Annotated in this window: 226 protein-coding genes, 6 pseudogenes, 4 riboswitches and 3 other annotated features (2 of these 239 only partly in view); of the genes and pseudogenes, 77 read left to right on the forward strand and 155 right to left on the reverse strand. The window is 45.1% G+C overall.

The features are described from left to right. A protein-coding gene (locus MHH79_RS19080; RefSeq protein ID WP_041520071.1) for a VOC family protein crosses the window boundary here: on the forward strand, positions 1-346 show its 3' portion. 41 nt of this gene lie to the left of the window's left edge; only the last 346 of its 387 coding nucleotides appear in the window; the start codon falls outside the window, past its left edge; the stop codon is at positions 344-346. A gap of 121 nt (positions 347-467) precedes the next feature. Beyond that, on the forward strand, positions 468-1,022 hold the full coding sequence (gene racA / locus MHH79_RS19085) for a chromosome-anchoring protein RacA (RefSeq protein ID WP_047183334.1): 555 nt from the start codon (positions 468-470) through the stop codon (positions 1,020-1,022). 33 nt (positions 1,023-1,055) lie between these two features. Here racA and MHH79_RS19090 read toward each other — a convergent pair whose 3' ends face one another. The 11 genes and pseudogenes from MHH79_RS19090 to spo0F all read right to left on the reverse strand — a co-directional run bounded on the left by MHH79_RS19090 (position 1,056) and on the right by spo0F (position 11,608). Further along, positions 1,056-2,015, reverse strand: a complete 960-nt coding sequence (locus tag MHH79_RS19090; RefSeq protein WP_003242497.1) for an AEC family transporter — start codon at positions 2,013-2,015, stop codon at positions 1,056-1,058. A gap of 80 nt (positions 2,016-2,095) precedes the next feature. Continuing rightward, entirely contained in the window at positions 2,096-3,802 is a 1,707-nt protein-coding gene (malS, locus tag MHH79_RS19095) for an oxaloacetate-decarboxylating malate dehydrogenase (RefSeq protein WP_340034815.1), read from the reverse strand. Positions 3,803-4,090: 288 nt separating this feature from the next. After that, positions 4,091-4,678, reverse strand: coding sequence for a thymidine kinase (locus MHH79_RS19100; protein WP_014478269.1), 588 nt, complete (start codon positions 4,676-4,678; stop codon positions 4,091-4,093). An 88-nt stretch (positions 4,679-4,766) separates the two neighbouring features. Next, a complete protein-coding gene (gene rpmE, locus MHH79_RS19105; RefSeq protein WP_003151132.1) occupies positions 4,767-4,967 on the reverse strand; it encodes a 50S ribosomal protein L31 in 201 nt (66 codons plus the stop codon). A 118-nt stretch (positions 4,968-5,085) separates the two neighbouring features. Beyond that, a complete protein-coding gene (gene rho, locus MHH79_RS19110) occupies positions 5,086-6,369 on the reverse strand; it encodes a transcription termination factor Rho (protein WP_003221939.1) in 1,284 nt (427 codons plus the stop codon). A 30-nt stretch (positions 6,370-6,399) separates the two neighbouring features. Further along, a complete protein-coding gene (locus MHH79_RS19115; RefSeq protein WP_003227632.1) occupies positions 6,400-6,561 on the reverse strand; it encodes a hypothetical protein in 162 nt (53 codons plus the stop codon). 214 nt (positions 6,562-6,775) lie between these two features. Then, positions 6,776-7,739, reverse strand: a pseudogene (gene glpX, locus MHH79_RS19120) (class II fructose-bisphosphatase). 30 nt (positions 7,740-7,769) lie between these two features. Next, complete coding sequence (locus MHH79_RS19125; RefSeq protein ID WP_003227628.1) at positions 7,770-9,059, reverse strand: UDP-N-acetylglucosamine 1-carboxyvinyltransferase; 1,290 nt, start codon at positions 9,057-9,059, stop codon at positions 7,770-7,772. 378 nt (positions 9,060-9,437) lie between these two features. Next, entirely contained in the window at positions 9,438-10,076 is a 639-nt protein-coding gene (fsa, locus tag MHH79_RS19130; protein ID WP_063334812.1) for a fructose-6-phosphate aldolase, read from the reverse strand. Between the two features lie 119 nt (positions 10,077-10,195). Next, positions 10,196-11,053 (reverse strand): class II fructose-bisphosphate aldolase, encoded by an 858-nt coding sequence (locus tag MHH79_RS19135; protein WP_003243339.1) that lies wholly within the window; start codon positions 11,051-11,053, stop codon positions 10,196-10,198. 180 nt (positions 11,054-11,233) lie between these two features. Beyond that, positions 11,234-11,608, reverse strand: coding sequence for a sporulation initiation phosphotransferase Spo0F (gene spo0F, locus MHH79_RS19140; protein ID WP_003227621.1), 375 nt, complete (start codon positions 11,606-11,608; stop codon positions 11,234-11,236). A 165-nt stretch (positions 11,609-11,773) separates the two neighbouring features. Here spo0F and MHH79_RS19145 point away from each other — a divergent pair, with 165 nt between their 5' ends. Next, on the forward strand, positions 11,774-12,295 hold the full coding sequence (locus MHH79_RS19145) for a DUF2529 domain-containing protein (protein WP_015384907.1): 522 nt from the start codon (positions 11,774-11,776) through the stop codon (positions 12,293-12,295). 81 nt (positions 12,296-12,376) lie between these two features. Here MHH79_RS19145 and pyrG read toward each other — a convergent pair whose 3' ends face one another. The 4 genes from pyrG to MHH79_RS19165 form a co-directional block, all read right to left on the reverse strand. After that, positions 12,377-13,984 carry a CTP synthase (glutamine hydrolyzing) gene (pyrG, locus tag MHH79_RS19150; protein ID WP_003227612.1) on the reverse strand — a complete coding sequence of 536 codons (1,608 nt, stop codon included), beginning with the start codon at positions 13,982-13,984 and terminating at the stop codon, positions 12,377-12,379. Positions 13,985-14,225: 241 nt separating this feature from the next. Further along, on the reverse strand, positions 14,226-14,744 hold the full coding sequence (gene rpoE, locus MHH79_RS19155; RefSeq protein ID WP_327844899.1) for a DNA-directed RNA polymerase subunit delta: 519 nt from the start codon (positions 14,742-14,744) through the stop codon (positions 14,226-14,228). Positions 14,745-14,926: 182 nt separating this feature from the next. After that, positions 14,927-16,066 (reverse strand): acyl-CoA dehydrogenase AcdA, encoded by a 1,140-nt coding sequence (gene acdA, locus MHH79_RS19160; RefSeq protein WP_063334813.1) that lies wholly within the window; start codon positions 16,064-16,066, stop codon positions 14,927-14,929. Then, complete coding sequence (locus tag MHH79_RS19165) at positions 16,063-18,180, reverse strand: heterodisulfide reductase-related iron-sulfur binding cluster (protein ID WP_340034817.1); 2,118 nt, start codon at positions 18,178-18,180, stop codon at positions 16,063-16,065. Before MHH79_RS19165 ends, acdA begins: the two co-directional genes overlap by 4 nt. 154 nt (positions 18,181-18,334) lie before the next feature. On the opposite strand from MHH79_RS19165, the gene cls (MHH79_RS19170) reads away from it, so the two are divergent. The 3 genes from cls (MHH79_RS19170) to MHH79_RS19180 all read left to right on the forward strand — a co-directional run bounded on the left by cls (MHH79_RS19170) (position 18,335) and on the right by MHH79_RS19180 (position 20,859). Then, positions 18,335-19,531: a cardiolipin synthase gene (cls, locus tag MHH79_RS19170; RefSeq protein WP_047183339.1), complete on the forward strand. Its 1,197-nt coding sequence runs from the start codon at positions 18,335-18,337 to the stop codon at positions 19,529-19,531. A gap of 12 nt (positions 19,532-19,543) precedes the next feature. Then, positions 19,544-20,506: a UV DNA damage repair endonuclease UvsE gene (gene uvsE, locus MHH79_RS19175; protein ID WP_015384912.1), complete on the forward strand. Its 963-nt coding sequence runs from the start codon at positions 19,544-19,546 to the stop codon at positions 20,504-20,506. A gap of 80 nt (positions 20,507-20,586) precedes the next feature. Continuing rightward, complete coding sequence (locus MHH79_RS19180) at positions 20,587-20,859, forward strand: hypothetical protein (RefSeq protein ID WP_003227597.1); 273 nt, start codon at positions 20,587-20,589, stop codon at positions 20,857-20,859. 40 nt (positions 20,860-20,899) lie between these two features. Here MHH79_RS19180 and MHH79_RS19185 read toward each other — a convergent pair whose 3' ends face one another. The 9 genes and pseudogenes from MHH79_RS19185 to arfM all read right to left on the reverse strand — a co-directional run bounded on the left by MHH79_RS19185 (position 20,900) and on the right by arfM (position 32,361). Next, positions 20,900-21,424: a dihydrofolate reductase family protein gene (locus tag MHH79_RS19185; protein ID WP_015384913.1), complete on the reverse strand. Its 525-nt coding sequence runs from the start codon at positions 21,422-21,424 to the stop codon at positions 20,900-20,902. A gap of 9 nt (positions 21,425-21,433) precedes the next feature. After that, positions 21,434-23,161 carry an ABC transporter ATP-binding protein gene (locus MHH79_RS19190; protein WP_251217774.1) on the reverse strand — a complete coding sequence of 576 codons (1,728 nt, stop codon included), beginning with the start codon at positions 23,159-23,161 and terminating at the stop codon, positions 21,434-21,436. An 88-nt stretch (positions 23,162-23,249) separates the two neighbouring features. Continuing rightward, on the reverse strand, positions 23,250-24,752 hold the full coding sequence (gene cls, locus MHH79_RS19195; protein ID WP_063334816.1) for a cardiolipin synthase: 1,503 nt from the start codon (positions 24,750-24,752) through the stop codon (positions 23,250-23,252). Between the two features lie 130 nt (positions 24,753-24,882). Continuing rightward, positions 24,883-25,140: pseudogene (locus MHH79_RS19200) on the reverse strand (YitT family protein); the annotation flags it as partial. Positions 25,141-25,279: 139 nt separating this feature from the next. Next, a complete protein-coding gene (gene narI / locus MHH79_RS19205; protein ID WP_024571808.1) occupies positions 25,280-25,951 on the reverse strand; it encodes a respiratory nitrate reductase subunit gamma in 672 nt (223 codons plus the stop codon). Beyond that, on the reverse strand, positions 25,948-26,502 hold the full coding sequence (gene narJ, locus MHH79_RS19210; protein WP_015384918.1) for a nitrate reductase molybdenum cofactor assembly chaperone: 555 nt from the start codon (positions 26,500-26,502) through the stop codon (positions 25,948-25,950). Before narJ ends, narI begins: the two co-directional genes overlap by 4 nt. A gap of 25 nt (positions 26,503-26,527) precedes the next feature. Beyond that, the gene (gene narH, locus MHH79_RS19215) at positions 26,528-27,991 is read right to left on the reverse strand and encodes a nitrate reductase subunit beta (RefSeq protein WP_038427984.1); all 1,464 of its coding nucleotides are present in this window, start codon (positions 27,989-27,991) and stop codon (positions 26,528-26,530) included. Continuing rightward, positions 27,981-31,667, reverse strand: a complete 3,687-nt coding sequence (locus MHH79_RS19220; RefSeq protein WP_015384920.1) for a nitrate reductase subunit alpha — start codon at positions 31,665-31,667, stop codon at positions 27,981-27,983. Before MHH79_RS19220 ends, narH begins: the two co-directional genes overlap by 11 nt. 217 nt (positions 31,668-31,884) lie before the next feature. Further along, positions 31,885-32,361 (reverse strand): Crp/Fnr family transcriptional regulator ArfM, encoded by a 477-nt coding sequence (gene arfM / locus MHH79_RS19225; protein ID WP_014478284.1) that lies wholly within the window; start codon positions 32,359-32,361, stop codon positions 31,885-31,887. A gap of 143 nt (positions 32,362-32,504) precedes the next feature. Here arfM and MHH79_RS19230 point away from each other — a divergent pair, with 143 nt between their 5' ends. Further along, on the forward strand, positions 32,505-33,224 hold the full coding sequence (locus tag MHH79_RS19230; RefSeq protein WP_309530025.1) for a YwiC-like family protein: 720 nt from the start codon (positions 32,505-32,507) through the stop codon (positions 33,222-33,224). Between the two features lie 33 nt (positions 33,225-33,257). On the opposite strand, the gene fnr is transcribed toward MHH79_RS19230, so the two are convergent. The 4 genes from fnr to MHH79_RS19250 all read right to left on the reverse strand — a co-directional run bounded on the left by fnr (position 33,258) and on the right by MHH79_RS19250 (position 37,490). Beyond that, complete coding sequence (gene fnr, locus MHH79_RS19235; protein ID WP_003227573.1) at positions 33,258-33,974, reverse strand: fumarate/nitrate reduction transcriptional regulator Fnr; 717 nt, start codon at positions 33,972-33,974, stop codon at positions 33,258-33,260. Between the two features lie 98 nt (positions 33,975-34,072). Next, on the reverse strand, positions 34,073-35,260 hold the full coding sequence (gene narK, locus MHH79_RS19240; RefSeq protein ID WP_063334922.1) for a nitrate transporter NarK: 1,188 nt from the start codon (positions 35,258-35,260) through the stop codon (positions 34,073-34,075). Between the two features lie 134 nt (positions 35,261-35,394). Beyond that, positions 35,395-37,065 (reverse strand): arginine--tRNA ligase, encoded by a 1,671-nt coding sequence (gene argS, locus MHH79_RS19245; protein ID WP_015384925.1) that lies wholly within the window; start codon positions 37,063-37,065, stop codon positions 35,395-35,397. Continuing rightward, positions 37,062-37,490: a DUF1934 domain-containing protein gene (locus MHH79_RS19250; protein ID WP_003243604.1), complete on the reverse strand. Its 429-nt coding sequence runs from the start codon at positions 37,488-37,490 to the stop codon at positions 37,062-37,064. Before MHH79_RS19250 ends, argS begins: the two co-directional genes overlap by 4 nt. Positions 37,491-37,802: 312 nt before the next feature. Here MHH79_RS19250 and sboA point away from each other — a divergent pair, with 312 nt between their 5' ends. Genes sboA through albG form a run of 9 tightly spaced genes read left to right on the forward strand, consistent with a single transcriptional unit; the run spans position 37,803 to position 44,740 of the window. Continuing rightward, positions 37,803-37,934, forward strand: coding sequence for a subtilosin A (gene sboA / locus MHH79_RS19255; protein ID WP_003222002.1), 132 nt, complete (start codon positions 37,803-37,805; stop codon positions 37,932-37,934). After that, complete coding sequence (gene sboX / locus MHH79_RS19260; protein ID WP_010886632.1) at positions 37,891-38,043, forward strand: bacteriocin-like protein SboX; 153 nt, start codon at positions 37,891-37,893, stop codon at positions 38,041-38,043. The genes sboA and sboX overlap by 44 nt, the downstream gene beginning before the upstream one ends. 24 nt (positions 38,044-38,067) lie before the next feature. Next, entirely contained in the window at positions 38,068-39,414 is a 1,347-nt protein-coding gene (gene albA / locus MHH79_RS19265) for a subtilosin maturase AlbA (protein ID WP_063334821.1), read from the forward strand. A gap of 12 nt (positions 39,415-39,426) precedes the next feature. Continuing rightward, positions 39,427-39,588: an antilisterial bacteriocin subtilosin biosynthesis protein AlbB gene (gene albB, locus MHH79_RS19270; RefSeq protein WP_003222006.1), complete on the forward strand. Its 162-nt coding sequence runs from the start codon at positions 39,427-39,429 to the stop codon at positions 39,586-39,588. Beyond that, complete coding sequence (locus tag MHH79_RS19275) at positions 39,585-40,304, forward strand: ABC transporter ATP-binding protein (protein WP_015384927.1); 720 nt, start codon at positions 39,585-39,587, stop codon at positions 40,302-40,304. The genes albB and MHH79_RS19275 overlap by 4 nt, the downstream gene beginning before the upstream one ends. Then, the gene (albD, locus tag MHH79_RS19280) at positions 40,297-41,607 is read left to right on the forward strand and encodes an antilisterial bacteriocin subtilosin biosynthesis protein AlbD (RefSeq protein ID WP_309530024.1); all 1,311 of its coding nucleotides are present in this window, start codon (positions 40,297-40,299) and stop codon (positions 41,605-41,607) included. Before MHH79_RS19275 ends, albD begins: the two co-directional genes overlap by 8 nt. Beyond that, a complete protein-coding gene (gene albE, locus MHH79_RS19285; RefSeq protein ID WP_309530302.1) occupies positions 41,597-42,757 on the forward strand; it encodes an antilisterial bacteriocin subtilosin biosynthesis protein AlbE in 1,161 nt (386 codons plus the stop codon). The genes albD and albE overlap by 11 nt, the downstream gene beginning before the upstream one ends. Before the next feature lie 4 nt (positions 42,758-42,761). Beyond that, positions 42,762-44,042: a pitrilysin family protein gene (locus tag MHH79_RS19290; protein WP_340034821.1), complete on the forward strand. Its 1,281-nt coding sequence runs from the start codon at positions 42,762-42,764 to the stop codon at positions 44,040-44,042. Next, the gene (gene albG / locus MHH79_RS19295) at positions 44,039-44,740 is read left to right on the forward strand and encodes an antilisterial bacteriocin subtilosin biosynthesis protein AlbG (RefSeq protein WP_100505938.1); all 702 of its coding nucleotides are present in this window, start codon (positions 44,039-44,041) and stop codon (positions 44,738-44,740) included. The genes MHH79_RS19290 and albG overlap by 4 nt, the downstream gene beginning before the upstream one ends. A 5-nt stretch (positions 44,741-44,745) precedes the next feature. Here the strand turns inward: albG and MHH79_RS19300 are convergent, their stop codons facing one another. Genes MHH79_RS19300 through MHH79_RS19310 form a run of 3 tightly spaced genes read right to left on the reverse strand, consistent with a single transcriptional unit; the run spans position 44,746 to position 47,744 of the window. Beyond that, the gene (locus MHH79_RS19300) at positions 44,746-46,122 is read right to left on the reverse strand and encodes a YncE family protein (protein WP_340034822.1); all 1,377 of its coding nucleotides are present in this window, start codon (positions 46,120-46,122) and stop codon (positions 44,746-44,748) included. Between the two features lie 39 nt (positions 46,123-46,161). Further along, positions 46,162-47,517, reverse strand: coding sequence for a YncE family protein (locus tag MHH79_RS19305; protein WP_015384933.1), 1,356 nt, complete (start codon positions 47,515-47,517; stop codon positions 46,162-46,164). Then, entirely contained in the window at positions 47,514-47,744 is a 231-nt protein-coding gene (locus MHH79_RS19310; protein ID WP_015483838.1) for a hypothetical protein, read from the reverse strand. The genes MHH79_RS19305 and MHH79_RS19310 overlap by 4 nt, the downstream gene beginning before the upstream one ends. A 2-nt stretch (positions 47,745-47,746) precedes the next feature. Here MHH79_RS19310 and rapF point away from each other — a divergent pair, with 2 nt between their 5' ends. From rapF to MHH79_RS19340, 6 genes are all read left to right on the forward strand, one after another. Beyond that, the gene (rapF, locus tag MHH79_RS19315) at positions 47,747-48,892 is read left to right on the forward strand and encodes a response regulator aspartate phosphatase RapF (RefSeq protein WP_015384935.1); all 1,146 of its coding nucleotides are present in this window, start codon (positions 47,747-47,749) and stop codon (positions 48,890-48,892) included. Continuing rightward, a complete protein-coding gene (phrF, locus tag MHH79_RS19320; RefSeq protein ID WP_009968329.1) occupies positions 48,876-48,995 on the forward strand; it encodes a phosphatase RapF inhibitor PhrF in 120 nt (39 codons plus the stop codon). The genes rapF and phrF overlap by 17 nt, the downstream gene beginning before the upstream one ends. A 227-nt stretch (positions 48,996-49,222) precedes the next feature. After that, positions 49,223-49,699, forward strand: a complete 477-nt coding sequence (locus tag MHH79_RS19325) for a hypothetical protein (RefSeq protein WP_015384936.1) — start codon at positions 49,223-49,225, stop codon at positions 49,697-49,699. A gap of 259 nt (positions 49,700-49,958) precedes the next feature. Next, positions 49,959-50,645, forward strand: coding sequence for a hypothetical protein (locus tag MHH79_RS19330; protein ID WP_340034825.1), 687 nt, complete (start codon positions 49,959-49,961; stop codon positions 50,643-50,645). Positions 50,646-52,120: 1,475 nt separating this feature from the next. Continuing rightward, complete coding sequence (locus MHH79_RS19335; protein ID WP_015384940.1) at positions 52,121-52,768, forward strand: ABC transporter ATP-binding protein; 648 nt, start codon at positions 52,121-52,123, stop codon at positions 52,766-52,768. Further along, positions 52,761-53,324 carry a hypothetical protein gene (locus MHH79_RS19340; RefSeq protein WP_015483840.1) on the forward strand — a complete coding sequence of 188 codons (564 nt, stop codon included), beginning with the start codon at positions 52,761-52,763 and terminating at the stop codon, positions 53,322-53,324. The genes MHH79_RS19335 and MHH79_RS19340 overlap by 8 nt, the downstream gene beginning before the upstream one ends. 291 nt (positions 53,325-53,615) lie before the next feature. Here the strand turns inward: MHH79_RS19340 and speB are convergent, their stop codons facing one another. Continuing rightward, positions 53,616-54,488 (reverse strand): agmatinase, encoded by an 873-nt coding sequence (gene speB, locus MHH79_RS19345; protein ID WP_003227545.1) that lies wholly within the window; start codon positions 54,486-54,488, stop codon positions 53,616-53,618. 60 nt (positions 54,489-54,548) lie between these two features. Next, positions 54,549-55,379, reverse strand: coding sequence for a spermidine synthase (gene speE, locus MHH79_RS19350; protein WP_003227543.1), 831 nt, complete (start codon positions 55,377-55,379; stop codon positions 54,549-54,551). Between the two features lie 202 nt (positions 55,380-55,581). On the opposite strand from speE, the gene MHH79_RS19355 reads away from it, so the two are divergent. Further along, positions 55,582-57,657, forward strand: coding sequence for a transglycosylase domain-containing protein (locus tag MHH79_RS19355; protein WP_340034826.1), 2,076 nt, complete (start codon positions 55,582-55,584; stop codon positions 57,655-57,657). A gap of 292 nt (positions 57,658-57,949) precedes the next feature. Here MHH79_RS19355 and MHH79_RS19360 read toward each other — a convergent pair whose 3' ends face one another. Further along, positions 57,950-58,468 carry a YwhD family protein gene (locus tag MHH79_RS19360; protein WP_015250981.1) on the reverse strand — a complete coding sequence of 173 codons (519 nt, stop codon included), beginning with the start codon at positions 58,466-58,468 and terminating at the stop codon, positions 57,950-57,952. Positions 58,469-58,481: 13 nt separating this feature from the next. Continuing rightward, the gene (locus MHH79_RS19365) at positions 58,482-59,141 is read right to left on the reverse strand and encodes a site-2 protease family protein (RefSeq protein WP_003243167.1); all 660 of its coding nucleotides are present in this window, start codon (positions 59,139-59,141) and stop codon (positions 58,482-58,484) included. 108 nt (positions 59,142-59,249) lie between these two features. On the opposite strand from MHH79_RS19365, the gene MHH79_RS19370 reads away from it, so the two are divergent. Further along, positions 59,250-59,438 carry a 2-hydroxymuconate tautomerase gene (locus tag MHH79_RS19370; protein ID WP_003222038.1) on the forward strand — a complete coding sequence of 63 codons (189 nt, stop codon included), beginning with the start codon at positions 59,250-59,252 and terminating at the stop codon, positions 59,436-59,438. Positions 59,439-59,480: 42 nt separating this feature from the next. Here the strand turns inward: MHH79_RS19370 and MHH79_RS19375 are convergent, their stop codons facing one another. The 8 genes from MHH79_RS19375 to MHH79_RS19410 all read right to left on the reverse strand — a co-directional run bounded on the left by MHH79_RS19375 (position 59,481) and on the right by MHH79_RS19410 (position 66,989). Continuing rightward, positions 59,481-59,900, reverse strand: coding sequence for a MarR family transcriptional regulator (locus MHH79_RS19375; RefSeq protein ID WP_003242889.1), 420 nt, complete (start codon positions 59,898-59,900; stop codon positions 59,481-59,483). Positions 59,901-60,019: 119 nt separating this feature from the next. Continuing rightward, on the reverse strand, positions 60,020-61,936 hold the full coding sequence (gene thrS / locus MHH79_RS19380) for a threonine--tRNA ligase (RefSeq protein ID WP_063334830.1): 1,917 nt from the start codon (positions 61,934-61,936) through the stop codon (positions 60,020-60,022). A gap of 53 nt (positions 61,937-61,989) precedes the next feature. Further along, positions 61,990-62,211: a binding site (T-box leader), on the reverse strand. Between the two features lie 31 nt (positions 62,212-62,242). Further along, positions 62,243-62,467: a binding site (T-box leader), on the reverse strand. Between the two features lie 81 nt (positions 62,468-62,548). Beyond that, a complete protein-coding gene (locus tag MHH79_RS19385; RefSeq protein ID WP_003227531.1) occupies positions 62,549-62,704 on the reverse strand; it encodes a hypothetical protein in 156 nt (51 codons plus the stop codon). A gap of 71 nt (positions 62,705-62,775) precedes the next feature. Then, positions 62,776-64,185, reverse strand: coding sequence for an MFS transporter (locus tag MHH79_RS19390; protein ID WP_340034827.1), 1,410 nt, complete (start codon positions 64,183-64,185; stop codon positions 62,776-62,778). Further along, entirely contained in the window at positions 64,185-64,655 is a 471-nt protein-coding gene (locus tag MHH79_RS19395; protein ID WP_014478304.1) for an Rrf2 family transcriptional regulator, read from the reverse strand. The genes MHH79_RS19390 and MHH79_RS19395 overlap by 1 nt, the downstream gene beginning before the upstream one ends. Positions 64,656-64,766: 111 nt before the next feature. After that, positions 64,767-65,267, reverse strand: a complete 501-nt coding sequence (locus tag MHH79_RS19400; protein WP_003227524.1) for a YwgA family protein — start codon at positions 65,265-65,267, stop codon at positions 64,767-64,769. 35 nt (positions 65,268-65,302) lie between these two features. Further along, complete coding sequence (locus tag MHH79_RS19405; protein WP_015483845.1) at positions 65,303-66,604, reverse strand: HD domain-containing protein; 1,302 nt, start codon at positions 66,602-66,604, stop codon at positions 65,303-65,305. Between the two features lie 160 nt (positions 66,605-66,764). Further along, positions 66,765-66,989, reverse strand: a complete 225-nt coding sequence (locus MHH79_RS19410) for a DUF1450 domain-containing protein (RefSeq protein ID WP_003222050.1) — start codon at positions 66,987-66,989, stop codon at positions 66,765-66,767. Between the two features lie 214 nt (positions 66,990-67,203). Between MHH79_RS19410 and rsfA the strand changes: the two genes are divergently transcribed. Further along, positions 67,204-67,980, forward strand: coding sequence for a prespore-specific transcription regulator RsfA (rsfA, locus tag MHH79_RS19415; protein ID WP_015384948.1), 777 nt, complete (start codon positions 67,204-67,206; stop codon positions 67,978-67,980). A gap of 143 nt (positions 67,981-68,123) precedes the next feature. On the opposite strand, the gene MHH79_RS19420 is transcribed toward rsfA, so the two are convergent. The 4 genes from MHH79_RS19420 to pta all read right to left on the reverse strand — a co-directional run bounded on the left by MHH79_RS19420 (position 68,124) and on the right by pta (position 72,091). Further along, positions 68,124-69,014, reverse strand: a complete 891-nt coding sequence (locus MHH79_RS19420) for a carboxylate/amino acid/amine transporter (RefSeq protein WP_063334833.1) — start codon at positions 69,012-69,014, stop codon at positions 68,124-68,126. A gap of 166 nt (positions 69,015-69,180) precedes the next feature. After that, positions 69,181-70,026 carry an octanoyl-[GcvH]:protein N-octanoyltransferase gene (gene ywfL, locus MHH79_RS19425; protein ID WP_003227511.1) on the reverse strand — a complete coding sequence of 282 codons (846 nt, stop codon included), beginning with the start codon at positions 70,024-70,026 and terminating at the stop codon, positions 69,181-69,183. Positions 70,027-70,074: 48 nt separating this feature from the next. Beyond that, positions 70,075-70,974: a cysJI operon transcriptional regulator CysL gene (gene cysL / locus MHH79_RS19430; RefSeq protein WP_014481233.1), complete on the reverse strand. Its 900-nt coding sequence runs from the start codon at positions 70,972-70,974 to the stop codon at positions 70,075-70,077. Positions 70,975-71,119: 145 nt separating this feature from the next. Then, a complete protein-coding gene (gene pta / locus MHH79_RS19435; RefSeq protein ID WP_003235941.1) occupies positions 71,120-72,091 on the reverse strand; it encodes a phosphate acetyltransferase in 972 nt (323 codons plus the stop codon). A gap of 269 nt (positions 72,092-72,360) precedes the next feature. On the opposite strand from pta, the gene hemQ reads away from it, so the two are divergent. Next, a complete protein-coding gene (gene hemQ, locus MHH79_RS19440) occupies positions 72,361-73,125 on the forward strand; it encodes a hydrogen peroxide-dependent heme synthase (protein ID WP_003227507.1) in 765 nt (254 codons plus the stop codon). Positions 73,126-73,257: 132 nt separating this feature from the next. After that, entirely contained in the window at positions 73,258-74,037 is a 780-nt protein-coding gene (bacG, locus tag MHH79_RS19445) for an NADPH-dependent reductase BacG (RefSeq protein WP_340034829.1), read from the forward strand. Positions 74,038-74,052: 15 nt separating this feature from the next. On the opposite strand, the gene bacF is transcribed toward bacG, so the two are convergent. The 23 genes from bacF to spsA all read right to left on the reverse strand — a co-directional run bounded on the left by bacF (position 74,053) and on the right by spsA (position 98,886). Next, positions 74,053-75,252, reverse strand: coding sequence for a transaminase BacF (gene bacF, locus MHH79_RS19450; RefSeq protein WP_340034830.1), 1,200 nt, complete (start codon positions 75,250-75,252; stop codon positions 74,053-74,055). Then, on the reverse strand, positions 75,253-76,437 hold the full coding sequence (gene bacE / locus MHH79_RS19455; RefSeq protein ID WP_100505943.1) for a bacilysin exporter BacE: 1,185 nt from the start codon (positions 76,435-76,437) through the stop codon (positions 75,253-75,255). After that, positions 76,434-77,852 carry an alanine--anticapsin ligase gene (gene bacD / locus MHH79_RS19460; protein WP_340034831.1) on the reverse strand — a complete coding sequence of 473 codons (1,419 nt, stop codon included), beginning with the start codon at positions 77,850-77,852 and terminating at the stop codon, positions 76,434-76,436. The genes bacE and bacD overlap by 4 nt, the downstream gene beginning before the upstream one ends. An 18-nt stretch (positions 77,853-77,870) precedes the next feature. Next, entirely contained in the window at positions 77,871-78,632 is a 762-nt protein-coding gene (bacC, locus tag MHH79_RS19465; RefSeq protein ID WP_063334923.1) for a dihydroanticapsin 7-dehydrogenase, read from the reverse strand. Positions 78,633-78,634: 2 nt separating this feature from the next. After that, positions 78,635-79,342, reverse strand: a complete 708-nt coding sequence (gene bacB, locus MHH79_RS19470; RefSeq protein ID WP_100505945.1) for a 3-((4R)-4-hydroxycyclohexa-1,5-dien-1-yl)-2-oxopropanoate isomerase — start codon at positions 79,340-79,342, stop codon at positions 78,635-78,637. Continuing rightward, positions 79,332-79,946 (reverse strand): prephenate decarboxylase, encoded by a 615-nt coding sequence (gene bacA / locus MHH79_RS19475; protein ID WP_009968341.1) that lies wholly within the window; start codon positions 79,944-79,946, stop codon positions 79,332-79,334. Before bacA ends, bacB begins: the two co-directional genes overlap by 11 nt. 151 nt (positions 79,947-80,097) lie before the next feature. Beyond that, the gene (locus MHH79_RS19480) at positions 80,098-81,336 is read right to left on the reverse strand and encodes an MFS transporter (RefSeq protein WP_340034832.1); all 1,239 of its coding nucleotides are present in this window, start codon (positions 81,334-81,336) and stop codon (positions 80,098-80,100) included. Positions 81,337-81,545: 209 nt separating this feature from the next. Further along, entirely contained in the window at positions 81,546-82,958 is a 1,413-nt protein-coding gene (locus MHH79_RS19485; RefSeq protein ID WP_015250969.1) for an amino acid permease, read from the reverse strand. After that, on the reverse strand, positions 82,958-84,658 hold the full coding sequence (locus MHH79_RS19490; RefSeq protein ID WP_063334838.1) for a M20/M25/M40 family metallo-hydrolase: 1,701 nt from the start codon (positions 84,656-84,658) through the stop codon (positions 82,958-82,960). Before MHH79_RS19490 ends, MHH79_RS19485 begins: the two co-directional genes overlap by 1 nt. 73 nt (positions 84,659-84,731) lie before the next feature. Next, the gene (pruA, locus tag MHH79_RS19495; RefSeq protein WP_063334839.1) at positions 84,732-86,279 is read right to left on the reverse strand and encodes an L-glutamate gamma-semialdehyde dehydrogenase; all 1,548 of its coding nucleotides are present in this window, start codon (positions 86,277-86,279) and stop codon (positions 84,732-84,734) included. 225 nt (positions 86,280-86,504) lie between these two features. Next, a complete protein-coding gene (rocG, locus tag MHH79_RS19500) occupies positions 86,505-87,779 on the reverse strand; it encodes a glutamate dehydrogenase (protein ID WP_063334924.1) in 1,275 nt (424 codons plus the stop codon). A gap of 176 nt (positions 87,780-87,955) precedes the next feature. Beyond that, entirely contained in the window at positions 87,956-88,420 is a 465-nt protein-coding gene (bslB, locus tag MHH79_RS19505; RefSeq protein WP_003227472.1) for a biofilm surface layer hydrophobin BslB, read from the reverse strand. Positions 88,421-88,743: 323 nt separating this feature from the next. Then, on the reverse strand, positions 88,744-89,199 hold the full coding sequence (locus tag MHH79_RS19510) for a dTDP-4-dehydrorhamnose 3,5-epimerase family protein (RefSeq protein ID WP_003222100.1): 456 nt from the start codon (positions 89,197-89,199) through the stop codon (positions 88,744-88,746). Beyond that, positions 89,192-90,043, reverse strand: coding sequence for a dTDP-4-dehydrorhamnose reductase (gene rfbD, locus MHH79_RS19515; RefSeq protein ID WP_063334840.1), 852 nt, complete (start codon positions 90,041-90,043; stop codon positions 89,192-89,194). The genes MHH79_RS19510 and rfbD overlap by 8 nt, the downstream gene beginning before the upstream one ends. A gap of 13 nt (positions 90,044-90,056) precedes the next feature. Beyond that, complete coding sequence (rfbB, locus tag MHH79_RS19520) at positions 90,057-91,004, reverse strand: dTDP-glucose 4,6-dehydratase (RefSeq protein ID WP_063334841.1); 948 nt, start codon at positions 91,002-91,004, stop codon at positions 90,057-90,059. Then, the gene (locus MHH79_RS19525) at positions 91,004-91,744 is read right to left on the reverse strand and encodes a sugar phosphate nucleotidyltransferase (RefSeq protein WP_014478328.1); all 741 of its coding nucleotides are present in this window, start codon (positions 91,742-91,744) and stop codon (positions 91,004-91,006) included. The genes rfbB and MHH79_RS19525 overlap by 1 nt, the downstream gene beginning before the upstream one ends. A 24-nt stretch (positions 91,745-91,768) precedes the next feature. Further along, on the reverse strand, positions 91,769-92,788 hold the full coding sequence (locus MHH79_RS19530; protein WP_340034833.1) for a PseG/SpsG family protein: 1,020 nt from the start codon (positions 92,786-92,788) through the stop codon (positions 91,769-91,771). A gap of 2 nt (positions 92,789-92,790) precedes the next feature. Continuing rightward, a complete protein-coding gene (locus MHH79_RS19535; protein ID WP_047183367.1) occupies positions 92,791-93,513 on the reverse strand; it encodes a spore coat protein in 723 nt (240 codons plus the stop codon). Next, the gene (locus MHH79_RS19540; protein WP_100505947.1) at positions 93,506-94,627 is read right to left on the reverse strand and encodes an N-acetylneuraminate synthase family protein; all 1,122 of its coding nucleotides are present in this window, start codon (positions 94,625-94,627) and stop codon (positions 93,506-93,508) included. Before MHH79_RS19540 ends, MHH79_RS19535 begins: the two co-directional genes overlap by 8 nt. Beyond that, a complete protein-coding gene (locus MHH79_RS19545; protein ID WP_047183369.1) occupies positions 94,627-95,496 on the reverse strand; it encodes a GNAT family N-acetyltransferase in 870 nt (289 codons plus the stop codon). The genes MHH79_RS19540 and MHH79_RS19545 overlap by 1 nt, the downstream gene beginning before the upstream one ends. Next, a complete protein-coding gene (locus tag MHH79_RS19550) occupies positions 95,497-96,666 on the reverse strand; it encodes a DegT/DnrJ/EryC1/StrS family aminotransferase (protein WP_047183370.1) in 1,170 nt (389 codons plus the stop codon). Between the two features lie 20 nt (positions 96,667-96,686). Continuing rightward, a complete protein-coding gene (locus MHH79_RS19555; protein ID WP_046340279.1) occupies positions 96,687-98,111 on the reverse strand; it encodes a CDP-glycerol glycerophosphotransferase family protein in 1,425 nt (474 codons plus the stop codon). Positions 98,112-98,115: 4 nt separating this feature from the next. After that, a complete protein-coding gene (gene spsA / locus MHH79_RS19560) occupies positions 98,116-98,886 on the reverse strand; it encodes a spore coat dTDP-glycosyltransferase SpsA (RefSeq protein ID WP_340034836.1) in 771 nt (256 codons plus the stop codon). 319 nt (positions 98,887-99,205) lie between these two features. Between spsA and gerQ the strand changes: the two genes are divergently transcribed. Next, on the forward strand, positions 99,206-99,751 hold the full coding sequence (gene gerQ, locus MHH79_RS19565) for a spore coat protein GerQ (RefSeq protein WP_014478336.1): 546 nt from the start codon (positions 99,206-99,208) through the stop codon (positions 99,749-99,751). 43 nt (positions 99,752-99,794) lie between these two features. Here the strand turns inward: gerQ and MHH79_RS19570 are convergent, their stop codons facing one another. From MHH79_RS19570 to MHH79_RS19580, 3 genes are all read right to left on the reverse strand, one after another. Continuing rightward, positions 99,795-100,166 (reverse strand): DUF423 domain-containing protein, encoded by a 372-nt coding sequence (locus MHH79_RS19570; RefSeq protein ID WP_003227446.1) that lies wholly within the window; start codon positions 100,164-100,166, stop codon positions 99,795-99,797. 61 nt (positions 100,167-100,227) lie between these two features. After that, on the reverse strand, positions 100,228-101,550 hold the full coding sequence (locus MHH79_RS19575) for a purine/pyrimidine permease (RefSeq protein WP_015384975.1): 1,323 nt from the start codon (positions 101,548-101,550) through the stop codon (positions 100,228-100,230). A 19-nt stretch (positions 101,551-101,569) separates the two neighbouring features. Then, positions 101,570-101,887 (reverse strand): YwdI family protein, encoded by a 318-nt coding sequence (locus MHH79_RS19580; protein WP_063334925.1) that lies wholly within the window; start codon positions 101,885-101,887, stop codon positions 101,570-101,572. Positions 101,888-102,052: 165 nt separating this feature from the next. Between MHH79_RS19580 and MHH79_RS19585 the strand changes: the two genes are divergently transcribed. After that, positions 102,053-103,423 (forward strand): aldehyde dehydrogenase, encoded by a 1,371-nt coding sequence (locus MHH79_RS19585; RefSeq protein ID WP_047183373.1) that lies wholly within the window; start codon positions 102,053-102,055, stop codon positions 103,421-103,423. 24 nt (positions 103,424-103,447) lie between these two features. On the opposite strand, the gene MHH79_RS19590 is transcribed toward MHH79_RS19585, so the two are convergent. Further along, positions 103,448-104,125, reverse strand: a complete 678-nt coding sequence (locus MHH79_RS19590) for a uracil-DNA glycosylase (protein ID WP_015384978.1) — start codon at positions 104,123-104,125, stop codon at positions 103,448-103,450. Between the two features lie 13 nt (positions 104,126-104,138). Next, on the reverse strand, positions 104,139-104,945 hold the full coding sequence (locus MHH79_RS19595; RefSeq protein WP_047183375.1) for a glycosyltransferase family 2 protein: 807 nt from the start codon (positions 104,943-104,945) through the stop codon (positions 104,139-104,141). A gap of 191 nt (positions 104,946-105,136) precedes the next feature. Between MHH79_RS19595 and MHH79_RS19600 the strand changes: the two genes are divergently transcribed. Continuing rightward, positions 105,137-105,952: a bifunctional hydroxymethylpyrimidine kinase/phosphomethylpyrimidine kinase gene (locus tag MHH79_RS19600; protein WP_014665830.1), complete on the forward strand. Its 816-nt coding sequence runs from the start codon at positions 105,137-105,139 to the stop codon at positions 105,950-105,952. A gap of 90 nt (positions 105,953-106,042) precedes the next feature. Here the strand turns inward: MHH79_RS19600 and MHH79_RS19605 are convergent, their stop codons facing one another. The 3 genes from MHH79_RS19605 to scrA all read right to left on the reverse strand — a co-directional run bounded on the left by MHH79_RS19605 (position 106,043) and on the right by scrA (position 109,206). Next, on the reverse strand, positions 106,043-106,291 hold the full coding sequence (locus tag MHH79_RS19605; RefSeq protein WP_251217791.1) for a hypothetical protein: 249 nt from the start codon (positions 106,289-106,291) through the stop codon (positions 106,043-106,045). Between the two features lie 93 nt (positions 106,292-106,384). After that, entirely contained in the window at positions 106,385-107,824 is a 1,440-nt protein-coding gene (gene sacA / locus MHH79_RS19610) for a sucrose-6-phosphate hydrolase (protein ID WP_340034839.1), read from the reverse strand. Further along, positions 107,821-109,206, reverse strand: coding sequence for a PTS system sucrose transporter subunit IIBC (gene scrA, locus MHH79_RS19615; protein WP_015384981.1), 1,386 nt, complete (start codon positions 109,204-109,206; stop codon positions 107,821-107,823). The genes sacA and scrA overlap by 4 nt, the downstream gene beginning before the upstream one ends. A gap of 300 nt (positions 109,207-109,506) precedes the next feature. Between scrA and MHH79_RS19620 the strand changes: the two genes are divergently transcribed. Next, positions 109,507-110,277, forward strand: a complete 771-nt coding sequence (locus MHH79_RS19620) for a formate/nitrite transporter family protein (protein WP_047183377.1) — start codon at positions 109,507-109,509, stop codon at positions 110,275-110,277. Between the two features lie 38 nt (positions 110,278-110,315). Here the strand turns inward: MHH79_RS19620 and sacT are convergent, their stop codons facing one another. Both sacT and MHH79_RS19630 read right to left on the reverse strand, forming a co-directional pair. Then, on the reverse strand, positions 110,316-111,146 hold the full coding sequence (gene sacT, locus MHH79_RS19625) for a sac operon transcriptional antiterminator SacT (protein WP_003227423.1): 831 nt from the start codon (positions 111,144-111,146) through the stop codon (positions 110,316-110,318). Between the two features lie 39 nt (positions 111,147-111,185). Continuing rightward, positions 111,186-111,488: a hypothetical protein gene (locus MHH79_RS19630; RefSeq protein WP_080030757.1), complete on the reverse strand. Its 303-nt coding sequence runs from the start codon at positions 111,486-111,488 to the stop codon at positions 111,186-111,188. Positions 111,489-112,017: 529 nt separating this feature from the next. On the opposite strand from MHH79_RS19630, the gene vpr reads away from it, so the two are divergent. Then, on the forward strand, positions 112,018-114,438 hold the full coding sequence (vpr, locus tag MHH79_RS19635) for a serine protease Vpr (protein ID WP_251217793.1): 2,421 nt from the start codon (positions 112,018-112,020) through the stop codon (positions 114,436-114,438). A 37-nt stretch (positions 114,439-114,475) separates the two neighbouring features. On the opposite strand, the gene MHH79_RS19640 is transcribed toward vpr, so the two are convergent. From MHH79_RS19640 to rodA, 3 genes are all read right to left on the reverse strand, one after another. Next, positions 114,476-115,477 (reverse strand): LLM class flavin-dependent oxidoreductase, encoded by a 1,002-nt coding sequence (locus MHH79_RS19640; RefSeq protein WP_251217794.1) that lies wholly within the window; start codon positions 115,475-115,477, stop codon positions 114,476-114,478. 173 nt (positions 115,478-115,650) lie between these two features. Further along, positions 115,651-116,400 carry an oxygen-insensitive NADPH nitroreductase gene (nfsA, locus tag MHH79_RS19645; RefSeq protein ID WP_043858905.1) on the reverse strand — a complete coding sequence of 250 codons (750 nt, stop codon included), beginning with the start codon at positions 116,398-116,400 and terminating at the stop codon, positions 115,651-115,653. Positions 116,401-116,505: 105 nt separating this feature from the next. Further along, entirely contained in the window at positions 116,506-117,687 is a 1,182-nt protein-coding gene (gene rodA, locus MHH79_RS19650) for a cell shape-determining peptidoglycan glycosyltransferase RodA (protein ID WP_340034840.1), read from the reverse strand. 496 nt (positions 117,688-118,183) lie between these two features. Here rodA and ywcE point away from each other — a divergent pair, with 496 nt between their 5' ends. Continuing rightward, positions 118,184-118,447, forward strand: coding sequence for a spore morphogenesis/germination protein YwcE (ywcE, locus tag MHH79_RS19655; protein ID WP_003227411.1), 264 nt, complete (start codon positions 118,184-118,186; stop codon positions 118,445-118,447). 42 nt (positions 118,448-118,489) lie between these two features. On the opposite strand, the gene qoxD is transcribed toward ywcE, so the two are convergent. The 4 genes from qoxD to qoxA are packed head-to-tail and all read right to left on the reverse strand — an operon-like array spanning position 118,490 to position 122,436. Further along, positions 118,490-118,864 carry a cytochrome aa3 quinol oxidase subunit IV gene (gene qoxD / locus MHH79_RS19660; protein WP_015384989.1) on the reverse strand — a complete coding sequence of 125 codons (375 nt, stop codon included), beginning with the start codon at positions 118,862-118,864 and terminating at the stop codon, positions 118,490-118,492. Position 118,865: 1 nt separating this feature from the next. Next, the gene (gene qoxC / locus MHH79_RS19665; protein WP_015384990.1) at positions 118,866-119,480 is read right to left on the reverse strand and encodes a cytochrome aa3 quinol oxidase subunit III; all 615 of its coding nucleotides are present in this window, start codon (positions 119,478-119,480) and stop codon (positions 118,866-118,868) included. 13 nt (positions 119,481-119,493) lie between these two features. Further along, entirely contained in the window at positions 119,494-121,443 is a 1,950-nt protein-coding gene (gene qoxB, locus MHH79_RS19670) for a cytochrome aa3 quinol oxidase subunit I (protein WP_003227407.1), read from the reverse strand. 27 nt (positions 121,444-121,470) lie between these two features. Continuing rightward, positions 121,471-122,436, reverse strand: coding sequence for a cytochrome aa3 quinol oxidase subunit II (gene qoxA, locus MHH79_RS19675; protein ID WP_010886637.1), 966 nt, complete (start codon positions 122,434-122,436; stop codon positions 121,471-121,473). Between the two features lie 514 nt (positions 122,437-122,950). On the opposite strand from qoxA, the gene MHH79_RS19680 reads away from it, so the two are divergent. Then, the gene (locus MHH79_RS19680) at positions 122,951-123,196 is read left to right on the forward strand and encodes a GlsB/YeaQ/YmgE family stress response membrane protein (RefSeq protein ID WP_009968363.1); all 246 of its coding nucleotides are present in this window, start codon (positions 122,951-122,953) and stop codon (positions 123,194-123,196) included. A 67-nt stretch (positions 123,197-123,263) separates the two neighbouring features. Here the strand turns inward: MHH79_RS19680 and galT are convergent, their stop codons facing one another. From galT to slrC, 4 genes are all read right to left on the reverse strand, one after another. Continuing rightward, entirely contained in the window at positions 123,264-124,805 is a 1,542-nt protein-coding gene (gene galT / locus MHH79_RS19685) for a UDP-glucose--hexose-1-phosphate uridylyltransferase (protein ID WP_340034842.1), read from the reverse strand. A 3-nt stretch (positions 124,806-124,808) separates the two neighbouring features. Continuing rightward, positions 124,809-125,981 (reverse strand): galactokinase, encoded by a 1,173-nt coding sequence (locus MHH79_RS19690; RefSeq protein ID WP_015384993.1) that lies wholly within the window; start codon positions 125,979-125,981, stop codon positions 124,809-124,811. Between the two features lie 80 nt (positions 125,982-126,061). Then, a complete protein-coding gene (locus MHH79_RS19695; RefSeq protein ID WP_003227398.1) occupies positions 126,062-126,445 on the reverse strand; it encodes a GtrA family protein in 384 nt (127 codons plus the stop codon). 17 nt (positions 126,446-126,462) lie between these two features. After that, positions 126,463-127,134, reverse strand: coding sequence for a transcriptional regulator SlrC (gene slrC, locus MHH79_RS19700; RefSeq protein ID WP_003227396.1), 672 nt, complete (start codon positions 127,132-127,134; stop codon positions 126,463-126,465). Positions 127,135-127,488: 354 nt separating this feature from the next. On the opposite strand from slrC, the gene slrA reads away from it, so the two are divergent. The 3 genes from slrA (at position 127,489) to MHH79_RS19715 (ending at position 129,936) form a co-directional block, all read left to right on the forward strand. Beyond that, positions 127,489-127,647, forward strand: coding sequence for a transcriptional regulator SlrA (gene slrA / locus MHH79_RS19705; RefSeq protein WP_003243648.1), 159 nt, complete (start codon positions 127,489-127,491; stop codon positions 127,645-127,647). A 442-nt stretch (positions 127,648-128,089) separates the two neighbouring features. Next, a complete protein-coding gene (locus MHH79_RS19710) occupies positions 128,090-128,398 on the forward strand; it encodes a DUF485 domain-containing protein (protein WP_003222190.1) in 309 nt (102 codons plus the stop codon). After that, positions 128,395-129,936: a cation acetate symporter gene (locus tag MHH79_RS19715; protein WP_063334855.1), complete on the forward strand. Its 1,542-nt coding sequence runs from the start codon at positions 128,395-128,397 to the stop codon at positions 129,934-129,936. The genes MHH79_RS19710 and MHH79_RS19715 overlap by 4 nt, the downstream gene beginning before the upstream one ends. A gap of 12 nt (positions 129,937-129,948) precedes the next feature. On the opposite strand, the gene MHH79_RS19720 is transcribed toward MHH79_RS19715, so the two are convergent. From MHH79_RS19720 to MHH79_RS19750, 7 genes are all read right to left on the reverse strand, one after another. Next, positions 129,949-130,569: a DsbA family protein gene (locus MHH79_RS19720; RefSeq protein ID WP_014478353.1), complete on the reverse strand. Its 621-nt coding sequence runs from the start codon at positions 130,567-130,569 to the stop codon at positions 129,949-129,951. Between the two features lie 89 nt (positions 130,570-130,658). Next, complete coding sequence (efeB, locus tag MHH79_RS19725) at positions 130,659-131,909, reverse strand: iron uptake transporter deferrochelatase/peroxidase subunit (RefSeq protein ID WP_063334857.1); 1,251 nt, start codon at positions 131,907-131,909, stop codon at positions 130,659-130,661. Positions 131,910-131,927: 18 nt separating this feature from the next. Beyond that, on the reverse strand, positions 131,928-133,085 hold the full coding sequence (gene efeM / locus MHH79_RS19730) for an iron uptake system lipoprotein EfeM (RefSeq protein ID WP_015384997.1): 1,158 nt from the start codon (positions 133,083-133,085) through the stop codon (positions 131,928-131,930). After that, positions 133,082-134,527: a ferrous ion permease EfeU gene (gene efeU / locus MHH79_RS19735; protein WP_063334858.1), complete on the reverse strand. Its 1,446-nt coding sequence runs from the start codon at positions 134,525-134,527 to the stop codon at positions 133,082-133,084. Before efeU ends, efeM begins: the two co-directional genes overlap by 4 nt. Before the next feature lie 156 nt (positions 134,528-134,683). Continuing rightward, complete coding sequence (gene thiE, locus MHH79_RS19740; RefSeq protein ID WP_063334859.1) at positions 134,684-135,352, reverse strand: thiamine phosphate synthase; 669 nt, start codon at positions 135,350-135,352, stop codon at positions 134,684-134,686. Beyond that, positions 135,349-136,167, reverse strand: coding sequence for a hydroxyethylthiazole kinase (gene thiM / locus MHH79_RS19745; RefSeq protein WP_041338002.1), 819 nt, complete (start codon positions 136,165-136,167; stop codon positions 135,349-135,351). The genes thiE and thiM overlap by 4 nt, the downstream gene beginning before the upstream one ends. A gap of 7 nt (positions 136,168-136,174) precedes the next feature. Then, on the reverse strand, positions 136,175-137,080 hold the full coding sequence (locus MHH79_RS19750; protein ID WP_340034843.1) for a LysR family transcriptional regulator: 906 nt from the start codon (positions 137,078-137,080) through the stop codon (positions 136,175-136,177). A gap of 105 nt (positions 137,081-137,185) precedes the next feature. Here MHH79_RS19750 and MHH79_RS19755 point away from each other — a divergent pair, with 105 nt between their 5' ends. The 4 genes from MHH79_RS19755 (at position 137,186) to MHH79_RS19770 (ending at position 139,767) form a co-directional block, all read left to right on the forward strand. Beyond that, a complete protein-coding gene (locus MHH79_RS19755) occupies positions 137,186-137,572 on the forward strand; it encodes a CidA/LrgA family holin-like protein (protein WP_003227375.1) in 387 nt (128 codons plus the stop codon). After that, the gene (locus MHH79_RS19760; protein ID WP_014478359.1) at positions 137,554-138,231 is read left to right on the forward strand and encodes a CidB/LrgB family autolysis modulator; all 678 of its coding nucleotides are present in this window, start codon (positions 137,554-137,556) and stop codon (positions 138,229-138,231) included. Before MHH79_RS19755 ends, MHH79_RS19760 begins: the two co-directional genes overlap by 19 nt. Before the next feature lie 102 nt (positions 138,232-138,333). Continuing rightward, positions 138,334-139,536 (forward strand): major facilitator superfamily domain-containing protein 6, encoded by a 1,203-nt coding sequence (locus MHH79_RS19765; protein ID WP_063334861.1) that lies wholly within the window; start codon positions 138,334-138,336, stop codon positions 139,534-139,536. Positions 139,537-139,569: 33 nt separating this feature from the next. Then, a complete protein-coding gene (locus tag MHH79_RS19770) occupies positions 139,570-139,767 on the forward strand; it encodes a YwbE family protein (RefSeq protein ID WP_015385004.1) in 198 nt (65 codons plus the stop codon). 33 nt (positions 139,768-139,800) lie between these two features. On the opposite strand, the gene MHH79_RS19775 is transcribed toward MHH79_RS19770, so the two are convergent. Next, complete coding sequence (locus MHH79_RS19775) at positions 139,801-140,988, reverse strand: class I SAM-dependent rRNA methyltransferase (RefSeq protein ID WP_015385005.1); 1,188 nt, start codon at positions 140,986-140,988, stop codon at positions 139,801-139,803. A gap of 120 nt (positions 140,989-141,108) precedes the next feature. Here MHH79_RS19775 and glxA point away from each other — a divergent pair, with 120 nt between their 5' ends. After that, a complete protein-coding gene (gene glxA, locus MHH79_RS19780) occupies positions 141,109-141,489 on the forward strand; it encodes a glyoxalase GlxA (protein WP_014665869.1) in 381 nt (126 codons plus the stop codon). 249 nt (positions 141,490-141,738) lie between these two features. On the opposite strand, the gene MHH79_RS19785 is transcribed toward glxA, so the two are convergent. From MHH79_RS19785 to celB, 3 genes are all read right to left on the reverse strand, one after another. Then, positions 141,739-143,040 carry a DUF1668 domain-containing protein gene (locus MHH79_RS19785; RefSeq protein WP_250541130.1) on the reverse strand — a complete coding sequence of 434 codons (1,302 nt, stop codon included), beginning with the start codon at positions 143,038-143,040 and terminating at the stop codon, positions 141,739-141,741. A gap of 372 nt (positions 143,041-143,412) precedes the next feature. Continuing rightward, positions 143,413-144,090 carry a DUF2711 domain-containing protein gene (locus tag MHH79_RS19790; protein ID WP_340034845.1) on the reverse strand — a complete coding sequence of 226 codons (678 nt, stop codon included), beginning with the start codon at positions 144,088-144,090 and terminating at the stop codon, positions 143,413-143,415. A 78-nt stretch (positions 144,091-144,168) separates the two neighbouring features. Further along, positions 144,169-145,503: a PTS cellobiose transporter subunit IIC gene (celB, locus tag MHH79_RS19795; RefSeq protein ID WP_063334863.1), complete on the reverse strand. Its 1,335-nt coding sequence runs from the start codon at positions 145,501-145,503 to the stop codon at positions 144,169-144,171. A gap of 227 nt (positions 145,504-145,730) precedes the next feature. Here celB and MHH79_RS19800 point away from each other — a divergent pair, with 227 nt between their 5' ends. The 3 genes from MHH79_RS19800 to sacY all read left to right on the forward strand — a co-directional run bounded on the left by MHH79_RS19800 (position 145,731) and on the right by sacY (position 150,220). Continuing rightward, positions 145,731-147,515, forward strand: a complete 1,785-nt coding sequence (locus MHH79_RS19800) for a S8 family serine peptidase (RefSeq protein ID WP_340034846.1) — start codon at positions 145,731-145,733, stop codon at positions 147,513-147,515. A gap of 429 nt (positions 147,516-147,944) precedes the next feature. After that, positions 147,945-149,324, forward strand: coding sequence for a SacY negative regulator SacX (gene sacX / locus MHH79_RS19805; protein WP_100505965.1), 1,380 nt, complete (start codon positions 147,945-147,947; stop codon positions 149,322-149,324). A gap of 53 nt (positions 149,325-149,377) precedes the next feature. Continuing rightward, on the forward strand, positions 149,378-150,220 hold the full coding sequence (gene sacY, locus MHH79_RS19810) for a transcription antiterminator SacY (protein ID WP_003244589.1): 843 nt from the start codon (positions 149,378-149,380) through the stop codon (positions 150,218-150,220). Positions 150,221-150,272: 52 nt separating this feature from the next. On the opposite strand, the gene MHH79_RS19815 is transcribed toward sacY, so the two are convergent. Further along, complete coding sequence (locus MHH79_RS19815) at positions 150,273-151,133, reverse strand: glycosyltransferase family 8 protein (protein WP_063334865.1); 861 nt, start codon at positions 151,131-151,133, stop codon at positions 150,273-150,275. A gap of 109 nt (positions 151,134-151,242) precedes the next feature. After that, on the reverse strand, positions 151,243-151,956 hold the full coding sequence (locus tag MHH79_RS19820) for a TIGR02206 family membrane protein (protein WP_100505967.1): 714 nt from the start codon (positions 151,954-151,956) through the stop codon (positions 151,243-151,245). A gap of 149 nt (positions 151,957-152,105) precedes the next feature. Here MHH79_RS19820 and ywaE point away from each other — a divergent pair, with 149 nt between their 5' ends. The 3 genes from ywaE to ywaD all read left to right on the forward strand — a co-directional run bounded on the left by ywaE (position 152,106) and on the right by ywaD (position 155,635). Continuing rightward, the gene (ywaE, locus tag MHH79_RS19825; protein ID WP_003227345.1) at positions 152,106-152,621 is read left to right on the forward strand and encodes a tyrZ transcriptional regulator YwaE; all 516 of its coding nucleotides are present in this window, start codon (positions 152,106-152,108) and stop codon (positions 152,619-152,621) included. Continuing rightward, positions 152,616-152,830, forward strand: a binding site (T-box leader). Its footprint overlaps the gene before it by 6 nt. Positions 152,831-152,870: 40 nt before the next feature. Beyond that, the gene (tyrS, locus tag MHH79_RS19830) at positions 152,871-154,112 is read left to right on the forward strand and encodes a tyrosine--tRNA ligase (protein WP_100505968.1); all 1,242 of its coding nucleotides are present in this window, start codon (positions 152,871-152,873) and stop codon (positions 154,110-154,112) included. 155 nt (positions 154,113-154,267) lie between these two features. Further along, on the forward strand, positions 154,268-155,635 hold the full coding sequence (ywaD, locus tag MHH79_RS19835; RefSeq protein ID WP_340034847.1) for an aminopeptidase YwaD: 1,368 nt from the start codon (positions 154,268-154,270) through the stop codon (positions 155,633-155,635). Positions 155,636-155,665: 30 nt separating this feature from the next. Here the strand turns inward: ywaD and ywaC are convergent, their stop codons facing one another. From ywaC to MHH79_RS19850, 3 genes are all read right to left on the reverse strand, one after another. Next, positions 155,666-156,298, reverse strand: a complete 633-nt coding sequence (gene ywaC, locus MHH79_RS19840) for a GTP pyrophosphokinase YwaC (RefSeq protein WP_003244564.1) — start codon at positions 156,296-156,298, stop codon at positions 155,666-155,668. 141 nt (positions 156,299-156,439) lie between these two features. Then, the gene (locus MHH79_RS19845) at positions 156,440-157,375 is read right to left on the reverse strand and encodes a 1,4-dihydroxy-2-naphthoate polyprenyltransferase (RefSeq protein ID WP_015250916.1); all 936 of its coding nucleotides are present in this window, start codon (positions 157,373-157,375) and stop codon (positions 156,440-156,442) included. Positions 157,376-157,537: 162 nt separating this feature from the next. Beyond that, positions 157,538-157,672 (reverse strand): hypothetical protein, encoded by a 135-nt coding sequence (locus tag MHH79_RS19850; protein ID WP_047183393.1) that lies wholly within the window; start codon positions 157,670-157,672, stop codon positions 157,538-157,540. A gap of 149 nt (positions 157,673-157,821) precedes the next feature. On the opposite strand from MHH79_RS19850, the gene MHH79_RS19855 reads away from it, so the two are divergent. From MHH79_RS19855 to MHH79_RS19885, 7 genes are all read left to right on the forward strand, one after another. After that, a complete protein-coding gene (locus tag MHH79_RS19855) occupies positions 157,822-157,971 on the forward strand; it encodes a teichoic acid D-Ala incorporation-associated protein DltX (RefSeq protein ID WP_003227330.1) in 150 nt (49 codons plus the stop codon). Positions 157,972-157,988: 17 nt separating this feature from the next. Further along, positions 157,989-159,500: a D-alanine--poly(phosphoribitol) ligase subunit DltA gene (gene dltA, locus MHH79_RS19860; RefSeq protein ID WP_100505970.1), complete on the forward strand. Its 1,512-nt coding sequence runs from the start codon at positions 157,989-157,991 to the stop codon at positions 159,498-159,500. Continuing rightward, complete coding sequence (dltB, locus tag MHH79_RS19865) at positions 159,497-160,684, forward strand: D-alanyl-lipoteichoic acid biosynthesis protein DltB (RefSeq protein ID WP_003227327.1); 1,188 nt, start codon at positions 159,497-159,499, stop codon at positions 160,682-160,684. The genes dltA and dltB overlap by 4 nt, the downstream gene beginning before the upstream one ends. Before the next feature lie 16 nt (positions 160,685-160,700). Next, positions 160,701-160,937 (forward strand): D-alanine--poly(phosphoribitol) ligase subunit DltC, encoded by a 237-nt coding sequence (dltC, locus tag MHH79_RS19870; protein ID WP_003227325.1) that lies wholly within the window; start codon positions 160,701-160,703, stop codon positions 160,935-160,937. Then, on the forward strand, positions 160,937-162,115 hold the full coding sequence (gene dltD / locus MHH79_RS19875) for a D-alanyl-lipoteichoic acid biosynthesis protein DltD (RefSeq protein WP_003227323.1): 1,179 nt from the start codon (positions 160,937-160,939) through the stop codon (positions 162,113-162,115). The genes dltC and dltD overlap by 1 nt, the downstream gene beginning before the upstream one ends. A 90-nt stretch (positions 162,116-162,205) precedes the next feature. Beyond that, positions 162,206-162,964, forward strand: coding sequence for an SDR family oxidoreductase (locus MHH79_RS19880; protein ID WP_100505971.1), 759 nt, complete (start codon positions 162,206-162,208; stop codon positions 162,962-162,964). A gap of 140 nt (positions 162,965-163,104) precedes the next feature. Then, positions 163,105-164,196: a branched-chain amino acid aminotransferase gene (locus tag MHH79_RS19885; RefSeq protein WP_015385020.1), complete on the forward strand. Its 1,092-nt coding sequence runs from the start codon at positions 163,105-163,107 to the stop codon at positions 164,194-164,196. Positions 164,197-164,229: 33 nt separating this feature from the next. On the opposite strand, the gene licH is transcribed toward MHH79_RS19885, so the two are convergent. The 7 genes from licH to MHH79_RS19920 form a co-directional block, all read right to left on the reverse strand. Continuing rightward, positions 164,230-165,558: a 6-phospho-beta-glucosidase LicH gene (licH, locus tag MHH79_RS19890; protein WP_003244285.1), complete on the reverse strand. Its 1,329-nt coding sequence runs from the start codon at positions 165,556-165,558 to the stop codon at positions 164,230-164,232. Next, positions 165,555-165,887: a PTS lichenan transporter subunit IIA gene (gene licA / locus MHH79_RS19895; RefSeq protein WP_340034850.1), complete on the reverse strand. Its 333-nt coding sequence runs from the start codon at positions 165,885-165,887 to the stop codon at positions 165,555-165,557. Before licA ends, licH begins: the two co-directional genes overlap by 4 nt. A gap of 18 nt (positions 165,888-165,905) precedes the next feature. After that, positions 165,906-167,264, reverse strand: coding sequence for a PTS lichenan transporter subunit IIC (licC, locus tag MHH79_RS19900; RefSeq protein WP_251217805.1), 1,359 nt, complete (start codon positions 167,262-167,264; stop codon positions 165,906-165,908). 15 nt (positions 167,265-167,279) lie between these two features. Further along, positions 167,280-167,588, reverse strand: coding sequence for a PTS lichenan transporter subunit IIB (gene licB / locus MHH79_RS19905; RefSeq protein WP_003218755.1), 309 nt, complete (start codon positions 167,586-167,588; stop codon positions 167,280-167,282). A gap of 128 nt (positions 167,589-167,716) precedes the next feature. Then, entirely contained in the window at positions 167,717-169,636 is a 1,920-nt protein-coding gene (gene licR / locus MHH79_RS19910) for a transcriptional regulator LicR (protein ID WP_063334872.1), read from the reverse strand. Between the two features lie 162 nt (positions 169,637-169,798). Continuing rightward, positions 169,799-169,957 carry a hypothetical protein gene (locus MHH79_RS19915; RefSeq protein ID WP_009968374.1) on the reverse strand — a complete coding sequence of 53 codons (159 nt, stop codon included), beginning with the start codon at positions 169,955-169,957 and terminating at the stop codon, positions 169,799-169,801. Between the two features lie 28 nt (positions 169,958-169,985). Beyond that, a complete protein-coding gene (locus tag MHH79_RS19920; protein ID WP_063334874.1) occupies positions 169,986-170,576 on the reverse strand; it encodes a DNA-3-methyladenine glycosylase in 591 nt (196 codons plus the stop codon). A gap of 128 nt (positions 170,577-170,704) precedes the next feature. Between MHH79_RS19920 and katX the strand changes: the two genes are divergently transcribed. Together katX and MHH79_RS19930 are read left to right on the forward strand one after the other, a co-directional pair. Then, positions 170,705-172,348, forward strand: a complete 1,644-nt coding sequence (gene katX, locus MHH79_RS19925) for a catalase KatX (protein WP_063334875.1) — start codon at positions 170,705-170,707, stop codon at positions 172,346-172,348. 103 nt (positions 172,349-172,451) lie between these two features. Beyond that, entirely contained in the window at positions 172,452-173,654 is a 1,203-nt protein-coding gene (locus tag MHH79_RS19930) for an MFS transporter (protein ID WP_047183399.1), read from the forward strand. Here MHH79_RS19930 and MHH79_RS19935 read toward each other — a convergent pair. Genes MHH79_RS19935 through sigY form a run of 6 tightly spaced genes read right to left on the reverse strand, consistent with a single transcriptional unit; the run spans position 173,651 to position 176,555 of the window. Beyond that, positions 173,651-174,427 carry an ABC transporter permease subunit gene (locus MHH79_RS19935; RefSeq protein WP_047183400.1) on the reverse strand — a complete coding sequence of 259 codons (777 nt, stop codon included), beginning with the start codon at positions 174,425-174,427 and terminating at the stop codon, positions 173,651-173,653. The genes MHH79_RS19930 and MHH79_RS19935 overlap by 4 nt on opposite strands. Continuing rightward, complete coding sequence (locus tag MHH79_RS19940; protein ID WP_047183401.1) at positions 174,424-175,311, reverse strand: ABC transporter ATP-binding protein; 888 nt, start codon at positions 175,309-175,311, stop codon at positions 174,424-174,426. The genes MHH79_RS19935 and MHH79_RS19940 overlap by 4 nt, the downstream gene beginning before the upstream one ends. Before the next feature lie 6 nt (positions 175,312-175,317). Next, the gene (gene yxlE / locus MHH79_RS19945; RefSeq protein WP_003227293.1) at positions 175,318-175,506 is read right to left on the reverse strand and encodes a sigma Y negative regulator YxlE; all 189 of its coding nucleotides are present in this window, start codon (positions 175,504-175,506) and stop codon (positions 175,318-175,320) included. After that, positions 175,503-175,709, reverse strand: a complete 207-nt coding sequence (gene yxlD / locus MHH79_RS19950; protein WP_015385026.1) for a sigma Y negative regulator YxlD — start codon at positions 175,707-175,709, stop codon at positions 175,503-175,505. Before yxlD ends, yxlE begins: the two co-directional genes overlap by 4 nt. Further along, positions 175,706-176,026, reverse strand: a complete 321-nt coding sequence (locus MHH79_RS19955; protein WP_047183402.1) for a YxlC family protein — start codon at positions 176,024-176,026, stop codon at positions 175,706-175,708. The genes yxlD and MHH79_RS19955 overlap by 4 nt, the downstream gene beginning before the upstream one ends. Next, entirely contained in the window at positions 176,019-176,555 is a 537-nt protein-coding gene (sigY, locus tag MHH79_RS19960; protein ID WP_015385028.1) for an RNA polymerase sigma factor SigY, read from the reverse strand. The genes MHH79_RS19955 and sigY overlap by 8 nt, the downstream gene beginning before the upstream one ends. Positions 176,556-176,766: 211 nt before the next feature. Here sigY and MHH79_RS19965 point away from each other — a divergent pair, with 211 nt between their 5' ends. Further along, entirely contained in the window at positions 176,767-178,140 is a 1,374-nt protein-coding gene (locus tag MHH79_RS19965; protein ID WP_003244111.1) for a cytosine permease, read from the forward strand. Positions 178,141-178,154: 14 nt separating this feature from the next. Here MHH79_RS19965 and MHH79_RS19970 read toward each other — a convergent pair whose 3' ends face one another. The 5 genes from MHH79_RS19970 to cydA all read right to left on the reverse strand — a co-directional run bounded on the left by MHH79_RS19970 (position 178,155) and on the right by cydA (position 185,105). Next, complete coding sequence (locus tag MHH79_RS19970; RefSeq protein WP_251217808.1) at positions 178,155-178,985, reverse strand: NAD(P)H-hydrate dehydratase; 831 nt, start codon at positions 178,983-178,985, stop codon at positions 178,155-178,157. Positions 178,986-179,271: 286 nt separating this feature from the next. Then, on the reverse strand, positions 179,272-180,999 hold the full coding sequence (gene cydC, locus MHH79_RS19975; RefSeq protein WP_063334880.1) for a thiol reductant ABC exporter subunit CydC: 1,728 nt from the start codon (positions 180,997-180,999) through the stop codon (positions 179,272-179,274). Then, a complete protein-coding gene (gene cydD / locus MHH79_RS19980) occupies positions 180,996-182,699 on the reverse strand; it encodes a thiol reductant ABC exporter subunit CydD (RefSeq protein WP_063334881.1) in 1,704 nt (567 codons plus the stop codon). Before cydD ends, cydC begins: the two co-directional genes overlap by 4 nt. Beyond that, positions 182,699-183,715: a cytochrome d ubiquinol oxidase subunit II gene (gene cydB / locus MHH79_RS19985; protein ID WP_063334882.1), complete on the reverse strand. Its 1,017-nt coding sequence runs from the start codon at positions 183,713-183,715 to the stop codon at positions 182,699-182,701. Before cydB ends, cydD begins: the two co-directional genes overlap by 1 nt. Continuing rightward, on the reverse strand, positions 183,699-185,105 hold the full coding sequence (gene cydA / locus MHH79_RS19990) for a cytochrome ubiquinol oxidase subunit I (RefSeq protein ID WP_003243795.1): 1,407 nt from the start codon (positions 185,103-185,105) through the stop codon (positions 183,699-183,701). Before cydA ends, cydB begins: the two co-directional genes overlap by 17 nt. Before the next feature lie 554 nt (positions 185,106-185,659). Here cydA and cimH point away from each other — a divergent pair. The 3 genes from cimH (at position 185,660) to MHH79_RS20005 (ending at position 189,080) form a co-directional block, all read left to right on the forward strand. After that, positions 185,660-187,012, forward strand: a complete 1,353-nt coding sequence (cimH, locus tag MHH79_RS19995) for a citrate/malate transporter CimH (RefSeq protein WP_063334883.1) — start codon at positions 185,660-185,662, stop codon at positions 187,010-187,012. Positions 187,013-187,133: 121 nt separating this feature from the next. Further along, entirely contained in the window at positions 187,134-188,822 is a 1,689-nt protein-coding gene (locus MHH79_RS20000) for a M56 family metallopeptidase (RefSeq protein WP_340034852.1), read from the forward strand. A gap of 57 nt (positions 188,823-188,879) precedes the next feature. Next, the gene (locus tag MHH79_RS20005; protein ID WP_014481322.1) at positions 188,880-189,080 is read left to right on the forward strand and encodes a hypothetical protein; all 201 of its coding nucleotides are present in this window, start codon (positions 188,880-188,882) and stop codon (positions 189,078-189,080) included. Positions 189,081-189,093: 13 nt separating this feature from the next. On the opposite strand, the gene MHH79_RS20010 is transcribed toward MHH79_RS20005, so the two are convergent. The 3 genes from MHH79_RS20010 to MHH79_RS20020 all read right to left on the reverse strand — a co-directional run bounded on the left by MHH79_RS20010 (position 189,094) and on the right by MHH79_RS20020 (position 192,151). Continuing rightward, positions 189,094-189,933 carry a polysaccharide deacetylase family protein gene (locus MHH79_RS20010; protein ID WP_063334886.1) on the reverse strand — a complete coding sequence of 280 codons (840 nt, stop codon included), beginning with the start codon at positions 189,931-189,933 and terminating at the stop codon, positions 189,094-189,096. A gap of 106 nt (positions 189,934-190,039) precedes the next feature. Further along, the gene (gene msmX, locus MHH79_RS20015; protein ID WP_003242648.1) at positions 190,040-191,137 is read right to left on the reverse strand and encodes a maltodextrin ABC transporter ATP-binding protein MsmX; all 1,098 of its coding nucleotides are present in this window, start codon (positions 191,135-191,137) and stop codon (positions 190,040-190,042) included. A gap of 120 nt (positions 191,138-191,257) precedes the next feature. Next, complete coding sequence (locus MHH79_RS20020; RefSeq protein ID WP_063334887.1) at positions 191,258-192,151, reverse strand: PucR family transcriptional regulator; 894 nt, start codon at positions 192,149-192,151, stop codon at positions 191,258-191,260. A 183-nt stretch (positions 192,152-192,334) separates the two neighbouring features. On the opposite strand from MHH79_RS20020, the gene MHH79_RS20025 reads away from it, so the two are divergent. Then, complete coding sequence (locus MHH79_RS20025; RefSeq protein WP_063334888.1) at positions 192,335-193,792, forward strand: aldehyde dehydrogenase family protein; 1,458 nt, start codon at positions 192,335-192,337, stop codon at positions 193,790-193,792. Positions 193,793-193,833: 41 nt separating this feature from the next. Here the strand turns inward: MHH79_RS20025 and MHH79_RS20030 are convergent, their stop codons facing one another. Beyond that, positions 193,834-194,670, reverse strand: a complete 837-nt coding sequence (locus MHH79_RS20030) for a YitT family protein (RefSeq protein WP_003242615.1) — start codon at positions 194,668-194,670, stop codon at positions 193,834-193,836. Between the two features lie 76 nt (positions 194,671-194,746). Next, a riboswitch (guanidine-I (ykkC/yxkD leader) is annotated at positions 194,747-194,849 on the reverse strand. Positions 194,850-195,120: 271 nt separating this feature from the next. Between MHH79_RS20030 and MHH79_RS20035 the strand changes: the two are divergent. Further along, a pseudogene (locus tag MHH79_RS20035) lies at positions 195,121-195,327 on the forward strand (DUF4352 domain-containing protein); the annotation flags it as partial. Positions 195,328-196,084: 757 nt separating this feature from the next. Here MHH79_RS20035 and galE read toward each other — a convergent pair. Next, on the reverse strand, positions 196,085-197,107 hold the full coding sequence (gene galE, locus MHH79_RS20040) for a UDP-glucose 4-epimerase GalE (protein WP_063334890.1): 1,023 nt from the start codon (positions 197,105-197,107) through the stop codon (positions 196,085-196,087). A gap of 239 nt (positions 197,108-197,346) precedes the next feature. Between galE and MHH79_RS20045 the strand changes: the two genes are divergently transcribed. The 9 genes and pseudogenes from MHH79_RS20045 to MHH79_RS20085 all read left to right on the forward strand — a co-directional run bounded on the left by MHH79_RS20045 (position 197,347) and on the right by MHH79_RS20085 (position 205,160). Then, entirely contained in the window at positions 197,347-197,820 is a 474-nt protein-coding gene (locus tag MHH79_RS20045; RefSeq protein WP_063334891.1) for a DUF1453 family protein, read from the forward strand. Between the two features lie 17 nt (positions 197,821-197,837). Then, positions 197,838-199,055 (forward strand): two-component system sensor histidine kinase YxjM, encoded by a 1,218-nt coding sequence (gene yxjM, locus MHH79_RS20050; protein WP_063334892.1) that lies wholly within the window; start codon positions 197,838-197,840, stop codon positions 199,053-199,055. Then, a complete protein-coding gene (gene yxjL, locus MHH79_RS20055; RefSeq protein ID WP_251217814.1) occupies positions 199,042-199,698 on the forward strand; it encodes a two-component system response regulator YxJL in 657 nt (218 codons plus the stop codon). Before yxjM ends, yxjL begins: the two co-directional genes overlap by 14 nt. Before the next feature lie 49 nt (positions 199,699-199,747). After that, the gene (pepT, locus tag MHH79_RS20060) at positions 199,748-200,980 is read left to right on the forward strand and encodes a peptidase T (RefSeq protein ID WP_063334894.1); all 1,233 of its coding nucleotides are present in this window, start codon (positions 199,748-199,750) and stop codon (positions 200,978-200,980) included. 104 nt (positions 200,981-201,084) lie between these two features. Further along, the gene (locus MHH79_RS20065) at positions 201,085-201,213 is read left to right on the forward strand and encodes a hypothetical protein (protein WP_003227241.1); all 129 of its coding nucleotides are present in this window, start codon (positions 201,085-201,087) and stop codon (positions 201,211-201,213) included. Positions 201,214-201,502: 289 nt separating this feature from the next. Continuing rightward, positions 201,503-201,767 (forward strand): annotated as a pseudogene (locus tag MHH79_RS20070) (hypothetical protein). A gap of 128 nt (positions 201,768-201,895) precedes the next feature. After that, entirely contained in the window at positions 201,896-202,384 is a 489-nt protein-coding gene (locus MHH79_RS20075) for an LURP-one-related/scramblase family protein (RefSeq protein WP_015385049.1), read from the forward strand. A 65-nt stretch (positions 202,385-202,449) separates the two neighbouring features. After that, a riboswitch (SAM riboswitch) is annotated at positions 202,450-202,556 on the forward strand. Positions 202,557-202,637: 81 nt separating this feature from the next. Next, entirely contained in the window at positions 202,638-203,771 is a 1,134-nt protein-coding gene (locus tag MHH79_RS20080; RefSeq protein WP_063334926.1) for a 5-methyltetrahydropteroyltriglutamate--homocysteine S-methyltransferase, read from the forward strand. Positions 203,772-203,839: 68 nt separating this feature from the next. Beyond that, a riboswitch (SAM riboswitch) is annotated at positions 203,840-203,946 on the forward strand. 77 nt (positions 203,947-204,023) lie between these two features. After that, the gene (locus MHH79_RS20085) at positions 204,024-205,160 is read left to right on the forward strand and encodes a 5-methyltetrahydropteroyltriglutamate--homocysteine S-methyltransferase (RefSeq protein WP_014478413.1); all 1,137 of its coding nucleotides are present in this window, start codon (positions 204,024-204,026) and stop codon (positions 205,158-205,160) included. Between the two features lie 52 nt (positions 205,161-205,212). Here MHH79_RS20085 and MHH79_RS20090 read toward each other — a convergent pair whose 3' ends face one another. The 5 genes from MHH79_RS20090 to MHH79_RS20110 form a co-directional block, all read right to left on the reverse strand. After that, the gene (locus tag MHH79_RS20090) at positions 205,213-205,986 is read right to left on the reverse strand and encodes a 3-hydroxybutyrate dehydrogenase (protein WP_063334896.1); all 774 of its coding nucleotides are present in this window, start codon (positions 205,984-205,986) and stop codon (positions 205,213-205,215) included. A gap of 16 nt (positions 205,987-206,002) precedes the next feature. Then, positions 206,003-206,653, reverse strand: a complete 651-nt coding sequence (locus MHH79_RS20095) for a succinyl-CoA--3-ketoacid CoA transferase subunit B (protein ID WP_003243049.1) — start codon at positions 206,651-206,653, stop codon at positions 206,003-206,005. Then, positions 206,650-207,366: a succinyl-CoA--3-ketoacid CoA transferase subunit A gene (locus MHH79_RS20100; protein WP_014481335.1), complete on the reverse strand. Its 717-nt coding sequence runs from the start codon at positions 207,364-207,366 to the stop codon at positions 206,650-206,652. Before MHH79_RS20100 ends, MHH79_RS20095 begins: the two co-directional genes overlap by 4 nt. A 23-nt stretch (positions 207,367-207,389) precedes the next feature. Continuing rightward, on the reverse strand, positions 207,390-208,805 hold the full coding sequence (locus MHH79_RS20105) for a GntP family permease (protein WP_015385055.1): 1,416 nt from the start codon (positions 208,803-208,805) through the stop codon (positions 207,390-207,392). Positions 208,806-208,959: 154 nt separating this feature from the next. Continuing rightward, positions 208,960-209,808 carry a methyltransferase domain-containing protein gene (locus MHH79_RS20110; protein ID WP_100505986.1) on the reverse strand — a complete coding sequence of 283 codons (849 nt, stop codon included), beginning with the start codon at positions 209,806-209,808 and terminating at the stop codon, positions 208,960-208,962. 385 nt (positions 209,809-210,193) lie between these two features. Next, positions 210,194-210,295: riboswitch (purine riboswitch) on the forward strand. Positions 210,296-210,422: 127 nt separating this feature from the next. Between MHH79_RS20110 and MHH79_RS20115 the strand changes: the two genes are divergently transcribed. Continuing rightward, positions 210,423-211,616, forward strand: a complete 1,194-nt coding sequence (locus MHH79_RS20115; RefSeq protein WP_014478419.1) for a NupC/NupG family nucleoside CNT transporter — start codon at positions 210,423-210,425, stop codon at positions 211,614-211,616. Positions 211,617-211,657: 41 nt separating this feature from the next. On the opposite strand, the gene MHH79_RS20120 is transcribed toward MHH79_RS20115, so the two are convergent. The 3 genes from MHH79_RS20120 to MHH79_RS20130 all read right to left on the reverse strand — a co-directional run bounded on the left by MHH79_RS20120 (position 211,658) and on the right by MHH79_RS20130 (position 214,874). Then, positions 211,658-212,329, reverse strand: a complete 672-nt coding sequence (locus MHH79_RS20120; RefSeq protein ID WP_100505987.1) for a DUF3298 and DUF4163 domain-containing protein — start codon at positions 212,327-212,329, stop codon at positions 211,658-211,660. 144 nt (positions 212,330-212,473) lie between these two features. Next, positions 212,474-212,764 carry a hypothetical protein gene (locus tag MHH79_RS20125; RefSeq protein ID WP_015385058.1) on the reverse strand — a complete coding sequence of 97 codons (291 nt, stop codon included), beginning with the start codon at positions 212,762-212,764 and terminating at the stop codon, positions 212,474-212,476. A gap of 49 nt (positions 212,765-212,813) precedes the next feature. Further along, on the reverse strand, positions 212,814-214,874 hold the full coding sequence (locus tag MHH79_RS20130; protein ID WP_251247768.1) for a catalase: 2,061 nt from the start codon (positions 214,872-214,874) through the stop codon (positions 212,814-212,816). 200 nt (positions 214,875-215,074) lie between these two features. On the opposite strand from MHH79_RS20130, the gene citH reads away from it, so the two are divergent. Next, positions 215,075-216,355, forward strand: coding sequence for a citrate transporter CitH (gene citH / locus MHH79_RS20135; protein ID WP_015385060.1), 1,281 nt, complete (start codon positions 215,075-215,077; stop codon positions 216,353-216,355). Between the two features lie 157 nt (positions 216,356-216,512). On the opposite strand, the gene bglS is transcribed toward citH, so the two are convergent. The 3 genes from bglS to MHH79_RS20150 all read right to left on the reverse strand — a co-directional run bounded on the left by bglS (position 216,513) and on the right by MHH79_RS20150 (position 219,146). Then, entirely contained in the window at positions 216,513-217,241 is a 729-nt protein-coding gene (bglS, locus tag MHH79_RS20140; RefSeq protein WP_015483903.1) for a beta-glucanase, read from the reverse strand. A gap of 296 nt (positions 217,242-217,537) precedes the next feature. Beyond that, on the reverse strand, positions 217,538-218,371 hold the full coding sequence (gene licT, locus MHH79_RS20145; RefSeq protein WP_047183424.1) for a transcriptional antiterminator LicT: 834 nt from the start codon (positions 218,369-218,371) through the stop codon (positions 217,538-217,540). Between the two features lie 94 nt (positions 218,372-218,465). Next, entirely contained in the window at positions 218,466-219,146 is a 681-nt protein-coding gene (locus MHH79_RS20150) for a hypothetical protein (RefSeq protein ID WP_100505990.1), read from the reverse strand. Between the two features lie 206 nt (positions 219,147-219,352). On the opposite strand from MHH79_RS20150, the gene MHH79_RS20155 reads away from it, so the two are divergent. Beyond that, positions 219,353-220,639 carry an MFS transporter gene (locus MHH79_RS20155; RefSeq protein ID WP_080529972.1) on the forward strand — a complete coding sequence of 429 codons (1,287 nt, stop codon included), beginning with the start codon at positions 219,353-219,355 and terminating at the stop codon, positions 220,637-220,639. 18 nt (positions 220,640-220,657) lie between these two features. On the opposite strand, the gene dbpA is transcribed toward MHH79_RS20155, so the two are convergent. Beyond that, positions 220,658-222,097: an ATP-dependent RNA helicase DbpA gene (dbpA, locus tag MHH79_RS20160; RefSeq protein WP_100505991.1), complete on the reverse strand. Its 1,440-nt coding sequence runs from the start codon at positions 222,095-222,097 to the stop codon at positions 220,658-220,660. 80 nt (positions 222,098-222,177) lie between these two features. Next, positions 222,178-223,326: a GDSL-type esterase/lipase family protein gene (locus tag MHH79_RS20165; protein ID WP_063336293.1), complete on the reverse strand. Its 1,149-nt coding sequence runs from the start codon at positions 223,324-223,326 to the stop codon at positions 222,178-222,180. 164 nt (positions 223,327-223,490) lie between these two features. On the opposite strand from MHH79_RS20165, the gene MHH79_RS20170 reads away from it, so the two are divergent. Continuing rightward, positions 223,491-223,826, forward strand: coding sequence for a PadR family transcriptional regulator (locus MHH79_RS20170; RefSeq protein ID WP_063336294.1), 336 nt, complete (start codon positions 223,491-223,493; stop codon positions 223,824-223,826). Between the two features lie 2 nt (positions 223,827-223,828). Further along, positions 223,829-224,350: a DUF2812 domain-containing protein gene (locus MHH79_RS20175; protein WP_063336295.1), complete on the forward strand. Its 522-nt coding sequence runs from the start codon at positions 223,829-223,831 to the stop codon at positions 224,348-224,350. Between the two features lie 210 nt (positions 224,351-224,560). Here MHH79_RS20175 and MHH79_RS20180 read toward each other — a convergent pair whose 3' ends face one another. From MHH79_RS20180 to MHH79_RS20235, 12 genes and pseudogenes are all read right to left on the reverse strand, one after another. Then, positions 224,561-224,692, reverse strand: a complete 132-nt coding sequence (locus tag MHH79_RS20180) for a hypothetical protein (RefSeq protein ID WP_100505992.1) — start codon at positions 224,690-224,692, stop codon at positions 224,561-224,563. A gap of 17 nt (positions 224,693-224,709) precedes the next feature. Continuing rightward, positions 224,710-225,162, reverse strand: a complete 453-nt coding sequence (locus tag MHH79_RS20185) for a hypothetical protein (protein ID WP_047183429.1) — start codon at positions 225,160-225,162, stop codon at positions 224,710-224,712. A gap of 15 nt (positions 225,163-225,177) precedes the next feature. Next, on the reverse strand, positions 225,178-225,474 hold the full coding sequence (locus tag MHH79_RS20190; protein ID WP_100505993.1) for a YxiJ family protein: 297 nt from the start codon (positions 225,472-225,474) through the stop codon (positions 225,178-225,180). 18 nt (positions 225,475-225,492) lie between these two features. Beyond that, positions 225,493-225,804: a hypothetical protein gene (locus tag MHH79_RS20195; RefSeq protein WP_251217818.1), complete on the reverse strand. Its 312-nt coding sequence runs from the start codon at positions 225,802-225,804 to the stop codon at positions 225,493-225,495. Positions 225,805-225,830: 26 nt separating this feature from the next. Beyond that, complete coding sequence (locus MHH79_RS20200) at positions 225,831-226,313, reverse strand: hypothetical protein (protein ID WP_063336299.1); 483 nt, start codon at positions 226,311-226,313, stop codon at positions 225,831-225,833. A 35-nt stretch (positions 226,314-226,348) separates the two neighbouring features. Then, entirely contained in the window at positions 226,349-227,107 is a 759-nt protein-coding gene (locus tag MHH79_RS20205; protein WP_063336300.1) for an Imm26 family immunity protein, read from the reverse strand. 25 nt (positions 227,108-227,132) lie between these two features. Continuing rightward, a pseudogene (locus tag MHH79_RS20210) lies at positions 227,133-227,621 on the reverse strand (DUF2716 domain-containing protein). 17 nt (positions 227,622-227,638) lie between these two features. Then, positions 227,639-228,091, reverse strand: coding sequence for a hypothetical protein (locus MHH79_RS20215; RefSeq protein ID WP_100506073.1), 453 nt, complete (start codon positions 228,089-228,091; stop codon positions 227,639-227,641). A gap of 72 nt (positions 228,092-228,163) precedes the next feature. Beyond that, positions 228,164-228,490, reverse strand: a pseudogene (locus tag MHH79_RS20220) (DNA-binding protein); the annotation flags it as partial. Between the two features lie 119 nt (positions 228,491-228,609). Next, positions 228,610-229,026 (reverse strand): hypothetical protein, encoded by a 417-nt coding sequence (locus MHH79_RS20225; protein WP_063336302.1) that lies wholly within the window; start codon positions 229,024-229,026, stop codon positions 228,610-228,612. Between the two features lie 50 nt (positions 229,027-229,076). Beyond that, a complete protein-coding gene (locus tag MHH79_RS20230) occupies positions 229,077-229,370 on the reverse strand; it encodes a DNA-binding protein (protein WP_251217878.1) in 294 nt (97 codons plus the stop codon). Positions 229,371-230,066: 696 nt separating this feature from the next. Then, a protein-coding gene (locus MHH79_RS20235) for a DMT family transporter (RefSeq protein WP_251217879.1) crosses the window boundary here: on the reverse strand, positions 230,067-230,686 show its 3' portion. Its footprint extends 316 nt past the window's final position; only the last 620 of its 936 coding nucleotides appear in the window; its start codon lies beyond the right edge, outside the window — the gene reads right to left on this strand; the stop codon is at positions 230,067-230,069.

Below are 230,686 nucleotides of genomic sequence, written 5' to 3' on the forward strand. Positions count from 1 at the left end.
AGATTACGAAAAGTCGAAAGCTTTCTACGTACATAAGCTTGGTTTTCAGGTGATTCAAGAAACGTACCGCGAAGAGCGCGGCTCCTATAAGCTTGATTTGTCGCTTAACGGCTCGTATGTCATTGAGCTGTTCTCGTTTCCCGATCCACCCGAACGACAAACCCGGCCTGAAGCCGCAGGCCTGCGCCACCTCGCCTTTACAGTCGGCAGCTTGGATAAAGCGGTTCAGGAGCTTCATGAAAAAGGAATCGAAACAGAGCCAATCAGAACAGATCCGCTGACCGGCAAGCGTTTCACCTTCTTTTTTGATCCTGACCGACTTCCATTAGAACTGTATGAACAATAACAGTTTTTGAAGAAAAAAAGGAGATACCCACTTTCTTTGCCGAATCTTTTCTTGTTTTGTCTAACGGGAAGGGAACCTCATTCTATGGTCGAATACCTAGCTTAAAAGGAGGTATGGGATCATGAATACAAATATGGTAGCAAGTGAACTCGGCGTCTCCGCAAAAACGGTGCAGCGGTGGGTGAAGCAGCTGAATCTTCCGGCCGAACGCAATGAGCTCGGACACTATTCGTTCACGGCAGAAGACGTGAAGGTTCTAAAATCCGTTCAAAAACAAATCTCTGAAGGCACGGCGATTCAGGATATTCATCTGCCGAAAAGCGCTAAAAAGCGCACAGGCTTCCTTGTCCAAAAAACAAATAGCGACACAGAACGAAGAATCGAGCAGCTTGAACAAAAGCTGGACAGCCTTTTACAGCAAAGGCAGGACGAAAGCGAATTGATGGCAAGGTTGTCGGAACTGGAACGCCAGCTGAAACAAAAAGCCGATGAAGGTGTATCTTACCAGCTGCTTCAGCACCGCAGAGAAATCGATGATATTCTTGCAGATTTGCAATCACTGACCTCACAAATGAAAGAATTCACCGCTCAGCCGACCCCCGAGACCGCTGCTGCTTCTGAAACAACCAAAACAAGAAAAAAACCGCTGCTGTCACTGTTCAAATTTCAAACCTAAAGCAAAAAGCTCCCTTTACGGGAGCTTTTTTTGTTACGCAGTAAGCGCGATAATGATTGGAAGTGAAATCAATGACAGAATCGCACTGACCACAAACGCAGTTGCAGTTTCTTCTTCTTGTTTCTCGAAACGAGTCGCAATCATGGCTGCAACTGCAGAACCAGGGAATGCAACAAGAAGGATTGCTTTTGTTGTTTGGTCAGCCGGAAGTCCGATAGCAAGAGCAATCAGGAACATTAATGCAGGCTGAACCGCAACTTTTAGTAACGCAATACCGATAGCCGGCATACTGAGTTTAATTTTACGAATACCAACGGTAACACCGACAGCAAAGAGAGCAACACCAGATGTTGTGCTTCCAAGCTGATCAAGCATTTTAACACCCAGCTCAGGAAGAGTGAAATTGAAAACCAGCACCAAGATCATACTGATTAACGGAGCAGCTGCAAGCGGCTCACAAAGACCATGCAGGATTGATTTTCCTGTCATCTTCCAGAAGCTGTCGCCACTCTCTTCGTTTTTCTTAGAAGACTCACCAACAGTAGCGATAATGATCGCGAGCGGATCAAGAATCGCGTTAACCACGATACCTGTGACCGCGATCGGAATCGCAACTTCATTCGCTCCGAATAAGCTTCCCAATACCGGGATACCCATAAATGCGAATGTCGGCTGTGCAGAGTTCAAAGAAAATACAGATGAGTTCGTTAAATCATACTTGAATATAAATCTGCAAACCAAAAGAATGATGATATAGAAACCAACAATCCCAATAATTAAAGAAATCATTAAAGGTACTTGTGATAAAAATTCACTTCTGGAAGTTGTCAAAATACCAGCGATAAAGTGAGCTGGAAGTGCGTATTTCGTTACTAACGTACTTACCCCTTTTGCCGACTTGGCATCATAACTTCCAAAATGTCCTGCAAACCAACCCAGCACGATAACAAAGAAGATCGGCGCCAGGAGGATTAAGATATCTAAGATGCTCAAAATATTCTCCTCCAAATCCTATGTCCGTATACTTTAGCTTTACAAAAAGCTTTCCCTCGGACGAAAAATTTACTCGCTAATTATTTCGCGATGACTTTTTTGTATTCAGGTGTCCACATTGCTTCAAGTACCGCTTGTTTCACATCTTCAGGCTGACGATTTGCCACGCCGTCTTTAATTGCTGCTTCAGCAACGGCAATCGCAACTTGGATAGAAACCTCTTGAAGCTTATCAATGCTTGGAAGCAATCCTGCTCCAGGTGTTTCAAGATCAACCATTTCAGCAATCGCATCAGCAGTTGCAGCAAACATAGCAGGTGTAATGATACGCGCTTCAGCTACAATTGAACCAAGTCCAAGACCAGGGAATGCGAATGCGTTGTTAGATTGTCCGATTTCATAAGAAACACCGTTGTATTCTACATTGTCAAATGGGCTTCCTGTTGCAATAAGCACTTTTCCGTCAGTCCATTTGAACAGATCTTCAGGAACAGCTTCAGCAAGGTGAGTCGGGTTAGACATCGGCATGATAACCGGACGGTCAACGTGAGATGCCATTTCTTTTACAATTTCCTCTGTGAATGCACCTGAAACCCCTGAAGTACCAATTAAGATCGTTGGTTTCGCTTGACGAACCACTTCATCGAATGGAATTTGACCTTTTTCGTCGCGCTTCCAGTCTTTCACTTCATCCGCATTGCGAAGGTAAGGTTTTTGGAAATCAAGGATGCCTTCGATGCCTTCGATGTCTTCAGTCAGCAAGCCTCTGTAATCAAGTGTGTAGAAACGTTTGTTAGCTTCTTCTTCAGATAATCCGGCTAGCACCATTGTGTCACGGATTTGGTCAGCAATACCGATACCAGCAGAACCAGCACCGAAGATAACAACACGCTGATCTTTAATAGAAGCGCCGGTTTTCTTCATAGCGGCAAGCACACCTGCAAGTGTAATCGCGCCAGTACCTTGAATATCATCATTAAATGTCAGGATTTCATGATTGTATTTTTTCATGATGTTGCGTGCATTTTTGTTGCCAAGGTCTTCCCAGTGAAGAAGCGCTTTAGGGAAGAATTTCAATGCAGCTTTTACATAAGCGTCAATGAAAGCTTCGTAGCGTTCACCTTGAACACGTTCATGCTTGTTACCAATATATAAAGGATCGTTTAGAAGTTTTTCGTTGTTCGTACCGACATCAAGCACAACCGGGATAACACGGCTAGGGTCAATACCAGCTGCAGCAGTGTAAACAGCCAATTTACCGATTGCGATATTAATACCGCCTACACCCCAGTCACCGATACCGAGAATGCTTTCGGAGTCAGTAGCAACGATAAGATCAATATCGCCTGCTGTCGCATGAAGGTTTTCAAACGCTTTTTCAATACCGTCAATATTATCGATTGACAAGTAGATTCCTTGAGGTCTTCTATATTCATGGCTGTATTCCTGAATCGCTTCACCAACTGTTGGCGTGTACACAACAGGAAGCATTTCGCGAAGATGGTTTTTCAGCAATTTATAGAAAAGAACTTCGTTACGGTTTGCAAGATCACTTAAGTAAACATTTTGACGAAGGCGGTCAGGCTGCGCTTGGAATTGCTCGTACGCGCGTTGTGCTTGTTGATCAAGAGAAAGTACAGTTGGCGGCAGAAGCCCTTCTAAGCCGAGTTCTTGTCTTTCTTCTAGTGAAAAAGCAACGCCTTTATTTAAAGTAGGAATAGATAAAACTTCTTTTCCTCTAAGAGTTGTTTCTAAGTGGCCTTCTTTCGTTTTTTTTATGTTATTCAAGCAAATCTCCTTCTTTCTTGAAATAGTTAACCAAGTTAAGTAATAACCCATCTAAAATATGACCGATCATGATCTTTATGCGACTTTGTGACAATTATTCGAACAATGTCTCAAAACTATTTACATTACGTAAGCTATTGTATGCCTGTCAAAATCAAAATTCAAGGGAAGAAAATTACTTAATTTTTTAATATACTTAATTAAATTTTTTAATTGGATATTATCAGAATATAAAAAAAACACCGGTGTTTTAGCCGGTGCATTCTATCTTTATACCCATGTTTTGGACTATTTTTTAGATTTACCTGGGACTTCGTGATGATGTCTGCATCTTGCTTCATATGATTCAGATGCACCAACCAAAATGACCGGATCATCGTAAGAAGCAGGTTTGCCGTCAATGAGGCGCTGTGTTCTGCTCGCCGGTGATCCGCAAACAGAACAGACGGCTTGCAGCTTTGTCACACTTTCCGCAATCGCCATGATATTCGGGACGACACCGAACGGCTCTCCCCTAAAATCCATATCAAGGCCTGCTGCTATCACACGGTAGCCTTTATCGGCAAGAGATGATAAAACCTCAACAATTTCCTGATCAAAAAACTGCACTTCATCAACCGCAATCACATCTGTACTTTCACTGATGTGATCCCAAATGTCCGCAGCAGACGAAATGGCATAGCTCGTCATCGATGTTCCATTATGGGAGACAACAGCAGCTTCGCTGTATCGGTTATCAATTACAGGCTTAAATACCCTGACTTCCTGCTTGGCATAAGTTGCTCTCTTCACTCTTCTGATCAGCTCTTCAGATTTCCCCGAGAACATGCTGCCGCAAATCAGCTCAAGCCACCCGCTTTGTTTCATTATGTACATAGGCTTCGCTCCCCTCTCTCTGCCAGCTGTGTTTTAGACAATATAAAAAACAGGCAAGACTGCTGCTTGCCTGTTGAGAAATCTATTATTACTTAAGACCGTATTTTTTGTTAAAGCGATCAACACGACCATCAGCAGAAGCGAATTTTTGACGGCCAGTGTAGAATGGGTGGCATTCAGAGCAAATCTCAACGCGTACCTCTTCTTTTACTGAGCCTGTTTCAAATTCATTTCCGCAAGCGCATTTAACTGTTGCTTTTTTGAAATTAGGATGAATTCCTGCTTTCATTGTATCCATCTCCTTCCGCCCTGAATCCCGTGTGGAAACAGAGTTATTATTTCGGAGCATTGTCCGAAACGCATATGAGAAAATTATATCAGTGATTTACTTCTTTTGCAAATACAATTTACCTTCTTGCAGATGATAGATTTGCCTGTTTCCATTCTTGATTGAGAATATCGAAAAATTCCTGGTTTGTTTTGGTTTTTTTCATTTTTCTCATGAACTTTTCTGCGAAATCAGGTGAATCAGACATCGTTTTGCGGATAGACCATAAACGATCAAGATGCTCTTTAGGCACAAGCAGCTCTTCTTTGCGCGTTCCTGAACGGCGGATATCGATGGCAGGGAAGATGCGGCGCTCGGCAAGAGAGCGGTCAAGGTGAAGCTCCATGTTGCCTGTTCCCTTGAATTCTTCATAAATGACATCATCCATACGTGAACCTGTATCGACCAGAGCCGTAGCAAGGATGGTTAAGCTGCCGCCCTCTTCGATATTTCTCGCAGCGCCGAAGAAACGTTTCGGACGGTGGAACGCCGCTGGGTCAATCCCCCCGGAAAGCGTTCTTCCGCTCGGCGGAATCACTAAGTTGTAGGCGCGGGCAAGCCGTGTGATGCTGTCCATCAGGATAATGACGTCTTTTTTGTGTTCCACGAGACGCATTGCACGTTCAAGCACAAGCTCGGCCACTTTGATATGGTTTTCCGGCACTTCATCAAACGTTGAGCTGACGACATCCCCAGCTACAGAACGCTCGATATCGGTTACTTCCTCAGGTCTTTCGTCAATTAAAAGCACGATCAGCTCTGCTTCAGGCTGGTTCGCTGTAATGCTGTTGGCAATTTCCTTCAGCAGCATCGTTTTTCCGGCTTTCGGCGGCGCAACAATCAATCCGCGCTGTCCAAATCCGACCGGCGCCATCATGTCCATAATTCTTGTAGACAAGAAGTTCGGCTTTGTTTCAAGCACCATTTGGCGATCTGGATAAAGTGGCGTAAGAGCCGGGAAATGCACACGCTCTTTTGCAGATTCGGGATCATCCCCATTTACTGCTTCAACGTGCAAAAGTCCATAGTAACGCTCATTTTCTTTTGGCGGGCGAACCTTGCCAGATACTTTGTCTCCGTTCCGCAAATCGAAACGGCGGATTTGTGAAGCTGAGATGTAAATGTCTTCTGAGCTTGGAGAGTAGTTGATCGGTCTCAGGAAGCCGAAACCTTCAGACTGGATGATCTCAAGAACGCCTTCCATAAACAGCAGATCTTCCTGTTCTGCATTCGCTTTCAGAATGGCGAAAATGAGTTCTTTTTTTGTCAGTTTGCTGTAATAGGAGATTTTATAATGTCTTGCAAGTTCATAAAGCTCTTTCAATTTCATATTTTCCAAAGAGGAAATAGATACGTCTTTCATAAAAACACCACGCTTTTCATAGTCAATATCTTACTCTGAACATGTCATCTGCTGCTTTTGCACAACATCCGCCAAAGCACATTCTTTTTTTAACATAAAGGAACTTCTATCGGTAACACTTCCACCCATGATCGGCGCTTTTGTTAAAAGGATTGTCTTAATGAGTTTTGAAGGAAGCGAGGACAAAAACATGAGAAGATCAATACTTATATCGTCTGTATGCGGTAGAAATTGAAACTTTCCTAGTGCTTAAAAGAAGGTATTACGCAGTAAAATTCGCAGCACTCTTTATTTTTACCTTATTTCAAAAAATTATTCAACTGAAATAAGGTTTTGACACGGAATTGATAGAGTTGACGCTTTTCTGCAAAAGTTAAAGCGGGCTCACACCCGCTTTTTCTGTTTGTTATGGACGGATTACAAGATTTGGTTTCTTTTTCAAGCTGTGTCTGCCGTCAACGAAACGGACAGTGCCTGATTTTGCACGGATAACTAAGCTTTCAGTTGTACCGACAGAGCCTTTGAATTGAACTCCTTTTAACAGCTCGCCGTCAGTAACCCCTGTAGCTGCAAAAATCGCGTCATCACCCTTCACAAGGTCTTCCATGCGAAGGACTTTGCTTAAATCAAGGCCCATTTTGTGACAGCGTGTGATTTCTTCTTCGCTTTGCGGAAGAAGTTTACCAATGATTTCTCCGCCGAGTGCTTTTAACGCAACAGCGGAAAGCACACCCTCAGGAGCGCCGCCTGATCCGAACAGGATATCAACGCCCGTGTGGTCGAAAGCCGTGTTGATGGCGCCTGCGACATCGCCGTCATTGATCAATTTGATTCTGGCGCCGGCCTCACGAAGCTCGGAAATGATTTTTTCGTGTCTTTCACGGTTTAAAATTGTGGCAACGACGTCCTCAACGTCCTTATTTTTCGCTTTTGCCACCGCTTTAAGGTTGTCAATGACAGGTGCTTCGATGTCAATGCAGCCCACCGCTTCCGGACCGACTGCGATTTTTTGCATATACATGTCAGGAGCATTCAGAAGCGTGCCATGGTCTGCGACCGCGATAACCGTCAGCGCGTTCCAGCCGCCGCTTGCTAAGATGTTTGTGCCTTCAAGAGGGTCAACTGCGACATCAACGCGAGGGCCGTACCCGTTTCCGAGTTTTTCCCCGATATACAGCATCGGTGCTTCGTCCATTTCCCCTTCACCGATTACAACGGTCCCTTTCATCGGCTGTATCAAAAACGTCTCTCATTGCACTTGTTGCCGCTTCATCAGCCTCATCTTTTTTTCCCCGGCCCATCCATCTTGCTGATGCCAATGCCGCAGCTTCGGTCACACGTACCAATTCCATTGATAAACTTCTTTCCATTTCAACACGATCTCCTCTCACAAGAAACCATTATGAATTTTGAAGCTGTTCTATTTCTTCGTCAGTCATTCTTTCACGCCAAATTGTCGCTCCAAGCCCCTCAAGCTTCTTCTCAAGGCTGCTGTATCCGCGGTCAATATGCTCCAGTCCCGTAATTTCCGTGACGCCATCAGCCATCAGTCCGGCTACCACCAAGCAGGCTCCGGCACGCAGATCACTCGCCTTCACTTTTGCGCCTTGAAGCTCGACAGGACCTGTGATGATGGCAGATCTGCCTTCTACTTTCATATTGGCACCCATTCGTCTCAGCTCATCAATGTGCTTGAATCTTGCCGAGTAGATGGTGTCTGTGACGACACTCGTCCCTTTCGCCCTTGTCAGGAGTGCCGTCATCGGCTGCTGTAAATCAGTCGGAAACCCCGGGTATACGAGGGTTTTGACGTCAACCGGCTTTAAGTTCTTCTGCCCGCCGACAATGAGAAGCTGGTCGTCGCTTGTTTCGATATGATAGCCCATTTCTCTCAGCTTTGCCGTTAACGACTCTAGATGAGTGGGAATGACGTTATCGATAATGACTTCCTTGCCCATTGCAGCCCCTGCAATCATAAATGTCCCGGCCTCAATTCTGTCCGGAATGATCGTATGCTTGCAGCCGTGCAGTTCCTTCACGCCGTCGATTCGAATCACATTGGTGCCCGCACCTTTGATTTTGGCGCCCATGCTGGTAAGCAATGTCGCGACGTCAATGATCTCAGGCTCCTTGGCAGCGTTTTCGATGATCGTTTTCCCTTCTGCCAAAACAGCGGCGAGCATAATGTTAATCGTTGCCCCAACGCTTACGACATCTAAATAAATCCGTGCGCCTCTGAGCCTTTCAGCTCGCAAATAAATGGCGCCTTGTTCATTGGTTACTTCAGCTCCGAGTGCTTCAAAACCTTTGATATGCTGATCAATCGGACGGGGCCCTAAGTGACAGCCGCCAGGCAATCCAATGACCGCCTGCTTGAAGCGGCCGAGCATCGCCCCCATTAAATAATATGACGCGCGAAGCTTTTTTACTTTCCCGTTAGGAAGCGGCATGCTGATCATCGACGTAGGATCAACAACCATTTCCCCATTCTCAAAATGCACGTTTCCGCCGATTTCCTTTAACAGGTCACGCAGCGTTTCAATATCTGAAATCTCTGGAAGCCCTTCAATTGTCACCTCAGAATTTGCCAAAATGGTTGCAGGTATTAACGCAACAGCGCTGTTTTTAGCGCCGCTGATATGTACTGTACCGTTTAACGAGTCACCGCCGGCAATATTCAACTTTTCCATGATAGTCTCCTTCCATAAGAAGATAGCTGCGGAGCTAAATAAAATGTCATTTTATTCTGTCTCTGCAAATAAAGCTCATGTCCAAAATCTAGCCAATTCGAAGAGAAAGAATACAACACATTGTAAAATATCAGGAAGAAAATAGCGAAGCTTTGGGGGGTACAGGTTTCAAAAGATGCACAGAGACCCGCCGGCTCGAGAGACATCGTCGTCATCCGGCAAAAGCAGTACGCATACCCTTCATTCCGATATCAGCTTCTGCAGCCCAATGATTCCTTCTCTGTAAAGCGGCGTCAGCATCTGAAGATCCGCTGTATCAGGTCGGTGAAATACAAAGGCCGCGGCAAACAGGCATAAAGCTGTTTGCCGCCCCTTTCATTATTTGTTCCAGTCTGCCAGGAATTGTTCGATTCCTTTGTCTGTTAACGGGTGTTTAGTGAGCGCATGAATGACTTTCAGCGGCATTGTGCCGATATGAGCCCCTCTAAGAGCAGCTTCTGTCACGTGCTGCGGATGGCGGATTGACGCTGCAATGATTTGCGTGTCAAGGCCGTGAATGTCAAAAATCTGTTTAACTTCTGAAATCAGGTCAAGCCCGTTGTGGCCGATGTCATCTAAACGTCCCAGGAATGGAGATACATATGTTGCCCCCGCTCTGGCAGCAAGAAGCGCCTGGTTGGCATTGAAGATCAATGTAACGTTTGTTTTGATGCCTAAGTCAGTAAGTGCTCTTACCGCTTTTAAACCGTCAGACGTCATTGGGACTTTCACCGTAATGTTCGGAGCGATCTTCGCCAGTTCTTTTCCTTCCTCGATCATTTCCTCAGCTTTCAAAGAAATAACCTCTGCGCTTACAGACCCTTTCACGACGTCTGTGATCTCGCGAAGACGGTCGTGGAATGATACGTTAGCTTCCTTTGCTACTAAACTAGGATTCGTCGTTACACCGGCGAGAATTCCTAATTCATTCGCTTCTCTAATTTCATCGATATTGGCTGTATCAACAAAGAATAACATTTTCAAAAAGCCTCCCTGATTAAGAAATTTTCTGAACTGCGAATATGATTGCGCTTTCTAAAGATAGACGGAAAACCGCCTGTCAAGCTGTCAGGCGGCTATAAAAAGTTCCAATTGAATTAAGCTTGGTTTGAAGAACCAAATTCACGCATTTTACCGATAACTGTTTCTTTGATCGCTTCACGAGCTGGTCCAAGGTATTTACGTGGATCGTACTCGTCAGGCTTAGCTGCCAATGTTTCGCGAACAGCTTTTGCAGAAGAAATTTGGTTTTCAGTATTCACGTTGATTTTAGCTGTACCAAGTGAAATTGATTTTTTGATGTCAGCAGTCGGAATTCCAGTACCGCCGTGAAGAACTAGCGGAAGACCAGTTGATTTTCCGATCTCTTCCATTTCTTTGAAGCCAAGGTTTGGCTCACCTTTGTAAGGGCCGTGAACAGAACCTAATGCAGGTGCAAGGCAGTCGATGCCAGTGCGCTCAACAAGCTCTTGGCACTCTTTAGGGTCAGCGTAGATTACGCCTTCAGCGATAACGTCATCTTCTTGTCCGCCTACTGTTCCAAGCTCAGCTTCTACAGATACTCCGTGGAAATGAGCAAGCTCAACAACTTTAGCAGTTGTTGCTACGTTTTCTTCGAATGGATGGTGAGAAGCGTCGATCATTACAGATGTGAAACCTGCATGAATCGCTTTCGCACAAGATTCAAAGCTTGAACCGTGGTCTAAGTGAATCGCAACAGGAACTGTCACTTTGTACTCTTCCATAAGTGCTTTTACCATAGCAACGACTGTTTTGAAGCCGCCCATGTAGCGTCCCGCACCTTCGGAAACACCAAGGATCACTGGAGATTTTTCTTCTTCAGCTGCTTGTAAAATCGCTTGAGTAAACTCAAGGTTGTTTAAGTTAAATTGTCCTACAGCATACCCTTTTTCTTTAGCTGTATTCAACATTTCCGTCATAGAAACTAAAGGCATGTCGAATGTCCTCCTTATGTAGCCTGATTGTCTTCTAGCGAAAAAAGCTTTCCACCCTAGCATGACCCATATATTGCTGTCATATGTAAATACTCAGATCGCTTTTTCTCCATAACTAGGATACCAACTTTTCGACAAATCGGCAACATAATGACATGATTCATTTGTTTCTTCTTTTTGTCAGTTAGACTTCAGGGGCAGATATTTTTTGACGGCGTCTCTGATTTCGTCGATGTCAAACGGCTTGGCAAAGTGCGTCAGAGCGCCCAATTCCTTCGATTCTTGGATCATGTCGAGCTCTCCGTATGCCGTCATGATAATGACCCGGATGTTTTCGTCAATGACCTTCATCCGTTTTAAGATTTCGATTCCGTCCATGCCGGGAATTTTCATGTCCAAAAGCACAAGGTCGGGCCGTTCTTTTGTCACAATGTCAAGCGCCTGCAGGCCGTTCGCAGCCTGAAACGTCTGGTAGCCTTCTTTATTGAACACTTCATTTAGCAAAATACGAATGCCGTATTGATCATCAACGATTAAAATTTTTTCATTCATCATTTTACACCCCAATATTATGATTTTCGTCAAAAGTAAGCAGTATTGTATGTATTCTGTTTGATTTTCCTATTTCCTTTAATTATAATAGTCTACTTTACGACATTTTCTGAGCATTTTCTCTTTTGTTGTATACTGATATTGTACGTTATAAAGGAGGATTCACTTATGTTGAAAATATTCACGACGCAGTTAACAGGTATTTTTTCCCGCATTCAGGATAAGGAATCTGACGCGATTGAAGATGGGGCGCGGTTGCTTGCTCAAGCGGTGATCAGCGGGCATTCCATTTATTTATACGGAGCGAATGAGCTTCAGGGCGTCTTTTATGAGGCCACCGAAAGCAAAGAACCCTTCCCATCTGTCAAAGCCTTTCCAGAAAGCGCTGAGGAAGTGACAGAAAGCGACAGGGTGCTGATGTTTTGCTCAGGGACGGGCACAGCCGAAGAACAGGCGCTCGCAAAAGAGCTTTATGAAAAAGGTGCGGGAGTCGTATGCGTATCGCCCGCAGCCAAAGACAGTACGGGATTAGAACAGTATTGTGATGTGCATATTGATTCTAAATTAAAAATGCCGCTTGTTCCCGATGAAGACGGCACCCGTTACGGGTTTCCCTCTTTAATGACAGCACTGTATGTCTATCACGCTTTATCGTTTACACTAAAAGAAATTCTGCAAGAGTATGCATAATATCTTATTGTACATGCTGGAACTTACCGGAAACAAATAAAAAAGACTTGCCCGCTTTTGACAAACGGCAAGTCTTTTTTATTACTTCTGATTTGCAGCTTCGACAGACGCTCCGATAAAGCCTTTGAATAGAGGCTGAGGTCTTGTCGGTCTTGACTTGAACTCTGGGTGGAACTGAGAAGCCACGAACCAAGGGTGGTCTTTCAGCTCGATGATTTCAACAAGGCGTCCATCAGGGCTTGTGCCTGAGAATACGAAGCCTTGCTCTTCCATTTGCTGTCTGAATTCATTGTTAAACTCATAGCGGTGGCGGTGGCGCTCGTACACCACTTCATCCTGATACACTTCAAAGGCTTTCGTACCTTCTTCTAGCTTACAAGGGTAAAGGCCGAGACGAAGCGTTCCTCCGAGATCCTCAACATCCTTTTGTTCAGGAAGAAGATCAATGATCGGGTATTGAGTTGACGGATCAATTTCCGCTGAGTGAGCGCCTTTTAAGCCCAATACGTTTCGTGCGTATTCAATAGACGCCACCTGCATGCCCAAGCAAATGCCCAAGAACGGAATGTTGTTTTCGCGCGCGTATTTTGTCGCGACGATTTTGCCTTCAACACCGCGGTCTCCGAATCCGCCCGGCACAATGATGCCGTCTGTTCCGCTTGTGAGTTCTGCGATATTGTTTTCTGTCACTTCTTCTGCGTTGATCCACTTCACTTTTACATCTGTATCAAACGCATAGCCCGCATGGCGGAGAGACTCGACAACAGAAATGTATGCGTCAGGAAGCTCAACGTATTTGCCGACAAGGCCGATTGTAATCGTTTGAGACAGATTGCTGACTTTGTTAACAAGCTCTTTCCACTCGGACATTTCCGCTTCTTTGCAAGCCAATTTCATGTGCTCGCAAACAAGCTTATCAAGCCCTTGTTTTTGAAGCTCCAGCGGAATGGAGTAAAGGTTGTCCGCATCTTCACATTCAATAACCGCTTTTGTATCGATGTCGCAGAAAAGCGCGATTTTATCTTTCATATCTTGAGAAATCGGCATTTCTGTACGAACGACGATGATGTTTGGCTGAATGCCCAAGCTGCGCAATTCTTTTACGCTGTGCTGTGTCGGTTTTGTTTTTAATTCGCCAGCAGCTTTAATGTAAGGTACAAGCGTACAGTGGATGTACATTACGTTTTCACGGCCGATGTCGCTCTTCATTTGGCGGATTGCTTCAAGGAATGGCAGTGATTCGATGTCTCCGACAGTACCGCCGATTTCTGTAATAACAACATCTGCGTTTGTCTCTTTCCCTGCGCGGTAAACACGGTCTTTCAATTCGTTTGTGATGTGCGGGATGACCTGTACGGTTCCGCCAAGGTAATCTCCGCGGCGTTCTTTTTTAAGAACTGTTGAATAGATTTTACCTGTTGTCACGTTGCTGAATTTATTCAGGTTAATGTCGATAAAACGCTCATAGTGACCAAGGTCCAAGTCTGTTTCAGCGCCGTCATCCGTTACGAATACTTCACCGTGCTGGTACGGGCTCATTGTTCCCGGGTCAACGTTGATGTATGGATCGAATTTTTGAATCGTCACGTTCAGTCCGCGGTTTTTCAGCAAACGTCCTAATGAAGCTGCTACAATACCCTTTCCAAGTGAGGATACAACTCCCCCGGTTACAAAAATATATTTCGTCATTTCGTTTGCTCCTCTCTTCGCTCTTAGCTACATTTTTAAAATGTACTATTTTATAAAAAATCATTTAGCCTTTTAAATGATTTATAAGAAAAATGAGGGGTGAAAATAAGAAAGCTCCCTTTCAATTTCTTGAAAGGGAGCATAACGTACTATGTTCTCTCTTCGTTTTTGAAGAGCCCAAAATACATACTACATAGTTCGACTATGAAAGTCAAGATCGTTTTGAAGATGAAATCTGATACTATTTAATTTCCTCTTCTTCATCATAGTCTTCATCATCTTCATCAATAATATCTTCTTCGATCTCAAGATCATCGTCGTCTTCATCAAGATCTTCTTCGTCAAAATCGTCAGCTTCAAGATCGAGTTCTTCCTCAACTTCATCCAAATCAAGGTCGTCTTCGTCGATCTCTTCAAACTCGTCAAGATCAAGATCTTCTTCGACTGCTTTCTTCGCTTTTTTCTTTTTCGCCTTGACTGTCGGCTGAGTTTCTTCATCAAGCTGATCATACGGATACCAGCTGCGAAGCCCCCACGTCTGGTCAGAAAGCGCCAGGAAGCGGCCGTCAATGTTTAAATCTGTATAAAATTGAGCGATGCGGTCTCCAAGCTCTTCTTTTTTCACGCCGAGCAAAGATGCGATTTCATTTAAAAGCTCCTGAAAAGGAACTGGTTTTTTATGTTCTTCAAATAATTCGTGAGCGATTTCAACTAAAGCCATTTCCTTTAGCTCTTCCTGTGAATATTGTTTGATACCCAAGGTCGGACACTCCCTTTCTATTACTTATATGTATCTGTTTTATCAATAATGTAAGCGATTTTGTATCGTTCTTATACAAACCATACCTCTCATTATAAACAAAATAAAACAGAATATGCTACCCTTAACAGCGTTAATTTAAATAATTTTACAAGAGTGATCCGACTGAGAGATGTTTTCCGTTAATCCGCGAGCATTCTGGAGATGACCAGTCTTTGAATTTCTTGAGTGCCTTCATAGATTTGCGTGATTTTTGCATCACGCATATAGCGTTCTACCGGATAATCTTTTGTATAGCCGTAGCCGCCGAAAATCTGCACGGCTTCGGTCGTCACCTTCATCGCCGTATCCCCAGCCATCAGTTTGGACATCGCGGAAGCTTTTCCATATGGAAGGCCCGATGATTCTAACCACGCAGCCTGATAGGTCAATAGCCTTGAAGCTTCTATCATTGTCGCCATATCCGCGAGTTTAAAAGCAATGCCCTGCTGCTCGCCGATCGATTTTCCGAATTGCTTTCGCTCTTTTGCATATTGAAGCGCCGCATCAAGCGCTCCTTGGGCGATGCCCACGGCTTGTGCGGCTATGCCGTTTCTTCCTCCGTCAAGCGTCTTCATCGCGATTTTGAAGCCTTCTCCTTCTTCTCCGAGACGCTTTGATGCGGGCACTACACAATCTTCGAACATGATTTCCGTTGTCGGTGAAGAACGGATGCCCAGCTTCTTTTCTTTCTTGCCTGTAAAAAATCCTTCAAAATCCTTTTCTACTATAAAAGCGGTAATGCCTTTTTTCTTTTTCTCGGGATCGGTGACGGCAAAAACAATGTAAATATCAGCAACGCCGCCGTTTGTGATAAACACTTTGGAACCATTTAACACATAGTCATCGCCGATTCGTTCAGCAGTTGTTTTCATGCTGCCGGCGTCAGAGCCAGACCCTGCTTCGGTCAAAGCGAATGCGCCGATTTTCTCTCCGAGGGCCAGCTGTGTTAAGTACTCTGTCTTCTGCTCCTCCGTCCCAAAGGCAAACAGCGGCCAGCTGCAAAGAGAGATATGGGCGGAAAGCGTCACACCGGTGGAGGCGCACACTTTTGACAGCTCCTCCACCGCGATGACGTAGGCTAAATAGTCACTTCCAATTCCGCCGTAATCTTCAGGCCACGGAATTCCCGTCAGCCCCAGATTTGCCATTTCCCGAAACAGCTCGCGATCGAAGCGTTCTTGTTCGTCTCGTTCTGCCGCTGTCGGGGCCACCTCATGCTTCGCAAAATCGCGCACCAATTTTCGTATCATCTCATGTTCTTCTGATAATGAAAAATTCATTGCTTCTCCCCCATTTTCAGATCAGCGCCTAAAACGGATTGAGCCAGAAGCTCGACGACGTCGTACGTTTTGACTTGGTCTTCGGCTTCCTTCGCCTTTGTGCCGTCCCCAAGCATTGTGAGACAGTACGGACAGCCGGAACTGATCACCGATGGGTTGACTGCGAGCGCTTGCTCTGTCCTGGCGACGTTAATCCTGTTGCCTGTTTCTTCCTCTATCCACATTAATCCCCCGCCAGCTCCGCAGCACATGCCGGTTTCCCGGTTTCTCTCCATTTCAACAAGCTGCACGCCCGGAATGGCTTTCAAAATCTCTCTCGGCGGATCATAGACTTCATTGTACCGGCCCAAATAGCACGAATCATGAAAGGTAATCGTCTCATGAAGCGGGTGCTGCGGATTTAATTTTCCGTTTTTCACAAGCTCGGCCAGCACTTCTGTATGATGATAAACCTCGCCTTCAAATCCGAAATCCGGATATTCATTTTTAAATAAATTGTATGCATGGGGATCGATCGTAACGATTTTTTTGACATCATTTTTTTCAAATTCAGAAATATTCTTCTCAGCCAGCTCTTGGAACAAAAATTCATTTCCGAGGCGGCGCGGCGTGTCTCCTGAATTTTTTTCTTTATTGCCTAGGATCGCGAAGGACACGCCCGCGTGATTGAGCAGCTTGGCAAAGGAAATTGCGATTTTCTGGCTTCTGTTGTCGTAAGACCCCATGGAGCCTACCCAGAAAAGGTACTCAAATTCTTTTCCTTCTTTTTTCATTTCTTTTACAGTCGGAATCTCAGCATCCGGCGCCTCGTCACGCCAATTTTCACGTTCCTTGCGGTTGAGTCCCCACGGATTCCCCTGCCGCTCAATACTTGTCATTGCGCGCTGGGCGTCACTGTCCATTTTTCCTTCTGTCAGTACGAGGTAGCGGCGGAGATCGATGATTTTATCCACGTGCTCATTCATGACCGGGCATTGATCCTCACAGTTCCGGCAAGTGGTGCATGCCCAAATTTCTTCCTCTGTGATGACGTCGCCGATCAAGCTTGGATTGTAATCAAGCGCCGCTGCGGCTTCCTGCGATCCGCTGCCCGCTGACGCCGCAGCCAGCTGATTGCCTCTCGTATGCCGAAATGCTGCTGCGGGCACCCATGGGGAGCGCGAGGTGACGGCAGCGCCTTTTTCCGTGAGATGGTCTCTGAGACGCAAAATCAAATCCATCGGAGAAAGCATTTTTCCGGTGCCTGTTGCAGGACACATATTTGTACAGCGGCCGCACTCGACACACGCGTACAGATCAAGCAGCTGAGACTGCCTGAAATCCTCAATTTTTCCCGCTCCGTAGCTTTCTTTCGTTTCGTCGGTAAAATCAATTTTTTCAAGTTTTCCGGCAGATTCCATTCTATTGAAAAAGACGTTTGCCGGGCCGGCGATTAAATGGGCATGCTTCGACTGAGGCACGTACACTAAAAAGCTAAGCAAGAATAGGAGATGGATCCACCATGCGATATAGAAAATCACCGCCGCGCCTGTTTTCCCGACACCGCTAAGCATAAATGCAATACCTGAGGCAATTGGCTCGCTCCAAGAAAGCCCATGCTCATGCCAAATCAGATTCATCCCGTTCCCAAGCAGAACGGTCAGCATTAATCCTCCGATAAAAATGAGAACGAGTCCGGCTTTGAAACCGCGTTTCAGCCTCACGAGCTTTTCGATATAACGTCTGTAGAATGCCCACCCAACAGCAATTAAAATGAGAAACGTAACAATTTCCTGAAAAAAGGTGAAGGCGGGATAGACCGGGCCAAGCGGCAGATTCCGGCCGGGAGCCAGTCCTTTGATGATAAAGTCAATTGCTCCGAACTGAACCAATATAAATCCGTAGAAAAACATGACGTGAATGATTCCGCTTTTCTTGTCCTTGAGCAGTTTTTTCTGTCCGAATACATTCACCCATATGGCGTGAAGCCGTTCCTTGAACCGTTGATCAAATTGTTCTTTCTGGCCGAGCTTGATGTAGGCCAGTCTCGTTTTGACCAAGTACACAAACAAATAGACAGCGTAAGCGGTTACAATCAGAAATAATAATGCATTTGCGATGAGAAAGCCGCTCATTCCAATTCCCCCTTTTTACTGATAAAGACCGCGATCCCCTACCCCCGAATCTGTATAAGATTATCTTTATGATAAATAATGAATGAGTGTTCAGTCAATAATTAAATTCCTGCTGTTCGGGCACACTACCTTTACTACGGAAAGGAGTGCCGGTATGAAGGTATTTATCGTGATTATGATCATTGTCGTTATTTTCTTTGCCTTGATTCTGCTTGATATCTTCATGGGCCGTGCCGGATACAGAAAAAAGGCGTACGAGCCTGTTTTTTCAAAAAAGAAGAGTGACATCGAATTGATCCACTGCGGCGCTGATCTCGTTGAGCGGATGATGAATGATATTCGTCAGGCCGCCTCTTCTGTTCACATGATGTTTTTTATTATGAAAAATGATGAGGTCAGCCACAATATGTATACCTTGCTGAAAACAAAAGCCCAAGCTGGCGTCTCCGTTTATTTGCTTCTGGATTGGGCGGGCTGCCGGGCAATTAAAAAAACGGCGCTGCAGACGATGAAAAATGCCGGCGTCCATGTCCATGTGATGAATCGTCCCCGTTTTCCTTTTTTCTTTTTTCACATGCAAAAACGAAATCACCGGAAGATTACGGTGATAGACGGAAAAATCGGTTATATCGGCGGGTTTAATATCGCCGAAGAATATCTTGGAAAGAAGGCGAAGTTCGGCAATTGGGAGGATTATCATCTGCGCATGATGGGAGAAGGCGTACATGATCTTCAAACGCTTTTTGCTTCTGATCTAAAACGAAATACCGGAATCGAACTGGGTTCGGATGTTTGGCCAAAGCTTCAGCAAGGAACTATTTCTCACAAGATATATGCGACGGACGGTTATTCCCTTGAAAACAAATACTTGGCCAATATTGCCCAAGCGAAGAATCGCCTTACGGTTTGCACGCCTTATTACATTCCATCAAAGCCGCTTCAAGAGGCCCTCATTAACGCAAGAAAAAACGGCGTATCCGTGAGAATCATTGTACCGATGAAATCAGACCATCCGCTGGTACGAGAAGCGGCTTTTACGTATTATTCGGAGCTCTTGGATGCCGGCTGTCTTATTTATCGTTATTATCAAGGGTTTTATCATGTAAAAGCCCTCATCATAGACGACCATCTTAGCATTATCGGAACAGCCAACTTCGATAAACGAAGCCTGTTTTTAAATGAAGAGGTGAATGTCGAAATTGATGACGAAGCGTTTACAAGTGAAGTCTATGCCACGATTGAGGAGGATATGAAAAAGTCGGAGCGGCTGACCATGGAGGATTTCAGCAAGCGCACATTCAGGCAGCGCCCGGCGGAATGGCTCGGCAGGGCATTATCTTATTTCTTATAAAGGAGAGTTCCTATGATTTTCAGATTCGGGTTCGTTTCAAATGCGATGAGCCTTTGGGATGCGTCTCCCGCTAAAACATTGACATTCGCGCGTTATTCAAAGCTTTCAAAGACTGAAAGAAAAGAAGCGCTTCTGACTGTGACAAAAGCCAATTTGCGCAATACGATGAGAACCCTTCACTATATCATCGGCCACGGCATTCCTTTGTACCGTTTTTCCAGTTCGATTGTGCCGCTGGCTACGCATCCCGACGTGATGTGGGATTTTGTAACACCGTTTCAAAAAGAGTTTCGGGAGATTGGAGAGCTTGTTAAAACACATCAACTGCGAACAAGCTTTCATCCAAATCAATTCACTCTGTTTACGAGCCCGAAGGAATCCGTCACAAAAAATGCGGTAACCGATATGGCGTATCACTACCGCATGCTTGAGGCCATGGGCATTGCTGATCGCTCCGTTATCAACATTCATATTGGCGGCGCTTACGGAAATAAAGACACCGCTACTGCACAATTTCATCAAAATATAAAACAGCTGCCGCAGGAGATCAAAGAGCGGATGACACTTGAAAATGATGATAAAACATATACAACGGAAGAAACGCTTCAGGTCTGTGAGCAGGAGGATGTTCCGTTTGTCTTTGACTTTCATCATTTTTATGCCAATCCAGACGATCACGCCGACCTGAATGAAGCACTGCCCCGCATGATCAAAACGTGGGAGCGGATCGGCCTTCAGCCAAAGGTTCACTTGTCTTCCCCAAAATCGGAGCAAGCGATACGCAGCCATGCCGATTATGTTGATGCTAACTTTTTGCTGCCGCTGTTGGAACGATTTAGGCAATGGGGAACTAATATTGATTTCATGATTGAAGCAAAGCAGAAAGACAAGGCGCTTCTCCGCTTGATGGATGAATTAAGCTCTATCCGAGGTGTCAAACGCCTCGGGGGCGGTGCGCTGCAATGGAAATCATAAATGTGCAAAAATAGGTTTACTACTTGTCCGCTTTGGGAACTTAGGCTATATAAGACAACAATCGATGGAGGAGAAAGATCATGAAAAATATCAAGTCTCTGAAAGTAGCCGCACAGGCCTTTACTTTAAGAAATTTGATTCATCTTTATAAAATGTGCCATTCCGGAAGCCACGAGGTTTATATTTATTCAAAGAAAACGATGTGCAAAATCAAAAGCTTAATTGAGCTTGAAACATTCCGCATGGCTCATAATGAAAAGGAATATCTGATCGTAGTTGAAGGAACAAAAGCATCACAGCTCATTGAAAAATTCCAAAATCTCATCGAGCCTGCTGAGAGAGAAGCGCTCTAACTTACATACAAAAAGGATAGACATCTGTCTATCCTTTTTCTTATGCTCTTACATAATGGAGCTGAACCGCTTGTCCAAATTGTTTTGTCCCTTTTAACCGCAGTTTTGTTTCATTTGTTAGTTCGTGAAACAGCGGGATGCCGCTTCCTAAAACGACGGGAATAACAGTGATGATGAATTCATCAATGGCATCTTCTTTCATAAAGGCATTCATCAGCTCTGCCCCGCCAGCTATCCAGATGTTTGAGCCTTTTTCCTGTTTCAAACGGGCAGTGAAGGCTCTGGCTCCCTCATTGATAAACGTCACATGTTCATCTTGATAACTGTCGGGCGATCCTGTAAAAACATAGCAGGTTTTATCCTGATACGGGAAAACCGGTGTTAGCACTTTAACGTGCTCATATGTGCTCCGCCCTAAAATGACTGTATCAACAGTCTGATAAAAATCACTGTAGCCGTTGTCACCTTCACCTTCAAATTCATCCAGCCAATCGATGCTTCCATCTTCTTTTGCGATCATCCCGTCCAATGAAACAGCAATGTACAGCACAGTTTTTCTTTCCATGTTCTCCTCCTATCGATGCACCATTTGCCCGAATTGCGCTTGATGCAGCCTGCTGTATAGGCCTCCGGCTTCGATCAGGTCTTGATGACGGCCTTGTTCTTCAATACCGTTGTTTGTGACGACTACAATTCTGTCCGCGTCTTTGATCGTCGCCAGCCTGTGGGCGATGACAAGCGTCGTGCGCCCCTCAGACAACTCTTGAAGCGCCTTTTGGATCGCCGCTTCCGTTTCTGTATCAAGGGCTGAGGTGGCTTCGTCGAGAATCAAGATCGACGGATTTTTCAAGAACATCCTTGCAATTGACAGACGCTGTTTTTGCCCGCCGGAAAGCTTCACGCCGCGTTCGCCAATCATAGTATCCAACCCATCGGGCATGTTATGGACGAGCTCTTCCAGATGCGCCTGCTTCACAGCTTGCCAAATGTCTTCTTCTGATGCGCCTAATCGGCCGTAGGCGATATTTTCTCTAAGCGTGCCCGAGAATAAGAAAACGTCCTGCTGCACGACGCCAATCTGCCCGCGCAACGAAGAAAGCGTCATGTCTTTTATACTGGTGCCGTCAATCGTAATGTCGCCCTCCGATGCTTCATAAAAACGCGGCAGCAGACTGCAAAGCGTTGATTTCCCCGCACCTGACGGACCAACGAACGCCACCGTTTCCCCCGCTTGAATGGATAGGTTGATGTCCTTGAGGACATTGTGATGTCCATCATAGCCAAACGAAACATGTTTATAGCGGATATTGCCCTTCAGGCCGGAAACATCTCTCGCATCAGGTGAATCCTGAATGTCCGGCTCTGTCTCCATGAGCTCCATATAGCTTTTGAAACCCGCGATCCCCCTCGGATACATTTCGATAATGGCATTAATTTTGTCAATAGGCCTGAACAGCACATTCGTCAGGAGCACAAACGCCACAAATTCCCCGTACGATAAGGAGCCGCGAATGACAAACCACGTCCCGCACAAAAGGACAAACAGCGTGACAAACCGGGTCAGCATATAGCTGATTGACCCGTTTTTCGCCATGATTTTGTAGGAAGAAAGCTTTGTGACACGAAAACGCTGGTTGTTGACGGCGAAGCGTTCTTTTTCAAATGCTTCATTTCCGAACGCCTGCACAAGCCGGATGCCGCCGATGTTATTTTCTACACGCGCGCTGAAGTCTCCGATATCCTTGTTCAGCGTGGTAAATGCTTTGGTCATTTTTTTGTTGAAATAAAGCGCTAGCCAAATGACGATCGGCATAATGATAAACGTTAATAAAGCAAGCTGCCAGTTAATAAACAGCATCACTCCGAACGCCCCGAGAATGGTCATGACTGCAATAAATAAGTCTTCCGGACCATGATGGGCGACTTCACCGATATACATTAAATCGTTCGTGAGCTTCGACATCAGCGTTCCCGTCTTGTTGTTGTCGTAAAATTTGAACGAGAGCTTTTGCAAATGGTCAAAAAGCGACTTTCTCATATCAGTCTCAATATTGATACCAAGCATGTGTCCCCAGTAGGTCACGATATACTGAAGAGCCGAGCTAAGCGCATACACCGCAAATAAGCCGATTGAGGTCGCGATGATCAGCCCCCAGTCCCTGCCCGGCAGCAAGGTATCAATAAAATAATTGACGATCAAAGGAAAACTCAGCTCCATTAAACCTCCCGCGATCGCTGAGAAAAAGTCGAGAAAAAACAACGTTTTATATGGTTTATAATATGAAAAAAATTGCCGCAGCACCCTATCTTCCCCCAATGTATAAATAACTGATAATATTTCTCAATTATACTATACACGGGCTGTTTTGAAAGATCAGATTTCTTTTTTCTTACAGAACACCTGAAAACAGGCGGGCAAACGACTCTTTTGTCCGGTCAGCCACGCCTCTTTTATAAAAGCCGACAGGGCTGAGCTTTTCACTTTCCTGCATATCCTCTTCAAAATGGGCCTCAAGGGTTCGGATCGCTTCGGCATCCGTGAAGAACACATTCACTTCAAAGTTGAGCTGAAAGCTGCGCATGTCCATATTCGCGGTACCGACGGAGGCGAGATCGCCATCAATGATCATGACTTTTTGATGCATGAAGCCTTTTTGGTAGGAGTACACTTCAATGCCCTCAAGGAGCAGCTCCGGGAAATAGGATCTCGAAGCGTATTGGGTCAAAAAGCTGTCGTTCTTCTCCGGCACCATAACCCTTACCTCTACCCCCTTTGTCGCCGCTGCTTTTAGCGCCGTGCGAATGGATTCATTGGGGACAAAATAGGGCGTGGCGATCCATATTGATTTCTGCGCTGAAGAAATCATTTCATAATAAAGGTCGCTCATGCTTTCCTTCATGTCAGGGCCTGTCGCGACAATTTGATAAATGCCTCCTCCTTCCACGGGAACCGGGGTATTGTACTCCTCTTGATCAATTAACACTTCATTGGAGACGTATTCCCAATCCAGCATAAAGATAGCGTGGAGCGTTTGCACAATTTCCCCCTCAAGCCTCAGGTGTGTATCTCTCCAAAATCCGATGTACGGATCTCTGCTGATATATTCCTTCCCGACATTTAATCCACCCACAAAACCGGTTTTCCCATCGATGATCACGATTTTCCGGTGATTTCTGAAATTCAGCTTCTGGTTGAAAAACCCGTATTTCAGCGGAGAAAACGGTACGATGTCCACCCCCGCTTGTTTCATTCTCATAATATCTCTTCTTGCCAGCTTAATGCTTCCTGCCGCATCGTATAAAAACCTCACCTCGACACCCTGGCGCGCTTTCTCCATCATAATGTCCATCATGCCGCGTCCGAGCATGTCTGATTTAAACATGTAGTATTCAATATGTATGTAAGATTCCGCTTTTCTCATTGCTTTGAAAATGTCCGGGAAGGTTTCTTCGCCGTTTTTCAGCACTTTGATGTTGCTTTTCGTATTGATATTCATATGGGCAGCCCTGATGGAATATGTAAAGAACCTCTCTTGGTTGTCCTTAAGCCCTGTCACTTCGGGCGTTTCCTCCTTGTCAAACAGCTTCCTGAGCTTTTCCCTGTTGTACATTCGTTTTGTCTTAAATAGCTTTCCCTTTACATAAAGCTGTCCCGAAAACAGATAAAACACGTAGCCGACGATTGGAAAAAAGACAAGAATATGGATCCATAGCAGCGTGTGCTGCGAGGTGCGGTTTTCAAGAATTAATGAATAGATGCTGAACAAAATAATGCTTATATAGCAAAGCAATCCTCCGTAAAACTCAAGCCTGGAAACCGGAAAAAACCAAATGACATATGCCCCGATGAGCATCATATATAAAAAGAAAAATTCCAGTCTCCTTTTCAGCATCCTGATTCTCTCCAATCTGATTCAATTACCTCTGTATTACCTCTTTTTTCTAATCGATAAACCTTGTAAGTAAAAAACCTCTCCGCCAAAGGAGGAGAAGTTTAGAGAAAACTAACTGTCACGGAATTCATCCGCATCGTTTCTGCAGAAATAAAGCAAGACTATTGGCAACGCCGAGTGACAACATGAGCGGCAGGCCGAACCCGCTCAGCACTCCGGCAAGCGCCGAAAAAGAGGCGGCGCTGTGACTGCAAATACGGTGGATAGAGTGAATTTGATACCCATTCTGATGAGAGAAAATATATAAAACGGGATATTGATCAGAAAGAAAGGAATGAAACAAGTTAGTCAGGCTGAGTCATAATCTGGCTGTTCCCCGGTTTAAAATGAGTAAAATCCGTTTCATTCTTGATGTTATTTCCAAATACAAACACAACAGGATTCCCGGCCGCCCAGCCATTACCTTGGCAGAAGATATCTTATGTTTTCATCAAGATAAAAAAATCCCCCTCTTGCAAGGGGGATTTTCACGAGCGTTTTCGATATACAACGTAGCTGCGGGTCAGATACTTGAGCGGCAGACTGAACACATGAACCAATCTCGTAAACGGCCACAGGATAAAAACGACGTATCCTATCACAATATGAAACTTAAACCATAGCGGGACACTCTCCATCAACGAGGGGTCAGGCCGGAACAAAGCGATTTCCCTGAACCAGGGCCCGACTGTGGTCCGGTAATCAAATCCTTTCGAATCAATGTTGAGAAACGTGGCCGCAACGCCTGACAGCATCATGAACAGCAGCAGGAGGAGCGTAAGGATATCGGATGGCGAGCTCGTTTTGCGGATCCTTTTGTCAAACAGCCTTCTGTACGTCAGGATGACAAGTCCGGTACATGCCGCAATGCCCGCCGGCAAGCCAGCGCCAATCGCCATTTTGTGATACATATGCTCTGAAATGCCAAGGGAAGCATACACGCCTTCCGGGATCAGAATCCCCATGACATGCCCGCCGACAACGCACAGCAGTCCCCAGTGAAAAAGTGTGCTGCCCGCCGCAAGTTTTTTCTTTTCTAACAGCTCGCTTGATTTCGCCGTCCAGCCAAATTGGTCATGCTGGTAGCGGTAAATATGGCCGCCGATAAAGATTGTCAATACAATGTATGGCATAATACCCCAGAGGATCTGCCCGCTCATGCCTGAACAGCCCCTTCAACGCTTTCACGTACGCCGATGTTTTCAAGCGCGGCCAGCAGCACGTGCAGCAGTTCAGCGTATATACTGTCATTTTTTTCGAGACGGGATGCCAGCTCCCTCACATTGGACAGATATTTCTCAAACACGCTTCTCGCTGCTTCAATTTCTGCAGCCGCAGCAAATTCCAGCATCAGCGGCAGATAATCAGGCAGCTCTTTCTCTGTCGGCAGGAAACCGGATTGCTCGTATGTGTTTTTTAAATGCAGCAATTCAACGCCGCGTTCCCTTTGCTCGCCCGAGTTAAAGTAGGTGACATACATATTTGTTTTTTTCCCAAAGTCGAATGTATAGACATAGTGTTCAATCAGCGCTTCCGGTGAAAAGCTGGCTGACGCCTCGAAAAAGTGCAGCAGCTTCTCCCGGATTTGCCGGTTGCTGATTTCATGGATAAGAGCCTTCCAATCGGGAATCTCAGCTCTCCACTCTTCATCCGGATAAGAGAGAAGAGAGGAAAGAGCGGAGAACGTCATTTGCCGGTCTGTGGTGTTCATCTTGTTACACCTCATTTATCAAAAGTTAGAAACAGGAGCCGGGGCCGCCTGAAAATGATAAGCCGCAGCTCCCTTGTTCAGCATATAAATCTGAAACTTCTTCTCGATGACTGCTCGGTATCACAAAGCGGTCATCATATTTGGCAATCGCAAGCAGCCGATACATATCTTCAATTTGCTGTTCTGTTAAGCCGACACTGGAGATCAGTTCCGGGTCGATTGATTTATTCGTCTGGATCGCTCTCATATACTGGCGCATGACAGACATTTTCTTTAACGTTGACCGAATATGATCCGTATCACCGGCTGTTAACAGCTGCGCCAAATAATCTATCGGGATTCTCATTTGGTCGATAGCCGGAAAAATATCTTCCGCGGATTGCCGGCTGCCTTTTCCTTCAAAGAGATTCATAATCGGACTGAGCGGCGGAATGTACCACACCATTGGCAGCGTGCGGTACTCTGGATGAAGCGGCAGCGCAATCTTCCAGTCAATGATCATTTTATAGATCGGCGATTGCTGCGCAGCCTCTATCCATTCAGCCGGAATGCCTTGTTCTTTTGCCAGTTTGGCAACCTCAGGATCATTTGGATCAAGAAAAATGTCCAATTGGGAATGGTATAGATCCTTTTCGTTTTCAACCGATGCCGCTTCCTCCACTTTGTCCGCGTCATACAGCATGACGCCGAGGTAGCGGATTCTGCCAACACACGTCTCAGAGCAGATGGTCGGCAGTCCCGCCTCCAAACGCGGAAAGCAGAGTGTGCATTTTTCCGCTTTGTTCGTTTGCCAGTTAAAATAGACTTTTTTATAAGGACAGGATGAGACGCAATATCTCCATGAACGGCATGCGTTTTGATCCACAAGCACAATGCCGTCCTCCTCGCGTTTGTACATGGCGCCGGATGGACAGGATGAGACGCACGCCGGGTTGATGCAGTGCTCGCAAATACGGGGCAAATACATCATAAATACCTCATCGAATTCTGTTTTGATCGATTCCTCCATCTTTTGTACGTTGGGATCTTCAAGTCCCGTTATGTGGCCGCCCGCGAGATCATCCTCCCAGTTCGGTCCCCATTCGATATTCATGAAATCCCCCGTCAAGGACGATTTCGGGCGTGCTACTGGCTGGTGTTTTTTCTGCGGGCTGTTCGTTAATGTTTCATAATCATAGTTCCAGGGCTCATAGTAATCATCAATCGACGGCTGATTCGGATTATAGAAAAGGCCTGCAAGCCGATTGGTTTTCGAGCCCGATTTCAGCTCGAGCTTTCCTTTTTTCAATGTCCAGCCGCCTTTATATTTGTCCTGGTCCTCCCATTGCTTCGGGTAGCCGATGCCCGGCTTTGTTTCTACATTATTGAAGTACATATATTCCGCACCGGAACGGTTTGTCCACGTGTTTTTGCAGGTGACGCTGCACGTGTGGCAGCCGATGCATTTATCCAAGTTCATGACCATACCGATTTGCGCTTTAATCTTCAAGCCAATCGACCTCCTTCAGCTTGCGGATGACGACGTTCAGGTCGCGCTGATTCCCCGTTGGACCGTAATAATTAAAGCCGTAGCTGAGCTGGGCGTAGCCCCCGATCATCTGTGTCGGCTTGACGTGTATCCTTGTCGGGCTGTTATGGGTGCCTCCGCGGTTATTCGTCAGCTTTGTGCCGGGCACGTTGATGTGGCGGTCTTGGGCATGGTGCATAAACGCCATTCCTTTAGGAATCCGATGAGACAAAACGGCTCTCGCGACGACAACACCGTTTCGGTTAAAGCATTCAATCCAATCGTTGTCTTTGATATCCGTGTCCTCTGCATCATCTTTATTCATCCACACGGTCGGCCCGCCGCGGAACAGCGTCAGCATCGGCAGAGAATCAAAATACATGCTGTGGACAGACCATTTATTATGCGGCGTCAAATAATTGAGGACGATTTCTTTTCCCTCTTGATCAGGCCGCTTGCTCAGAAACGGGCGATGCTGGAGGATCGGTTTGAATGTCGCCATCGTTTCACCGAATTCCATCATCAGTTCATGATCGACATAATAGGATTGTCTGCCTGTCAGCGTCCGCCACGGAATTAATTTTTCAACATTCGTTGTAAACGGCGAATACCTGCGCCCTCCTTTTTCAGATCCGGAAAACGCTGGAGACGTGATGACCGTTTTCGGCTGGGCTGTAATTTGTTCGAACGTAAAGCATTCTTCCTCGCGTTCTTCCGCCAGGTCTTTCAGCTTCAGGTTCGTGATGTTTTCAAGTGATTCCCATGCTTTTACTGCGACCTTTCCATTCGAAGTGGATGATAGGGTTAAAATCGCTTCTGCTGCCTGCTTTGCTTCACTTATATTTGGACAACCCTTTGCGACACTGTCCGAGGTGATTTCTCCCAATCTCTGTTTGAGTGATTCATATTCATCGGCTATTGACCAGCTCATCCCTTTTGTTCCGCTCGGCTTTAAAGCAACGTTCGGACCAAGTGCAGTCATTTTATGAAAAATGTGTTTGTAATCCCGTTCAACGACTTGGATGTTCGGCATCGTTTTTCCCGGAATGGCTTCACATTCGCCTTTGCTCCAGTCATTGATTTTGCCGAATGGCTGGGCCAATTCCTGCATGGTGTCATGGAGGAGCGGCGTCGCAACCACTTCTTTCACCGGCTCCATATCGACTTCTTCTGCCAGATCGGAAACGGCTTTTGACAGCGCCTTGAAAATATCCCAGTCTGACTTCGATTCCCACGGAGCCGAGATCGCAGGAGCAAATGGATGAATGAACGGATGCATATCTGTGCTGCTGAGATCGTGTTTTTCATACCATGTCGCCGCCGGCAGCACGATATCGGAATACAGCGCCGTACCGGCCATTCGGAAGTCAAGATTGATTAACAAGTCGAGCTTTCCTTCCGGCGCCTGCTCCCGCCATTTGATTTCTTCAGGGCGGATGCTGTCGCTATCGTCATTCATTAAACCGTTCGTCGTCCCCAGCAAATGCTTGAGAAAATATTCATGCCCTTTTCCTGAGCTTGAGATCAGATTTGCCCGCCATACGAAGAGATTTCTTGGGAAATTCACTTCATTATCAGGATCTTCAATCGCGAATTTCAGTTTTTTCTCTTGGAGCTGTGAGGCCACGTACGCACCTACGTCTTCGGGTGTTGCTGCCCCTGCTTTTTCAGCTTCTTTATACAGATCGATGCCATTTTGATTGAAAGTCGGGTAAGACGGAAGCCATCCCAGCCGCGCGGCCAGCACATTGTAATCAGCGTGGTGCTTGTAGCGGGATGACGCAGCAATCGGTGATGCCAAATCACTGATCGGCTGGTCCTCATAACGCCACTGATCTGTCGCAAAGTAGAAAAATGAGGTGCCGTTTTGCAGCTTGGGCACGCCCTCCCAGTCCTTTGCAGTTGCAATCGTCTGCCACCCTTCAGCAGGTCGGAGCTTTTCCTGCCCCACGTAATGGGCCCAGCCTCCGCCGTTTACGCCTTGGGCGCCTACAAGTAAAACAAGATTTAACACCGCTCGGTAGATCGTGTCGGAGTTGAACCAGTGGTTAATGCCGGCCCCTACGATAATCATGGACCGGCCGTCTGTATCGATCGCATTTTGGGCAAACTCTCTGGCAATCTTAACGACAGCTTCTTTTTTGATTCCTGTCATTTGTTCCTGCCAGGCAGGCGTAAACGGCTCAGGATCATCATAGGAGACAGCCGATCGTTTACCGATGCCCCGGTTCACGCCGTAGTTAGCCAGTATCAAGTCAAACACGGTCGTGATGTACGTTTCTTCACCGTTCAGGTTCATTTTTTTAATAGGAAGATCCCGCTCGAGCACTTTGTTTCCGTCATTTGAAAAATACGGGATGCGCACCGTGCCGATTTCGTCCTCTATTCCCAGCACAGAGAGACGGGGTTCAATCGGTTCCCCGGTTTCTTCATCAATCATGTGCAGGTTCCATTTCTGTTGCCCGTCCCAGCGCGAACCCATTGTCCCTTGGGGTATGGCAAATGAACTTGTCTGTTCATCCCAAACCGCAGGCTTCCACTGATCATGCTTTGTCTGCCGCCCGATGTCCTTCGCATGCAGAAACCGTCCCGCTGTGTATACGCCATTTTCTTTTGACAGGGTGACGAGAAATGGAAAATCAGTGTATTGCTTCGCGTACTCAATAAAACGTTCAGTTTCTTGGTTCACGTAAAATTCCTGCAAAATGACGTGACCCATCGCCATCGCAAGCGCCCCGTCAGTCCCTTGGCGAATACTCAGCCAGTCATCCGCGAACTTTGAGGATTCCGCAAAATCCGGACTGATCGAAATGACCTTAGCGCCTTTATAGCGGGCCTCCGCCAAAAAATGCGCGTCAGGCGTTCTCGTTAACGGAACGTTGGAGCCCCATGTGATGATATAGCCGGAATTGTACCAATCACTGCTTTCCGGAACGTCCGTCTGGTCACCCCAAATTTGCGGGGATGCCGGAGGAAGATCCGCATACCAGTCATAAAAACTGAGCATAGGGCCTCCGATTAACGACATAAACCGAGAGCCTGATGCATGGCTGATCATGGACATGGCCGGAATCGGAGAAAAACCGACGTTTCGGTCAGGCCCGTATTTCATCACTGTATACAGCAGAGAGGCTGAAATCAGCTTCAGCACCTCCGGCCATTCAGCGCGCACAAAACCGCCTTTCCCTCTCGCCTGTTTATAGGACTTCGCTTTTTCAGGGTTTTCGACGATCGATTTCCAGGCTTCCAATGGATTTTGATGTTCTTGCAGTGCTTCCCGCCACAAATTGATCAGCACACCGCGCACGTATGGATATTTCACACGGAGCGGGCTGTAGATATACCATGAAAAACTGGCCCCCCGCGGACAGCCTCTCGGTTCGAAATCAGGCATATCCGGGCCTGTTGATGGATAATTCAAATTTTGTCCTTCCCACGTGACAATTCCGTTTTTCACATAAATATTCCAGCTGCAAGACCCCGTGCAGTTAACGCCGTGGGTGGAGCGAACGACTTTGTCGTACTGCCATCTGTTTCTGTATACATTCTCCCAATCGCGATCTTCGCGGGTGGTTTGGCTATGTTTATTTGAATGGTGTTCGATAGGAGAGAAATAATTCAATCTCCTAAACAACGGACTCATTTTCTTTTTCTTCATGAGAGTTCACTCCTTCCGAGTCAGGTGATGCTAAGTTCACTATAAACAGAGACAGCGTGTTTCCTTGTGAACTATGTCACACACTCTGCTTTTTTCACAAAACGTTCACACAAAGGAGAAGGAAGGATTTTCACAGGATGTGAGGAAGGCTGCGTTCAGGCAGGACACTTGGGTCATTAGCTGCCTTTCATTCAAAGATCAAAAAAACCGGCTCTATTTAAGAACCGGGCTCAGCGTTTTCATCCTGTGATGTATGCAGATACCGCAAAAATAATTGATAGGAACAAAAAACATTTTGCTGAAGCATAGCCAAAAAGTTCATTTGCAGCTGCGGATGATAAGACATCATTTTCTTAAATATGTAATATGGGATGTTGAGAATCAGAATGTCTGAAGTGGCATTGACTGAGATAAAGGGCGATAAATAAAGCCCGCCTTTTTCATCAATCGGAAACACATCGCCTTTTTCCCACAGCGCAACGGTTTTCGACCCTTCAGGGAGCCTGCTGTCCATGAAACGGACACTGCCTTTTAATACAATATAAACAGATTGAGAATGAAGAAAAGATGGAGACTGATCACATGAGCCGCGGATAAACGTGCCGTTTTTCAGCAAGGTTTCGACAATGGATAGAGGCACTTCATTAAACATAGGAAGTTGTTTCAGAAATAATAAATAGTCACACTGATTCATAGGAAAACCTCCTGTGCTAAGGATAGCTTTAGTGTAGCTCGATCGAGCCTGTACAGCAGTGATGTATTTCACAGCCTGTATGATGAATGTCACTTATCAGGAGGGTGACTGCATTTATAATGAAAGAAAAAAGGAGGATTTCGATGAAGGCGCTGATTCCGAAGCAGCACGGCGCGTGGGCGATGCTGCTGATCCCATTTTTACTCGGCATGGTCAAGGGAGGCCCCGTTATTTGGCATATTCCGCTCTTCCTTGGTTGGCTTTTCCTATACTTAGCGGTTTATCCCGTTACGCTTGCCTTAAAAAAGAAACAAAGCAAACCATATCAAAAGTGGATGTGTTATTACGGTTTTCCCGCCTGCTGCTTTTTGATGATCTCGGTCTTTCATAAGCCGCCTCTCATCTGGGTGGGCGTTTCTTTACTGCCGCTGTTTTTCATGCATATGTATTTTGCCCGCCGAAAAAACGAACGGGCCCTATTGAATGATGTTGCAGGTGTCTTGTTCTTTTGTTCGGGCGGGTTTGCGAGCTGCTGGCTGGGGATGGGAACCCTCGACGGCTGGGCTTGGTTTATTTTCTTGCAGTCTGCTTTATTTTTTATCGGGAGTTCCTTTTATGTGAAATCGGTGATTCGTGAAAGAAAAAACAGGGCATTTGCATACTGGTCATGGGGATATCACCTGCTGCTCCCCTTTTTATCCGCTCTTTTCGGAGCAGGATGGGCGTTTCTCGCTTTTATCCCGAGCAGCTTGCGGGCATGGTTTTTTCATGGAAGGGATTGGCCCGTAAAAACGATTGGCATTCTGGAAATCGTGAATGCCTGCTTCTTTCTTGCCGTCATGTGCCTGTTTATCACAAGGTGAAAAAAAACAAGGACACCGCTGTCCTTGTTTTTTTCAGTCAATATTGCAAATTTCCAGCGGGCAATTTTCACACTCAATCTCACATCGTAAATAGTCCCGCTTGTGCAAAATAATTTTTCCGGATTCGTCTATCGAAATAACCCCTTTTTTACGGAGATCTCCGAGCATACGATTGACGCTTTCCCGTGCAGCCGCGCAAAACTTTGCCAAATCCTGATTTGTCAGGACAATGTTAATCAGAATGCCGTCGCTTCGCTCCACTCCGTAGCTGTTTGATAAACGGATAAGGGTGGAATAGAGCGCCCCCTTTTTACCATGAAGAAGCAGATCCCTGATTTTGGACTGAATCTTCCGGAGGTGCGTGCTCATCCATTTCATGAACTCAAATGTCAAAGCGCCGTTTTGGATTAATTCTTTTTCCAGCTTATTTTTATTAATGACGAGCACCTCGCCATCCTCTAGCACTTTTGCACTGAGCATATACCTCGGTTCTTCAGTGAAAAGTGTTAATTCTCCGACGATATCATGCTTTTGGCAGATTCTAAGCGTCAGGTCTTTTCCGTCAGATGTCAGCTTGCCGATTTCAATAAGTCCTGATTGAATCAGATAAAGCTCTTCTGCATCCATTCCTTCTCGAAACAAATACGTGTGTTTTTCCATTTTTCTTTTCGTGCTGATCGATTCCAGCAATTCATGCAGATCGCTGGATATAAGATCACTATCAGATGGTCGAACAGAGAGAAAATTCATGAGCTCACCTCGAAGAAAGTCACGTTGTGTGTTTATTGTAACGTGAATTGATTTGTACCCATCGAGAAAAAACTAACAATCTTGTGAATGCCCCAGTGTTAGTTGATGCTCTGGCTGTTTCTCTCCGTGTGTGTTTTCATTCTTTCCTGCCAATACATCCATATGACAAGGACAAAGCTGGCTAACGCCACCTCTGAAAGCGCCATAAACCCGATCGCGTACTGGCCTGTTGCCTGAAATACACTCGCCAATATGAGCGGAGGAAAAAAGCCGCCTAATCCGCCCATGGCAGACACAATCCCATTGGCAATCCCCGCTTGCTTCGAAAAATAGAAAGGCACCAGTTTAAAAACAGTCCCGTTTCCTATGCCTGAGCAGACGGCCACGGTTAATGATCCAAACGTATAAAGCCCGATTGTCGGCGAGAACGATAGGATAATGCCTGATAATGTAAGCCCGGCAAAAACAAACATCAAGATGCGAAGCGGGCTCATTTTATCAGCCAGGAATCCGCCCGCAGGCCTGAGCAGCGTAGAAACCGCAATAAAGCCAGCCGTCCGCAAGCCGGCATCTGCAGGATTCAGCCCAAAATGCTCCACCAGAAAGTTCGGCAGATAGATAGTGAAGGCGACAAAAGCGCCAAACGTAATAAAATAAAACAGGCTCAGAAACCACAGCACATGATTTCGGTAAACGGCTTTGATTTGAGTCTTAACAGAAACTTTGACTTTCTTCTCATGCCTGTCGCCAAACAAAACGTGCAGTAAGGCAAAGACAGCCAGCAAAACCAGATACAGCTGCACGGTTGATTTCCACCCGACGGCTTGAGCGATAACCGGCGCTGCAAATGTCGTAACGGCTGTCCCGATATTTCCTGCACCATAAATCCCATTGACGACACCGTGCTTTTCTTTCGGATAATATTTCGGGAGGGAGGTCACTCCAATGGAAAACACCGCTCCCCCGATCCCTAAGAAAAAGCCGCCTGCGATTAAATCAAACAGAGAATCCGCGATACTGATCCAAAATACAGGAAATAAAAGCAGGATGAAGCTGACCATAAACATGAGCCTCGCGCCAAACCTGTTCGTTAAATACCCTAAAGGAATGCGGAGAAGCGATCCGAGGATCACAGGAATCGCCGTCACCAAAGAAATCTCACCCTTACTTAAATGAATATCTAATGTGATTTGGGAAATGAGTGATGAAATCAGCACCCAAACCATAAACCCTGCCACCAAGCTTAATGACTGTAACGATAATTGAATGTGTTGACGGTTGATCATTTGGCTTGCCCCTTTCAATGATTCAATAATCAGTCTTATCATACAAAAACCCGGCAACCAGGATTGTGAATTACATCACACGTTTTTCTCATAAAAAAGGACAAAGCCCGAAGACTTTGTCCTTTTGATCGTGATTACATTTTTTCCGGAGCCGATACGCCGATCAGCTGAAGCGCATTGTTCAGCGTAATTTGCGTTGCCTTCATTAAAGCCAGGCGCGCGCGGCTTTTCTCTTCATTTTCAGGGTCGATGACTTTCTCTGCGTTGTAGAAGCTGTGCAGAGCAGAAGCCAGATCATAAATATAGTTTGTGACACGGTGCGGAATTCGTTTTTCCGCTGCTTCCGCCACTGCCTCTGGGAAGCCGCCGATCGTTTTCAGCAGATCGTATTCTTTTTCTGATTGAATATGGCTGAAATCAAGATCTGCCGCCGGTTTAAGTCCCTGCTCTTCCCCTTGGCGAAGCATGCTGCAAATACGGGCATGCGCGTATTGTGCATAATACACAGGGTTTTCGTTAGATGTTGATACAGCAAGATCTAAGTCAAAATCCATATGGGTGTCCGCACTTCGCATCGCAAAGAAGTAACGAACGGCATCCAAGCCGACTTCTTCAATCAGGTCACGCATCGTTACGGCTTTACCGGTCCGTTTGCTCATTTTCATTTTCTCGCCGTTTTTGTAAAGGTGAACGAGCTGAATGATTTCTACTTCAAGCGTTCCTTTTTCATAGCCCAGCGCTTCAATTGCCGCTTTCATACGCGGGATGTAGCCGTGGTGATCGGCGCCCCAAACGTTGATCAGCTTATCAAAGCCGCGGTCAAGCTTGTCCTTATGATACGCGATATCAGGAAGCAGGTACGTGTACGTGCCGTCCTTCTTGATCAATACGCGGTCTTTATCATCGCCGAACGTCGTGGAACGGAACCAAGTCGCGCCGTCTTCTTCATAGACATGGCCTTTTTCGCGGAGCGCTTCAAGCGCCTTGTCGATTTTTCCATTTTGGTACAGTGAAGTTTCTGAATACCACACATCAAACGGCACACGGAAGTTTTCCAAGTCCTTGCGAAGCTTTTCCAGCTCGTATTTCAGGCCGTATTCACGGAAAAACGCGAGGCGTTCACTTTCCTCTTCGTTAACGAAACGATCACCGTATTCCTCAGCGAGACGCTTTCCGATCGCAATGATATCCTCGCCGCGGTAGCCATCCTCCGGCATCGGTTTTTCCAATCCGAGTGCTTCAAAGTAACGGACTTCAACAGAAAGCGCCAGATTGTTGATTTGGTTTCCCGCATCGTTAATGTAGTATTCGCGGCTTACATCGTAACCCGCTTTTGAAAGCACGTTGCACAAGGAATCGCCGACAGCCGCCCCGCGCGCATGCCCGAGGTGAAGGTCTCCCGTCGGATTCGCTGATACGAATTCTACCTGAACTCGTTCACCGTTTCCGATGTTTGTTTCCCCGTATGCTTCCCCCGCTTCCAGTACAGACGGAATCAGCTTTGTTAAATATTGATTGTTCATATAGAAATTGATAAAACCCGGGCCGGCGATATCGAGCTTTTCGATTGAAGCCTTTCCTTTATCAAAATGGGCGACAATCTCTTCAGCGATTTGACGCGGCGCTTTTTTTGCCACTCTTGCCAGCTGCATCGCCATATTTGTTGAGTAGTCGCCGTGTGTTTTATCTTTCGGTGTTTCTAAAACAACATTAGGAATCTGGCTTTCTTCAGCCAGTCCCGCTTTCAGAACGGACGCTTTGATTTCTTCTTTCAGCACGTCCTTCATTTGTTCCGCAATGTTCATGCGTGAGTTCCTCCCTCATACGTGATCGTCATATTATGTAAATGCTCCTGCTCGTCTCCGACATGCATGTCATATGCGATGCTGATACGGCCTTTTTCTTCATCGAGATCAGATTGAATCGATTTTGTGCTTGTTTTCAGCTCAAGCTCACCAAATGACATTTTATATTTAGCAATTGTGGAAGCTCCCGTTACGAAACGCTGATTCATTTTGACAGCGCCTGACCTCATGACCAGGACTTCGCCTTCGCTTACTTTCACAATCGTTTTGACTTTGCCTAAGTCGTGTTCTTCATAATAAGATAGATACACTTTATTTTGTTTTACATAGTAAAATCCGGTGGTGCGGAATTCGATGACTTCTTGGTTTCCGTCATCCTCGATCACAGACTTCACATGGAGTGTTATCGGTGTCTCTTGCTTCATTCTGACACGTCCTTTTCATCATTCCACTTTGACTTGAATAGTATAATCATTCGGTTTGTAAACTTCAACTGCTTCTATCTTACCATCATTGCTCATCAGATTTGAAGATAAACCTCATAAAAAGCATTCCCTTATATAGAAGAGAAAATCATATCACTAATTACCTTTAGTAAATGTTACATTTTTCCGAAATCTATCATTTCCTTTTCACATTTTTTTCAAAATATATGTATTGAATTAGTAATTTGATAGTTTTAAGATAAAAGTACAACATAGATCTGCTAGAAAAACAAAAAAAGGGAGGATTCAATTATGAAAAAAGCTGTCATTGTAGAAAACAAAGGTTGTGCAACATGCTCGATCGGAGCCGCTTGTCTAGTGGACGGTCCTATCCCTGATTTTGAAATTGCCGGTGCAACAGGTCTATTCGGTCTATGGGGGTAAGGATCTCCCAAAAGGGCATAGTCATTCTACTATGCCCTTTTTAAGTAAATTACAATTTTTAACTAAAATCTACCTCTTGGATATACATACACAACCGTTTTTCATTTGAATCATATGTATAGGGGATGGTATTTTGTTTATAGAGCAGATGTTTCCATTTATTAATGAAAGTGTAAGAGTTCACCAGCTTCCTGAGGGCGGCGTGTTAGAAATCGACTACTTGCGCGATAATGTCTCCATTTCTGACTTTGAGTATTTGGATCTCAACAAAACGGCTTACGAGCTTTGCATGCGCATGGATGGCCAAAAAACAGCTGAGCAGATTTTAGCTGAGCAATGTGCAGTGTATGATGAATCACCGGAAGACCATAAAGATTGGTATTACGACATGCTCAACATGCTCCAGAACAAGCAGGTTATCCAGCTTGGAAACCAGGCCAGCCGCCATACAATCACCACGAGCGGAAGCAATGAGTTTCCGATGCCGCTCCACGCCACCTTTGAGCTGACGCACCGCTGTAATTTGAAATGCGCCCACTGTTATTTGGAAAGCTCGCCTGAAGCGCTCGGCACCGTGTCGATTGAGCAATTCAAAAAAACGGCTGATATGCTGTTTGATAACGGTGTATTGACATGCGAAATCACGGGCGGGGAAATTTTTGTCCATCCAAATGCCAATGAGATTCTTGACTATGTGTGTAAAAAGTTCAAAAAAGTCGCTGTCTTAACAAACGGAACACTCATGCGAAAAGAGAGCCTGGAGCTTTTGAAGACTTACAAGCAAAAAATCATCGTCGGCATTTCTCTTGATAGTGTCAATTCCGAGGTCCATGACTCCTTTAGAGGGAGAAAAGGCTCTTTTGCCCAAACTTGTAAAACGATAAAATTGTTGAGTGACCACGGTATATTTGTCAGAGTCGCCATGTCTGTCTTCGAAAAAAACATGTGGGAAATCCACGATATGGCCCAAAAGGTTCGGGATCTCGGGGCGAAGGCGTTTTCTTACAATTGGGTTGACGATTTCGGAAGAGGCAGGGATATTGTCCATCCAACGAAAGACGCCGAGCAGCACCGCAAGTTTATGGAATACGAGCAAAATGTGATTGATGAGTTTAAAGATCTGATTCCGATTATTCCCTATGAGAGAAAACGCGCGGCAAATTGCGGCGCTGGCTGGAAGTCCATTGTGATCAGCCCGTTCGGCGAAGTACGTCCTTGCGCCCTCTTTCCAAAGGAATTTTCATTGGGAAATATTTTTCAAGATTCCTATGAAAGCATCTTTAACTCCCCTCTCGTCCATAAACTGTGGCAAGCGCAAGCGCCGCGGTTCAGCGAACATTGCATGAAAGACAAATGCCCGTTCAGCGGCTATTGCGGAGGCTGTTACTTAAAAGGGCTGAACTCTAACAAATATCACCGAAAAAACATTTGCTCTTGGGCGAAAAATGAACAATTAGAAGACGTGGTCCAGCTTATTTAGGAGGGAAACGATTTGTCACCAGCACAAAGAAGAATTTTACTGTATATCCTTTCATTTATCTTTGTCATCGGCGCAGTCGTCTATTTTGTCAAAAGCGATTATCTGTTTACGCTGATTTTCATTGCCATTGCCATTCTGTTCGGGATGCGCGCGCGGAAGGCTGACTCGCGATGAGCATTTTGGATATACACGATGTATCCGTTTGGTATGAACGGGACAACGTCATCTTAGAACAAGTGGATTTACATTTAGAAAAAGGCGCCGTTTACGGGCTGCTTGGGGTAAACGGCGCCGGAAAAACGACACTGATTAATACGCTGACAGGCGTGAACCGCAATTTCAGCGGGCGCTTTACACTGTGCGGAATTGAAGCGGAGGCCGGCATGCCGCAGAAAACATCAGATCAGCTGAAGACTCACCGTTACTTCGCCGCCGATTACCCGCTGCTATTTACAGAAATTACGGCGAAGGACTATGTGTCTTTCGTCCATTCGCTTTATCAAAAGGATTTTTCAGAGCAGCAGTTTGCCAGTTTGGCCGAGGCCTTTCATTTTTCGAAATACATCAACAGGAGAATTTCAGAGCTGTCCTTGGGGAACAGGCAAAAGGTTGTATTGATGACAGGCTTATTGCTGCGCGCTCCCCTGTTTATTTTGGATGAGCCGCTCGTCGGTTTGGATGTGGAATCGATAGAGGTCTTTTATCAAAAAATGCGTGAGTACTGTGAAGAAGGCGGGACCATTTTGTTTTCTTCTCATCTGCTCGATGTCGTGCAAAGATTTTGTGATTATGCGGCCATTCTTCACAACAAACAGATCCAAAAGGTCATTCCGATTGGAGAGGAGACCGATCTGCGGCGGGAATTTTTCGAGGTGATCGGCCATGAATAACATAATCCCCATCATGTCTTTGCTGTTCAAACAGCTTTACAGCCGGCAAGGGAAAAAGGACGCCATCCGCATTGCCGCAGGCCTTGTCATTCTCGCCGTGTTTGAAATCGGGCTGATCCGCCAGGCCGGCATTGATGAATCGGTGTTGCGCAAAACGTATATCATACTCGCGCTTCTCTTAATGAACGCATATATGGTGTTTCTTTCTGTGACATCTCAATGGAAGGAATCTTATATGAAACTGAGCTGCCTGCTGCCGATTTCTTCACGGAGCTTTTGGCTCGCCCAGAGTGTCGTTTTGTTTGTCGATACCTGTTTGAGAAGAACTTTATTCTTTTTTATTTTACCGCTGTTCTTATTTGGAAACGGAACGCTGTCAGGGGCGCAAACATTGTTTTGGCTCGGCAGGTTTTCGTTTTTTACCGTTTACTCCATTATTTTCGGAGTTGTGCTAAGCAACCATTTCGTCAAAAAGAAAAACTTGATGTTTCTGCTGCATGCGGCGATATTCGCCTGTGTATGTCTCAGCGTCGCTTTGATGCCGGCCGCCACGCTTCCGCTTTGCGCGGTGCATATGCTGTGGGCGGTGATCATTGACTTTCCTGTCTTTCTGCAGGCGCCTCCGCAGCAGAGCAAGATGCATTCATTTATGCGGCGATCTGAATTTTCGTTTTACAAAAGAGAATGGAACCGATTTATCTCTTCTAAAGCGATGCTGTTAAATTACGCGGTAATGGCGGCGTTCAGCGGCTTCTTTTCGTTCCAGATGATGAATACCGGCATCTTCAATCAGCAAGTGATTTATATCGTGATTTCCGCGCTTTTGCTCATCTGCTCGCCGATCGCCCTTTTGTACTCGATTGAAAAAAATGACCGGATGCTGCTCATCACGCTTCCGATCAAGCGGAAAACGATGTTTTGGGCGAAATATCGCTTTTATTCAGGCCTATTGGCAGGCGGATTTCTCCTTGTCGTGATGATTGTGGGTTTCATCAGCGGCCGTCCGATTTCAGTTCTCACTTTTTTGCAGTGCATTGAGTTGCTGCTGGCGGGAGCGTATATCAGGTTAACTGCGGATGAAAAAAGGCCCTCCTTCAGCTGGCATACGGAGCAGCAGCTATGGAGCGGTTTCTCAAAATATCGGTCTTATCTGTTTTGTCTTCCCCTATTCTTAGCCACATTAGCCGGCACCGCTGTATCCTTGGCGGTCATTCCGATAGCCGGTCTGGTCATAGTCTATTACCTGCAAAAACAGGATGGTGGTTTCTTTGATACAAGCAAAAGAGAACGGCTTGGAAGTTAACCTGCTGAAGACTCATCAATTTTCAACTATTTCAATCGCCGCGAGCTTTCTGAAACCAATCGAAAGCGCGGCGGAACCTGAGGAAGAAACGATTTATTTTTACGGCGCCGCTGCATACCTGAAGGAGCAGATGATTGACGCTTTTGGTTATGCTGCCGGCAGCCGTTTCATGTACTCAGCGAATCTCTTTTTTGATCAGCAGCTGAAAACCTGCGGGACCCGTTTGATTCACCCATTATATAACGGGAATCTTCATGTTGACGCCCTGATGAAAACTTTTGCAGACTTGTCTTTCCCTTCTTCTCTTTCATTCGAAGCAGTTGAAAAGGCCAGGAATGAGCTGCTGCTGAGAATCGAAAAGAAATTCACTGATCCCTTCTCCTACTCGGCGGCGCGCTTGGCTGAGGAGGTCTTCGGAAACCCGATGTACGGCACAGGCATGTTTGGCCGGAGAGACAGGATAAAGGCGATTCATCCTAAACGGTTTCTCGACGCAACGGACTTTATCGTTGATTTAGTGTCCCAGCAAAAACAGCTGAACATATTGGGACAAGTACAAGCATGTGATGTTCGGGGACATGCCCCGCAAACGTCCGCTGTAACGTCCGGAAGAATACCCGTAAACCGGCATGTTTTTGAAACAGAGACACGCAGCGCTGCAGGCCCTTCCGTCTTGACACTCGGATTTGACTGCGGAGAGATGAAAGATGCCAGCGATTATATCAAAATACAGCTAATAGACGGATTACTGGGAAAGTACGGCCATTCCGCTTTATTCAAGCACTTCAGAGAGAAGGATCTGGCAGTCTATCACGTTATCACCCGTTACGATGTCATGAACAATTTGCTGCTTGTTTCAATATGTACAGATCAGCTTCATGAGATAGACATTCCCCCGCGCGTTTTGGAAGCTGTCTCAGCTTTTCATACAGATGAGCGGGAACTAGAACAGGCAAAGCAGTTTTTACGCAATGAATTGCTGCTGCAATTCGATTCTCCCGAAGGTCTATTGGCCTATATGGGGATCCTGCGCCGCTTCTCCTGCACGAAAGAAGCCTTGCTGGATGGCATCTCAGCGGTTACATGCCGTGATGTATTGCAATTCATAGCGACCATCAATTATATCGGAGCTCATGTAGTAAGGGGATGAAGAGATGGAAAAGAAAGCCTTTTTTCAACAGCTGGATGAACGAACCGATATCAGATACACAGACAGCGGACTAAAAATATTCAGATTGAAATTCCCCCGCGCCCACCTGCGGCTGTGCAATGTAAAAATCAATTTTGGAAGCCGGGATGTATGTATACGGGCAGAATCCGGTGATACACCGCTTCCGTATGGCACAGCGCATTTTTTAGAGCATCTTCTCTTCTGGCATAACGGCCGCAATCTGTACAGTGATTTTTTTGCGCATGGCGCGCTTTTAAACGCATTCACTACCTACACCGATACCAATTTCATGTTTACCTCATTACCGGATCGGCTCAGACAAACGATCCCCATCCTGCTTGATGCTTTATGGAACCACTCATTTGACAAGAAGATTATCGCTCAGGAAAAAGCTGTGATTACAAGCGAAATTCAAACAGCACACCTTAACCATCAGCTCTCATATCATTATCAGCTGATCAGCATGCTTACTCCCTCATCACCAGCTGCCGTTTTCCCCGCAGGCAGAATCGAAGATATTGAGGCGCTGGACATCAGTGATTTACAAAAAGCCTATAAGGCTGCCTACCAAGCCCATCGGATGACGCTGTTTTTGATTGGGGGCTCAGAAAATACAGAAACGCTTTTGCCTCCTCACCTCCAGCTGGAAAAGCGTCCGGATTATCATGCTGAAAGAAAAATCATCCCGGCATGCCCTCCAGCCCTCTCACAAAAAATGGTGCTGGGTGATGAGGAGCGGATGAATGATACATGGACCGGATTACAGATCGGCGCACTTCCCGGGCAAAACGATCTGTTGTCGATAAAGCTTTATTGGGATATCGCGGCTCGTATTCTATTTCAATTAGATTCACCGTTTTTTCAAGAGATTCAGCAAACGTACCGTCTGGAAATCGATCGCTTGTCAGCCGAGACTTATATATATGAGGATGGCGGTTTCTTGATCCTTCACAGTCAAGGGACCCATTCTTCAGCTTATATCGATGTGGCTTCATACTATGTCACACAGAAGAAAGAACAGGTTGCCGCCTGGCTTCAATACGGCAAGGACTCTTTGACATACGCGATCATTTATGACAGCGATTATGTGCGTAAATGCTTCGAGTGGGCAGCCGAGTGTGACAGGTGCGATTGCTCGTTTCTTGACATGTACCACATCATTCAAGATATGGATACGCAGGTTTTCTTGTCTCTCATTGATGCAATGGCATCTTCTAACAAAGCGATCATTCACGTTTCTCAGAAAGAGGCGATCAGACAATGAAGAAAAACACTGTCTTTACCCTTTCATTGCTGCTTATAGGTATGGCGGCTTATTCCTTCGGCTGGGTTCAGGCCGTTGCCGAAGCCGCCGCCCAATATGTACAAATGATCAACAATGATGCTGTGCGGCTCGGACTGCTGGCTTGTACCGCTGCCCTCCTGATGCTGCCTGCTTTTCTCTATCTTCACTATGTCACCCAATCCGTGAAAAACATGACAGCAGCTTTTCAGAAACTCACACAGTCTCATCAAAGCTGCTGTGACTTTCAGCAACACAACTTGTGCAGCCGATATGCAGAAGACGTCAAATCGCTGCGTGACAGCTATAAAAACGTCCGCCAAACATACGTGATGGCTGCCGTGTTGTGCCAAGTCATCATATTCGGCTGCATGTTCGAAATCGTTAAAGCCGTCCCTTTCCGCCTTCACACGCCCCCTGCCCTTTCAATGGGACTTGCGATGCTACTGATCCTGTATTTATTGTTTTGCATGCGAACGTATTTGCGGCAGCTTTTCCGGCACGGCAGCCTGTTCAGAAAAGTGTTTGCGGGAGTGCTGGCAGCAGCCGGGATTTGGTGGATGCTCAGTTTCTCTATAAGTGAACTGCTGTTTCTGATTATCCTGGCTGCCATCCAGCAAATCGGATCATTTATTTATAAACGATTCTCTTATCGCAGCACCGCTTCTCTTGATCTATAAAATAGCTACATCGCAATCGCAGACGGACCCGCGCCAACCGGAATCACCGTCACGGCTGTATAATCACTTGTGCGGTACACGGTCACAGCATTGTCGTTGGGCTGTGCCGCATAAATATACTGTTTGTCCGGCGTTACGGCGAGGTCAAAAGCGCCGGGGAGAGACACGTTTGCAATGATCCTCTGTCTGGCCGTATTAACTACGTATAAGTTATTAATGAGAAACGGTTCACTATATGGCTCTAGAAAATAAGCTCTAGTACTATCGAGAGAAAATACAATCGTCCTCAGCGTTTCAAATAAACGGCTGAAGTCCCCTCCCCTGCTTAATGGTGACAAACTAATCTCCGTTACACCTTTCGGCCACAGCTCACCATTCAACACGTACGCAAAATTTCCAGCGTAAGGAGTTGCAATTAAACTGGGAAATTCAAATGTATCTATGATACTTTCTACCAACTGCCCAGTATTTACATCATATTTATCAACCGACCAACTGCTTCCATTAGCGGTATAGACATACTGTCCATTCGGATCAAGAGCAAAGTCTAAAGCGCCGGGTATCGCGATGACATCAATTACTGATTGATTGGCCGTGTTAATCATATATATATATCCGGCTGCCATCACGTACGCGAACTCATCTGTTGGATCAAATTCAATCTTTCTCGGCCCTCCTCCAACAGTGATAGTATTTATGATGGTTAATGTTTTATTATCAATCACTGAGACAAGGTTGGTATTCCCATGGAGAACATACGTGAATGCTTTATCGAAAGTAACGCCTAGATTAGTTGGCACAGCAGAAAACGGGATTGTTTTTACAATAGTGTTTAAATCTGCATCAATGACCGAAACCATGCTGTCTCCAGTATTGGCAGTAAACACATACGATTGAGGGTCTGGCGATGGCGGTAAAACAAGTGTCCCGGCCACCGTGAGCGGACTGCCGTAGAAAGGCGGCACGATGAGAAGATCTTCCACTGTCATTTGATTAAAATCAGGACAGCGGTCAGACTGTGCTGCATAATAAACAACTTGATCAATCTCTTCAGTATGAATCACAGAAACAGCCCCGTCCCCTTGTCCATATTGATTTCGCACAGGCGACACACTAACAAGAAGCGTAATGGTCCCTTGTACTCTCACAGCATATCGAACACCGATATCTTCTGGTTCCGACCCAGTCTGGATTAAGCAAGGCTCACTGATACAGGACAAATTGTCTGTACTCCATGTAACAGCCGCTGACGCTTCGGCCGAATCAACCTTGAAGCCCTCAGGGATATCTATCGGCACTTGAAACGGCGCTTCCCGGCTAATTTCCTCATCACAAAAACAGAAACAATTTTCCTGTAAAGCAGAAAGATCATTCTTTTTCATGATTTCACGTCCTTTTAGAAATGCACCACACATAGTTGATTAAATCGCAATAGCTCCCGGTGAAACCCCAAGAGATATGACAGTCTCCACGGAGTAATCCTCCGTGTTGTAAACAGTGATGCTCTGTTCTAGAACATGAGTTGCATACAGAAATTCGCCATTCGGGGTAAACGCAAAGTCTCTTGCCGACTGCGGAACATTTCCTATAACGCCTGCTCCATTTGGACTGACAGAATATAAATTGCCAGTGAAGCCGTCATATAAATACACCTCTGCTCCACTCGTAAACATTCGATATTCCCCTTCATACTCCAGCTCTTGGGTGCTGCTGATGGTAAACGTATTTAAATCAATAACCGTCAAATAATTAAAAAAGAATTCTTGTTCTAATACATAGGCATACCGCTCCGGCCAATTTGTTTCTATGGTTGATACGATAAGCTCTCGTTCAATTGTTCCTGTGACTTCACCGGTAGTTAGGTCCACTTTTTGCACGATGCCAAAATTTAGAACATAAGCAAATAACCCATTGGGATCGATTGCAACATCATACCCTTCCACAGGAATCGACCTATCCACAGTTAACGTATCAATTCCAATCACAGAAACCGCAGTACCGGTGAAAACATAAGCAAACTCATGATTAGGGATAAATCTAATCAATCGAGGCGGCTGATCCAGCAATATAGATGCTGTCACTGTTAATGTGTCATAATCGATGACAGAAATCACATTATTGTTGGGATGTAAGACAAACACAGCGCTTTTATCTGGGGTAATTTCAATACCTGCCGGATTGTACGGAAGAGCAATCGTTGTCACAACAGAATGAGTGTTTGTATCAATCACAGAAACTGATTGATCATTTGAATTCGCTGTAAACGCATAGACGGGTTCCGGCTCCGGCACAAGCACAATCGTCCCCGTCACCGATAAAGGACTGCCGTAAAACGGCGGAACAACAACAAGGTTCTCAATCGTGATGTCACTGATATCCGGGCAATCATCCGGTTCATCGGAATAATAGACGACTTGATCGATCTCTGCATTGTGAATGACGGAAACAGCCCCGTCCCCTTGTCCATATTGATTTCGCACAGGTGAGACACTGACGAGTAGCGTAACGGTTCCCTGCAGGCTCACTGCAAATTGAACACCGACCTCATCAGGCTCAGGCCCCGTTTGAATTAAGCAACGGTCACTGACACAAGAAAGGCTGTCTGCATTCCACGTCACGTTTGCAACAGCTTCAGCCGGATCAACGACAAACCCTTCAGGTAATTCAATCGGTGCTTGAAACATGGCTTCTCGGCTTGCTTCTCCCTCACAAAAACATAAGCACTCTTCTTGTTCTGTTCCTGCTTTTTCTTTAAAGGAAAGCTTGTTTTTTCTCATTCCTTCACTTCCTTTTCAGACATACACTGCTCACGCAGATATAACAGAATATGGAAGGATAACGTGTTTGCTTGTACAAATTGCTGAGGGTAAACGCTTCTTTTTGAAAATATATTTCCAAACATGCGGTGTAACGAAAGAAAAAATTGCGGTTTTTTTGCGCTTCTCACAAGAATGTTGATGATAAAATATGACATATATAGAATTATGAAGGGAGGGATTTGCAAACGTGACAGGTGTCATATCTTCTTCTTCCATCGGAGAAAAGATTAACGAATGGTATATGTACATACGCCGATTTAGCATACCCGATGCAGAATATTTGCGACGAGAAATCAAGCAAGAGCTGGATCACATGGAAGAAGATCAAGACCTTCATTTGTACTATTCACTAATGGAGTTTCGGCACAACCTGATGCTTGAGTACCTTGAACCGTTAGAAAAAATGAGGATTGAGGAACAGCCGAGACTGTCTGATCTGCTGCTTGAGATTGATAAAAAACAGGCTCGTTTAACTGGTCTGCTTGAGTACTATTTTAATTTCTTCAGAGGCATGTATGAGCTGGACCAGCGGGAATATCTGTCGGCTATTAAATTTTTCAAGAAGGCCGAAAGCAAGCTGATATTCGTTAAGGATCGGATAGAGAAAGCTGAGTTTTTCTTTAAGATGTCTGAATCTTATTACTATATGAAACAAACGTATTTTTCAATGGACTATGCACGGCAAGCATATGAAATATACAAAGAAAATGAAGCTTATAATATAAGATTGCTGCAGTGTCATTCTTTATTTGCCACCAATTTTTTAGATTTAAAACAGTATGAGGATGCCATCTCACATTTTCAAAAAGCTTATTCTATGGCAGAAGCTGAAAAGCAGCCCCAATTAATGGGAAGAACTTTGTACAATATCGGGCTTTGTAAAAACAGCCAAAGCCAATATGAGGATGCCATAACTTATTTCAAAAGAGCAATAGCTGTTTTTGAAGAATCAAATATTCTTCCTTCCTTACCTCAAGCGTATTTTTTAATTACACAGATCCATTATAAATTAGGAAAAATGGATAAAGCTCATGAATATCATAGTAAGGGAATGGCTTATTCACAAAAGGCCGGAGATGTAATATATTTATCAGAGTTTGAATTTTTGAAATCTTTATACTTATCAGGCCCGGATGAAGAAGCAATTCAAGGATTTTTTGATTTTCTCGAAAGTAAAATGTTGTATGCTGATCTTGAAGATTTCGCTATTGATGTGGCAAAATATTATCATGAACGTAAAAATTTTCAAAAAGCTTCTGCTTATTTTTTGAAGGTGGAACAAGTAAGGCAACTTATTCAAGGAGGAGTGAGTTTGTATGAAATTGAAGTCTAAACTATTACTCTCTTGTCTGGCTCTAAGCACTGTGTTCGTGGCAACAACTATTGCAAATGCACCTACACACCAAATTGAAGTTGCACAACGAGGAATGATTTAAACACTTAAAATATAAAAAGGGAAATGTTATTTCGTTAACATTTCCCTTTTTATATTTATTCACTTAGAAATTTATCAGTCTTTTCACTTCCTTTAAATTAAATATTAATAAACAAATGAATTTTTTCCTTGAATTTCATTTACTTTTCCTATATTATACATTATTATATATAGGACTTAAGTTATCTTTAATCTTCAATTGAAGAATACTCGGAGGAATAATAACAAATGAAATTTACAGTTAAAAAACATATAAGTAAAATGTTTATAATATTTGGGCTTGCTGTTTCATCTTTTGGAGTCACAAGTGCTGTGCATGCCGCTGCCAATACTTCTGATTCAACTGTCCATTTTACTTTTAGAGTATGGTCTCCTTATGATTATACAACTGCACGCAGAAAACAGAACAAAAGCTCTATGTATATGAAAGTGATAAGCTCTGACAAGAACAGCAGTTTTAATGTTTGGACTGAAGCAGATGCTAACGTTCACTCTAAAGGACGAGACTGGAAAAACGTATCTGGAAAAAAACATGAAGGAGAGGTAAAGCCAGGAAACACTTATTTATTTGTGAACACAGCAGTTGAAAGTTATGGTAAAAATGTTCCCGTTCGATTTGGTGGTTACAGCTGGGAAAATAATGCGTACAAAACAAATTGGAGTCCTGACAGTGTTAAACCTAAAGGCAAATACATAGAATATTAATGGAATTTTGCTTCTAAATAGGGTTTGAGCGGTTTTACGATATGTAAAACCGCTTTTTAAAGTTTATTTTTCCCTTAAATTAATCATGATGATTTATAAATGTGGTAATATATGAAAATGATTACCTTAATTCATTTTAATAACAGGAGGTATAAATATGACCTATTTTTTCATTTACAGGCTTCTAAAAAGCAAGACACTATATTTTTCACTTATATTTAGTACTCTCATAGTACTATACCAGTACTTGGATATTGTAGTGTTTAATAATCATTCAAATCTGCCTTACGAAGTTCACAAATCACCTTTTTTATCGAACTTATTACAGGGTAATTCTGTTATTCCTTCAACAGTATGGTTGATGATACTTCCTATTTTGGCTACCTTGCCAATTACAAGTATATATAGATTTGATGTGAATTCTGGATATTTTATGAACACTATAATAAAAACAACTAAAAGCAAATACTTTAATACACTTATCGTGTTTAATTTCTTGTGCTCTTTTTTGATTATTATAATTCCTTTAAGTATTAATTTATATTTATTTTTGATGACTTATCCATCCATTAAACCTGATGGAATCATAAATTACATGCAAAATGTGGTTTCTAATGGTAGTGACCTTGCTAACATTTATTATGAACATCCACTGCTCTATACGTTAATCCTAATACTTATAAATGGACTATACGGTGCTATCTTATCAACAGTCGGGCTATCTTTTTCTTTTTTCATTAAAAAAACTTATTTTGTATATATTATACCGTTTGTTGTGAATTTACTTGGCATTACTATCTTGAATCCAGATTATAATCCTCAAAGATATATTATTAATAAAAATGGTTTTTTTAATTTACAAATTTTTTCTTTATTAAACTTAGTATTAATTATATTAGGTCTTTTAATATTTTTATGGGGTAAAAAGCGCCGTGTTTTATTATAATCTTTTAAAACAAAAATTCATAAGCAAATATTTTGGTTTTTCTATACTCTTTTCTATCAATGCTATAATTATATTTATATTTTTTAAGAGATCAATACAGACGCAAAATGACCATATTATCGATCAAATCTTTACATATCAGCACCTTGTATTATTGATAGCTCCATTAATTGTAGTATTTACTCTATTAGTGTCTTCCGATTATTTCATGGATCATGCCGTGATTCGGCTGAATAGTTCATTTAAGATAGTAGGGTACTATTTCCTTAAAAGCATTTCTTTTTCAGCTATACTAGGCATTATCGTTATGGGAGAAATCTATATATTGTGCTTTACATATAATATTGATAATAATCTGTTAACTGTTAGTAATTTTTCAACTCATGTATTCGCCTATATATTCATTGCTTACTTGACATCGTTTTTAATCCTTTTAACAAATCAAATATTAGTTGTAATAATAGAAATAATTTTATTTTTGTTTGATTATCTAGAATGTAACGGCATACTCTTCTTAAACGGATTTTTATTAAATTTTGATGTTTTAAAGGATCTATTGGTATTCAGAGTAGGGCTGATGTTTATTTTGTTCGGAGTGTGTATTCAAATAGTTAAAAAACAAGACTATTTGAGGCCTAACGACCAGAAAGGAACGTACTAATGCATTCTATTTTTCATTTGTTAAAAAGGGATATTATGATGAGGCTGCATGATTGTAAAGCAACTTTTCTTTTTATAAGTTTAGCAGCTTTGCTAGTCTATTTTGTTTCTTTTTGGAATAGTTATAAATCTGGCCAACTAGACCAGCACAATCTTTTAAATAATTATATGAATGTCTTTCATTCACTAAACTTTTTTGAATTACATGAGCTTTATTCACAACATAAATTTTCAATCCCCTTTACGTGGATTTGCCTTCAGCTATTCCCTTTACTTATTATTGGGCATTTTTCATATAATGACTTTCAAAAATCAGGAACTTTATTAATACCTAAATTAAACAATAAATTAGCTTTTTGGTTAAGCAAAGTGTTTTCCTTATGGTTTTTTTGCTTGATAATCTGGATTGTCTGGTTTTCATTCTATTTCATTTTCTTTCTAATATTCAAAGGTACAATAACAATTGGAGAGATCAAACCTGTTCTTTCTTTAATGTTAATTCAATATTCAGTGACAGCTGTTTATACTCTAGTTTTTGAAACATTAACGTATTTCTTTTCGTTTATTATTTCATTAGTTATTTCAATTGTGTATCTCATCATATCCATATTTGTTCATTCAAAATTCTTTTTTACCTCGTTAGCCATACCAGGCAGATGGTATTTCGCCGATCATTCATCAATAAATATGAGTTATTCTAATGGCTCTGCTATTCATTTGCCAATATTTATTGGTGTAATTGCTTTATTTTGCATCTCATGCTGCTTTGTAGGAATGATTCGCATAAAAAAAATAGACATTTTAGGAGATTAATTATGACTGCATTTATAGAATGTACAAATGTATATAAGAAGTTAAAAGGAAATCTTGTACTTAATGATATTAATTTAACTATCAAAAAAAATGAGTTTGTAGTATTAAAAGGACATAATGGCTCTGGAAAAACAATGATTTTAAGAGCAATCGCAGGGCTTTTAAAATTAACCAAAGGGCAAATTATTGTCAATAATCTCATTATAGGAAAAGATACAGATTTTTCTATAAATACTGGGATATTAATTGAATATCCCAGTTTTATACCTGTCTATACCGGTTATCAAAATTTGAAATTCTTAGCTTCAATTAATAAGAAAGTTTCAGACCAAGAGATCCGAAAAATGATAGAGCAAGTAGGATTAGATCCTGAAGACAACCGTAAGGTAAAACGTTATTCCTTAGGAATGAAGCAACGTTTAGGCCTAGCACAAGCACTAATGGAGTCTCCATCACTGCTGCTTTTAGATGAACCGACTAACGCACTCGACAAAAAAGGAATTCAGCTAATCACTGATTTATTGAAAAAAGAAAAAGAAAAGGGAACTACAATAGTCGTTGCAAGTCATGATGAAACCCTGACTGAAAATAATATTGTAGACAGAGTTATACATATTAGCAATGGTAGACTGGGTGAGGATAATGAATAAACGAGCAATATTGTTAATAACCATTTTTTTAATTATTGTTGCTGGTAGTAGTTTTCGTTATTATAAACTGAATAATCATAATGATAATTACTCTCCTCATATCACAAACCTTCCGAAAAATCGTATGATCGATACGGGTGCCGGGATTACTTATCATGTTCTCAAACCATTAAAACCAATTGAATTTATGGATGAGGATCTTAATATGAAAAGATTGTTATACATTTTGCCGCTGGATATAACAAATACATCCAAGCACGAAATAACGCTGGAACAGCTCTCACCTGATGGAATGAAATATCTTTTTTTTGGTGGCTTTGATCACTATTACAATTTAATGGCGTATAATTTAGATCTTCCAGAAAAGTATCAATTCAATACTTCAATTCCTGCTGGGAAAACTATACGAGGCTATGTCGGTTTGAAAATGACAAAAGGCAAAGACGTAAACTTTAACTATAAAAATTTTGATCCCACAACCTCTAAATTATTTGTTTATTATTCCTTGATAAACAAATCAAATAAAAGGATAACATATAAATTCCCACTTAATTAATCTTGTATTACAATTCAGGAAATCAATTCATATTTCCTGAATTGTATTTTTATATTCTCTTCCTTCTCTCCTGAAAAGTTAAATTATAGAATTCAATATCTTTCAATTTAATTTTCATCTATATTGATATTATGATTGCCAACACCGCTTCAATAATTTTCATTGAAAATCATAATAATTCAAAACCTCTTATCTCCTTAATTCATTCCACTTTAAGCACCTATTAAGATTGAAAAAAATAAAACAAGCCCGTACTGAATGGCTTATACCAGTCAACACGGGCCTACCTTCTTATTTCACAAACCCAAGCAGCATTTCACGGATGATTTTGCTGGCTGTGTTTGCCGTTTGCTCTGAGTGGTCATACACCGGTGCGACTTCCACTAAATCAGCGCCCTTTACGTTTACCTCTGAACGCGCAATTTCATGGACGGATGCAAGCAATTCTTTAGACGTGATGCCGCCGGCGTCAACCGTTCCTGTACCCGGTGCGTGTGCAGGGTCTAATACGTCAATGTCAATTGTGACATAAACCGGACGGCCCGCCAGCTTCGGAAGCACCTCTTTCAGCGGTTCAAGCACTTCAAATTTTGAGATGTGCATGCCGTTTTCCTTCGCCCATTCAAACTCTTCTTTCATGCCGGAACGGATTCCAAATGAATACACATTGTGCGGTCCGATCAATTCTGCCGCCTTACGGATCGGCGTGGAGTGAGAAAGCGGTTCTCCCTCATAATCAACACGAAGATCTGTATGTGCGTCAAAATGGATAATCGCAAGGTCTGGGTATTTCTTGTACATTGCTTTAATGACAGGCCATGACACGAGGTGCTCCCCGCCCATACCCATTGGGAACTTCCCTTTTTCTAAAATGCTGTCCACGTACTCTTCAATCATATCCAGGCTTCGCTGCGGATTTCCGAACGGCAGCGGAATGTCGCCGGCGTCAAAGAAGTTCAAGTCAGCCAGATCGCGGTCTAAATATGGGCTGTATTCCTCAAGGCCGATTGACACCTCACGGATTCTGCTTGGACCAAAGCGTGAGCCCGGGCGATAGCTGACTGTCCAGTCCATCGGCATGCCGTAAAGAATGGCGTCCGCCTCTTCCCACTCGGGACGGCTCGCGATAAATACTTTTCCTGAATAAGCTTCATCAAATCTCATCTATAATACCCTCGCTTTCCTGTAAAAAAGCGCAAGATTCGCTCCTGCGCCATACCCTCATTATTTAATCAGGTCACTCACAAATTTCGGCAGAACAAATGCCGCTTTATGAATATCTTTTGTGTAATATTTCGTCTCAATATCGAAGAAACGGCTGTCTTCCACTGCAAGCGGATCATATTTTTTCGAGCCAATTGTAAATGTCCACAAACCGCTTGGATATGTCGGAATGTTCGCCGTATACAGCTTCGTAATCGGGAAGATTTCCTTCACATCGCGCTGTACATTTGTGATTAATTCCGGTGTAAACCATGGGTTGTCCGTCTGCGCAACGAAAATACCGTCTTCTTTCAGCGCTTTTGCGATTCCTGCGTAGAATCCTTTTGTAAACAGGTTTACAGCCGGTCCGACTGGTTCAGTTGAATCTACCATAATGACGTCGTATTGATTTTCAGATTTTGCAATGTGCATAAATCCGTCATCTACCTGCACGTCAACGCGCGGATCATCCAGTTTGCCTGCGATAGAAGGAAGGAACTTTTTAGAGTATTCGATCACCTTGCCGTCAATATCTACAAGTGTCGCTTTTTTCACGCTTGGATGCTTCAGGATTTCTCTGATAACGCCGCCATCACCGCCGCCGACTACAAGAACGTGCTCCGGATTTGGGTGCGTAAATAATGGCACATGCGCCACCATTTCGTGATAAACGAATTCGTCTTTTTCAGATGTCATCACCATGCCGTCCAAAAACAGCATGTTGCCGAACTCTTCTGTTTCCACCATTTCTAAATGCTGAAACTCCGTTTGTTCTGTATGTAACGTCTTGTTAACCTTCATCGTAATGCCAAAGTTTTTCGTCTGCTTCTCTGTGTACCAAAGTTCGCTCAATTGTCATCTCCCTTTCGAGGCTGTATTCATTTATTGTAAGCGTCTTATCAGCTTTTATTCTCGGTTGAAATCTCATTTTCACCTAAGGAAAAAGTATAGAGGATGGCGGGGAAAAAGTAAAGATGCGTCCTGTTCTGCGATGTTTAAAAACGATCTTTTTTTCTCATAATAGTAGAAACATAAAAAAAGGGGGGAACCCGTTGTGGATGCAATGACAAATAAACGGCTGAGACTGACGCTGAAAACCGTTCGCGCCTTTATCTTTTTCGGGGCTTTTGCGGCCTTGGCGGCAGCTGCCGTGTTTATGACTGTCATTTTGATAGCCAAATACCAGGGCGCTCCCTCGGTGCAAGTGCCGCAATCCACGATTTTGTATGCGAGTGACGGCTCAAAGCTCGGGGAAACGAACTACGGCGAAAAGCGCTATTGGGTCCCCTTAAAGGACATGAATCCGACGATCGTAAAAGCGACAGTGGCGATTGAAGACCAGAATTTCTACGATCATCACGGCTTTGATTATAAACGCATGGCCGGCGCGGCGCTTGCTGACCTGAAAGCATTTGCCAAGGTTCAGGGTGCAAGCACCATCACCCAGCAATATGCGAGAAACTTATACCTTGAACACGACAAAACGTGGAAACGGAAATGGAATGAGGCGTTCTATACGATCCGTCTGGAACAAAACTATTCTAAGGACGAGATATTAGAAGGTTATTTAAATACGATTTACTACGGACACGGCGCCTACGGCATTGAAGCAGCTTCCCGCCTGTATTTCGGCAAGCATGCCAAAAACCTGACGGATGCGGAGGCGGCGCTTTTGGCAGGAATCCCGAAAGGCCCTTCCGGCTATTCACCGTATGTCAATGAGACGAAGGCCAAGGAGCGCCAGAAAACGATTGTGCGGATGATGGAAAAGCAGCAGATGATCAGCCAAAAGAAAGCGGATGAACTGATCAAGGAACCTCTTTCCTATCAGCCTTTGAATAAACAAGTTACCAAGAGAAAGGCTCCTTATTTCTATGACAATGCGATGAGAGAGCTGGAGAAAAAGCTCGGCATGACACGGGAGCAAATTGAAACGAGCGGGTTAAACGTCTATACAACGGTAGATAAACGGATGCAGCGCATCGCCGAGGAGACCATTACCGAAACGGTTAACGCGGGCTCTGACATTCAAGTCGGGTTTTCAGCCATTGATCCCCGCACCGGAAACGTTCTCGCTCTTGTCGGCGGCAGGGATTATCAAAAAAGCCCGTTTGACCGGACGACACAGGCGAAGCGCCAGCCTGCTTCGACGATCAAGCCGCTGCTGTACTATAAAGCGATTCAGAGCGGATTTACGCCAGTCACTTTGATGAAAAGCGAAGAAACCGAGTTTCAAATTGATGCAAAGGGAGAAACCTATTCTCCAAGCAACTATAACGGATACTATGCCAACAAGCCGATTACGCTTCTGCAGGCGCTGGCGCTTTCCGACAATATCTACGCTGTGAAAACGCATCTTTTTCTCGGCACGAACAAACTTGTAAAGACGGCAAAGGAATTTGGCATTACCGCCCATCTTCAAGCACTGCCGTCTCTGGCACTCGGCACCGAACCCGTACGGCCGATTGAGATGGTCAACGCCTATGCCATGCTCGCAAATGGCGGAAAGAAAATCGAACCGACTTTTATTTCAAGGGTAACGGACGCAGCCGGCCACGTGCTGTACGAAAACCCGAATCAGCATAAACAGGTGCTTGATGAAAAAGCCGCTTTTGTCACAGCGAGTATGATGACAGGCATGTTTGATACCGATTTAAATGGATATACGTCGGTTACGGGGCGAACGATAGCCAACCGCCTGACAAGAACGTATGCCGGAAAATCAGGAACCACCAGCGCAGACAGCTGGATGATCGGCTTCAATCCGAAGCTGGCCGCAGGTGTTTGGACCGGCTATGACAAAAACAGCACCATCGACTCGGTCGAAGAAAAAAGCTATGCTAAAACCATTTGGGCGGACTTCATGGAGGACGCGCTCAAAGGCGAACCAGAAACCGCGTTCAAGCCGCCAAAAGGCGTAACCGGTGTGTACATTGATCCGGAAACAGGCTACTCATCAGGTCCCGGCTGTGCCGCTAAGCATTACACATATTTTGTGAAAGGCACAGAACCAGCAAACGTGTGCTACGGGGCAGAACCCGCAAAACAAACAAAAGACCGGCTTCCATCCAAAGAAAAGCCCGCTTCCGAGAAAAAGTGGTGGGACAAATGGCTGGGGCGACATCATTGAAAATAACCCGGCTCCTCGGAGGCCGGGTTATTCGTATGGTTCCTTCATAATCGATGGAAGAATGTTAGACAATCGAGCTGAACAATCAGTTTTGGGATAAAGTGGTGAATTTCTCATTTCTTCGACGCCGGCTTTCATCTCCCAGTCGCCGACTCATATCCCCCTAAAAATGAAAAACCCCGAGTCTTGTTTCGGCTCGGGATTTTCCATGTCCTATTTCTGTATCACCAGTTTACTCAATGTTTACGAAAAATATCTCAAATACTTTAAAAGTTCACAGAAAATTCACAAATTAATTATCTTCCGGAAGCAGGCTTGTTTTTAATTCATCTGAGGAACGGTCCCATAGGCCCTGATCATGCTTTTTCAGAAATTCGCCTAGTACACGCTTCGAGCTGTCGTCCATTTTATCAACGATGATTTTCCGTTTCATGGATTTATCCATCAAATTCACATGCTCAGGCAGCGACTTGTAGCCTCTTCTGATGCTTCTGTCGACCGTCATTTCACAAGCTGTCACACCAGCGTAATAAGGCCCCTCTTCTTTTCTGTCAATCGTTACCCACACAAGCCAGTATGGTTTTCCGTTCGGAACTTCTTCTTTATTCGGGAGAAATTTAATTCCTTTTTCGACGGTGCTGCGGGCATGCATGGCGCCGATGTCTACGAACGCTTCTTTTTCCTCTACATCAACGAATACGGGAGAAATGTTATCAAGGCTGAGTGCCCCTACGCCAAAACCGCCGTGTCCGTCTGTCGGATCACTTTTGATAATATTAAACCCGATTGATTTTTTCTTTTTTTCTTCCATGAAGTCCTACCTCCTACAAAAGCGGTTGAAATATCGCTGAAAACAGCTTTAAAATCGAATCTCTTCCTGCATTGAGCATCGGCCACAGCACGTAAGATCCGAGCGGTGTCACAAACAGCACCAAAAATACGATAAAGCCGTAGCTCTCCGCCTGCGTCATTTTGGCACGCACGCCCGGCGGAACGAGATCTTCTATAATTCGATAGCCATCGAGCGGAGGAAGCGGCAGCAGATTAAATAAAAACAAGACAAGATTCAGCTGTATCCAAATAGAAAAAAACTGATCCAGCCCCGTGCTGAACGCCGCAAGCATTTCCATTCCGTACGCATGCATCAACACTAACAAAAAGAAACCAATAAACGCAAGAATCAGGTTACTGACGGGCCCGGCTATAGATACGAGCACACCGGCAAGCCGGGGTTTCTTAAAGAAGCGGCGATTCACGGGAATGGGGCGCGCCCACCCGAATCCGGCCACCAGAATCAAAATGGTTCCGAACGGATCAAGGTGTTTAATGGGATTCAGCGTCAGTCTTCCTTGTTTTTTCGCCGTATCGTCACCGAATTTGTATGCGACATAAGCGTGGGCAAGCTCGTGCATCGTAAACGACACAATTAGCGTGATGACGAGGTATGGCATTAAAGATAACGGATAATATAAGAAACGGTCCAAGTGAGATATCCCTCTTTCTCAAAATGCAAGAATTTACTTTATTCAGTATACTATAAGAAGCCTCTTTTTCTAAAGAGAGGAAACGAGATAAAGGAGGATTCAGCACCCATGCCATACGTAACTGTCAAAATGCTCGAAGGCCGTACAGACGAGCAAAAACGCAATCTTGTCGAGAAAGTAACAGAAGCCGTAAAGGAAACAACCGGTGCTTCTGAAGAAAAAATTGTTGTCTTTATAGAAGAAATGAGAAAAGACCATTATGCCGTCGCAGGCAAACGCCTGAGCGATATGGAATAATCTCTATAAAGCCGGCGCTTCGCGCACCGGCTTTTATTATCCCTATTGAGCCAGCTTCGCAATAATCGCCAAGAACGTCTTTTTCTCTTCGGCTGTTAAACGTTCAAACATGCCGTCAATCAGCTGCTGGCGGTTTTCGATCATTTGTTCAGCCGCTCCCCGGCCCGATTCAGAAAGCGTAATCCATACAGTGCGGCGGTCATTGTTATTTCTGGATCTCTCAATAAACCCTTCCTGCTCTAAATGATTCAGAGCTGTGGTCGTGGCAGAGGGAGACAGTGTGACCTCCTTCAAAATATCCTTTATGGTGCAGCTCCCATGTCTGTATATGATCCGCAGAATAAACCCTCTTACATTATTCACGTGTTTCGGAACGGTGGCTTCATCTAATTGCTTCGTGCTTTTCAAATATTTTGTAAGTGCGTGATCCAGCAAATTTGCTTCCAGTTTGTCATGGTCCATGTCAATTTCCCCATTTCGAGATGCATTCATAACATACGAACGATATGATTTACTTATTATTTTACTGATTCCGAATAGGGAAAGTCAAAAAAGCAAAATGTGAATTCACAGCTTTTATCCTACATGCCTCGATTTTCCACCTGTTTCACAAGCTTATCTTTAAATGTCTGAAAAGGAACGTGTTCATTCTGCTGATATCCGAATTGGCGGACGTTTACCGCATCCTCCTGCTCCTCATGATCTCCAAGCACCAGCACGTACGGGATTTTCTGCACCTGCGATTCTCTGATTTTATAGCCCAGCTTCTCATTGCGCTCATCAATGCCGGCTCTTATCCCCACCTGCTTCAGCTCCGCCTGCACTTTTCTGCAATAGTCTAAGTGAACGTGCGAAACCGGTATGATTTGAACCTGGAGCGGTGCGAGCCAGACTGGAAAAGCCCCGCCGTAATGCTCGATCAAAATGCCGAAGAAACGGTCGATTGAGCCGAAAACCGCTCTGTGGATGACAACGGGACGAACCTTCTCATTGAGTTCGTTGATATATGTTAAATCAAATTTTTCCGGCATTTGAAAATCAAGCTGAATTGTCGCGCATTGGTGGCTCCGTTTCAGGGCATCTTTTATGTGGAAATCAATTTTCGGCCCGTAAAACGCCCCATCACCTTCATTGATCTCATAAGAGAGGCCAAGCTCCTCAAGGACGCGTGCTAAGGCACATTCCGACGCTTCCCAAAGGCTGTCATCGCCTAATGAATCCTCCGGGCGAGTCGAAAGCTCAACTGAATACTCGAAACCAAATGTCCGATATACCTCATCAATCAGCCGAATCGCTTCTTTGATCTCACTCTCAATCTGATCCTCCCGAACGAAAATATGGGCGTCATCCTGACAGAACGTCCGAACGCGAAGCATTCCGTTTAAAGCGCCGCTGTATTCATGGCGGTGCACCTGTCCGAATTCCGCCATGCGAATCGGCAGATCCCGATAAGAATACAGGCTGTTTTTAAAAATGAGCATATGGCCGGGACAATTCATCGGCTTCATTGCGAACCTTGTATCATCCACTTCTGAAAAGTACATATTGTCGCGATAATGGTCCCAATGGCCTGACTGCTCCCATAACCGCTGATTCATCATAAACGGCGTACGCACCTCATCGTAGCCGGCATTTGTTTGCAGCTCACGCGAGAAGCGCTCCAGCTCATTGCGGACAATCTGCCCTTTCGGCAAATAAAACGGCATCCCCGGCGCTTCTTCAGAAAACATAAACAGCCCTAACTGTTTGCCGAGCTTGCGATGGTCTCGTTTTGCCGCTTCTTCCAGCATATGCAGGTGCGCATCCAAATCTTTTTTCTTTTGAAACGCAACCCCGTACACCCGCTGCAGGACTTCATTTTTGCTGTCTCCGCGCCAATAAGCGCCTGATACTCTTGTCAGTTTGAACGCCTTGATCATTCCTGTAGAAGGGAGGTGCGGCCCGCGGCACAGGTCAACGAATTCCCCTTGCTGGTACAGTGTGATATCCTCCCCACGCGGAATATCCTTTAAAATCTCAAGCTTGAGCCGCTCGTCTTTTTGTGCAAACAGCTCTTCAGCCTCTTCGTAAGAAACCTCCATACGTTTGATTTCAAGGTTTTCATTTATTATGTTTTTCATTTCTTTTTCGATGGCCTCTAAGTCTCCTGATGCCAAGCTTTTCCCCAGCTTCATGTCATAGTAGAAGCCGTCTAGAATCACAGGCCCTACCCCCAATGACACTTCGCCGTACAGCCGTTTTACTGCTTGGGCCAGCACGTGCGCTGTTGTGTGGCGAAGCACCTGCAAGCCTTCTTGTGAATCGAGTGTGACAATCGAAAGCTCAGCATCCTCCTCCAGCTTGAAACTGAGATCAACAAGCTTGCCGTTGACCTGACCTGCGGCTGCCTTCTTTTGCAGACTGGAACTGATAGAACCAGCTGCTTCTTTGATTGTGATGCCTTTCGGATATTCCTGGATCTGTCCGTCCGGAAGCTGAATGTGTACATGTTTACTCATTTTAGAACACTCCTTATTCATTGTTGTATATAAAAAAACACACCCGTCCCGCAGATAGGGACGAGTGTGTGATTAACCCGTGGTTCCACCCAAGTTCCCGACAAATACTATGTTGTCGGCTCGGTGCTGTAACGCAGCATAGACGGCATTGGTTACTTCAATTCCCCAATGCTGCTCCAAGGCGGTAAATGATATTCCTAAGCTGGGAAGCTCTCACCTTTCCTTCCCTCTCTGAAAACCGTAACTATCATTCGTGTCCTTTTCATCGCATGTATTCAATTCATAAAAAAACACACCCGTCCCGCAGATAGGGACGAGTGTGTGATTAACCCGTGGTTCCACCCAAGTTCCCGATCAATTACACATGGTGATCGGCTCGGTGCTGTAACGCAGCATAGACGGCATTGGTTACTTCAGTTCCCCAATGCTGCTCCAAGGCGGTAAATGATATTCCTAAGCTGGGAAGCTCTCACCTTTCCTTCCCTCTCTGAAAACCGTAACTATCATTCGTGTCCTTTTCATCGCATTTATGTAGTTCATATAAAAAAACACACCCATCCCTCTAAAAGGGACGAATGTGTTGATCATCCGTGGTTCCACCCAAATTCCCGATCAATTACACATGGTGATCGGCTTGAAGATGCTGTAACGCAGCATGACGGTATCAGATACTTGTTTTCCCCGATACGGCTCAAAGGCGGTAAGCTGCTTTCCCTGCGTTAGGAAGATCTCAGCTGTCCTTCCCTCTCTGGAAACCGTAAAAAGCATCTCGTGTCCTTATCAGTGCCTGTTGTTTCAATAATTTTTTATATCTTACTATATATTCCCACAAAGCGCAATCAGTGATTTACATTTTTTTCTGACACAGCAGTTCCGTTATGGGCAGCCAGAAACAGCCATACAAGCAATGCTGCGAGGCTGTATGCCGCTCCCATCATCAAAAACGTAAACCCGGCACCGGCATACCAAGTGGCGGACAGATGAATAATCACCCCGGTTATCGCTACGCCGACCAAGGCTCCGATTTGCCGATTTGCATTTAACGCCGCACCGGCGATATTCGCATGTCTTTGCCCGGCAGCCTGCATGATCACAGTTGTCATAGCAGGAACTGTAATACCGGTACAGAGGTTCATAACAGACATCAATACCGCCAGCTGCCAATAAGGAAAATCCGGAGAAATCAGCACAAACAACAGCAATGCAATGATACAGCTGACCGTCATTGATACAAACATAAGCTGCCCGGCTTCAAACCGATTCGCCAGACGGGCAAACAGCAGATTGCCGATCACGAAGACCGCCATCATCGGCAGCAGCTCCACTCCAGCCATAAAGGAACTTGCACCTCCTGCTTCCTGCAAAAAAAGGCTGAGCATAAACATGCCGCCAAAAAGGGCGAAATTCAGCAAAAACCCGATAAATTGGGCAGCTGAGAAGCGGCCGTTTTTGTATAAGGACGCCGGCAGGATGGGTGCTTTTGCAGAAATTTCCCGCAGCAAAAACAGCACAAATGCCAAAATCGCTGCAGTAAATGCTACAAGAATCACTGGCGAGCGCCAGCCCGCTGAAGGCCCCTGTATCAAAGCATAGGAAAGAAACCCGAGAGCCATCATGCCAAGCAGATGCCCAACGATGTTCACGCGGCTGCTTTTTCCCGGAACGCGGCTGAGGATTCGGTAAGCTGAAATGAGCGCAGCAGCCCCTAATGGCACATTGATCAGAAAAATACTCTGCCAGCCCGCCAACTGTACCAGCACTCCCCCGATAAAGGGCCCAAGGCCTGAAGCGGCGGAAACAAGCGCGGCCCACAGCCCAAACATTCTCGCCCGCACCCGCTCATCAGGATAAGAGGCAGCCAAAAGGCTGAGTGAGCTTGGCATAAACAAAGCTGCTCCAATTCCCTGTATGAGACGTCCGGCAATCAGCATCTGCCCATTTATAGATGCAGCGCATACACAGGAGGCCAGAACAAAAACGGCTAGACCTAAGATATAGATCGTCTTCGAGCCGAAACGGTCAGCCAAGGCTCCGCCCGCCAGCAGAAGCGACGCAAAAGTAAGAATGTACCCGTCCACAACCCACGTTACACCTGAAAGTGACATTGAAAGAGTGTTTTTCATATCCGCCATCGCCACATTCACAACGGTCACATCAAGAGTTGCCATGAGGAAACCAAGTGCGAGCACGATCAGCACGGATATGCCTGTTGATGATGTTGATTCTTGTATAGACCCGCTATTTTTCATTACAATTGCCCTTTCACTTGCTTGATTACCCAATCATCTATTTTTTCAAGATCATACAATTCCCCGACTCTGTCCATGACATGCTGCAAGGATTCTTCTCTCATGAGATTGGCCCATTTATCCTCGATTTCCCCCATGACTGTCTCCAGCACACAGTGACTTTCTCCCTCAAATACAGATTGCAGCAGGCCTTTCCCCTGATACATCGAACCTCTGCCTTCAACCGCTTGATAAACATCATAAAGCGTAATGTCCGCCAAAGGCTTCGTCAGGGTAAAACCGCCCTTCGTCCCTGGTAAGGATTCTGCCAAACCGGCTTGAACTAATGTTCTCATCAGCTTCTTCAAGTAAGACGGAGACACACGCAATCGCTGGCTTATAGCCTCTGACGTCAAAGAAGCCTGTACCGGCAGCCGTGACAGTAACAGCAGCACAGAAACCGCCTGCTCCATTCCTGATTTCATTTTCATCCTATTCACTCCTGATTCATTATGGATAACTATTATCCATAATGAATCTCTTAGCAGCTTTTGTCAATAAAAAAAGCAAAAGAAACGGATCATTTCTTTTGCTTGGTATGGTTAACAAATCTGCTTCAGTTCCTCTATGTATTGAAGCGCTTCGTCATATTCTTCATTTGTATATTTTTGCTTGCTTTTGATGGTAAAGACTTTTTCTTTCTTTTCCTCATCCTCAAGCCCGTCAAAGTAAAGGATCGTGGAAACAAGCTCTAAAAACCGTGATGAACGGCTGTTTACACTGTCAATATAGCCTTTCATATCCGGCATGTCCAGATCAGCATGGTCTAAAAATGCGGAGCCTGTCTCAGTCAGCGAATACCGGTATTGAAAGTAGCCGCCCTTTTTTTCCTTCACCTCATGCAGAAATCCAAGGTTGCACAGCTCTTCAATCTGGAGCGTCAGTTCCTCTGAATATGGTCCGTAAAAGTGAAAATCATATTTCTCATAGAAAGGAAACTGCATTTTCTTGGCGATATAAATCATTTTCTGCAGCTTCTTTCGCCCGATGATTTCTCCAGAATCCGAGAACACCTTCATCAGTTTTGCATGTTCTTTCAACAAATTCCCGACATCTCCTTTTTCCTTCTTTCCAATTTCTATGTCAGTCCCAGCAGCTGCCGGATTTTCATTTTCGCTTCCGGATGTTTAGAGCCGTCACAAATCAAGTCCTTCGGATAGTACAGCTTGTGGTCCGTCCGCCGTTTACCTGAGATGGATTCCACAATAGCCGACTGCCTGGACAGCTCTTTAATTTGGCCGTTTTGCGTCAAGAGATGGATCGGCAGACGCTCCTCTTCCTCTCCCGGCCGGTAAAAATCGTATGGCAGATCTGATGAAGAATCAACGACCAAATAATAGCTCGGATCGATCCCCGCCTCTTTGAACAATGAAGTCAGCTCAAAATAAGCCGACATTTCTTCATTCGGATTGAATTCAACGTATTGGAACAGCTGGCGGTTAATGAATCTGCGGCACAAGTCGGATAAAATCGCGTCTTCTTCCTCCTCCCAGGCCTGGAAGTAATACAAAATAATAGATTCATCCAGCTTTACATAATCCTCCAGTGTCAATTTCCCTTCAAAAATAGAATAGAAATGAACCGGAGCGTGAGTGAAGACATAGCCTTCATCGTGCAGCTGCTTCGCCCTGTGAAGAATCTTCGTTAAAATGACCTCTGCACTTCTAGTCACAGGATGGAAGTAGACCTGCCAGTACATTTGGTAACGGCTCATGATATAGTCTTCGACAGCGTGCATTCCGCTTTCTTTAATGACGATCTGATCCTCGCGCGGCCGCATCACCCGAAGAATCCGCTCCATATCAAAATGGCCGTAGCTGACGCCCGTATAATATGCGTCGCGCTGGAGGTAATCCATGCGGTCTGCGTCAATCTGACTCGAAATCAGGCTGACCACTTGCTTGTTTTTATATGTTTTGGCAATGACTTCAGCAACATCCTGAGGGAAACCCGGGCTCACCTTTCTGAGCACCTGATTAACCTCCGTGTCTCCCAAAATGATATCTCTTGTAAAATCCTCGTGGTCAAGGTGAAAGACCTTTTCAAATGAATGCGAGAACGGCCCGTGCCCGAGGTCATGAAGCAGCGCCGCGGCCAAACAGAGTTCGCGCTCACTGTCATCCCATTCAGGGCGACCTTTAAAGACGTCATCAACCATTCTTCTGACAATTTCATAGACACCGAGAGAATGGTTGAACCGGCTGTGCTCAGCCCCATGGAACGTCAAATAGGTCGTGCCGAGCTGCTTAATTCTGCGGAGACGCTGAAATTCACGGGTTCCGATTAAATCCCATATCAGCTTGTCCCGAACATGAACATAGCGGTGCACCGGATCTTTAAACACTTTTTCTTCTGATAATTTTCCATTTGGATACGCCATCGTCATTCCCTCTTTTTTTTAGCCGTGTTTCTATTATATCGACTCTATTCTTTGAAAACATCCTTGAATTTGCCCGGCGATTTGTTCCATCTTCATGAAAAACACATCTTGTGAAGCAAAAAAGCCTGACCTGAGGGCCGAGGCTAAGAAAAAATATGTTTTACTTTTTTATTTTCTTTTTTACTTTGTCAATCAGCTCATCCTCTGTCGGAGCTGACAGCGGGCGATTGTTCACAAAAGCAAATGATTTTTTCCGTCCGGGCCCGCAATAAGATTGGCATCCTACCTCAACCTTTGCGTCCGGGTCCACTTCTTTCAAACGCGGCAGCAATGTTTTGATATTAGTGGCTTGGCAATCATCACACACTCGAAATTCATTAGCCATGACGTACGCTTCCCTTCATTTCTATGTTCATCTATGTGAATAACCTAAAATCACGTTTCAAAAAAAATCACATCACTCTTCATTTTACAAGGATTCGACTGTTCCTGCAAGCCGCTCCATCCTTCGTATCTCCTATTCTTTCAGCCAATTTGTATAAATATTTTCCAACCTGGACATTCTAATACCATGAAAAGAAAAATGGGAGTTGAGATAAATGACAAAACAGCGACAAGACGCTTGGTCAGAGGAAAACGATCTGCTTTTAGCGGAAACAGTGCTTCGGCATGTGAGGGAGGGCAGCACTCAGCTGAACGCCTTTGAAGAAGTCGGCGATAAATTAAACCGGACATCCGCAGCCTGCGGATTCAGATGGAACGCAGTGGTCCGCCATCAATATGAAAAAGCGCTTCAGCTTGCGAAGAAACAACGAAAGCAGCGGATGAGAGCGCTCGGAAACGGGCAGCCTGCGAAAAAAAGATTATTATATCAGCCTCCTGCCGTTGATCCTGAAATCACTCAAGAAACCGCTGCAGAAGAGCCGGTTAAAACGGAAACACCATCTGTCGAAAATGAGCAACCTTTAATGTCTGGCGAACATATGCCTTTTGTTGATGAGAGCTTTAAGGAAGAGTTAGCTAGTCTATCACACTTATTGTCTCCTCAAACGCCTGCAGCTGCGCCTGAGATGACGATGAATGATGTGATCCGCTTCCTGCAGAATTACGAAGGCAATAACGAGCAATCATCAGCATTAAAAATGGAAAACGAGCGTTTAAAGAAAGAAAATCAGGAATTGCAAAACAAAACAGAGCAGCTTGAGGCAGAAGTTCAAAAGCTTGAAAAAGACCAAAAAACGATCCAAGAAGATTATGAAACCTTGGTGAAAATTATGAACAGAGCCAGAAAGCTAGTTTTATTTGAAGAAGATGAACATGCCTCTCCGTCCTTCAAAATGGACCGGAACGGCAATTTAGAAAAATTAGCGGAATGACATAGAAAAATCCCAAAACGGGCAGCTGTTTTGGGATTTTCGCCATGTGCAAAATTCCCTTTTCTATTGAGAAAAGAGAATTCCCTCATTTTGCAGCCGGATCACTTATTCTTGTAAAATGAGGCCAAGCTTATGTGAATCTATTAAGACATGTGAGCTGCCTCGGCCGTTTTTTGTTTCCGAGGCGCAGTAGAAATGACCAAAAGACCCAGCATCATAAGCGCAATGCCCAGCCACGAGGAAGGCGAAAGCATTTCCCCTATGAAAAACACGCCAAGCAATGAAGCCGTCAGCGGTTCAGCTAAAGACAGCGTGACCGCCGCCGAAGCCGGAACCCCGGTAAGCCCTTTCGCAAACAAAAAGTATGCGGAGCATGTTGCAATTAACCCGATGTAAAGGCTTGTTCCCAGTCCTCTAGGGGTCAATATCCACGAGATATCTGACTGCCATAGTAGCGGCGTCAGCAAGATGGCGCTGATCATAAAGACAACAGCGGAGGTCGCTCGCGGAGGCTGGGTTATCATCATCGCTTTACTGATGAGCGTATAGCCCGCAAAAGAAGCACCAGCTCCAAGCGCCATAAGAACACCAGCCACATCAATCCGAACATTGGAACTGTCGGAAAACAGAAGCCAGCAACCCGCTAAAGCCAGCACAGTCGCAATCCACCAGGAGTTTCGCGGGCGTTTCTTCAATACGGCCCACTCGAGGGTCCCGGCAATGATAGGCGCACTGCCGATGGCAATCACAGTTCCCACCGCAATTCCCGTTTCTTTAACAGCTGTGAAAAACAGCGGCTGGTAACACGCCATACAAACAGCGGCTAAAAATACGAGCGGCCATGACCAATTTTTCACGTGAAGCTCCCGGCTGATCCAAACCGCAAGCAGCATGGCGCTTCCTCCTATTAATAACCTGAACGCTCCAAATGCCAGCGGTGTGGCGCTTTCTGGAGCCAACGCCTGAACGGTTCCCGTGGTCCCCCAGAAAAAAGCCGCAATCAATACAAAAAGGCTGTAAATATTCCCCTTCATCTGCCTCTCCCCTTTAATATGGATGCTGATGTCATTTTATCGTTTTTCTTTTTGTCGTGGTTATCTTTATGTAAGAAGGATTTATCTGAAAATAAGATTATTGGGGTAAATGCCGCTTGAAATAAAAAATGCATGCCGGCATATACAGCCGGCATGCGAAGAACGTTCACCCAAATACCTTTGCATTCCGCTCAGCCATCCGCACGAGGTTTTTCTCAAATTCCATTTCCTCATCAATGGACAGTCCAGCTGAATAAAGATGGGTGCTTAACGCTTTTAATTCCGTCAATAAAGCGAACATTAAGTCTTGTACGGAGATGTCTTTTTGCAGAAGCTCACTTAAGGACGCCATCGTTTCCGGACGTATTTCAGGATAGACGCCTTTTTTATCGTTTTGTTTGTCTTTCAGCGCCGCTTGATAGAATCGTCTGATCAAGTCGGCCCTTTCACTGCCGCTTTTATCCGCACAGAGATAAATTTGAACAGCGACTCCGCCGCGAACGCGTCTCTGAGAGATGCCGGCGAACTTTTTGCCATTTATACTGAGGTCATAGCTGCCGGGACAATAAGACCCTTCAATTTCATAGGCTTCGATCTTTGCGTTGTACGGTCTCAGCATTCGCCTCATCAGCTCAACCATCGCTTCATATCCTTTGTCTATATCGATGCCTTTCTTTTCGTCCTCGAATATGAGAGAGATATTTAAAACACCGTCATCCAATACGACGGCAAGACCGCCGGAATTGCGTACGATCACACGGTATCCTTCACTCTCCAGCAAGGAGATGCCATCCTGCAAAAACGGGAGGCGTGTATCCTGTATTCCAAGGACAATTGTATCGTGGTGCACCCATGAGCGCGCTGTCGCCGGCGACACGCCTTTTCCGACGGACATGCACAGCGTATCATCCATTGCGAAGGATTGCTTCGCATCAAATAAAGGGCCGAGGCTGGATTGGTCAATGACTCTCCATTTCGGCTGCATCAGTAAATCAATCGGTTGGTTTGCCATCTATGTAAAACCCTTTCATGTTAGGCTTATTGAACGAAAACTATTATATCATTTCAGCAGCTGTGATTGATAATTGCTTTTCAGCATCGTAATAAAAATTTCTTTATTTTTTGTATTCTCCATGAGAGGAGAATGAATGTAAGACAGCTTGCGCTTTAACGAGAAATCTTTAATATGCAGAATTGAAATTTCGCGGTGGATCAAATCCTTATGCAGCACGCTTCTGGATAGAACCGAAAGTCCCATGCCGTTGATCACCGCTTCCTTTACACCTTGATTGCTGCTGATGGTGAACATTGATTTCGGCCGAAGTCCATTTGAACTGAGTACATGATCGAGATATTCTCTCGTCCCTGAGCCTTTCTCTCTTGTCACCCACGCTTCGTTCTGCAAATCGCTGATCGAAATCTCTTTCCGCCCGGCGAGCGGATGCTGATTTGGAGCGGCAATGCACATTTCATCCTCCATGAACGGTTCAATTTCCAGCTCATTCTCGTTTGTATGTCCTTCAATCAGCCCGATATCAGCCTGAAGCATACGCACACGCTCACTGACCTCCTCTGTATTGCCAATCATGACATCGAGGTTCAGCTCTGGATACAGCTTTTGCAGCTGGGCCAATAGCGGCGGAAGAATATACTCACCGATTGTAAAGCTTGCAGCTATTTTCAATTCGCCCTTCACATAGTGATGATGCGCATAGATTTCAGCCTTGGCTTGTTCGTAGAGAAACACCATTTGCTTTGCTCTTTGATATAAAATGTCTCCTGTCGGCGTTGTCGTAAAGTGTTTTGGCGACCTGTTCAGAAGAGCCGTTTGAAATTCTTTCTCAAGATTTTTGATATGCAGACTGACGCTGGGCTGGGAGATCATCAGCTTTTCTGCCGCTTTTGTGAAGTTTTTTTCTTCTACCACCGCTATAAACGTTTTCAGCACGTCGTAATACAAAAACCCCACCCCTGTCATTAATGAAATATATGGTTATGATTAGTTTTCTTTATTGTACTCATATCATCCGTCTTGGTAAAGAAGGCTATACGGAAGCGCAAAAAAGGCAGCCCTCGGTCGAGAGCTGCCATCGTCTTCATTTTTATTACAGTGCTTGCGCCGCTGTAATTAATGCGAGATTGTAAACATCTTCAGCGTTACATCCTCTTGAAAGGTCGTTTACAGGCATATTTAAACCTTGCAGGATTGGTCCTACCGCTTCAAAGTTGCCCAAACGCTGAGCGATTTTATAGCCGATGTTTCCTGCTTCAAGGCTTGGGAATACGAATACGTTAGCGTCCCCTTTGATCTCGGAATCCGGCGCTTTTTTCTCAGCTACAGATGGAACAAATGCAGCATCAAATTGGAATTCGCCGTCAAGTGTCAGTTCAGGCGCTTTTTCTTTCGCGATTTTCACTGCATCCGCTACTTTTTCTGTTTCATCAGATTTTGCTGAGCCTTTTGTAGAGAAGCTGAGCATTGCCACGCGAGGCTCAATGTCGAACATTTTTGCCGTATTGGCACTTTCGATCGCAATCTCGGCAAGATCTTGGCTGTCAGGTGCAATGTTGATCGCGCAATCTGCGAATACGTATTGCTCTTCTCCGCGAGCCATGATGAACACGCCTGAAGTCTTTTTCACGCCTTCTTTTGTTTTGATGATTTGAAGAGCCGGGCGGACAGTGTCAGCTGTCGAGTGAGCAGCTCCGCTTACGAGTCCGTCTGCAAGGCCTTTATACACCAGCATTGTACCGAAGTAGTTCTCGTCTAATAACGCTTTGCGAGCCTGTTCTTCTGTCGCTTTGCCTTTACGGCGTTCTACGAATGCTTGTACAAGGTCTTCCATGCCTTCATATGTATGAGGATCATAAATCTTAACGCCATCCAGCGTAAGGTTCAATTCTTTTGCTTTTGCTTGGATCTCATTTTCATTGCCGATCACAATCGGATTCAGCACTTTGTTTCCTGCAAGCTTGCTGACCGCTTCTAAAATACGCTCGTCTAAGCCTTCAGGAAATACAATTTTAACGTCTTTTCCAGCTACTTTTTCTTGCACTGTTGAAAATAAATCTGCCACAATAAAACCTCCTCAAAAAGTTACAAAAACGCTTTCTTTTACTAGCATACTCTTCTTCCAATCAAATTCAAACAGCCAACTTTCATTATAGCGCTTTCATAAAAAAATCTTATTTTTCTAACTAATTTAAGTGACTCAATCTACCCTTATAGGTTCTTCTATTTTGATGGAGTTATACGGAAGGGATGTTCAAGGTTTCTCCACAGTAGAATCGGATAAACTATGGTATAGTGAAGGCAATCATGAAAAGATAATGGGAGTGAAGATAAATGAGTGAACAGCAAATGACAAATGAAGCGGCAAAAACGCTTGACGGCTGGTATGCGCTTCATGATTTCCGCACAATGGATTGGACTTCCTGGAAGCTGCTGTCCAGTGATGAGCGCCAATCTATCATACATGAATTCACCGGGTTGCTTGAAAAATGGGGCGTAGCCCAAAAAGAAGGAAAAGGATCGCAAACTCTTTACAGCATCGTCGGCCAAAAAGCTGATTTTATGCTGATGATCCTTCGTCCTACAATGGAAGAATTAAATCAAATTGAGCTTGAATTCAACAAATCAAGACTTGCTGAGTTCACCATTCCGGCATACTCCTACGTTTCAGTGGTAGAGCTGAGCAACTACTTGGCAAGCGGTGACGGCGATCCTTATGAAAATCCGCATGTGCGCGCTCGCCTTTACCCTGAACTGCCCGAATCAAAATATGTATGCTTCTATCCAATGGATAAAAGAAGATCCGGCAATGACAACTGGTACATGCTTTCAATGGAAGAACGCAGAAACTTGATGAGAAGCCACGGTTTAATCGGCCGCAGCTATGCGGGCAAAGTCAAACAGATCATCACCGGCTCTGTCGGCTTTGACGATTACGAGTGGGGCGTTACATTATTCAGCGATGATGTCCTTCAATTCAAGAAGTTAGTGTATGAAATGCGTTTTGACGAAGTCAGCGCTCGCTATGGCGAATTTGGTTCATTCTTTGTCGGCAATCACCTTTCGCTTGATACACTTCCTCAATTCCTATATGTATAATATCCCCTCCCGCCCTATCCGGCGGGAGTTTTTCAAATCCCATTTATCAGAATTTAAATAAAATTTGCTATTTTCTTCGTTTTTTCTTACGATGTAGATAATAATCCAATTTTTTCAAAGGGGTGCAGTTATTTGTCAAAACGAACCGCATTTGTTATGGGAGCCAGTCAAGGGATCGGGAAAGCAATCGCTCTGAAATTAGCAGACCAGCATTTTTCCCTCGTCATTAATTCGCGAAATTTGGATAATATTGAATCTGTCAAAGAAGACATTTTGGCCAAGCATCCTGAGGCGAGCGTCATTGTCCTTGCGGGAGATATGTCTGACCGGCATACGAGAGCGGGCATTTTTCAGGAAATCGAATCTCAATGCGGACAGCTTGATGTTCTGATTAATAATATCCCGGGCGGCGCGCCTGATACATTTGATAACTGCAATATAGACGATATGACGGCCACGTTCACTCAAAAGACCGTTGCCTATATTGACGCAATCAAGCGTGCTTCCTCACTGATGAAACAAAACGAGTTTGGCAGAATCATCAACATTGTCGGAAATCTGTGGAAGGAACCCGGCGCCAACATGTTCACAAACAGTATGATGAATGCCGCTTTAATTAACGCCAGTAAAAATATTTCCATCCAGCTTGCTCCTCACAACATTACTGTCAACTGTCTGAATCCTGGTTTTATCGCTACAGACCGTTATCATCAATTTGTGGAAAATGTGATGAAAAAGAACAGCATATCCAAACAGGAAGCAGAGGAACAGATTGCTTCCGGGATTCCGATGAAACGGGTCGGATCAGCCGAAGAAACCGCAGCGCTCGCTGCGTTTCTTGCCTCTGAGGAAGCCTCCTACATCACGGGACAGCAAATTTCCGCTGATGGCGGCAGCATGAAAAGCATATAAAAAACATCCCGCTTTTTAGCGGGATGTTTCTTGTAATGACCCGAACGGCAGGTTCAGCTTTTGAATCCGCATGACAAATTCCCTCAGATCCTCCTGCTTCGACACCATTGATATTCTGACATGTCTTTTTCCGTTGCTTCCAAAAATTTCGCCCGGTGTGACTACGACATGGGCATGCTCCAGCAAGTAATCGGAAAATTGGTGAGATGTCTCAAACGTATTCGGAATTTCAGCCCATACGTAAAAGGTTCCTTTTGGCTTTTCCATCTTCCAGCCCAGTTCCTTTTCGCAAAGCTCCGTAAAAAAGTCAATTCGTTCCTTATAAATTCGTTTCAACGATTCCGTATGCTCCGGATCTCCAGAAAGCGCCGCACTCGCTGCCTGCTGCAGCCCGCCGAACATGCCGACAAATACATGATCCTGAAATTCATTGACGGCCTGAATGATCTTTTCGTTCCCAACCGCAAACGCCATTCTCCAGCCGGCCATGTTAAATGTTTTTGAAAATGAATAAAGCTCTGCTCCGACAATTTTGGCATCCTCTGCCTCAAGAAAGCTGGCCGGTTTTTGATCGAATTCTAACGCTCCGTATGCAAAATCATGAATCAAATGGATGTTATGCTCTTTCGCAAAAGCAGCAGCTCTTGCATAAAAAGCCGCATCAGCCACAGCTCCAGTGGGGTTGTTCGGATAGTTTAAAAACATAAGCTTCGCTTTTTCCAGTACGGCTGGATCAATCTTTTCAAAATCCGGCAGATAGCCATTTTCTTCATACAGCGGCATTTCGTAAAGCTCAGCTCGCGCCATCGTAATCCCTGATAAATATTCAGGGTAGCCTGGATTCGGGACTAAAGCGATGTCTCCCGGATTGAGCAGGCATTGTGTCAGCACATACAAGCCTGCTTTCCCGCCTCCGAAAAGCGCGACCTCCGTTTCAGGATTGATTGTCACTCCGTATTCCCTTTTATAGAAAGCAGCGATCGCTTCCTTTAAAAAAGGATAGCCCCTGAAAGGGCCGTATCCATGAAACGAAGGATTCAGAGAAGCCTCCCGCAAAGCCTCCACAATATGCGGCGGAGTGGGAAGGTCAGGGTTCCCCTGTCCGAGATTAATGATGTGGGCCCCCGTTTTTTCCAATTCCTTTACCTTTTCAAAAACGAGAGAAAACTCCTGCCTTGGAAGTGTCTTGATGACATCGGACGGTGTTATTTCCATCTAAAAGACTCCTTTTTGCTCCGTTTTGTTATCCCGTTCCAAAAACGATTTGTTGACGAGCTTCGTATGCAGAAACAAACCGCATACGATCACGACAATCAGCCCCATAATGACCGGAGCGCTTAGGATGTTAATGAACATTGAACCAATAGAAATGCATAATCCGATAGACGCTTCGGCCACTGAAAAAATGCGCCCTTGAATCTGGTTTGCCGCATTTTCCTGAACCTTCACTTTTGCAAGCACTTCCCCGTATTCCATCGCGATGAAAAAGAGGATCGCCGCGATGACAGAAACAGCGAAAATCGGCGTGAATAAAAACAGCGCCAGTGAGACAATGGATAAAACGGTAAAGTACGTAAGGCCTCTATTGTTGTTAAAGCCCCATTTGCTGACAAGCACCGCTCCGATGAACCCGCCGAAGCCGATGCAGAATGTGAGGATAAAGTTGCCGATTTCCCCGTCACCCAGAAAGCGGCTGACAATCGGAAAATAGCTGTACACGACTCCCCACAGCAAAGCCATTGTAATCATCGTAAACATGGCGTTTAATACGAATGCATTGGTTTTGATTTCCTTGAGCCCTTCCTTAAAAGACTGAAAGGCCTCTTTTATGTTTTCAGGTTGAATCGGCACAAATTGCAGCTTGATACGGCTGATAAAAAATGCCGAAACCAGGTATGTCACACCGTTAAAGGCAACAGCCAGCTCTACAGATCCGCCTAACAGAAAGAGCCCTCCGGCAGCCGCCCCGACGATAATAGAGATGGTTGTCGCTTTTGCAAATAACGTGTTGATGCTTTTAATATCTGATTCCAAGGACGACATGACAGCGAGACGGGCGGGATTAAAAAACACGCCGCTTCCATAAGAAATAAACAGCAGGGCCAGAAAAATCAGCGGATACTCGCCTTTTGGAAGAAATGTGAGCCCCAAAAAGATGATACCTCTGATGATATCCGTCCACAGCATGATCTTAATTCTGTCTAACCGGTCGACCAGAACCCCCAAAAACGGCTGAAACACCATCGGAATGCTTCTGACCACGATGACCCCGGACGTCACCCAATAATCGTGATAATATGTAGATAAAATGAGCAGGGCAGGGAGAACACAATAGTCTCCCATGAACGATAGCGCCTGCCCGTAAAGCAAGTATTTAGAGTTGGGTTTCAGCTGTTTCATACTGGCAGCACATACTTTGCCGTCAGCTTCGCATGCTGCTGAATTTGTCTGATTGATTCAGCCACATCCTGTGAATTACTGCCTTTCAGTTCAAATGCAGCAATGGAATTGAAAGCTTCAAACAATGTCAAATCAACTGAAGTGCCTGGTGCTGCGGCCGAAAAAGAAACGATTTCAGTATCCCCTTTTAAAAGCCCGTCAGGCAGATCGATCGCTTCAATGACCAAATCCTCAGCAGTTTCTGGAATCTGGCCATTTTGTTTGAAATGCTGCGGGTACAAATGGCAGTCGGCAACATAATAAGGCTCTTGATCCAATAATCCGTCCGGCAGATCGGCGTCTTTTCCGAAACAGAGGACATCTAATAATAATTGCGCCATATCAAGGCCGAAAACCTTTTTAATGTTAGGAATCATATTCCAGCCGGCAAATCTGGCTGCTGATTCTATTAAACCCGGTTCTCTGTTTTTCATTAGCTTGATCTCTGTATGTGTTGCGCAATTTTGCAGGCCAAGCCCTTCATTTGCCTTTTTGGCAGCTTCGACAATTTTCTTTTTTGCCTCTTCATCCAGAATGGACGGCGTAATGTGGGATGTCTCTGTAAACCCGATTTGCGGCGTTTTATCATGAATGGCGATCGGGAAATACTCACCGTCAGCCATGATGCCTTCTATACTGATATAGTCGGAGTACCCTTCTGTTTGATACCAGTCTCCGTACTCACCCTGTAAAAATTCTTCAGCGATAAACGGCGCTTCAAACGTAACCGCCTTTGGCACGTTAATTGATTTCAGATAGTCATTGACTCTGTTAAATTCATCTTCTGCCGTCTCAGTGTCCGTAATCAGCGTTACACCGATTGAACTCGCTAAGTATGTAGGCTTTAAGATAAGAGGTGTGCCGATCTCTTCAAGAGCAGCACGGAAATCTTCAAGAGTTGTGACTCGTTTGTTTTTGATCGATTTGACTCCGGCCTTATTAAAAGCGTCCCTCATTTTATTTTTATCTCTGGCATTTTCGGCTGCCTGCACGCCGGCACCTCTCAAGCCCAGACGTTCACAGGCTTTCGCCATCGGAGCAATGAATAATTCATTGTTTGTTGTGATGGCATCCGCCCCAAACATTTCGGCAACCTTGACGATTTGCTCGACGACCTCTTCCTCAGGCTTGTCATGATCCTCATGCGCCCAATAAATGGAGTCAGGATGCTCAAAATCAGCTAAACTCTTAAAATAGTCTGTATCTTTTATGACCGCGACCGAGTATTTTTCAATCAATGCTGCATGGGAGGCTGTAATTGCAAAAGGTCTTGGAATAAAGCTGACCAGGTTATATTTTTCAGCAGCGCTTTTATAAAACATGTGCGGCGGGCAGCCTCCAAGATCAGCGATGACCAATACTGTTTTTCTCTCCATATGTAAAACACTCCTTCTCTATTGTGCGGTGTATCCTCCGTCTGCGGTGATGGCGCTTCCGGTCATATAGCTTGATAAATCCGAGGCTAAAAACAGCATCACGTTTGCGATTTCTTCAGGTTTCCCAAGCCTCAGCAGCGGATTTACCTTCGCCTTTTCTTTTTTGATCTCTTCAAGTGTGCCTTCATTATTTTCAAGGAATGATTTTTCATTCAGCGGTGTGTCGATGATCCCCGGGCATACGCAGTTCACGCGAATGTGATGTTTCGCATAATCAACGGCCATTGATTTAGTCAGCTGCAAAACCCCGCCTTTGCTGGCGTTATAGGCAGGAATATCAGGCCATGCCACGAGTCCGCCGACAGAGCACGTATTAATGATGTTGCCCTTGCCGGCGACGAGCATATGCTTGAGTGCATGTTTGCTCATTAAAAACATGCCGGTCAAATTGACTTGCAGCACCTTGTTCCAATCGTTGAGCTCCATCTCATGAATAGGTGCCACGATTTCGATGCCTGCATTATTAATCAAGACATCCAGCCCGCCAAATGTATGAACCGCCGATTCAACAGCATACTGACAGGCAGCTTCGTCTGTGATGTCCGTTTGCACAAAGTGCAGCCTGTCATTATTTTCTTTTCGTACCATTGCTTCTCCCTGCTTCTCGTCAATATCCGCCACAACCACATTGGCCTGCTGGCCCAAAAAAGCCTGAACCGCAGCATAACCAATGCCTGATGCGCCTCCTGTTATGAGGACGGTTTTATCGGTGAGGTTCATGATCATTCATCCGCCTTCATTTTTTTTGCTTTTGCTCTGTTGTAGCGCGGCGGGAAGAAGATATTAATCGATTTTGATTCTTTTTCCGAACGGTTGATGGCACCGTGATCTTCACGAGGCTCACAGAAATAGGCTGTGCCGAATTTCATCTCGACTGTGCAGCCTTCGACCGTCATGTCATAGCCGCCGCCGATGCAGATGCCGATTTGTTCATTCCGATGTTTATGGAAAGGCATTTCTCCGCCATTCCCAGGGATTTTGGCAAGCATAATTTCTACCCAATCCTCAACAAAAAACGTGACTTCCATGCCCGGCAGCAGGTCTCTTGTTTTGAAAATATCCAAAAAGTAGTCCTCAGGACTTGTATATGTTTCATCAGCTTTCAGCCGCTTGATATCAATAGCAATCACTTCTTGATCTGTTTCGTTTCTTGCCCCGTGAGGCACATGCGGCGGCGCGATATAGGCAGATTCCAAGGCTGTCATTTTTCTTGTCACATCTCCGACAGTCATCATCAGCTCGCCTGAAACGACCATGCCGATTTGGACCTCCTTATGCTGATGGGGTTCAACATTGGTATGCGGCGGGACGTAAGACATTAATACTTCAGTATCCCCTCGTACGGTTGAATACTGCCTCACTCCGTTTTCCCATTCAATTAATTTCGGTGTCGGGAAATAAAGCTCCTGCATATCTTCTTTAGTTTTCATCATCAACGTCTCCTTTTCCAAATAATGACCAGCTCATTGGAATGCTTTTGAATGTTTTTACAAAGGTTAGCCCGTACTTTTGCCGTGCAAGCTCATTGGTTAAGGCAATGTCATACAAACCTTCTTTTACTTTTCTTGCGGCTTGACTGGTTGAATTGACTAGTTTGAAACGAACATCTTTGCGGGTAAAATATTTTATTAAATTAATAGGTGAAGGATGTGAAACAATAACAGATGTATCAAGCATATCGTCTCTGAATTCAAAATCAGGACGAACAGCCAGGCCGTACATCGGTGTATCGCACCTGAAGATCTGCAATAGCTGCAAATCCGGCCTCATGTAGAAATGCTTAATGCCATCGTAAGCATGTGGGACGATGGTATATTCCAGCGGGCTTTGGAGCGTCCTTTCGATGCATGATTCAAAAGTATCATGCAAGGACAATTTACTGTTCAGCCCTTGTAGAAGAGTAAAATTGGAAATGAAATGCTTTGCTGCGTACTCACTGCTTGTCCCCTCAGGGCCGAGCGTGTTGACTGTAATGAGTTTGGATAGTGAATCAGTTCTTTTTTTTGTCTGAATGCTATTATCCAATATAATCATGAGCACCAACCAATCTTTTAAAATTTTAAGTAAATTTTATCCAGCGGCAATTGAACTGTCAATGTTTTTTGAAAATATTGATAATTATTCCCATACAAACAAAAAAACCCTTTATAAAGGGTTTTTAATTATAGGAATTTAGAAACTTTGTTTATTGAGATAAGGACTGATCGGCCTTCTGCTCAAGTTTGCCGTACTTTTTATATGCGAATATACTGAGCACAAATCCGAGGACTGTGATGGCTGCGCAAATCAATCCGACAGCTGCATAGCCGTATGCCACATAGACGGGTCCCATTAAAGCAGAACCTAATGTCACGGCCAGATTCGAGGCGAGGCTGTAAAACACCATGACTTTTCCGCGATGACGCTCTGAGCAGTCACTCAAAATGGTGCTGAGCAGCGTCACCGTCAAACTTTGCATTAATCCCCAAATAAATAGGCTGACGATTAACAGAAACATTGACGCCGGCGCATATGGTAAACACGCCAGCAGAACGCTGATGACCCCCAGCGCAATCAAAAGGGAGCGCATTTTTCCGATGCGGTCGGCTATCTTTCCTGTAATCACACTCATGGAAAACCCGATTCCATAAATCATGATAAATAAGCCCGCAGCCGTGTTTCCTCCGGTAAAAACGTCCTGAAGATAGGTGCCTAAAAAGGAATACATACCGTAAAAACCAATCATATTACAAAAGGTTATCGTGATATAAACAGGTACACGAGGGACTTTCAGCGCATCCCGGAATGTTCCTGCCGGCTCTTCTATTTCTTCCTTGCCGCTGTTTTTATGTTGGGCATGGCGGCACATTTCAAGGAGAATCAGCAGGACAACTAAAACGCCCATCAAGGCGAAAATCCAAAACGTCCACCTCCAATGCAGGACGCCGCCGATAAATGATCCGAGCGGCACTCCGAAAATCAGCGCCAGCGACCAGCTTGAAACGATCAGTCCCATCACCTTGCCCCGGTATGTATAAGGAACACGATCACCGACAACTGCATAAGCGGTCGGAACAAACGCTCCCGCAGCCAATCCCGAAAGCGCCCGGCCTAAAAAGAAGAAAAAAATATTTTGAGCCAAAGCGCATATCACCGTTCCTATGATAAAGATCATAAGCCCGGCCAATAAGCTCAGTTCTCTGGAGTATTTATCGCCTAATGGAACCAAAAGCGGCGCACCGATAAAAATCATAATGCCGTAAATACTGATAGATAATGCAAGGACACTGACATCTGAGCTGAAGGCTTTTGCTAAATCCGGCAGCAGCGGTGAGATCACAAGCTCTTCAGATCCGGCTGCAAATACCCCCATCGTTAAAGCCAATGCCAACAATAACGGAAAATGATGTTTTGTTTTGATGTCATTGTTTTGATTGCTGTTCATTCTTTCTCAAACACCTCTTCCATAATCTTCTTATCATAAAAGTTGTATTATAGTTTAGCATTGTTTTTTCACTATTTACAATTCGAACGAAATATTTATAAGTTTTATTATTTTCATTTAAATCCCATTATATATTTCTATATTTCATTCTAAAAATACACGAGGATGTAACGCGTAAAAAAGCTCTCCGGCCTCCCGGAGAGCTTTTTCTATTGCGCCTCTGTCTGCTTTTTTTCAATCGGTTCATGATTTATACGCTTTTTGATGCTTAGATGATAGTATGCATAGCAGAAAATAATGATCGGCACACCGCAGTATAAGCCGATTCTTTGATCCGGAATGAAAATAAGGCTGATCAACACGCAGCCATATAAACAAAATCCGAGAATCGGGACTAGCGGATAAAGCGGCGTTCTGAACTCCAGATCATTCACATTTCCGCCTTCAGCAAGGAAACGTCTGCGAAAGAAAAATTGCGACGCACAAATGGACATCCACGCGACAACTGTCACCATGCCCGAGATTGAGATACACCATAAATACACTGTTTCTGCGGCCATGACACTTGTCAGCAGCGAACAGCCTGAAATGCCTAGCGTAATCAGCAGGGCATTCATCGGCACGCCTTTTTTTGTCAGTCTGGTGAGAAAGGATGGACCCATTTGATTTGATGAAAGTGACCACATCATGCGCGACGCCGCATACAATCCCGAATTAGCAACAGATAAAATGGCCGTTAAGATGACAAAGTTCATGATATCTGCCGAAAATGGGATGCCGATTTGATCGAGTACCGCCACAAACGGGCTTTCAATCACCCCCGCCGTTTTGTACGGAAGGATGGCAACCAAGACGAACATAGCGAGCACAAAGAAAAACAGCGTGCGCCAAATGACATTTCGAATGGACTTTGGCAGTGTTTTTTCCGGGCTTTCACTTTCCCCTGCTGCAATGCCGACAAGCTCCGTTCCCTGGAACGAGAAGTTCACCATAACCAGCGTAAACATAACGGCCAGCACCCCATTAGGGAAAAGCCCTCTATCAGTCATAAAGTTAGACAAAAAGGGTGTTTCCTGTCCGCCTTTAAAGTCAATCAAGCCAAACACAGCGGCTCCGCCAATCACAATAAATAATATGATCGCCGCCACTTTGATGCTTGAAAACCAAAATTCCATTTCTGCAAAGCTTCTGACAGAGAGCGCATTAATCAAAAAGATGACGATGCCGAACACGAGGCACCATATCCAGATCGGAACGGAGGGCAGCCACCTTTGCATCAAAATGCCTGCTGACGTCAACTCTAATCCCACTGTATTCGCCCAGCTGAACCAATACAGCCAGCCAATCATAAAGCCTGTCGACGGTCCCAGAAATTTAGTGGCGTAAGCCTGAAACGATCCGGCCACCGGCATGGCAACAGCCAATTCTCCTAAACAAAGCATGACGAGATACATTAAAAATCCGCCGATGATATAAGCGGCAATGGCGCCGAGCGGTCCCGCCTGGCTAATGGTAAAGCCAGAGCCTAGAAACAGCCCAGTGCCAATCACCCCTCCCAAAGCAATCATAAACAAATGCCTGCTTTTCATGCTGCGCTGCAATTCATTTTTATGATTCTGCATCATCCTTCCCCCTTTGGTTCTTTTGCCGTGATGGTCATCCGGTAGCTCTGCAAAAGGTGAACGGTGGTTTGCTGTATGAGGAGAGGCAACACATGAAATGTGTACGGTTTATAGACTCGTTCTGTCCATTTATGGCCGTCTTTTCCGTACACACCCATATTAATGGATGGAATATTCAGCTTGCGTATGTCTTTGAACGGAATGGTCCCAATCCTATTCCACCCAGGGAAGTTCCTGATAAAAGAATCAATTTCGCCATCGGTTTCGTGCAGTGATAAAAAACTGCCGTCTGCCAAGTAGGGGAAAAACTTTTTGAAGACAAATGTTTCGCCTGTCGATTCAGCGGTTTTGTCAGCCGCTTCTTTAATCACATGCTGCAAAAGCTGATCTCTTGCGCTATCTTCTTTCAAATAGTTATGCGGCAGGTAAGGAGGTGCGTAAAATAGAATGACTTTTGCGCCTTGATCGGGGTCAAGCTTTTGAAGCTCTTCGATTGCCTGAAAGCATCTCATGCGAAGTTCAAGGTGCTCGTTGGCTTTGAATGTCTGCTCGATACACTGCTCAGGATCTATCCCCCGGTTTCTCAGCTTTTCTAAGTATTGTTCCAGGCTATACACTTGAATGCCCCATGATAAATGTTTCTTTGGCAGGTTGGCTCTTTTTACATATTCTTCGTAATAATCTGATAATTTTTGTTCTGTCTCTCGGCATGCTTCCTCAGTGACTGCAATAAGCAAATCCATCATTTCTTTTGCTGTTCTTTCATAAATAAAACAATTGAAATACAAGCTGGTGCTGACAGCCGTTTGCACATTATAGGATTCCTTGTTATCACGCTGATACAAACAGGATGGTGGCAGAACCAACTCCCCTTCAACCTTTTCTGCCAGATGGATGTTATTGTGGAGACGGCTTGTGATTTCAGATGAAATGAAATTTGGGTCAATCCCTGCCAGTGTATCGCCAACATGGACTTCACGCCCGTAAATGTAAAAGCAAGGCAGCAGTTTTCCCGCGGCTCCGGTATAGATATATCTTGTCTGATCACCATCGTAAAGCGGGGTAATAAAATCCGTATTAATAGCAGCCAAATAGTGAAGCTGTTTTTCTTTTTTTAGCCGGTTCAGCTCTGAAATGCTGGCGAGAATGCCCGAATGCTGGCTCTCCTCATCGGGATTGGCCATAAACAATACATTTCCCGGCAACGTCTCAAGGTTCTCCGAAAAATGCAGGAGATTGGCTAAATGCACGGCGATGCCGCTTTGCATATCGACAGATCCTCTTCCGAACATCCAATCGCCTGATTCGGCATCCCGCTGAACATCCTGATCGAACTCATAGCGGCTGAAATACTCGGCCAATTTCTCACAATCAAAAGCGATATCCTTTAAAGGGCCGAAATCTTCAATTCCAACTGTATCCAGATGGGCATGGTAAATGACTGTATTACGGCTTTCTCCATGTCCTTTAATAAACGCAAAAATATTTTTGCGATTGTATGGGTCATTGGGAATGGCCTGTTCCCACACATGACTGGGGTTTTCCTGAAAATAAGGATAGCTCGTGATCACTTCTTTGATGAAATCTGCTTTTGTCCCTTCTCCAACAGTACCGTTCACGCTGCTGAGGCTGACCAGAGATGCTGTCAGCGCCTCCACTCTTTCAGCCGGATTCATGTGACTGATTTTTGTATACTGCATAAATTGTCCTCCTGATCAAAAAGTTGAAATCGTGCGATCCGCTAAAGAATCGCACGATTTTATTTCTCTCAAATCAAAAAGCTTCGGACGTTGTTTTGGCTTGCATATGAAGAATTAAGTAATCGGGACCGCCTGCTTTTGAGTCTGTTCCTGACATATTAAAACCGCCGAACGGCTGATAGCCGACAATTGCTCCGGTACATCCTCTGTTAAAATATAGGTTTCCGACATGGAAATCCTCGCGCGCCCGTTCAATGTGCGCCCGGTTTTTCGTCAGAAGTGCACCTGTTAATCCGTATTCCGTGTTATTGGCAATCTCCAGCATATGATCGAAATCACGCCCTTTGCAAATCGCAACAACCGGGCCGAAAATTTCTTCCTGCATCAAGCGGGCGTTTTCATCAACATCTGCAAAGATCGTCGGCTGAATAAAGTAGCCTTTTGAATCATCGCCTTCTCCGCCGGCCAATAGCTTGCCTTCAGATTTGCCGATTTCAATGTATTTCATCACTTTGTTGTAGGATGCTTCATGAATCACGGGACCCATATACGTATCTGGATCTTCTGGATTGCCGACAGTCAGCGTTTTGGTCAGCGCCACAGCTTTTTCCACCACTTCATCATAAACATCCTGATGGATAACCGCGCGGGAGCCCGCAGAACACTTCTGTCCTGAATATCCAAATGCTGAGTACACGATAGAGGATGCAGCAAGGTCAAGATCAGCGTCCTTGTCAACAAGCACTGTGTCTTTTCCGCCCATCTCAGCAATTACCCGTTTGAGCCATTTTTGGCCCGGCTGCACTTTGGCGGCTCGCTCATAAATCCGGCAGCCGACTGCACGGGAACCTGTAAATGATACAAACCGTGTTTTCGGATGCTCAACTAAGAAATCACCGATCTCCGCTCCATCTCCCGGAATGTAATTCAGAACGCCGTTTGGCAGACCCGCTTCCTCCATGACCTCGACAAATTTTGCTGCCACTACCGGGGCTGCGTCAGCCGGTTTTAAGAGAATCGTATTTCCTGTCACAATCGCTACCGCCGCTGTTCCCGCCATAATCGCGAGCGGGAAGTTAAATGGAGAAATGACGATGCCGACGCCAAGCGCTTCGTAATGATATTGATTGAACTCGCCAGCACGGCTCTTCACCGGAGCCCCTTCCTTGAGCTTTAACATTTGGCGCGCATAGAACTCTAAAAAGTCTATCGCTTCAGCCGTGTCCGCATCTGCTTCCTTCCACGGTTTTCCCGCTTCCTTCACAAGATAGCTTGAAAATTCATGCTTTCTTCTGCGCAAAATAGCCGCTGCCTTAAAGAGAATATTCGCGCGGTGCTCCGGTCTTTGTTTTTTCCAGGAATCAAATGCCTGCAATGCGGCTTGCATCGCTTTTTCAGCAAGCTCTTGATCCGCTGTAGACGCGTACCCAATGATCTCTTCTTTATTTGCCGGGTTAATAGAAATGATTTTGCGGTCCGTTTCAATTTTTTCTCCATTTATGACCAGCGGATAATGCTTGCCGAGCTGAGTGTTTACAAAGGCCAATGACTCCCCAAATGCAGTTTTATTCTTTGCTTCCGTAAAATCGGTAAATGGTTCGTGCGCGTATGTGACTGTCATATGTAGTCCCCCTCGTGTTATGAAATATATCTTCGCATATGAATAAAAATGCAAGAATCATGCCATTTTCTTGTCTTTTACTGAAAAAACTTGTTGAATCGAACAGAAATTTGTCTAACAGGTGATCACCTGTCTCTTTTTCCGATCTTGAACGCAAATTTTTTTGCGATTTTTGCTCTTTAGGCAAAAAACAAACGCAAAATTATTTTGCGGAGGCTTCTCAAATTAGACCCATCCGCGGAATCGCGATGCTTCTGCCGATTTTCTGATGCCCGTCATGTAAGCCGCCAAACGCATATCCACTTTATGTGTTGCCGCTGTCTGATAAATTGTTTCGAACGAGCTGACCATGACGCTTCTCAATTTTTCTGCAACCTCTTCTTCCGACCAATAATATCCTTGGTTGTTTTGCACCCATTCAAAATAAGAAACCGTGACGCCGCCGGCACTCGCCAGGATATCCGGCACAAGCAGCACGCCTCTTTCATTCAGGATCTTAGTGGCATCAATGGTTGTCGGGCCGTTCGCCGCTTCAACGACAATTGACGCCTGAATGTTATGTGCGTTTTTGGCTGTGATTTGATTGGAGATCGCGGCAGGCACTAAAATATCGCAATCCTTTTCAAGCAGCTCCTCATTTGTGATGACGTCAGTAAATAAATTGGTGACCATACCGAAGCTGTCCCGTTTATCGAGCAAATAAGGGATATCAAGGCCGTCCGGGTTGTAGAGCCCGCCATTGGCATCAGAAATCCCGATCACCTTCGCTCCCGCATCGTGCATGAATTTGGCCAGGAAGCTACCCGCGTTTCCAAAGCCCTGTATGATGATGCGCGCGCTTTGGAGCTTAATCCCTTTTTTCTTCACCGCCTCTTCAATACAAATCGTGACGCCCTGTGCCGTCGCCGTTTCCCGTCCTTGCGATCCTCCCAAAACAAGCGGTTTACCTGTAATAAAGCCCGGAGAATCGAATTCCCGCAGCCGGCTGTACTCATCCATCATCCACGCCATAATCTGCGAATTTGTGTATACATCTGGAGCTGGAATATCCTTTGTCGGACCGACGATCTGGCTGATGGCACGGACATACCCCCTGCTCAGCCTTTCCAGTTCTCCAAATGACATTGTCCGCGGATCACAAATAATACCGCCCTTCCCGCCGCCGTAAGGAAGATTGGCAATCCCGCATTTGAGTGTCATCCAAATGGATAATGCCTTTACTTCCTCTTCATTAACTTCTGGATGGAAGCGAACGCCCCCCTTTGTCGGACCGACAGCATCATTGTGCTGTGACCGGTAGCCTGTGAACACTTTGACGCTCCCATTGTCCATTTTGACCGGAATGCGGACAGTGAGCATTCTCTGCGGCTCTTTCATGAGTTCATACATATCTCCCGGATAACCCAGCTTCCGAAGGGCTTCCTTAATGATTGTTTGGGTAGACAGAAATAAGTTAAGAGCTTCTTTTTCTTCATCTTTCGAGACTTGCTTTGCTGACATCTTTTTCACCTCATTGTTTTTTTGACCGGCTGTAATGTAAGCGCTTTTAAAAATCAGCCCGCCAATTCCTTTCTGCATTGGGTTCACCCTTATCATCATGCAAGATCCGTACCAGCTTTTGAATCCACAAAAAAAGAGACTGAAAACATCTCAGTCTCTGACTACAAATCTATCGATTAACGGGGATCAATCACCAGCTGCGTTTCAGCATAAAAACTGCCGATTCCCAAACCGTTTACTACATCGCCTTTAATCGTGTAAGTGCCTGCGCGAGGAAGCGTTTTGCGCACCATGACGAGGTCAAATTCGGATGCGCCTAACAAATCAAGCGTAAGCGGGAGTCTGACTGTTTTTCCATCGTTTAAAATCTGTGTTTCTTTCAGTGTTCTTCCATTCACTGAATCTCTTGTCGTAGCATGAAACCCGTCAGGAAATTGAAATTCTACCGCTCCGAGAGAAAGCACCGCATTTGGTTTATATGTCACTTCAATATCAGAAGTGGTCCACTCTTTCGTGCTGTTAATTGTTTTTGCCTCGATTGATGCAGACTGTGCATGAGCTTGGCCCGAAGGAAGTAAGATTGATAGTAAAACAGCTGAACTGATGAATAATGAAGATACGAATGAAGTTCTTTTTAGCATGACATTTCCCCCTAATTGATTGTTGAAATTTGGCCAGAGCGTCCTCTGCAGAAAAAGCGCTTTTTCATAATTCGCGAATTACCAGTTCTTTTTCTTAAAAATTAATCTATCATCATTTTCCATGGAAGTAAATGTTTTTTAAGGAATATTAACACTTGGAATTCAATGAGAATTCCTTCCTGTTTATACAAGGTTCAAATGGACGATTTCTCTCTCTTTTTCTAGTAACATCCGCCTGGCATTTTCTATCTTTTATCCTATTTTAAAAAAGGGCAAAAAAAGTCGAAGATGCCTCTGCTCTTCGATTGATCACGTTCCTATTTTTATCTGAATTCAGTGTTCCAGTTAAAACCGATCGTCTCATCATTCCACGGAATTCTTTTTTCATCAGGCTGATCCGGGTTATACGACATGGTGGTAAAATAGATAATTGTCAGCGGCGTCTCTCCCAGCACTCTGTATCCGTGAGCCACCCCTTTTGGGATTAATAACAGCATCGGGTTGTCTTCGCCCATATAATAGACGTCCGTTTCTCCTTTTGTCTTTGAATCCTCTCGAAGATCGTATAGGACAACCTGAGCGTGGCCGGTTGGGAAGAACCAGAGATCATCCTGCTTCTCATGATAATGAAATGCCTTAATCACACCCGGATAGCTTTTCGACCAAGAAGCCTGCCCAAAATGCTCAAGGAGATTCTCATCGTCCCGGACCAGCTCAGCAAAAAAGCCTCTGTCATCGCTATGCTTCGTCAATTTTTTCACCTTGACTCCATCAATCACATGCACTGCTCCTTTCCTGCAAATACTCTCGTAACGCTTCCCGCCAGTGGCGGGGGCGGATGCCGGCTTCTTCAATGGCCCGATGGCTCAGCACAGAGTATGCCGGGCGGGGTGTTTTGTTCCCGTATTCCTCTGTCGTTACAGGCAAAATGGCTGTTTCCAGCCCGCTTTCTTCCATAATTGCCGTCGCAAACTCATACCAGCTGCATATGCCTGAATTGCTGACATGATAGATGCCCGGCGGATGACTGAACAGCTTGATGACCGCTTCTGCTAAATCCTTCGTATAAGTCGGCGAACCAATTTGATCGCTGACAACCCGAAGCTCTTGTTTCGTTTCAGCAAGCTTAAGCATGGTTTCAACGAAATTACTGCCGCCATGTCCGTACACCCACGATGTTCTGATGATCGTGCTGTCTTTTGTCGTTAATCGTATCAGTTCTTCTCCGAGCCTTTTGCTTTTGCCATAAATGGTTTTCGGATCGAGGGGATCGTCTTCCCTATATGGCTGGGTTCCTTTCCCATTGAATACATAGTCCGTGCTGATATGAACATATTGAGCTCCGATGCGGGTTGACTCAAGCGCTGTATAATAAGCGCCGATTCCGTTAATCAAGTACGCTTTATCAAGCTCTTTCTCGCATTGATCAACCGACGTAAACGCGGCGCTATTGACCACGATATCCGGCTGATAATGGCCAAACGAATGCCGTACTGAGCGCTGGTCAGTAATGTTCATCATCTTCTTTGTTAACGCAATGACCTCATATCCGGCTTGCTTCAGCTGGCGGCATAGTTCCAAGCCAAGCTGTCCTCCCGCCCCAGTCACCAATACCTTTGTCAATCAGATCACCTTCTCATCGGTCATTGTCTGTATACCACTGAATCGTACGCGCAATGCCTTCTTCAAACGTCACTTCCTGCCGCCAGCCCAGTTCATTTTTCAGCTTAGATGCATTGATCGCATAGCGCCGGTCATGCCCTTTTCGGTCTTCCACGTGGGCGAACAATTCCTCACAGCCCAGATGCTTCAAAATGGCACTCGCCAGCTCTTTATTCGTGCGTTCATTTCCGCCGCCGATGTTATACACCTCTCCGTCGGTCCCTTTTTCTAAAATCAGCTTGATCGCGCGGCAATGATCCTCCGCAAACAGCCAGTCTCGGATCTGGAGTCCATCGCCATACAGCGGAACAGGCAGGCCCTGCTTCGCATGACGGATAATCGTCGGAATCATTTTTTCGCTGTGCTGATAAGGTCCGTAATTGTTGCTGCATCGTGTAATGATGGCCGGAAGCTTGTGGGTTTTCACATAAGACAACACGAGCAAATCTGAGCTTGCTTTGCTGGCTGAGTATGGGTTATTAGGAGAAAGCGGCGTCGTTTCTGTAAACGCGGGATCATCCGCTTTTAAATCCCCGTATACCTCATCTGTTGAAATATGAATCAGCTTATTGGCTTTTCCTTTCAAGACCGCTTCCGCCAATCGGTATGTCCCCATGACATTTGTGGTGATAAACGGCTCCGCTTGGGAAATGCTTCTGTCCACATGCGATTCTGCTGCGAAGTGAATGACGCCATCGTAGGTCTCGTCAAACGCCCGGTCGATATCCTCCTGAACGCTGATGTCCCCTTTTACAAAGCGAAATCGGCTGTTTTGCTGTAATTTTTCCATTTCCTCCGGGTGGCTGGCGTACGTCAGTTTATCTAAAACGGTAATGCGCGCATCGGTTTCCCTTAACATGAGCTTTGTAAACGTGAGCCCGATGAAGCCGGCCCCGCCTGTAATTAAATATGATTTTGCCATCACTTTTCGTCCTGTCCTTTCCGTAAAGCCTGGTGTACAAGCTGGGAAGCGAGATAAAGCGATTCGTGAGTTCCGGCATCTACCCACCAGCCTGATAACACATCATACGTAAGCTGGCTGTTTTCGATGTATAGATTATTCACATCGGTGATTTCCAGCTCGCCGCGCTTTGATGGTGATATTTGTTCAATATACGAAAACACCTCTGCATCATACATATAAATGCCGGTAACACAAAGGTTAGTCGGTGGCTGTTCGGGCTTTTCGATGATGGAACGAATCCGCTTGTTTTTCTCATCAATCTCAGCAATCCCGAAGCGTTCCGGGTCATCAACTTCTTTCAGAAGCACTTTTGCTCCTTTCCCCTGCTGTTCAAAGCGTTCTGTATAAGGCTTTAATGAATCTTCAAATATATTATCACCTAATAATAAAATGAAAGACTCTTTTTTCGTAAAGCGCTTTGCATAAGACAGCCCATCCGAAATGCCCGAGGCGGCAGGCTGTACTTGATAAGTGATTGTAACGCCAAGCTCTTCTCCGTTCCCAAGCAGTTTATAAAATTGCGGCATATGCTCTTTTTGGCTGATGAGTAAAATGTCTTTTATTCCGGCTTCCTCCAGCTTCATAATCGACCAGTATATCATCGGATACGGGCCTACAGGAAGCAAATGCTTGTTGACGGCTTTCGTTAAGGGCATAAGGCGTGAGCCGTTTCCTCCGGCTAAAATAACACCTTTCACATTAACACTTCCTTACATGCATTTTTATATCTCTTGTTCATATAAATCTTGAAGAATAGCTGTTACCCGCTTGATGCCTTTGCCATCCACGAGCGGCCTTCCTCCCTTGTGCAAAGAAAGGCGAAGAGGATAGCTGCTCATAATGCGCGACATCTGATAGATGAGTGTTTCATCCGGTACAAGCTCACCCAAGCCAAGATCAAGAGCGGCGCCTTGGTCAGCAAATGTTTTGGCTGTAGCCGTTTGATGCTCAACCTGAGAAAGAACAAGGCACGGCACGCCGATGCAAATGGCTTCATATAGAGAGATGCCGCCGGCGACAATGGCTGCGTCCGCTTGTTTCATCAAACCTGCCATATCATTTGTCTGTTCGATCATCTTGTACTGCGGCTTCTTTTCGATCCGCCTTCGGACTGCCTCTTGATGCAGTGAAGCGCTCCCCATCACAAACATCATGTTTTTGTCTTTTATGTCGGGGACTTGATCAGCGGCAGCCAGCACTTTAAAAATAAGCTGCTTCGGATCACTTCCTCCTAATGCAACAAGGATATTGCGGCAGTCTTTCTTAAGTGTGTAATCCTCTCTTGCGGCCTGAAAGGCGGGGTGAAGAATAAGATAGTCCGGGCCTTCATAGATGCGTGTGTTTCCCTGAACGTACACCCTGCTTCTGATGTCACCGTAAATTCCGTTAATGACTGCGTCACTATATTGAATCGATTTACCGTTTTTCTCTTCAAAAAGAACAATTTTCGCATCTGTCTCCGTCTTTATTTTCTTTAACAGCTCTGCAGGCACGCCTAGAATATCAAACAAAAGCAAATCAAGCTTCTTGCTTTTTATTTCCCGGAGAATAAATTCGTGCTGCTGCAGCTCCGGCTTTACGATGACACGCCAATGCTCTTCATGAAGAAACGCTTCAGACTCCTGATTCGTGTAAAACGTAATCAAGCAGCTCTGTTTGAGTTCTTCCGCAAGTCTCTTCATCCGGACAACATGGCCCATTCCCTTTTCATAGCCGCCGTCTGCGAAGATCCCAACATGCATGGCTAGTCAGCCTCTCGTTCGGTTGCCGCATCGGGGTTCCGGTTCAGAAGGGTGATAAGCTCTGAGGCGGATACATCGGGGCGCTCGCCTGCTTTTTGATAGAGGGCCTTTATCGATTCATAGTCTTCCTTTGTATCAATGGTCAGCCGATATTGAGGGGCGCGAAATCGTTCCGGCGCCTCTAAAAACTGAACACGATAAAGAGCTGGATGATTCCTTATATATAACGTGACATGCTCCTGATATTGATCCTCCAAAGCCTGAATACGGCTGATGTCAATTAACAGGTTGGCGTTGACCACTTCGCCGCAAATCCCTAATGGCGCATTCAGGATATACGTATAATCCGATCCTTGATCAAAATGCGCCTTAATCATTACATCGAGCAGCTCCGGATCGACAAACGGATTATCACCCGTTAACCGGATGATGACTGACGGTTTAACAGCTTCTATGACCTTCACAAACCTATCGAGGACACGTTCTTCGCTCCCGCGGAAAACACGAAAGCCTTGTTTGATACAGTGCGCCTCTAATATGTCGTCAGTTTCTTTGTCAGACGTGGCGATGACAAGATTATCCCGATTCTTTTGGTAAAACGCGCTTTGCCGGACACGGTGAACGAGAATGTCAAGTAAACGATTCGATCCGAGCGGCCGAAGCACTTTTCCCGGAAGCCTTGTTGAACCCATTCTCGCTTGGATGATAAAGAGAATATCATTCATGAAACGGGCTGTCCTTCATTAAAATGTCATCCCAGACAATGCCTGTGTCGGCTGGAATGTCTCTTACAGCCCGAACCCCGCTGGTCAGCAGTTCAAAAAATCTCGGGTGCAGCCCCTGCGGCTTTTGTCCGGGCCGAAGCACTGCGATATTGTCTTCACTAAAGGCTTCACCTTTTTGAATCGGAACTGTTGTAAAAATGCCTCTGTATGCAAAATTTCTGATTTCTCCTTCGATGGAGGTTGTTGTTTTGTATGAACTGCCAAGCAGTTTTTCAGAGACCGGCTTTGTGATCCCCTGTTTCAGCTCAGCTTCCGTTTTCCTGATGCCATCGACCATTTCTTTCAATTCATCCGGATTTAATGCAAACGAGTGGTCGGCACCCGGCAGATTTTTATCGATCGTAAAATGCTTTTCTATCAGTTTTGCTCCGAGCCGAACCGCGGCACACGGCGCTTCTGTCGGATGCTCGCTATGATCGGAGAAGCCGATTACCGCCTCAGGAAAAGCGGCGGCAAGCATCGGAATGACGCTGAGGTTGCTGTACTCCGGCGGTGCTGGGTATTTCGCCACACAATGCATTATGGCAATTTGATTGTTTCCCTCTGCCCTGATGGTGCGCCAAGCTTCGTGAACATCAGAGATTTCAGCTCCGGCTGTCGAGAAAATCATCGGCCTGTTCAGCCGGGCGACATATTTGAGCAGCGGGAGATGGTTAATTTCATAGGATGCGATTTTAAAAGCGCTCGGCGAGGTAGACTGAAGCAGATCAGCTGACCCCTCGTCACATACCGTACTTAAAAAGATCACCTGCTTTTCGCGGCAGTAATCCAATAGCGGTAAAATCCACTCAGCAGGCATTTCCATAGATTGAACCAAAGAAAAAATAGAGACGTCCTTGCCCGCTGCCGTCTTGTACAAACCAGGATCTTTCTGGTACATTCTATCAGCCTGAAACATTTGAAATTTCACGGCATCCGCTCCCGCTTCCGTCGCGGCGTCAATCAGCGCAAAAGCCTGATCAAGCTTCCCGTCATGATTAATCCCCGCCTCAGCAATAATAAAAACAGGAGCGTCTTTGCCTACAGTTTTATTCGCGATCTGAAACGCTGCCATTATTTCGCCTCCTTGCCCGGCCAAATATGATAATAGTAATACGATTGTTCAGCGGTGAAGCCCATTCGTTCATAAAGGCGGATCGCCCTTACATTGTGAAGCTGCGTCCCCGCTGTTACCGTTCTATGCTTCTGGGTCTCCGGTTGTTCTATGAGATTCGCCAATAAATGAAACGCAATACGTTTCCCTTCAAATCCCGGCTTTACAGCCATCAAATCGAGAATGCATTCATCATCTCTTGATAAGCCCTGAAGATAGCCGATGACCTCGCCATTGTGTTTAGCGACAATATTGACCGCCGCCCTTCCATTCAGATTGTTTCGTGTCCACTCCTGAAATATTTTGTTTGCTGCATCGCGGCTGAGATGAGGATCCTGAAAATATCTGCTTTTTGTAAACGAGTCTCGGGCCAGCTCACATATCGCTTCTGTGTCTCCGGGCTCAGGCGGGCCCAGTTCAAAAAATGGCGGTGTTTTGTCATAAAAAGACGGAGGCATCGCCAGCTTCAGCAAACTCCCGACAAAGTAAGAGGATGGCTGCTGTTGTATCACATGCGCGGCTCCGATATCTTCAGCCGGAACACGGACAAAGATAAAATCCGTTTCATCCATTTGGCGTACAGTATAAAAAGCTTCAAACAGCCTCTTTAGCTGCCCGGTACTATTTGCCGCCAGAAGTTTGACGTTCATGACTTTCTTCTGAAGCACCTTACTTTCCCACAAAGAATCTTCGTAAAGCAATACGCCTTGGAGCCTGCTGTTTTCAAAAAGGCCGAGGGAAAATTGATACGGAACATCCAGTGTAAGCTTTCTGCTTTGGAGAAATTCCTCAATCAACTCTTTGGAGACATTTTCTTTTACCGTATACACTTAATCAGCCCCTTTTACGATATCCCGCACAGCTTCAATGACATCATGTACATCGTCGTCAGACATTGATGGATAGAGCGGGAGAGAAAGGGTTCGTTTATAGTAATTCATGGCATTCGGAAAGTCCGCTTCCTTATATCCAAATTGCTTTTGATAATACGGATGAATGTGTACTGGAATAAAATGAACGCTAGTGCCGATATTGTACTCATCCTTTAAAGCCGTAATCATTTCATTGCGCGTAACCCCGGCCTTTTTTTCATCAACTTGCAGAACATATAGATGCCAGGCGTGCCTGCCGTCATCATGGACAAACGGCGTGATCAGCCCAGGAATCTGCTGAAAAGCGGTTTGATAACGGCTGGCAATCTTTTCTCTCCGTTTCTGCATATCATCCAGCCGTTTCAGCTGATGAAGTCCGAGGGCCGCCTGCAAATCAAACATATTCATCTTATAGCCGGGCGATTCGACTTCATAGTACCAGCTGCCATTTGAAGAATAACGGTTCCATGCGGCTTTACTCATGCCGTGAAGGCTTAGCACCCGGATCTTATCGGCAAGCTCCTCATCATCAGTCGTCAGCATGCCGCCTTCCCCTGTCGCGAGGTTTTTGGTGGCGTAAAAGCTGAATGCCGTTGCATCCCCGATAGAACCGATCATTCTTTGCTTATAAGTCGTATATACCGCATGTGCCGCATCCTCCAGCACGAATAAACCATGATTTTGGGCAATAGCCAATATTGCATCCATATCGCAGGACTGCCCGCCAAAGTGGACGGGCACAACTGCTTTCGTTCGCGGTGTGACGGCCGCCTCAAGCTTTACCGGGTCAATATTGAGCGTGTTTTCGTCAATATCCGCAAACACAGGCGTCGCTCCCGTATGAATAATCGTATTGGCGGTCGAGCTGAACGTAAGCGGAGAGGTAATGACCTCGTCCCCGGGCCCGATCCCTTTTGCTTTCAAGGCCAAAAATAAAGCTGCGGTACATGAATTCACCGCCACGGCGTGCTTCGCCCCGACAAACGCGGCAAACTCTTTTTCAAACTGCTGAACCTTCGGGCCTTTAGAGAGCCATCCCGATTCAAGCGTTTCTGTAACCTCCTGAATTTCTTCCTTACCGATTAACGGCAATGAGTAAGGGAGAAAATGATTTCTCTTTTGCACCATTTCTTTGCGCTCCTATCATTTTATTCAGTATCTTCCCGCCTGTAATCAACTCCTGTTTTGGCTTTCAGTTCCGCAAATAAAGCATTTGTTGATTCTGCCACCGGATAATTAGCCGCTATGAATGCCAGGCGCGCCTCTTCTGCTTTTTGATGCACGCCGGGACTTCGAAGAACCTCAACCAAGGTCTGCGCAAGTTCATCCGGCTGGTCAAACATAAAATCGCCAAGAGACTCATAATACGGATACGAGCGATTTCCGGACGATTTTCCGATCAGCACAGGCTTTTGAAACAGCATGGCTTCAAGGCCGACTGTCGAGGTCTGCGTCACTGCGGCATCAGCATACGGCAGCAAATCATAAAGCTCCAGCTCCTTTTTGATGACTCTGCATGCTTTATGTTTTTTCGCCGCCTCGTGATACAGATCAAGCTTGTTTTTTCCGATTTCCCACGGGTGGGGTTTGATAATAATCTGCAGCTGCTTCTGATCAGAAAGCCCCTGCAGCACACCGGAATAAAAATCTTCTGAAAAGGGCTGAGTGGCAATGAGCACAATTTTTTTAGTCGGCTGAAAAGCAAGTTTTCGATAGAATATGGACATATCCATAGGCGTTCTGTTAAAAATCTGATCGAAGCGGGGATGTCCCGTTACGAGAATCTGCTCGGGTTTACAGCCTTTTCGCATGAACCACTCTGCTTCATACGCACCAAATACAGCTTGATAGGTTGTAAAAACAGGAATGAAGGCTTCATCTCCCATCAATGCGCCATGCTGAAGACAAATGCTGACGGCCCCTTTTCTTTGACACATGAGAGCGAGCACCCTGCTGTAAATGTCTTCTGCCGTTCCGACAATAACAGCTGAAATCTTTTCCTGTTCAAACAGCGCATCAACTGTATCAATGGCCTCTATAAATAAAGGAATATCTTTGAAAAGCCGGTCGCGAAACGCTTGATCACCAAATGCCGGGTGATCATCATAAGGGGCAAGAAGCGAACAGGCTGTTTCGAGATACTGCTTCGAATCGCCTTTTTGGCATGAATCCGCAATCTCCCGCTTGCTAATTACAGGCAGATCACAATAATCCGGCAAACTCCATCTGGCCAAAACAGCCGTTTTTTCAGGATCAAATTGATAGTAATTTTCGTTTGAAAAACGCAGGTAATCAAAGTGCAAAATGACTTTCCCTTTAACAGGTTCGTCATTTGTTTTTACGATTTTTTGGATTCTTTCTTCAAAAAACGGCTGAATCTGTCCCTCATCGATATGCTGATCCACCGATCCGAATAATTCCGGTTCTTCTTCCATCATCACCCTCAGCTCAGGACTGATGTATTGATAAAAATTACTGATAAGCCCAAGCGGAATCCCTTTGTAGCGAAGTTTGTCAAAAAGCTCCACGTACTTCCGGTACAGCACCCAATAATTGCTTAAATAGGCCGACAAGCTCTCACCCCATTCCAAGCTTTTTTAATGATTCACGCAGCTCTCGGCAATTTCGCTGCGGCGGAAGGTTCCTGACAAATTCATTTTTTTCTGATTCAAACAGCTGAAAGTGAATCGATTGGTCGGTAATATAATTCAGGTCCAGCTCCTCATCCAGCGGGTAAAACGGATAAAAATGATTGACTCTCCAAAAGAACCGGGCATCTCCTATACGGTAAAACGCCGGGCTTTCATCCCAATAGGAGCCAAACTTCTCCTTTACCTTCTCAAGCACCGAATACCTGTGTATAACCGAGCAATGATCAATTGCGCACGGCGCGTTCCATGTCACTTGAGCGGCAGGCCTGACAGTTTCTTTTACAATGTCGCGATTCTCGTTTAAATGATAGGTTTTGGAGGCTGAGTAAATCACAGCCTTTTCAGGATGGGTATCGAGCTCCCGCACCATTTTCAGGAGGCGGTCCGGCATATAGATGTTGTCATCCGTCGCATAGGTGATATATTCACCCTCCGCCATCTCAATCGCCTGATTGATCAGTGCAGCGTATCTCGTTTTTTCTGTTCTTTCCTTCACTCCAGATACATCGCTTTGATAAAAACGCACTCGGTTATCATTCAAAAAAGGACGGATTACATTCAGCGTCTCTTCATTGGAGTTGTCATCCATAATAAACAATTCAAAATCTGAAAACGTTTGTGAGAGTATGCTAGAAATGGACTTTGCCACATAATCGCTTTTGTTATAGCTCGTCATAATGACTGATACTTTAGGCAAATCCTACACCTCCTTCTTGGAACTTCACACCTGAAACTATCGTTATCTTATGTTGCTTATGCTCGAGTTGCGCTAGGGATACAAACCAATATGCGAAAAGTTTGTGTATGTCTCTGAAAAACAGCGGCTGCCCAGAGCGAAATCTGATCGGTCCGCTGTTCTTTTTCAGCATAATCCAAGCATCAGCCTCATAAGGTGAAAGAGATAAAAATCGCACCAGCGACTAAGATCGTTTTCCATCGGAGGTGAGTCATCGCGGAGCGTTCACCTATACATCCAGAACATGTTTTGAATGGTTTTCATAAAAAGGAGGAACGATATGAAACCGAAAAAAAATCAATATCAGCAAATGCAGGGATTTGATAATATGCAGGGGTATCAGCCTCAGTTTGGCGCCAACCCGTACCCGCAGCAAGGCCAAGGCTCACAAATGCAGACAATGGGGATGCAGCCAATGATGCCAATGCAGCAGGGACAGCAAGGACAACAAGGACAGCAGGGATTTGGATTCCCGGGCCAGCAGCAGGGCGGCGGTTTTCAAATTCCATCGGGGCCTACACCGTCAGGACCGGGCCAAAGCGTTCCCGGCATGCTGCCTGTTGAGGAATCTTACATCGAGAATATTTTGCGCCTGAATCGGGGAAAAACGGCCACCATTTATATGACATTTGAAAACAGCAAGGAATGGGGCTCGAAGATTTTTCGCGGCGTCATCGAAGCTGCGGGCCGGGATCACATTATTATCAGCGACCCGAAATCAGGAACACGCTACCTGCTCCTGACAATCTACCTCGATTACATTACATTTGATGAAGAAATTGCTTATACGTATCCATATTCCATGGCGTCCTATTCGCCAAGATAAGAAAAAAGCCAATCACTCATATGATGAGGATTGGCTTTTTTGTTTATAGATATTTGACGGCTGCGACAACGATCATAATCCAAGAAATAATAAACGCCACACCGCCGAGCGGGGTGATCGCTCCAAGAATGGAGATTTGCGTCACACTTAGAATATATAAGCTTCCGGAAAACAGCACAATTCCCGCAAACATCAGCCAGCCGGCTGTCGTGACACTGCCTATGCCGGATAATTTATCAGCCAGAAACGCGACAACGAATAGCCCAAGGGCGTGATACATATGATACTGCACGCCTGTGTGCCAAACCTGAAGATATTTATCAGGTATTTTCCCTTCTAATCCGTGAGCGCCGAATGCTCCGAGTCCCACGGCAAGCAGGGCGTTAATGGCCCCTAATATGATAAAAACTTTCATCTATCTCTCCCGCCTTTTCGTTAAACTCATATCATTTATCTTATCGCACCTGCACCAAAATTCAATGTTTGTTCTCTGTTGACACGAGATTGTCGGATTTTCTCCTGCGCCAAAGCTGGAACTGGTCAGCTGCTATTGCAGCAAGCGTCCCTAATACGAGCCCGTTGCTTAATAGAGAAATAAATACCGGATGCAATCCCTTTAACGCAGTTTCAGGAACAAACATGATACCGACCCCTGTCAGCAGCGAGATGCCGATGATAGACCTCACCCTTTTTGATTCTTCTTTCTCATATGAATCAAATTCGGCAAAGGCCAGACCGCCCATTGCGGAGAACACAACAAAATTCACCGCAAATCCAACGGGTGACGGCAGGCTCGCAAACGTATTCATAAAAAACGGGATCACGCTGATCACGATAACCAGAATACTGCCGAGCATAAACGGTTTTTTAGAAGGCATTTTGGTCGTTTCAATAAAACCCGCGGCTCCCGAAATCGGAACAGGCGCAATAGCTCCCGTCAAACCGCTAAGCAGATGGCTGAATGAAGCGGCAAAACCGGCATGGCGTTCATGATGCTTTCCATCAGGCTGTTTGCTGAATTTTTTCACGGCGATGTCCACGACCTTCATGCTCGCCAGCATATTCACGATCAGCAAGATGGTAATAAAAATAGAAGTGATGATCAGGCCACTGTTAAATAACGGTGTCCCAAAAGGAAACAGGGAAGGCAGCTGAAACAGCCGGTCCGGCATTTCAATCGGCTTTGCCGCTCCGGCAGCCGCAAACAGCACCCATCCGCCGAACAAGGCTAATAAAATAGAATATTGCTTAAAAAACATGATGTTCGAATTTGTCATTATAAAGGCGGCAGCGATCACAACAAGCGCCAGGCCAAATACAAGACCGTCCACCCCGTCCTGTCGATAACCGATTCCGAGAATTCCTTTTATAATGGGCTGACTCAGCTGCATGACAAGAAGCAATAAATAGACGCCCGTTACAACCGGAGTAAACAATTTTGCAAGTCTGTCAATGACCTTGAAAACACTTAACAAAAAGAAACATACAGCGCTTACAAGAAGGGCTCCCTGCAACCCCCGCAGTGTGTCTCCATATGTCGCAAACACAGTTCCCGTCAGCCCTGCGTAAATCGTATACACTCCCCACCACAAGCCGGCTGGGCTTTCATTAATCGGCAGTCTGTGGCCTTTCAAACACTGAATGACGGCGGCAATTCCCAGTACAAAAAAAGTGCTTTGAATCAATCTTGCAGAATCTGAGTGATCCAGATGAAACGACTGGGCAACCGCCACCGGAACAACTATCGCCGCAGCAATGATAAACGCTGTCCATTGCAGCGCGCCAAGAACCAATTTCACGTAAGCTCAACCTCTCTCTTTAAAAATCAAATAAAGACTCTCCGTTTCCATCCTCTTCCTGCCTCTCTTTTTCTTGCTTTCGATATTTGTTTAATCCCGCGCTCCCCATCATTTTTTCCATCATCAACTGGTCTGTCGATGGCGGCGCGGCAGGACTTGTCGTAACGCTCGGCTGTATGCGGGGCCCGCTCGCGTTCTCCGGCTGATCAAGCACGACATCACACAGAGAACGGACAACCGCTACATAACGCTTCAGCTCCTCATCCCGTTCAGCTGTTTTTGCTTTTTTCAGCTCCTCTTCCATCTTTTGAATTAATGCAGATATATGAATGTTCATGAAGCACCCTCCAAAAAAATAAATGTTGTCTTCCTGCATTTTATCAAATTCCTGCTGTAAACGCAGATATGAGTTTGTTATTTTTTCTGACAAACCTTGCGATTGACAAGCAGAAGAGATTTTTCACATAATAAATCACCATACCTTACAAAAAGGAGAGACGGAATGAACAGCATCCCCTCTATCATCAGCAAGCATAAAGCCTATTTTGCGGCGGGACATACGAGACCGCTTGAATCGAGACTGAACATTTTGCGGAAGCTGAAACAAGCCGTCAGAACTCATGAAGCCGATCTCATAGCCGCTCTCTACCAGGATCTCCACAAATCCGAGCAAGAAGCATACTCAACAGAAATCGGAATTGTCTTGGAGGAAATCAGCTTTGTCATGAAACGGCTGAGAAAATGGTCCATGCCGAAACGAGTCAAAACGCCGCTGACTCATCTAGGCTCTAAAAGCATCATCATTCCTGAGCCGTATGGAACCGTTTTGGTGATTGCGCCTTGGAACTATCCCTTGCAGCTGGCGCTTTCTCCGTTGATTGGAGCCATTGCGGCGGGGAACACGGTCGTTCTCAAGCCATCAGAATATACGCCGGCTGTTTCTGCTATTCTTTCCAAACTCATCAGCAGCGTTTTTCCGACCGATTATGTCGCTATGGCAGAAGGCGGGCCCGACGTCAGCACAGCATTATTACAGCAGCCCTTTGACTACATTTTCTTTACCGGCAGCGTAGCCGTGGGAAAAATCGTCATGGAGGCCGCCGCTAAACAATTAATTCCCGTAACCTTGGAGCTCGGCGGCAAAAGCCCCTGCATCGTCCATAAAGATGCTGACATTCAGCTTGCCGCCAAACGCATCGTCTTCGGGAAATTTACAAATGCGGGACAAACCTGCATCGCACCGGATTATTTATTTGTACACGAGGACATCAAAACGAAGCTCACAGAAGAAATGAAGCGTGCGATCATAGAATTTTACGGCCCTCAGCCGGAACAGAATCCGCAGTATGGCAAAATCGTCAGTGAGCGCCACTATCAGCGGCTGCTCAGCTTTCTGAATGACGGCATCCCACTCACAGGCGGACAATCTGATCCCAATCATCACAAAATTGCGCCGACCATTCTCGAACAAGTGAGAGATGACTCTCCAGTGATGCAGGAGGAGATTTTCGGGCCGATTCTTCCGCTCTTTACATACCGCAATATCGGGGAAGTCATTGAAAAAGTCCAATCGCGCCCTAAGCCGCTCGCCCTGTATCTCTTCACCATAAACAAAGAAATTGAGCGCGCTGTTTTAGGAAATCTGTCGTTTGGCGGGGGCTGTGTCAATGATACGTTAATGCATGTGGCGACGCCGTATTTGCCATTCGGCGGCGTCGGGGAAAGCGGCATCGGCAGCTATCACGGGTTTGACAGTTTTAACACATTCACGCACAAAAAAAGCGTCGTCAAACAAACGAACCGCTTCGACTTCGCATTTCGTTATCCTTCCTCCAAAAACGGGCTGCGAATGATTCGAAAAATACTCAAATAAAAAAGCGCAGATAACCTGCGCTTTTTACAAATCCTTAATACACCAATCAATCGGCGCCTCTCCCATTTTCTCCAGATAGGCATTTGCCCGGGAAAAAGGTCTGCTCCCGAAAAATCCGTTTCTCGCCGAAAACGGGCTGGGATGCGTCGATTCAATGATAAAATGCTTGGAGGTGTCGATCCGTTCTTTTTTCATTTGAGCATGCCGTCCCCATAAAATAAAGATAACCGGCTGCTCCCTTTCATTCAGCACGTCAATAATTCGGTCCGTCAGTCGCTCCCAGCCTTTTCCCTTATGGGAATTCGCCTGTCCGCGCCTTACTGTCAGCACAGTATTCAGCAAAAGAACGCCTTGCTTTGCCCAGCTGACAAGCGACCCGTGATTCGGGATGCTGCACCCGATGTCCTGCTGCAGCTCAAGAAAAATATTTTTTAACGAAGGCGGCTGCTTTACACCGGGCTTGACAGAGAAGCTTAAACCTTGAGCCTGTCCCGGCCCGTGATACGGATCTTGTCCCAGAATGACGACCTTGACATCATCATATGATGTATAATGCAGCGCATTGAAAATATCCCGGCTGTCCGGATAAATCGTTTGCTCCGCGTATTCCCTCTTCAGCATTTCTCTGAGCTCTTGATAATACGGTTTCTCAAACTCTTCCTTTAGCTGATTCCACCAGCTGTCTTGTAAAAGCTGTTTCAAGATTCAGGCCCCCTTACGAACGATGAAGTCTGGAATATACAGGCTCGCCATCCCAAACCATTTCACTTTTTGCTTCCCGCCTCTTCATCTCAGGCTCTTCAAGCAGGACGGCAAAGTTTTTCGTCGGCAGCTCCCCGAGTCCGTGCTTTTCACTTAACCGATCCAAATATTGCTTCCGCTTGGCGCCAAGGTCCGCAGACTGATTGTCTCCCGCGTCACTGAAGGCATAAATCACACTGGCGCAAGGGACACGCTTCACCCGGTAATCCTTGGCTGCGCGCAGATAAAAATCCCAATCCCAGTAATTGTGCACATCAGCATCGAAATACCCGATTTCATCATGCAGAAAACGTCTGTACATGCTGCCCGACGGCACGTATGTAGAAAACACTCTCATATCCTCATAGTCAGCGGTATAAGCAAACAATTTCCGTGACACTGGATATCTTGTTCCGTTTTTCTCTTCAAACGAAACTATTTCCGCATCAGAATGAACGAAATCTGCCGTTTCTATTTCCTTCGCCATTCTTTCCACATGCCCTGGCGTAAAGAAATCATCGTCATCACACAGCATAATGCAATCGCCAGACGCCTCTTTTACACCGGCATTTCTCGCAGCCACATGCCCCGAGTTCTTTTCTAAATTGATGACAGCAATCGGCAGCTCCGGATAAAGTGCTTTGACCGGCACGACCGATTCCCCGGCATCATTCACAATAATAATTTCATACGGCTTCAAGGTCTGGCGGGAAATCGACTCCAAAAGCTCACACAAAGCCGGAATCCGATTATAGGTCACAATTACGATAGAAATCTTCATGATGCTCTCCTTCTCATTTTCATAGTCATGTACTATTAAAACATATATTGGACGGGAGATCAGTGGGAATATCCTACTGAAACAGGATAAGGTGATAATGAAAATACTAGATGAATTGCTAAGCCTTCTATATTGTGATACAGAGAAAATCTAACTATAATGAAAGACAAAACACGATGGAGGTTCAAGACATGTCTATGCATAAAGCACTCACCATTGCCGGCTCAGATTCCAGCGGCGGTGCTGGGATTCAAGCTGATTTAAAAACATTTCAAGAAAAAAACGTATACGGGATGACCGCCTTAACGGTGATCGTTGCGATGGACCCAAACAACAGCTGGGACCATCAGGTATTCCCGATCGATACTGATACAATCCGCGCCCAGCTTGCAACAATTACAGACGGCATCGGTGTGGACGCCATGAAAACAGGAATGCTGCCAACCGTTGATATTATCGAGCTTGCGGCAAAAACGATCAAAGAAAAACAATTAAAAAATGTGGTAATTGACCCAGTTATGGTTTGCAAAGGTGCTAATGAAGTCCTTTATCCGGAGCACGCCCAAGCCCTGCGTGAGCAATTGGCTCCGCTAGCCACTGTCATTACGCCAAACTTGTTTGAAGCCAGCCAGCTCAGCGGCATGGATGAACTAAAAACAGTTGACGATATGATCGAAGCCGCGAAAAAAATTCACGCACTCGGCGCTCAATATGTCGTCATTACAGGCGGAGGCAAACTCAAACATGAGAAAGCCGTTGATGTTCTCTATGACGGAGAAACAGCGGAAGTCCTTGAAAGCGAAATGATCGATACGCCTTATACACATGGCGCAGGCTGTACGTTCTCAGCAGCCGTGACAGCGGAGCTTGCCAAAGGTGCGGAAGTCAAAGAAGCCATTTACGCAGCGAAAGAATTCATCACAGCGGCCATTAAAGAATCCTTCCCGCTAAACCAGTATGTTGGTCCTACGAAGCATTCTGCACTGCGCCTGAATCAACAATCATAAACAAAAGGGGCTGCCTTACAGAGAGGCAGCCCTTTTTAAATCACCGAAGACTTTTCACAGAAAAAACTGCCGATCCCATCGGCAGCCTGTTTATTTGATTTTTAAATTGTTTGCAGATTTCCTCAAAAATGTTTCTATCGACTGAACAAAAAGTGCATATTCCTTCATTTGTTCATATGCCCGCGTGAGAATTTCCGTCGTTTCACTGTGCGGCGTTGTTCCGCCAAGCATTTTTTTCAGCTGAAGCAGCACATCCTTATATTCTTCCCGCTTATCTTCAACTTGGTTAGCAGCCTTTTCCAAACATTCCGGTGTTATCTTCTGTTCATGTATATTCAAGAAAACAACTCCTTTTACAGAAAAAAATAGTAGGTTATCGTTGAAGAATAGCACAGATGGCTCAGATTTCACATAAGAAAATAGAAGGATTTTCTACATAAGTGTCCAAATTCCGACATTCATTTCAGATTTCCCGGTCGAACTGGCTGTTACTTCATGATTTCCCGGGAAAGGAAAATATCTTGCACTAAAGACCTCTTCTCCGTTATTTATAAAGATTTCCATAGATGACGCGTCGAGAAACATGTGTACGGTATGCAAATCCTTGATGCGGCAATGTCTCGCTTCTGTTCTTTTTCCGTCAAAGCTCTTTCGTTCCAGCGTAACAATCCCCTCGTCTTTATGGAAGGAAAACGTAGCCGTTCCGCGGATACTGATTGAAAAGCCAGACTCCGTATGAATGTCTTCCAGTAGAATCTCAGTTCTTTCAGGTTTTTCCACCGGAAGCGCACCAGATGATCCATGCATGTTGATGTGTATTTTTTTCTCATTTCTGCGCATGGCTTTTAGCTCAGGCAGCGGCTGCTGAATCAGCTTCTGGCCTGAAAGCGTCAGCTGTCTCGGCAGCGTCATGCAGTGAATCCAGTGATAGTCAATCGTCGGATGGGACCCTTCATCCTGGTCAGGCACCGCCATCCATGCAAACAAAATCCGCCTTCCCTGATCGTCTTCAAGTGTTTGCGGCGCGTAAAAATCAAAACCTTGATCAAGCTCCGTAAATTCACCATGCTTCAGTTCAGGCTTGTTATAATCGAGACGGCCGACAAAATAACCTGATTGATATACGTTCTGATAACGGAAACCGTCAGCCTCAAGCCCTTGAGGCGAAACAATCAGTACGTCCGATCCTTGAAGGGAAAACAAATCAGGGCATTCCCACATGTATCCAAAATCGTCCAGCCCGTTGAAGCCCGCTCCGGTTATCGGGCCAAGAAATCTCCACTCTGTCAGGTTATCAGAAGCAAACAATACAGCCTGCCCTTTCAAATTCTCTGTTTGCGCACCAATCACCATATACCATGTGCCTTCATGCTCCCATACCTTCGGATCGCGAAAATGCGCCGTATATCCTTCAGGGAGGCGGGCGACGACACCCTTTTTCTCAAAGGACAGCCCGTCATCAGAAACAGCCAGGCATTGATACGTTTCCCGATTTCCATCCTGATCCCTGACATTTCCTGTGTAAAACAGATAGAGCCGATCGTCTTTCGTGACAGCGCTGCCCGAATAGCAGCCGTTTTTATCAAACCAATCACTCGGAGCCAGCGCAATCTCTTCCCGCTTCCAATTCACAACATCCTGTGTCGTATAATGCCCCCAAAATTTTGCGCCGTGCCCTGTCTGAAACGGCTGCCACTGAAAGAATGCATGATAGCTGCCCTTCCAATAAATCACGCCATTCGGGTCATTCAGCAACCCAACCGGCGGCATGATGTGAAAATGCTGGCGATGCGGATCGCTGTCAGCGATAGGTTCTTTTTTCTCCACTTCTTCATAAGCCCGGCGACGAAGCTCCTGGTCATGTGCTGTCATTTTTTCCTCTCCTCATCCTCATTAATCTTCATGACAAATGCTGCAATGAACGCTGACACTGCCGCAATCGCCATGCCAATCAGATAGTGAATCAAGTTGCTGAAGCCAAACGGAGCCGCAATGGCGATCATCGGAATACCCGTTAACCCGTAAGCGTTTGCAGCTACATGTGTAAAGACGACATATGCCCCACCCAATGCGCCTCCGATCATCGCGGCGATAAACGGTTTTCGGTAGCGCAGATTGACTCCGAAGATGACGGGCTCAGTAATGCCGAGAAAAGCGGAAAATGCAGCCGGAAGTGCGATTTCTTTTGTCTTTGCCTTTTTCGCCATAAAGAAGACGGCAAGCCCGGCGCCGCCCTGTGCGACATTCGCCATTGACCAGATCGGCAGCAAGTAGTTTTTGCCTATATCTGCAATAAGCCCCGCCTCAATCGCATGGAAGCTATGATGAACACCTGTCAGCACGATGAGTGAATACGTGCCCCCGAAAATCAGACCCGCAACAAAACCGGCATGGTCATATACATAAGTTAAAGCAACCGTAATGCCGGAACCAAGCGCTCTGCCCAGAGGGCCAATCGCGATAAAAGCAACAAACCCGGTAACAATTACAGTAACAAATGGTGTAACAAGCAAATCTACCGCATGTGGAACCACTTTTCTCGTCCATTTCTCTACCTTGCTCATCACATACACCGCAAGCAGGACAGGGATAACAGTTCCCTGGTAGCCGAGAAGCGCGATATCAAATCCGAAAAGATGCATGTAATCAGGTGTTGCTTCCGCCAATCCCCATGGATTTAAAAGAGTCGGATGAATCATGATTCCCCCGATGACCGCTCCCAAGTATGGATTGCTGCCAAACTCTTTTGAAGCGCTGACCCCGATTAAAATCGGCAAGAAAATGAATGCTGCACTTGAAAACATATCAAGCAGCTGCAAAAGCGCAGAATCCTTGCTCATCCAATGAAACGCATTGATCATACCCAGCAATCCCATTAATAGGCCGCTGGCTACAATAGCCGGGATGATTGGAACAAAAATATTAGAAAGCGTTTTCGCAAATCTCGCAGCGGGATTCAGCTTTTCTTTTGCCGCATTCTGATGATTTACGTGTTCTTCACGCTCGATATCAGCTTCTTTAGAAAAGGCATCGAATACTTTATTCACAAGGCCTGTTCCAAAAATGATCTGGTACTGGCCAGAGCTGCTGAAAGCCCCTTTGACGCCATCAAGCTCTTCTACTTGTGCTTGATCTATCTTTGATTCATCTTTCATCACTAAACGCAGTCTTGTTGCACAATGAGCCGCGCTGATAATATTTTCTTTCCCTCCGAGAAGCTCAATGAGGCGTTTTGCAGTCTCTTTGTAATCCATCTATTTCTCCCCCTTTTATTTAAACAAAAAAGACCTAAAATTCGCCAACGAATAAAGGACACAGCGATCCTTTTTCATTTACGCAAATTTTAGGTCTTGCCTGCTTTACCAGTCACAATCCCGCTTATTCAGATTAAGAATACGCTTTCATCATAAAACATGACAGCGTTTTCGTCAACTATTTTTTAGTTAAATAGTTTGATAAAACGTGTAGACAAAAATTCGTAAAAATTAATTGTGAAACACTTCACAATATCGTGCTATACTATGCTCAATCATGAAAGAAAGCAGGAATAGACAATGGAAACTCAAGCATTGCAAAAGGTTGAACAGTATGCTTTGAAAAAACAAAACATATTCGCTTCAAGCAAAATCCGTTATGTGCTTCGGTCCATTTTAGCCAGTATGTTTATTGGTTTTGGCATTACAGCCGCAAGCAAAACTGGCAGCTATTTCTTTATGGCTGATTCTCCGTTTGCCTTTCCGGCAGCTGCTGTCACTTTCGGGGCCGCTATTCTGATGATTGCTTACGGAGGCGGAGATTTATTTACCGGCAACACCTTTTATTTCACCTATACCGCGCTTCGGAAAAAACTCAGCTGGCGCGACACCCTGTACTTGTGGATGTCAAGCTATGCCGGCAATTTAATCGGCGCCATTCTGTTTGCCATCCTGATCAGCGCGACGGGACTTTTTGAGGAGCCTTCTGTTCATTCCTTTTTGATTCATTTGGCAGAGCACAAAATGGAACCGCCGGCTTCCGAATTGTTTTTCAGAGGAATGCTGTGCAATTGGCTTGTGTGCCTCGCCTTTTTCATTCCAATGTCTCTCAAAGGGGAAGGAGCAAAGCTGTTTACCATGATGCTATTCGTTTTCTGCTTCTTTATTTCCGGCTTTGAACACAGCATTGCCAATATGTGCACATTCGCCATCTCGCTTTTGATTGAGCACCCTGATACAGTGACACTGATGGGAGCAGTCAGAAACTTAATTCCCGTTACGCTCGGCAATCTGACCGCGGGAATAGTTATGATGGGCTGGATGTACTACACACTGAATCCTGATCAATAAAAAAACTTCCAGAGATCACTCCCTGCAAGTCAAGGCGGTTATTCCGAGAGATCTTGAAGACGCTGGACATGCAGCGTGATATAGCCGGCCTCGGATTCCGGCAAATGTAATTGATATTCATTTTTCAAAAACTCCGCCAGCTCCAGCGCACATTGATAGGCGAATGAATACTTTTTTTGGATGAAATAAAGCATCTCCTCGTCCATACGATGGAGCGCTTCATTTGATTCCAACCGGCTGACCGCGTATCGCAAATGCGTGACAAGGCGTTGATAGGAAATGCTGTTTTCATCCACCTTTCGATTAAAGTATTGTTCTATTTTCTCTATCATTTCTTTGATCATGGTCGTATGCTTCAGCGCCGAATACATGCTCTCCGCATCCATCTTCGCCGTATGGATGTGAAGGGCAATATAACCCGCTTCATCTTCAGGCAGAGACACGCCCAATGTCTCTTTTACATGTCCGATCGCCCACAGGCCGATCTCGTATTCTTTTTTATAGAGCGCCTTTATCTCATGCAGCAATTTATTCTGCACAAGCAGCCCATTTTGAATCCTTTCGATCGCAAAGGACAAATGGTCGGAAAGCGCGATATGAATGTGATCGCTCAGCGGCGCCGCGAGCTCTCCTTCCGCATAGCTGATGATATCCTCAGCTATTTCTATATGCTCCTCCGGCAGTGTTTGCAGGATTTGTTTGAACTTTTCATTCTCGTCGCGCACGACAAAGATTTTTTCCACTTTATTCATAGGGATGAGATCATTTTTCTTTTTTTGAAAAGCGATTCCTGGCCCCATCACGATTTTTTCCTGATCATCCTCTTTTATTAAAGCCGCATTGTTGTTTAATACTTTATAGATTTTCAAGAGGTTATCTCTCCCGCCAATTTGCTTTTGACTGGGATTTTACCTCCTTTTGACCGCCATGTAAAGATGCGGGCCCGCTCTCTCCTGCTTTGGCGATTCCTTGAAGGCTTGCAAACATCTTCTTTTATAAAGCGCGGCGGCTTTCGCTTTCTGCTTTTCTTCCTCATTCACAGCCATCCGCCACTCATAAAACGAAACGAGTCCTGCGGCCTGCACAGCCGCCTTTCTTTGGTATGTACGCTGAGCCGAATAGACCGCGGCAGCCGCAGTTTTTCTTTCCGGCGTCACCCAGTTCATCAAAAAGACCATCCACACCCGTAAAGATACAAGCAAACGTTTCATAGAAAAACATCCCTCCGCTTCTTTTTGGCAGGCAGCCTTTTTAGCAGCCCGTTTTCTCAGCCGCGGCCCGCAAGAAAAGACGGCCGATTTCTTTTCTCGCAAACTAGCGGCTCTAGCAAAACTCATGACTCTATGATAGACCGTGGAAAGAGAATTCTTTGTCACAATATGAGTGAAAAAACCAACTAGTTTTTAGAAGTTTTGTTGAAAGCTGAAAGAATTGAAATGAAAATTGGAGAACTGCTTTGAAAACTTTATACACAAGTTATCCCAAAGATAAGAACAACTTAATCACAAGAGATATCCACATGTCCACAAACTCTATCTATATTTTGTATACGAACATATATTCCTAACTATATATATACACAGGTTTATTCACTTATACACAGGGTTCTGTGTATAACTCCTTCGTTATACACAAACAAAATCCAATAAATGGTCCAAATGACACAAGGATTTTTTTGAATTTTCAAGAAATATATACTAGATCTTTCACATTTTTTTTAAATACAAAGGGGGAAACACATTGAAAAAGGGGATCATTCGCTTTCTGCTTGTAAGTTTTGTCTTATTTTTTGCGTTATCCACAGGTATTACGGGCGTCCAGGCAGCTCCGGCTTCTTCAAAAACGTCGGCTGATCTGGAAAAAGCCGAGGTATTCGGTGATATCGACATGACGACAAGCAAAAAAACAACCGTTATAGTGGAATTAAAAGAAAAATCCTTGGCAGAAGCGAAGGAAGCGGGAGAAAGCCAATCGAAAAGCAAGCTGAAAACCGCTCGCACAAAAGCAAAAAACAAAGCAATCAAAGCGGTGAAAAACGGAAAAGTAAACCGGGAATATGAGCAGGTATTCTCAGGCTTCTCTATGAAGCTTCCAGCTAATGAGATTCCAAAACTTCTCGCGGTAAAAGACGTTAAGGCAGTGTACCCGAACGTCACATATAAAACAGACAATATGAAGGATAAAGACGTCACAATCTCCGAAGACGCCGTATCTCCGCAAATGGATGACAGTGCGCCTTATATCGGAGCAAACGATGCATGGGATTTAGGCTACACAGGAAAAGGCATCAAGGTGGCGATTATTGACACTGGGGTTGAATACAATCACCCAGATCTGAAGAAAAACTTTGGACAATATAAAGGATACGATTTTGTGGACAATGATTACGATCCAAAAGAAACACCAACAGGCGATCCGAGGGGCGGAGCGACTGACCACGGCACACACGTAGCCGGAACTGTGGCCGCAAACGGAACAATTAAAGGCGTAGCGCCTGATGCCTCACTTCTTGCTTATCGTGTGTTAGGGCCTGGCGGAAGCGGCACAACGGAAAACGTCATCGCGGGCGTGGAACGTGCAGTGCAGGACGGGGCAGATGTGATGAACCTGTCTCTCGGAAACTCTTTAAACAACCCGGACTGGGCGACAAGCACAGCGCTTGACTGGGCCATGTCAGAAGGCGTTGTCGCTGTTACCTCAAACGGCAACAGCGGACCGAACGGCTGGACAGTCGGATCGCCGGGCACATCAAGAGAAGCGATTTCTGTCGGTGCGACTCAGCTGCCGCTCAATGAATACGCCGTCACATTCGGCTCCTACTCTTCAGCAAAAGTGATGGGCTATAACAAAGAGGACGACGTCAAAGCGCTCAATAACAAAGAAATTGAGCTTGTCGAAGCGGGAATCGGCGAAGCAAAGGATTTTGAAGGGAAAGACCTGACAGGCAAAGTCGCCATTGTCAAACGAGGCAGCATTGCATTTGTGGATAAAGCGGATAACGCTAAAAAAGCTGGTGCCATCGGCATGGTTGTGTATAACAATCTCTCAGGAGAAATTGAAGCCAATGTGCCAGGCATGTCTGTCCCAACGATTAAACTTTCATTAGAAGACGGCGAAAAACTCGTCAGCGCCCTGAAAGCTGGTGAGACAAAAACAACATTCAAGTTGACGGTCTCAAAAGCGCTCGGTGAACAAGTGGCTGATTTCTCATCACGCGGCCCTGTTATGGATACGTGGATGATTAAGCCTGATATTTCGGCGCCAGGGGTCAATATCGTGAGCACGATCCCAACACACGATCCTGGCCATCCATACGGCTACGGATCAAAACAAGGAACAAGCATGGCATCGCCTCATATTGCCGGAGCGGTTGCCGTTATTAAACAAGCCAAACCAAAATGGAGCGTTGAACAGATTAAAGCCGCCATCATGAATACCGCTGTCACTTTAAAGGATGGCGATGGGGAAGTATATCCGCATAACGCTCAAGGCGCAGGCAGCGCAAGAATCATGAACGCGATCAAAGCCGATTCGCTCGTCTCACCTGGAAGCTATTCATACGGCACGTTCTTGAAAGAAAACGGAAACGAAACGAAAAAAGAAACGTTTACGATTGAAAATCAATCTTCCATTAGAAAATCATACACACTGGAATACTCATTTAATGGCAGCGGCATCTCCACATCCGGCACAAGCCGTGTTGTGATTCCGGCACATCAAACCGGGAAAGCCACTGCTAAAGTAAAGGTCAATACGAAGAAAACAAAAGCTGGCACCTATGAAGGAACGGTTATCGTCAGAGAAGGCGGAAAAACGGTCGCTAAGGTACCTACATTACTGATTGTGAAAGAGCCCGATTATCCGAGAGTTACATCTGTCTCTGTCAGCGAAGGGTCTGTACAAGGTACCTATCAAATTGAAACCTACCTTCCTGCGGGAGCGGAAGAGCTGGCGTTCCTCGTCTATGACAGCAACCTTGATTTCGCAGGCCAAGCCGGCATTTATAAAAACCAAGATAAAGGTTACCAGTACTTTGACTGGGACGGCACGATTAATGACGGAACCAAACTTCCGGCCGGAGAGTATTACTTGCTCGCATATGCCGCGAACAAAGGCAAGTCAAGCCAGGTTTTGACCGAAGAACCTTTCACTGTTGAATAAGAAAAAGCCCTGCCGAATCGGCAGGGCTTTTTAAAGATCAGTCAGCAAACGCCTCCTGCAATAAGCGATACGATCGGAGCTTGTCTTCAAAATGATGTGTAATGGTCACCACCATGATTTCCTCTGTTTCATACGCTTTACTCAAAGCTAGCAGCTGCTCCTTAACCTGTTCTTTCGTACCAACAATCATTCGATTTCGATTATCAGCAATTCGTCTCTGTTCATAAGGGGAATACGTATTTTTCCGAACAGCTTCATACGAAGGAACTCCCTCTAAAGGAATACCCTGCTCCCCTGCCAAAAGCGTAAAATCGAGCACAGCCCCAAGCTCCTCTGCCTTCTCCTCCGTGTCAGCACAAAGAACAAAAACAGCAACTGCCGCTCGGGGCGTATCCCCTAACACAGACGGTTTGAATCGTCTCTTATACTGTCTGACAGTACCCTCTCCGCCCTCTCCATTGATAAAATGGGCAAACATATAGCCAGCGCCAGATTCCGCGGCGAGCAGCGCGCTTTCTCCAGATGAGCCGAGCAGCCACACATCCGGAGCCGTTGAAATATGCGGCGCAGCCGTCAGATTCGGAAAACGGTGTTTATCATCCGCCAAATCATGCAAATACATGGTCAGCTCCTTGATTTGCTGCGGATACTGATCAGCATTGCGCTTACCGCCGTCATTCAGCGCCCATGATGCAATCGGCATTCCCCCCGGTGCTCTGCCAAGCCCTAGGTCAATTCTTCCTGGTGTCAGCCCCTCCAGAACACGAAAGTTTTCAGCTACTTTATAAGCACTGTAATGCGGCAGCATGACTCCTCCTGATCCAACACGAATTCGCTTTGTTTTCGCCGCTATATGACTGATCAGCACCTCAGGACTGGACCCTGCCAGCCGTTTTGAAAAGTGATGCTCAGAAACCCAAAATCTCTTATATCCAAGGTCCTCAGCAGCTTGGGCAAGCGCAACGGTTTGCTGTAAGGCCGTTTCTGCATTGCTGCCCTCTGATACTGGAGATTGATCTAATATACTTAATGAAACCATCCCTACCACCTCATCCTCATCGTATCACTGATCTACTATTTTTTCTCCAAAGCCGCTCACACTGCTTATCAGTGTCCCCTATCATTCGCCATTTATTTGTGAAAGCCTGTCCCTATTTGTCGGAATATGTTACACGTGAAACATAAAAACCCCTCCAGACGGAGAGGTTTGCTTTAGTTTTTATTAAAGCCCTTTTCTTTCACGTAGTCATTTAAATACGTACGCGGCTTTTGCTTCATAAAGTTCAGTATTTGATCGGACCACGTTTCTTCCCGCTGCCCGTTTGTTCTTTCTCTATAGTAATCAGAAATGGTTTTGTCATACGTATTCATAGTATGACGGAAATCGTCTTTGTTCACATTATACGTATTCTCATGATAAACAGCCTGCTTTGGCAATCTCGGTTTTTTGCCAGAAAGGTTCGCAGGATGGCCTACCGCCAGTCCGAAAAGCGGGAGCACATGGTCAGGCGTTTGCAGCACCTCTGTCACCTTGTCCAGCTCATTCCGAATGCCGCCGATATAGCAAATGCCAAGCCCCATAGATTCAGCGGCAATGCTCATATTTTGCGCTGCCAGCGCCGCATCAATCAAGCTAACCATAAACATTTCTGTATTCTCGAGCAGCTCAGAAATATGTTCACCTTTTTCCTCAGCCAGTTGTTGATGGCGGTACAAATCCGCACAAAATACAAAAAAGTGTCCGTTCTTCTCAACGTAAGGCTGATTCCCAGCAAGCACGGACAGCTCACGTTTTTTCTCAGGATCAGAAACCCCGATAATCGAATATGCCTGCACATAGCTGGATGTAGACGCAGCCTGCGCACTTTTCACTAATGTATCAATTTCTTCAGCTGTCAAAAGCTGATCAGTAAAAGACCGGATTGACCGATGGTTCAAAATGGTTTCGATTGTGTTATTCATCACAAAAACCTCCTTATCACTTTTTATCATATCCGAAAAAAAGTGATCTCAAAAGTGAAATGCTCTGCACAAAAAAAGACAGCCTCTGTAAAGGCTGTCTGCATATTAAGAATTAAAAAGATAACTTCTGTATTTCGTCAGCTGCACACTTGCATTATATACAATCCCAAATCCGATTAACGTGGATAGTGTCGAGCTTCCCCCATAGCTGACAAACAGCAGCGGAATCCCGGTAACAGGCATAATGCCGATGTTCATTCCGATATTCTGGAATGTGTGAATCACAATTAACGCCGTATAGCCAACGCAAAAGAAAGAAGCGAAACGGTTAAACGGATGTATTTTGTCTATCAGAACGACAAGCCTGTAGATTAAAAAGAAGAACATGATGACAACAATTGCACAGCCTATAAAGCCAAATGACTCACCTATTATAGAAAAGATAAAGTCAGTCGTACTCTCTGGAACATAAACCTTCAAATTAGAAATACCATTACCTAAAATACCACCAGATCCTATTGCCATGATGGCCTGGTCAACTTGCCAGCTATCATTTGAATCTTCCTGTGTCTCATTTGAAGCAGACACCCAAGAAGTGACCCGCTTAATTTGATAGTCCTGTATTCCAACTGATTTAGCAACGTCAGGAAAGTTTATCATTACTAATAAAATTAATGAAATGAGTAAGATACCTGAACCAGCTATGATCGCAATCAATTTCCAATTTATTCCTGACATAAAAACCATTACAAGAACGATAAACATACATATTCCCGCAGTCCCAGCATCCTGCATCAAGATAAGACCTACAGGAATAACTGCGACACCCGCAATCTTTAATAACAAGTGGATATCATCCCTAAGCGTCCGAACTCCTCTAGGATTTGCTTTTCCAATAACTGAAGCAAGCATCATAATCAAACCAACCTTCATAAACTCTGACGGCTGTATTGTTATTCTACCGATCCTAAACCAACTTTTTGCCCCTTTAATAACAGGTGCAATAGACTCGGGACTGATTTTAAGAACAATCAAAGATAAAATACCAATAATAAAAATATATAAACTTAACTTTTCAAGCTGTTCTAAATCAAAGTATAAAAGAACTGTAATGGCAACAGCCCCCAAAAGATAAAACACAATTTGCTGAATCCAATCCGTGTTCCCATACTGCCCAAACTGACCGGCAGCATAAATTGATACTACGCTTATAATAAAAAACACACCAAATATAAAAATCAAATCCCCCTGGTAAAAGGGGCTTTGCTGTTTCTTATATCGACTCATTCTATCCCGCCTTACATTTTCATCGGAAAATCACTAATGTTTATTATACATGAACCACGTTCAAGATGACACGTGAAGCTCGCTTCCTTTTATGTTTTTTCAGCATTTGCGGCGCTTTTTCAGCTACACGAAATATGACGTATCATAAACCGAAATGTTTCGATTGACACAAAACTTTTCAAATGAAAAAAACGCCATACCAAAAGAATTTGTTAAAAAACGAATGCGATAATGTGTTATGTTCCCAAATAATGTGATACCTCACATAGAAACAGCTAAAAATTCACAGCCCCATGCCCATACATTCTCCTAGCACATTAAACGAAAAAAATAAGACGATAGATCCAGTCCATTTCTGCAAAAACACGTATCAATTTCTGGAAAACATGGTATAATAATTGTAACAGAATGTTCAAAAAACAATCACAAAACAGACACAACTCAGTTCCTCTATTTCATTTTTGTAAACGTTATCACAAAATGAAAGGAGACGGGTATGATGGACATGTTTTTTGCTTACTTACTGGTTGCTAGCGCAACGCCTCTCTTTATTTGGCTTGATAACAAAAAAGTCGCACTCTCAGCTATTCCGCCAATCATTTTAATGTGGGTATTCTTCTTCTTTTACGCAACAGAAAGCCTTTCTCCACTTGGACACACTCTCATGATTATCTTGTTTGCCGTCAACGTCATTGTCGCTCATATCGCCGCATTTATCATTTACGGTCTTCCGTATCTTCGCAGAAAGCGAAGCAGCTGAAGACAGCAAAAAACCCTCTTCCAATGAAGAGGGTTTTTTGTATTATTCGTTATGGCCTGAATGCTCTGAGTGTTCAGCGCCTCCAGGAGGATTTCCGTCCATATGGTCACCATGGTGATAGTGAGCCGCGAAAATCCAGATGGATCCAAGTACGATAACGATCGCGCCAAAGAATCCGAACAGCGTGTTTCCGACTTGGATCGTGCCGTTTTCGCTCTCTGTCATGTGCATGAACATGAGAAGCTGGAGCGCCGCCTGGATGAAGGCGAAGCCGAAAATGATCCAAAGTTTTGCTGATGAGCTTAGGTCAGTATACACTGCAACCCATAGAGCCAGCAGGGTCAAAACGATAGACAGTGCAAAACCTACAATGTGCTTCCATGGAAAGTGACTGTGTTCAGCAGATTTGTTTGCCATTTTACAGACCCCCCAATCCCATGAGATAGACACCTGTGAAGATGAAAATCCATACAACATCTAAGAAGTGCCAGTACAAGCTTGAGATAAAGATTTTAGATGAAGTTTGCGGAGTTAAGCCGCGTTTTTTCAACTGAATCAGAATTCCTGTGATCCAGAAAATCCCGATTGTTACGTGAGTTCCGTGAGTTCCAAGTAAAACAAAGAATCCAGACCAGAACGCACTTGTACCGAGAGATGCTCCTTCATGTACATAGTGGACAAACTCGTTGATCTCGCACCCGACGAAGCCGGCACCGAGAAGAAGAGTGATAATTGTCCAAATGACTACGCCTTTTAAACTTCCGCGGCGCATTTCATGAACAGCGATCCCGCAGGTAAAGCTGCTGATCAGCAGCAAGAACGTCATAATCATTACCAGATTGACTTCAAATAGTTCGTCTGGCAAGACACCTCCAGCTGTTCTGTTTTTAAGAACGAAGAAGGTTGCAAATAGTGTTGAGAACAACACAATTTCTGCCCCTAAAAAGATCCAAAACCCGAGAATATTAAGTCTGCCGGTTTCAGATTGATATTCCATAGGCGCGTTAGAATTGCCGTGTTCTGCATGTTCCATAACTCACGCCTCCTTATTCGGAAATCTTTCTTTCCGTCTCTTTTATTTCATCAACACTAATGTAGTAGCCGTTGTCGTATTCGAATGAACGCAGAACCATGCAGAGCAGGACTCCGATCAATCCGACTACGCCCATCCAGTACCATTCAAATACCAGTCCAAAGCCAGCGAGACCGAAGGCAACAGACATAAAGAACGGTCTGCCTGAGTTGCTTGGCATATGGATTTTTTTGAATTTGCTTTCAGGGTATAATTCAGTTTTTTCTTCTTTCATATGCAGGAATGCATCTTGAGATTTGACTTCAGGAAGCACCGCAAAGTTGTAATGCGGCGGAATCGCAGAAGAAGTCGCCCAATCAAGCGTACGTCCCACACCCCATGAATCTCCGCTGATTTCACGAGTAGAGTAACGGAAGCTGTAGTAGATGTTATAGCAAAGGATTAAGAATCCTACACCCATCATGAAAGCTCCGACAGTTGAGATAAAGTTCAATGTTGTCCAGCCGTCATTCGGTCCGTATGTGTAAATACGGCGAGGCATGCCTTGTAACCCCAAGAAATATTGCGGGAAGAAACAAATATTGAACCCGATCATAAAGATCCAGAAGAACCATTTTCCGATTCTTTCGTTCAGCTTGTGGCCGAACATTTTTGGATACCAGAAAATAAATCCGGCGAAACAAGCAAATACAGTACCCGCGATCAGCACATAGTGGAAGTGAGATACAAGGAAGTACGTATTATGGTATTGATAATCCGCTGCTGCCATCGCAAGCATAACCCCTGTAACCCCGCCGATAACGAAGTTAGGAATAAACGCAAGCGCCCACAGCATAGGTGTTGTAAAGCTGATTCGGCCTTTATACATTGTAAAGAGCCAGTTAAAGATTTTAACCCCGGTTGGGATTGAGATTGCCATTGTCGTAATTGAGAAGAATGAGTTAACGGACGCACTGTTCCCCATTGTGAAGAAGTGGTGAGTCCAAACTAAGAAACTCAATACAGAGATGGCGATAATAGAACCAACCATCGCTTTGTAACCAAACAATTGTTTTCTTGCAAAGCTTGAGATGATTTCTGAGAAAATACCAAACGCCGGAAGAATAACGATATATACTTCAGGATGTCCCCAAATCCAGAACAAGTTAGCCCAAAGCATCGGCATACCGCCTGCTTCCAATGTGAAAAAGTGAGCGCCGAACAAACGATCAAATGATAAAAGTGCTAATGCTACTGTAAGTACAGGGAACGCAAACACGATAATAACCATTGTGATCAGTGTTGTCCATGTGAACATTGGCATACGCATTAATGTCATGCCTTTTGTTCTCATTTTTAAGATTGTTACCATAAAGTTGATCCCTGTCATCAGGGTACCGATACCGGCAATCTGAAGTCCGAGGAGGTAGTAGTTCTCACCCGGCCCAGGGCTCATGTCGTTACTTGCAAGCGGCATATAACTCGTCCAGCCTGCGTTCGGAGAACCTCCGATAACGAAAGAAATATTGAAAAGCATCGCCCCTACAAAGAACGTCCAGAAGCTCAGGTTGTTCAAGTAAGGGAACGCAACGTCGCGGGCACCGATTTGAAGAGGCACAACAACGTTGATAAGACCGATTAAGAACGGCATCGCCATGAAGATGATCATGATTGTACCGTGAGTTGTAAAAATTTCATTATAGTGGTTTGAGTCTAAAAAACTGTTATTCGGAAGCGCTAGCTGGGCACGCATCATCAGACCGTCGACACCGCCGCGGAATAACATAATTACAGCAGATATAATGTACATGATTCCGAGTTTTTTATGGTCAACAGTAGTTATCCATTCAGACCACAGCCATTTCCACTTTTTGAAGTAAGTTAGAACAAAAATAATGGCAATGGTTGAAAGCGCAATGGAAACTTGTGCGCCCAGAATTAATGGGTCACCAGTTACGAAAAATTCGTCCCATTTGAATTTCATGCAGGCTTCCTCCTTTCCTGATCAATATCATTCTTCTGTATCATCAGACTTCTTAAATTCGTTTTTCTTTACGTTTTCAAACGGATCTGTTTTAGAGTGCGGTGAAACGGCTTGATAGCCAAGGCGTTTGCGCGCCTCCATCGCGTACTCAGCGTCTTGTCCGTGATCAACGTATTTCAAGTGAGTAGAAGAGAACGTTAATTCGTCCACATTTTCAGGAAGCATCAATTCATCATACTTCTCTTTTGTCAGCTTAGGAGCCTCGTTCTGAGTCTTTTTCACCCAGCTGTTAAAGTCTTTTTCTGTGACTGCATTCACATCAAACTCTTGGTCCGCAAAATGTTCACCTGTGAAGTTCGCATTGCGGCCTTCGTAAGTACCCACTTTGTCAGCCTGTAAGTATTGATCCATCAGCATTCCTGCCATCGCATATTTTTGTCCTCCAAGCTGAGGAATCCATAGCGAAGCCATTGAATCTGCAGATGAGATTTTGAACAAGATCGGGCGGTCGACAGGAATGTTTAAGTAGTTGACCGTTTCAATATCCTGTTCAGGGTAGCTGAATACCCATTTCCAGTCTACCGAAGTAGCATAAACAACAAGAGGCTCTTTGTCTTTTGTTGCTTCAGGAGCTTTTTCTAACGAATATATCGTCTGTACTGTTGGCACAGAAAGTGCAATGACGATTAAAATTGGGATCACTGTCCAGACTACTTCTAAAAACGTGTTACCATGAATTTCTGGGTTATAAGATCCATTATCTTTGCCTTTACGGTCGCGGTATTTTACTAAAATAATGGTAAATAGAACAAAGACGACCCCGACGATAAACAGCATAAATCCGATAGATAACAGGATTAAATCACTTTGCTGTTCAGCTACAGGTCCTTTCGGATCTAGTACTGAAGCATTGCTGCATCCCCCAAGGACGAAAACCACAGTTAACAGCGCTAATACAAGCAACGGTTTTAATGCTCTGAACAAGAAGATCACCATCCTTCCTATTGATGTAATAAATCTGAAGTGCATACTTCCTCAAAATCTTTTCTCTACTTTGTTATGCTATCAAAAACTTCACATATTAGCTTTATTTTTTTATAAACTTCATCCCATTTTCGCTTAAATGTCATAAAATCGACAAAAATCGCTCCAACTTTATTCACATCTATCGCTTAAGATGAAAAGTTTCTAGTTATTTCCGCATATAAGTAAGAAAAGATGATGAAGAACTAATTCTGACAAATAAAGGTTTACCACAATAAAAAACTTAGGTCAATCAAAAGTTTCATTTTGTTAAACTTTCTAGATGGGAATTATTTTTTCCTTGTCTAGCATCTTTTCACACGGTTACCATTTTAACGCATCAAATATTGAAAGAAAAGGCGCAATGAAGAGCCAATATGCTCTGAATTGTCCGTATTTTTTAATGAGAGCATCCAGTTGTTTATCTTATACAAAAAAGAGGAATGATATAAGCAAATAAATAAAAAATAGGATGTGTTGAATGATGAGTTTTCTTATTTCACTTATCGTCGCTATTATTATCGGATGGCTTGGAAGCCTGTTTGTAAAAGGAGATATGCCCGGAGGAATTATCGGGTCTATGATCGCAGGTCTTATTGGCGCCTGGATCGGACACGGGCTGCTTGGAACATGGGGGCCGCACCTAGCCGGATTTGCCATTATTCCAGCGGTAATCGGCGCAGCCATTGTTGTCTTTCTAGTAAGCCTGTTAACCAGAAAAAGAGGATAAAAGCAGCACCCGAAGTGTATGCGCTTTGGGTGTTTGTTTTGCCATAAAAATCGAAAAAGCCTCAACCCTAGCGGTTGAGGCTTTTGACTGGTTTGACGCCCAACTGGTCGATAAACCTTCTGAAGGCCTGTTTTCCTTCCGTTGTCTGTTTAAACACACCGGCGTGTTCAAGAATGCGAGCGAATACATGTCCCAGCTCTTCTTTTATGACTAGATCTGCATTCTCTTTTGTTATGGTTCTTTTTTCCATCATCCGAATAGCCCACTCACTATGTTTTGCCGCGAGCGGATTTTGTTCTAAGGCTGTTTTCGGATCAGCAGAGCATAGCGCCGCTGCTGTTTCTTTCATTTCCTCCTGTAAGCGGCCCGGCAATATCGCCAATCCCATGACCTCAATCAGGCCGATATTTTCTTTTTTAATATGGTGAACTTCCTTATGGGGATGAAATATCCCTAAGGGATGCTCCTCATCCGTCCGGTTGTTCCTCAGTACGATATCGAGTTCGTACAAGTCTCCCCTGCGCCGCGCAATCGGTGTGACCGTATTATGGGGCGTATCGCCTGTATAGGCGGCAATGCCGGCTTTTTCATCGGAATACGTCTGCCACGTGCGGAAGATATGGTCAGCAGCTTCGGCGACATGACCCGGTTCGTCTCCTTGGAGCCTGAGCACAGACATCGGCCACTTCACTAAGCCCAGCGACACGCCGGGATAATCATTTAATTCATAAACGTCTTCCGCTTCTGCACGTGCCATTGGAAAATCATGCGCGCCGCCTTGGAAATGATCATGGCTTAGGATGCTGCCGCCGACAATCGGCAGATCCGCGTTTGAACCGATAAAATAATGCGGATATTGGCCAAGAAATGACAGCAGCCTTTCAAATGTTTTTTTGCTGATCTCCATCGGTTCATGTTCACCTTTTAAGACAATACAGTGCTCTGGATAATAGACATATGGCGAGAATTGCAGGAACCATTGTTCGTCCTCAAGGATGACCGGAATGATTCTGTGATTTTGCCGGGCTGGATGATTCACGCTTCCCTCGAAGCCGACATTTTCTTTACACAGCAAACACATCGGATAATTTGTCTGTTCCTGCTCTTTTGCAGCCGCAATCGCTTTCGGGTCCTTTTCAGGCTTTGATAGGTTAATGGTCATTTCCAGCTCGCCATATTCGGTCGGCACCGTCCAATGAACATTTTTGGCGATTCTGTCAGTCCGTATATAATAGACATCCTCTGAATATTGATAGAATTCCTTTGTCGCCTGTTTTGGGCCGTATAATGCTTTTGTCTCTTCAAATTTGCGAATGACCTCGGACGGGGCAGGTACAAAACAGCCCATCAGCTTTGCGCTGAGCAGGTCACGGTACGTATCTGTATCCGCTTCCATTCGGCCGGTTTCGGCAGCCCATTTATAGATGGGAGCAAGCAAGTCCGGCAGGCTTTGTGACTGCTTGATGCTGGTCCCGGAGACCGGCTCGGGATGTGTGATGCCCAGCGCTTCATAAAGACGGTTTCTCGTATATTCCCGATCCCAGATCGAAATCAATTTTCGTTCCAGGCCATACTCAAGCAGCTGTTCCAGATGTTCAATAATACTCATATGTCACTCCCCCTTTAGTTCTCTCGCTCCCTCTCCGATATCCGCGACATAAAAGTCCGCTCGGAGCCCTGTTTTTTCTTGATATCTGTCTCCAACCTTCTGAATAAAATCATCAACGAACTCATCTTTTACAATGCTGATGGTGCATCCGCCAAAGCCTGCTCCCGTCATTCTTGATCCAATTACACCTTCGTGATCCCATGCCGCAAACACAAGCTCATCAAGTTCAGGGCATGTTACTTCATAGTCATCCTTCAATGAAAGGTGGGATTCCTTCATTAACTGCCCGATTTCATCTATATTGTTCTCTTTGAACATATGGGCCGTCTTAATAGCACGATGATTTTCGTATACAGCGTGCTTTGCCCGGCGTCTGTTCGTTTCATTTTGGATCAGGCTGGAATGCGCATCGAAATCAGAAGGCTTGATGTCGCCCAGTGCTGCAATATCGAGGCCTTTTTTCAGATCAAGCAATGCATCATTGCATTCTTGGCGTCTCGTATTGTAGCTGGAGTCAGCCAATGTCCTTTTTTTGTTCGTGTTCGCGATGACCAGCGCGAGGCCTGAGACATTGAGTTTGCTATATTCATAGTCAAGCGTGTCGCAGTTCAGCAGCATCGCATGATGTTTTTTCCCCATTCCAATTGCAAATTGGTCCATAATTCCGCAATTGACGCCGATAAAATGGTTTTCCGCATGCTGCGCCATTTTCACAAGCTCAAGCGCATCTACTTCAGGATGTAAATAGCTTTGGAGCACGACCCCCATCAGCAGTTCAATAGAAGCGGAAGACGACAGCCCCGCCCCGTTTGGAATATTCCCTGAAAATACAATGTCAAAGCCATGGGGAACTGCATATCCCCTCTGTTGAAATTCATAAATCACGCCTTTTGGGTAGTTCGCCCAGTCGTCTTCTTTTTGATAGCGAATATCGTCAAGGCTGCATTCCTTGATGCCTGCGTTTTTAAAATTATCTGAATACATCCGGACAAGCCCGTCTTTTCTTTCTGCAACAGCAGCATATGTACCCATTGTCAGCGCGCACGGAAATACATGCCCGCCGTTATAGTCTGTATGTTCTCCAATCAGATTCACTCTTCCAGGTGCGAAAAAAAACCGTAATCCCTCTTTTTCTCCGAATACACTTGCAAATATCCCCTTTAGCTCTTCCCGCATGTGCAATCACCTTTCTGGTTTTTATTTTTTATTCCCCTTATTTCTCCATAGAAAACGGCAGATCATATGCTGCAGTCCTCTCATACCCCTTCTTCTTTTGTTTTTTTAAAGACGAGCCATTTGCTCGCAACATAGTTGACGACAACAATGACCGCGTTGTCGAGTATTTTGGCCAAGGTTTCATTTGTATTGAACTGGCCGACAAGAATGATCATCATGCCTAAATCTATGCCGAGAGACAGGACCCGAACGCTGAAAAAAGCAGTGAGCTCTTTCAGCAGGCTCTGCAGATCATGTGTTTTTTGCTGAAACACATATAATTTATTTGTTATGTAAGCAAACAGCACGGACAAAATCCAAGCGGCAACAGTGGCGGCTTTGTAATCCACATTCATGATCTCTACCAATATATAAAAGCTGGCGATATTCACAATGGTTGTGAAAACCCCCATAATGATATACATAATTATTTCTCTATACTTCACTGATGTTCCTCGCTTTCTGAAAAACTTTTCAAAATTCTTGGCCTCTCGTGCTCTCTGTCTAAAGTGAAAAATACCGAGAGTGCGTCTAAAAAGCTGCGGAAGGTGGCTGGCTGGCCCAATACATATGATTGTTTGATGATTCCGTCGAGGACTGCACATATTATTTTAGCCGTATATTCAGGATCAATACAGGCGTCAATCAGCTTTCTCTCCTTCAGCCACTTAATATATAACACATTTTCTTCCACCCACAATTCGTACAGCCGGACATAGGCCTTGCATTTCTTTAAAACTTTATATGTCGGCATGTTCATGGCAAACGAGGTGATGTCCCACGACGGCTTATTTATGTAATAGGAATAAAGCAGTTCTGCAGCGTGTTTTGCAGCCTCGTCCAATGTCAGCGATTTCACTGACTCCCGCTCCATTTGATCAAGATACCCTATAATGATCTTTTTTTTCATCTGACGTTTTTCGAGAAGATACAGCAGAAAATCGTCTTTGCTGACAAAATGAACATAAAATGCTCCTTTGCTGTATCCGGCGGCTCTGCTGATATCTTCTACAGAAACTGGATCATACGCTCGGTCAATCAACAAATTCACGCCAGCGTCTATAAAACTTTCAAATGTTGCTTCTCTTTTAATTTGAAATTTGTTTTTTTTCATATTTTTCTCCTGGCGGTAATGATTACCCTTATATTACACCGGATCAATCTTTAGCGGTATTTATTTCTTTGAACGGTTATGCTATTCGGTTTCCCAGGGGTCATTTTTAATAGGCTAAATGATTTATTTTCATTTACATACTATCCAGTCAGTATTTAATTGTTTATTATTATAAATAAGGTCCATTGGTTATATTAGTCATTTTTTTAGGGAATAGGTAGGTGGTTTTTCCTTCAGTTTGTGAACACCGAGCAACTATGTGTGAAATTTGTTGTACTCGCCTCATCATCGCGCTGGCTTGTCTTTTATTGCCCGCATGTTGCAGGAAAACATTTTATACAATTGGAGGTTACTATGAAAACTCATGTTAAAAAAGATTTGGACAAAGGTTGGCATATGTTAATTCAAGAAGCTAGATCCATTGGATTAGGCATTCATGATGTGAGGCAGTTTTTAGAATCTGAGACAGCATCGAGAAAGAAAAACCACAAAAAAACCGTCCGGCAAGACTAGTCCGAACAGGCGGATCTATGTACCTCTGGCTTTTCTATCACCTGATCTGAGTTTTCACCATATCCTCTATTCAAAAGCAAATCGCTGCGCTGAGCTTGAGGACAAACGGTGTGTCAGCTAACTACGACAGACAGCCGGTGATGCGATCACCTCTTGGCACATGCATTGTCATAAAGAGGTGATGCGAACATGATAACCGTGCTCTGGTAAACAGCAGCTTTGCTGAGAACAAGCTGCATTCGGTGAGGTTTTGAAAGCAAACTCGTTTATACACGGCCGAGCTTGAAAACCTTCGCCTGTCTTTAGACCACTGTGTTCACCTCTTCACGACTTCCTTCTTTTTTCATCCTCCAGATATTGTTCAACGCATAAATCGGACTTTCATTACATACCTATTGGTGTACCTTTTTGCTTACGTTTAGCGAATAAAAGGAGGAAAGCCATGTACAAAGCTGATTATAAACAGATTGCTGCAACGCCGTCTTTTCAAGCTTTTTTAAAGCAGAAACGCGCTTTTATTGTTCCTTCTGCGATTTTCTTTTTTGTCTTTTATTTTTCACTCCCTGTTTTGACATCTTATTTCACCTTTTTGAATGCACCGGCCATTGGAGCTGTTTCATGGGCTTGGCTGTTCGCCATCGCCCAATTCGCTATGACCTGGATACTGAGTACTGTGTATTCCCGGAGAGCCGCTCATTTCGATCGGTATGTAAGCGCTTTAAAAGAGGATCTGAAGGGTGAACAGACATGAATATGACTGCTTTTTTATTATTTTTGGCGATTGTTGGTCTGACGCTTATTATCACGTATTTTGCCGCGAAGCGGACGAAAACGACGAGTGAGTTTTATACGGCGGGCGGCGGGCTCACCGGTGTTCAGAATGGACTGGCAATTGCCGGTGACTACATGTCTGCCGCCTCGTTTCTCGGGATTGCCGGAATGATTGCGTTATATGGATTTGATGGCTTCTTTTACAGCATCGGTTTTCTGGTGGCTTATCTTGTTGTCTTGTACATCGTGGCGGAGCCGCTTCGGAATCTTGGAAAGTACACGATGGCAGACATGATTGCCGCTCGCTTTAAAGAAAAGAAAATCCGCGGTGTCGCGGCTCTCAATACCATTGCCATCTCTACTTTTTATATGATCGCCCAGCTCGTGGGGGCGGGAGCGCTGATCAAACTGCTTCTAGGGCTGGATTATACCGCGGCTGTCCTCATCGTCGGAGTGCTGATGACCATTTATGTCGTGTTTGGCGGCATGATCGCGACAAGCTGGGTTCAAATTATTAAAGCCGTTTTGCTGATGGCCGGCACACTCGTGATTTCGATTATCGTGTTTTCGAAATTCGGCTTTAGCCTTAATACCATGTTTGAACAGATGAAAACGGCTACTCCGCTGGGCGCTGATTTTTTGAACCCCGGAAATAAATACAAGATGCCGCTTGAGACCTTGTCGTTAAACTTGGCACTCGTGCTGGGAACCGCCGGGCTTCCGCATATATTGATCCGGTTTTATACCGTTAAGGATGCCAAGACGGCCCGTACATCCGTTGTGTCAGCGACATGGATTATCGGTGTGTTTTACATTATGACGGTATTTCTCGGCTTTGGTGCCGCGGCATTTGTCGGTTTTGACGCGATTACGGCGGCTGATCAAGCGGGAAATATGGCGGCTCCGCTTTTAGCAAAAGTGCTCGGAGGAGACTTTCTGTTCGCGTTTGTATCAGCCATCGCCTTTGCCACCATTTTGGCTGTCGTGACAGGGTTGGTGCTGTCTGCCGCCTCAGCATTTGCCCATGATATTTACAGCCAGATCATCAGAAAGGGAGAAGCAACTGAAAAAGAACAGATGAAAGCGGCCAGATGGGCTTCTGTCGCCGTGTCAGTACTCTCGATTCTCCTTGCGATTTTTGCACAATCCTTAAATGTGGCGTTCCTTGTTGCACTCGCGTTTGCGGTAGCCGCTAGCGCAAACCTTCCGCTGATTGTGTTTACTGTCTTCTGGAAACGATTCAATGCCTCAGGCGCTTTATGGGGCAGCCTGACAGGCCTGATCAGCGCGCTTGTGCTGGTGTCGATGAGCCCTAGTGTGTGGGACCCGGCCGGAGGTGCTATTTTTACCGGTGATCCGCTCATTCCGCTGTCTAATCCAGGGATTATTTCCATCCCGCTCGGCTTTCTCGGCGCGTGGCTCGGAACGGTGCTGTCGTCTGATAAAACAATTGATGAAGATACGTTTGCAGAAATACAGGTGAAGGCGCATACTGGCGTCCATATGGAACAGGATTAAAAAAAGCTCTCTTTATAGAGAGCTTTTTCCTTGTCTTTTCTTCTGTTCGTCAGAAATCGCTTTTTCAAATACATCCTTGCCGGCAGCACCCGGAATTACAGTGTCGCCAATAATAAAGGTTGGAACGGCTGTGATGTCAGCCTCTTCATAAGCGTGCTTCAAGGCTTGGCGCTGCACGTCCTGATATGTTCTTGTTTCCAGTGCTGATTTGAATGATGCACCGTCTAATCCCACTTCCTCGGCGAGCTTCGTCAAGATGTCAATGTCGCCGATATTTTGGCCCTCCTGGAAAAACGCCTGAAAGACACGGGTGTTGTATTCATGTCCTTTATTGTATTCCTTCGCAAAATGGAAGCCTTCAAACGCGAGGTCTGTATACGGATGGGGTGAGACGTTTGGAAAATTGATCTCGACTCCTAATTTCTCCGCCATTGGCTGAATTGATGTCTGCCACATGTACTGTTTGGAAGGATCATTGACCGGATCAAGCTGAGGAGATGGGCTTGGGCGCAGTTCAAACGGCATCCACTCGACTTCAACATCCTTTCCTTTTATCGCTTCTTCAAAAGCGGCTTTTCCAACGAAACAAAATGGGCAGACGTAATCTGAATAAACTTTAATGTGTACTGTCATGATAATCTCCTTTCGTATAAATTGATTTTAAACTGTAACAATCAAAGTTACAACTGTTTTTTAAATAAAGAAGCCGATTTAGGCTTCTTTTATGATTCCAGCAAACGCTGGGCAATATATTCTCCTTTTTTGCAGCCGCCTGGGCATGCATATAAAGCAGAACCGATTGTTTGTGTATATTCGTTTAACGCATCCTTTGCTGAAAGAGCCTTCAGCATCGGGATAAACTGATTGTCGGGATTTTTTTGAAAACTGATAAACAGAAGACCTGCATCCATATAGCCGGTTTTCGGATCAAGTCCTTCTGTGTAAGAGAAAGCTCTTCGCAAAATTTGTTTTCCAGTAGATTTCGCTAGACTGACGTGTGAATTAGACGGAATTTGATTCAGCTTCACGGGATCTGTTTCCTTTTTCTGCCCAAAAGGCGCCCCTGAGCTTTTTCTGCGGCCGAAGGTATCCTCTTGGTCCTTAAGGGAAGAGCGGTCCCATATCTCAAGGAACATTTTGATTTTCCGAAAAGCCATATAGGTGCCGCCCGTCATCCAGTCAGGCTCACCGGACTGAATCCACACGATCGAGTTCATCAAGCTGTCATCCTCCGTGCTCTGGTTGCCTGTTCCATCTTTGAACCCGAAGAGGTTGCGCGGTGTTTCACCATTTTTTCCTCCGCTTAAAAAGCCTTTGTTCACAAAGCGGACCTCACAAGTGCCGACCGCTTGATTTAGCAGGTTACGCAGCGCGTGAAACGCCACTTGCTCGTCGTCTGCACATACTTGAATGCAGATGTCCCCGCCTCCCTGCTTTTCATCCAGGTTGTCATTGGGCATCGCTGGAAGAGCGGCCAGGTGCTTCGGTTTTTTGCTTTTCAGCCCGAAGCGGTCCTTCCCGTCTTTTTCAAAAAAGCCAGGCCCGAATCCGAATGTGACCGTTAAGTTGGAAGGGGATAAATCAGCAGACTCACCTGTATCCTGCGGCGGCAGATATTGATTTCTCTGCTCAGCTGACATTTTCTTTCCAGACGTCAGCATCTGTGTGAGACTTGTCCAGTTTCTAAATAACGTAATGATGTCGCTTTTGTCTTTTGCTGTTACATCCAGTGCAGCAAAATAGACATACGTCTGATGAGCAGTTGTGATTCCGGCCTGATGCTTTCCGTAAAACGGAACAATCTGTTCCTCCTCTTTTTCATCCTTTTTCGATGGCTTAGCCGCAGTCTGAACAAGCGGAGCGAGACCGCCTAGACCGCTGGCACCGATCGCAACGGCTGCCCCCGCCATCGCTCCCCATTTTAAAATGTCCCGTCTATGAATTTGTTCTGGCTTTTTTTGTTCATCGCTCATGCTGTTACAAAACTCCTTTTATAGCACATTCGCAATCTTCGACATGGTTTCAGAAAGAGTCGTCAGCTTTGTGCTCAGCTCTCTGATTTGCTTTTCACTTAATTTATCATAAGACGTATAGGACTGATCATTTGTTTTGTATTTTGCCATTAAAACTTCAAATTCGCTGAACTCCGTATCCAGTTTTTCCGTCAAGTCGGAGTGATCTTTTACAAGCGCGCTTTTCACTGTTTGATAAACGGCTTCGGAGCCTTCCACATTTGCCATAAGGTCAACTAAATCAATTCGTGAGTAGCGCTCTTCTTCTCCCGTGATTTTCGAAATTCCGGCTTCGTTCAGAAGCTCCATCGCGCCTGCAACAATTTGTTCAGGTGTTAATTTCAGTGATTGAATTGAACCGTCAAGCTCTTTTACATCCTTGAGAAGCTGGTCAGCTGTTGCTTTTTCCCCGGAAATATCTTGATCCTTCCAAATGGCCTTCTCAAGCTTATGGAAGCCTGTCCATTTGTCTCCTTCTTCAACATCGTTTTCTCGCGCATCAATTTTCGGGTCAAGATCTCCAAGGCTTTCAGCGATCGGTTCGATTCGCTCGTAATAAACACGCGCTTTCGCATATAACGTTTTAGATTTTTCGATATCGCCGGATTTCACAGCACTCGTAAATGCTTCAGTCGCTTTGACAAGCTGGCCACTCTGCTTTTTGACATAGCCTTTATACTCATCCGCTGCTTTTGCCAGCTGATCGCTAGCCTTTTTGCCGCTCTTCTTCGCTTCTGTCAGGTCTTCTAAGGACGCTTTCAGTGACTCGGATTCTGTCTTGATTTTTGCTGTATCCGGTTTGTCTTTTTGCGCTTCTGTGTAGATTGGCTGAAGATGTTTTTCGATTTCTGTATATTCGAATGGATAGTCGCTGCGAATGTCGTTTTCAAAGGAAAGCCAGTAGCTGTTTAACTCTTTCCCCTTCTTTTCAATCTCTTTTTGGTCTCCTTTTTCCGCTGAGTCATTCAGCTTGGAAATGATGGTTTCCATTTTATTTACGGATGCGGTGATTTCTTTAGTGACCCCGCTTTTTTCAGATGAAGCTTTTTCTTTGGTTGAAGATGTGTCGTTGGCTCCGCAGCCTGCGCACAGCGCAAGGATGCATCCGGCTGATACAGCGATTTTTGTGAAATTCATTTTGTCAGTTCCTTTCTGTTTGTAAAATGTTTTGCCGCTTCTGAAACAAGCGCAGTCAGTAAAAAGAGTAAAATCAGCATTTGCGGAATCGTGCTGTACACAGACGGATAAATTCCTAGCACCGATACAGACGGCAGCCAGCTTACTGCATCAGACGGAAGAATGCCCGCCAGTTGAAGGCTGTGAACGCCGGTTCCGAGAAATTTCACGCACATATACAGGACAACCGCCATTGATAGAAGAAAAAACGGCTTCAATGGAATGCGCATTCCGAGCTTGATCATCAGAACACCGACGATGACGAGAACGATAAGCCCTGCGGCAGTTCCGCCGATCAGTTCAGTGAGCGGGAGCTTCCCGACAAGCCCGATGAAAAAGATGACCGTTTCGAGACCTTCTCTTACAACTGCCAGAAATGCAATGAGCGCAAAGGAAAGCAGGCTTCGTTTTTTTAGTGCCTGTGACTTCTGGATATTGATTTTTTCTCTCCATTTATCCATTGAGGCGTTTCTGTGCAGCCACACCCCGACATACAAAAGCATGACAGCAGACAGTACGCCGGTAACGCCGCCAAGCAAGAAATTGTTTTCTCCGAATACACTGGAGGAGAACAGAACCGTGACACCGATGCCGGCTGCTAAGGAAACAGCCATGCCGGCGGACGCCCCGCCCCAGATCCATGCCGAGGAGCGCGTGACCCGCGCTTTTTTTGTCATGGTTAGTAGCGCTCCGATGACAAGGAGGGCCTCCATTCCTTCACGAATGGGGATCAGCGCCGCATCCCACCAGCTGTAGCTGCTTGAAGCGATCGGTTCGAGCAATTGAATCATTTCGTCAATTTGCTTTGATACCTTTTCGGGATGGCTGCCAATCTCAGCTTTCATCAGCGCCAGATTTTCCTCTGATGTCGTATAGGCTTCTTTCGATTGGGACACAACATCTCCCTCAACAGCGAGCCAGGATGTAACTAAATTGTCGATTGCGGATGACGCTTCATCCAATTGTTTTTTTTCTATTAACTGTTTTGTGTCTTTCAAGCTTTGTATATAGGCTGTTAAGGACGCCCTTGATTGACCTGAAGATGTCTTTTTCAGCACGACAGCCTGCTGATAGGTTTCTAAATGAGACGAAAGCTCTTCAAGCTGTGTTTTGAGCCTGCCTGCGTCTTGATTGATAAAAGAAAGAGAAATCATCGCGATATTCGCGTCCATTTCACTGTGAGAAGAAAGGTTTTCCTTTTTAATAGAAGGTTCTTCTTTTTTCCACTTCGTCTTGAAGGTTTCAAACGTTTGCTGTGCCAAGTCTATATCTCCGTCTTGTACGGATTTGATCATTTGCTTGTTTAATTGAATTAATGCAGCGATCGGATCATCTTCCGCATGTGCCGCAGAACCGAAAACCATCAACAAGCTGAATAAAATAAGTGCCAGCCCCCGAGCCATCATGTTCCTCCTATAACTGAAAATGATTATCATTGTATAACATAATCATAGCCAGTTCCTGTCCTTTGTCAATTAAAATTTGATGGTCTGAAAACCTTTATGGAAAGCAAAAAAGCTGTCCTTTTACAGAACAGCCTTTTGAAGAAAGATGAACGATTATCTTCCAGTTTTATACGTTTGAATTTCCTCCCGAAACTTGCGTGCAGCACTCTCAGGACCCTCCGCCTGACTGATGGCGCTGATCATACTGACGCCATCGGCCCCCGCTTGGATAACAGGTGCGGCATTATCTATTGTGATTCCGCCGATGCCGACAATTGGAATGCTGATGCCTTGGCGGCGGACTGCTTCGATAAGAGATACACCCTGTACCGCTCTCGTATCCTTTTTCGTTTCAGTCGGATAGATCGGCCCAAGCCCGACATAATCCGCTCCGTCTTCTTCAGCTTGCTTCACCTCAGACATCGTATGAGCGGAAACGCCGAGAATCATATCACCTATGGCAGTTCTTACCTCTGTCGCATTTGCGTCTTCCTGGCCGATGTGGATACCGTCAGCTTTCAGCTTCAGAGCCAATTCCACATCATCATTGACAATGAACGGAACACCAGCTTCACGGCAGGCTGCCTGCACTTTTTCAGCAAATTCAATCCGAGCCTCTCCTGTCAGCGCATCCCCGCCTTTTTCACGGAACTGGTACAGGGTGGCACCGCCTTTTAACGCTTTTTGTACAACTGTAACAGGATCGGCTTTCGTATTGTTTGACCCCATAATGAAGTAAACAGATAATAACTCTTTCATCATTTCCCGAGAAATACGAGTCATGAGACAGTCACCCTTTCTATAGTCGCCCATTCTTGGACGTCTTGTTCAGTAACAGTTGAAAGCTTGTTCAGCAATTCAATCTGAAAGCTTCCAGGGCCTTGGTCAGCCGTCTGCTGTGCGGCAAGCTGAGCGGCGACCCCATACGAAGAAATGGCCGCAATAGCAGCAAACAATGGATTTTCTTCCACAGCGCAAAAAGCACCGACGACGGAAGTCAGCAGGCAACCGGCGCCTGTCACTTTTGTCAGCAGCTTGTGGCCGTTATGAAGGGTGTATACATGTGACGTGTCGGCTATGACATCAACTTCACCAGTAATCGCAATGACCGTGTTTAGCTTTTGTGCCGCTTGCTGAGCCAGCCGGATGATGTCGCCTCCGCCTTCACCCGCATCAACACCTTTGATCAGCCAATCCGTCACACCGACGGTATGGGCAATTTCCGCCGCATTTCCTCTGATTGCAGCAAGGCGAACCTCACGAATGATGTCACGTGCCGATTCAGTTCGGAACGGCGTTGCTCCGGCACCGACAGGATCAAGAATGACGGGAACGCCATGTTCATTAGCTGATTTTCCCGCGATGATCATCGCTTCGACTGACTCCTTGCTCAGTGTTCCGATATTTAAAACGAGTGCACCCGCAATCTTCGCCATATCGGCGACCTCTTCTTTTGCGTACGCCATAACGGGCGATGCGCCGAGCGCGAGCAGGCCGTTTGCTGTGAAATTCGTTACGACATTGTTGGTTATGCTATGCACCAGTGGGCTATGCCGGCGGACAGCGGTAAGACATTTTGCTGCTGATTGTGCATCCATGTTTGCATCATCCTTTACTATCTTTTTTCGGGTCCCATAAATACGATTTCGTATGTTCGAGCCAAGCTCTGGCCGCAAACGACAAGTACCGGTCCTTTCTCCAAATAATGGCGAGGTGCCAAGGGATGACCGGATCGACAAGCGGAATGACTTTCACTTTTTCCGGGTCAAGGCCGCGGCAGATCCGTTCCGGCAAAAGCCCGATCCCAAGGTTGGCTGATACCATCTCACTAATAAAATCCCATTGTGATGTTTCATAAATGATATGGGGCCGGAACCCAGCCTTGATACATTCCGTCATAATTCGGTTGTGCAGGACAAAATCCTCTCTGAAGAAAATAAAAGGCTCGCCCTTCAACTCACGCAGCTGACATTCTTTCTCATCAGCCAGCCGGTGGGAAGGGTGAACGACAAGCATTAAGGTTTCTTTTACGATTGTAAACGAATGAAAGGTATCTTCGTTTGCAGGAAGGACCACAACGCCGATATCAAGAGAGCCGTCCCCGACACCTTCTTGTACTTTTATAGAACCGTCTTCGACTAGCTGAAAGGTGACATTCGGATAGTTTTCACGGAAATCGCCGAGCACTCTCGGGAAAAACCCCGATCCGATCATCGGCGGCAGTCCAATCCGTACGTGCCCTTTCTTGACTTCCATAATATCATTTAATTCTGACGTCAGGTTTTGAAATGATTTAATGATTTCCTGCGCCTGCACATACATGCTATGACCGGCATCAGTCAGTTCCACCTGCCTGCCGTTTCGGTAAAACAGTTCAATTCCGAGCTCTTCTTCTAAATTTTTGATCATTTTTGATATCGTCGGCTGAGAAACATAAAGGGATTGGGAAGCCTTCGTAAAACTTTTTAAACGGGCGACTTCCAAGAAATATGTTAAATGGCGGATATCCATGTGCTTCACCCTTTCTATAGACAAAAGGAATACTTCTTATTCTTAATATATATTTTACCTATAGAGAGACCTTATGTACAATAAGTATATAAGGGAGGCATCAATATGAAAAAACTGTTGCTAACCGTTATTCAAATCGCTCTGTTATTTATATTTGCTCGGCTGATTAATTGGGTGACAGCCCTTCTTCATATAAATATTCCCGGCAGTATAATAGGGATTGTGATTCTTTTCACATTATTGCACTTTAACATTATCAAGCTTGAATGGATCGAGCTTGGTGCAGCGTGGCTTCTCGGGGAGCTGCTTTTATTTTTTATCCCGTCTGCCGTCGGAGTGATTGAATACGGAGACATTATGTCGAAATTTGGTGTCAGCATTCTGCTTGTTGTCATCATCAGCACGTTTGTCGTGATGGTGTCTACAGGAACGCTTACACAACTCATCGCAAAGAGAAAGGAGAAAAAGCATACGTGTTCATCGGAATTGTAAGTTTGTTTTTAACGGTTTTGGTGTATTTAGGAGCAAAAAAGGTATATCAACGCTTTCCGCGTGTTTATACGTCGCCGCTATTGGTGACGCCCGCTGTGTTAGTCGGTCTGCTGCTGCTGGTGAATGTCCCGTACGAGTCCTATAATCTCGGCGGCGGATTGCTGACCGATATGCTACAGCCGGCCACCGTGGCATTCGCGATCCCGTTATATAAATATTTCCCTGTTTTAAAGAAATACGCAGTGGAAATTATTTTGAATGTGGCCGTCGGTTCATGCATCGCGATTATTTCTACCGCTCTTATTGCGAAATGGCTTCACCTCGGCACCGGCTTAATTGACAGCCTCGTCCCGAGATCAGTTACAACGCCGATCGCGATGAACGTATCTGAAATGATCGGCGGAATGCCTGCCGTCACAGCTGTGTTTGTGATTTTAACCGCTTTGTTTGGCACAGTGATTGGCCCGATGGTCATCCGTTACTTCCGCATTGATAACGAAATCGCGCGGGGCGTGCTGCTTGGCACAAGCGCGCACGGAGCGGGAACGTCAAAGGCATTTGAGCTTAGCTCTGTGTCCGGCACGATTTCCAGTGTGTCGATGATCTTAGCTGCGATTATGACGCTTTGCGCGGCGCCGTTTTTACTTTCATTTATGTAAAAAACTGTCCTCTCGAGGGCAGTTTTTTTATGTGCTTCCCCTTATTGAAAAGCTGGCGAATTCCAATATAATGTATTTGTGGATACCAAAGGAGGCACCCTGATGCACAACTTGCAGGTGAGGCGGCATTACGCCGCGTTAAAAGGATTTTATTTGTTTGCTTTTCTCGGTACGGGCAGCATAATTCCCTTACTCAGTATGTATTTAACGAAGGAACAGCATTTAAGCGGATCACAGGTCGGCTTGATCATGTCGCTGGGCCCGATTGTGATGATTTTCTTTCAGCCGTTTTGGGGCATGCTGAGCGACTATACGCAAAAAACGAAAGGCCTGCTGGCGGTTTGCACATCAATCACAGGCATCATTGGATTGGCCTATATTGCATTTGACAGTTTCCCTCTGTTTATTTTGATTGCGGCCTGTTTTGCAGCCTTTCAAAGCACGATTATTCCACTTTCGGACAGCATTTCACTAAGGTACACACAAGAAACAAACGGCAACTATGGCGGAATCCGGCTGTTTGGTTCTCTCGGCTTCGGTGTCGCGGTGTTTGCCATGGGACAGGTGACGAACCAGCTGTACCCCATTCACGTGATCTTTATCTTTGGCTGTGCCTTTCTGTGCATTGCTGCCATATTAGCTTCACAAATGCCCGGCCAGCAGAAAACAACAACAAAGGTCAATATCCGCAAAGGATTCCGGGAGCTTATCAGCAACAAAACTTTCCTCATCTTTATGATCATCACCTTTACGACATTTGCTCCAAACTTAGCGAACAATACGTATTTCAGTCTTTTTCTGGACAAAAGCGGCGCGTCACTTTCCGCTATTGGCATTTTATTTTTCATCGGTGTCATTTCAGAAATTCCATTTATGCGATTTGCCCAAACATTTATAGATAAAATGGGGCTGCTCAACGTCATTATGCTGTCAGGCGGGGTTTCATTATTCAGGTGGGCACTCTATTTCACGGCGCCTTCATTATGGATCATTTATGCGACAGTCTTTCTTCAGGGAGTGGCCATCGGTTTATTTATCCCGGCGGCGCTTCAATATGTGAAAAAGATTACCCCAAGACACGTTGAAGCGACGGCACTGACCATGTACGCCGCCATCGGCAACGGATTCGGCAACTGGTTCTGCACATTTGCAGGCGGGTACATTTTTGACTACGTGTCGATTTTCGCGGTCTACTTGCTTTTTGGCATTCTGAGCATAGCAGGCTTTGGCCTGACATTATATTTAGTGAAGGCTGAAAAAAACAAAAATACACTTCATCAGCCGGCTGTTACTTTTAAACCATAATGACTATAATGAACAAAAGAAAGGATGTGCGTTATGAACGGGCAAGAGCGAAACAGCATTTCGAAAGGGTTGCAAGTTGATATTGTATTGAAAGCAGATCAAAAAACAGGAAAACTGACGAGAGGGACAGTGAAGGATATTTTGACGAAATCAAGCTTTCATCCGCATGGCATTAAAGTCCGTCTTGAAGATGGCCGCATCGGCCGCGTCCAGCAGATCATTTCTACATAAAAAAAGCTGCCCCTGAACAGGGCAGCTTTTTCATTATTTTTTCTGCAGAAGGACCACTTTCAGGTAGTTGCCTTCCGGAAATGCCGAAATCGTTTTGAAATCCTCCGGCAGCGTAAATTCCTCAATGATGGTGTAGCGTTCGTTTGTTTCTTTAAATGCGGCATCGATAAAGCCTTTGAATTTCTTCATGCCAAAGGCGCTGCTGTTTGTAGAGGCAACAATGACACCCTTGTCAGCAGTGATGGCAATCGTTTCCTTCAGTAGGTTTTTATAATCCTTGGCCGCGCTGAAGGTGCGTTTTTTTGTGCGCGCAAAGGAAGGCGGATCGAGAATAATCAGATCAAAGCGCAAATCCTTTTTTGCAGCATATGAAAAATAGTTAAACACGTCCATCACTTTAATGTCGTGCGCTTCGTAATCCAGTTTGTTCACGCTGAATTGCTCGATCGTTTTGGCCAGGCTTCGGTTTGCCACGTCGACGCTTGTTGTTTTCTCTGCTCCGCCAAGCGCCGCTGCCACGGAGAATGCACCCGTATAAGAAAACGTATTTAAAACGGTTTTCCCTTTTGCATAGCGGTCTCTGATCGCCTTGCGCACATGTCTCTGATCCAAAAAGATGCCCGTCATGGCGCCTTCATTCAGATCCACCGCGTATTGAATGCCATTCTCCTGGATGATGATCGGGAACTCGCCCCTTCTCCCTTTCACGAAGTCATCATCTTCAACGTATTGTCCAGCTGTGTCGAAGCGTTTCTTCTCGTAAATCGCTTTATAATCAAGATCCATCTCATCCAATGCGGAAATCAGCATGTCTTTAAAGGTGTAAATCCCCTTGCTGTACCATTGAATCAGCAGGTAGCCGTCATAATAGTCGATGGTGACGCCGCCGACACCGTCGCCCTCACCGTTGAACAGGCGGAAAGCTGTTGTATCTTGAGCCTCAAATAGTTTGGCGCGCGCTTGGGCCGCTTTTGTTAATTTGGTGAGAAAAAATGCCTGGTCAACCTGTTCATGTTTATTGCGGGTAAGCGTCCAGCCGACCCCTTTGTTTTGCAGGCCATAATAGCCCCGCGCGAGAAACTCGCCGCTCTCAGACACGATATCAACGAGGTCTCCTTCTTTCATGTGCCCCGCACTCCCTGCGAGAGCTTCTTTTTCAATAAGGGGATAGCCCTTTTTTATTTTGGCAGCATGTGCTTTTTTTAGGGTCAGTAGCTTCATATATGTCGTCCTCTTTCCGTTTGCTTTCTCTTATCGTACCACAAAACACCAAGATGTCTGCATTGACAGAAAGGAAAGGTTTTTCTACGATAGACAAAAAGAGTTACGAGGAGGAGCAGCATGCCAAAACGAATTGACCATACAGGCATCATGGTAAGAGATATTAACGCGTCCATCACATTTTATGAAGAGGTACTCGGCATGAAATTGAAGGATCGCATCACACACACGAACGGTGTAATCGAGCTTGCTTTTCTCGGCTTTGAAGACGGCCCGGAAACAGAAATTGAACTGATTCAAGGCTACAGCAGTGAGCTTCCCTCCGAAGGAAAAGTGCACCACATTGCCCTGCTGACGGATGACATCGCGGCTGAATATACAAAAGCGGAAAGAATGAACGCGAAATTTATTGACGAGGAGATCACAACACTTCCAAACGGATACCGTTATTTCTATATCGAAGGTCCTGACGGTGAATGGATTGAGTTCTTTCAGCGATAAAAATAAAGAACGTACATTTTGTGATGTACGTTCGAGCCTGATTAACAGAGAGTATGTCATATCCGGAAGGCCAGCAACACTACATCAGTTTCCGTATGAATTCCGCAATTACTTGAAGGTGTGGCGAAGCCGTATCTAGGCGCGCATCCTATGCATGAAGGGAAGGATGAGAAAAAAATCTCTTTAAGCAGAATAAAAAAATTAGTGTAAAATAAAAAGGCCATTCAGTTCACTGAATGGCTGACAGGCTTACTTATATTTGTTAACCTCAAACATTAAAATATTCTTAAATACAACATAATCTTTTTTGCTTTCAAACGGCCCTTTGTTGTTGTCATGCTCATCAATTACATAAAAACCAAGTCCTTCTCCTTTATCACGTGCTCCGTACCATTTGATGAAATCATTCACTTCCTTCATGGAAAGCTCATATTCCTTTTGTAGACCGTTGGTCATCGTGACTACAAGAAGAGCTTGCCCCTCATCTGAGCCAGATGTTACATCATCATTATCTTTATCTCCTGGTATTGTCGTATCACCACCAGAAGGCTTATCTTTTTCACCTTCTGTACTACTATCTGATTTTATACCTAAATCTTTTAATGAAATTGCATCAACTGATTTATATTTGAACGCTTTTTCAGCAAAACCGCCGTTTTGCTCCCTTCCGCCTATCATGTAAAGAGTATCATCAACTATTACAGATGAATGCGCCATTTTGTAATAGTCTGTTTTAGGAACAGATAGAGTTGTAAATGTTTCCGAGTTAGGATCATAAACCCTAACTGTATAGACATTCCCTGTTACCAACATCTTACCATTATAAACCACCGACGAAAGATAATGTCCTGAAAATCCTCCCTTTTTTACTTTCCAGCTATCACTCACTGGATTATATTCATACATACTTTGATTCGATGCTTGTCTGCCGCCAGAAATATATAATTTATCATTGATTACCGCCGAGGTTCCATCAGTTACCTCATAATTAAATCTTTGTTTCTTTTCCCATTTTTTATTTTCCAAGTCATAACTATAAGTATTCCCATAATCTTTATGAGCTAAAGTATTCCCAGATCCGACTACATATATTTTCTTTCCGATGACCCCTGCGTATAAACTATTCGCTGGAATTTTCAACTCAAACGGAAGATCATCCATTTTTTCCCAAGTATCAGTTTTGGTATCATACACTTCTACTGTATTGACATACCCCTCTAACGATCTGCCCCCCATTACATAGATCTTATTATCAACGGTAACAGTAGCAGCACCCGCTCTCGCTGTAGGCATGTTAGCTTTCCTCGTCCATTCATTTGTTTTTGGATCATACATAAATGTTTGATTTTCAGCATAGTTCGCAGTGCTCCCACCACCAATTATGTAAATTCTTCCATCGACAACACTGCTACTTGCATGAACCCTTGCCTCTGGTAAATCCGCCTTTTTTCCCCATCCAATTTCTTCAGCCGCACTCGCAGTCTGGAACGATTGAGTCACTGAAATGATCAACAAAAGTAACATAATTAAGTATTTCCTCAAATTAAACACTCCTTTTTAATAGGTGCACTTAACAAATATCGACTTCGTTTACCAATTTTTTATAGCTTTTATTGAAATTTATGTTAAAATGCATTGTTCTCGCTCTATTATAGGAGTGTCTTTTTATAAATTGAAATAAAATCAAAAACTAGCTGACATTATACATCAAGGAGTTGATGATTTACAGATATTGTATCAGGATATCATCGAGTAGTACTTTCTTTATCAGTTAAGAGCTTAGAAAGAAAATCTACAGAAAAAAACTGGCGTCTATTTATATATACTTTCATATTCAAGAAACCGCTATAGACCTTCGCACAGAGCAAAACAATAGGGAAAATTCAACATATCCAACGTACATTTTGTGATGTACGTTCTTTTTTATCTATACCAACTGATATACGTTGACTCATCGCAAATCATAGCTTCCCAGCCCATACGCTCAACCAATTCATGGATGTTTTCATCTTTGGCTAAAAAGACATTAATGAATGAGTCATATACACTCATAAACACAAAGTCCATTTTCTCATCAGTCAAAACGAGCTCTGCTGCGGCTTCATCAAGAACCGTCCGCAAGTTGGCCTCAGTTATGTCCAAAACGCCGCGGTTTTCCACAATCGGTTCTGCGTAATAAAACCGATTGGATCCGTTCACACCTAACACCTTTACCAAACTCGGAATATGAAAATTTGAAATATGATCCTCACTGGGATAATAGAGGTCTCCATTTATGTTTTCATGTAACACCTCAGCCAAATCCTCTCTTGCGCACTCGTCCCTTACAGCGTCTATCGACGTCATTAAAGCCAGCGCCAGCTCAGCATGTGTTTGAAAGCCGCAAGAAGACATAACCTTCTTCCAGGAAACAGCCTTGCCTTTTCCTCTTATTTCATCATCGTTTGGATAAATATGCTCATAATCATTTTTTCTTTTTCCTTTCTCCCATCCTTCAGGCATTTGGATAAAAGGAGAAAAGATAATAGCGGTAGATGAGTATTCAACTGGTACTTGTTGTAAGATCGGTGATTCGTCATCTAACCATATATAATCTAGCATGCGCACCTCCTTTACATATTCTAACATTTCCCTTTCATTTGAAAGAAGATGATCAGCCTATGACAGGCTGATCATCTATCACATCACATTTTTATCCCCAGATTCAACCGCACTCTCTTCCCGCCATTTTTGATGATCCCATATTCTGAAAAACGGATAGTAGATGGCACAGGTGATCAGCAGATTCACCAGCTGCATAACGGCGCCCGACACCTTTCCGCCTGTCGCCAGGTAACCTGATATGAGCGGCGGCATCGTCCATGGCACCGCGATTCCGGCCGGTCTTGCCACCAGCCCGGTGCTCATGCCGATATAAGTCGCGGTAATCGTGAGGAGCGGTGCGATGATAAATGGGACAATAAGGAGCGGATTCATGACAATTGGCATGCCGAAAATGATCGGCTCGTTGATATTAAATAGCGCAGGGCCGATTCCTAATCGTCCAAGCTGCTTCATTTGTTTGCTCCGGGAGCGCACAAGCATCGTCAGGACAAGCGCCAGCGTCGCCCCGCTCCCGCCGACATTGATCCAAATTTGAAAGAACTGAGTCGTAAAAATACTCGGCAGCGCCTCGCCCGCTTGGAAGGCAAGACGGTTGGCATCCATCGCGCCATACCAAATCGGCGCCATGATTCCGCCAATGATGGAAGCCCCGTGAATCCCGCACGACCAAAGTAGCATCTGCACAAATTCAGCGATCAGGCTTCCGCCGAGACTGCCGCCAAGGATGGAAAGCGGTGTGCCAAGCAGGTCTCCTACGACATTGTGCAGACTCTGAAAAGGTGTCATTTCAATCAGAAGACGCGCCAGCCACACGAGAAACACAATGATAAAGCCGGGAATCAGCGCGACAAACGATTTGCTTACCGCAGGCGGCACACCGTCTGGCATTTTGAAGACGATATTTTTTTGAATAATGTACCGATAGATTTCGGTTGAAAACAAGGCGATCAGCATGGCGACAAATAAGCCCTTGCTGCCGAGCAGCGTGATCGGAATTCCGCCCCCTACCATGATGGGTTCCGTTGAGCCACCCGGTGTAAACGGCACCTCAAACGGCGTTGCCAGCAGAAATGCGGCAATTGAAATCGCTCCGGCAGAAAGGGCATCGACACCATAGCTTTCTGCCAGCCGATAGGCGATCCCAAAAGCGGCAATCATCGCCATAATATCAAACGAAGCGTTAACAGGATATCCGAGCTTATCGGCCCACTCGTTCCCAAACACACTCGCCATGAAATCAGCATACCCCGGAATCGGCAGGCTCGTTAAAATCAAGAAGACAGACCCGATAATAATCAGCGGCATGGTCAGGATAATTCCGTCACGCAAAGCGCTGAGATGCCGCTGCCCAGCAATTTTCCCGGCGACAGGCATTATTTTTTCCTCCATCACCCGAGTGAATGTGCTCATCTTAAAAGCCCCCTTTTCTCATTGCTTTGTGAACAACCTCCGCAATGTTTTCTTTATCTTATTTTGAAAACGCTTACAAATTCATTTGGAAAATTTCCTCTTCATGCGGAAAAAATCTGCATTTTGCTAAACAACCCTGCCCATGAAAAATTTTTTCCTTCTTACTATCAATCTCTCTTTTTTTCTCCGATATATATATCAAACATCATAGAAAAAGGAGATGAATCATGAAAAACATGTCTTGCAAACTTGTTGTATCAGTCACTCTGTTTTTCAGTTTTCTCACCATAGGCCCTCTCGCTCATGCGCAAAACAACAGTGAGAAAGAGGTTATTGTGGTTTATAAAAACAAGGCCGGAAAGGAAACCATCCTGGACAGTGATGCTGATGTTGAACAGCAGTATAAGCATCTTCCCGCGGTAGCGGTCACAGCAGACCAGGAGACAGTAAAAGAATTAAAGCAGGATCCTGATATTTTGTATGTAGAAAACAACGTATCATTTACCGCAGCAGACAGTACGGATTTCAAAGTGCTGTCAGACGGCACTGACACCTCTGACAACTTTGAGCAATGGAACCTTGAGCCCATTCAGGTGAAACAGGCTTGGAAGGCAGGACTGACAGGAAAAAATATCAAAATTGCCGTCATTGACAGCGGGATCTCCCCCCACGATGACCTGTCGATTGCCGGCGGGTATTCAGCTGTCAGTTATACCTCTTCTTACAAAGATGATAACGGCCACGGAACACATGTCGCAGGGATTATCGGAGCCAAGCATAACGGCTACGGAATTGACGGCATCGCACCGGAAGCACAAATATACGCGGTTAAAGCGCTTGATCAGAACGGCTCGGGGGATCTTCAAAGCCTTCTCCAAGGAATTGACTGGTCGATCGCAAACAGGATGGACATCGTCAATATGAGCCTTGGCACGACGTCAGACAGCAAAATACTTCATGACGCCGTGAACAAAGCATATGAACAAGGCGTTCTGCTTGTTGCCGCCAGCGGTAACGACGGAAACGGCAAGCCAGTGAATTATCCGGCGGCATACAGCAGTGTCGTTGCTGTTTCAGCAACAAACGAAAAGAATCAGCTTGCCTCCTTCTCAACAACTGGAGATGAAGTTGATTTTTCAGCGCCGGGGACAAACATCACAAGCACTTACTTAAACCAGTATTATGCAACGGGAAGCGGAACATCCCAAGCGACACCGCACGCCGCTGCCATGTTTGCCTTGTTAAAACAGCGTGATCCTGCCGAGACAAACGTCCAGCTTCGCGAGGAAATGCGGGAAAACATCGTTGATCTTGGTACCGCAGGCCGCGATCAGCAATTTGGCTACGGCTTAATCCAATATAAAGCACAGGCAACAGATTCAGCGTACGCGGCAGCAGAGCAAGCGGTGAAAAAAGCGGAACAAACAAAAGCACAAATCGATATCAACAAAGCGCGAGAACTCGTCAGACAGCTGCCGGGCTCCGACGCCAAAACTGCCCTGCAAAAAAGACTGGATAAAGTACAGTCATACAGAAATGTAAAAGATGCGAAAGACAAAGTTGCGAAAGCGGAAAAAAGCAAAAAGAAAACAGATGTGGACAGCGCACAATCAGCAATTGGCAAGCTGCCTGCAAGTTCAGAAAAAACGTCCCTGCAGAAACGCCTTAACAAAGTGAAGAGCACCAACTTGAAGACGGCACAGCAAGCCGTATCTGCGGCTGAAAAGAAATCAACTGATGCAAATGCGGCAAAAGCACAATCAGCCGTCAATCAGCTTCAAGCAGGCAAGGACAAAACGGCATTGCAAAAACGGTTAGACAAAGTGAAGAAAAAGGTGGCGGCGGCTGAAGCAAAAAAAGTCGAAACTGCCAAGGCAAAAGTGAAGAAAGCAAAAAAAGACAAAACAAAGAAATCAAAGACATCCGCTCAGTCTGCAGTGAATCAATTAAAAGCATCCAATGAAAAAATAAAGCTGCAAAAACGGCTGAACGCCGTCAAACCGAAAAAGTAAACAAAAACCTTTAAGACTTGCATTCCAGGTCTTAAAGGTTTTTGTTTACATTCTAAGAACACCACACACAACCTTTTTCCCATCCATTGTACAGGCTTTTCATACTATTGCTATACAGCCATGAACAGCATAAAATGAACGTTATTACAGTTATCACCACATATGGCGGGATTGTGACTGGGCAGGCAGGCAAGACCCAATGATGCAAAGGGAGTATTAGTGCCTAAAAAGCAGGGCATTTTAACTCTTCTTTTCGTGTTGGGCTCATAACGGCGCCTTGGACAACCCCTATTCTCATGCTCCGTCGTCGACGCGGGCATTTTTGTCATTTTCAGCCGGTATTTCTCACTTTTTTCATTTTGATTGTCAACTTTTCATTTGATACGATGAACAAGCCGACTTTTCTTCAGCAAAGGAGGTTTTGATTGCTTGCATAAAGAGATTGCAAAAGAATTACTGCTGCTCGCAGGAGGAAAAAACAATATTATCAGCATCAGCCATTGTACGACCCGTCTTCGTTTTGATGTAAAGGACGAGACGAAAATTGATATACATGCCATTGAGAACCTGCAAGGTGTGCAGGGCACCTTTTTCCGCTATGGCCTTTTCCAGATTATCTTCGGAGCAGGCGTCGTCAACAAAATATATAAAGAAGTCGTTCATGTATGGGAGACCGCGCCTTCTGAAGAGCCTGTCCACCAGAAAAAAGCCTGCCGGAAGCTAAACCCTGCCGCAGCTTTTGCAAAAACACTGTCCGATATTTTTGTGCCGATTATTCCGGCAATAACAGCAAGCGGCCTGCTTATGGGGCTGATCGGCATGATTAAGGTGTTTCATTGGTTCGCTGCCGGCAGCCCATGGATTAAAATGCTCGACCTCGTGTCCAGCACAGCCTTTATTTTACTGCCAATTTTAGTTGGCTTCAGTGCCGCACGGCAATTTGGCAGCAACCCATACCTAGGGGCAGTGATCGCAGGGCTTTTAACGCATCCTGATCTGCTGGACCCGTCTATGCTCGGCAGCAAAACCCCGTCTTCTTTAGACATATGGGGGCTTCATATCCCAATGATGGGCTATCAGGGTTCCATGATACCGATTCTTCTTTCCGTTTTTGTCATGAGCAAAATTGAGAAGCTATTAAAATCGATTGTGCCGAAGTCGCTTGATGTCGTGATCATTCCCTTTATTACGGTCATGGTGACAGGGTGCCTCGCGCTGATTGTGATGAATCCCGCCGCGTCCATCATCGGCCAGATCATGACACAATCGATCGTCTATATCTATGATCACGCCGGCATTGCCGCCGGAGCCCTTTTCGGCGGCATCTACTCTACCATCGTCCTATCTGGATTGCATCATAGCTTTTATGCAATTGAGGCAACGCTGCTTGCTAATCCGCATGTCGGTGTCAACTTTTTAGTGCCGATATGGTCGATGGCGAATGTGGCCCAAGGCGGAGCGGGGCTTGCGGTATTCCTCAAAACGAAACAATCAAGCCTGAAGAAAATTGCGCTCCCCGCTTCTCTGACCGCGTTTTTAGGCATTGTTGAGCCGATTGTATTCGGGGTAAATCTCAAACTGATCCGTCCCTTTATCGGAGCAGCCATCGGCGGTGCTATTGGCGGAGCATACGTGGTTGCGGTACAAGTTGTGGCAAATTCATACGGGCTGACAGGCATTCCGATGATTTCAATTGTGCTGCCGTTTGGCGCCGCGAATTTTGTTCATTATATGATCGGTTTCTTGATCGCAGCCGTCTCTGCTTTTATAGCTACATTGTTTCTCGGGTTTAAAGAAGAGACAGAATAACTGGATTTATTCGATTTCATTCATAAAACGGGGGATGAAAGGACAAAAAAGCTATGAAAATTAAAAGAATCTTAAATCATAATGCTATCGTCGTAAAGGATCAAAATGAAGAGAAGATTCTCTTGGGTGCAGGAATTGCGTTTAACAAAAAGAAGAATGACATTGTCGATCCGTCAAAAATAGAAAAAACCTTTATCAGAAAAGATACACCTGACTATAAGCAGTTCGAAGAGATTTTAGAAACATTGCCTGAAGACCACATTCAGATTTCTGAGCAAATTATCTCTCATGCCGAAAAAGAGCTGAACATCAAAATCAACGAGCGCATTCATGTCGCTTTTTCAGACCATCTTTCTTTTGCAATTGAACGCCTGAGCAATGGGATGGTTATCAAAAATCCGCTGCTGAATGAAATCAAAGTCCTTTATCCAAAGGAGTTCCAGATCGGCTTATGGGCCAGAGCCCTGATTAAAGATAAACTGGGGATTCACATTCCTGATGATGAAATCGGCAATATCGCCATGCATATCCACACAGCAAGAAACAATGCCGGCGATATGACACAAACGCTTGATATTACAACCATGATCCGTGATATTATCGAGATTATCGAAATTCAACTGTCTATTAATATCGTTGAAGATACCATCTCTTATGAACGGCTCGTGACCCATCTCCGCTTTGCCATTCAGCATATCAAAGCAGGCGAATCCATTTACGAGCTGGACGCAGAAATGATCGACATCATTAAAGAGAAGTTTAAGGATGCCTTCCTGTGTGCCCTAAGCATCGGCACCTTTGTGAAGAAGGAATACGGCTTTGAGTTTCCTGAAAAAGAATTGTGCTACATCGCCATGCATATTCAGCGGTTCTACCAACGGTCAGTCGCACGCTGAGGCAAACAAAAAACGCTTTTGATCATCTCAAAAGCGTTTTTTTATACCTGTATTATTGGTTGATCGCCGGGTTGCTGATCGTATTCCACTTCGTATACGACATGTAATGGAAATACTGATCGCGATATGGGTGTTTCGTATTAGAATTCCAAGGCTTTTCACCGCCGCAGAAGTGGACGACTGCCGGGTTTTGTCTCGCTTCGTTGTAAAGCTTCCGCCCTAACAGAGTCGGTGGGGTTTTCAGCTTTAACATGATATAGGTTTGAGCGTTCCAGCGCGGATGAAGTTCATACCACTGATCATACAAGATCGCATTCAGTGCATCTTGGTCATGCAGCACAAGAAAGTCTTCGTCTGGGTGTTCATTGATAAAGTTGATGACTTTTTCTGTGATGTTTTGCTTTCTCCAAGACTCAAAATCAATAATCATGATACCTGAGTTAAAATACTTCCCTGTATCAGTGACGTTCATTTCTTTCAGGCGTTCATGCTGCCCCGCATCCTCAACAGCGGCTACGGTGTATGGCGCAATGTCTAAGTCCCATAGCTTAGAAATATCCTCTAGGACAAGCGCATCACAATCGATGTAAATCATTCGTTTGATGCTTTCATCCTTAATTAAGTCGGGAATCGAAATGCGGTAATACGCGGCTTTTGTAATATGGCTGCTCTCTACCGCATGTTCATACATTTTGGTATCCACTTCTAAAAACTCAATCGGCACTCCGAATTTCAAAGTGGTTTCTTCCAGTCTTTTTTTGTTATCAGGCTTAATTCCGCCATCAATGACGTATAATTTTGCCTCTCTCTCCTGATCCATGTTAGTCAATAAAGAAACGAACATCCCACCTAAATGACGAGCATAATTATCATCTGCGCATGATACGATATGCATGATTTCATCTTTCCTCAATGGTATTCATCTCCCTTTTTGTTGTACAAGTTACATACCCTTTTTCAAAAAAATAAACACGTTCTCCGACATTTTTTTAAACAGAATGTGTGATACAACAAAAAAGGTGTCATTTTTTGAAGATGCGATAAAGCCAATAAAGAATGAAAAAGCTTGCGATTGTGATGGCTTCAGCCGAGACGATATACCATGGCCATGGCCCGAGAACATCTAAGAGAGAGGATCCGCCCGGTTTTTTCGTCAAATACATATAATTCGCGCCAAGCCAGCGATCAATCAGGAAAATACAGACGCCGTACACATTAACAAGCAGGACTGTCACCCATAACGAGCGCTGGCCCATTCTGTAGGTGCCAATCACAGCCATCAGCAGACAGGATAAAAACACAGACCCGTGAGAAATAAAAAAGAGGATATATCGGATATGCGGAAATGAAAACATTCCGAGGTCAGGAGTGGCAAGAGCCTGAATCGAACTGCCGATGCCGACAAAAAACAAAAACACAAACAGCTTTCTGCTTTTTGTCACTAACATAATAGCTGACAAATACACCGACAGGTCACTAAGCTGGAGAGGCAATGAAGTGCGCACCGACCACCTGCCCGTGGCGACCATCCATATTTGATAGCCGATTTGCGAACCAAGCAAAAGAAACACAAACAGAGAACGCAAAAACCGGCTGGCCCTCGGCTGCTTGACCCCATCTTGGAACAAAAACAACAGAATGGCCAAAAGGGCGATAATCGCTAACGTCACTACGTGCTCTGTCGAAAACAGATGAAACGAATCATGCTTATAGACGGATTGAACATATTTTTGCAAGATTGCACCCCGTTTGCGGTTTTTTGTTTATTTTGGCGTTGTTTGGGCTTTTTTTATTCAACCGATATATGGGCTTGAAGTTCACACCAGACTCTGTTACAATTCGTTTCATAGCTAATGATTCTGATAATTTAAGGCAGGCCTAAAAAATGGAACGTTCACATCAACATCAGCAGCTTCGGAAGGAAGAACACGATACACTTTCTAAGCTCAAACAAATGCCCGTCGAGTCACTCAACCTGGAAGCCATTTCGATCGCTACGAATCTGTATCGGTCTGCACAAAGGCTCCGAGTCAAAATGGAGACTGAGGTTCTTTCTTCCTATAACCTTTCTTGGACCGCTTTCTCTATTCTTTATGATCTATGGGTATGGGGAGCGCTCGAAACGAGAAAAATCGCTGAGCTGTCAGGGATATCTACAGCTACAGCAAGCAACGTGATCAAAACGCTCGAAAAAAAGAGTTTTTGCCGTAAAAGCATCGACACAAGAGATCGGCGACTCGTGTTTGTCTCAATCACCGATTCCGGCAAACAAGCGATCGAAGAACTCTACCCGGAGTTTCACAAAGGGGAAACAGAGCTCATTGCGGGAATGACGAAGGACGAACAGAAAATATTGACAGGGCTGCTTAGAAAGGTAGCTGACAATCTTCATACAACATAAGCTTTGACGGGAATCCAGTAGCGGTTTGTCTCCCTGTTTCAGAGAGCCGGCGGAAGGTGCGAGCCGGCACACAGCAAACGTGAATTACCTCCCCGAGCTTTCTTTGTGAACCTTAAAAGTAGCAAAGAACGGGAAACCGTTATTCGAATGAGCGGAAGACGATGTCTTCAACCAGGGTGGTACCGCGTGCATTGAGCCACGTCCCTTATCGGGATGGGCTCTTTTTGTGTTTGAAAAAAAGGAGGAAGAGTGATGAAAACATTTGAGCAGCTCACAGCGTCACAGCAAAAAGAGGTAGAAAGACAGCTTCAGCTATACATGACAGGCGCCCACGAAGTCATACCGCCGGAGGAATTAAAGGCAAAGCTCGTGAAATCAATTTCCACGGGCACGCCGCTTAAAATTAAGCTCGGATTAGATCCGTCTGCACCGGATGTACATTTGGGCCATACGGTTGTGTTAAATAAGCTTCGCCAATTTCAAGAAAACGGCCACATTGTCCAGCTGTTAATTGGGGATTTCACAGGAAAAATTGGTGATCCGACCGGAAAATCGGCAGCCAGAAAGCAACTGACTAATGAAGAAGTTCAGCACAATGCCAAAACCTACTTTGAGCAATTCGGAAAAGTGCTTGATCCAGAAAAAGTCGAGCTTCACTACAACTCGAAATGGCTGAAAACATTGAATCTGGAAGATGTCATTGAATTAGCAGGGAAAATAACGGTAGCCCGCCTGATGGAGCGCGACGATTTTGAAGAACGCATCGCCATGCAAAAACCAATCTCACTGCATGAATTCTTTTACCCATTGATGCAGGGATATGATTCTGTCGTTCTCGAAAGTGATATTGAATTAGGCGGAACGGATCAGCATTTCAATGTCCTCATGGGACGGCATTTTCAAGAACGATACAACAAAGAAAAACAAGTCGTCATCCTTATGCCGCTCTTGGAAGGCTTGGATGGCGTCGAGAAAATGTCGAAGTCGAAACACAACTACATTGGCATTAACGAACATCCAAACGACATGTACGGAAAAACGATGTCACTGCCCGACAGCCTGATGAAAAAATACATCCACTTGGCGACAGACTTAGAGCTTGAAGAGAAAAAACAGCTCGTAAAAGACTTAGAAACCGGCGCCGTTCATCCGCGTGATGCTAAAATGCTTTTAGCCAAAACAATCGTCCGAATGTATCACGGAGAGAAAGCAGCAGAAGCTGCCGAACACTCGTTTAAAACAGTCTTTCAGGAAAACAGCCTGCCAGAAGATATACCGGCCGTAAACTGGAAAGGCGAGAAAACGATAGCGATGATTGATCTGCTCGTCAAGCTGGAGCTCCTCTCTTCGAAGAGCGAGGCGCGCCGCATGATTCAAAACGGCGGTGTACGCATCGACGGAGAGAAAATAACAGATGTTCACGCCAAAGCAGAGATAAGAGAGAATATGATCATCCAAGTCGGCAAACGCAAGTTTTTAAAGCTCCAATAGTCTGATATTCCGAAACGCTTATGACCCTTCATTCATAAGCGTTTTTTTGCAGGTATAAAGCACTGTCTTTTCAAAAACGCTCTCCATCTTGCAGGAAACTCCTTTAGCATCCCGAAATATTCCCCAACCATACATTTAGGGGAGGTTTATTTTTGATGAAAAAGCTTTTGACTGTCATGACGATGGCTGTTTTAACTGCCGGCACACTGCTCTTGCCGGTACAGAGTGTCACCCCCGCCGCGCACGCTGTACAAATATCAAATAGCGAGCGCGAGCTTCCATTCAAAGCAAAGCATGCGTACTCTACCATTTCTCAGCTAAGTGAAGCAATCGGCCCCAGAATAGCTGGAACTGCAGCTGAAAAAAAGAGTGCCCTATTGATCGCCTCATCAATGAGAAAATTAAAGCTTGATGTGAAGGTTCAACGATTCAACATTCCTGACCGGCTTGAGGGAACACTGTCTTCAGCAGGACGCAATATTCTTCTCCAAGCGGCGTCCGGTCCAGCTCCGACTAAAGAACAAGGGCTGACGGCCCCGCTTTACAATGCGGGATTGGGCTATCAAAAGGACTTTACCGCTGACGCCAAGGGCAAAATCGCCTTAATTTCCAGAGGAGACCTGACTTATTACGAGAAAGCCAAAAATGCCGAAGCCGCCGGAGCGAAAGCTGTCATCATTTATAACAACAAAGAAAGCCTCGTGCCTATGACGCCAAACCTGTCGGGAAATAAAGTCGGCATTCCGGTCGTCGGCATTAAGAAAGAAGACGGCGAAGCGCTTACCCAGCACAAAGAAGCCACCTTAAAACTAAAAGCATTCACAAACCAAACCTCCCAGAATATCATCGGAATCAAAAAACCAAAGAACATCAAACATCCAGACATTGTGTACGTGACGGCCCATTACGACAGTGTTCCTTTTTCGCCCGGAGCAAATGACAACGGCTCAGGAACCTCTGTTATGCTGGAGATGGCGCGTGTCTTAAAAAGCGTTCCATCTGATAAAGAAATCCGCTTTATCGCTTTCGGCGCCGAAGAGCTCGGCCTGCTCGGCTCCTCTCACTATGTAGATCATCTATCGGAAAAAGAGCTGAAACGAAGCGAAGTGAACTTCAACTTAGATATGGTAGGCACAAGCTGGGAAAAAGCGTCTGAGCTGTATGTCAACACATTGGACGGCCAATCTAACTATGTTTGGGAATCCAGCCATACGGCTGCTGAAAAAATTGGGTTTGACAGCCTGTCTCTGACACAGGGAGGATCATCTGATCATGTGCCGTTCCACGAAGCCGGCATTGATTCCGCCAACTTTATTTGGGGAGACCCGGAAACAGAAGAAGTTGAGCCATGGTATCATACCCCCGAAGACTCGATCGAACATATCAGCAAAGAACGCCTCCAGCAAGCAGGCGATCTTGTGACAGCCGCTGTCTATGAGGCTGTGAATAAAGAGAAGAAACCAAAAACCATTAAGAAACAACTGAAGGCCAAAGCAACTGACATTTTTGAAGATATCAAATAAAAAAAGACGGCACTTGGGTGCCGTCTTTTTTTAATCCACTTCTTTCTTAATCCCCAGCATTTTCTCATCTAGATAATGGGCAATCTCCGCGGCTTCCTTCAGCTCATCTGTTAATTGCTTTGGAACGTCATTGTTCAATTTATAGTAAATTTTATGTTCAAGGCTCGCCCAGAAATCCATCGCGATTGTCCGGATTTGAATTTCTGCTTTGACGTATTCCACACGGTTCGTTAAATTCACAGGCATCTCAATGATTAAATGCAGGCTTCGATAGCCATTCGGTTTGGGTGTCTGGATATAATCCTTTACCTTTACGATTCTCAAATCTTCATGCTGCTTCAACACATTCACGACATTATAAATGTCAGAAATAAAGGAACAGATGATGCGCACACCCGCAATGTCGTGAATATGCTCCTTCATTTCCTTCGTCGTAATTTCGCAGCCCTTTCTCATTAACTTATTCACGATGCTTTCAAAGCTTTTGACACGGGATTTTGTATGTTCAATCGGGTTGTGTCCGTGAATGAGGTTATATTCCTGGCTGATAATTGAGAACTTTGTATCGAGCGCATCTAGCGCAAATTTATAAACTAATAATTCATTTTTCCAATCTTCCATTACTGTTTTTAAATCGTCCATATGTGTTACAGATAAATCCATTTTCGTCATCTCCTTTAACGGAACTTTATCCGCTGTCCATGTACTAGACGTCCCTGTCTGCTGCAAGGTTCTATGAATTTTTTTACAAAATGCGGTCGATTGTAACAAAAAAAAACCGCACGATACGAGCGGTCTTTTTTATTATCGGAAATAGCTGATCAATAATCCGATCGAGAGCAGGAATCCGAAAAATGTATTTGTTTGGGCTGTTGATTTCATTGCGACAATCATATTCATCGGCATTTCTTTTTGGACGAAGCCCTTCACTGCCTGAACCGGCTTAGGTACGCTCAAAAAGACGACAAACAGCCATGGGCTTGCGGCACCGGTAATAACCAAGCCGACAACCCAGATATAAGCGACAGCAAACGACGCAGCTAACAGAGTAACAGCTCCCTTATGCCCCATCAAAATCGCCAATGTTTTGCGGCCGCCTTTTTTGTCCTCTTCAATATCACGAATGTTGTTCGACAGGTTAATCGCGCCGACAAGAATCGCAATCGGGATGGAAATCAAAATGCTTTGCGTGTTGATCATATCTGTCTGAATGAAAAATGAAATCAGCACAAACACCGAACCCATGCAAATGCCTGAGAATAATTCACCGAACGGCGTGTACGCGATCGGCAGCGGCCCGCCTGTATACAGGTAGCCGATCGCCATGCCGACAAGGCCGATCAGCGCAAGCCACCAGCTGCTGCTTGCACAAATATAGACACCGAGCAAAATGGCAATCCCGTATGAGGCCAGAGCTAATTGCAAAATCGTTTTAGGCTTCATTCCGTGGCGTACAATGGCCCCTCCGATTCCGACTGATTCTGCTGTATCTAACCCGCGTTTAAAATCATAGTATTCATTAAATAAGTTCGTCGCGATCTGGATCCATAGGCAAGAAAACAGCATAGCCAAAAACAGCAGCAGATCAACCTTCACATAAAACATCGCCAAAACGGTTCCGAGCAGCACAGGCACAAACGATGCGGTTAACGTATGAGGACGGGTTAACTGCCAAAGGATCTGCCCCATGCTTTCTTTTTGCGGCGCTGTCTGACCCTCACCCTTATTTGTTTGGTTCATCTTCCTCTTCCTTTCTATTAAAAGGCTTACTTTTTTTCAGCCGGCAGCTTGTTAAAAACTCTTTTTTTGCTTCCTTATCTATCATAATGACTTCTCCCCTATTTCACAAGATACCGCAAGAAGGCGTTTTCTTTCTTATTATACGCTTCCGCCCCGATTTCATTAGGTTTCTGCTTCCACTTGATCGAACAGGTACAGAAAATTTTTTTTAAGTACATTACACTTTTTAAAAGTTAAAAAGATCTTTTGACTCCAGGTATCTTTTCCTTTATTATGAATCAGCTCGAAACATTCCATTCTTGCCCTTGCAGGTATAAAGATTCATTTTCAAAAACATACGCCGATATATTAATTTGAGGGAGATTAGGGAAAAAATGAAACTTTTTGAGCATCTGATCGTCAAATACTCATGTGATTGTCGAAAAAACGTGAAGGGAATTTTTGATATGCTGCAATTAATGAAACAGCTGTATGAAAAACCCGCTGTCAAGTGGACATGTCATACAGGCTTTTATTTGATGATACTGCTTGTTTTGTTTTTTATGTATGGTTTTCACACCGCGAATACCGGTTCATATATTTATAACGATTTCTAATTGGAGAGAGAATAACTATGAAACTTTTACATGCTATTCAAACACATGCGGAAACTTATCCGCAAACCGATGCCTTCCGCTCTCAAGGCCAGTCGCTCACGTATCAGGAATTATGGGAGCAGTCTGACCGCGCGGCTGCCGCGATCCAAAAACGCATTTCTGGGGAAAAGAAATCTCCTATCCTTGTGTACGGCCACATGGACCCGCACATGATCGTTTCCTTCTTGGGAAGTGTCAAAGCGGGACATCCTTATATTCCGGTTGACCTGTCCATTCCGTCCGAACGGATTGCGAAAATTATCGAAAGCTCTGGAGCAGAATTGCTGATCCATGCAGCAGGACTCTCAATTGATGCAGTCGGCCAGCAGATTCAGACAGTTTCTGCGGAAGAACTGCTGGAAAACGAAGGCAGCTCTGTCAGCCAAGATCAATGGGTCAAAGAACACGAAACGTTTTATATCATTTACACTTCCGGAAGCACAGGAAATCCGAAAGGCGTGCAGATTTCCGCTGCGAACCTTCAAAGCTTCACAGACTGGATTTGTGCAGACTTTCCAGTCAGCGGAGGAAAAATATTTTTAAACCAAGCACCGTTCTCATTTGATTTGTCTGTCATGGACCTATATCCGTGCCTTCAATCAGGCGGGACTTTACATTGCGTGACAAAGGATGCTGTGAACAAGCCGAAAGTCTTATTTGAAGAGCTGAAGAAGTCCGGGCTGAATGTGTGGACATCAACGCCTTCCTTTGTGCAAATGTGCCTGATGGATCCGGGTTTTTCACAGGATCTGCTGCCTCATGCGGACACATTTATGTTTTGCGGAGAGGTTCTTCCGGTTTCTGTGGCAAAAGCGCTGCTTGAGCGTTTTCCGAAAGCGAAGATTTTTAATACGTACGGCCCGACTGAAGCGACAGTGGCTGTCACATCGGTTGAAATTACGGATGACGTCATCAGCCGCAGCGAATCGCTTCCAGTGGGCTTCGCCAAACCAGATATGAATATTTTCATTATGGATGAAGAGGGACAGCCGCTTCCTGATGGAGAAAAAGGAGAAATCGTCATTGCAGGGCCGAGTGTAAGCCGAGGCTACCTTGGTGAGCCAGAGCTGACGGAAAAAGCGTTTTTCTCCCATGAAGGCCAGTGGGCATACCGAACTGGCGATGCCGGCTTTATTCAAGACGGTCAGATTTTCTGCCAGGGACGTTTGGATTTTCAGATTAAACTTCACGGCTATCGAATGGAGCTGGAGGAAATCGAGTTCCATGTCAGACAGTCACAGTACGTTCGCTCTGCTGTCGTGATTCCTTATCAGCCAAACGGAACAGTTGAGTACCTGATCGCTGCTATTGTGCCTGAGGAGCATGAGTTCGAGAAGGAATTCCAGCTGACAAGCGCTATTAAAAAAGAGCTTGCCGCTTCTCTTCCGGCATATATGATCCCGAGAAAATTTATCTATCAGGATCACATTCAAATGACGGCTAACGGCAAAATTGACCGAAAACGCATTGGCGAAGAGGTTCTTGTATGACGCCTTACAGCTCGTTTTTATTCTTTATACTGCTTGGCATTCTTCTTCTGCCGACGATCATTCTCGGCTTAAACGGAAAAAGATTTCAAGCATACAACATGTTCATATCTATCATTATATTGGCTTTAATTTTTTCGCACGACTTACACGGGGTCATCGCGCTGTGCCTGTTTACAATATGGCAGGTGCTCCTGATCAGCGGCTATCTGGCATACCGGCAGAAAGCGAACAGCGGCTTTGTCTTTTGCGGAGCTGTTATCGCGTCTATTCTGCCTTTATTTCTGTCAAAAATATGGCCGTTTCTTTCACACCCGCAGCCGCATCATCCGCCGCATAACCTGATCAGCTTTTTAGGTATTTCATATTTAACCTTTAAAGGCGTTCAGCTGATTATGGAAGCAAGAGACGGACTGCTGAAAGAACAGCTGCCATTGCACCGCCTGCTGTATTTCATCCTGTTTTTCCCGACGATTTCCTCCGGCCCGATCGACAGATACCGCCGGTTCGTCAAGGATGAACAGAAGGCTTGGACGAAAGAAGAATACGCCGACCTGCTGTATACGGGAATCCATAAAATCTTCATCGGTTTCCTGTATAAATTTATTATCGGCTACGCGATCAATACGTACTTCATCATGAATCTTCCCGCAATCACGCACAATAAGATTCTTGGGAACCTGCTGTACATGTACGGCTACAGCATGTATTTATTCTTTGATTTCGCCGGCTACACGATGTTTGCCGTCGGGGTCAGCTACATTATGGGCATTAAATCACCAGAAAACTTTAATAAACCATTTATCAGTAAAAATATTAAAGATTTCTGGAATCGCTGGCATATGTCTCTGTCATTTTGGTTCAGAGATTATGTGTTTATGAGATTCGTATTTTGGATGACTAAGAAAAAGTGGATCAAAAACCGTATGGCCGTCTCAAACATCGGGTATTTCCTGCTGTTTATGCTGATGGGGGTTTGGCACGGGCTCGCGCCGCAATATATCATTTACGGCCTCTATCATGCCGTTCTGATGACGTGTTACAACTTTTTCGAGAAGTGGAATAAGAAATATAAATGGCTGCCGTCCAACCGCTGGACAACCATTCTCGCGATTGTGATCACATTCCATTTCGTTTGCTTCGGGTTTTATATTTTCTCAGGAAAACCATTTCATCACCACCATTAAAGGAGATTAGAAAGCTATGGATTTTAAACAAGAGGTATTAGACGTTTTAGCAGAGGTTTGCCAGGATGACATCGTAAAGGAAAATCCTGATATTGAAATTTTTGAAGAAGGTTTGCTTGATTCTTTTGGAACAGTAGAATTGCTGCTTGCGATTGAAAACCGTTTTGATATTTTAGTGCCGATCACTGAATTTGACCGGGACGTTTGGAATACACCTAACAACATTGTAAATCAGCTGTCTGAGTTGAAATAATGAAAAAGCGTTTTTTCGGTCCAATTATTTTGGCGTTTATTCTATTCGCAGGCGCCATCGCAATTCCATCTTCATGGCTGACAGGCTTCATCACCGATAAGCGTGTGAAAGAGTCAGCAACAGCCTTGAATCCGAGTATGTTTCAAGGGCTATATTTACAAGATCAGATGCTCAAAGATCCGACATATCTTCCGATTTACGGGTCTTCTGAGCTTTCTCGGCTGGACGAGTTCCACCCATCTAATTATTTTCAGGTAAACAATGAGGGATTCACGCCATACCTTGTCGGCAAAGGCGGATCCCAGTCATTGATTCATTCTTTAAACTTCGCTGCCCATATGGATCAGCTGAAGGGCAAAAAAATCGTATTCATCGTGTCTCCGCAATGGTTTATTAAGCGCGGGTCTGATGAACAGCATTTCGCGCCGAACTATTCTGCGCTGCAAGGGCTTGATTTGGCATTTAACGATCAGATCGACCCTGAAATTAAAAAGAAAATGATGAAACGCATGCTTCGCTTTAAGGCTGTGCAAAACGATGCCATTCTTTCTGAGCTGTACAAAGCAATGGTAAACGGCCAGACGTGGAAAGTGAATGCGCTGAAGCCGGCGGCCAAAGTGTATTACAGCATGCTGGAAAAGAAAGATCTGTATTATTCAACAACAGAATCATCCGGGCCAAAGCGCTATATCTCGCAGTCAGTAAAGGATAAGTCATGGTCTGAATTGAATAAACTGGCGGATCAATCAGGCAAACGCCACTCCGGTTCTAACGATTTTCACATCGACAACCCTGTCTATAAAAAGCTGAAGCCGAAAGTGCCTAAGCTGAAAGGGAAAAACAAAGGAAGATCGTATGCGGTGTCACCGGAATATGGCGACTTTGAAATGATGCTCGATATCCTGAAGGATGCGGGCGCAGAGCCTATGTTTGTCACCATTCCGGTTAACGGGAAATGGTACGATTACACGGGCTTCCCGAAAAAAGGACGCACTGACTATTACAAAAAGGTAAATAAACAAATCAGAGCGAAGGGCTTCCAGGTTGCTGATTTCTCAGGACATGAATATGACCCGTATTTCATGAAAGACACCATCCACATCGGCTGGAAAGGCTGGGTGTATGTCGATAAAGCAATTGACGAATTTTATAAAACCGGAAAAGTCACTTCATCCTGAGCATCTCATAGGACGCGGCTGCATATTTCCTGCTAAGATTTGAAATAGTAAAGGAATCACAGCCAACTTAATTAAGAGGTGTTACATCCAATGAAGATGACAGGCAATACGGTTTTAATCACAGGGGGTTCTGCTGGCATTGGGCTTGAACTTGCCAAGCGCCTGCTGGAGCTCGGCAATGAAGTTATCATTTGCGGACGCAGCGAAGCACGTCTTGCAGAAGCGAAGCAGCAGCTCCCAAACATCCATACAAAGCAATGTGATGTTGCAGACCGTTCGCAGCGGGAAGCATTGTATGAATGGGCTTTAAAGGAATATCCGAACTTGAATGTTCTCGTCAACAACGCCGGCATTCAAAAGGAAATTGACTTTAAAAAAGGGACAGAGGAGCTTTTTGTGGACGGCGATGAAATTGAACTTAATTTCCAAGCTCCTGTCCATTTATCCGCCCTTTTCACACCTCATTTGATGAAGCAGCCTGAGGCGGCAATCGTTCAGGTCACATCCGGGCTTGCGTTTAACCCGTTAGCTGTTTATCCGGTGTACTGCGCAACAAAAGCAGCACTTCACTCGTTCTCGCTTACGCTCAGACGCCAGCTCCGTGACACGAGCGTGGAAGTGATTGAAATGGCACCGCCTATGGTGGACACGGGCTTAAACCAAAAATCACGCGATAAACAAGGCCTGACGTACCGGGGCATTTCATCTGAAGAATATGTTCAATATTTCTTGGACGGCTTGAAGGAAGGCAAACAGGAGATTACAAATGAACGTGTTGAAGGTCTTCGGGATGCCACTCGCGCCGATTATGACAGGTTATTCGAGCAAATGAACACGCAGGAGAATTAATTTCTCCTGCTTTTTTCATATGAATTTCTTACAAATTTGAGCAAACCTATTGCGATTATTTGTTGAAGGTATACAATAGAATATAATTATTTTCAAATAAGTTTGATAATATAAACAATTTAACAGCAGGGAGATTGACCATGACTAAACAAACGATTCGCGTTGAATTGACATCAACAAAAAAACCGAAACCAGACCCAAATCAGCTTTCGTTCGGAAGAGTGTTTACTGACCACATGTTTGTAATGGACTATGCGGCAGATAAAGGTTGGTACGATCCAAGAATCATTCCTTATCAGCCCTTATCAATGGATCCGGCCGCAATGGTCTATCACTACGGCCAAACCGTGTTTGAAGGGTTAAAGGCTTACGTGTCAGAGGATGACCATGTCCTGCTTTTCAGACCGGAAAAAAATATGGAACGCCTGAATCAATCAAACGACCGCCTCTGCATCCCGCAAATTGATGAAGAACAGGTTCTTGAAGGCTTAAAGCAGCTTGTCGCAATTGATAAAGACTGGATTCCAAATGCGGAGGGCACGTCCCTTTACATCCGTCCGTTCATCATCGCAACCGAGCCTTTCCTTGGTGTTGCGGCATCTCATACGTATAAGCTCTTGATCATTCTTTCTCCGGTCGGCTCTTATTACAAAGAAGGCATTAAGCCGGTCAAAATCGCTGTTGAAAGTGAATTTGTCCGTGCGGTAAAAGGCGGAACAGGAAATGCTAAAACCGCAGGGAACTACGCTTCAAGCTTAAAAGCGCAGCAGGTCGCCGAAGAGAAAGGATTTTCCCAAGTGCTTTGGCTGGACGGCATTGAGAAGAAATACATCGAAGAAGTCGGAAGCATGAACATCTTCTTCAAAATCAACGGTGAAATCGTAACGCCGATGCTGAACGGAACCATCCTGGAAGGCATTACGCGCAATTCAGTCATCGCCTTGCTTAAGCATTGGGGCCTTCAAGTTTCAGAACGAAAAATTGCGATCGATGAGGTCATCCAAGCCCATAAAGACGGCATCCTGGAAGAAGCCTTCGGAACTGGTACAGCAGCAGTTATTTCCCCAGTAGGCGAGCTGATTTGGCAGGATGAAACACTGTCAATTAACAATGGCGAAACAGGGGAAATCGCAAAAAAACTATATGACACGATTACAGGCATTCAAAAAGGCGCTGTCGCAGACGAATTCGGATGGACGACCGAAGTCGCAGCGCTGACTGAAAGCAAGTAAGAAAAAAGCCGGCCCAGTACAGGCCGGCTTTTTTTACGCTTCAATTTTGTTGAAAAACTGCGGCAGATACGCTTTGTGCGCCTCCAGCATTTCGTCTAAAATCTGTTTGGCCACAGTATCGGACGGGACAAGCGGGTTAATCGTCATGGCAAGGAGTGCAGTTTGATAGTCACCTGTAACTGCCGCTTCTGCCGCGACACGTTCAAAGGATTTGATTTGCTGGACAAGGCCGCGGACAGACACCGGCAAGTCGCCGACAGCAATTGGCTTAGGGCCGGTTTTCGTCATCACACAGTTCACTTCAACTGCGGAATCGTCTGGAATACTCGCTATTGCACCATTATTGATCGTGTTCACCGGCTGAATGTCATGTTTATCATTATAAATGGAGCTGATTAAGTTACATGCTGCATCACTGTAGTAAGCTCCGCCCCGTTTTTCCAGCTGCGGCGGTTTAATCGCAAGGTTTGGATCTTTATAAAGCTCGAACAGCTCTTTTTCGACCTTCTGTACGACTTCAGCGCGGGTGCCCTCCGTTTGTGATGCTTCCAGTTCGTGCTCCAGCATCTCTTTTGTTTTGAAATAGTAACGGTGATAGCCGCAAGGGATGACATTAAGCGCTTTCAAGAAATCCGGTTCCCATTCGGCGCCTGAGATGTTTTTCATCGTCATCGCGTTTTTCGGGTCGCCCATCGCCTCGATGACTTGCTCCTTCACACTTACGCCGTCCAAGAAAACATCCAGCCCAAATACCATATGGTTCAGTCCGGCGAATTGGACTTCTACGCGGTCCACATCTACATCAAGCGCTTTGGCTACGCCCATTTTGATGCCGATTGGAACATTACAGAGACCGACGACTTTCTTCAGGTTGGAGTAGCGAAGCAAGGCTTCTGTTACCATGCCGGCAGGGTTTGTGAAGTTAACAAGCCAAGCGTTCGGGCAAAGCTCTTCTATGTCCTTTGCGATCTCAAGGATGACCGGAATTGTGCGCAATCCTTTAAACAGGCCTCCCGGGCCGTTTGTTTCCTGGCCAATCACTCCGTATTTTAGTGGAATGCGCTCATCCTTTGCTCTTGCCTGCAAAAGTCCGACGCGAAATTGAGTCGTGACAAAGTCTGCGTCTTTCAGCGCTTTTCTCCGGTCGAGCGTAAGATGAATGTCAATCGGGACGCCAGCTTTTTCAACCATCCGTTTGGCGAGTGTGCCGACAATATTCAGCTTTTCTTCGCCCTCAGGGATATCGACGAGCCATAATTCGCGCACAGGCAGCTCATCATACCGTTTAATAAACCCTTCCACTAGCTCGGGCGTATAGCTTGAACCTCCGCCAATCGTTACAATCTTCAATCCTTTTGTCATATGCTTGCTCCCCTTTGCTCGGTGATTTTTTCATATAACTCAATGATCTCTGCAGCCATATCCTTCACTGTCATTGCATTCATTAAATGATCCTGTGCATGAACCATCAGAAGCGTCATTTCCGTCTTTTCTCCGCCCGCTTCATTTTGGATCAGCTCTGTCTGATAATGATGGGCTTTTGACAATTCTTCAGCAGCGTCTTGAAGCTTTTTCCGCGCTTCTTCTGCGTCACCGCTTTTCGCAGCGGTAATGGCCTCCATTGCGGAGCTCCTACCGTTTCCTCCGTGAAGGATGATTTGAAAAATGATTTGTTCCATTTCCTCATTCACGCGATTCACTTCCTTTCTCTACAGAGCCGCTTCTTTGTCATCTGATGCTGCAGGCGTTTGGACCAGCTCCAGATCGTTTTCTTCTTTCAGCTTCTGCTTATCCCACATTCTGAAGAATGGATAGTAGACAACAAAGGACACGGTAATATTAATGGCTTGCATGACCGCGCCTGAGACTTTTCCTCCTGTCGCCAAGTAGCCTGAAAAGATCGGCGGCATGGTCCACGGCACTGCGATACCCGCCGGTTTGGCGACAAGGCCGGTGCTCATTCCGATGTACGTGAGTGTCACTGTGACAAGCGGCGTGATGATAAACGGAAGTAAGAGCATTGGGTTCATGACGATCGGCATACCGAATATAATCGGTTCGTTAATATTGAAGATGGCCGGGCCGACCGCAAGCTTCCCGAGCTGCTTCATTTGTTTGCTTCGGGCGCGCAGGAACATCGTGACAACCAGTGCCAATGTGGCGCCGCTTCCGCCGATATTGACCCAGATATCGAAAAATTGCTGGGTGAAAATCTTAGGAAGCTCCTCACCGGCTTGGAATGCGATTCGGTTGGCATCCATTGCGCCGTACCAAATCGGTGCCATGACGCCGCCGACAATGTTTGCACCGTGAAGGCCGCAGGCCCATAAAAGCATTTTGACGGCTTCGGCGACAAGGCTTCCTCCAAGGCTTCCTCCCAGAATGGAAAGCGGAGTCCCCAATAAAACGCTTACAATGTTATGAAGGCTTTCAAACGGTGTCGCTTCAACAATCAGCCGGGCTGCCCAAATCAGGAAGATAACGGCAAAGCCGGGGATTAACGCGACAAATGACTTGCTTACCGCCGGCGGAACACCGTCCGGCATTTTGAAGACTAAATTGCGCTGGATAATGAGGCGGTAAATCTCTGTGGACACCATTGCGATAATCATGGCGACAAACAGGCCTTTGCTTCCCATGAGCGAAAGCGGAATCCCGCCGCCAACCATGATTTCTTTCGTCGCGCCATCCGGCATAAACGGCACTTGATAAGGTGTTGCTAATAAAAATGCCGCAAGGGAAATGGCTCCGGCCGACAAGGCATCAACGCCGTATTTCTCGGCGAGCCGGTAGGCGATGCCGAACGCGGCGACAAGACCCATAATTTCAAAGGTCGCGTCGACTGGGTAGGCCAGTTTTTCAGACCACGAGCTGCCAAACGTTTTTGCCATAAACTCAGCGTATCCCGGGATCGGGAGGTTGCCAATGATGAGGAAAAAGGAACCGATGATAATCAGGGGCATCGTGAGGATGATACCATCACGCAGCGCCTGCAAATGACGCTGTCCCGCAATTCTTCCCGCTATAGGCATGACCTTTTCTTCTAAGATCTGATTGACTTTATTCACATAGCCCGCCCCTCTCTATGACACATGTCCAAGCTGTTCAGCTGATTTCAGCACTTCCGCCCCGTTGCACGTGCCATAATGGACGGTATTAATGACGTCTACCGGAACCCCCTTTGACTCTCCTAATTTTTTGAGCTGCGGAAGCATGTAACGGACTTGCGGACCGAGAAGCAATACATCCGCTTTATCGATATGATTTTGTACAGAATCGCCTGAAACTGCCCAAATGGTATAGTCTTTTCCCTGTTCCTGCGCACTTTTTTCCATCTTGCTCACCAGTAAACTAGTAGACATGCCTGCTGCACAAACGAGTAATATATTCATGTAAAAGACCCCCTAGAGTTTGATCAATTTTGTAATGTCCTGCTGTTGCTATCATCATATTATGAAATCGCTTTCATAAACACTCAGGGTTTTTCCGCAGGCAACGGAAAAAAGGTATATACAGGCTGTCAGCTCAGCATTTTTTGGTCAAACACATCCGAAAGCTCTTGATATGAACGGCATTTGACCAGCTGGTTCACCGCCGCCGGGTCATCCAAAATGCTGCCAAGCAGTTTATACATGCTTTGCAAATCCGCTTTGTTCTCCTTTTCGACACAAAGCAGACAGACAAATTGAACTCGCTGACTCTCCCAATCGATCGGTTTTTTGAGCGTACAAACGGCCCAAAACGTTGTTTTCGTCTGTGGAACAAGCGGGTGCGGGATGGCAACAAGATTGCCAAAACACGTAGGCGACATGTCTTCTCTTTCAAAAATGGAATCTATGATTTCTTCATCGGCAAAGCCGCATTCGACCGCTTTCTGCCCTAAAAATTGAATCACTTCTTCTTTTGAGCGCAGATCCTCCTGAAAAAAAACGAGTTCTTTTTTTAGGTAGCGATTGGCTTTTTCCTTTTCATCACTCAGAATAGATTCTATTTTTGTAAAGTCAGTTCCGCCTAAGATGGTGTTAACCTTCAGTACTGGTACAGGGAGCTCTTTTTTAATCGGAATGGTGCTGATGACAAAATCAATTGATTCGTAGGACATTTGATCAAGACTATAATATTCAGCCGTTCCAAGAATATCGAGCCGCTTGCCGAAATGGGAACGCAGTTTTTCGCGCAGAAGCTGGGCGCTTCCGGCACCCGATGCGCATACAATGATACAGCGTTTCGGCGGACTTTCTGTTTTTTTTCGTTCAATCGCGGCGCCAAAGTGGAGGGCCAAATATCCAATTTCGTTTTCATGAATCTCAATACCCGTTTGTTCCTTTATCACGATTCCGGCTATGATCCCGGCTTCAAAAGCGAGTGGATAATGTTCCTTGATCGCTGCGAGCATCGGATTTCGAAGATTCATGCCGTATCGGTTGCGGCTGATCGCCGGCTTCATATGCAGGGCCAAGCCGATTTTCAGCTCTTTGTCATGCAGGATGCCAAGCTTCAGTTCACGATCAACAGCTTTGATCATGGCAAGTGTCAGCTGATCGGTTTCTTCTTCTATTGAAAATGTGTCCTCTCCGCATTGTGTCATTCGTTTTGTGCCAAGGAGATGCATGGCGATGTAGGCCGTCTCGTCTTTCGGAAACGTAACGGCAAGCGCTGATTCCAGCTCTTTTACGATGGCTTCTGCAGCCCGGTATTCTTTTTGATGCAGGATATGATCCATATCTTTCGGGAAAAGAGATACATAGTTTTCCGTTCTGATCCGTTTACAGGCGATAGCAATATGGATAATGAGGTTATTCAGTCCCATGTTGGACAGAGGGATGCGGTCGTTTTTCATTTTTTTCAAGATGGCGGAACGGATGATCTCAATTTCTTCTTTTGGCAAAATATCAGCCTTTTCATTTAAAACATCTATCTCCGTTTCTCTTTCATCAACAATGTACTCCGCCATGCAGTACCTCATCTGCACCTCGTCCCCGCGCAGCTTGAAGCCGTAATTCGGGCGTGTTTCCATGACAATGCGGTAAGGCAGCAGACGTTTCTTTACTTCCTTTAAATCCGTTTGGAGTGTAGATTTTGAGATAAATAGTTCTTCAGCAAGTTCATCGAGCTTGAGATAATGGTCCGCCAGCAGCAGACGTTTCATAAGATAGGCCATTCTCTCCTCCGGCAATACCGGCAGGCCCTTTTTTTGCTGAAATACATCTTGCAGCAGTGTTCTGAATACTTGCTCGTCATCAATGCGGAGCTTGTAGCCGGAGCCTCTTACAGATTGTACAAAGGCACCGTGGCCGCTTAGCACACCTTGCAGTTCCTTTATATCATTGCGGACTGTCCGCGTCGTTACGTTTAATTGCGCGGCAAAAAACGAACTTGTCACCGGGGCTTCAGCCGCCATCAGCAAGCGCAGAATATCACGAAGTCGCCCATGAAGCATGAGAAAAACCTCCTATCTAGTAGATGCAGGGATTCAGTGAATAGGCAGAAAGGATGATGAAGGGATGCGAAATGTATATAAATTCTATAATGGAGAGAATGGCAAGTCAATGAACATCCGGAGGACTAGAGGGAAAACTGACCTATAAAAAAACAGCCGGGATCAGCCGGCTGTTCTAGATGCGGACATATTCTTTTGTTTAGACGCCTTTCGGTCCTTCATGATTTTTCGAACAATCGGGTAAATGACCGGTGCCCATTTGATAACGGTTTTGATCATCTTTTTCAAAGCTCCGATTCTCCCTTCTTTTTTCTCAACCATTCCCCTGATTGCCTCTTCCTTAAACATGCTAACGCGACACGTACCTGTTTCCCGTCACCCAGAAACGCCATGGATAATCGCGTGCCTCCCCGCTGTTGTCAATGCCGATGCGCGGGCCTGTTGAAATTGCTTCCGGTGTGTACCCGCTTTTGATGTAAAGCGGCTGTTCCGTGATCCAGCGTCCGTAGTCATTCATCGTGACGCCAAGCGCTTTCGTCAGCTTTCCAGGCCCGTTTGTCCATTCCCTCGGACTCCTGCCCGGCCTTCTCTCCTCCATTAACAGCTGGCCTTCATGCGGCTCAATCGCCCTGATTAATACCGCTTGCGGGACATCCTCTTCCGCGGCAACGACATTCAGCAATGTATGGGTGTGCATCACATATGTATATACCCGCCCAGCTTCTGCAAACATGATCTCAGTCCGCTTCGTCCGGCGGTTGTTAAAACTGTGTGCCGCTCTGTCTCCAGCCCCCATATAGGCCTCTGTTTCCACAATATAGCCTGACGCTGTGCCTTCGTCTGTTTCTTTTACAAGAAGGCAGCCCAGAAGCGATGGGGCAAGCTCAAGAGCGGTTTTTTGATAAAACGTGATGGGCAGCGGATTTTTTTCTCTTGTCACGAATCGACCTCTCCTTTTACCGATTTTTGTACATTGTACCATTCCCGAAGCAGATCAAAAAAAACGGCTGTTTTAAAATCTTTCCATTCAGGGAATATTGTTACCGTTCAAAAAAGGAGGGCCAACCATTGAAAGATGATCATCAAAACAAGCAGCACCAATCAAATGCCCAAGGGAGCGAGGAAACGCTTTCTCATAAGACCTCCGGGAAAAACGAGTCAGAGGATACCTTAACGAATAGGCAGGGGCATCCTGTTACTGACAACCAGAATGTGAGAACCGTCGGGAATAGAGGGCCTACAACACTTGAGAACTATGATTTTCTCGAAAAGATCAGCCACTTCGACCGGGAACGCATCCCAGAGCGGGTTGTTCATGCCAGGGGAGCAGGTGCACATGGATATTTTGAAGCGTACGGAAGCTTCGGAGACGAACCGATTTCAACATACACACGGGCCAAACTCTTTCAGGAAAAAGGCAAGAAAACACCGGCATTTGTCCGTTTTTCAACTGTGAATCATGGAAAACACTCGCCTGAAACATTGAGAGACCCGCGCGGTTTTGCTGTAAAGCTATATACAGAAGACGGAAACTGGGATTTGGTCGGAAACAACCTGAAAATCTTTTTTATCCGCGACCCGCTGAAATTTCCGGATCTTGTACACGCATTTCAGCCTGATCCAGTGACCAACATCCAGGATGGTGAACGTATCTTCGATTTCATTTCTCAATCTCCTGAAGCGACACACATGATCACCTTCTTGTTTTCGCCTTGGGGCATTCCGGCCAACTACCGGCAAATGCAGGGTTCAGGCGTACATGCCTATAAATGGGTGAATGAGGAGGGCAAGGCCGTTCTCGTGAAATACCATTTTGAACCGAAGCAGGGCATCCGCAACCTGACACAGAAGGAAGCAGAAGAGATTCAAGGGAAAAACTTTAACCATGCCACACAGGATTTATATGACGCGATTGAAAATGGCGATTATCCAGAGTGGGAAGTGTATGCTCAAATCATGAGCGATGATGAGCATCCTGAACTGGACTTTGATCCTCTTGATCCGACAAAACTGTGGTATAAAGACGATTTCCCATGGAAACCGATCGGCAAATTGGTGCTGAACAAAAATCCGGAAAACTACCATGCGGAAGTGGAGCAAGCTTCATTTGGAACGGGGGTGCTTGTCGACGGGCTTGATTTTTCCGATGACAAACTGCTTCAGGGACGGACGTTTGCCTACTCTGATACGCAGCGCTACCGTGTAGGCGCAAATTACCTGCAGCTCCCGATCAACTCGCCGAAAAAGCATGTCGCCACCAACCAGGAAGGCGGGCAAATGCAATATCGGGTCGATAGAGCAGAAGGACAAAACCCGCACGTCAACTATGAGCCATCCATTATGGGCGGGCTGAAGGAAGCGAAGCAGGACGGAAAAGACCATACGCCGCATGTCGAAGGTGATGTAAAGCGTGAAGCGATTGACAGAACAAACAACTTCGGACAGGCTGGAGAAACGTACCGGAGATTTACTGAATTTGAGCGGAACGAATTGATTACGAATTTGGTGAATACGCTTTCTACGTGCCGAAAAGAAATTCAGGATCAAATGATTGAGAATTTCACAAAAGCTGATCCTGACTACGGAAAACGCGTAGCAGAAGGGCTAAAAAAGGTTTCCGAAAACAACAGCAACGGGCCGATCGGCACAACTGAAACGGAACAGGCTGCAAAGCAGGCTGAACAGGAGAGCCACCCATCTGATCCGTATTAACAACAGCGAACAGGGCTTTTTTTGAAGCCCTGTTTTTTTATTTTTCTATTGAAACGCTTTCAACAATTGTGTTGTACTGGAAGGAAAGGGGTGGAGAGATACGATGGAATTACAGCAGGACTTGATTCCTCAGAAAAAAACAATCGGCGCTTTAGATCACGCCGTTTTTTTATGCATGGTATTTTGTTTCTGGTTTTCAGGCTATATTTACGTTCCTGTATTCAGTCTGTATTTGGAGGATCTGCACTTTTCATATGGCGCAATCGGCATCATTCTCGGCAGCTACGGGGTCACGCAAATCCTTCTGCGATTCCCACTCGGCCTTTTGTCAGACATCCTATTTTCCTTGCGCAAGCAATTGTTAATTTCCGGGTTCGGCTTTTCTGTCCTCAGCAGCCTGCTTTTTCTGATGTTTGATTCTTTCTTCTTCGTGCTGGCCGCCCGGCTTTTCGCGGGAATCACTGCTTCTATGTGGGTGATGGCGACCATCTTATACGCACATTATTTCAACAATGGCAATGCATCAAAAGCAATGGGCATCATGCAATTTTTTACCGTCATGCCTCAGTTTGCCAGCATTGTGTTCTGCGGGCTCGCCGCAGCCCACTTAGGAAGACAGGTCCCGTTTTGGATGGCGCTGGCAGCTTCTGCCGCAGGCCTGGTGATCTGCTGCTTTATTAAGGATCCGTCTGCTCCTCCCGCAAACCGTGACACCATTCGTGTCAATCAGTACATTAAAGATACATTGCGGCTGCCAAAGCTGAAGCTTTTCACCATCCTGTCTATGGCGGCCCATGCCGTATTATTTATCACAGTGTTTGGTTTTACGCCGCTTTACATGAATCAGCTCGGAATGGGCGACGCGGAGCTGCTTTGGGTGATGAGCGCCTTTTTCCTCCCACACGCAGCCGCCACATTAAGCTTTGTGTTTCTGCGCTTTACAAGCCGTATCGCTTACTCCGTGATGCTCATTAGTTTCGCTGTCACCGGGGTCTGTTTGCTATACGTCCCTTTTTCAGCTGCATTGTTCACGGTTTGCATCACACACGCCTGTATCGGACTGGCGCTCGGTTTCGTTTTTCCTCTGCTGCTAAGCCATGTCGTCGAAATCAGTTCTGCCCGTTTAAAAATGTCAGTGATGGGGTTTTATCAATCATTTTATGCGCTAGGCATCTTCCTCGGGCCCCTTCTTGCCGGAAAAATCGCACAGCTTGTCGGGCTTGCGGGAGTTTTTTATGGAGCCGGGTTTCTGGCATTTGCCGCCTTTTTTGTGATGCTCGCGCAAAAACGTAACATGATCAATTAATAGCTTTCATACCGCCGGAATCGCCACACAGAAAACACGGCCAGAAGCATGATGCACAGAATGGAGAAAGTGAGTGACCATCCGAAAAAATCTGCCCGCTCTCCATGAAGAAGGATATGCTCCGCCTGCTTGCAAATCTCAGCCGGAAGCCACTTCGCACCATCTGGAAATAGTGAAACAGCAAAGGAAACGGCTGCTGTGAGCCCGATCCCGCAAGCGGCTGCTGCTCCGACAGACCGGAATATCGTACTTCCGGCAAGGCCGGCGGTCACAATAAATATCACCCAAAGCGCGTAAAGGCCAAGGCTTGCGGCAAAGCGGCTGAATGATGCGTCCCCAAACAGCAGCCGAACGTAATAATAAGCAAGCCCGTATCCAGCTGTAAACGACATAATGCCGATCACGCTTTGGATGAGCCATTTACTCACGATATAATGGGCTGCCGTCACAGGCCGCGACATAATCAGCGTTGTTACCCCTTGATTTCTTTCATTGGCTACACTGCCCATCACACTAAAGATGACCAGAGCCATGCCAAGCGTGTTGAATTGAGAAAGCGTGCTGACCATCACTTCAGACCCGGAGGGCATCGTAAAACTGATTTTCATGCCGTCAGGAAGGTTCCCTCCATGTGCGATGATTTCCGGCATATAATAAATGGTCAGCGGCTGTGTCAGCCCGACGATCATCATCGCAATCGGCAGCCAAATCAGCTTGCCGCTTTTCCATCCTTCCAGCCACTCCTTCTGCAATAGCGCCATCATCACCTTCATGCGTGCACCACCTTTAGATAGACGTCTTCTAGAGACTCCGTTTTCTGTTCAAATCGGGTGACGGTCAATCCCTTTCGGATACAGTCACTTAATAATGACCGGCCAGCGTGTATATCAGGCAGCTCGAAAACAGCTTGGGACGGATTCTTATAGACAATAGCTGAGACGTAAGGCTTCTCTTCAAGCCAACCTTCCAGCTTCTCTTTCACTGAAAGAGTAAAAACGTTCGTTTGCTGCTGTTGTTTCAGCTCCTGTAACCCGCCTTTCCATGAAATTTCACCGTTTTTCATAATCACCACTTGATCACACACCTGCTCTGCATCGTGCAAAACATGTGTAGAAAACAGAACGGCCATATGCTTTTTCAGCTCCCGCATCATGTCCAGCACCTCGAACCGCCCTGTCGGATCAAGAGCAGACACCGGTTCATCCAATATCAAAAACTTCGGTTTATGGAGCAGTGCCTGTGCCAGACCGAGTCTTTGTTTCATGCCTCCTGAATAGCCCCCGATCCTTTTGTTCGCCACTTCGTGCAAACCGACAAATTCCAGCATCTCGCCGATTTTCTCTTGGCATTTTCTCTTCGAAAGACCGGACAGTCTCCCCGCAAATGTTAAAAATTCATTTGCGGTCATCCACGAATAAAAAGCTGGATACTGCGGGAGGTACCCAATCAAACGCCGATCCGGCTTTTTCTCCCCTAACAGCTTTATGGTTCCATAGGATGGCGAAAGCAGCCCGGCAAGCATTTGCAGTGTTGTGGTTTTACCGGCTCCATTGGGACCTAATAGTGCGACACACTCGTTTTCATTCACGTGAAAACTGACATTCTTTACAGCTTCATGATGCCGATATGTTTTGCATAATGACTCAATAGACAGCATGCCAGCTCACCTTTGCTTTCTGCCGACGGTGAAAAATAAAATCGGCCCGATAATATTGATACATACGATGATTGCAGCCCACATCCACTTTGGTCCGTTCGTCCGCTCTTCTTTTATACAGCTGATGAGGGCAAACACCGCCAAAGCCAGCTGTAATACAATCAGCGGCAAAATCATTTCCCAAGAAATATTCATTGCTTGATCCCCCTTTTCTTCCGATCCGGCCTAATGACAAAAAAGTAATAACAAATCAGAGGCATCGGTGCTTGAATCAATCCGACAATCCCCCAAACCCATGCCATGCGATTACGTTTTTTCGCATCAATAAATAAAAAGATTCCCTGTGACAATACGACGAGACAAGCCGCAACCGTTATGACAATTTCTGTTTGTGTCATCTGCGTTTCACCTCACATTCGCCGAGATGCCTTTTTTTCTCAGCCGCAATCAAAATCGGCAACACCGCAAGCACACAAACCTGAAGCACAATAAACACAGCAGGAGCTTGAGTGAATGCCAGGATTGCCGCACTCACAACCATCAGCGCACAGAATACAAATAAGATGATCTCTTTCATCAGTTTTTTTCTGCGTTCAGCTTTCATTTGTAACAGCTGGTAAAGCAGTTCTTTTTGATCTGGTATAGAGGGATTGGCTGTTTGATCAATTTTCTGCAATTCTGATTTGAAATGAATTGAAAGCTTTTCTTTATTCATCGTTCCACTCCTTTCTGATTTGCTGGAGCCCTTTATGAACTCTGGATTTTACAGTGCCTTCTTTGATTTGAAGCATCACTCCGATTTCGGCGTAGGTATAGCCGTAGTAATGCCTTAATAAAACCGGTGTGCGCAGTTTAGGGTCCAGCTTTGAAAACAGATCAAGCGTCTCGCTCCATTCTGCCCCTTTCACTGACACGTCCCACTTGATCTTGCGGATTGTTTCCTCCGTAACTGTCTGATTCCGTTTCCATTCTCTCTTTCTCTTTTTCTGGTGATCGAGATAGAGCCGCGATGCAATGGAGATCAGCCATGTGGAGAATTTTGAACGGCCCTGAAAGCTTCTTAAATGGATGTACCCTTTCAGAAAGGTTTCCTGAACAAGTTCCTCGCTGAGATCAGGGTGAAGGGAAAGCTTTAACAAGTATTTATATAAGAAAGAATAGTGATAGTGGAAAAGGGCTGTAAACGCCTCGTCGTTTCCCTCTTTCGCCTGCTGGATCAGCCGCTGTTCTTCATGTGTATCCAATGACCGTGATCCCCCCTTTTTTGTTTTTCTGCCTTATGAGACGACACCGGATTCAAAAGCGTTCATCTTTTTTACAATTCTTTTCAGCCATTGACAGATCAAGCTTCCCGGCCGTTTGGCTGCATATCCTTATTTGTAAACCCCCTCATAGTCTGTTAAGCTATGACTTTATGTCGATTTCAAAAAAACATCCAATATGGAGGACGATGCATTGAAAGTAGAAAGGCGAACGATTGAATATATTCCGAATGAAGAAAGACATGGTAAAGCGAAAGATTTATTTCCCGTATGGTTCGGGGCTAATATGCATATCACCACGTTAGTGACTGGCACGATTCCCGTTGCAATGGGACTTAATCTGTTTTGGAGTGTTGCCGCTATTATTTGCGGAACCTTAATCGGTGCCATATTTATGGCGTCTCATTCCGCGCAAGGCCCTCAGCTTGGCATCCCGCAAATGATTCAAAGCCGTGCCCAATTCGGCGTAATCGGAGCGATTCTTCCCCTCTTCTTAGTCATGTTTATCTACCTTGGTTTCTTCGCAAGCAGCACGATTCTGGCGGCCGGAACCTTAAGCAGCTTTGTTCCCATCCCGGGATCATGGAGCATTATAGGCTTAAGCGCCGTATGTTTTTTACTCACCATTTTCGGCCATGATTTGATTCACAAAATGCAAAAAATCCTTTCTTGGACCTCTTTTGCTGTATTTTTTGCTGCAACGATTCTCATTTTTCAATTGCCGATTCCGGCAGGCAGCTGGATTCCCGGAGCGATTGATCTGCCAATTTTCTTGGTGGCAGTCAGCGCAGTTGCGACGTGGCAGCTTGCCTACGCGCCGTATGTTGCCGATTATTCAAGATATCTGCCAGTTAAAACACCGGCTTCAAAAACATTTTGGTACAGCTATGCAGGTACATCTGTCAGCTCCATCTGGATGATGCTGCTCGGCGCATTGCTGACAACCTCACTGCCTGACTTTACGGCAAACTCAGGCAGCCAGATTGTCCAATTGTTCGGTCCCTTCTCGTTTATTATGCTGATCATTGTGTTATTTGGGCAAATGGCGATCAATGTTTTTAACCTGTATGGGGCTTTCATGTCCACGACAACAACGCTGGAACCGTTTCTGAAATTAAAAGTCACGCCCAAAGTCAGAATCATCATGATCCTGGGTGTCACGCTTGTCGGCACAGTCTTAAGCCTACTGGGACAGAGCAATTTTATGGAGCTGTTTTTGAATTTTATCTTTTTCATCAGTTATTTCTTAATTCCGTGGACGGCAATCAATTTAGTCGATTACTACTTCGTCCGCCACGGAAAGTATCAAGTCAAAGCCATGTTCGACGTAAACGGGCCTTATGGAAAGGTCAATTGGATCACCACAATTGCGTTCGTTCTGTCTATCTTGCTGGAAATTCCGTTTATCAACACAAGCTTTTACATCGGACCGCTTGCCAAAATGTTTGGCGGCGGAGACATCGCATGGATTATCGGCTTGGCCGTGCCTTCTGTGCTTTACTATGTATTAATGAAACCGCGTCTGAAAAAACGGGCGGGGTATCAAGAAAAGCTGTCTTCTCTCTGAAGACAGCTTTTTTATCATTCAAATCGTTTCCACACGCGGGGCAGCATGTCAGATAGCTCATGAGCGAGCAGCGTATGAGCGGAGTGCTCGTCCGTCCAGAGCTCGGCGCACGCACCATGCAAATAGACCGCGTTTAATATGGCGTACTTTGGATCTTCATGACAGCAGAGCATCCCCAATATCATACCCGTCAGCGTGTCACCGGTTCCGCCCTTGGCGAGCGCCCCGTTTCCGGTTGGATTGAGCCAGCAGTCTCCATCAGGAAACGCAATGACGGTTTGGTTTCCTTTTAACACAATGACAGTCTGCAGCTGAGCCGCCCATTCCTTTGCATATTCCGCTCTTTTTTTCTGCAATTCGTTCACGGGCATCCCTGTCATTCGGGAAAACTCGCCCGGGTGCGGCGTGAGGATGACGGGTGCCTCCCGTTTCGGATATGTGCGCTTCTCCAGCGCTCCGGCATCCAAAATAACAGGACAATCAGCCGTAAGCACATGATCGACTGCCTGCTGTACGCTTTCCGTTTGCGGAAGGCCCGATCCGATGGCAATGGCCCGGTACGTCTCTTCAAGCTGAGCACCCGCCGCCTTTTTCCAGCCGTCACGCCAATAGGTCGCCTCGGGCAAAACAGGAACAATTAGCGGGATTACGCTTTCTGATGTACCGATGACAAGCTTGCCGAGACCGCTCCGCATGGCCCCAAGCCCTGCAAGCAGCGCTGCGCCCGGCATGTCGTCACTTCCCGCCAGCAGCAAAGCCGTACCGTACGTGCCTTTATGGCTCTCCGCATCTCTTTCAGGAAGCGTGGCCCTTACATGCTCTTCCGTCCAATATGGAACATTCATCTCTATCCCTCCTCTGCTTTCTTTTCCTATTTTTCCTGTCCCTTTTCTTTTTCAAACAAAAAAGACAGCCTTTTAGGGCTGTCTTCCAGATTGTTGACAACATCCTAAAACGGTTTTTGTTTTAGGATGTTGTCATCTTTTCAGCGTGATTGAAAACCCTTGAAGTCTAGAAAGGACGAGCATTGGAGCGGAGCGAATGTTATCATTCGTGAGCACCAACGCGCAGGACTGACAACGAATGCGAGGGTTTGTCGACACGATGAAAGACAGCCTCAGGGGCTGTCTTCTATTTTACAGGAACATCAAGGTGATACAGGCGGCTGTACCGTTCGTTTACCGCCAGAAGCTCCTCATGGGTTCCTTCCATTTCTGTTTTGCCGTTTTCGAGAAATACGATTTTATCAGCCGCTTCCACTCCCGCGAGATGGTGGGTAATCCATAAAATCGTTTTTCCTTTCAGCACCTCAAACACCGTTTCCATCAATTCACGTTCGGTAATAGGATCGAGGCCGACTGTTGGCTCATCGAGGATGATGATCGGTGTATCCTGCAGCAAAATCCTCGCAAGTGCGATCCGCTGGCGCTCTCCACCGGAAAAACGGATGCCCGTTTCCTGTACAGAGGTATGATATCCGTCAGGCAATGACTCAATGTAGTCATGCAGTTTGACCTGCTTTGCGGCGCGGCGCACATCCTCGTCGCTTGCATCTCCGTTTCCGAGCCTGATGTTGTTCAAAATACTTGTATCAAACAGGTGCGGTTTTTGATTTAACACGGCCACCGCATCCGCAATCTGATCCTTTAGCAGCGCTGTCTCCACTCCGTTTAACGTTACAGAACCGGAATCTGGCTTCAAGGCTCCTTCGATTAATGCAAGCGATGTTGATTTCCCAGAGCCGCTTCGGCCGAGCAGCGCCATTTTTTCTCCTTGGCGCAGCGTAAAGGAAAAGTTGTCAAGCACTTTGCTGCTGTTGTCATAAGAAAACGTCACATCACGAAAGGCCAAGGTGACATCTTGAAGATCGAGCATTTGATCCCCTGATTCAGTTTGTGACGCCTCCGGCTGAGGAGCCACCTTGTTCATGCGTCTGATAGAATCCTGATAGCCCGGCACTTCGCCTAAGGCATCCGAAAGCGGCAAAAAGGCTTCCGTCAACGGAAACACCACTAGCACAAAAGCGGCAATCATCGTTTTAGCGAGCTCGCCGTCCGCTTGCTGTCCCGCTGTCCAAAACAGCATCAGCAAAATAAGGCCGGCGACAAGGCATTGCGCAGCAAAATCCCGCCATCTAATAAAGCGTTGCTTTTTCCGTTCAAGCTCAAACCAATCATGTTCCTCTTTTTCATAGGAATCAATAAACGCATGCCGGCGTCCGCTGAACATCCAGTCGCTGACACCCATCACAGCATCTGTCAGACGGCTGTACAGCACATTCCGTCCGCTTTTCAGCTTCGCATTCTTCGCTCTCGTCACGAGCAAAGACACAACCGGAAACAATACAACAAGAACAAACAAATAAAGCGCAAGCAATATGGCAAACGGCCAAGAGAAGAAGCCGAGCGCTATCACTGAGACAGCATACAGGAGCAAGGCTGAGATCGCAGGAAAAATCGTTTTTAAGAAAGCATCCTGCAAATGCTCAATATCCTCAGACAAAATACCGAGCATATCCCCCGTGCGAAAACGGGAACGCAGCATCAAAGCACCCGGCTCAAGCATATTGTAAAGGCGGACGCGCATGTCGGATACGATTTTCAAAATGATGTGATGCCCGACGAGCCGTTCCACATATCGCGATACAGAGCGCGCAATCCCAAAGGTGCGCACTGCGACAATCGGCACATAAATGAGCAGGATGTTTTCCGGCCTTGTCGCCGCTTTAGAAATCAAAAACCCTGAGGTGAACATGAGAAAAGCAGCAGAAAAAATCGTCACCGCGCCCAAAAAGATAACCAGAACAAACAGGCGGGCATTTTGCTTGATATACGGCAAAATCCATTCTTCTTTCTTCATGCTCTTTCCCCCAGTTGTGCCTTGACGAGTTTGGTATACACACCGTTTTTCTCCAGCAGTTCATTGTGAGTCCCGATTTCCGCAACCCTGCCCCCGTCCAGCACGATAATTTCGTCCATATCGAGCATCCAGTGAAGGCGGTGAGTCGCGAGAAAGACGAGCTTATCCCCAAATAAATCCAGCATCGTTTCTTTTATTTCATATTCTGTTTCGATATCAAGATGGGCGGTCGGCTCATCCAGCAGCAGGATCGGGCGGTTCCCCAAAAATGCGCGAGCCAGCGCGACACGCTGCGCCTGGCCGCCGCTGAGCGCCCGGCCGCCTTCCCCGATCCGCCCCTCTAATCCTTCAGGAAGGCTATCCACCAGCTCCGCCAGTCCCGCCGCCGCAGCAGCACGGGCTGTATCCTCTGCCGAAGCGCTTGGATGGTAGAAGCGAATGTTGTTCCCAAGCTTATCATCAAAAATGTACGGATGCTGGGGGATGTAAAGAAGGTTCTTCTGCCAGCTGCCGTCCTGCAAATGGGACCGGCTTGTACCATTAACCTCAATCATCCCGCCATCCGGCTCTAAAAATCCGCCGAGAATATCAATTAATGTTGATTTTCCTGCGCCGCTTGCACCGATAATGCCGATTTTTTTCTTGCCTTTGAATGAGAGATGAATATCAGACACCGAACGGCCGACTGACACGCCTGACAGCTTCAGCTCATCCTGATCGGACCAAGCTCCGAGCTGAAGCGGCGTCTCTTCTTTAAAACCAGGCTGTGACAAAATCTCTTGAATGGTTTTTCCTGCTTCCTGGCCGTTCAGCGTTGCATGATAATCATTCCCCACTTCCCGCACCGGCAAAAAATACTCAGGCGCCAGAATAAGCGCCGTTAAAGCAGGGCCAAGCAAAATATCGCCGTCAATAAGGCGCAGGCCCAGAAATACTGCGACTGTCGCCACCGACAGCATCGTGAAAAAATCGAGGGCGAATGATGACAAAAACGCCACCCGGAGTGTGCTCATCGTTGCCTTGCGATACCGCTCACTCACATAGAAAATATTTTTGCTGTGTGACTTGCTCAAACCTAGGAAACGCAATGTCTCCAGCCCGCGAAGAGAATCAACAAAATGATTGGAAAGTCTCTGATAGGATTTCCACTGACGATCCGCTTTTCTCTGCGCGACAAGGCCGAGGAGAATCATAAAGATGATCAGAATCGGCATAGCAGCGACTAAAATGATGGCTGATGTCTGATCCTGAAAAAACACATAAATGACAACTGCCGCAGGCACAATCGCCATGCTGACCATTTTCGGCAAAAACAGTTCAAGGTAACGGCGGAACTGGATGATACCTTCCATCGCCAGCGTCACCATTTGCCCCGTCCCCTCTTTCTTTGCAAAGCGGGGGCCTAAGCGGAACAGCTGATCGAGAAAGCTTTTCCTCAAATCAGCTCCCGTCCGGGCGGCATAATGATAGACGATTTTCTGACGCGCCACTGTCACCCCGTGCCGCGCGACAAAAGCGATGAGGAAAAAGCCGATCACCGGAAACAGGGAGGCAATGCTCTTCCCGTTGAAAAGCCCGGTTACAGCTTCACTCAGCCACTCTGCCTGCATAATAATGGCGGCTGTCTGAATCAGCGTTAAACAAGTAATCACGGTGAGAATCCGCTTCATTCCTTTATATCGAAACAGGTCTTTTCCCATTAATAAGTCATAGGCTCCTTATGACTGACGCGCTTCCGGAAGACATAATAGCTCCAGATCTGGCTGCCGATTACAAACGGCAATAGCGTTAATGCTGCAATTGACATGACTTTTAGCGAATAATCACCGGAAGAAGCGTTAGCTACTGTTAAATCGAACGCGCTTTGAATCGAGCTGACCATCACCCGAGGGAATAATGAAATGAAAATCATTCCTACGGTCAGAGCAAGCCCCGCGCCTGTCATCGCAAATGTCCAGCCGTCTTTTTTCTTGCGGATGAATAAAGCTGCAAGCATAAAGCAGATGACAATTAAAACAACAAGCGGTATTGTAATCTCGCCGCGGCGTGTAAACATGTCTGTCTCATAAGCAGAAAGGGCCGCGAAGGCAAGAACCGCTACAAAAACAACACCCATTATCTTTTGCGCCATTTTCCGGGCGCGGTTTTGCAAATCACCAATCGTACGCAACGTGATAAACATTAATCCATGCTGGAAGCAAAGAAGTGTTACCGTCACACCGCCAAGTATAGAATATACATTGATATAATCAGATAAGTGCGCGTGAATGTTCATATCGGCATCAATCGGCATTCCGCGGAATAATGTCGTGAACAGCACACCAAGCACAAACGGAGGAATCAGACTGCCGAAGAAAACGACCCAGTCCCAAACCTTTACCCATTTTAAATGATCCACCTTGCCGCGGAACTCAAACGCGACCCCGCGGCCCATTAACGCAAGCAGCACTATGACAAACGGAATGTAATAACCGCTCAGCATCGTTGCATACCAATTTGGGAATGCCGCGAAAATGGCGCCTGCGCCAGTCAAAAGCCACACTTCATTCGCGTCCCAGAACGGCCCGATCGTGTTGATCAGCACTCTGCGTTCTAATTCATTATGGCCAAGAAAACGGGTCGCCATGCCGACCCCGAAATCAAAGCCTTCCAAAAAGAAGAATCCTACAAACAATACAGCAACGAGTATAAACCAAAGATCATGAAGAGATGCCATGGTATACCTCCTGACTAAATGGATCTGTTGATACAGGCACATCATGATGATTATCATGCTCCGCACCTTTTTTAATCTCACGGATAAACAAGAAGACAAGCAGCGCGCCCAGAATCATGTACATCACACCGAATGCGATGATTGAGAATAACAAGGAGCCCGCTGTTACGTTAGGCGACACGGATTGAGCCGTTGTCATCAAGCCCATGACCGTCCAAGGCTGACGCCCGATTTCTGTCATAATCCAGCCCGCGGAGTTCGCAAGAAACGGGAAGGAAATCAAAGCAATCATGATGCGCAAATACCATTTGCTGTTTTCAAGCTTTTTGCGGCGGTTCAGCCAGAGGCCGCCTAACGCAGCAAGAATCATGACAACGCCTGCGCCAACCATGATGCGGAAGCTCCAGAATGTCGTTTTCACTGGCGGAATGTAGTCGCCTTTTCCGTATATTTTTTCGTACTCAGCCTGAAGGGTTTTCATCCCTTTGACACTTCCGCTGAATTTCTGATAAGCCAAGTAGCTCAAGGCATAAGGAACTTTGATTTCATTTGAGCTTTTTTCATTTTTTGTATCGATCGTCGCAAAAGCGGTCCAAGCAGCAGGGTCACCGCTGTCTTCCCATAGGCCTTCACTGGCAGCCATTTTCATCGGCTGTGATTCCATCAAGTGCTCAGCCTGCATGTGTCCGCTAAGGCCGACGCCAAGACCGGCACAAAGGCCGACGATCATTGCGAGTTTAAAAGATTGCTTAAAGAACGGCACTTCTTTTTTCTTCAGCAGTTTAAAAGCACTCACTCCGGCAATAAAGAAAGCTCCAGTGGCAAGCGCACCGAAAATGACGTGCGGGAATTCAACCCAGAGCTGAGGGTTTGTAATCAACGCGCCAAAATCATTCATTTCCGCGCGGCCGTTTTTGATCGTAAAGCCGACCGGCTCCTGCATAAAGGAGTTTGCTGTTAAAATCCAGAAAGATGACATGATCGTTCCGAATGATACGAGCCATATGCAGAGAGCGTGAATTTTCTTCGGCAGGCGGTCCCAGCCAAAAATCCATAATCCGATAAAAATAGATTCCATAAAAAACGCCAATAATGCTTCAATCGCAAGCGGAGCGCCAAATACATCTCCGACAAAACGGGAGTAATCTGACCAGTTCAATCCAAACTGGAATTCTTGCAAAATCCCCGTTACAACACCGACTGCGAAATTTATTAAGAATAAGTGCCCCCAAAACTTTGCCATTTTGAGATACAGCTCATTTTTCTTTACAAGATAAAGAGTCTCCATCAACGCAACCATAAACACAAGCCCGATAGACATCGGCACAAACAAGAAGTGAAACAACGTTGTTGATGCAAATTGTATGCGGGCTAATACCAATTCACTCATGCTTTCTCCTCCATTTCCGGTTGAAACTGTCAATTTGCTCACTACTTCACAAATAGAACCAAAACTTTGATCAGTAATTCACAAAATAGATGAAAAAAATATTGTTCAATATTTCACAAATGTGTCAAAAAGTCGTTCAATATGATGCAAGATTGCTAGACTGACCAAATGACACAATCTCTGACTGGTTCATATTAAGTACTTTACAACGATTCATTTCAAAAATAAAGCCTAAAATACCTAAAAAGTCCCGCGCTATGTGACGGATTTTTGTCTATTTTGTTGCTTATTTATGTCGGCTGCTAGGATAAATGACCCTTTATTATCGTACATCAACACATCGTTCCTTGCGAACAAAATGCTTGCCCCGCACCAGCACTCGATTCCCAGCATTCCGTCATAAACCGATTTTAGTCAGAATGCCTCTTTCCATTTAAAACGGCAAGTGGAGAAAAGTTGAATAGTAAATTTTTAATATATTAGTAATTTCAATTTTTTAGTATACTTAACATAGTGAACAATTTCACTGCATCAAGAATAGGGGAGGTTTTTCAATGGGAGAGCTTCAAACACACATGCAATTGCAAACGGATACAATTCACGAAGGGGTTCGAAAAGAGAATTGGTTTGCGAAAGCCATGAATATAAAAGTAGGCATCATACCGCTTCCTGTGTATGCCTTGCTGTTTATATTAATCACTGTTTTTGTTATGCATCACGATGTAAAAAGTGACATTTTGACATCCATCGCCGTCATGGCGTTTTTCGGGTTTACCTTTGCCCAAATCGGCAAATCGATACCGATAGTTCGTTCTATCGGCGGCCCGGCCATCCTAGCTACTTTTATTCCGTCCGCTATCGTGTACTATCACCTGCTGCCTAATGATATCGTCAAATCCACCACAGAATTTACAGAAAACTCAAACTTTCTATATTTGTTTATCGCCGGTATTGTCGTCGGAAGCATTCTCGGCATGAAAAGAGAAACACTCGTAAAAGCATTCATGAAAATCTTTATTCCGCTTATTGTCGGTTCTGTCACAGCCGCTATTGTCGGACTGGCTGTCGGGACATTGCTCGGACTCGGATTTCAGCATACCCTGCTGTACATTGTCATTCCGATCATGGCTGGAGGAGTCGGAGAAGGCGCTATCCCGCTGTCCATCGGATATTCTGACATCATGCCCATTTCTCAAGGGGAAGCGTTTGCACTTGTTCTGCCATCGATTATGCTGGGCAGCCTGTGCGCGATTATTCTAGCGGGATTGCTGAACCGCATCGGAAAGAAAAAACCGGAATGGACAGGCAACGGCAAAGTGGACCGCTCCGAAGAAGAGTCCCCTGCGCTGGAGGAATCACAAAGCGGCCAGCAAATGTTCAACCTTTCTTTATTTGCGTCAGGCGGTATCCTTGCTGTTTCTTTATACTTAGTTGGCATGCTCGCTCACGATTTTTTCGGTTTTCCGGCACCCGTTGCCATGCTGTTACTGGCTGTTCTAATCAAGCTGTTCAGATTGGTGCCTGCCTCAATTGAAAATGGCGCGTTTGGAGTGTCCCGCTTTTTTTCAACAGCTGTGACCTACCCGCTTCTCTTTGCGATTGGGGTATCCATGACGCCGTGGGACAAGCTTGTCGCCGCTTTTAACCTCAGCAATATTATTACGATTCTGTCTGTCGTTGTGACCATGATGGTCGTTGGCTTCTTCACTGGAAAATGGCTGAACATGTATCCGATTGAAACCGCCATTATTAATGCATGCCATTCTGGGCAAGGCGGCACCGGTGACGTTGCCATTTTAAGCGCCGCTGAAAGGCTTGAGCTAATGCCTTTCGCCCAAGTGTCTACCCGCATCGGGGGCGCGATTACAGTATCCTTAACCTTATTGCTGCTGCACCAGTTTTATTGATCCCCGCAAGCAAGTTCTTCGTCAAACGAAAGAGCTTGCTTTTTTGCATGTCCATGTTTTTGCAAGTTCCCGCCTCATGCTATAGTAATAGTTGGAAATACTAGATAGAAAGGAATATGGCATGCCTATGGGAACTCATCTATTTCTCTTTATGCTTCTCGGGCTGGGATTTTATTTGATATCAGCCCTGGCAGCAAAACTCATTCCGGCCGTAGACTTCTGGATTGATATTGTTCTTTGGGTCGGCGCTGCAGTTTACATCTTCTCTCATCTCTCATTCATGGACGGCATTGTCTCAATCGCGACAATGTTCTTCTGCTATTGGACCGCAATGGATCTCATTGTTTCAGAACGTGTGGAAAAACCTTCGGGAGACTGGCAGGAAATCGAGCTGGCCAGAAACAAAACACGTCTCCTGTCAGACATTACGCTGACCGCCATTGTGTTTGCAGGGGCTGTTATTTTTTTCATCTATGGACCTGACACAAGCCCTCTCAAATATGTGATCCTTCTCGGCATGATCTCCGGCGGAGGGGCACTGGTGAAGCGTATACTGAATGTTTTCAGCGTAAAGGTTTTTTATTCAGCTGCCTTAGAAAAATTGCATATCAGCTCACACTATGAAACCCGTACATACCCGCTTTCCGATTTGAAGGACATTCAGCTTGAATCAACGGCAGATCTCTTAAAGCTCCATCCGCTACTGACGATGTATTCATCCCGTTTAGATTTGACAACAAGCTTTCAGCAAGTCATTAAACTGTCTCTTCCCGGCGAAACACTGTTTCTGACGGTGAAGGAACCGCAAAAATGGAAAACAATTCTCCAGGAATACACAGATGCAGAAAACGATGTGGACAATGTGATTTCTGTTTTGCCGTTTTATCATAGAAAAAATGTGAAGCGGCTGCTCGGGAAGCTTTATTTTGCCGCCAGCATAAAAGGGGTATCCGCTTACGCCTTATTGGTGCTCGCGTTATACGCATTACATGCCTCTCCATGGGTCATGGCTGTTGCCGTAATCCTGTATTGGGTATTCAACATGTATATGTCAGACCGTGTGTTGCGGGCGGCGATGGACGCCAAGCCTTGTCATCATCCGCATGTACAGGCAGCGGCCGATAAGATTTTCCGATCGGCCGGCATTTCCCATGTCCGCATATACGAAACGGAGAGTGATGATTACAACGGAATGGCAGTAGGCATGAATGTCGGGAGGTCAATGGTCATCCTGACAAGCGCCACACTAACACTTCCACAGCGTGTCATTGAAGGCATTCTGGCCCATGAGGCGATTCATATCAAAAAACGTGACGTTCTGTCATCACAGCTTTTGCGTTTTCTATTTCTTGGAGCTGTCGTTGGGATTTTCCTCTTGTTTGAGCAGCATATCACCCATCCCGAGGCCCACAAAATTGCGCTTTGGGCTTTCATTATGACAATCATTATCCTGTTCCAGCTCTATCAATCCTTTTGTTCACAATGGATGGAGGTGCGTGCTGACAACCTTGGCGCATCATTGCTGGGGGGCGGTTACAAACAAATGGCTGAAGCCTTGAGAATCTTGGCGGTTCGGCAGGATGAGGACATACAGAAACAAAGTGCCTACAGCTCTGAAGCAGGTGAAGACGAGCTTCAAATTGATTCTCTCACCCGTGATAAAAGCTGGTTTTTCAGATTGATTGATTTTCAGTTCGCTCCTCATCCCCCTATGTATTGGCGTGTCGGCACTTTATTGTCAAACAAAGGACATGGGGTGCTGAAGCGCTGGCTCAGAGATCGCCTGAAAGAATCGATCACTTTGAAATGAAACCGGTCAGCGTTTCATCCGTATAACAGATATGGTGAAAAAAGGGAGTGACGCGAAGTGATTGTGATCATCTTATTGTTTATATCTATTATTGTTTTTCTTTCAGTCATTCAGCCGCAGCCATCGGAAAATAAAAGCCGCAAGCAGGCGGACAGCGGGTATTTCGGTTATTCAGACAACGGCTCACACCATGATGGATGCAGCAGTGACGGAGGTTTCAGCGATTCCGGCTGTGGCGGCGGAGGGGGCGGCGATTAAACGCCGCCTTTTTTTATTTCATTGATTCGATGTACGCACCAAAAGCCGAGCCTGACATGCCTGGGGACACGCGCACACGATGGAGGGCATACATTCCCTGGTCTCTCGAAGCCGCGCCCGGTTCTGTCGTCACGCCCATTTGATAGCCCGTTTTTTCAGCGGCCTTCAGCGTCTCCTCATTGTAGCGCCCTACCGGATAGCTGATGATGGAGGTTTGCTGATGAAACATGTGGTCAAACAGCTTTTTCGAATCCGCCATCTCACTTTGCTGCTGTTGAGGCGTTAACCCGTTCAGCTCAAGGTGGTCAATCGTATGGCTTTCAATCGATATGCCGTGCTGTGCCATTTCCTTCATTTGTTCCTCTGTCAGATGGTGCTTATGTCTGATCGATTTGCCGATCATAAAAATCGTTGCCTTCATCCCGTACTTTTTCAGCACCGGATACGCATCTTGATAATTGTCGGTGTACCCGTCATCAAATGTGATCAGCACGCACTTCTCACTCGGTTTTTTATCCTGCGTCAGCATGAGATACGCCTCTTTCGGCGTTAATGTCTGATAGCCGTTATCATGAAGCCACTTCATATGCGCCTCGAATTCTTTCTTTGGCACACGGAGGCTGTTTCCTGAAGAAATGCTGTGGTACATCAAAATCGGCAGCTTTGCCGGTTTCTCTGTTTTGATCCATGCGGATGTATCGTTTTCTTTTTTCTGAACTTGTACTGCCTTTTTTTCCGGTTTCTTTTGTTCCGCTTTTGGCATCGGCTGCTCTGCATTCGCCTCTTGATCAGCGCAAGCCGCAAGAGCCAAACAGCTGCCCAAAAGAAAGATGCTTAAAAACAATCGTTTCATCGTTCTCCTGCTTTCTGTCTATTTCTTCCTCCTTTTTCATCGGTTTGATTCTGAGATTTTCAATAGCAAAAAACCGGACATGTCTCCATGTCCGGTTTTTTTGATCTTATCGGATTCTCACTTCAGTCTCACTGTCAAAGAAATGGCCTTTATTCATATCAAATGCAACCGTCAGTTCATCGCCCGATTGAATATCGAGGCGGGCGTCGATCCGCGCAATAAAGTCTTGGTTGTCGATCTGCGAATAAATCATGATTTCAGAACCGAGCAGCTCTGCAACATTGATCTTCGCCTTAATCGAAGAGTTCTTATATGATTCCACGACAATCAATTCATCATGTATATCCTCAGGACGGATGCCAAAGATGACCTCTTTGCCGATGTAGCCTTTTTCACGCAGCACTTTCATTTTTCCTTCCGGGACGGTTAATGCCGCAGAACCGATTTTGATTAAGCCATCCGTGAGCTTCCCTTTGAAAAAGTTCATCGCCGGTGATCCGATAAACCCGCCGACAAAGACGTTTTCAGGGAATTCATATACATCCTTCGGCGTCCCGATCTGCTGAATTTTCCCATCTTTCATGACCACGATCCGTGTCGCCATCGTCAGTGCTTCTGTCTGGTCATGTGTCACATAAATCGTTGTGGTTTGCAGTCTCTGGTGGAGCTTAATGATTTCCGCCCGCATTTGCACCCTCAGCTTCGCGTCCAGGTTTGACAAAGGCTCATCCATCAGGAACACCTTTGCATCCCGCACGATTGCCCGGCCCAGCGCAACCCGCTGTCTCTGTCCGCCTGACAGCGCTTTCGGTTTACGGTGCAAATATTCCTCCAGCCCGAGAATTTTAGCGGCTTCTTCTACTCTTTTTTTGATTTCAGGCTTTGGCATTTTCCGAAGCTTGAGCCCGAACGCGATATTATCGTAGACCGTCATATGCGGATAGAGCGCGTAGTTCTGAAATACCATCGCGATATCCCTGTCCTTTGGCGCTACATCATTGACCCGTTTTCCTTCAATATAAAAATCGCCTTTCGAAATTTCTTCAAGTCCTGCGACCATTCGCAGCGTCGTTGATTTCCCGCAGCCGGACGGGCCGACGAATACGATAAATTCCTTATCGGCAATATGAAGGTTAAAGTCATCAACCGCCGGTTCCTTTTGATCATAAAATTTATAAATGTGCTCCATCCGCAATTCAGCCATCTAACATCCCCCTTTGTTATTGTAAACGCTTTCTTATATTGAGTGTAACAGCAATTTCCTCTCGCTAAAATGGGCAGCGTTCATAAAATCACCCAGCCATTTTTCGTGCATATTTCCAATTTATTCTGAACTTTCATTTTGCAGGCAGATAAAATAGGCAAGAAGCGCGCCTTTGTACGATTTGATATCTATCCCTGACCGCTCAATAAATTTATCAATCCGATATTGCAGGCTGTTGCGATGCAGATGCAGCTTTTTCGCTGTTAATGTGACGTTTGAGTTGTTTTCAATAAACAGCTTAATGGTCTTCCTTAGCTCAGCTTCACTTCCAAATAAAAGCTCAGCTTCTTCAGAGAGCAGCGTTTCCAGTTTTTCTTTTTCTGTTTCTAATAATAGAAAAGGAAAGATCATCTCAAAGGTCACACTCTGCACCTGAGGCAGCCGTTTTTCAGCAAACAGGAAATACGCCTGTTCACGAGCGTAATGTTTTCGCAGACACTCATCCGGCTCGTAAAATCTTCCGGCGTAAAAACGGACACTGAAGTAGAAATCACTTTCAAGAACCTTTGCGAGCGATTCCAGTTCGTCCTTCTCCGCCGCCGCTTCACTTTCCTGCTCGACAATCACGCCTCTGTCCTCATGGATCCACACAATCACAAAAGACACCGGCCAAAAATGGCGAACCGCTTCCGTAAAGGACGTCCTTTCTATTTTGCCGAATAAATGAAAGTGAACAAATCTCGTCCGTTTCTTTATGTACGCCGGCAATTCCCCTCTGGAAAAAAGGAACGAAAACCACTTGTTTTCCTCAGGTGATTTCATAGACATTTGATTGCCCTCATCCGCAGGCGTCAAAAATGCCTGCAGCACCAATACTTCTTTTTCACTGATCTCTGTTTTTGGAATGGAGATATATCTCTGATTGCTCTCATCAAAAAAACATAGACAGCCTTCCCTTATGCAAAGCTCCTCAGACACAATCGAACCGGGATAAATAGCCAGCAGCGATTTCATAGAGTCTCCTCTCTTATGTAAGGATCTGTATATTCAGTATAAGGCGAAACACACATGTTCTCCACTAAAAAAGAGTATATCCGGTATAGATAGACGAGAAACTGAAAGGGAAACCTCATTCGTTTACATATTGGCTTCAGCGGAAATAGAAGAGGACATGCAGGACCAAAGGAGGGACATCTTATGAGTTTCGAAACGTTAAACAAAAGTTTTATCAATGGAAAATGGACTGAGGGAGAAAGCGGACGTACGGAGGACATTTTGAATCCGTATGACCAGTCTGTGATCACAACAGCATCTTTGGCAACAGGCAAACAGCTGGAGGATGCGTTTGACATTGCACAGAAAGCCCAAAAAGAGTGGGCCAAGAGCACGACGGAAGACCGAAAAGCCGTCCTGCAAAAAGCGCGCGGCTATTTACAGGAAAACCGTGATGACATCATTATGATGATCGCCCGCGAAACTGGCGGAACGATCATTAAATCAACGATCGAGCTGGAACAAACGATTGCGATTTTAGATGAAGCCATGGCGTATACCGGCGAATTAGGCGGCGTCAAAGAGGTGCCATCCAACATTGAAGGGAAAACCAATAAGATTTACCGCCTTCCGCTTGGTGTCATTTCATCGATTTCCCCATTTAATTTTCCAATGAATCTATCCACGAGATCCATTGCGCCCGCAATTGCGCTGGGTAACAGTGTTGTTCACAAGCCTGATATCCAAACCGCTATTTCCGGCGGGACCATCATTGCGAAAGCGTTTGAACACGCCGGTCTTCCTGCCGGTGTCCTTAACGTCATGCTGACGGATGTAAAGGAAATCGGGGACGGCATGCTCACCAATCCAATCCCGAGATTAATCAGCTTTACGGGATCAACCGCAGTCGGGCGCCACATCGGTGAAATCGCCGGTCGCGCCTTCAAACGAATGGCCCTTGAGCTCGGCGGCAACAATCCATTTGCCGTTCTTTCAGATGCGGATGTCGATCGTGCTGTGGATGCCGCGATTTTCGGAAAATTTATTCACCAGGGACAAATCTGTATGATTATCAACAGGATCATCGTTCATCAAGATGTGTACGATGAGTTTGTAGAAAAGTTCACCACCCGTGTCAAACAGCTTCCGTACGGCGATCAAACCGATCCGAAAACCGTTGTCGGCCCGCTGATCAACGAGCGCCAAATCGAAAAAGCGCTGGAGATCATTGAGCAGGCAAAGGCAGACGGCATTGAGCTTGCGGTTGAAGGAAAACGTGTCGGAAACGTGCTCACGCCGTACGTCTTTGTCGGTGCGGACAACAACAGCAAAATTGCACAAACGGAGCTGTTTGCCCCAATCGCAACCATTATTAAAGCTGGCAGCGACCAGGAAGCGATTGACATGGCAAATGATACTGAATACGGCCTCAGCTCTGCGGTTTTCACTTCTGATGTAGAAAAAGGCGAAAAGTTCGCCCTGCAAATTGACAGCGGCATGACCCATGTCAACGACCAGTCCGTCAATGATTCGCCGAATATTGCCTTTGGCGGAAACAAAGCAAGCGGTGTCGGCCGCTTCGGCAATCCGTGGGTCGTCGAGGAATTTACCGTGACAAAATGGATTTCGATCCAGAAGCAATACCGCAAATATCCGTTCTAAATGAAAAAATCCCTCTGCTTCAAGTACAGAGGGATTTTTCTTTATTTAGATATATCCACAAACCCTTCGCCAAACACATCGCGTACGTCATGAACGATGACAAACGCTTTTTTGTCGCAGCTTCTAATGATTTTTTTCAGCATAGACAGCTCCTGTTTGTTAATGACGATATACAAAATCTCTTTTGATTGGCCCGTATAATTTCCCTTCCCTGATAAAATCGTCACGCCCCGATCCATCAAGGTATTTACCTGCTCTGCAATCTCACTCTTATTTTCTGAAATGACCGTAATGGCTTTTTTCGTATTCAAACCTTCAATAATGAAGTCCATCACTTTGGTACCGATATACAGCATCACGATCGTAAACATCATTTTTTCTGCACCAATAATAAAATAAGAGCTAAATACTACGATTAAATCAAAAAACAAGAGTGCATAGCTGATATTCCAGTCTAAATATTTATTAGCAATTCTGGCCAGAATCGCGGAACCAGCCGTCGTCCCGCCGACCCGGATAATCATGCCGATCCCGACTCCGGCAAATACACCTGCGAAAATCGTATTAATGATCAATTCATCAGACGGAATGCTCCACCCATGTGTCAGATGAAGAAAAAGCGAATTTGCCGCAACCGCAATGATCGTATAAACCGTTGTTTTTCCATCCAGAAACTTGTAGCCGATTAAAAGCAAAAACGCATTTAAGATAAAGTTCGTGACACCAGGAGACCATTGAAACAGATAATACAATATCAGCGTAATCCCAGTGACTCCGCCTTCCCCAAGATCATTGGGAATCGCAAATAAATTAACCGCAAGCGCGAAGAAAAAAGCGCCAATCACAAGCATAAGTACATCCAGCATTCTCTTTTTCATCACGAAAACACTCCTTCTCATTGTTCTGTTCTAGCAAATAAAAAAACCCAGGAGAACGCTCTCGAAAAAGAGCAGAAACTCCTGGGCTTTTATCCCACCGTGTCATAACAGCCAAGCTGCTATGTGTTTTCTCTCGGTCACAGTCCAATTTGCATTGCGGAACCCTAGAAAACCACTGTTTTTATCATATCCTTTTCACTTTCCAATATTAGCATTATAAGGGACGGTTCGAATTGGTTCAAGGGGTATTTGCGGAGATTTCATCGGCAAATTAATAGGAATAAAAAAGATGACTGCTGTTAATAAATGAAAAATTTGACCGATATGATACAAAGTACCTTTTTTAAGAAAAAAACTAAAATAACATTTCTGATTTATCATTGACTACTCAGAAATATATAGGCAAAATAGAATATATATTAAACATTTAATTACATAGGAGGAAATATAATGTCAGAGAAACTAACACACTGTAAAGCTTGCGGTCAAGAGATTGCAAAGGGTGTTAAAAAATGTCCGAACTGCGGTAAAGACAAACGTAACTTTTTTATGAGACATAAAATCATTACGATCATTCTAGCGATAGTACTCATTATCATTATTGCAAACATTGGAAACAGCGGAGATTCTCAAGCTTCTACTACAACAACCAGCTCCGATTCTAAAAAGTCGACAAAAACAGTACAAAAGACTGATATAGAAAAACTATATACCAATGCCGATCAATTTAAAAATTATAAAGTTGATCTGTATGTAAAGGTTTTTGACGTTGAACAAGACGATGATGGTACATATCTTCAAGGCTACAATAATCCAGAAAAGTTAAGCAAAAATACGCTTATAATGAGCGACGACTCTGATTTAGACATTAAAGATGACGACATTATCCATGTAGTCGGTACGGTGAAAGACAAATATGATGGGGAAAACGCATTGGGCGGTTCTGTTTCAGCACCAAGAATCATTGCTGATTCCATTGAAAAAAGCGACTATGCAACAGCGTTTGCTCCTGCTAAAAAAACAATTAACGTGAATAAAACCCAAAACCAGCACGGATTTGCACTCACGCTTCAAAAAGTTGAACTTGCTGAAAAAGAAACTCGCCTTTATGTAAAGATAGAAAACAAATCACAAGATGAAATCAGCTTTTATGACTTCAATGCCAAAATTACAGCTGATAATAAACAGATTGAGCCTAAATCCGACCTATCAGAATATCCTGAAATTCAAAGCGAAATCTTACCTGGGGTTAAAACTGAAGGGGTTATTGTTTTCCCTAAAATCGATAGCAAAACAGCAAACGTCATTTTAGAAGGATCTTCCGAAAACTATGATATTACAATCAATCCATTTACATTTGAAATAAACTTAGATAAATAAAGAGAAGGGCTAGGGAAAAACCCTGCCCTTCTTTTTATGATTTTACACTCTTATACCCATTCACATTAGAAGACTGCCATCTCCAGGAATCAGCACACATTTCCTCAAGGCCGCGTTTCGCTTCCCAGCCCAGTTCCCGCTTGGCTTTCGCAGGATCTGCAAAGCATGTGGCGATGTCTCCCGGACGGCGGTCCGCAAAACGGTACGGAACCTCTTTCCCTGACACTTTTTCAAAGGCTTTGACCATTTCAAGCACACTGTAGCCTGTGCCTGTTCCAAGGTTGTATGCATCGGCTCCCGTAGAGTTCAATACTTTTTCCAGCGCCTTGACGTGGCCTTCTGCGAGATCAACGACGTGAATATAATCACGTACGCCTGTCCCGTCTTTTGTCGGATAGTCATTTCCGAATACGCTTAATTGCTCGAGCTTCCCGACAGCTACCTGTGCCACATACGGCATAAGGTTATTTGGGATTCCGTTCGGGTCTTCACCGATCCGTCCGCTTGGATGCGCGCCGAACGGGTTAAAGTAACGAAGCAGCGCAACGCTCCACTCATTGTCGGCTGTATGCAAATCACGCAATATTTGTTCAAGCATGAGCTTTGTCTGCCCATAAGGATTTGTCGCACCTAATGGAAAGTCCTCCGTAATCGGCGATGTTTCCGGAACGCCGTACACTGTCGCGGATGAACTGAATACGATTTTCTTAACGCCGTATTTCTCCATGGCCTCACATAAAATAAACGTTCCTGTCAGATTGTTATGATAATATTTGAGCGGAATCGCCACAGATTCACCGACTGCTTTTAACCCAGCAAAATGAATTACAGCTTCGATTTCATTTTCAGCAAAAACCGCATCTACCGCTTCCCGGTCCAATAAATCCGCTTCGTAGAACGTTAAATCTTTTCCCGTAATCTCCTTGACACGGTTCAGCGCCTCAGCCGAACTGTTGGACAGATTATCAAGAACAACAATCTCGTAGCCGCTGTTCAATAATTCAACACATGTGTGGCTGCCAATGTACCCGGCCCCGCCAGTAACAAGTATTGCCATGATGTAACCCTCCTAAAAAATGACCTGTTTTCATTATATAGTGTTTAAAACCGGTCCACATCCATTTTTAAGAAGTTTAATCGTTTATTAATAGTTTTTTCATATGTTATCAGCATTTTCACGCCATGTTACATGACTTTATGCAGCGCGAACAAGTATAGCGACTGAAAAATCAATCTGCCGGTTGACGATTTCCTTTTCCATTTTCGCTATGCTTAATCCAGAAAGGATTTGATGACATGGCGATGAGCCCATATATTTTTATTGTATTGATTCTTATTATTTTATCGATGTACCGCGAGAGAGCTGTCAGACCCGGGAAGTTGCTGATCATTCCGCTGCTGCTCTTATGGGGCGTATCAGCATCGTTTCAGCCGGCGTATTTTCATTCCGTATTACATGTGGCGATCAGCGGCATTTTATTACTGATCGGGCTGGCCTGCGGGTTTGGCATTGGGAAGATGGTAAATGTGCGGATTCACCCGGAAACAGGAAAGGTCACTTCACGCGGCTCACTTGGGAGTGTTATCCTCATTCTAGTGATACTTTCTTTGCGCATGGCCGCGAGAACATGGCTGCCTGAGAGCAACGTGATGTTTATTGCCATTATTCATTCTATGTTCTTCGTTCCCCTCGGCACCATTACAGCCCGCAACATCATGCTTTACAAAGCATACAGACGGCTGACCGCCGGCAAAGTATCCATTCAATAACCGAAAGAAGGACCAGCATGAACGGACAATCTCCGGCTCGGCATTACAAGAAGCTTGTGCCGAGCCTTATTCTTATTTTGAATTGCATACAATTTTTATCTCATCCAACTAAGGCTGATCCCATTTTGTTAGCATTTGTATTTGCGGTATACTTAGCATTCATTTGGATCATTCCCTATGTGGCATCCACTGCTGTTAGTTTGAGCATATTCATTGGACTCTGGCTCCTGACCGATTTCTTTTGGGCTGTTTCCGGCCAAGAGCAGGGAGCCGCCTATTTTTTGATTGTATTTTTAATGATATATGCCGCCTTTAGACTCCCTTCACGGCTGTCCTTGATCTTCACAGCATGTTTAATTGGAGGCAACATATTACTCCTATCCTCACATGGAGGAAGCTTGAATACCATCATCAGCAACATCTCGATCATGATCGGACTCTACGTCTTCTTCTCCTCCATGCGTTTCAGACGAGAAGCGAGAAAGGAGGCTGAACGGAATCATGCTGAATTGGCAAAAATGCATGTGCAGCTGGAGCATGCTCATAAAGAACTCCAGAAAGCGCATGCAGAGCTGCAGGAGGCTTCTGTTCTTTCATTAAGGTACGCGGTCCTTGAGGAGCGTACAAGAATTGCCCGCGACATTCATGACAGCATCGGTCACGAGCTGACTTCTGTGATTGTTCAGCTTCAATCCCTTCCCTATATCCTTAAAAGCAGCAAGGAGGATTCAGAAAAAGTCATTCAAAATGTACTGAGTGTCGCCAGGGAATGTCTTCAAGAAGTACGGTCAGTCGTTCACCAAATGGGCCGTAGTGAATCGATGGTGGGGCTTACCGCTTTGCGGGGGCTCATTCATCAAGTGGAGGAACGGAGCGGCTTGCACGTTTCTTTAGATACTGCCGGACTGTCAGAAGAGTCTTGGCCTCCAAACGTGAGCGAAACGATCTACCGCATCTTGCAGGAAGCGCTGACCAATATCATTCGTCACGCTGACGCTTCTCATGCGGCGGCCGTCATTTCTAACGACAAGTCCCATCTCTATGTCACAATCACCGACGACGGACAATTCACCGGCATCCTTACTTATGGATTTGGCCTGACAGGAATGAAAGAACGCGCAGAAAAAGCAGGCGGTTCTCTTACTTTCAGTGCCGTACAGCCGAGCGGCCTGAAAATTGAGCTGTCATTGCCGCTCATGACAACGAATAAGGAGCAAAAAGATGAACAAAGATAAAATACGCGTCGCGCTTGCCGATGATCAGCCGCTTGTGCGTGAAGGCTTCCGCTACGTCATCAACGCACAGACGGATATGACGGTTTCTGGCGAGGCCGGCGACGGTCACGATATTATAGCACTCGCAAAACAAACAAAACCCGATGTCATCCTCATGGATGTCCAGATGCCGCGTTGCTCAGGCATCGAAGCGGCGAAAGACATTATCTCCGCACTTCCAAATACAAAGATAGTCATTTTAACCACCTTTGACACGGAAGAATACGTATTTGAAGGCATCCGTGCGGGCGCAGTCGGCTATCTGCTGAAGGATACACTTCCTGAAGAGTTGATAGATGCGATTCGCGCTGCGGCGAGAGGCGAGGCGATTTTTCGTACAGTCACAGCTGCTAAAATTATCAGTGAGACATTTCGGGCGAAGCAACAGCCCCATGCCGAAGAACTGGCAGAGCCGTTCACCAAAAGAGAGCTTGAGGTTCTTCAGCAAATGGCCTACGGACTGAGAAATGAGGATATTGCTGAAAAGCTTTTCGTCAGTGAAAGCACTGTGAAAACCCACGTACACCGCATCCTGCAAAAATGCAATGCCCAAGACCGGACACAGGCAGTCGTTTTTGCCATTCGAAACGGTATTGTGCAATAGAAATCCCTCATCCCGCCATGCTAAAATAAGACAAAGGAGATGATTGGAAATGAAAGAAGAAATCATTGAACGGTTTACTACATATGTAAAAGTCGACACACAGTCCGATGAATCCGTTGACACTTGTCCTTCCACACCCGGCCAATTGACATTAGGAAACATGCTCGTTGATGAATTGAAGTCCATCGGCATGCAGGATGCAGCTATTGATGAAAACGGCTATGTCATGGCAACTCTTCCCTCCAATACTGAAAAAGACGTGCCGACAATCGGCTTTCTCGCTCACGTCGACACCGCTACAGACTTTACCGGCAAAAACGTGAATCCGCAAATCATCGAAAGCTATGATGGAAAAGACATCGTTCTTAACGAACAGCTGCAGGTCACCCTGTCACCTGATCAATTCCCTGAGCTGTCTGGCTATAAGGGCCATACACTCATCACCACAGACGGCACCACCCTTCTCGGCGCAGACAATAAGGCCGGTATCGCTGAAATCATGACAGCCATGGATTACCTCATCAAACACCCTGAAATCAAGCACGGTACAATCAGAGTCGCCTTTACGCCTGATGAAGAAATCGGAAGAGGGCCACACAAATTTGATGTGAAACGGTTCAATGCTTCCTTTGCCTACACGGTTGACGGCGGGCCGCTCGGCGAGCTTGAATATGAAAGCTTCAATGCAGCTGCCGCAAAAATTACGATTAAAGGCAACAACGTACATCCCGGAACAGCTAAAGGGAAAATGATCAACTCTGCGAAAATCGCGATGAAGCTGAACAGCCTGCTGCCGGCAGACGAAGCGCCTGAATATACGGAAGGTTATGAAGGCTTCTACCACCTGCTGTCGATTCAAGGAGACGTAGAGGAAACAAAGCTCCACTACATTATCAGAGACTTTGACAAAGAGAATTTCCAAAACAGAAAAGAAACAATGAAGCGTGCCGTTGAAGAACTTCAAAACGAATACGGGCAAGACCGGATTCTGCTGGATATGAACGACCAATACTACAACATGAGAGAGAAAATTGAACCTGTCATCGAAATCGTCAACATCGCCAAGCAAGCGATGGAAAACCTCGGCATCGAACCGAAGATTTCTCCCATCCGCGGCGGCACCGACGGATCGCAGCTGTCCTACATGGGGCTTCCAACGCCAAACATCTTTACAGGCGGGGAAAATTTCCACGGCAAATTTGAATACATCTCAGTTGACAACATGGCAAAAGCCGTAAATGTCATCGTTGAGATCGCAAAGCAGTTTGAAGCGCAAGCGTAATGCCAAAAGCCAGTCCAAAAAAGGACTGGTTTTTTTGTGTGAAAATGAAACATTTTAAACACGTCCTCCGTAAAACAAGTATCAACAAATGAGGAGGAAAAACAATGACAAAACATGCAATCGCTGCAAAGAGTCTCTTGAAAAAATGGATCATTTCCAGGCCGCTTAACATGCAAAAGAAATCCAGCCCATTTCAAAAAATCAGAAAAATGTTCAAACGCTTCTTCAAATAAAACATTCAAATCCCCTAAATACAATCCGTATTCACCCGTACCGCCCAAATGCTCCGTAATTTGGGTTTTTTGTGTTCAATTCCGAAAAATAGGGTATAAACCAAACAAGCAAGAAAACAGCACCCATAAACAGGTAATTCGAATTACGTAAACTTAGGTTAAAAGTTATATAAAGGAATTTATTTTACCGTCGATAGTAACTATAGAACCACTCATCAACAAGAGCAAACAGCGTGATTCAAGACTATTTTCAGGTCATCAGGTTATACTGTTTCAGAGGGACAGTTTCTTGTTATTTATTGATTTAGAATTTTTTGAATACTTTTTGGCATTTTATCCGTACAATAGAGAGTACCAAAACTTTTTTTTGGGAGGTATGTAATATGATCCTATTTATTATCATCGCATTATGCGGCTATCTTCTTTTTTCTTTCAGCAAGGACAATCGCCGCAAACCGCAAAAGACAAGCCCTCTGCCAGCAGCCGCACCTCATCAAAACAACCTAATCGACCTTGACGCCATCCGCCAAAAACGCCGGATGCATCTTTCCTAATTCTATATTTCAAACGAAAAGGCTGCTGAATCACGCAGCCTTTTAAAATTGTTTTGATTTAGAGCCTGAAACCTTTTCGCCCTCTATCCGTAATTTCATACAAGGCAAATCCAAAGGAGACTTCAGCAATGATCGAGTTATTTATGAAACAAAAAATGTTCTCATTTAAAGATGCATTTCACATTTATGACCGGAACGAACAAGAAACATTCAAGGTGGAGGGGCGTTTTTTCTCGTTAGGAGACTCATTACAAATGACAGATACATCCGGAAAAACGCTCGTTTCCATAGAACAAAAACTAATGTCTTTATTGCCGCGCTATGAGATTTCAATTGGCGGGAAAACAGTTTGTGAGGTAACGAAGAAAGTAACGTTTTTCAAACCGAAATTTGTGATTTCCGGGCTTAACTGGGAAATCGATGGTGATTTATGGAGGGATGAATTCCAGCTGACGGACGGGGAAAATGTCCGGATGTCAGTGAGCAAAAAGTGGCTCAGCTGGGGTGATTCCTATCACTTGCAGATTGCAAACGAGGAAGATGTTCTGATTTGCACTGCCATCGCTATCGTGCTTGATATGGTTTTATATAACGATGAAGATGAAAGTATTTTCTAAAAAGCATTGACAATTGATCCAAAAGTAATAATATTAAGATAATTGAAATCTGAATATGAAGTTGTACCTTATCAAGAGAGGTGGAGGGACTGGCCCTATGATACCCGGCAACCGCTGTTTCAAACAGAATGGTGCTAAATCCTTAAGAACATTGCGTTCTTGCAGATGAGGCGGAGATTTGATCGTTCAAGCTCTTCCTTCACAAAGGAAGAGCTTTTTACATGCTCAATATTTCAGAAAAGAGGCGAATAACATGGCTCAACAAACGAATGTTGCAGGACAAAAAACAGAAAAACAACGCAAAGCACCTTTCCGCGCCGATCATGTCGGCAGTTTGCTTCGTTCCGTTCCGGTGAAGGAAGCCCGGCAAAAAAAAGCGGCTGGTGAGATGACAGCGGAACTGCTTCGTGATATCGAAAATCAAGAGATCACCCGCATCGTGGAAAAACAAAAAGAAATCGGTCTCAACGTGGTAACAGACGGGGAATTCCGGCGTTCCTGGTGGCATTATGACTTCATGGAAGGGCTTGACGGTGTGGAACCGTTCATCCCGGCTGAGGGGATTCAGTTCCATAACACAAAAACGAAAGCGCGCAGCATCAAAGTGACGGGAAAACTCGATTTTACGAGCCACCCAGCGCTTGCTGATTATCAATTTTTACATGAGATTGCCGATGGCGCGACGCCAAAATTGACCATTCCCAGCCCAAATATGCTGTTTTTTGGCGAAAAGGCGGATAAAGGGATTTATGACGATCAAGAGGAATACTTTCATGATCTGGCCCAAGCGTACAAAAAAGCAATCAAAGCCTTCTATGATGCTGGCTGCCGTTATCTCCAGCTTGATGATACGTCATGGTCTCTCTTCTTTGAGGAAAAAGGCAGAGAGGTTGTCCGGGCGCTCGGCGGTGATCCAGAAACATTGCCAGCCATATTTGCCAAAACAATTAACGATGCCGTCGCAGACCGGCCTGACGATTTAACGATCACAATGCACATTTGCCGCGGCAACTTCCGCTCAACCTGGGCGGCATCAGGAGGGTACGACGCTGTAGCGGAAACGATTTTGGACGGCTTAAACCTTGACGGCCTTTTCTTGGAATACGATGATGACCGCTCCGGAAACTTTGATCCGCTCCGTTTTGTGAAGCGCAAGGATCTGCAAATTGTGCTCGGCTTGATCACATCGAAATACGGCGAGCTTGAAAATCCTGAGGATGTGAAACGCCGCATCAATGAAGCCGCGCGTTTTGTCAGCTTGGACCAGCTATGCCTGAGCCCGCAGTGCGGTTTCGCCTCTACAGAAGAAGGCAACCTTCTGACAGAGGAGCAGCAATGGGCAAAGCTTCGCCATGTCATCGACATTGCCAACGATGTGTGGAGATAATCTATCATTGACAGAAATAGAAAATGTGTGAATAATAGATACTATCAGAAAATTTCATAAAAAGGTTTTCCTTATCAAGAGAGGTGGAGGGACTGGCCCTGCGATACCCGGCAACCGCTGTTTAACAGAATGGTGCTAAATCCTTTAGAGCAATGATTGCTCTTGAAGATAAGGTTGAGATTGTCACGCAAGCTCTTCCTTATCCAAAGGAAGAGCTTTTTTATATTTGAATGGAAAGAAGGAATGGACAACATGTCACAACAAACAACACCCGCAGAACAAAAATCACTTCAAAGAAAAAAACCGCCGTTTCGCGCGGATCAAGTCGGAAGCCTGTTGAGATCTGAGCCCGTCAAAAAAGCGCGGCTGCAAAAAGCGGCCGGCGAAATGACCGCTGAGCAGCTTCGCCAAATTGAAAACGATGAAATCATCCGCATTGTGGAAAAACAGAAGGAAATCGGCCTGAACGTCGTGACAGACGGTGAATTCCGCAGAGCATGGTGGCACTTTGATTTCCTGGAAAACTTAGATGGCGTTGAGCCGTTTACTCCTGAGCACGGAATCCAATTCCATAACGTACAGACAAAAGCACGCGGCATTAAAGTCACAGGTGATATCGACTTTTCAACTCACCCAATGCTTGAAGATTATTCATTTCTCCATAGCATTGCCGGTGACGCGACGCCAAAGATGACGATTCCAAGCCCGAATATGCTGTTTTTCCGCGGAAAACTGGAAAAGGATGCGTATAAAAAAGATTATCACCTTTTCCAGCATGATGTATCCAAAGCATATAAAAAAGCGATTCAAGCGTTTTATGACAGAGGCTGCCGCTACCTCCAGCTTGATGATACAGCGTGGGCCGTTTTCTTATCAGAAAAAGGCTTAAAACAAATCGAAGCGTTCGGAACAACGCCTGATGAGCTTCGCCAGCTGTTTGCGAAATCGATTAACGACGCGATTGCAGACCGCCCGGATGACTTGACGGTAACCATGCATATTTGCCGCGGCAACTTCCAGTCCACTTGGACAGCGGAAGGCGGCTATGACGCAGCCGCCGAAACCATTTTTGACGGCTTGAATCTTGACGGACTTTTCTTAGAGTATGATGATTCACGCTCAGGCGGATTTGAGCCTCTCCGTTACGTAAAACGGTCTGATCTTCAGCTTGTTCTTGGCTTAGTGACATCTAAATTCGGTGAGCTTGAAAATCCGGATGACGTGAAACGCCGTATCGAAGAAGCGTCCCGTTATGTAAGCTTAGACCAGCTTTGCCTCAGCCCTCAATGCGGATTTGCTTCAACTGAGGAAGGCAACAAGCTGACTGAAGAACAGCAATGGGCGAAGCTCCGCCATGTGGTTGAGATCGCTAATGATGTTTGGAAATAAGCAAAGAAAAAACACACTTGATTCCCTAGCGGAGCAAGTGTGTTTTTTTATGTCACTGTGCGGTGTAGCCCCCATCAAGGACGACAGCCTGCCCAGTGACGCCCTTCGCCTTCTCGCTTGCCAAAAACACGGCATAATCCGCAATTTCCTTGACGGAAAGCAGTCGCTTTTGCGGCACAAGCGGAAAAATGACTTGTTCAAGTACAGAGTCGTAAGGGACATTTCTAGTTTTCGATAGATCGCTAAGCTGATTGCGTACAAGCTGGGTATCGACATAACCCGGGCAGAGCGCATTGACTGTTATGCCGTGGGGCGCGCCTTCCAGCGCCCCGACTTTTGTGAGTCCAATGACGCCGTGCTTGGCGCTATTATAAGCGGATTTCCCTGCAAAGCCGACTAATCCATTAACAGACGCGATATTAATGATTCTGCCAAACTGCTGTTTTTTCATGATCGGAAAAACATGCTTCATTGCAATAAAGGGGGCCGTCAGCATGACCTTGATCAGCTGTTCAAAGGTGTCTGTCGGAAACTCTTCAATCGGAGCGACGTGCTGAATACCGGCATTGTTCACCAAAATATCCAAGCGGCCGTATCGTTTTTGAATGACGTTCACCGTATCAGCAACTTGCGCTTCCTTTGTCACATCATACGGAATGGCCGCCGCGTCCAAGCCTTCTTCTGCAAGCTTGGAGGCTGCTTTTTCACATGCTTCCGGACGGAGGTCTGAAACGATGACGCTGGCGCCTTCACGGGCGAATTCTCTTGCGATTTCGAATCCGATTCCGCCGGCAGCCCCTGTCACCAAGGCGACTTGTTTTCTCATGTCAAACACCTTCCCATTAAGAATTGAGTACAGACTGGCTTACAGCGAAATCAGCTTCTGTTTTTTCATAAACCTCTTCAATTGTGACACCATCCTGAAGCTCCGTCAGTGTCATGCGGCCGTTCACAAAATCAAATACAGCCAAATCCGTAATCAGCCTGTGCACGACTTTCTGGCCTGTCAACGGAAGGGAGCATGTTTTTTTCACCTTTGATTCACCATGCTTATTGACGTGCTCCATGATGACAACGATTCGTTTCGCCCCGTTGACGAGATCCATAGCGCCGCCCATCCCTTTTACCATTTTGCCCGGGATCATCCAATTGGCCAAATCCCCCTGCTCCGAAACCTCCATTCCGCCAAGAATAGCCAAATCGATATGCCCGCCTCTTATCATCGCGAATGACTCAGCGCTGTCAAAATAAGAGGCGCCCGTCACTTCAGTGATCGTTTCCTTTCCCGCATTGATCAAATCCGCGTCTTCCGTTCCTTCCAGAGGATAGGGACCGATTCCGAGCAAGCCGTTTTCCGACTGAAGCATGACGTGAACGCCATCGGGTATCTCATTTGCGACAAGCGTCGGCATTCCAATCCCGAGATTCACATTCATGCCGTCCTTGATTTCTTGTACAGCCCGTTTGACCATTCGTTTTCTCGCTTCCTTCACTTGGCCTCACCCTTTCCCGATGCTTGCTGAACTGTTCGTTTTTCAATCCGTTTTTCTTGGCTCGCGCCAAGCACAACATGCTGTACGTAAATTCCCGGCGTATGGATGTGATCTGGATCGAGCTCTCCTGCTTCCACGATTTCTTCCGCCTCGGCAATCGTGATCTTGCCTGCCATGGCGGCAATGGGATTGAAATTTCTCGCCGTTTTCCTAAAAACCAAATTGCCCATGGTGTCCGCTTTCCACGCTTTGACGATCGCCACATCGCCGGTAATGCCTCGCTCAAGCACATAAGTCCGGCCGCCGAATGTTTTATGTTCTTTTCCCTCGGCTATGGAGGTGCCGACGCCTGTCGCCGTATAAAATCCCGGTATGCCTGCACCGCCTGCACGAATTCTCTCAGCGAGCGTTCCTTGGGGAACAAGCTCGACCTCAAGCTCTCCGCTTAAAAACTGCCGCTCAAAAATTTTATTTTCACCGACATAGGAAGCGATCATTTTCTTGATTTGCTTGTTAGCCAGAAGCAAACCCAGCCCCCAGTCATCGACTCCGCAGTTATTGCTGACAACGGTTAAATCCTTTACTCCCTGATCTCTTATAGACAAAATGAGCTGTTCAGGGATGCCGCACAGCCCAAACCCTCCCGCGATCAGCGTATCCCCATCATGAATCAGTTTCGCAGCTTCCTTGCTTGATGACAGCACTTTTCCCATATTGATGCCCCTTTCGTTTTCTTCTACACTAGACCAGTCAGGCTGTAAATCGCGATCACAGCAAATACGGCAGCCGTTTTAATGAGCGTGATCGCAAAAATATCGCGATAGGATTGCCGGTGGGTCAAACCCGTCACGGCCAGAAGCGTGATAACGGCGCCATTATGCGGCAGTGTATCCATCCCGCCTGATGCCATTGAAATGACCCGATGCATCACCTCTGGCGGAATATTGTAAGCCTGAATCGCCTGTAAGTATTGTTCTGACATCGCGCTTAATGCAATGCCCATTCCTCCTGAAGCCGAGCCGGTGATTCCCGCCAGCGCAGTTGTCGTAACGGCGCCATTTACAAGCGGATCGGTAAAAGTATGTGAAATTCCGCTGCTCAGCTTATGAAACCCCGGCAGCGCGGCGATAATGCCGCCGAACCCGTACTCGGCACCCGTATTCATAGATGCCAGCAAGGCGCCGCCAATCCCTTCATTCAGCCCTTCCTTCAATTGGGCAAACACACTTCTCCAATCAAATAAAATCGTTGTGATGATGCCAATCACTAAAGCAATCTCCACCGACCAAATAGCAGCCGCTGAAGAAATATCAAGCCTGCCGAACTCCTTTAATCCTATGGAAGAAAAATCAAATCCATTCGGATACCACTTTGGCAAGTAAATGGTGAAATATTTATTCACTGCACCGACGAGAATAAGCGGGACAAAGGCAAGCGCGTGCCGAATCGGGCTTTTGTCCGGTTCAGCCGCGGACTCAATCGATTCAGGAGCAGCATTCTGCGTATCAAAACCGCCATAGCCTTCGCCAGATGCCTGCGCTTTTTTCCGCCTTGATTCCAAATAGAGCATCCCAGCTGCCAGCACAATCACTGCGCCCATCAAGCCCAGCCAAGGGGCGGCATAAATGTCTGTTTTGAAAAACGACGTCGGGATGACATTTTGGATTTGCGGCGTTCCCGGAAGCGCGTCCATCGTAAACGTAAAAGCCCCTAAAGCAATCGTTCCCGGGATGAGGCGTTTGGGTATGTTTGCTTCTTGGAACATGTTTTTCGCAAAAGGATATACGGCAAATACGACAACAAACAGGCTGACACCGCTGTACGTCAAGACAGCACCCATCAACACAATGGCAAGTATCGCTCTTTTTGCCCCGACAAGCCGGACAATTGTTTTCGCGATTGATGCCGCAAGCCCGGCCATTTCAACGACCTTTCCAAAAATGGCACCGAGCAAAAACACTGGGAAATACAGTTTAATAAAACCCGCCATCTTCTCCATAAAAATTGATGAGAAAAAAGGAAGCACATGGCTTGGATCTGTCAGCAGCACCGCGAATAACGCGCAAATCGGCGCAAACAATATGACAGAAAATCCCCGATACGCCGTAAACATCAGCAAACCTAACGCCAATAGAATGATGATCAGTTCCACACACACATCCCCCGTTTCCGCGAACTAGAAAGCGTTTACAAAAACCTGTCCGCATCGGCTGTTTCCGTCCCCTTTCCATATGTACGAGAAGCGTGGGCCAACTATTCCGATTAAAAAAGGAAAGCTCCCTTTTTTCGGAGCTTTCCTCTGCCATTCATTTCATTCCTATTAGGATATCAACATCAACCGTAATATCGGCTGTTTTCATCTCTTTCAGCAGGCTGATTCGATCTTTCGGCGCCGACCAGGCAAGCGGCGTCATCTTGAGAAGCCAGTGGATCGCCTGCTGGTCAAGCGTTTTAACATAGCGCAGCCTGACAGGACGGCTGTGTGCAGCATTTGCTGTAAAACGCTCAACAGCTGCCGCATTGGAATACGTGCGCCTTGGTGAATCAGTATATAAAAATTGCCTTAATTCTATTAAATAGTCGCTTCGCGGCACTACTTTTACGAGCATGCCATCATTCTTCAGCAGTCTATGAAACTCTGCATAATTGGACGGCGAAAAAATAGACAGAACAACATCAAATTGGCGATCATGAAAAGGAGCACGCGCCACATCGGCAACAGCCCACATCTGATCTTTGAATGCCTTAGAAGCTTTTAAGATCCCATCTTTCGAAAGATCTATGCCGGTTCCTATCGCTGCTTTCCCTGCATAATCAAACCCGCAAAGCGCATTCAAATGAGAACCCTCACCGCAACCGCTGTCCAGGATGGTGAATGCCTCATGACCAGATGTGGGATGACTGATGAGTTCTGCAATCGCATCATGGAGCGGGTCAAAAAAACCACATTCTCCAATCAGCCTGCTCCTCGCTTCAAAAAGCTCAGCACCGTAACTGGTTTTGACCGGCTTCGTCAGAAAGTTCACGTAGCCGTGCCGAGATAGATCAAATGTATGTCCTCGTTCTGTACAAATCAAGCTTTTCCCTGATGCCGCATCCATAGAAGAAACGCAGAGCGGGCATCGAAACATGCTGAAATCAACTGTTCGCTTCATGATAAAAACACCTCATTCATTCATTTTTAGATAAATGAAAAAGGCATAGACAAATAAACCTAGGCCTATCTCAAAAATTGGCCAGGTCTGGCAGTTTGTCTACACCTGTCATTATCTATAACGAATGAATTGGATAATCATGAAAAAAACTCCCTTTCTGCTGTATGGGTTTCCCCGTTTCCATCATACAACAAATATCCAGGAGCTAGAACCTTATAGTGAAGAAAAATCAGTACTGACATGCTGGTATCCCGCCAACATCATATCAGCATAGCAATCCAGCATGTTTTTCCTTTATTTTCTCATTTTAGAATATAAATTTTATTATTGTGAAAATAGTTAAAAAGGTTGATTTTCAAAAAGTGAAAGGATAAAATACTGCTATCATCTTAGAAAAAGACATTCTTGTATATGATCAGTAATATGGTCTGATTGTTTCTACCTAGTAACCGTAAAAAACTAGACTACAAGAAAGTTTGAATAAATTTGAACGAGTTGAAAAGGACAAGTTCTTTTCTGTTTGCTCTTATTTTTCACACTTTCTGCACTTCCAGAATTTGTGAAGGATAAGAGCTTTTTTTGTTTCCATAATAACCCTCATAGGAGTTGCTATCATGTACTTTTTACTAAACCTTGTCGGTCTCATTGTGATTATGGCAGTTGTATTCCTATGTTCTCCGCAGAAAAAGAAAATCAAGTGGCGCCCGATCATGACGTTAATTGTTCTGGAATTGCTGATTACTTGGTTTATGCTGGGAACAAAAGTCGGAAGCTGGGCCATCGGTAAAATCGGTGATTTCTTCACTTGGCTGATTGCTTGCGCCAGTGACGGTATCGCGTTTGCCTTTCCGTCAGTGATGGCGAATGAAACAGTAGACTTTTTCTTTAGTGCGCTTCTTCCAATTATCTTTATCGTCACATTCTTTGATATTTTAACGTATTTCGGCATTTTGCCTTGGCTGATTGATAAAATCGGATGGGTGATTTCAAAGGCTTCCCGCTTGCCGAAATTAGAAAGCTTTTTCTCTATTCAAATGATGTTTCTGGGAAATACCGAAGCACTTGCGGTTATCCGCCAGCAGCTTACGGTTTTAAGCAACAACCGCCTGCTTACATTCGGCTTAATGAGCATGAGCAGCATCAGCGGCTCCATTATCGGATCTTATCTGTCAATGGTGCCCGCGACATACGTGTTTACAGCCATTCCTTTGAACTGCTTAAACGCGCTGATTATCGCAAACCTGCTGAATCCTGTTCACGTGCCGGAGGATGAAGATATCATCTATACACCGCCTAAAGAAGAGAAGAAAGACTTTTTCTCTACGATTTCTAACAGTATGCTTGTCGGCATGAACATGGTTATCGTTATTTTGGCAATGGTGATCGGATATGTCGCATTAACGTCAGCAGTTAATGGCATTCTTGGCGTTTTCGTACACGGCCTGACCATCCAGACGATTTTTGCTTATCTGTTCAGTCCGTTCGCATTCCTGCTTGGATTGCCAGTGCACGATGCGATGTATGTTGCTCAGCTGATGGGCATGAAATTAGCAACGAACGAGTTTGTTGCGATGCTTGACTTGAAAAACAATCTCAAATCCCTTCCGCCTCACACCGTTGCGGTGGCGACGACATTCCTGACATCCTTTGCAAACTTCAGTACTGTCGGCATGATTTACGGCACGTACAATTCGATCCTTGACGGAGAAAAGTCAACGGTCATCGGGAGAAACGTGTGGAAACTGCTCGTCAGCGGAATTGCGGTATCTTTATTAAGTGCTGCGATTGTCGGCCTGTTTGTGTGGTAGAAACATTGAGCCATATCCCTTTTCGGATATGGCTCTTTTGATTATTGATAAATAGAGGCTGGAACCTGCACATCCCGGATTCCCGCTGCATAAGGCCCCAAGTCATACTGGCCAAAGACGATGGCGATCCCGTTTGCCGTAAAGTAAAACATTGTGTCTTTGTTTAGGGTTATATCCTCTTTCTTAACATCAGGGAAAAACAGCTCATCGTGTTTTTTGATATAGCTATATAGATAATCTCTCGTTTTGCTGACTTTTGTTTTGGTGTTCAGAATCTGATCCAGCGTCACCCGCTTTTGTGCTTTCAAGTCATAGTTGAAGGACTGGACAGACGTTAAACCGTGGGCGCCCCCTGAATAGATATAATTGAGTGTTTGAATGCTGAGCTTGCCTGCCGCATTGTATTTGACGCTGAAGGATGTTTGATATTCCGTTTTAAAGCCCTGCTGTTCGCCTGCTTTTTTGTTTTTCAGGTATTCCTGATACGATTGTTCAATGTAGGCTTTCAGCTCTTGATTGATTTTCTTTTCAAACGCGGCATTCCCGACGTGATGCACTTGTGGATACTTTAACTCCTTGATCTTTTTGTACGTATGGGTGCTGACAGTCGGTGTTTTCGCTTGAACTGCTTTTAAAGATGGGGCCGCATATGCAACTACGGAAAAAAGCAAGACTGCAATCCCCGCGGCTTTCAGCATTTTATTCCATTTCATACAATCTCCTCCTTTGATGTCGTTGTTTATCATTCCCTTATTTAAGCAATACACACTTTTATAGACTGATTAAATCGAAAGAAGTTTCTAGGTCTAACAGCATGATTTTCCCAATAAAAAAAGAGACACAGGATGTCTCTTTTTTTACTGTTTGCGCCCAGAAATCGCTTCATGAACGGCTTGTGCCAAATCTGTATTTCCGAACATCTCTAATACCGCAATGACAGTCTGGTCCGGAATGTGCTCTGCTTCGTGTTTTGGCACGACCAGATCGTCCATGGTTTTTTTCAAGCTTTCATTCAGCTTTTGCTGCGGATACGCTTTGGCGTACATCTCCACCGGATCAAGATCATGGTTTACACACCATTGGGCAAACACCAAAATCATCATATTTTCATCGCGTTCGTAAGCTTCAGCGAGCTGTTTTTCGTTCATTTGTCATGCTCCTTATGAAAAGTATCTTCCTTAAAGATACAGGAGCCGATCAAATTCGTCTATCCCAATGGCGATGAGCAGAAACCGCATCGATAAATGCCTTGCTGAAAGCGGCGTAGTCAGGTTCTTCTTCAGCCGTTACGATGCCTGGTCCCTCTGTTGTCCCGACAGAGGATTGAAGAAGGTCAATTCCTTCATTTGCCGCACCGATCGCCTTGTAGTGATTGTAAGCTTCTCTGATAAACGCCATCGCTTGTTTGTTGTCTTTTAACTCCGGCCCTCCTGCGGCATAGACGGCATCATACAGAACAGAATCAACCGTCAGGAACGTGCCGCTGGCCTCAAGCTGCTGTCCGCTGCCGCTTGTCATATACCCCAGATTTTGACTGATGATATCCACTGTGATTCCTTCTCGCTTTAAGGCTTCCAGCACTGTTTGCAGTTCTTTTTCATAAAATCCGTTTCCGGCGAGTACAGCGACTTTTCTGGTTGACGCGGTTTTCACTGTACGGGCTTGGCTTAACGCAGGCGAAGTAAGGATTTCTTTAGATGCTTTACGCTTCGCGGGCGTCGCCACGCCTACTCCTTTGGCGATTTCTTCCGCTAAATCTGCATCGACATTGCTGAAGACATCAACGACCTGCCGCTGTACGTCCTTGCTTTTGACCTTCCCGACCTCGAAGCAGAAAGCAGAAATGATGTGCTGTTTCTCCACAGGAGACATGCTGTTCCAGAAAAGCTTCGCCTGTGAGTAATAATCGTTGAAGCTGTCGCTTCGCTGGCGGATTTTTTTGCCCTCGACTTTTTCCTGATAGTGGACGTAGCCGCCTTCTTCAGCTGTCGCAGGCGACGGATCATTGTTTTGCAGTGAGTTTTTATGATAAGCGACAGGTCCCTTATTGATCGTCATCCGGTGATAGCCGTCGTATTGATTGTTATGGAATGGACATACCGGGCGGTTAATCGGAATCTCATGGAAGTTCGGACCGCCAAGACGGATGAGCTGTGTGTCTGTATAAGAGAAAAGCCGTCCCTGCAGGAGCGGGTCATTTGTAAAGTCGATGCCCGGCACGACATTTCCCGGGTGGAATGCGACTTGTTCTGTTTCCGCAAACACATTATCCTGGTTGCGGTTCAGCGTCATTTTCCCAATGATTTTCACCGGCACAAGCTCTTCCGGCCACAGCTTAGTCGGGTCAAGAATATCAAAATCAAACTTGAATTCATCTTCCTCATCAATCATCTGCACGCCGAGCTCGTATTCAACCTTGCCGCCGTTTTCAATTGTTTCCCACAGGTCACGGCGATGGAAATCCGGATCTTTCCCGGCAATTTTCTGCGCTTCATCCCATACGAGAGAATGCACACCGAGCACCGGCTTCCAGTGAAATTTCACGAAACGTGCCTTTCCTTGTTCATTGACAAAACGGAACGTGTGAACGCCGAAGCCTTCCATCATTCTGTAGCTGCGCGGGATGCCTCTGTCCGACATCGTCCACATTACCATGTGAGCCGACTCAGGGTTATTGGCGACAAAATCCCAAAACGTATCGTGAGCGGTCGCGGCCTGAGGCATTTCATTGTGTGGCTCAGGCTTAAACGCGTGAACCAAATCCGGGAATTTGATCGCATCCTGAATGAAAAACACCGGAATGTTATTTCCCACAAGGTCATAGTTTCCTTCTTCAGTATAAAATTTAGTCGCAAAGCCTCTGGCATCCCGCACCGTGTCTGCGGAGCCTTTAGAACCCGCAACCGTAGAGAAACGGACAAATACCGGTGTCTTCACCGAAGGGTCCTGAAGAAATTTGGCCCGTGTGTACTCGGTCATCGGCTCGTAAACCTGAAAAAAGCCATGCACGCCAAATCCGCGCGCATGCACAACGCGCTCCGGAATCCTCTCATGGTCAAAGTGCGTCATTTTCTCCCGGAAGTGAAAATCCTCCATCAGCGTCGGGCCGCGAACCCCGGCTTTTAACGAATGCTCATCCTCTGACACCCGCAAGCCTTGGTTTGTCGTCATTTTCTTCCCGCTGTTATCGGCCCTGTACTGCTCAAGCTGCTCGTCCTTTGAGTGTTCATTTACACGTTTGTTTTGGTCATCACTCATGTCTCTTCCCCCTTTTTAAAACGAAACATTCTACAGCATATTTACCCGTGGCGTTCTTCATATAAACTGCTAATCCTCTCATTAGGATTTTTGGTCTACATATAAATATGCGGTCATACACATTTGAAATAAGCCTTCTTCACAGAAAGAAAGGATGGAAGCGCTTACCAAAATAGCTGTTGAATAGGGGAGGTCATATCATGCTTGCCATACTCGGTTTTGTGATGATGATTGTCTTTATGTACCTTATTATGTCTAACCGGCTTTCCGCTCTTATTGCTTTGATTGTCGTTCCTATTGTGTTCGCCCTGATCAGCGGATTTGGCAAAGATCTCGGCGAGATGATGATTCAGGGCGTTACAGACCTCGCCCCTACCGGTATCATGCTGTTATTCGCCATCCTGTATTTCGGCATTATGATTGACTCAGGTCTGTTTGATCCTCTCATTGCCAAAATCTTATCGTTTGTCAAAGGAGATCCGTTAAAAATCGCCGTAGGCACAGCGGTTCTGACCATGACCATTTCGCTGGACGGAGATGGGACAACAACCTATATGATTACCATTGCTGCGATGCTGCCTCTTTACAAACGGCTCGGCATGAACCGTTTGGTGTTAGCGGGAATAGCAATGCTCGGTTCGGGGGTTATGAATATTATCCCGTGGGGCGGGCCGACTGCGAGGGTTTTGGCCTCCTTAAAATTGGACACGTCAGAGGTCTTCACGCCGCTGATTCCCGCTATGATCGCCGGCATTCTCTGGGTGATCGCCGTTGCTTATATCCTCGGAAAGAAAGAGCGGAAGCGGCTCGGCGTCATTTCGATTGATCACGCACCGTCTTCCGATCCGGAGGCCGCACCGCTCAAGCGTCCCGCTCTTCAATGGTTTAACCTGCTGCTGACTGTCGTCCTGATGGCCGCACTGATCACCAGCCTGCTGCCGCTCCCTGTTCTTTTTATGACTGCGTTCGCCGTCGCCTTGATGGTCAACTATCCAAATGTCAAAGAACAGCAGAAACGTATCTCGGCGCATGCGGGTAATGCGTTAAACGTTGTCTCAATGGTGTTTGCTGCGGGCATATTCACAGGCATTCTCTCCGGCACAAAAATGGTGGATGCCATGGCGCATTCTCTCGTTTCACTCATCCCTGATGCCATGGGCCCGCACCTGCCGTTGATCACTGCGATCGTCAGCATGCCCTTCACCTTTTTCATGTCGAATGACGCCTTTTACTTCGGTGTCCTTCCCATCATCGCCGAAGCCGCTTCCGCTTACGGAATAGACGCCGCTGAAATCGGAAGGGCCTCCTTGCTGGGGCAGCCTGTTCATCTGCTCAGCCCGCTTGTGCCTTCCACCTATCTATTGGTAGGAATGGCAGGCGTCAGCTTTGGCGACCATCAAAAATTCACTATTAAATGGGCCGTGGGAACAACGATTGTGATGACGATTGCCGCACTTTTGATTGGGATTATTTCTTTCTAAATGTATGAGCTTGATCGTAGCATTGAGTGAGTACGTGATTTACAGAGGGGAGAAGATCAAATAGGATATTATGAGTAAATAGAAGATTCATGCCAACAACTCCTCATTACAATGATAAGAGCCTGCTATATTGCAGCAGGCTCTTTCACATTTGGCATTATTTTTTTGTATAGCGCACCCAGTCATAATGAGCGTATAGCGGATTTACACCGTTGTAGGAGCCAAGCCATTCATCGACACCCGTGCCATTCCACAAGTTCATCATGATCTTTCCAGGTGTTGTCGGAATTTGGTTTGTTGCAGTATGTTTTAATTGCCCATCAACATACCATTTAATAGAGTTTGGCTGCCAATCGAACGCATAAGTATGATAGGCATTGGCTGCATCAAACCCGAGATCAACAATCTTCTCATGGTTTCCTGCACCATTTGTATAATAGTTAAATTGAACCTTTGTTGTGTCTTTTCCTAAAAATTCGATATCAATCTCATCCCAAGGAGTTCCATCTGTTGGACCTGTGTAAGTGAAGAACGATGAAACGATCCCTGTGTTTTTAGCTGGTTTCATTCTGACTTCATAAAGTCCATAGCCATATGTTTGAACAGAACGGTTTTCCCCGCAGTCAAACTTGTTATAAGATGGGCTTGTTAGCGCTAAACGCATTTCACCCAATGACGTCATTGATACGTTATTAGCCCGCCAAGTGCAGTTGAACATATTTCCATTCGAATAACCATCTGCTTTTTGCCAAAAACCGGAGTTATAGCCGTTAAAAGGGTCAAAAAACGATCCACCTGTTTGAGCCGAGGCAGTAGAAGTGACTGCAAACAAACTCATAAACAATCCAGTGACTAGAAGCAACAACACTCGTTTCAGATAAGGCATATTGGCATTCCCCTTTCATTGAAAGCGTTTTCTATGTTGATCTTACATGATTCTTTTAAAAGGGAACATCGGCCAAAATAATGATAATACCGAACCTTACTTACTTGAATCCTGTAACTATCATCACCCTCCCTCTGAAAAAAATAAAAACCTAAATTACCATCAGCACAGACAGAGATGATCCGCACTCATTGTAATTTAGGTTTTGCCTGCTTTATCAGTAACAATCCTACCATCATCATATGGAAATGTAAGAAAAAAACGAACACACGAAAATAAAAATGTCAGCGCTCTCATTATGCTTGTTTAACTACCCTTTCTATGTGAATGGTTAAATACAGCAGCTCGTCACTTGTGAGCTTGTGCTCATACTCCCGCTCAATGTAGGTTGAGATTTTCTTCGTGCATTCATACGCGCGATGATACTTTTCTTTCACTGTATCCAGCAAAAAATCGTCCTGGCTTTCCATGTGAGTGCCGTTAAAAAGACGCTGCGCGAAAAACTTTAAGTGGGTGACGAACCGATAATAGTGAAGCGATTCTTCGTTGAATTCAATCTTAAAATGGTATTTTACAATACTCAAAATCTCTTGCATGACTTTTGTAATGTTGATAATATTGGGCATCTCTTCATTCAGCTCGGCATTTACAATATGCAGAGCAATAAAGCCAGCTTCATCCTCTGGCAGAGACACACCAGTCTTATTTTTTACCATGATTAACGCTTCTTTGCCGATCGCAAATTCGTCTTTGTACAGCCGTTTTGTTTCCCACAGCAAGGCGTTTTTGATATCAAGCCCTTTCTGGTTGCGCTGGATGGCAAAGTTAATATGGTCGGTCAGCGACACATAGATGCTGTCGTTGAGCTTTTTGCCGAGCTGTAATTTTGCGTAGCTGATAATCTCTTCGGATACTTCCATACACTCGATCGGTATATCATACAAAAGGGTTTTGAACTTTTCTGATACATCCTTGTTATCGAGCGTGAACACTTTCTCAATGCGGGCTTCATCGACATCATCGCCGGACTTTTTCTGAAACGCGAGCCCCCTGCCCATGACGACCAATTCTTTCCCCTGTTCATTGACCACGCTGATCACATTATTATTGATCACCTTCGCAATTTTCATGACATGTCCCTCCAATCAACTAAGAACAGACTATATCTTGATTGTACATTCTTTTTGTACTAGGTCAATATCATCAGGGAAAGACGGAAGCTGGTCAGTACAATTCACTCCGTACCTGCTGTCCGGGCTGTTTTTGAAGCAGCGCCTCCAGATGGCGTTCAAATGTTGCCTTGTCAGCTTTCTGCTTTTTGACAATGCTGTTCATGATTTTGATGCTTTCGGCGCTGTATTGTGTATATTGTTTTTTCAGCTGATCCAGCTGCTGTCTTGTCTTCTTCGCGTTTTTCGGTGTGACTTGGCCGATGAGTTTGATCATACTGTCTGCGGTCTCAAAAAAAGCAGCTCTATTTTCTGTCAGCTGCTGAATTTCGATGCGGCTCATGTCTTGATTACGCGTTTTTTGTAGCAAGGCGACCGCCTCGCTGTTTTGATTTTTGAGTGATTTGTTCTCAAGCTTAATCGATTCGAGATTCTCCTTCGCAATGTCTGCTTCTTCTTCAGTCATGCTGCTTCGCACGAAGTATTCTGGATTGCCGATTCCATAATCAAATGCTTCGCTCACTTGTATCATGGAACTGAACACAATGGCCAGCTGCCTGTCGCTTGCGAGGGCTTGGAAATCCTGCTTTTTCTTGCTGCTCATCGGTTTGGCTGCGGTTTGTTTTACTGTCTTTTGATCACAGTCTGCGAACATCTGAGCCTCACCTTCACTTTCGCATGCGCTCATCACAAGAACTGTGACCAGCAGGCTTATACACAAGCCTATTCGCCTCATGCTCTGTCTCCTCTCTGCTGAATCCCTTCTGGAAAATACCATAAAATATAGTTAAATGGTACCAGATACACCTAACCCCAGCAATAAATCAAAAGTATGATTTGAAGCGAAAAAACATAAATATTTTGTAAAAATTGACGTGCATTCCATTCTTTTCAGGCCCATTTCTCGTACAATAGAAGTATCGTTACCGGAGAGGGGCTCTGATGATGAAACGTTTTACGAAACAAGAAAACAGCTGGGTGTTATATGACTGGGCAAATTCTGCTTACTCAATTGTAGTGACCACCGCGGTATTTCCGTTATTTTATAAATCAGCAGCTGCGGAAAGCGGTGTCAGCGCCGCTCAATCGACTGCCTATCTGGGCTATACCATTGCGATTTCAACGTTTATTCTTGCGATGCTCGGCCCTATTTTAGGCACAATCGCCGACTATGAAGGGTGCAAGAAAAAGTTCTTCGGTTTCTTTGTGTCAGTCGGTGTCGCCAGCACCGCGATGCTCGCCTTTATCCCTAGTGAACATTGGCTGCTATTGTTGCTGTTTTATACGATATCGGCTATCGGTTTTTCCGGCGCCAATGTGTTTTATGATGCCTTTCTCGTTGACGTCACGCCTGAGAAGCGGATGAATCTCGTCTCGGCACGGGGTTTTGGCTTAGGATACATTGGAAGCACGATTCCATTTATCATCAGTATTGCTGTCATCCTGCTCGCACAAGCAGAGACTATTCCAGTGTCTGTATCGGCCGCAAGCCAGCTGTCCTTTTTCATAACGGCTGCCTGGTGGGGGCTGTTCACCATCCCAATGATTAAACATGTCCATCAACGCTATTACATCAAAAAAGAACCTCATATTGTCATCAACAGCTTTAAGCGGCTCGGCCAAACGATGAAACGGATCAGACAATACCGGGCACTTTTCCTCTTCTTGCTCGCTTATTTCTTTTATATCGACGGAGTCGGCACTATTATTACGATGTCGACATCCTATGGATCAGATTTAGGGATCGGCTCCTCAAGCCTCCTGATCATCCTATTTGTCACTCAGGTGGTCGCCGCGCCGTTTTCGATTGTATACGGAAAACTGGCAGAACGCTTCACGGGGAAGACCATGCTGTACGTCGGGATCGTCATTTATATGATCGTCTGCGTGTATGCCTATTTTATGGAGACAACGCTTGATTTCTGGATACTGGCTATGCTTGTCGCCACCTCGCAAGGCGGTATTCAAGCCCTAAGCCGTTCCTATTTCGCCAAGCTTGTGCCAAAGCGCCACGCTAATGAATTCTTCGGTTTTTACAACATTTTCGGTAAATTCGCCTCAATTATGGGGCCGCTGCTTATTGCCGTGACCGCCCAGCTGACCGGGAAATCCTCAACTGCGGTGTTCAGTCTGATCATTCTGTTTGTAATTGGCATTGTGATTCTTGCCTTTGTTCCGGAGGAGACCAGCGCCGATGTCAGCCAGCAGCAAAATGACCTGCCCCTTTAACTGGGAGCAGGTCATTCATCATTTATTCGCTTTATTCACCTTCAGCTTTTTCCCTTTGACGGTTGTGTTCTTCATCACTTTGAGAACATGAGGGCCTTTACCATTTAAAATCTCAACGTATGAGGCGTTATCCATGATCGTGATGATGCCGATGTCGTCAGCTGACACACCGTCTATTTTGGCAATCGTTCCTACAAAATCAACGGCTCTGATTTTCTTTTTCTTTCCGCCGTTAAAATACAGCTTCATAATGTCTTTATTCAGCTCTTCGCTTTTGTCCTTTTTGCTTTCCGGACGGTCATTCATTTTAGCTAGAAATTCTGGTTTCTTCCTTGCCACTTCCTCTTGAGAAGGTGCTTCTATTTTTTGGATTTCAAATCCGATATATTCTTCAATGTCGGCTAAAAACCGTTTTTCGAAGGCCGTGACAAACGAAATGGCCTTTCCTTTGTTCCCTGCGCGTCCCGTTCGGCCCGTGCGGTGGACATAGCTTTCCTTTTCAAGCGGCAGATCATAGTTGATGACAAGGGAGATATTTTCAATATCAATCCCGCGCGCGGCGACATCCGTCGCGACTAAGTAACGGTACTCGCCACGTTTAAATTCATTCATGACGTCGAATCGGTCTTCCTGAATCATTCCGCCGTGAATTTTATCGCATGGATATCCTAAGTCATCCAATTCATCGGTCAGCTGATTGACGTGCTCCTTCGTTCGGCAGAAAATGATGCAGCTGTCGGGATTCTCCGTCATCAGCACATCTTTCAGCAATGAAAACTTATTCTCTTCTCTTACTTGAATCACCGCATGTTCAATATTTCTTGTGGTAAGCCCGGCCGCTTTGATTTCGATATGCTCGGGGTTCTGCATATATTGACGGCTCAGCTTCTCGATATCCTGCGGAAGCGTCGCCGAAAACAGCATCGTCGTGCGCTCAGTCGGAAGATGCTTGATAATCGCCTCCACCTGCTCAATGAAGCCCATATTCAGCATCTCATCCGCTTCATCAATGACCAAATAAGAGAGACGATCCAACGGCAGCGTGCCTTTTTCGATATGATCCAGAACACGTCCCGGCGTGCCGACAACAATGTGGCTTTTTTGCTTAAGCTCAGCTTTTTGTTTATCAAAGGAGGATTTTCCAAATACGGCTGTCGCTTTGATCCGTTTAAATCGTCCGATGTTCGTGATATCTTCCTTTACTTGCACCGCAAGCTCACGGGTTGGAGTTAAAATAAGCGCCTGCGGCCTGTTTTCATCCCAATCCGCCAGCTCACAGAGAGGAATCCCGAACGAAGCTGTTTTCCCGCTTCCCGTCTGTGATTTGACGACAAGATCCTTTCGTTCAAGAGCAGCGGGGATCACACTCTGCTGCACCTTGGTCGGTTCTGTATATCCCAGTCCTTCCAATGCTCGTAAAATGTCATGACTGATTTGATAGTTTTTAAAATGACTCATGTATAAACTCCTGTCTCTTGCAGATGTTCTCATTATACTCTAATTGACGAAGGCATATGTGTTTTGTCGAAAAATGTGTATTAAAAGCCATCGATTCCCTGGCGTTTTAGCTCCTGAACAGCCAATCGTGCCAGTGCGTCGGCCCCAGCGCGGTTCGGGTGCAGCGTGTCTCCATCCATATAAAGCCCGAGTGTTCTTTCCGGACCGATCGATGTAAAGTATGCCGAGCTGAGGACATTTAAGTCAATGAGATGTGTTTTTTCCTCTTCGGCCAAAGCTAAAATAGAGGCCCTGTACCATCTGTTTACAGACGAATGGATGCCTTCAGAAGTAAAATCGGTCGCCCGGCCCTGAGGCGTTGATAGGATGACGTCGGCTCCTTTCGCTTTCACCTGACGAATCATATCACGCATCATCTCTTTAAACTCCGCTTCAGATTCATTATGCTTTGGATTTGTGTCATTAATGCCAAGCTGCAACATAAAATAATCTCCCGGCTTGATGTACTTCAGGATCGCCTCAAGCTGTCCATCATTTCTGAATCCTCTCGCGATCTGCCCGCCGGACGCCATGTTTCTCACTTGAAAGGTATGTTTATCGATATAGTGAGGCAGCATCTGCCCCCAGCCCGCCTGCTTGCTGCTGTTGAGCGGATAATAATTGCACACCGTCGAGTCGCCGCCGACATAAATGGTTCGGTTCGTCACCGGCTGATCAGACAATTTCTTTATTTTCAAGGCGCTAAGCGTAAAAGCGGTGCCAGCTTTCCCCTCTGTCACCAGCAGATTCAGCTGCCCGTCGGTGACAGGAATTTGGAACGTATCCTCCGCGCCATCCCCTGTCATATTAATGACCTGAAACACGCCCTCCGCCGCCACACTGGCCCTTGCCGTATTGCCAAGCGTCACCTTCACCTCATAAAGGCCATTCGGGAGATCCACATTAAACGTGTTATTGCTTTTCGTCCCATACGCTAAAAACTGAACCGCATCACTCTTCACACCAGTCCCGGATGCCGCCACATCCCTCATATTCTCCGGTGTCTGAAAACCGTAGCCCTTTGACAGATCATAACGGTCAGATGCCCTGACGCCTATGTAACCAGGCTCAACCGAACCGCTTCCAAAATCAAACTGATACACCTTCGGCTCTGCCGCCTTCACACCCTCAATCCCGCCAAAACACATCATCAGCATCATCACAAAAACCGTTGCCATCCATTTTTTCATCAAGACTCCCCCTCTATGAAAACGCATACATTAATGCATACTCGATGATTGTTTCTTTATGATGACTGAAGGAAGAAAAAAATTGCGTTGACAAACAAAAAGGAAGATTTTATTATATCAATAAGTGATATATCATTAGTTGATATAAGAAATGAGGTGACCGCTTGCCAAAGCAGCGTCCGCAGGAAATGGATCAGCTTACCGATCCAGCCTATTATATTGTCTTAACCTTGCTGGAGCCAAAACACGGATATTCGATCATGCAGGAGATTGAGGACATGACCGATGACTCCTTTACGATCGGCCCGGCTACCTTATATACATTGTTAAAGAAATTACTGCAAGAAGGGATCATTGAGCTTGTCAACAATGACAACCCACGCCGCAAAGTGTACCAAACCACCTTGCACGGCCAAGAACTACTCAAACAAGAAATTCAGCGCAGAAAAGTGATGGCTGAACACGGTCAACGTGCTTTTCAACAATTGAAAGGGGATTAGTCATGAAACAGAAAAAATTTATGATGTCTGAAGGATTGGCCTTTTCAGAAGAAAAGGATATGAAGAGACTAAGTGATATGGCCAGCAAAGGCTGGGTACTCGATTCTTTTGCGTTTATGGGGTATAAGCTTAGAAAAGCTGAGCCGCGGAAATTGATCTACAGTATTGATTATCATGATGTTGAGGAAGAAAGCTTGGCGGAATACACCGTGATGTTTGAAACGGCCGGATGGGAACATGTTTGCTCTTCACAAGGTATGCATATCTTTTCGGCTGAGCCCGGGACTTCGCCGATATACAGTGATCAATCCACCATGAGAGAGAAATATAAAAGAAGCGAAAAAGACGTTCGAAACGTAACCTGCACCTTGAGCTTCCTGACTCTCTTGTCAATTGCACTCCATTATGTAACCGGATTATCAAATTGGGTGCCTTTGGCTTTCCTGGTTGTGACTTTTCCATTTCTCGTGACATATGCGGCAACAAAAGCAAGAACGCTTGGAAAGTGGGGACAATCAGTGTGACTTCTTGTCACACTTGATCACATCCCAACCTCCGCAATAGAAACTCATCTGATCTTCTTGATCATACACATAATAACGGAGTCTTTCCCATTGATCGTCAGTCGGTTCAATCTACAACTCAACCGCATCGATGGATTCAAGGTCATCCAGCTTTGATGCACTAATGTCTTCAAACCGCAAATGAATGTCACAGGTTTGAGCAGATCGTTTTCATTCAAACACAGGAATTTGAATATAACGATCATCTTCTTTCATATAGAAAGAAAACTCGTTTAATGTAAATGGACCTGTATCCGCATCAGAAAGATGCTTTTTCAATTTCTCGTATTGTGTGATATTCAAATGAATTCCTCCTATTCTTAGTTACCGCCAACCATATAGATGTCTACAGCATCGTATTCAAACCACATGATCCGTTCGCCTGAGTCCGTTAGGCACTGGAGTTTGCCTTCGGAAAAATAGTTTTTATCCGGTTGAGGATCAGTGATTAGAAAAACATCATCATTGATGGAAGCTAACAGAAATAGAAAACCTGCAATATCCCGGTCTGCTCTCTGTAATATGGATTGAAAATGGAACTCTGGTTTCGCCAGTTTTGTCACCTTGTAAGCATGACCTTCAAAATACTCGGACAGGTCTTCTATAAATGAACCAGTCGTTATTACCTGTATCATGATTCGATCGTAGGCAAGCCCCTCCCAAAAACGATAAAACGACTCTGCATCTTCAAGTTCGTATGACGTAACAACTTGGCCAGACTTAAGATCGATCATGTCCAAATTGCCAATACTGCTTATAGAGGTTATTTCCATAAAATCTTCCCCTTATCAGTTGGATAGCGCAACGCAAATCTCTTGTCTGACTTGTTCATACAAGAGAATGTGATGATACAGATCCTTATCGTTTTTGATCATATCCGGAAGTATGTCAGGATACAGCTCAAAAAAGCTTTTCTCCAACGAACGCCGCTGATGCCCGGACATCCTTTTATTCGCCAGTACATAATCCAAACTGCCATCAACTAGCATAAAAAACTCATAGATTTCCGCTTCAAAGCCGTACAATTCATCAGGGTACGGCTTTTCTTCAATCTCTTGCTGTCTTTTTTTCAGCTTTTGAAGCACGTTGATCCTCTCCTCACCCTATTCACCTTCCATCACCTCATATTGCCGGCAATAAAAGCGGAATGTCTGCTCTTCCCATTCTTCCACAAGGTACGTGCCTTGCGGTTGCATTTCAATATGGAGAAGTCCATCTGATAGATTCGATAGGGTTTCGATTTCTCGTATCGTAACGACTGAAACGTCTTTGAATATGACAACAATCGTACGTGAATGATAAACAGCTGCTAACTCAATCGTATAAATGGCACCAAGCACGTGATCTGTTTCTCGATAAAAACGCCATTTCTTGATATGCTGAAACAAAATAGGAGTAGCTCCTGAAATACTCAATTTTGATTCCTCCGTTAATAGCGTCTCTATACTCCATACTCACAGTAAGGCTTCAAGTCAGGAAAAGAATCCTTCAACATTCTTTCTATGTTTTCATCGGTCACTGTAAATATAATATCTGTTGAATCAAAGAAACCGACTTCGAAAATACATTCTTTCACAGGGGAGATATAATTATATTCATAAAAGTCAGCATTCCCTTCAACAAACGGAATTTGAGTTAAATCATACAGTAACGTCTCTTTAGGCACAGCAGTTAAAATAGAAAATATCACATAAATCTCAAATTCATTTAATATACGATGAAATTCCTCACCTGTGATAAAAAGATAGTCTTCACGCTCGCCAATGATATCGTTCCAATGATCCTTATCCTCGGATACATCCATCATATTCAAAATATCGCCAATAACCCAATGATACTCAGTGATATGTAGGGGGAATGGTTTGAAAAAATCATTTAAGAGAAAAAGTTCAGAATTTGCACATTCCAGACAATACCTGCTCATGTGTACCTCAACCTCCCCACTAATAAAAGCCCTTTTTACAACTCATACTTGATCAATTCCTCCATCGAGGTTCCCTTGAAATATTGATAAAGAATATCCTCAATACTAAGGTGACCAAATAGCCCAATCGGATTGCTAAAGGTCTTCCCCCGTTTTTCATCAACCTCTATTAAATCACTCTCTGCAGTTAATGAATCGTCTTGGCTAATGAGGTATTTTCCATCTTCATACATGACAAATGTTATAGCAGAATGATCAAATTTCTTCATCAAATCTACCGGCACCTTGGAAACAACATTCCAATTCCCCTGAAGAAAGCCTGTATATCCTGTATTCGCAATAAATAGGGTTCTTTGCTTTTCAGCCATCATGAGAGAAATTTCTTTTTTACTCAAGCGTTGATCTGTAAAAATATCAAAATACTGAATGAGAAGATCATCATTTTTATCTGTTGCTAAATCTCCTTTTACCACTAATGCATATGTAAACTGATTGATTTGCCGTAAAGGAATTTCAATGACCACACCAGGCCTAACTTCACTTAAAGTAGTTCTTTTTTTCATCTTTAGGTTGATGTCAGTGACTTGTTTTCCTTCTAATTCTTTAAAAAATGAATCGCCGTCTGATTTTAATACCTGAAAGAGAGTATAAACAAATTCATTTAGAGTAGGCTTGCGATCCAATTGTTCCAGGAACACAGCGTGAAAATCTTCGATGGCGTCGTGACAAATATCCAAACCATCATCACTTACGAATATCTTTTTATTTTTATATTTTTCTTCCCAAAAGCCCATGTTTCACCTCCGTTTTTCAGAACACTCATCTATTTTGAAACAGGATAGGCGGATCATTATCTATCGCCTCCAACAGCTCTTCACCAAACACAGTGATTGTCAATTTCCACGGGTCTCCCAAAAGTCCCCAAGAGAAGTCCTGATGAAAAAAGAAATAATAGTCTCCATTTGGAAATACGGGAACAGGCCATTCGCCAAATTCATCCTGAGTCATTGCCTGATGAGGGCTAAACATATATCCGTCATGCTACCAGTCTAATGCGTACATCACATCGTGCTTTCCAGTACATGATTGAAATGCTTTTAAAATCGAAGTCTCTAAATCATTCAGCACTCTGACAACATCATCATTACTGGCTTTACCGCTCATCCTGCTTGATATATATAACACTCGATATGGATCAGGCGGGATGATGTGATGACATCTGCTTCCGGGCTTCCATTTTATGAGCTTGTTCACTTCTGACCATATGCGTTCTTGTTTTGTCTGACTTAAAGCGTGCCAATTCATCATAATCTCATCCCTATACCTTATTGGATATCCTGCTTATAAACACCAGAAGAGGTCACTGCGTAAACAGCATTACTCGTTAGTTTCAGCTGTTGAACGTCTAGGGCTTCACCATTCGAATCACAACATGTTATCTCTTCCATCTCTTGACTCACATCGGCAGAAATCAAATAAAGAGACGACTTAAGGTCTGCACTGTAACAATTGAACGACCCAACCAAAAAACCTTCTTCGGATATCGCGAGCTGATCAAATGCTTCTGAGTCCGGCTCTTTATCCGACAGAATCCACACCCGTCTCACAACCGTTTCATCAAATGCGGCAATGACTGCATCTCCGTAATACAGCATATAAATCACGCCGTTTTTTTCTGCAAGTCCATAACAATCATCTACAGCCGGCGCATCCATTTCTTCGAGCTTTCTATCAATGTGTATTTCCTTCTGCTGACCATCTAACGTAAAACACCACACACTATGGCCGTCAGGATTCCCATTATCATAAATGCCTTCATCATTTAAACCCACCCAAAGGTTTTGTTTCTCATCCAAAAGACAGCAGGAAACCCCTGAAGGTAAGTGAAAAGCACTTTTCACCCTTCCCTCTTCTGAAAAAACCTTTACCTTCGGCTCATACGATTCGTAATAAACGAAGACATAGCCATCTGCACATTGTTGAAAGAGCTGAATATCGCTGTATGCAATCTGCTCTTTCACTCTAAAATCCCGAACGTCACCGGAAGGATCATAGATTGAAATAGTGATATCACCTCTCTCACCTTTTCCAATGTAGACACGCCCCTGTGCATCGGCATGGAAAAAACAATCTTGGGTGTCCATGTTGATGATTTTATTCATTTTTAATTTTTTCATTGGTTATGCTCCCAGGTTAGAAATGAAGTGATAATTATGCATTTATTAGCTATTAGTAACGGACAGCCTAGTTTCATTAATCGTTTTGGGATAAATCTACTTTCCAATTCAGCTTTAAATCATTTAGTGTTTAATTGGTATGCATAAAACGATTGATCATCAAAGCGAACTGTTTCAGCTTCTATAGCAATCAGCATTCTGTTCATGTCAATAAGAAAGTTAGCATTTGATTGATACTCCGGAATTATAGAATTTGATAGATTCCCGATTCCTTCTGGATGGTAACTCATCTCAAACACTTGCCAATTGTATTCTTCCGGATCTATTTTTTCCAATCTTATATCACCGTCACCTCCATTAAAATAAACAGAAGCAACATTTTGAAATATAATATTATGCGTATATTCAGCTTTATTTTGAACAACCTGAATCTCAATTAAGAGTTCTTTTTTAAACACATTAAAATCTAAATGAAGGACACTGCACCCCTCATCTATATAATCAACCCATTCATTAATCGTTTGATACATTGTCATCCCCTGCTTCTTTTTAATCAATAACGCCTTGCCACCAAGCAGAAAACAAATTACTCCGTATATTGTTTGATCCAATCATTTAAATCATCTGTTGAATGCAAATAAGTTTCAGGAGAATCTTTCAAATCAATCCCGCTTAGAAGGATTAACATACTCCAGACTCTATCATCTTCTACTTCGGGGTCATCCGCATGAACATAAGTTCCAGCCCAATCTGACACTTCTTCTCTTATTGTTTGTCCATTTAAGACACTTTTGATTTTATTTATGCATTCTATTAGATTTGTCTCGCTCAATTTGATCACCAGGCACTCAATATTCGTTTGGTATACCGACAATTCTATTTATTTTATTAAAGCCTGCTGAGCAATCAGATGATCAACAGACAATTCGGTAAAAGATCCTCTACCGAATGAATTCTATTATTCGCTTTGAAGATCCAAACAATTTATTTAATACTTGTTAAATGTTATTTAGAATATTTTCTCTGTTTCTTGACCCTATTCTTATAATCTCGGAGTCTATTATTTCTATACGTTAGAAGACAACATTCAGTAAATCTTTAACAAGTGTTTTTTCTGTTAAATAAACTCTGCTCAATATATCCTTTAACTAACGTCTTTTTTAGTAAAATGTTATACTCATTAACAACAATTGCATTTTTATATTCTTCTGCTTATGTTTTCATAAAAGAAATTTTTATGATTAAATAAAGTATTAGTTTTTAAATTAGAGTATATATAATCATTACTATCGTTTTTTGATACCAAGTAAGTTTTCAATATATTGTATGCTCTATTGTTTTATATTCTTTTTCAAGCCCATCATAGTCATTAAGAGTTGATATTTCATCAAAATAGTACATTCACTTTTCCTTTTACTAATTGAGAAAGCCTTTTTTCCGCACCAATAATTTGAAATAACTGTATTATTGATTTAACATGTTAGCTTCATTGGAATAGGATTACAATATTTTTCTGGAATGTTTATGTTATTTTAAGAATCAAAAAAAGGCCGCATAGGCCTTTTTACATTTTCCATTATTGCATTTGTTCAATATCCGTACCCTCAGCTGTCACATTCGCCTTCACCTGCCTCCTGACAAGCGTCAAGGCCATGCCCGCAAAGATCAGCACGATGCCAAGCGTTTGATAGAGGTCAGGGCGGAAGCCTGTGAAGACGGTATCGAGCACGATCGCGACAGCGGGGTCGAGAAATACAATGATTGAAATAAATTTCGTTGATAAAAATCGCAAACTGTCAAAAAACAACAAATATACAATACCCGTATGGATGATGCCGGTAGATACCACCATAATCCAGTTTCCCTGAGATAGATCAGCAAAAGCGCCAAAGTGAATAAACGGAATCAGGATGATAACCCCTAAACCCGTCTGCAAGAAGGTGGTCGTGTAAGGACTGAGATTGTGAATGCCTTTTCCCAATAAAGTGGTGAACGCATAAAACAATGCGGCGAGAACTGCCCATATGATCCCTGATCCCATCAGCTGTGTCAATGAAGTGCTGCCGTTAATCCCGGAAATCAGCGCAGTTCCCAGAAAGCAGATGATAATGGAGCTGACGGAGATCACATTTAATTTCTCTCTGTAGAAGAAGCTCCCCAGAAGAAGAACAAGCACCGGCGCTAGATGATAAACGG

It is taken from the genome of Bacillus sp. FSL K6-0993 (assembly GCF_037977205.1).
GTDB classification, from domain to species: domain Bacteria; phylum Bacillota; class Bacilli; order Bacillales; family Bacillaceae; genus Bacillus; species Bacillus subtilis.

Coding starts and splice junctions, on each gene's coding strand:
- MHH79_RS19390 (WP_340034827.1), bottom strand. CDS start 64,185: ATGAAAAATAGCGGGTCTATACAAGAATCAACATCATCAACAGGCATA.
- MHH79_RS20075 (WP_015385049.1), top strand. CDS start 201,896: ATGATCGAGTTATTTATGAAACAAAAAATGTTCTCATTTAAAGATGCA.
- albD (WP_309530024.1), top strand. CDS start 40,297: ATGAATAACATAATCCCCATCATGTCTTTGCTGTTCAAACAGCTTTAC.
- MHH79_RS19180 (WP_003227597.1), top strand. CDS start 20,587: ATGAAAAATATCAAGTCTCTGAAAGTAGCCGCACAGGCCTTTACTTTA.
- qoxC (WP_015384990.1), bottom strand. CDS start 119,480: ATGGAACATGCAGAACACGGCAATTCTAACGCGCCTATGGAATATCAA.
- licB (WP_003218755.1), bottom strand. CDS start 167,588: ATGAATATATTACTCGTTTGTGCAGCAGGCATGTCTACTAGTTTACTG.
- MHH79_RS19955 (WP_047183402.1), bottom strand. CDS start 176,026: ATGAATAAAGAAAAGCTTTCAATTCATTTCAAATCAGAATTGCAGAAA.
- narJ (WP_015384918.1), bottom strand. CDS start 26,502: ATGAACACCACAGACCGGCAAATGACGTTCTCCGCTCTTTCCTCTCTT.
- cimH (WP_063334883.1), top strand. CDS start 185,660: ATGGGAGAGCTTCAAACACACATGCAATTGCAAACGGATACAATTCAC.
- MHH79_RS19680 (WP_009968363.1), top strand. CDS start 122,951: ATGAGTTTTCTTATTTCACTTATCGTCGCTATTATTATCGGATGGCTT.
- cls (WP_063334816.1), bottom strand. CDS start 24,752: ATGCTGAAAAGGAGACTGGAATTTTTCTTTTTATATATGATGCTCATC.
- MHH79_RS19385 (WP_003227531.1), bottom strand. CDS start 62,704: ATGCTTTTTACGGTTTCCAGAGAGGGAAGGACAGCTGAGATCTTCCTA.
- citH (WP_015385060.1), top strand. CDS start 215,075: ATGCTTGCCATACTCGGTTTTGTGATGATGATTGTCTTTATGTACCTT.
- MHH79_RS20200 (WP_063336299.1), bottom strand. CDS start 226,313: ATGAGCAGGTATTGTCTGGAATGTGCAAATTCTGAACTTTTTCTCTTA.
- licH (WP_003244285.1), bottom strand. CDS start 165,558: ATGACAAAAGGATTGAAGATTGTAACGATTGGCGGAGGTTCAAGCTAT.
- MHH79_RS19275 (WP_015384927.1), top strand. CDS start 39,585: ATGAGCATTTTGGATATACACGATGTATCCGTTTGGTATGAACGGGAC.
- MHH79_RS19695 (WP_003227398.1), bottom strand. CDS start 126,445: ATGTATATCATTATGGGGGTTTTCACAACCATTGTGAATATCGCCAGC.
- MHH79_RS19230 (WP_309530025.1), top strand. CDS start 32,505: ATGAAGGCGCTGATTCCGAAGCAGCACGGCGCGTGGGCGATGCTGCTG.
- bacD (WP_340034831.1), bottom strand. CDS start 77,852: ATGGAGAGAAAAACAGTATTGGTCATCGCTGATCTTGGAGGCTGCCCG.
- bglS (WP_015483903.1), bottom strand. CDS start 217,241: ATGCCTTATCTGAAACGAGTGTTGTTGCTTCTAGTCACTGGATTGTTT.
- MHH79_RS19125 (WP_003227628.1), bottom strand. CDS start 9,059: ATGGAAAAGTTGAATATTGCCGGCGGTGACTCGTTAAACGGTACAGTA.
- MHH79_RS19100 (WP_014478269.1), bottom strand. CDS start 4,678: ATGTACATAATGAAACAAAGCGGGTGGCTTGAGCTGATTTGCGGCAGC.
- galE (WP_063334890.1), bottom strand. CDS start 197,107: ATGGCAATACTTGTTACTGGCGGGGCCGGGTACATTGGCAGCCACACA.
- MHH79_RS20010 (WP_063334886.1), bottom strand. CDS start 189,933: ATGAAACGATTGTTTTTAAGCATCTTTCTTTTGGGCAGCTGTTTGGCT.
- MHH79_RS20185 (WP_047183429.1), bottom strand. CDS start 225,162: ATGGAAATAACCTCTATAAGCAGTATTGGCAATTTGGACATGATCGAT.
- MHH79_RS19935 (WP_047183400.1), bottom strand. CDS start 174,427: ATGAAGGTGATGATGGCGCTATTGCAGAAGGAGTGGCTGGAAGGATGG.
- thrS (WP_063334830.1), bottom strand. CDS start 61,936: ATGAGTAAACATGTACACATTCAGCTTCCGGACGGACAGATCCAGGAA.
- MHH79_RS19165 (WP_340034817.1), bottom strand. CDS start 18,180: ATGAGCGGCTTTCTCATCGCAAATGCATTATTATTTCTGATTGTAACC.
- dltD (WP_003227323.1), top strand. CDS start 160,937: ATGAAAAAGCGTTTTTTCGGTCCAATTATTTTGGCGTTTATTCTATTC.
- rocG (WP_063334924.1), bottom strand. CDS start 87,779: ATGTCAGCAAAGCAAGTCTCGAAAGATGAAGAAAAAGAAGCTCTTAAC.
- sboA (WP_003222002.1), top strand. CDS start 37,803: ATGAAAAAAGCTGTCATTGTAGAAAACAAAGGTTGTGCAACATGCTCG.
- MHH79_RS19640 (WP_251217794.1), bottom strand. CDS start 115,477: ATGGTTTCATTAAGTATATTAGATCAATCTCCAGTATCAGAGGGCAGC.
- pyrG (WP_003227612.1), bottom strand. CDS start 13,984: ATGACGAAATATATTTTTGTAACCGGGGGAGTTGTATCCTCACTTGGA.
- yxjL (WP_251217814.1), top strand. CDS start 199,042: ATGAACAAAGATAAAATACGCGTCGCGCTTGCCGATGATCAGCCGCTT.
- MHH79_RS19850 (WP_047183393.1), bottom strand. CDS start 157,672: ATGGAATGTTTCGAGCTGATTCATAATAAAGGAAAAGATACCTGGAGT.
- acdA (WP_063334813.1), bottom strand. CDS start 16,066: ATGAATTTTTCATTATCAGAAGAACATGAGATGATACGAAAATTGGTG.
- rpmE (WP_003151132.1), bottom strand. CDS start 4,967: ATGAAAGCAGGAATTCATCCTAATTTCAAAAAAGCAACAGTTAAATGC.
- cydC (WP_063334880.1), bottom strand. CDS start 180,999: ATGAAGAAAGAAGAATGGATTTTGCCGTATATCAAGCAAAATGCCCGC.
- MHH79_RS19845 (WP_015250916.1), bottom strand. CDS start 157,375: ATGAACCAAACAAATAAGGGTGAGGGTCAGACAGCGCCGCAAAAAGAA.
- MHH79_RS19690 (WP_015384993.1), bottom strand. CDS start 125,981: ATGCGGGAAGAGCTAAAGGGGATATTTGCAAGTGTATTCGGAGAAAAA.
- yxlD (WP_015385026.1), bottom strand. CDS start 175,709: ATGACACAAACAGAAATTGTCATAACGGTTGCGGCTTGTCTCGTCGTA.
- scrA (WP_015384981.1), bottom strand. CDS start 109,206: ATGGATTACAAAGAGACTGCAAAACGCCTCATTGAGCTTCTCGGAGGG.
- MHH79_RS19750 (WP_340034843.1), bottom strand. CDS start 137,080: ATGGATATCCGCCATTTAACATATTTCTTGGAAGTCGCCCGTTTAAAA.
- bslB (WP_003227472.1), bottom strand. CDS start 88,420: ATGCTAAAAAGAACTTCATTCGTATCTTCATTATTCATCAGTTCAGCT.
- MHH79_RS19775 (WP_015385005.1), bottom strand. CDS start 140,988: ATGAAGCTACTGACCCTAAAAAAAGCACATGCTGCCAAAATAAAAAAG.
- dbpA (WP_100505991.1), bottom strand. CDS start 222,097: ATGAGTCATTTTAAAAACTATCAAATCAGTCATGACATTTTACGAGCA.
- MHH79_RS19335 (WP_015384940.1), top strand. CDS start 52,121: ATGACTGCATTTATAGAATGTACAAATGTATATAAGAAGTTAAAAGGA.
- licT (WP_047183424.1), bottom strand. CDS start 218,371: ATGAAAATTGCGAAGGTGATCAATAATAATGTGATCAGCGTGGTCAAT.
- MHH79_RS19620 (WP_047183377.1), top strand. CDS start 109,507: ATGGAAACTCAAGCATTGCAAAAGGTTGAACAGTATGCTTTGAAAAAA.
- MHH79_RS20205 (WP_063336300.1), bottom strand. CDS start 227,107: ATGGGCTTTTGGGAAGAAAAATATAAAAATAAAAAGATATTCGTAAGT.
- ywaD (WP_340034847.1), top strand. CDS start 154,268: ATGAAAAAGCTTTTGACTGTCATGACGATGGCTGTTTTAACTGCCGGC.
- MHH79_RS20085 (WP_014478413.1), top strand. CDS start 204,024: ATGTCACAACAAACAACACCCGCAGAACAAAAATCACTTCAAAGAAAA.
- MHH79_RS19300 (WP_340034822.1), bottom strand. CDS start 46,122: ATGAAAAAGAATGATCTTTCTGCTTTACAGGAAAATTGTTTCTGTTTT.
- efeM (WP_015384997.1), bottom strand. CDS start 133,085: ATGAATTTCACAAAAATCGCTGTATCAGCCGGATGCATCCTTGCGCTG.
- cydA (WP_003243795.1), bottom strand. CDS start 185,105: ATGAGTGAATTGGTATTAGCCCGCATACAATTTGCATCAACAACGTTG.
- licR (WP_063334872.1), bottom strand. CDS start 169,636: ATGCTTCATGGGCGACTTCGTGATATTCTGCGCTTGCTGATGGCGGCT.
- MHH79_RS20000 (WP_340034852.1), top strand. CDS start 187,134: ATGCCTATGGGAACTCATCTATTTCTCTTTATGCTTCTCGGGCTGGGA.
- MHH79_RS19855 (WP_003227330.1), top strand. CDS start 157,822: ATGCTGCAATTAATGAAACAGCTGTATGAAAAACCCGCTGTCAAGTGG.
- MHH79_RS19765 (WP_063334861.1), top strand. CDS start 138,334: ATGCACAACTTGCAGGTGAGGCGGCATTACGCCGCGTTAAAAGGATTT.
- narK (WP_063334922.1), bottom strand. CDS start 35,260: ATGATCAACCGTCAACACATTCAATTATCGTTACAGTCATTAAGCTTG.
- MHH79_RS19880 (WP_100505971.1), top strand. CDS start 162,206: ATGAAGATGACAGGCAATACGGTTTTAATCACAGGGGGTTCTGCTGGC.
- MHH79_RS19530 (WP_340034833.1), bottom strand. CDS start 92,788: ATGCATGTTGGGATCTTCGCAGACGGCGGCTATGAAAAGGGAATGGGC.
- rodA (WP_340034840.1), bottom strand. CDS start 117,687: ATGAGTCGATATAAGAAACAGCAAAGCCCCTTTTACCAGGGGGATTTG.
- fsa (WP_063334812.1), bottom strand. CDS start 10,076: ATGTTATTCTTTGTTGATACAGCCAATATCGATGAAATTAGAGAAGCG.
- MHH79_RS19600 (WP_014665830.1), top strand. CDS start 105,137: ATGTCTATGCATAAAGCACTCACCATTGCCGGCTCAGATTCCAGCGGC.
- MHH79_RS19220 (WP_015384920.1), bottom strand. CDS start 31,667: ATGAAGAAAAAGAAAATGAGTCCGTTGTTTAGGAGATTGAATTATTTC.
- MHH79_RS19480 (WP_340034832.1), bottom strand. CDS start 81,336: ATGAACAGCAATCAAAACAATGACATCAAAACAAAACATCATTTTCCG.
- MHH79_RS19595 (WP_047183375.1), bottom strand. CDS start 104,945: ATGAAGATTTCTATCGTAATTGTGACCTATAATCGGATTCCGGCTTTG.
- fnr (WP_003227573.1), bottom strand. CDS start 33,974: ATGAATTTTCTCTCTGTTCGACCATCTGATAGTGATCTTATATCCAGC.
- yxlE (WP_003227293.1), bottom strand. CDS start 175,506: ATGAATATTTCTTGGGAAATGATTTTGCCGCTGATTGTATTACAGCTG.
- MHH79_RS19490 (WP_063334838.1), bottom strand. CDS start 84,658: ATGCAGTATACAAAAATCAGTCACATGAATCCGGCTGAAAGAGTGGAG.
- galT (WP_340034842.1), bottom strand. CDS start 124,805: ATGAGTATTATTGAACATCTGGAACAGCTGCTTGAGTATGGCCTGGAA.
- MHH79_RS19770 (WP_015385004.1), top strand. CDS start 139,570: ATGAACGGGCAAGAGCGAAACAGCATTTCGAAAGGGTTGCAAGTTGAT.
- MHH79_RS20155 (WP_080529972.1), top strand. CDS start 219,353: ATGATGAAACGTTTTACGAAACAAGAAAACAGCTGGGTGTTATATGAC.
- MHH79_RS20080 (WP_063334926.1), top strand. CDS start 202,638: ATGGCTCAACAAACGAATGTTGCAGGACAAAAAACAGAAAAACAACGC.
- MHH79_RS20020 (WP_063334887.1), bottom strand. CDS start 192,151: ATGAAATCGCTGCTGGCTATTTATCCCGGTTCGATTGTGTCTGAGGAG.
- dltC (WP_003227325.1), top strand. CDS start 160,701: ATGGATTTTAAACAAGAGGTATTAGACGTTTTAGCAGAGGTTTGCCAG.
- nfsA (WP_043858905.1), bottom strand. CDS start 116,400: ATGAATAACACAATCGAAACCATTTTGAACCATCGGTCAATCCGGTCT.
- MHH79_RS19630 (WP_080030757.1), bottom strand. CDS start 111,488: ATGAAACGTTTGCTTGTATCTTTACGGGTGTGGATGGTCTTTTTGATG.
- arfM (WP_014478284.1), bottom strand. CDS start 32,361: ATGAATCAGTGTGACTATTTATTATTTCTGAAACAACTTCCTATGTTT.
- MHH79_RS20045 (WP_063334891.1), top strand. CDS start 197,347: ATGGCGATGAGCCCATATATTTTTATTGTATTGATTCTTATTATTTTA.
- MHH79_RS20130 (WP_251247768.1), bottom strand. CDS start 214,874: ATGAGTGATGACCAAAACAAACGTGTAAATGAACACTCAAAGGACGAG.
- MHH79_RS19250 (WP_003243604.1), bottom strand. CDS start 37,490: ATGAAGCAAGAGACACCGATAACACTCCATGTGAAGTCTGTGATCGAG.
- bacB (WP_100505945.1), bottom strand. CDS start 79,342: ATGAAAACTAAAGAAGATATGCAGGAGCTTTATTTCCCGACACCGAAA.
- MHH79_RS19585 (WP_047183373.1), top strand. CDS start 102,053: ATGAACAGCATCCCCTCTATCATCAGCAAGCATAAAGCCTATTTTGCG.
- thiE (WP_063334859.1), bottom strand. CDS start 135,352: ATGACTCGTATTTCTCGGGAAATGATGAAAGAGTTATTATCTGTTTAC.
- dltB (WP_003227327.1), top strand. CDS start 159,497: ATGACGCCTTACAGCTCGTTTTTATTCTTTATACTGCTTGGCATTCTT.
- MHH79_RS19290 (WP_340034821.1), top strand. CDS start 42,762: ATGGAAAAGAAAGCCTTTTTTCAACAGCTGGATGAACGAACCGATATC.
- sacA (WP_340034839.1), bottom strand. CDS start 107,824: ATGACAGCACATGACCAGGAGCTTCGTCGCCGGGCTTATGAAGAAGTG.
- MHH79_RS19790 (WP_340034845.1), bottom strand. CDS start 144,090: ATGCTAGATTATATATGGTTAGATGACGAATCACCGATCTTACAACAA.
- MHH79_RS19420 (WP_063334833.1), bottom strand. CDS start 69,014: ATGAAGGGGAATATTTACAGCCTTTTTGTATTGATTGCGGCTTTTTTC.
- argS (WP_015384925.1), bottom strand. CDS start 37,065: ATGAACATTGCGGAACAAATGAAGGACGTGCTGAAAGAAGAAATCAAA.
- yxjM (WP_063334892.1), top strand. CDS start 197,838: ATGAACGGACAATCTCCGGCTCGGCATTACAAGAAGCTTGTGCCGAGC.
- MHH79_RS20165 (WP_063336293.1), bottom strand. CDS start 223,326: ATGAAAAAATGGATGGCAACGGTTTTTGTGATGATGCTGATGATGTGT.
- MHH79_RS19370 (WP_003222038.1), top strand. CDS start 59,250: ATGCCATACGTAACTGTCAAAATGCTCGAAGGCCGTACAGACGAGCAA.
- efeU (WP_063334858.1), bottom strand. CDS start 134,527: ATGGCTCGGGGGCTGGCACTTATTTTATTCAGCTTGTTGATGGTTTTC.
- MHH79_RS20065 (WP_003227241.1), top strand. CDS start 201,085: ATGACAAAACATGCAATCGCTGCAAAGAGTCTCTTGAAAAAATGGATC.
- MHH79_RS20120 (WP_100505987.1), bottom strand. CDS start 212,329: ATGAAATGGAATAAAATGCTGAAAGCCGCGGGGATTGCAGTCTTGCTT.
- uvsE (WP_015384912.1), top strand. CDS start 19,544: ATGATTTTCAGATTCGGGTTCGTTTCAAATGCGATGAGCCTTTGGGAT.
- MHH79_RS19930 (WP_047183399.1), top strand. CDS start 172,452: ATGGAATTACAGCAGGACTTGATTCCTCAGAAAAAAACAATCGGCGCT.
- qoxB (WP_003227407.1), bottom strand. CDS start 121,443: ATGAAATTCAAATGGGACGAATTTTTCGTAACTGGTGACCCATTAATT.
- MHH79_RS19710 (WP_003222190.1), top strand. CDS start 128,090: ATGTACAAAGCTGATTATAAACAGATTGCTGCAACGCCGTCTTTTCAA.
- sacY (WP_003244589.1), top strand. CDS start 149,378: ATGAAAATTAAAAGAATCTTAAATCATAATGCTATCGTCGTAAAGGAT.
- gerQ (WP_014478336.1), top strand. CDS start 99,206: ATGAAACCGAAAAAAAATCAATATCAGCAAATGCAGGGATTTGATAAT.
- hemQ (WP_003227507.1), top strand. CDS start 72,361: ATGAGTGAACAGCAAATGACAAATGAAGCGGCAAAAACGCTTGACGGC.
- racA (WP_047183334.1), top strand. CDS start 468: ATGAATACAAATATGGTAGCAAGTGAACTCGGCGTCTCCGCAAAAACG.
- MHH79_RS19395 (WP_014478304.1), bottom strand. CDS start 64,655: ATGAAAATGAAATCAGGAATGGAGCAGGCGGTTTCTGTGCTGCTGTTA.
- MHH79_RS19570 (WP_003227446.1), bottom strand. CDS start 100,166: ATGAAAGTTTTTATCATATTAGGGGCCATTAACGCCCTGCTTGCCGTG.
- bacE (WP_100505943.1), bottom strand. CDS start 76,437: ATGAAACAGCTGAAACCCAACTCTAAATACTTGCTTTACGGGCAGGCG.
- slrA (WP_003243648.1), top strand. CDS start 127,489: ATGAAAACTCATGTTAAAAAAGATTTGGACAAAGGTTGGCATATGTTA.
- rsfA (WP_015384948.1), top strand. CDS start 67,204: ATGACAAAACAGCGACAAGACGCTTGGTCAGAGGAAAACGATCTGCTT.
- MHH79_RS19720 (WP_014478353.1), bottom strand. CDS start 130,569: ATGACAGTACACATTAAAGTTTATTCAGATTACGTCTGCCCATTTTGT.
- cls (WP_047183339.1), top strand. CDS start 18,335: ATGAAGGTATTTATCGTGATTATGATCATTGTCGTTATTTTCTTTGCC.
- MHH79_RS19410 (WP_003222050.1), bottom strand. CDS start 66,989: ATGGCTAATGAATTTCGAGTGTGTGATGATTGCCAAGCCACTAATATC.
- MHH79_RS20025 (WP_063334888.1), top strand. CDS start 192,335: ATGAGTTTCGAAACGTTAAACAAAAGTTTTATCAATGGAAAATGGACT.
- MHH79_RS20110 (WP_100505986.1), bottom strand. CDS start 209,808: ATGAAGCGAACAGTTGATTTCAGCATGTTTCGATGCCCGCTCTGCGTT.
- bacA (WP_009968341.1), bottom strand. CDS start 79,946: ATGATTATATTGGATAATAGCATTCAGACAAAAAAAAGAACTGATTCA.
- MHH79_RS20100 (WP_014481335.1), bottom strand. CDS start 207,366: ATGGGAAAAGTGCTGTCATCAAGCAAGGAAGCTGCGAAACTGATTCAT.
- MHH79_RS19340 (WP_015483840.1), top strand. CDS start 52,761: ATGAATAAACGAGCAATATTGTTAATAACCATTTTTTTAATTATTGTT.
- bacC (WP_063334923.1), bottom strand. CDS start 78,632: ATGAACCTCACCGATAAAACCGTCCTCATAACAGGAGGCGCATCAGGC.
- MHH79_RS19360 (WP_015250981.1), bottom strand. CDS start 58,468: ATGGAAGAAAAAAAGAAAAAATCAATCGGGTTTAATATTATCAAAAGT.
- MHH79_RS19485 (WP_015250969.1), bottom strand. CDS start 82,958: ATGCAGAATCATAAAAATGAATTGCAGCGCAGCATGAAAAGCAGGCAT.
- MHH79_RS19185 (WP_015384913.1), bottom strand. CDS start 21,424: ATGGAAAGAAAAACTGTGCTGTACATTGCTGTTTCATTGGACGGGATG.
- MHH79_RS20225 (WP_063336302.1), bottom strand. CDS start 229,026: ATGACAATGTATCAAACGATTAATGAATGGGTTGATTATATAGATGAG.
- MHH79_RS19535 (WP_047183367.1), bottom strand. CDS start 93,513: ATGAATGATATTCTCTTTATCATCCAAGCGAGAATGGGTTCAACAAGG.
- MHH79_RS20090 (WP_063334896.1), bottom strand. CDS start 205,986: ATGAGAAAACAAGTCGCCTTGGTGACAGGGGCTGCCGGCGGAATCGGA.
- MHH79_RS19915 (WP_009968374.1), bottom strand. CDS start 169,957: ATGGTTGAGAAAAAAGAAGGGAGAATCGGAGCTTTGAAAAAGATGATC.
- thiM (WP_041338002.1), bottom strand. CDS start 136,167: ATGGATGCACAATCAGCAGCAAAATGTCTTACCGCTGTCCGCCGGCAT.
- MHH79_RS19115 (WP_003227632.1), bottom strand. CDS start 6,561: ATGTTTTTGTCCTCGCTTCCTTCAAAACTCATTAAGACAATCCTTTTA.
- MHH79_RS19800 (WP_340034846.1), top strand. CDS start 145,731: ATGAAAAACATGTCTTGCAAACTTGTTGTATCAGTCACTCTGTTTTTC.
- MHH79_RS19325 (WP_015384936.1), top strand. CDS start 49,223: ATGAAATTTACAGTTAAAAAACATATAAGTAAAATGTTTATAATATTT.
- MHH79_RS20115 (WP_014478419.1), top strand. CDS start 210,423: ATGTACTTTTTACTAAACCTTGTCGGTCTCATTGTGATTATGGCAGTT.
- efeB (WP_063334857.1), bottom strand. CDS start 131,909: ATGAGCGATGAACAAAAAAAGCCAGAACAAATTCATAGACGGGACATT.
- MHH79_RS19755 (WP_003227375.1), top strand. CDS start 137,186: ATGAAAAAACTGTTGCTAACCGTTATTCAAATCGCTCTGTTATTTATA.
- ywaE (WP_003227345.1), top strand. CDS start 152,106: ATGGAACGTTCACATCAACATCAGCAGCTTCGGAAGGAAGAACACGAT.
- rho (WP_003221939.1), bottom strand. CDS start 6,369: ATGAAAGACGTATCTATTTCCTCTTTGGAAAATATGAAATTGAAAGAG.
- MHH79_RS20175 (WP_063336295.1), top strand. CDS start 223,829: ATGAAACAGAAAAAATTTATGATGTCTGAAGGATTGGCCTTTTCAGAA.
- celB (WP_063334863.1), bottom strand. CDS start 145,503: ATGAGCACATTCACTCGGGTGATGGAGGAAAAAATAATGCCTGTCGCC.
- phrF (WP_009968329.1), top strand. CDS start 48,876: ATGAAATTGAAGTCTAAACTATTACTCTCTTGTCTGGCTCTAAGCACT.
- MHH79_RS19135 (WP_003243339.1), bottom strand. CDS start 11,053: ATGCCTTTAGTTTCTATGACGGAAATGTTGAATACAGCTAAAGAAAAA.
- dltA (WP_100505970.1), top strand. CDS start 157,989: ATGAAACTTTTACATGCTATTCAAACACATGCGGAAACTTATCCGCAA.
- MHH79_RS19405 (WP_015483845.1), bottom strand. CDS start 66,604: ATGGCGTATCCAAATGGAAAATTATCAGAAGAAAAAGTGTTTAAAGAT.
- MHH79_RS20150 (WP_100505990.1), bottom strand. CDS start 219,146: ATGAGGCGAATAGGCTTGTGTATAAGCCTGCTGGTCACAGTTCTTGTG.
- MHH79_RS19540 (WP_100505947.1), bottom strand. CDS start 94,627: ATGGCAGCGTTTCAGATCGCGAATAAAACTGTAGGCAAAGACGCTCCT.
- pepT (WP_063334894.1), top strand. CDS start 199,748: ATGAAAGAAGAAATCATTGAACGGTTTACTACATATGTAAAAGTCGAC.
- MHH79_RS19970 (WP_251217808.1), bottom strand. CDS start 178,985: ATGAATGTTCCATATTGGACGGAAGAGCATGTAAGGGCCACGCTTCCT.
- glxA (WP_014665869.1), top strand. CDS start 141,109: ATGCCAAAACGAATTGACCATACAGGCATCATGGTAAGAGATATTAAC.
- pruA (WP_063334839.1), bottom strand. CDS start 86,279: ATGACAGTCACATACGCGCACGAACCATTTACCGATTTTACGGAAGCA.
- MHH79_RS20125 (WP_015385058.1), bottom strand. CDS start 212,764: ATGAACGAAAAACAGCTCGCTGAAGCTTACGAACGCGATGAAAATATG.
- MHH79_RS19885 (WP_015385020.1), top strand. CDS start 163,105: ATGACTAAACAAACGATTCGCGTTGAATTGACATCAACAAAAAAACCG.
- narI (WP_024571808.1), bottom strand. CDS start 25,951: ATGAGCGGGCAGATCCTCTGGGGTATTATGCCATACATTGTATTGACA.
- MHH79_RS19940 (WP_047183401.1), bottom strand. CDS start 175,311: ATGCTGTCTATTGAGTCATTATGCAAAACATATCGGCATCATGAAGCT.
- qoxD (WP_015384989.1), bottom strand. CDS start 118,864: ATGGCAAACAAATCTGCTGAACACAGTCACTTTCCATGGAAGCACATT.
- MHH79_RS19305 (WP_015384933.1), bottom strand. CDS start 47,517: ATGAGAAAAAACAAGCTTTCCTTTAAAGAAAAAGCAGGAACAGAACAA.
- cydB (WP_063334882.1), bottom strand. CDS start 183,715: ATGGCATCTCTTCATGATCTTTGGTTTATACTCGTTGCTGTATTGTTT.
- cydD (WP_063334881.1), bottom strand. CDS start 182,699: ATGGGAAAAGACCTGTTTCGATATAAAGGAATGAAGCGGATTCTCACC.
- ywaC (WP_003244564.1), bottom strand. CDS start 156,298: ATGGATTTATCTGTAACACATATGGACGATTTAAAAACAGTAATGGAA.
- MHH79_RS19145 (WP_015384907.1), top strand. CDS start 11,774: ATGTTGAAAATATTCACGACGCAGTTAACAGGTATTTTTTCCCGCATT.
- MHH79_RS19375 (WP_003242889.1), bottom strand. CDS start 59,900: ATGGACCATGACAAACTGGAAGCAAATTTGCTGGATCACGCACTTACA.
- msmX (WP_003242648.1), bottom strand. CDS start 191,137: ATGGCTGAATTGCGGATGGAGCACATTTATAAATTTTATGATCAAAAG.
- slrC (WP_003227396.1), bottom strand. CDS start 127,134: ATGAAAAAAAACAAATTTCAAATTAAAAGAGAAGCAACATTTGAAAGT.
- ywfL (WP_003227511.1), bottom strand. CDS start 70,026: ATGGCAAACCAACCGATTGATTTACTGATGCAGCCGAAATGGAGAGTC.
- speB (WP_003227545.1), bottom strand. CDS start 54,488: ATGAGATTTGATGAAGCTTATTCAGGAAAAGTATTTATCGCGAGCCGT.
- spo0F (WP_003227621.1), bottom strand. CDS start 11,608: ATGATGAATGAAAAAATTTTAATCGTTGATGATCAATACGGCATTCGT.
- ywcE (WP_003227411.1), top strand. CDS start 118,184: ATGATGGACATGTTTTTTGCTTACTTACTGGTTGCTAGCGCAACGCCT.
- rfbB (WP_063334841.1), bottom strand. CDS start 91,004: ATGGCAAAATCATATTTAATTACAGGCGGGGCCGGCTTCATCGGGCTC.
- MHH79_RS19715 (WP_063334855.1), top strand. CDS start 128,395: ATGAATATGACTGCTTTTTTATTATTTTTGGCGATTGTTGGTCTGACG.
- MHH79_RS20030 (WP_003242615.1), bottom strand. CDS start 194,670: ATGAAAAAGAGAATGCTGGATGTACTTATGCTTGTGATTGGCGCTTTT.
- bacF (WP_340034830.1), bottom strand. CDS start 75,252: ATGGAAATAACACCGTCCGATGTCATCAAGACACTTCCAAGGCAGGAG.
- albG (WP_100505938.1), top strand. CDS start 44,039: ATGAAGAAAAACACTGTCTTTACCCTTTCATTGCTGCTTATAGGTATG.
- MHH79_RS19550 (WP_047183370.1), bottom strand. CDS start 96,666: ATGGTGCAAAAGAGAAATCATTTTCTCCCTTACTCATTGCCGTTAATC.
- MHH79_RS19580 (WP_063334925.1), bottom strand. CDS start 101,887: ATGAACATTCATATATCTGCATTAATTCAAAAGATGGAAGAGGAGCTG.